Raw genomic sequence first — 223,797 nt, 5'->3', positions numbered from 1 at the left:
GCGTCGACGGTACCGACCGCCTTCCCGTCCCGAAGCACCGTGATTCGATCGGCCGCCGTCATCGCCTCGTCGAGCTTGTGCGTGATAAAGATGAGCGAGCGCCCGCGGTCGGTGAGTTCGGCCATCACGTCGAACAGCGCGTCGACCTCCTGTGGGGTCAACACCGCCGTCGGCTCGTCGAGGACGAGCGTCTCCGCGCCCCGATAGAGGCTCTTGACGATCTCGACGCGCTGTTGGACGCCCACGCCGAGCTGCTCGACGCGCGTATCGAGGTACCGGTCGACGTCGAAGCCGTAGGTGTCACAGATGGCCTTCACGTCCTCGCGCGCACTGGCCTGGTCGACCAAGCCGCCGCTGGTCGGTTCCTGACCGAGCACGATGTTCTGAAGGACGGTCATCGTATCCACCAACTGGAAGTGTTGATGTATCATGCCGACACCGGCGTCGATGGCGTCCCGCGGCGAGGAGAAGCGGCGCTCCTCGCCGTGGACCGAGATAGTTCCCGCGTCCGGCCGGTAGAGCCCGTAGAGGACGCTCATCAGCGTGGTCTTTCCCGCGCCGTTCTCGCCGACGAGCGCGTGGACCGACCCCGATTCGACGGCGAGGTCGACGCCCTCGTTGGCGACGACGTCGCCGAACCGCTTGGTGATGCCGTCGAGTCGCACCGCGAACTGGCCCGCGTTTTCGGTTGTCATAGTGGTAGTAAAGGCGATAAATCGAGACAAGTGACCGCTTCAGTCCTGACAGCCACCGGCGGTACACGGGACCGTGATATCCCCGCCGACGATGGCCTGCTTCGATTCCTCTAAGTTCTGCGTGACGACGTCGGGGAGTTTCGGCCCGACGGCCTGCCCGAGGACCACCTCGACGGCGTCCTCTTCGAGGCCGAGGACGTTCGGCCCCTGCACGCTCTCCCAGTTGTCCTCGACGACGGCCTGTGCCACCTCGGCGGTGCCGCGGTTGATGTACTTCACCGCAGAGCCCATGATGACGTCCTGATAGTCCGGTAGCGTCACGGACTGGTCGGCATCGACGCCGACGGCGAACCGCTGGGCGTCCTGTGCGGCCTGGAAGACGCCCTGTCCGGCCGCCGCGGCGGCGTGGTAGACGATGTCCGCGCCCGCGTCGTACTGCGAGCTGGCGATGTTGTTCGCCGTCTGCGTGTCGGTGTAGTTGCCGATGTAGCCGACGCGGACGTCGACGTCCTCGTTCACCCACTCGGCCCCGGCGACGTACGAGCGCTCGAAGGCGTTGATGAGCGCGCCGTCGACGCCGCCGACGAAGCCGATGGTCGCGTTATCCGGGTTCAGCGTATTGCCTTCGTGGGACAGCTCTCGGGTGGTCATCGTCCCGGCGAGCACGCCGGCCTGGAAGGACATCTCGTGGTTCGCCCACGTGTAGCCGGCGACGTTCGGCTGTTCGACATGGGCGTTGATGAGCATCCACCGCTGGTCGGGGTACTCCTCGGCGTTGGTCTGGAGCGCCTGCGTGTGGTTGTAACTGACCAGCACGATGAGGTCGTAATCCGGATTCTGGCTCTCGGCGAGCCGCGACTGGACGGTGCCGTACTGGGACTGGTCGGTCTCCTCGACCTGCTGGAGTTCGATGTCGTACTCCTCGGCGGCGTTCTGCAAGCCCTCCAACGCGAGGTCGTTGAACGCCCGGTCCCCGAACCCCGCGGGACTGGAGACGATGGCGATGTTGGTGGTCCCACCGCTGCCGCCGTCGCCGGTGGAGGTCCCGTCGCCGGTTCCCGTGCCGTCACCGGCGGTACCGTCGCCGCCGTCACCGTTCCCGTCGCCCCCATCGCCCCCGTCTCCGTCGTCTGTGAGACAGCCGGCCAATCCCGCCGTGCCGAGGAGCGCCGCCCCGGACCGAAGGATCGTTCGCCGGTCGATCTCGTTCGCGGTCAGTCGCCGTCTGTACGCCGGTGTCGCCCGGTCGCCGTCAGTTGTTTCGTCGGTCATGGACCGTTCTGTACTACGGTTTTTAATTATGGTATATATTTCTTTGCCGAATGACACTACGTCGCGATCGGACCGTTCGCGAGGAAACGGAGCCGCGATGCCGTCGCCGAGAACTCGAAGAATACCGCTCGCTACGCGCTCACTCGTCGGTCACGACCGCTTCGCGGAGGCGGGCGACGGCGGTCAACACCGGGTGCGTCCACCCCTCGTCGCCGTAGAGGTACGAACAGAACTCGGTCCCCTCGAACTGCTGTAAGCCGTGCTGGAGGTGTCGCTGTCGCGCCGACATCACCGCGGTCAGTTCCGCGTCGAAGGACTCGCCGTACCACTCGGGGATCGTACAGCCGTCGAGTTCGTCGAGGAGGTCGATCAGGGCACGCTTCTGGTCGGCGAGCGCGTCCAGTTCGCGTTCGACGACTTCACAGAGGGCCGTCCGTCGCTCGACGCAGTCCTCGACGCTCGCGAGTACCAGTCGTTTCACCTGCGGGGAGAACTGGACGCCGCTCTCCGGGTCGAGCGCGCCGCCGATGTCCGGGCTGAGTTCGGCCGTGACGTTCTGGAGGAGCGGCTCGTCGTACACCTCGTCGTAGTGGTCGACGGTCATGACGGTCTCCCGGTACGCGGTCCGGACTTCGGCACAGGCGGTCGAACCGGACGACGACATCGACCACGACGGCGACTGGGTCGTCACGGTCTGGACGGGTTCGACGGCTTCCACTCGCTCGCGGAGCGCCGCAAACGCGTCGCGCTCGGCGGTCAACTCGGTGTGCTCGCGCGCGGCCATCGATTCGGCGGCGATCAGGGGTTCGAGGACGTACTCCCGCAACGAGTCGACGAACAGCAGGGAGTCGTCAGGGTCGGAGACAGCGGCCATACCAGTATGCTAGCCGGTAACAACAATAAGTCTTTTACATATCTCGGGGTCGTCCGGTGTTCGGCCGGGTGCATTTATATACTAGCGCGCGGCGACCGGTCGGTTCGGACCGCCGTCCGACACATTACTCTGTATTCGTGACGGAGGTAGAAAAAGCCGGTGCGGAGCCACATCCCGGCTGGTCGTCTCTGCGGAGGTGATCGACAGCGACGTCGATTCGCGACTTCTCTCCGTTTCTCGGTTACTGTCGTTCGTCTCACCGGTCTCTCGGTGATATTTTCTCTTCGAACCGGTCTCCGATCACATCGACCAGAGGTTCTAAAATATCCGGAGAGCGGTGGAAAAACTCGATACACCAGACTAATCTTTCTAGATGGCGGTATATAGTAGGAACAGGAGAGATACTATTGCGAGTGAAAACAGATTTTTGATGAGTATAATAGTTCTATATACAACTATCTGTGGCCATATAGGGTATTTTCGTATATACTTAGTGAATAATATTTCTGAAAGCCCAGAATTTCGGTCGAAATAGCCACATCTCGGACGATACGATCGTCTCGACGACGGTGGTCGCGAACCGTCCGGACGACGCGCCACGGAACGTTCACGTGAGTAAATACGATATGTGTGCTATCGAAACCTCTGTTCAGCATTGTAGGACACAGTTCCAAACTACCAGACGATCGTGTCTCTTCGTCGGCATCGCCGCCGATTCTTCGAAAGCGCGGTTTTCTATGAGTAGGCTGTCTGTGAAGCGTGTGAACGACGCTCACGAACTCTGGATAATTGGGGTACTTTTGTTATTCCGTCCGTTCAGTAATTTGGAACTCATTTTCCAGTCTACGGAAAACATCGCTCCGAAGGTGAACGATGGCTGCGGTAACGAGCTCAGGCCGATTCACTACGGATTGTCGATCGCATCCGCTGTCGACAAGAACGGGGAATACGGCGTTGACCGGGCGTGCCGAACCCGGTCAGTAGTTCAGATAGACCGTCTTACTGATGGTGTAAAAGTCCAGTCCGGCGTCGCCCTGCTCGCGGTAGGTCTCACTGGAGGACGCCTTCATGCCGCCGAAGGGGACGTGCAGTTCGAGACCGGTCGTCTTCTCGTTGGTCTTGACGACGCCGGCCTCAACCTCGCGGACGAACCGATGCGCCTCCCGCAGGTCGTCGGTGACGACGCTGGCGGAGAGACCCTGCGTCACGCCGTTGGCGACGTCGAGCGCGTCCTCGAAGCTCTCGACGGAGACGACGGAGAGGATCGGGCCGAACACCTCCTCCTGCGCGATCCGCATATCCGGCTCGACATCGGAGAAGACGGTCGGTTCGACGAAGTACCCGTCGGCCAGCTCGTCGTCGCCGAGCCGGTTTCCGCCCGTTTCGAGCGTCGCGCCCTCGTTCCGAGCGATATCGACGTAGTCGAGCGTGCCCGTCAGTTCGGCCTCGCTGACGTGGGGGCCCATATCGGGGTCGTCGATGCCGGGACCGACCGAGAGCGACTCGGCGTACTCGACGATGCGGTCGAGGAACTCCCCGTGGACGTCCTCGTGGACGATGGCTCGCGAACAGGCGGTGCAGGACTGCCCGGTCGTCCCGAACGCGCCGCCGCCGACGATATCGACCGCCTCGCCGACGTCGGCGCTGGGCATGACGACGGTGGGGTTCTTCCCGCCCATCTCCAACTGGACGCGCTTCTGGTCCGGCGCGGCGGCCTGATAGACGATGTCGCCGACGGTTTCGCTGCCGGTGAAGGAGACGGCGTCCACGCGGTCGTCGGTCGTGAGCACGCCGCCGACGGCGTCGCCCGGGCCGGTGACGAGGTTGCAGACGCCGTCGGGGAATCCGGCGTCGTCGAGGCAGCGCACGAGTTCGATGGCCGTGACCGCGCCCGCCGTCGCCGGTTTCAGGACGGCGGCGTTGCCGGTGGCGAGCGCGGGCGCGAGTTTCCAAGCCGGGATGGCGATGGGGTAGTTCCACGGCGTGATCGCCGAGACGATACCGACCGGCTCGCGGTCGACGTAGAGGTGACGTTCCCGGGCGCTGCTGGCTCTCACCTCGCCGCCGACGTCTGCGGCCTTGCTCGCGTAGTAGTGAAAGATGTCGAGCGCGCGCTGCAGTTCGCCCGCGGCCTCCGACCACGTCTTGCCCTCCTCGCGGACGAGCGTCTCAGTGATATCGTCCCGTCGGTCTTCGAGCAGCCCACCCGCCTCACGGAGGACCGCGCCGCGTTCCGGGCCCGGGGTCGCCGCCCACTCTCCGCTCGCGGCCGCCGCCGCGTCCACCGCCGCCGTCGCGTCGGCCGCCGTCGACCGCGGGACTTCGCCGACGACCTCGTCCGGTGCGGCCGGGTTCCGACTCGGCGTCGTCTCGCCCGACGCCGAGTCGCACCACTCTCCGCCGATGAAGTTCTGATACGCCATCACGTATCCGGAGTTTCTCGAAATTCCTATAGAAGTGTTTCGGTCAGCTATTCTCCGGTACCCGAACATACTTTAACTATTAATCGTACTCTCGCTGTATGCAGTACCACCAGCTAGACGGCGACGACACCGGTAGGTTAGTCGTCTCGACAGAGCGCGGTCTGTACGATCTGACCGCGGCGAAGGCACAGCTCCGCTCGTTTCGTGACCTCGCCAGTGCGGCGAGCGTCGCGGGCGTGCTTCCGGACGAGATCGCGGCCCGACACGTCCGCGAGGAGAACGAGATCGCGCGAGAGCGCGTCGAGGCCGACCACACCGTCCCCGTCACCGCGGACGAGGTGTGGGCCGCCGGCGTGACCTACAAGATGAGCGAGGAGGCCCGGGAGCAGGAGAGCGACACGCCCGACATGTACCTGAACGTCTACGACGCCGAACGCCCCGAGGTGTTCTTCAAGGCGACGCCGAGTCGGACGGTCGGACCCGGCGAGCGCGTCGGCATCCGGGCGGACTCCGACTGGGACGTTCCCGAACCGGAACTCGGGATCGTCCTCTACGAGGGCGAGACCGTGGGCTACACCATCGGCAACGACATGAGCAGCCGCTCTATCGAGGGGCAGAACCCGCTCTATCTCCCCCAGGCGAAGGTGTACGACCGCTGCTGTTCGCTCGGCCCGAGCGTCGTGACCGACGTCGAGGACCCCCACTCGCTGACGCTCTCGATGTCGATCCACCGCGACGGCGACTGCGTCTACAGCGACGAGACGAACACGGGCGAGATGGTTCGGACCTGCGAGGAACTGGTGTCGTACTACACCGCCCACAATACGGTCCCCGAACTCGCCGTCTTGCTCACCGGGACGCCGCTGGTCCCCGACGAGGGGTTCACGCTTCGGGAAGACGACCACATCGACATCGAGATCGAGGGAATCGGAACCCTGAGCAACCCCGTGACGACCGTATAATTCGACTATCGTCGTGGCAAGAGTTATTAGCTGTCGAAATATATCGGCGCACATGGTCCATCAGTGTCCACAGTGTCGCACGCGGGTGCTGCGGCGTGCCGTCGACGGTTGGACGTGTCTGCGATGCGGGCACGTCCCGTATCACGGCGCGGACTGACCGCGGGACGGCGGCCGGTGCGCCGGTCGCGAGTGCCGACTATCCCGCTCGACGACCCCGAACGGGAAGGGGTCCCGGAAACGTTTTAATCGTAGACGTTCAGGTCAGCGTGTCGCATGAACTACGCAGATTTGCGTGACCCCAACGCAGAGTACACGATGCGCGACCTCTCGGGGGAGACGATGGGACTCACGGAGTCCCGCGGCGAGAGGCGCGACGTCGAGATCACCGACGTACAGACGGTCATCGTCGACGGCAATTACCCGTGGACGCTCGTCCGCGTCTACACGGACGCGGGCGTCGTCGGCAACGGCGAGGCCTACTGGGGCGGCGCGCTGCCCGAGATAATCGAGCGCCTGAAACCCTTCGTCGTCGGGGAGAACCCGCTCGACATCGACCGTCTCTACGAGCACATGGTCCAAAAGATGTCCGGCGAGGGCTCGATCGCGGGCAAGGACATCGCCGCCATCTCGGGTATCGAACTCGCGCTGCACGACGCCGCCGGGAAGGTCTTGGACGTGCCCGCCTACCAGCTACTGGGCGGGAAGTACCGCGACGAGGTGCGCGTCTACTGTGACTGCCACACCGAGGACGAAGCGGACCCGGAAGCGTGCGCCGACGAGGCCGAACGGGTCGTCGACGAACTGGGCTACGACGCCCTGAAGTTCGACTTGGACGTCCCCTCGGGCCACGAGAAGGACCGCGCGAACCGCCACCTCCGCAAGCCCGAGATTGACCACAAGGTCGAGATCGTCGAACGCGTCACCGAGCGCGTCGGAGACAAGGCCGACGCCGCCTTCGACTGCCACTGGGCGTTCGGCAGCGGCAGCGCGAAGCGGCTCGCCGAGGCCCTCGAACCGTACGACGTCTGGTGGCTCGAAGACCCCGTGCCGCCGGAAAATCACGACGTCCAGCGCGACGTGACGCAGTCGACGGCGACGCCCATCGCGGCCGGCGAGAACGTCTACCGGACGCACGGCCAGCGCCAGCTCATCACCGACGACGCGGTGGACATCATCGCGCCGGACGTGCCGAAGGTCGGCGGGATGCGCGAGTCGGCGAAGATCGCCACGCTCGCGGACATGTTCTACCTGCCGGTGGCGATGCACAACGTCTCCTCGCCCATCGGCACGCTCGGGTCGGCCCACGTCGGCGCGGCGATTCCGAACGCGCTCGCGCTGGAGTACCACTCCTACGAACTCGGCTGGTGGGAGGACCTGGTCGAAGAGGACAATCTCATCGAGGACGGCCGTCTGCAGATACCCGAAGCGCCCGGACTCGGCGTGACGCTCGACCTGGACGCTGTCGAAGCGCATCTCGTGGAGGGACAGGAACTGTTCGACGAGGCATAACCCAGCGCCGCCGCGTCTGTCTCTCGCCGATGGCGGTTGCACCAGTTCGAGCGCTATTGTCGCTCGAACTCCGCTCTCGGCCCTTCTGTAGCCCGCTCACCGCCACGAGCGATAGTTTTATATCCCACCAGCCAAACCCGTATACCTGTATGGTCAAACGTGACAAACCAGACCGGACCATGGATCGGAGAAAGTACCTCGCAGCGCTGAGCGCAGGGGCCGCGGCCGGGATCGCCGGCTGTGGCGGTGACGGCGGTGACGGCGGCGACGGTGGTTCCGACGGCGGCGACGGCGGTTCCGGCGACGGCGGCAGCACCGGCGGCACGAGCGGCGGGCAGTCGGGTGCCACACTCGAAGTCCTCCACGGCTGGGCCGGGGGGGATGGTGAGGCCGCGGTCAACGCGCTCATCGACGCGTTCAAGGAAGAACATCCGGACGTGCCGACGAACTTCCAGGCCGTCGGGGCGAGCGCGAACGTCAACCTGAACGCGACCATCCTGCGGCGGATGGTGAACAACAACCCGATGAGTTCCTTCGCCAACTGGCCGGGGAACAACCTCGAACGGTATCGGGGACACCTGATGAACCTCGAATCGGACGTCTGGGACGCGGCGGGATACAAGGACGTGATGCAGAGTCGCGCGGTCGAACTCTGTACGTTCAACGGGAAGATGCCGGCGGTCCCGCTGGGCTCTCACCGGATGAACAACCTCTTCTACAACATCTCGGTGTTCGAGGAGGCCGGGATCGACGCCGAGAGCCTCGACAGCGTCGACGCGCTGATGAGCGCGCTCGAGACCATCGACTCGGAGACGGACGTCACGCCGATGGGGCAGGCGATGGTCGCCCCGTGGACCGTCCTGCAGCTGTGGGCGCAGGTCCTGATGGGCCAGTCCAGCGTCGACGCCTACATGAACTTCATCGAGGGCAACGGCGACAAGCAGAAGATCGTCAACTCGCTGGAGGTCGTCAAGGAGATCCAGCAGAACTACATCACCAACGACGCGTCCTCGGTGAGTTTCACCGACGTCGGCGGGAAGATGATCAACGGTGAAGTGGCGTGTATGCACCAGGGTAACTGGCTCGCTGGTCAGTTCCGGGTGGACGACTCGTTCAACTACAAGGAACACTGGGACTGGGTCCCGTTCCCCGGCACCGAGGGCGTCTACGGCTACCACATCGACGCCATCGTCGCGCCCGCGAACAACCCGACGCCGGACCAGACCGTCACCTGGGAGACGTTCGTCGGCACGAAGAAGGCCCAGATCGCGTTCAACAACCTGAAGGGCTCCGTCCCGCTCCGGACGGACATCGACCCGAGCGAACTCGGCGACTTCATCGGGATGACCTACGAGGACCTCACCAGCTCCGAGCGATATCCCCCGACCATCGCCCACGGGCTCGCCGTCCCGCCCGAGGTGATGGGCGCGTGCAAGACGGCGATGAGCGACAACATGATGGGGCCCTACGACACCGACGCGGCGGCCGACGCGCTGCTCGACGCGGTCTCACAGTAACGCGCCGAACAACTGCACGATTTATTACGAAGGAGCGAAATCAGTCCATATATGGATACGCACGAAACAGCCGATGCCACGCAGACGTCCTCCGAGGACGTCGAGTGGGAGACGAAGTTACGGTACTTCCTCAATAGCGACTTCGTCCGTTCGTCGCCGTACTGGGGACTGCCGTTCGTCATCATGGGAATCGCCGTCTACGGCGGGATGGGATACAACGTCGCCATCTCCCTCACCGACGCCCGCGGGCTGACGCCGCCGGATTACAGCCTGAGCAACCTAGACCTGGAGATGTACTCCCAGGTATTCGGGAGCGACGCCTTCGTTCAGGCCACCCAGAACAACCTCGTATTGCTGGTCACTTTCACGACCATCTGCCTCTTCCTGGGACTCATCCTCGCCGTGCTCATCGATCAGGGTATCCGGTTCGACGACAAGGTACAGACCATCTACCTCCTGCCGATGAGTCTCTCGTTCGTCGTCACGGCCCAGATGTGGCTCTGGATGTTCAACTACGACAACGGACTGTTGAACCTCATCCTGACGCCGTTGGGAATCGGCCCGGTCGACTGGATCGGGAACCCGGCCATCGCGCTCGGGGCGATAATCTTCGCGCTCATCTGGCAGTTCAGCGGTTATACGATGGTCGTCTATCTGGCCGGCCTGCGCTCGCTCCCCGACGATCAGTTCGAGGCCGCTCGCGTCGACGGCGCGAGCACGTTCAAGACCTACCTGCGCATCATCGTCCCGCAGCTGAAGGAGTCCTCGGTCAGCGCGGCCGTGGTCCTGATGGTGTTCGCCCTGAAGGCGTTCACCTTCCTGTACGCGCTCACCGGCCGATACCGACCGCCGAACGGGACCGACATCCTGGCGACGCTGATGGTCCGCGAAGCGTTCAAGTTCGGCAAGTGGGCGTACGCGGCGACCATCGCCACGTACCTGATGATACTGGCGCTGGGAGTCATCGCACCGTACCTCTACTACCAGTACAGACAGGGGAGCCTCTAACAATGTCACAATCCACTTCGGGATCGAACATCGACGTCGCATCGCTCGTCGAGGACGTCAACCTCGGTCGTATCGCCCAGTACGTGCTGGTCATCATCTTCATCGGCTTCTTCCTCGCGCCGCTGGAGACGGGTATCATGACCGCGTTCAAGACCAACGAAGCCGTCGCGCGGTCGGTCCCGCTCGCGCCCCCGTCCGCCGACGGGTTCACCTGGGGCAACATGCAGTTCGCGCTGAACCAACTCTCGGGCGCGTTCTTCAACTCGCTGTTCATGGCGATCCCGGCGACGATCGGGAGCGTCCTCTTTGGCAGCATGGCCGCCTACGGCCTCACGATGGTCCGCTGGCGCGGCCAGATGGCGATGTTGGTGCTGTTCCTCATCGGTATCTTCCTGCCGTACCAGGCCGTGCTGGTGCCGCTGGCGCGCTTCTGGAACAACATCTTCCCGCTCGCGTCGATGCTCGCGCCGACGTTCGCGGCGCTGCCGTTCCTCGAGGCGTACCACTCGAACCTCGTGCCGCTCATCATCACGCACATCGCGTACGGGATCCCCATCTGTACGATCCTCTTCCGGTCGTACTACCAGAGCCTCCCGAGCTCGCTCGTCGAGGCCGCGAAGATCGACGGCGCGTCCATCTCGAAGATCTACCGCCGCGTCATTCTCCCCATCTCCAAGCCGATGTTCGGCGTCGTCTTCATCTATCAGTTCACGCAGATCTACAACGAGTTCCTCTTCGCGTTCACGCTGGTCACCGGTTCCGACACGCCGGAAGCGCCCGTGACGCTCATCCTGCCGGCGGTCGGCGCTTCGACGTCCGGTATCGACTTCGGGATCCGCATGTCCGCGGCGTTCCTCGCGGCGATTCCGACTCTCATCATCTACGTCGCCTTCGCGGAGCAATTTGCGAAGGGCCTGCGGACGGGAGGTGGATGAGCGTGGGACGAATCTCCATCGAGCACATGACCAAGCGGTTCGGCGAGACGGTCGCGGTCGACGACCTCTCGCTGGAGATCGCCGACAGCGAGTTCCTCGTGCTGGTCGGCCCCTCGGGGTGTGGCAAGTCCACGACGCTTCGCTGTCTCGCCGGACTGGAGACGCCGACGGAGGGCGACATCTACATCGCCGGCGACCACATGAACTACCGCGTCCCGCAGAACCGGGACATCGCGATGGTGTTCCAGGACTACGCGCTGTATCCCCACATGACCGTCCGGCAGAACATCCGCTTCGGGCTCGAAGAGGAGGAGGGATACACGAAGGCGGAGCGCAACGACCGCGTCGAACAGATCGCCGGGACGCTCGGCATCTCCGACCTGCTGGACCGGAAACCCGACGAGCTCTCGGGCGGCCAGCAACAGCGCGTCGCGCTGGGTCGGGCCATCGTCCGGGACCCCGAAGTGTTCCTGATGGACGAGCCCCTGTCGAATCTCGACGCGAAACTGCGCGCGGACATGCGGACCGAACTCCAGCAGCTCCAGAACGAATTCGACGTGACGACGGTGTACGTCACGCACAACCAGACCGAGGCGATGACGATGTCCGACCGCATCGCCGTGATGAACGACGGGGAGCTCCAGCAGGTCGGCCCGCCCCTGGAGCTGTACCACGAGCCCGCCAACCGCTTCGTCGCCGGGTTCATCGGCGAACCGATGATGAACTTCGTCGAGGGACGCAACGAGGACGGCACGTTCGTCGGGACGTACGTCGAGTACCCCTTCGACGGCGACATCCGCCAGTCGGTCCAGGGGACCGACGACGTCGTCCTCGGCGTCAGGCCGGAGGACCTCGAAGTCGAGTCCGCCGAGGGGACCGACCCCGCGGACCTCGGCGGTCACGAGTTCCTGATGAACGTCTCCGTCGTCGAACCCCACGGCGACCAGAACGTCCTGCACCTGAACCACCCGGAAGACACCGACGAGGAAGACCTCTTGCACGCACTCACCAGCGGTACGAACATCTTCGAAGCGGGGGAGACCGTCGTGGTCTCTATCGACCCGAACGACGTCCACGTCTTCGATGCGAGGACCGGCGACGCGTTGCACAATCGTAGCGTCGAACCCGAAGCGGAGGTGACGAACGTCTGATGGCCCGCCTGACACTCGACGACGTGACCAAGGTGTTCGACGACGGCGAGGACGAGATCGTCGCCGTCGAGGACGTCTCGATCGACATCGAGGACGGGGAGTTCCTCGTCCTCGTCGGGCCGTCCGGTTGCGGGAAATCGACGACGCTGCGGATGATCGCCGGACTGGAGACGATCACCGACGGCGAGATCCGCCTCGGGACGGAGACGCTGAACGACGTGAAGACCCAGGACCGGGACATCGCGATGGTGTTCCAGTCCTACGCGCTCTATCCCCACCTCACGGCCCGGGAGAACATGTCCTTCGGGCTGGAGGAGTCGACCGACATGTCCGACAGCGAGATCGACCGCCGCGTCACCGAGGCGGCGTCGATGATGGGCATCGAGGACCTGCTGGACCGGAAACCGGGCCAGCTCTCCGGCGGTCAGCAACAGCGCGTCGCGCTGGGTCGGGCAATCGTCCGGGACCCCGAAGTGTTCCTGATGGACGAGCCACTGTCGAACCTGGACGCGAAACTGCGCGCGGAGATGCGAACCGAACTCCAGCAGCTCCAGCAGCAACTCGGCGTGACGTCCGTCTACGTCACCCACGACCAGACCGAGGCGATGACGATGTCCGACCGCATCGCCGTGATGAACGACGGGAAACTCCAGCAGGTCGGTCGGCCGCTGGAACTGTACCACGAACCGGCCAACCTGTTCGTCGCGGAGTTCATCGGCGAGCCGTCGATGAACTTCATGTCCGGCCGACACGAGCGGTCGTCGTTCGTCTCCGACGATGTCGAGTACCCCTTCGCCGACGACATCGAGCGGGCCGTCGGCGACGCGACGGACATCATCCTCGGCATCCGCCCGGAGGACGTCGAGATCGTCTCCGGCTCCGGCGTCGCCGTCAACGGTACGGGTGACGACGCCGCCCACGAGTTCGAGATGACGGCCACCGTCGTCGAACCGATGGGGAACCAGAACGTCGTCCACCTGGAGTTCCCGGGCGAGACGGAGGGGACCGAGGACCTCGTCGCCATCACCGAGGGGTCACACAAGGTCGAGGAGGGGAGTACCGTGACGGTGCGGCTCCCGCAGGACGCCGTCCACGTCTTCGATACGAGGACCGGCGAGACGCTCCACGACCGGCGGCTCACCTTCGACGAACAGGCGCTTCGGCTGTAATCGCCCTCGGGTCTCGGCTCCTCTCGATCGGCGTAGTTTCTCCCGGTTCCCGGCGCTCAGAAGGCGCTGTCGGCGAATCCGCCGTCGACGGTGAGGACTTCGCCGGTGACGAACGACGACGCGTCGCTAGCGAGGTAGACGGCCGCGCCGACCATCTCCTCGCGGTCCGCGACCCGACCGAGCGGTGTCCTGTCATCGATCTTTTCCCGCTTCTCGGTGCCCTCGGCGTACGTCTCGGCGTTCTGGGGCGTGATGACGAACCCGGGTGCGATGGCGTTGACGCGGATCTCGGGCGCGAGTTCCTTCGCCGACGCGCGCGTGAACGCCTCGACGCCGCCCTTCGCGGCCGAGTACGCCGGGAGGTTCGCCATGGCGAGGCGCGCGGCGAGCGAGGAGATGTTGACGATGGAGCCGCCCCCGTCCATCGCCGGAGCCATCGCCTGCGTGACCCGGCGGACGCCGTCGAGGGCCACGTCCGTGACGAAGTCCCAGTCGTCGTCGCCGATGTCCCGCACCGTCTCCCGGGAGATCGCCCCCTGCGAGGCGACGACGACGTCGACGCCGCCGAAGGCGTCCTCGGCGGTCTCGCGCACTTCGTCGAGCGTCTCGGCGTCTGTCACGTCGCAGGTGACCCGCGCGGTGTCGACGCCGTGCTCCTCGATCTCCGCGGCCGTCTCCTCGACGGCGTCCTCGCTGCGGCTGGTGGCGATGACGTCCGCGCCCTCCGCCGCGAAGCCGAGGGCGATGGCCTGTCCGATGCCGCTGGTCCCGCCGACGACGACGGCCCGCTTGCCCGCGACTGTGACTGGCGTGTGCTCGTAGGAAACCATACGCCACACCTCGGCACGCGCCTATTTGACCCTTGTGGACCTAGCAACGGTTGGTTCAGTTCGAACGGAGAGTGAGAGCTCGACGACGGACGGTTAGAAAGCCCCGCTAGCAGCCACTGATTCGTGTACCGCCGACGGAACCGTGAGGACCCAGAACAGCCAGAAAGCCCCCGCTCGTTCCAGTCGAGGGGCTCGCTGCGGTCCTCGGCCTCCGGCCTGCGGTCCTTACGTCGCCCGTCTTCCCGGAACGAGCGGCCCCTTTCAGTCCCGCCCGTATCGGCTGGCCGACCAGCTACGGGGTGGGACTGAAAGGGGCCGGACGCTCGATTAGCCCGGACGACGTAAGCACGCGAACGAAGTGAGCGCGCACAGCGAGTCCCGGCAATCGAGCGTCCGGGGGCTTTCTGGCTGTTCGAGATACTCCCCTCGTCGAACTCCCCCTCACTGACCACTGCTAGGCCGGGAACCATAGAACTATTACGCCCGAGCGATTTTCCAAACCGTATGCGTGGACTAGCCAAAGTTAACCGTAGTCACGGCGCTATGGAGTTCGTCGACCGCGACCGGCCGGAACCGGCCGCCGACGAGGCGCTCGTCGAGGTCGACTACGCCGGTCTCTGCGGGAGCGACGCGGGTATCTACGAGTTCGAATCGGCCTTCGAGCGGATGAATCTCCCGACGGTCATCGGCCACGAGTACTCCGGGCGCGTCGTCGAGGTCGGCGACGCCGTCACGAAGTTCGACGTGGGCGACCGGGTCGTCGAGCGGCCGATCCGGGGCTGTGGCGACTGCTACCAGTGCGAGATCGGGGAGTCGAACGTCTGTCAGAACGCGGTCATCACGGGCGTCGACCACGACGGGGCCTACGAACAGTTCGTCGCCGTCCCCGAGCGGGCGCTGCATCCGGTCCCCGACAGCGTCGAACAGCAGCACGCCGCGATGGTCGAACCGACGAGCATCGCCGCCCGCGCGGTCATCGAGAACTCGCGGGTCTCGGCGGGCGACCGCGTCCTCGTGGAGGGGCCGGGGCCGATCGGTCTCCTCACGGCGCAGATCGCCGACGCACAGGGCGGCAGAGTGCTCGTCTCCGGCGTCGGCCAGGACGCCGAGTACCGCCTCCCGCTCGCGGAGGAACTCGGCTTCGAGACGGTTAACGTCGCCGAGGACGACATGGCGGCGCGCCGCGAGGCTCTCACCGACGGCGTGGGTTACGACGTGGTGTTCGACACGACCGGTCACCCGTCTGGACTTCCCTCGGCCGTCGACGAGGTCCGCAAGGGCGGCCAGATCGTGCTTATCGGGCAGACGGGCGAGACGACGATGCCGTACTCCCCGCTGGTCCGCTCGGAGATCGACCTCCAGTGTTCCTACGCCTCGATGTACGACGACTTCGACCGCTCGCTCAGGCTCATCGACCGGGGCGACGTCGACGCCGAGACGTTCCTCGACGATCGCTTCTCGCTGCTCGAAGCCGACGAGGCCTTCGAGGCGTTCGTCGCGGGCGAGACGTGCAAACCGGTCTTCGACGTCTCGGAACTCCACGACTGAGACCCCGCTCTCGGTCGGCCTCAGCTACTCCTCCGCTGCCTGATACGTGTCCGAAGGTTTTACTCCCCGTCTCCGGTAGCCAGTAGCGATGAAAGACTGGCTCGACGCCTACGACGAACGCGACTGGCAGACGACCACCGAGGGCACCGTCCGATACGCGCTGCTCGGACTGGGCTGGTGGACGATGGACCTCGCCCTGCCGGCCATCGAGAACTCCAAGCTGGGCGAGGTGACGACGCTCGTCAGCAGTTCGACGGAAAAGGCACAGCGACTGGCCGAAGAGAGCGACGTCGACCGCGGCATCAGCTACGACGAGTTCCACGCTGGCGAGGCGAGCGACGCCTACGACGCGGTGTACATCGGCACGCCGAACGCCTACCACCTCGAATACGTCGAGACCGCGGTCGACCTCGGTAAGGCGGTGCTCTGTGAGAAGCCCATGGAGTCCACCGTCGAACGGGCCGAGCAGATGGTCGACGTCGCCGAGAGCGGGGACGCGCCGCTGATGATCGCCTACCGGATGCACACCGACCCCGCCGTGCGACGGACGAAGGAGCTGATCGCGGACGGCTTCATCGGCGACCCGGTGTCGGTGTACGGCAACAACACCCAACCGCTCCTGGAGATGATTCCGGACCACGACCAGTGGCGACTCGACCCGGACATCTCGGGGTACGGTACCTCGGTGATGGACCTGGGCATCTACTCGCTCAACACCGCGCGGTTCATCTTAGACCGGGACCCCGTGGCCGTCCAGTCACAGATGAGCTCCCATCACGAGGCCTTCGCCGACGTGCCCGACGAGCGCTCGGGGTCGGTCCTCGTCCTCGAAGACGACGTGAAGATGGTCACCACGACGAGTCAGAACGCCCACGAGGACACGCAACTGAAGCTGACGGGGACCGAGGGGCAGATCGACCTGCGCCCGGCGTTCCACGGCGAGTGTACGATGCACCTCGCCCGCGGCGAGCTGTCGGCCACGGTCTCGCACGACGCGTTCGACTCCCAGCGCGAGATGCGCGAGGAGTTCGACTACTTCGCCGACCGGGTGCTCACGGACGGGGAGATCGTCGCCGACGGTCGCCACGGCCTCCAGGACATGCGAATCATCCGCGCCGTCCACGAGGCCGCAGAGAGCGGCGACGTGGTCGAACTGTAGGGTCCGCTGTTCCGTCACTATCTCGCCGCCGCCTCGTCGCCGTTTCGCCGCCGTCTCTTCGTGTCCGGCCGTCCAACCGACTGCCCGAAGGGTATATTCCGCTGAATGTCTCTCTCGACAAAATGAACAACTGTTTTGTGTGCTTGAATCGTGATACGGGATATGCCGAGTACAGCCCAAAACCCCGTCAAGTCCGTCGGCACGACGTTCGAGATACTCAACGCGCTGAAAGAGCTGGGCGGCGCCCGCGTGACCGACCTCGCGCGCCACCTCGACCTCCCGAAGAGCACCGTCCACAACTACCTCAGCACGCTTGAACAGGAGGAGTACATCGTCAAGGACGACAACGTCTATCGGGTCGGACTCCGCTTCTTAGAGCTCGGCGCGTACTCGCGCCACGAGCGGAAGCTGTTCCAGATCGCGAAACCCGAGGTGGACCGCCTCGCCGACGAGACCGGGGAGCTGGCGAACATCCTCGTCGAGGAACACGGCCGCGGGTCGTACCTCTATCGAGCCTACGGCGAGCAGGCGGTCCGGGTGAAAGCCCACGTCGGCACGCGCGTCTCCCTGCACACGACGGCGCTCGGGAAGGCGATCCTCGCGTATCTCCCCGAGGAGCGCGTCGACGAGATCGTCGACCGACACGGGCTGGGCGGGAGCACCGAGCAGTCCATCGAGAGCCGCGCGGAACTCGAAGAGACCCTCGACGCCATCCGCGAACGGGGCGTCGCCTTCGACGACGAGGAGCGGCTCAACGGCCTCCGCTGTGTCGCCGCGCCGGTGCTCGACAACAGCGACCGCATCATCGGCGCGATCAGCGTCGCCGGGCCGACCAACCGCTTCCGCGGCGACCGATTCCGCGAGGAGCTCCCGCAGAAGGTGCTCGAAGTCGCGAACGTCATCGAGCTCAACTTCACGTACTCGTAATCACGTACTCGTAACTCCGCGGCCGGCCTTGTGTTCACTATATCTGAACGACCTTTTCCAGATATCGACGATCTATCCGGGTCTGACGATAACGGATTCACCGTCCCGAGAGGGTCTCACGCGGGATACCGCTCAGACGGGACCGGTGCCAGCGACGGTGATAGAATAACAGACGTACGGGGATTAGCTACGTGTTCATCATTGCTGAACGGGAATTCGTCGACGAGTCGGTTTCCGTCGACCGTTTCGTGACGGCGTCGTCCGCGAAAATCGCGTCGAGACGCGACAATCCATAGTTTTATTCTGTTACCACTCGCTCACATCCGTATGCGATTCGGAGTTCTCAGCACCGCGGACATCGGTGTCGAGTCAGTCATCCCGGGAATCGTCGCGAGCGAACACGAGGTCGGCGCGATCGCCTCGCGGGACGCGAGCCGGGCCGAAAGCGTCGCCGACCGGCACGACATTCCCGAGACCTACGGCAGTTACGAGGCGTTGCTCGACGACGAGACGCTCGACGCCGTCTACATCCCGCTCCCGAACGGTCTCCACGCCGAGTGGATTCGAAAGGCCGCCGATGCGGGATTACACGTCCTCTGTGAGAAGACGCTCACCGCGAGCGCCGGGGAGACGGCGGCGGTGTTCGACTACTGCGCCGAGCGAGACGTCACGCTGATGGAGGGGTTCATGTACCGCTTCCATCCGCTGACAGAGCGCGCTGCCGAACTCGTCGAGTCGGAACTGGGAGAGGTCCGAAACGTCACGTCGACGTTCACCTTCCGGCTGCCCGACGGCGCAGAGGACATCCGGATCGACCCGGACCTCGCCGGCGGGAGCGTCATGGACGTGGGCTGTTACGCCGTCAGCGCGGCGCGGCTGTTCCTCGGCACACCCGAGCGGGCCTACGGCGTGACGAACGACGAGCGCGACTGCGGCGTCGAGACGGAGATGACGGGCGTCCTCGAATACGAGGACGGCGCGACGGCGCGGCTCCAGTCCGGGTTCGAGACGCCGCTGACGCAGTACTACCGCGTCGAGACCACCGACGGGTGGCTCCGCGCGGAACCGACCTTCGACATCGGCGTCGAAAACTCGACGCAACTGACCTACTCCGTGGACGGCGAAGAGACGACGGAGTCCTTCGACGCGACGGACCACTACCGCCTCGAAGTCGAACACTTCGCCGACAGCGTCGAGTCCGGCGAGGAACCCCGAGTCGACCGCGACGAGAGCGTCGACATCATGCGTATCATCGACGCCCTGTACGAGAGCAGTGACGACGGGCAGCCGATCACGCTGAACTGAAGGTTGGCCGGCAGTTTTTGGCGACAAAAGGATAAATACACTATCATACACTGATGTCCGGGCTCTGAGCTGACAATATAGAAATAAGGAGACGAAATATAGTTCCACAGACGAAAGAAAAACAACCAAACTTGCCACTTCTGCGACGAAAAACCGAAATTCACATATACATTCGGTCTTCCGGGTAATCGTGGCTGCCGAGAGAGTCCGATTCCTCCGCCATCGAGGCCATCCTATTGGCTAACTGTTCGTAGTACTGCTTGAACTGTTCGCCCAGCTCGCGGAGTTCGGTCTCGTCGACTTCGAACCCGTACACCGTCGTCAGCGCGTCGAGTAGTTTGAGCGCGGCGTCGATATCCGGTCCCGGCGGATGCGTCGGGGTGACGAACACGCCGATCTCCGAGCCCGCTTCGTCGAGGCTGTGTGTTACCAGTTCCCCCACGACGCCGTCGAGGAAGCCGCCTTTCAGCGGCGGAATCGAACGATTCGCGAGCCGATCGTCGTGAAAGCCCGGCGTCGAGACGTGAAACACCTCGTGTTCTTCGGGACCGTGGGGGAACGGCACGCCGTGCAGGACGACGACTTCCTCGATGACCTGCTCGTCTATCCACTCGATGAGGGCGTCGGTGTAGGGTCGAGCGCTCGTCACCGGGATGAACAGTTCCTCGACGAGGACCGTCAGATCGGTCGAATCGAGCGTGTAGAACCGACTGTGGTGGCGGGGTTTCCCCTCTTCGAACGGAGCGATTCCGGGCAACTCCGTCGGCGAGAGGTGGCCGATCTGCGTCGCGTCGAGGTGCCGAACGAGGTAGTCGACCGCGGTTACCCCGGCCATTCCGAGGTGCGCCTGTCCGACGACGAGCGTCGTGTCGGACCCCGTCCCACCGGGCGTATCGATGTCGAAGGAGCGTTTCGCTGGCATACACCACCTCGTCTCCCGACGGACTCGTAGTTATAGCCGGTAATTCCACCGTAGCCTGTCGGTACTCGTCACTCGGTTTCGGTCGCCGACCGATCCCAGCGAGAAAGACCGCGTTACCGCCGGCGCGGGACGCCCGGGAGACCGCGCTAGATGACGAGGACGTGCCGGTCGGTAGCGTCCAGTACGCCTTCGAGCACGGCCCCTCTGGATTTCTGGTGGGAATGCCCCTGATAGCCCATGACGAGGAGATCGGCGTCGATCTCGTCGGCGTACTCGACGATGGTCACCTCCGGGTCGCCGTGACGGATCTCCCGTTCGACGTCGATTCCCCGTTCGGTCCCCCGGCCGACCAACTCCGAGAGGACGTCGTGGCCCTGTTCTTCGAGGTCGTTCAGGAACAGCTCGACGCTGCTGAGCGCGGGTTCGCCGTAGAGTCGCGTGTCGACGACGAACAGCGTGTGGACGTCGGCGTCGTCAGTCTCGGCGAGTCGGAAGGCGACTTCGACGGCCTCCTCGGCGTGCGTACTGCCGTCCGTCGGGACGAGAATGGTATCGTAGTGACCCATCGACAGACGGTTCGCCGCCGGAGTGCAAATACGCTCGCATTGGATACCTGTCACTTTACCGTTCTCGTTCGGTGACTCACTCCTCGCCGTAGTCCCCGCCGTACTTGGTGAAGACGTACGCGAGGACGAAGACGGCGAAGATGGTGGCGGCCGCCCCCACCCCGACGGTGACCGCGCCTTCCGGCACGCTCGGGAGCCCTTCCTGGACGCCGCCGTCCCCGCCTCCCTGCGGTTCCGTCGTCACCGTCAGCGAGGCGACCATTCCCGCACCTTCGTGGGGAATACAGAAGTAGCCGTACTCGCCCTCGACGTCGAAAGTGTGCTCGTAGGTCTCGCCGCCCGCGACGTCACCCTCGCTGGGGTACGCCTGCCGAGCGGCCTGTTCGCTCTCCAGCCCGCCCGAGGTGAAGTACTCGGCCTCCGCCGGGATCTCGTCCTCGTAGGCCGTCACCGAGTGACCGATCCCCCCGACGTTCTCCCAGACGACGGTCGTCCCGGGCGCGATCGTCAGTTCGCTCGGGTCGAACACGAGGTCGTCGGTCATCTCGACGGTGACCGTCTCGCCGCCCTCCCCGTCGCCTTCCTGTGCGGCGGCTCGGCCCGCCGTCGCCGCGGCGGCCGCGCCGCCCGCCGCGAGCCGAAAGAACTCTCTCCGCGACACCTCGGGCTGTGGACTCTGGTCGCCCATGGCTCGATTTCGGCTCCGACCCACAAAGCAGTTCGCGTTGGACGGGTCACTTCGCGGTGTAGCCGCCGTCGACGACGAGGTTGTGGCCGGTGACGTACGCCGCGTCGTCGCTCGCGAGGAACAGCGCGGCACCGGCGATGTCCTCGGGTTGCCCGTCCCGGTGCAGCGGGATCTGTTCCGCCATCGTCCCGGCGGCCGACGTGTCCTGCGTGGTCATCGCCGTCTCGACGACGCCGGGGTTGATCGCGTTGACCCGGATGTCGTCCGGGCCGAGTTCGAGCGCCAGTTCCCTGCTGAGGTTCGCGACCGCGCCCTTCGAGGCGCAGTAGGACGCGGCGTCGTCGTAGCCGACCAGTCCCGCGATGGAGGAGATGTTGACGATGGCACCGCCCTCGCCCCGCTCGCGCATCTCGCCCGCCGCGAACTTGCTCCCGAAGTAGGCGCTCTTGAGGTTGACGTCCATCACGCGGTCGTACTCCGCCTCCTCGACCGCCTCTATCGGACAGCTGCCGGGAAATATCCCGGCGTTGTTCACCAGCACGTCGAGGCCGCCGAACGCCGACACCGTCTCCTCGACGGCGTCGCGCATCGCCTCGACGTCGGAGACGTCGGTCTCGACGAACTCGGCGTCCGCGACGACCTCGTGCGTCGGCCGTCCGCCCTCCCGCGGCTCCTCGCGTATGTCCGCGACGACGACGTTCGCGCCCTCCTCGGCGAATCGAATCGCTATCGCCCGCCCGATACCCGATGCCGCACCTGTGATCAGCGCCGTTCGGTCCGCGAGTCTGTCGACCATTGTAAATCCCGCTCGAAACTGCTCGGGCTAGCTATATAATACCGTGTGACTACCTATCGAGTCGCGAGCCGGGACGTTCCGAACGACCCGCGGATCGACGGCGACGGTCGCGGCTCGGAACCGACCTGCAGCGTTTTAGTATCCCACCGGCCAACAGGTGGAACATGAACGAACGCGACACGCGGTACACGACCCTCCAACGAGTCGGGCTGGTCCTCGGTCCGGTCGCGTTCGTCCTCGTGCGGTACGTCGTCTCCCCGACCGGCCTCTCGCCGGGGGCCAACGCCGTGCTGGCGAGCACGCTCTGGATAGCCGCGTGGTGGATGACCGAGGCGGTCCCCATCCCGGTGACGAGCCTGCTGCCGGTGCTCCTCTTTCCGACGCTCGGCGTGGCGAGCGTCACCGAGGCGGCGGCGCCCTACGCTAACCCCGTCGTCTTCCTCTTCCTCGGCGGGTTCCTCGTGGCGCTGGCGATCGAGCGCTGGGGGCTGCATCAGCGCATCGCGCTGTCGGTGTTGCTCCGGACCGGCGACGACGCGCGCCGGCTGATACTCGGGTTCATGGCCGTCACCGCCTTCCTCTCGATGTGGGTCTCGAACACGGCGACGGCGATGATGATGGTCCCCATCGGGACGGCCGTCGTCGGCCAGTTGCGGGCCTTCGAGGGGCCGGACGAGGCGGACCCGGTCGCCGTCGCCGACTCGGCAGCGACGCTCGACGCGGGGGCGGCCCCGCGGTCGAACTTCGGGACCGCGCTCCTGTTGGGAATCGCGTACGCCGCGTCCATCGGCGGTATCGCCACGATAATCGGGACGCCGCCGAACGCCATCCTCGCGGGTCTCGCGCCGTCGGCGCTCGGCGTCCGCATCGGGTTCGTCCAGTGGATGGCCTTCGGCGTCCCGATCGCCGTCGTCTTCCTCCTCGTGACGTGGCTGGTGCTGATAGCCCTCCTCCGACCCGAGACGGCGACGGTGCCGGGCAGTGAGGTTATCGTCCGGGAGCGACTGGCGGCGCTCGGGCCGATGCGCACCGGCGAACGCCGCGTCGTCGCGGTCTTCGCCGTCGTCGTCGTCGGGTGGGTCCTGCGCCCGTTCGTCCTCGAACCGCTCGTCCCCGGCGTCTCCGATACGACCGTCGCGCTCGTCGGCGGCCTGCTCGTCTTCCTGGTGCCGGTCGACCTGCGCCGGGGCGAGTTCCTGCTCTCGTGGGACGACGCCGAGCGAATTCCGTGGGGCGTCCTGCTCCTGTTCGGCGGCGGGTTCTCGCTGGCAACCGGATTCCAATCGAGCGGTCTCGACCGATGGATCGCCGGGAACCTCACCGGGCTGCGCGGCGTCGAACTGCTGTGGGTCCTCCTCGCGGTGACGACGCTGGTCGTCTTCCTCACCGAGGTCACGTCGAACAGCGCGACGGCGTCGCTGTTCATCCCGGTGATGGCGAGCCTCGGCGCGTCGCTCGCCGTCTCGCCGCTGGTGCTCGCGGTGGCCGTCTCCGTCGCCGCCTCTTTCGCGTTCATGCTCCCCGTGGCGACGCCGCCGAACGCCATCGTCTTCGGGAGCGGCTACCTCTCGATCCCGCAGATGGCCCGCGTCGGGTTCTGGCTGAACCTGCTCGGCATCCTCCTGCTGACGGCGGCGACGTACCTCTGGCTGCCGGTCGTCTGGGGGCTGTGAACGGCGGCGAGCGGGCCGAAAAGTGATAGGTGTCACGAGAAAGGAGACGTATGGACGAGATGCCCTAGGCCGATCTCAGTGGCAAAGAACTCCGATACTGCGACCGGCCGTGGGAACTCACCGGAACGGTGGACGTCTGGCGAGACGGGAGCCTCCTCGCGGTGGCGGCCGGACAGCGCGACGACGTGTGCTGCCAGACGGCGACGCTGTATTTCGGACTGGACGGCGGGACGGGGTCGCTGAATCCGGGGAACTTGGGTCAGCACTTCGCAGCCTCGAACGGACCGGTAACGGCTACACGCTCGTCGTGAAGCGGACCCGCGGACGTACCGTTACAGCCTCCAGCGACTCACCTACGAGTGAGAGCCGTGGCGTTCGGTCCGCGTCGGCCGACGATCCAGCGTCGGAAGCGACTGACTACCGGTGTGCGAAGCCGTCTCGACGGCATCTCCGCCTCGTTCGGCGGCGTCGACGGGCTACGACCGCGCTCGTCACTGCGTCGCCGTTACCGGCCCAGTAACATAGGTACTTTTGTTATAACATCGTCGGTACCGGCCTCTTATCCGAGCAAAGCGGAGGCTACTTTCGAGCGTGCCCGCGCCGGTCGATGTGGCCGCCGTGTCCCCGCGGAGGTGGCCGACCGGCAGGCGAACCACGCGAATGTCTCGAAGCCGACGTGACTTCGGTCGCGATACGAGCCGCCGAGTACGTCCCGGCCCGCTGTGCCGGCTCCTCGATCCTTCTCCATGCCGTTTAGAAGGGCGCGACGACCGGGTTCGACGTGCTCGGCGAGCGGGGTCGGACCTCGGAGGCCGTCGCGGAGGACGCCGTCGCGCAGTTCCGAACGTGCCACGCGACGGGCGCGCCGGTCGACCCGCACACGGCCGACCAGCCGCAGGTGTATCTCCCACTCGCGGGCGGCCGGGTCCCCATGCCGTCGGAGACGGTGCGCGTCCGAGCGAACGTCGAACTGCTCGACGCCCTCGGCAGCGACGCCGGGGGGTGAGCGGCGGGCGCGAAAGAGTATTTGCCCGGCGGTGTCAACACTACATGCGTGACCTCACACGACCATCCACAGCGAGACTCGCCGGACTGGGAGCGCCCGGACTTCTGCCCGTTCTGCGGCACGGCGCTGGCCGACGGCGGTGCCGGATTCGTCGACCACATGGACGACAGCCCGCCCTGCGCGGAGCGATTCGAGTCGTGGCGCGAACGGATAACCGACGACGTCGGCGGCGAGTGGGGCGGCTGAACGACTCGAACGGGGACCAGCATGGACGCGGCAGCGGTCCGAGACATCGCCGTCACTCACCGGCGTCCCGCGCGGAAGCGCGGCGCGTCTCCGGTGAGGCGAGGGAGGTCGTCTCCGCCGAGTCGGACAGAGCGCGGCGGTGAGTAGCGGTCCGCGCCTCGGTCGGGTGCGTCGCCGACCGGACGCGCCGCGGGCCGGTACTGGCGGTATGCCTGCGTTTCGCCGCCTGACAGCGTCCCGACTGGTACGTTCCGTCGCCGGTTGGAGCGATATCTTCAGTCGCCGATCCCCATCTCGTTGCTGTCCGGCTGTACATGACAGACCAGATAACTACGGTTGGCAGCGACTCGCTCGTCCGCCGTCGCTACTCGAGACGGGCAACGCCGACTTATCGTCGCTGCCGAGCTCGGTGTGAACGAACAAGCGGTCCGTATCCGGCTCCGAGACGCGGCCGGTCCGTGTTCGGGCGATTTCGGTCGCTGCCCGACGATACCGACAAGCGGCGCTTTCCGCGGGGTCGCGATCGCGGGCGAATCGGCGAGCGGGCTTACCTCAGACGCCCTCTCGGCTAGTCCGCGTATATCAATATCCGCTCGCGCCGTCGTCTCTTCCGTCACGGGACGCTACGAGCGCCCGATTCTGGAGGGGCTCGACGTCAGCGTGACACACAGCCATGGTCCGAAACTTCCGCTCCGAAGACGAGGGAAAGCACGTGATGACAGCCGACGGCGACATGGTCGGCACCATCGAACGAGCCAGCGGCGGAACCGCACACGTGAAACCGGACTCGGGACTCTCCGGGAGCATCCGCCGGAAACTGGGCTGGACCGACGAGAGCGAGGAGACGTACAGCCTCGAGAAGGCGAACGTCGACAAGATAGACGACGACGGTATCCACCTGAAATCGAACTTCTGAGTCGCCGGCCGCTCGTCCGGTACCTTTTTTCGCGTCTCAGGTCAGTCCGTCGGCGACGCTATCGAGGTGGTCTATCCCGACGACGGCGAGGACCGACCCGTCTCGCCGGCGGGCGTCGACGTTCGCCGCCATGGTCTGTTCGCGCGTCCCGTCGAGCAACAGATCGGCGTGCGGTCGCTCGAACGCGCCGAGCAGCGCCCGGCTCCGCGCGACACGGGTCCGCTCGTCGTCGGCCTGGGCGGTCGGCGAGTCGGCCGCTGTGACGTCGTGAGCGAGGGCGTCGCGGTGGGCTCCCTCGGCCCCCAGCCGGCAGTCGAGGGCGTGGCGGGCGATGTGACCGATCTCGCCGACCGCCCGTCCGACCGTCCTCGGCGACGCGCGTTCGTCGACCGCGTTGCGGGCGAAGCGATAGCCGAACCGCCAACCGAGCGTGTCGATGCCGACCGCCTCCGCGTCCGGCGACGCGGCGACGGCGGCGGTCATCTCGTCCGTCGCCGCCGCGTCGTCTCCTCCGTCCGCGCTCTCCGCCCCTCGCCCCGCGAAATACGGTACCGCCACCGCCGGGAGTTCGAGCCCGAGGACGTCCGGGTCGAACGCCGTCGCTACCTCTCGGACGCGGTAACTGCTGGCGGGGTGATCGTGGACGACGCCGACGAGCATCGCGGGATGCCTGTCGGACGTCGCCGGCTGCGTTCGGACGAACTCCTCGTTCAGGCGGGGGTCGTCGCGGGCGGCGAGTTCAGTCGACACTTCCGATTGGCTGTTTGACATCGGTTTCGTACGACAGCACGTAGTTTCTACGGACGTTTAAGCGTTGTCTATCGTCCAATATGTGACGTGTACTCAAATACTGGTTTCGGGAAAATCCGACTCAATATGGGTGGAATATACGTACGACGAGAGAAATGCGGCTTGTGTCCCACCGAATAGTCGCCCGCTCCGACTGTTCCGGGCGAACCGGTTCGGCAATCCAAGGAGGGGAGTCTACCGCATTCCGCAGAGACCTACGAATGACCGCTTCAGAGACGGGACCATTCGGCGGGCAGAAACGGCTTGATAACCCGCTGAAAACGAATAGACAGTCATACGAGGAAAAAGTATGGCTATCGAACGAAGGGCACATATAGAAAACCGAAATATGAATTAGAAATTGGACATTTTGGAGATAAAGCATATTCATACAGGATATAGAGAAATATATCGGAGTATACGAATGCATCACGGGGCATTATATGCATGAATTGCTACTAATCTCTACGGTGTTTCTCGGCGTGAGCGGTTCCCGATCGATGGACTCGGTGTGACGGACGAAAGGATGTTTCAGTCTCGGCGTCCATCTGTCCTCACAATGAGCGAGTCCGACGGGGCCAAACAGGTCGACGACCCCGACTACCACAGCCAGAACCACACGGCCGCACAGGCCTGTGGCTGGACGAAGAACGCGATGCGGGGTGAGGGAAAGTGCTACAAATACATCTTCTACGGGATCGAGTCCCACCGCTGCATTCAGATGACGCCCGTCGTGAAGTGCAACGAGCGCTGCGTCTTCTGCTGGCGCGACCACGCGGGCCACGCCTACGAACTGGGCGACGTCGAGTGGGACGACCCGGCGGCCGTCGCCGACGCCTCCGTGGAGCTGCAGAAGGACCTGCTCTCGGGGTTCGGCGGCAACGACGAGGTGCCCGACGACGTCTTCGACCAGGCGATGGAGCCGCGCCACGTCGCCATCTCGCTGGACGGCGAGCCGACGCTGTACCCGTATCTGCCGGAACTCATCGAGGAGTTCCACGCGCGGGACATCACGACCTTCCTCGTCTCGAACGGCACGAACCCCGAGCTGCTCGCCGAGTGCGACCCGACACAGCTGTACGTCTCCGTCGACGCCCCCGACCGCAAGACGTTCGACTCGACGGTGAAGGCCGTCGAGGACGGCGCGTGGGAATCGCTGATCGACACGTTCGACGTCCTCGCGGAGAAGGACGAGACGCGCACGGTGATTCGGACGACGCTCGTGAACGGCCACAACATGCACCACCCCGAGTGGTACGCGGCGATGTGCGACCGGGCGAACGCCGACTTCGTCGAGATGAAGGCGTACATGCACGTCGGCCACTCCCGCGGACGCCTCGATCGCGATTCGATGCCCGACCATAGCGAGGTCCGGGCGTTCACGGAAGCCGTCGGCGAGTACCTCCCCCACGACGTGCTCAAGGAGGTCGAGGAGTCCCGCGTGGCCGTCCTCGCCGAGGACGAGCAGACGTGGGTGCCGAAGTTGAAGAAGGGAAGCGAGTTCTGGGAGCGGGACGCGTTGGTGGAGTACTGAGAGCCGGCTTCGAACCGACAACTGAGCTCCCGTTCCTCGACGTTCCACATCTGGAACTCATATCACGTTCGGTACGCTTATCGGGCGCGACTCCGTAGCGTCGCGCATGGCTGAATCATCGGGACGGGTCGTCGGGCGCGACGAGCTGGCGACGCTGAAACTGCTCGCGCTCGACGGCGCGATGGACGAGCCGACGAAGGTGTCCTGTGCGGACCTCGCGGCGCGCCTCGACGCCTCGAATCAGACGGCCTCGCGCCGTCTCCAACGGCTCGAAGACGCCGACTTCCTGGACCGCGACATCGGCGGCGACGGCCAGGAGGTCCGCATCACCGCCGCGGGCGAGCGCCGCCTCCAGTCGGAGTACGCCGACTACCGGCGCATCTTCGAGTCGGACGCGAGCGTCCACCTGAACGGCATCGTCACCTCGGGAATGGGCGAGGGACGGCACTACATCACGCTTCCCGGATACATGGAGCAGTTCATCGAGCGGCTGGACTACGAACCGTTCGCCGGGACGCTGAACCTCGAACTCACCGAGGAGAGCGTCCGCAAGCGCGCGCGGCTCGGCGCGCTCGAACCCGTGACTATCGAGGGCTGGGAGGACGACGAGCGAACCTACGGCCCGGCGTACTGCTACCCGGTTTCCATCGAGAGCGGCGACGGCGAGTACGAGCCCGCCCACGTCATCGCGCCCGAGCGGACCCACCACGGCGAGGAGCAACTTGAGGTCATCGCCCCCGAGAAGCTCCGGGACGTGCTGGAACTGGAAGACGGCGACGAGGTGATCGTCCATGTCTCGGAGTGAATCGCCCGTGGACACGGACAGCGCCGCCGACGCCGTCGCCGCGTTCGCCCGCGGCGACCCCGTGCTGGTCCACGACGCCGCCGACCGCGAAGGGGAGACGGACGTGATCTACCCGGCAGGTGCGGTCGATTCGGCGGCCGTCGCCCACATGCGCAATGACGCGGGCGGTCTCGTCTGCGTCGCCCTCTCCGACGCCGTCGCCGACGCCCTGGACCTCCCGTTCATGCGGGAGGTCGTCGACCACCCGACCGCCGCGGACCACGAACTGGGCTACGACGAGCGCTCCTCGTTCTCGCTGACGGTGAACCACCGCGACACCTTCACCGGCATCACCGACGAGGACCGCGCGCTGACCATCCGCGAACTCGCCGCGACCGCCGCCGACCCCGACGCCGCGGCCTTCGCCGAGGCGTTCCGTTCGCCGGGTCACGTCCACCTCCTGCGGGCCGCGCCGAACCTCTTGGACGACCGAGAAGGCCACACCGAACTCGGAATCGCGCTGGCCGCCGCCGCCGACCAGCCCCCCGCCGCCGTGGTCTGTGAGATGCTCGACGACGAGACGGGCGAGGCGCTGCCGCCGGCCGCCGCCCGCGCCTACGCCGAGCGCGAAGGCCTGGTCTACGTCGAGGGAGCGGCGCTGCTGGCCGCGCTCGACTGAGCTCCGCGACCGGGAATCGCGCGTCGCTAAGCCGGGCTTGCCGTCATCTCCGTCTGCCTCAGCCCGGCTTACGAATCGCTACGGCGGGAATAACAATGCCCGCTTGTCGTGGGTGGTTGGACGCATGGCATCGATTCCAAGTTCGAACCGGCTTTCGGGACGACGACTACTCACCTTACTCGTGGTGGTCTCCGTCCTGTTGGTACCGCTGACCGGTCTGGTCGCGGCACAGGCCGACGAGACGCCGACAGAGACACCGACCGACGGACCGATGGAGACGCCGCCCGACGACGAGTCGGAACCGACGGCGACGCCGTCCGACGAGGAGACGGAGACGGAGACGCCGGCGGACGACGGAGAGGCGACGCCGTCCGACGACGATGAGGCGGCGAGCACCGACGGGCAGTACGCCGCCGTCCAGGGCGACCAGTGTACCGTGGTGACGCCGATCTCCGGGAACGAGTCCGCCGTCGAGTTCTACGACTACCGACTCCCAGAGGAGTTCGCGGACAACCCCTACATCAACACGACGGGCGACGCGTACGGCTCGGAGGGGACGCGGGACCTCCAGCGGGCCAACACGAGCATCGTCTTCCTGTACTCGGACACGAACGGCACCGAGGACACGGCCGACGACACGCTGAGCCTGGTGTTCGTCCACGGCAACGAGGGCAACGCTAACTCGACCGGCGGGTCGGCGTCCTTGGACATCACCCAGCTCCCGGCCAACGGGACGTGGACGGTCCGCGACGACGAGTACGACGGGCCTACCAGCTACGACGTCTGGACCGTCGACAACGAGACCGCCCGCGTCGACTGGACGTGGGGCGACGCGGCCACGGACGGCGGCGTCTACAGCGGCCTCGGCGAGAACTTCTCGATCAGCGTCAGCCCGGCCTTCAACGACGAGGCCGTGCTGGCCGGTCAGTACTACAACGGCACCGTCGAGAACTGGGAGGTCCTCTCGGCCAACGCCTCCGACGAGGACGCGGAGCCGACCCGGACCGCCCTCGACCTCTCGGAGCCGATGACGCTCTCGACCGGCGGTTGTGAGGGCGTCGCCGCGGACGGGAACGCGACCGACGAGGGCGAGACCGAAACGGGGACGCCGATGGGCGAGACCGAGACGGGGACGCCGATGGACGGGACCGAGACCGCGACCGAAGCGGGAACGCCGTCGGACGTCATCGTCTTAGACGAGGAGACGGCCACGGCCGAGAACGAGACCGCGACCGCGGACAACTGAGGAGCGATCTCGCGGACGCGTACCGACCCCCCGGCGGCCGTGCAGGCCGCCGACGGGCGTCCTTTCTTTCGTCGAGTCACGCGACTGCCAACAGTGAACAGACACCGTCAACACTCTTAACGGAGGAATTCAATTGGGAGTATATGACTCACGACGAGCGAACGGTCGGTATCGAACGTGACTGTCGGACCTCGGAGGGCGAGGCATGAGCGACCGCCCCGAGATGTTCGAGGGCGTCGAGGAGGTCTGGATGGACGGCGAGTTCGTCGACTTCGAGGAGGCGAACGTCCACCTGCTGACCCACGCGCTGCACTACGGCACCGGCGTCTTCGAGGGCGTCCGCTGTTACGAGACCGAGGAAGGCCCGGCGATCTTCCGCTGGGAGGAACACCTCGATCGGTTCTACGACTCCGCGGAGGTGTACGACATGGAGATCCCCTTCGAGAAGGACGAGCTCACCGAGGCCACGGTGGAACTCATCCAGCGGGAGGGCCTGCAGTCTTGCTACATCCGCCCGATCGCCTTCTACGGGTACGGACCGCTCGGGCTGAACCCGGGCAAGTCGCCCGTGCAGGTCGGCCTCGCCGCGTGGCCGTGGGGCGCGTATCTCGGCGAAGAGGCGCTCGAAGAGGGCGTCGACGTGGCCATCTCCTCTTGGCGGAAGTACTCCTCCGACCAGATCCCGACCAACGCGAAGACGACCGGTCCCTACGTCAACAGCGTTCTCGCGTCGCTCGAGGCCAGAGGCAACGGCTACGTCGAGGCCATCGTCCTCAACCAGGAGGGCAACGTCGCCGAGGGGCCGGGCGAGAACGTCTTCCTCGTCCGCGACGGCGAGATCTACACGACCGGGCTGGCCGAGTCCATCCTCGACGGCATCACCCGGCGCACCGCCATCGAACTCGCCGAGGAACTGGGCTACGAGGTCCACGACGAGGCGACAATCTCGCGGGGCGAACTGTACACCGCCGACGAGCTGTTCTTCACCGGCACCGCGGCGGAGGTGACGCCCATCCGCAGCGTCGACGACAACCAGATCGGCGCGGGGACCAAGGGACCGGTCACCGACGAGCTCCAGACGGCCTTCTTCGACCTCGTCGAGTCGGGCGAGCGAGAAGAGTGGTTCCGCTACGTCTGAGCCGGCCCGCAGCTAGTCTTCGCTGGTCATCGGGATCGGGCTATCGCCGTCGTGCGTGTCGCCGAAGCCGGCGCTGAGGATGCGCGTCAGCGCGTCCTCGACGCGTTCGTCGGTCTCCTCGTAGTCCTCGGGAGAGACCTCGATGACGAACCCGGTGGTGATGTTCGGAGCCGTCGGCAGGAACAGGACGTCGCGGCCGTCGTCGGTCGTCTTCCCGGTCTTGAACGCGGTCATCCGCAGGCCGTCCCACACTTCGAGCTTCACGGGTTTCTGGAGTTCGTCGGTGCCCGAAACCGCCGTCTCGACCGCCATCTTCGAGGCGTTGTACACCACCCGAAGCCCCGGAACGTGGTTCATCGCGTCGTCTAAGGCCCGCTCGACGATGTCGCCGAAGGCGGTCCGCATCAGGTAGCCCACGGAGAAGACGAGCAGGACGAACAGGACGAGCGCGACGAAGACCCGGGCGAACTCCACCGCTCGGGCGGTGGCGGCGTCGGCGGGCACGCCGAGCGCGATCAGGAGCCCGGAGTCGATGGCGGGGATGAAAAACGCCGCGGAAGCCAGGATGCCGTAGAGGTAGATGATGACGGTGAGAGTGACGATGATGGGCAACAGAACGATGAGGCCGCTCGCGAAGTCACGCTTCCACGACGAGGACGAGGCCATAGGGAGATAGTGGCCGGCACGGGATATGAGCCCTTTCCTTTCCGGTCCCGAGCGCGGAACTAGCCGCCGGCGAGCGCGCGAAGCGCGAACAGCGCGTTCTCCTTTCGCTCGAGGACGCGCCGCCAGAAGTACGCGGGCCACTCGCTGCCGAAGGGGGCGTACTGCCAGACGTCACAGACGTCGGCGAGCTCGTACTGGGCGTCGGTCCGCACGCCCATCAGCATCTGCACCTCGTAGGGCGTCTCGTACTCGCTGTGGAGGTCCGCCGCCAGCGTCAGCATCTCGGGGTCGTGGCTGCCGACGGCGATCCCGCCGGTGCGCTCGCGGAACAGGAACTCCAGGTCCCGCCGGTAGGCCTCGTTCACCTCGGCTTTGCGCTGGTAGGCCACGTCCGCGGGCGGGTCGTACGCGCCCTTGACCAGCCGGAGCTTTCCCGGCACGTCCGCGAGCCGCTCGAGGTCGTCGGCCGTCCGCCGGAGGTTCGACTGGAGACAGAGGCCGACGCCGCCCTCGTGTGCCTCGGCCTGCGTCTCGAAGGCGTCGATGGCGGCGTCGGTCGTCGTGTGGTCCTCCATGTCCATCCAGACGAAGACGCCGTGTTCCGCGGCGCTCTCGACGACGCGCGCGAGGTTCTCGCGGAAGAACGTCTCGTCGACGAGCAGCCCGAGCTGGGAGGGCTTCACGGAGATACAGGCCCGGAGGTCGCTCGCGCCGATGTCGGCGACGAGCCGCTCGTAGGCGGCGGTGTCGGCCGCCGCGGGAGCGCGCTCGCGGTAGTGTTCGCCCAACCGGTTGCAGATGACGCCGACGTTCCGCTCGTTCGTCCGGCGGGCGTGTTCGAGGGCCGCGGCGGCCGACTCCCCGGCGACGAACCGACGTGCCAGTGGCGGCAACATGCCCGATAGTTGCCACCCGGACGGCAAGAAGGTTGCCGCGTCGCGCTATCGTCGTGACACGCGCTCGGTACGAGTCACAAAGCTCGAAACCAACCACGAGCGATAGCAATTCGACTCCCCCACGCCCGTTGTAGAATTTATAAAACACTACTTCGTACGTGAGGTTACAGATGGAGGTCAAACGAACCGTTCTGGTCAAACTCTCGGTTCCCGAAGACCGACAGAGCGACCTCCATCAGACTATCGGGCAGTTCAACCACGCCTGCAACTACACCGTCCAACACGGTAGAAACGACGACGGCTATCTCATCCTCAACAAGTCCACCATACACGACGAAGTGTACCACGACCTACGAGACGAGACAGACCTGCCCGCGAACCTCTGCGTTCGCGCCTACTCGAAAGCCATCGAAGCGATGAAATCTACAGTTGCAGACTGGAAGAAGGGTAACAGCCGACCACTCCCACGATTCAACGAGCCGTCAGCCGTCTACGACAAACGGACGCTGACCATCAAGGACAGGTCTGCCACCCTTTCCACCATCAACGGCAGGGTTGGCGTTGACTACGTTCTCGGAGACTACCAGAAGTCCTACCTCGATGACGACGACTACGAAAAACGAATGGGAACGCTCCACTACCGCGAGGACGAGGATGCGTTCTACCTCCACATCGTCATCAAAAAAGAGGTCGAAGAACGCGACGGTGACACGGTACTGGGCGTGGACTTGAACCTGAAGAACGTCGCCGTGACGAGTACGGGGTCGTTCTACGATGGTGGCGAACTGCTGTGGGGCCAGAACCACTACTTCCGCGTGCGTCGAAGCCTTCAGCACAAAGGCACTCGCTCCGCCAAGCAGGTACTCCGGCGACTGTCGGGGCGAGAAAACCGCTTCGTGCTGAATCGCCTGCACACTATCTCTCGGCGCATCGTGGAGGAAGCCGACGCCCACGATTGTTCGTACATCGCCGTCGAACGCTTGACCCACATCCGCGAGCGAATGGACAACGGGAACGACCAAATAAAGCGTCAGATGCACAACTGGGCGTTCCGCGAACTTCAAGAAATGCTCGCGTACAAAGCCAGCGGGTACGGTATCCGCGTGGAGGAGATTCCGCCTGCGTTTACGAGTCAGACCTGCTCGAAGTGCGAGCATCAGTCCAGCACGAACCGTGATAGCAAGACTGGCTGGTTCGAGTGCAACGAGTGTGGCTACTCGGTCGACGGCGACTACAACGCGTCGAAGAACATCGGTCTCAAGTTGCTAACTTTACCACCGGGCAAACGTCCCGATGGGTTGGGCGACGGTCATCTCGCCCTCAAGTCTGGGATGGTGAACGGGAACGGCGATTACACCGCCTACGACGGTTCGTCGTCAGACCGGGAGTCCACGGACAAGCCCACGACTTCAGTCGTCGGTAGATGACACGGGTTAAGACGCCGGGCCGAGACGGCGCGGACATGGACGTCTTCGGTGTGGTTGTGACGGCGGTGTGGGTGATGCTGCCCGCGTACGTGCCCAACAACGCGGCGGTGCTCGCCGGCGGGGGCCGGCCGATCGACGGCGGACGGACGATGGGCGACAGCCGACTGCTCGGCGACGGCAAGACGTGGCGCGGGACGCTCGCGGGCACGCTCGCGGGACTGACGCTGGCGATACTGCTCTCGGTGCTCGCGCCCGCGGCGAGCGACTTCGTCGGCCACCCGCTCCCGACGTTTCCGCTGCGCGCGGGCCTCGGACTGGCGTTCGGGGCGATGCTCGGGGACGTCGGAGCGTCGTTTCTCAAGCGCCGGAGCGGTCGCGAGCGCGGGGCCGCTTTCCCGGGGCTCGACCAGTTGGACTTCGTGGTCGGCGCGCTCGCCTGTGCGCTCGTCCTCGCGCCGTCGTGGTTCGGCGCGACGTTCACCGTCCCCGTGTTGGTGGCGATCCTCCTGCTCACGCCGCTGTTACACGTGCTGACGAACGGCATCGCCTACGCGCTCGGGCTGAAGAACGAGCCCTGGTGAGCCTCTAGCGACGGCGCGCGAGCAGGCCGGCCAGTAGCACCGCCAGCGCCGCGAGTGCGGCGGTGAAGCCGGGGCCGCTGGCGTCGGTGGTCTCGACCGGCGATCCGGTGAGTCCGTCGGTCGCAGCCGTCGCCCGTGCGGTGGTGCCGGTCGACTTCCCGCTGTCGCTCTCCGTTCCAACCGCGCTCTCGCTCGCTCTCTCGGTCGTCACACCGCTGTTCGGGGTCGGCTGGACTGCGGTAGCGGTCGCGGAGTCCCCGGTCGAGCCTCTCGTGCCGTCCGGCGCGGCAGTTGTCTCGCCGGACGGCGTCGCGGTCGCCCCGTCTTCCTGTAAGCCGCCGGTCGCCCCGTCGTCGGTCGCACCACCGCCCGCGCCGCCCGTCCCGCCACCGCCGCCCGCGCCGCCGTCGCTCCCGCCGCTCGGTGGCGCGTTTCCACCCGACGTTCCGCCGTCACTCGAAGCAGTCTCGGTCGCCGTCGCCCCGCTCTCGGTCGATCCGTCGCTCCCGCTCGTCGCGCTCTCGTCCGTGAGGGCGTACACCTCGCCGGCGTCGGTCCCGATGATAACTGTGCCGTCGACGAGGGCCGGCGGCGAGACGGTCGACCCGCTGAGTTCCCGTGTCCACAGGCGGGTCCCGTCCGTCGAGATACCGTGGACTGCGCCGGCATCGGTGGCGGTCACGAGCGTCTCGCCGTGCAGGGACATCGAGACGCCGCTATCGCCGGTCGCCGGTACGTCGACGGTCCACGCCGTCGCGCCGCCGTCCGCGTCGTCGAGCGCGACCACGTCGCCGGCGGCGGTCGCGGCGTAGACGACGTCGGCGGTGACGACCGGCGAATAGCGCACCGCGTCGCCGAGCGCGGTCGTCCACCGCCGCGTCCCGTCGGGCGCGTACGCGGCGACGGTGCCGTCGGCCGCGCCGACGTACACCGACCCGTCGGTGACGGCCGGCGAGGTGAGCCGCTCGCCGGCGACCGACTCGGTCCACAGGCTGCTCCCGTCGATTCCGACCGCGTGGAGCGTCCCGTTGCGGTCGCCGGCGTAGACGGTGCCGTCGGCGACGGCCGGCGAAGTCGTCGAGAGGGAGGCCCCGGCGTCGTAGGTCCACGCCGCGTCACCGGTGTCGGCGTCGAGAGCGTACAGCGTCCCGTCGGCGCTGCCGACGTAGAGGACCCCGTCATGGACCGTCGGCGGCCCGAAGGGGGCTCCCGAGAGCGCCGTCGACCACCGCTCGTCGCCGTCGGCGGTGCCGAGGGCCGTCACGCCGTCGGCCGTCGACGCGTAGACGGTGCCGTCGGCGACGGCCAGCGCGTCGTATCGCTGATTTTCCACGTCTCTGGTCCACTGACGGGTCCCGTCGCCGAGCGCGTGCGCGTTGACGAACTTCCCGGTCGCCACGAAGACCTGCTCGTCGGCGATGACGGGACTGGCGGCCACGTCGCCGCCGGGCGCGCGGTTCCAGTCGTCCGTCGGCGACTCCAGCGGCGACAGCGACGCGGCGGCACCGGTGTTGCGCTCGCTGCCGGCGTAGCTCTCCCATCCGTCGACGCCCGGGGCGCCCGTGACCGGGGCCGCCGCGACGGCCGCGATCGTCGCTAGCACGAGGAGTCCGAACGCTCGTCTGTTCATCATCAGTTACGACTCTTCCAGTAACCGACGCGGCGTTGGGTAGTCTATCTTGCGGTCGTTTAGAGCGGGCGTCCGACCCGTGAGAACGCCGTCTCCGCCGATGGTTCGAGAATTCCGTGGTCCGGGACGAGTATCCACCGCGCCGGCACCTTCGGGGTGCCGGTGAGTGCCAGTACCCCCGCGCCGGCGGTTCCCACCGGAAATTCACGCCGGCGCATCGCGTCTCTCCCACCCTGTGCTTCCCTGCCGTGCGTGCCAGTCAGTCACTGTCCATGCCAGTGCACGCACCGGTCGTACGATACTGCGAATATTAAATCTTTAGGAACGAATGCTCACAAGGTTTTCAGCGGATGCCGGCCGCGGGAAGTGATGTGCTTTTCAAAGCGGCACGTCGAGAGAGACGTATGACTACACGCGGGGACACGCTCCGACTCGCCACGCGCGGCTCCGATCTGGCGTTGCGGCAGGCGGCCACGGTCAGGGACGCCCTGGCCAGTAGACGACTCGCCGTCGAACTGACCGAGGTCGAGACCACCGGCGACCAGATACGCGACGAACTCATCCACCGCCTCGGCAAGACCGGCGCGTTCGTCCGCAGCCTAGACGAGAAGGTCATCGCGGGCGAACTCGACGCCGCCGTCCACTCGATGAAGGACATGCCGACCGAGCGGCCCGACGAACTGGTCGTCGCCGGCGTCCCCGAACGCGCCGCGGCGGGCGACGCCCTCGTGACGCCCGACGGCGTCGAACTGGACGAGCTACCGGAGGGCGCGACGGTCGGCACGTCGAGCCTCCGCCGCCGCGCGCAGCTGCTCGCCGAGCGGCCCGACCTCACCGTCGAACCGCTGCGGGGCAACGTCGACACGCGCATCGAGAAACTGCTCGCGCCGACGATCCAGCGCGAGCATCAGGAGCGCCACGAGGCCGAGCAGGAGCGGAAGGAACACGCTGGAGCGGAAGACAGCGACTACGAGTTCCCCTACGAGCAGGACGTCGAGGAGTGGTTCAACGGGTTGGCGGAACTCGAACGCCGGGCGATGGAGCGAGAGCCGGACGTCGAGTACGACGCCATCGTCCTCGCGCAGGCGGGACTCGACCGCGCCGGGCTCTCTCACCACGTCGGGACGACGGAACTGGACCCGTCCCGGTTCGTCCCGGCACCCGGCCAGGGCGCGCTCGCGGTGACGGCCGTCGACGGCGACCTCGCCGAGGACATCAAAGACCGCATCGACCACCGGCGGACCCGCGTCGAGACGACCGTCGAGCGGACGATCCTCGCGGAGCTCGGCGGCGGCTGCGTGGCCCCCATTGGCGTCTACGCTACGCTCGAAGGCGGCGTCGTCCACACGAACGTCCGTGTCCTCTCGCGGGACGGCGACGAGGAAGTGCGGGTCGGCCGCGACCTCCCCGCAGAGCGCCACGTCTCCGCCGCCGTCGACCTCGCCGCGGAACTGGCAGATCGGGGGGCCGACGACCTCATCGCCGAGGCCAAGCGCGACGCGGGCGCGGCCGACGACGACGCGGCGACCGCCCGGGAGGAAGAGGAAGACGCATGACCGACCAGACTGCGGTCGGCAAAGTCTACCTCGTCGGCTCCGGTCCCGGCGACCCCGACCTGCTGACGGTGAAGGCCCGTCGCCTCCTCGACGAGGCGGACGTCGTCCTCCACGACAAACTGCCCGGCCCCGAGATCCTCGACCTGATCCCCGAGGACCGACGCGAGGACGTCGGCAAGCGCGCCGGCGGCGAGTGGACGCCACAGGAGTACACGAACGCCCGGCTGGTCGAACTTGCCCAGGAAGGAAAGGAAGTCGTCCGGCTCAAGGGCGGCGACCCGACGGTGTTCGGCCGCGGCGGCGAGGAGATGGTCACGCTCGCCGAGAACGAGATCCCGTTCGAAGTCGTGCCGGGCATCACCAGCGCCATCGCCGGCCCGGCAGTAGCCGGGATTCCGGTCACGCACCGCGACCACGTCTCCTCCGTCTCCTTCGTCACGGGTCACGAGGACCCCACCAAGGACGAGTCGGCCGTCGACTGGGACGCGCTCGCGGCCACCGGCGGCACCATCGTCGTTCTCATGGGCGTCGGCAAACTGCCCGACTACACCGCGGCGCTCCGCGAGGCGGGGATGGACCCCGAGACGCCGGTCGCGCTGGTCGAACGGGCGACGTGGCCCGACCAACGAGTCGCCACCGGAACCTTAGAGACCATCGTCGACGTGCGCGACGAGGAGGGCATCGAACCGCCCGCGATCACCGTCATCGGGGCCGTCGCGGACCAGCGCGAGCGCGTCGTCGAGTTCCTGGAGGGGGCCTGATGCGCGAGGAACCGCGCCTCCGCGTCGCGGCGTTCCGACCCGACGACGAGCGGCTGACGGCCGCGGTCGAACTGCTCGACTCGCTGGGCGCGGACCCGGTTCCCGACCCGATGCTCGCCGTCGAGCCAACCGACGGCGCGCCCCGGAGCGACGCCGATTACGTCGTCCTGACGAGCAAGACGGGCGTCGAACTCGCCGCCGACGCGGGCTGGTCGCCCGGCGGGGCGACGGTCTGTGCCATCGGCGACGCGACGGCCGCGGCGCTCCGCGAGGCGGGCTACACCGTCGACGTGGTCCCCGAGGAGTTCTCCTCGTCGGGGTTGGTCCGCAGGCTGGAGGCCGAGGTGGCCGGCGCTCGCATCGAGGTGGCCCGCTCGGACCATGGCTCGGTAGTGTTGACCGACGGGTTGGAAGCCGCGGGCGCGTACGTCCACGAGACGGTGCTCTACCGGCTCGTCCGCCCGCCCGAATCCGGTGAATCCGCCGAACTCGCCGCCGCAGGTGAACTGGACGCCGCACTCTTCACCTCCTCGCTCACCGTTCGGCACTTCCTCGCGGCCGCCGAGGAACGAGGCATCCGCGAGGACGCCGTCGCCGGACTGCGGGATGCCACGGTCGGAACTATCGGAAAACCTACGAAGGAAACAGCGGAGAACGCGGGGATCGCGGTCGATGTCGTCCCCGACCGCGCGGACTTCGAGGCGTTAGCCTGCGAGGTCGTCGAGGCGGCGGCACCGACTCATCGAGAGTGAACCGGTTCCGGCGGGGCCGCTCGCGGCCGCGGCGAATCGCGGCGGGCGGCGTTCAGTCCGCAGTTTCGCGCAACTGTTCGTCCGCTTCCATCTCCTTTCGCAGCGTCTCCAGTTCGTACTCGACGGCCTTCTCGTTCGAGAGGCGGTCGAGTTCCCGGTCGATGTCGTCGCTGTCGTCCAAGACGGACTCCAGTTGGCCGCTCTCTTCGAGCTCTTCGAGGGCGGCGGCGCGGGCCTCCATTCGCTCGGTGCGCTCGGTCGCGCGCTCGATGGCCCGGCCCACGTCGGCCATCGTGTCGCCGACGCCGGTGAACGCCTCGGAGACGCGAGCCGACGCTTCGGCGGCCTCGTAGCGGGCCTTCACCGTCTCCTTGCGCGTGCGGAACTGCTCGATCTGACTCGACAGCTCCGCGCGCTTGCCGACCAGCCCGTCCTGCGTCTCCTGGAGCGAGTCGATCTGCTCGGTAAGTTCGCTGATCTGGCTGACGTGAGCCTGTTTCTTCTCCAGGGCGCGCCGAGCCAGGTCGTCGCGGTCCTGTCGCATCGCCTCGCGGGCCTGCCGGTCGTACTTCTCGACGTTCTCGCGGAGCCGCCGGCGGTGGATCTCCAGTCGCTTCTTCTGGGTCGTCACGTCGGCGATGCCGCGGGTCACGTTCTGCAACTCGTCGCGTAGCTCCTCGTAGGAGTAGTCCAACTCCGCCGAGGGGTCGGACGCCCGGTTCAACAGGGCGTTGAGCTTCGCGCGGATAGTGTAGGAGATGCGACCGAGGAGGCTCATCGGGCCACCTCGCCATGCTCGTCGGACGTCGCTCGCGGGCTACGTGACATGCGGCTTTCTACGACTGACGGCGGCATAACAATATCGTCGTGAACCCCGCGGCGACGACCGGGAGTTTATATCCGAATCCGAACGTACCCTGCCACGATGGCCGGTCCCGTTCCCGAACTCGACGAACGCGCCGCCGCGGGCGCGCGACGCCTGCGGTCGGCAGACCGCGTCCTGCACGCCTCCCACATCGACGCCGACGGCCTGACCAGCGCCGCGGTCGCCACGACGGCGCTCGAACGCGCCGGGATTCCCGTCGAGACGGTGTTCAAGAAGCAACTCGACGCCGACGAGATCGCGAGCATCGCCGCCCGCGAGCACGAGACGGTGCTGTTCACCGACTTCGGCTCGGGCCAACTCGACGCCATCTCCGAGCACGTCGCCGCGGGCGACTTCGAGATGGTCGTCGCCGACCACCACCAGCCGGCCGACCCCGGGGACTGTCACCCGGATGCCGTCGAAGATTCGGACGGCTACGCCGACTTCGAGTGTCACGTCAACCCCCTGCTGGTCGGACTCAACGGCGCGTCGGAGCTCTCGGGGGCGGGCGCGGCCTACGCGCTGGCCCGCGCGCTCGAACCCGACGACGGCGACAACCGCGACCTCGCGGCGCTGGCCGTCGTCGGGGCGGTCGGCGACATGCAGGCCACCAGCGGCGAACTGATCGGGGCCAACGCCGGCATCGTCGAGGAGGGCGTCGCCGCCGACGTGCTCTCGGAGGGCACGGACCTCTCGCTGTACGGCAAGCAGACCCGTCCGCTCCCGAAACTGCTGGAATACGCCACCGAGGTGCCGATTCCGGGCATCTCGAACGACCAGGCCGGCGCGACCCGGTTCCTCGAAGACCTCGGACTGGAACTGAAGGCGAAGGGCGAGTGGCGCACCTGGGCCGACCTGGACGCCGACGAGCGCCAGACTGTCGCCAGCGCGCTGGTCCAGCGCGCCGTCAAACGCGGCGTGCCCGCCTCGAAGATCGACTCGCTCGTCGGCACCACCTACACGCTCACCGCCGAGCCGACCGGGACGGAACTGCGCGACGCCAGCGAGTTCTCGACGCTGCTCAACGCCACCGCCCGGTACGAGCGTGCGGACGTGGGGCTGGCGGTGTGTCTCGGCGAACGCGACGCCCCCCTCGACGAGGCTCGTTCCCTGCTCTCGAACCACCGCCGGAACCTCTCGGAGGGGCTGGACCTCGTCAAAGAGCGCGGCGTCACCCAGTCGGAGCACGTCCAGTACTTCGACGCCGGCGACGTGATCCGTGAGACCATCGTCGGCATCGTCGCCGGGATGGCGCTGGGAACGAACGGCGTGGACGCCGAGAAACCCATCATCGCCTTCGCCGACGCCGACGGCGAGCGGAAGGTGTCCTCGCGGGCGACCGGCCCGCTCGTCGGCCGCGGCGTCGACCTCTCAGCGGTGATGCGCGAGGCCTCACAGTCGGTCGGCGGCGACGGCGGCGGCCACGACATCGCCGCCGGCGCGACGATCCCCGCCGGAACGGAAGGGGCGTTCATCGACGCCGCCGACGAGATCGTCGCCGAGCAGTTGGGATAGCTCGCTCGCAACAAGAGCTATACGCCCCTATCTCTCATTGGGGAGACGAATGGATTCCCGACTGTCGTTCGATCTCGCCCTGGTCGTCCTCGCGGCGCTGCTCTCGTACACGGAGACGTTCGGCTTCGCGGACCCGCGGGCGACCATCATGGACATCGTCGATATCTTGATCGGGCTAGACATCCGCGTCTACCTCGTTCTGGGCGGGCTGGTCGGCATGTCGTTCGTCGCCTACCTCGTCGTCTACCTCCCGCAGAAGGCGGCTCGCTCGGCGGGTCCCTGAGAACGCGGCGACCGACTCCGCGTCACCTTTATTCCCCGGCGTCCATCTCCCGCCAATGACGGAGTTCGACCCCGAGAAGTTCGAGGACAAGTACGCGAACTACTTCCCGGAGCTGCAGAAGGCCTACAAGCAGGCCTTCGAGGTGATGAACGACCGCTACGACTCCGAGCTCGTCCACGCCATCGACCAGCAGATCCTCAACGAGTCCGAGCCGTTCTACGACGAGGACGAGGGGTTCTACGTCGAACTGCCCGAGGACCCGCTCGACCGCCTCACCGCGATCGTCGCCGACGACGAGAAGGCCGAGACGATACTCGACGAGTTCGTCGCCGAGATCGAGTCGCAACTCCGACGCATCTTCGACGTCTAGTTGTTTGGGTCGTCGTTACTGGTGTCTCTGTCCGAGTCGCTGGTGCGTTTGTTGTGTTCGAGATTGTGAACAGCCAGAAAGCCCCGACGTTCTGCACTCCCACGGCTCGCTGTGCTCCTCGGTCGCTTCGCTCCCTGCGGTGCTTACATCGCCGGGGTTCGTGCAGAACGTCGCCCCTTTCAGTCCCACCCAGTAGCTAGCCGAACAGCCGACACGGGTGGGACTTTCTGGCTGTTTGCGGTCGTTCCCTTCTCGACAGTGGCACAGCAAACTCCGCACGTTGCTAGGCGACATGGGAAGGTTCGTTACCGTCGAACTGTAAGCCGCCGACATGGACCAACGCAAGCCCCCGCAGACCGAGGAGGGCTGGTACGTGCTACACGACTGTCGACGGATCGACTGGGACGCGTGGCGCGACGCGCCGCAGCGAGTCCGCGACCGGGCGCTCTCTGAGGGCGTCGAGTTCCTCTCTGCCTACGAGAGCGTGCAAGACGCGGAGGAGGGGCAGACGGCCGTCTACACGGTGCTCGGACACAAGGCCGACGTGATGATCCTGCATCTGCGACCGACGATGGGCGATCTGGACGCCGCCGAGCGCCACTTCGAGCAGACGGAGTTCGCGCAGTTCACCGAGCGGGCGTTCTCCTACGTCTCGGTGACGGAGGCGTCGGGCTACACGGAGAAGGCCCGCGAGTACTTCGACGGCGAGGTCGACGACGACTCGGGGTTGGCCCAGTACATCCAGTCGCGCCTGCACCCCGACGTGCCCGACGAGGAGTTCGTCTGCTTCTATCCGATGGACAAGCGACGGGACCCCGAACAGAACTGGTACGACACGGCCTTCGAGGAGCGGGCGGCCCACATCAAGCGCCACGGCGACATCGGCCGGGGCTACGGCGGCGAGGTCAGTCAGATGATATCCGGCTCGATCGGCTTCGACGACTGGGAGTGGGGCATCACGCTCTGGAGCGAGGACATGACCAGCGTGAAGGAACTGCTGACCGAGATGCGCTTCGACCCCTCGACCTCCCGATACGCGGAGTTCGGGCCGTTCTACGTCGGCCGGCGCTTCGACCCGGTGGACCTGCCGGCGGTGCTCGCGGGACAGCGAGTGCCGACCGACGAGCGGCCCGCGGCCGGACAGCCGACGGCCGAACGGGCCGCCCACGCTAGTAGCAAGACACCGGACGCCCACGCCGAGCAAGCGGCCGGACACGCCCGCGCCGGCGATTCTGAGGGCCGCGGGGACGCCCACCCCGGCAGCGCCGGTGAGGGTGACCACCCACACGGCGGCGAGGCGGCGGCCGCCGACCACCCCGCGAGCGATCGCGGCCACAATAGTGACGACGGCACGGGCGACGAGGGCGAAAGCGGTTCCAGTCACAGCGGCGGCCGTCCCGATGTCTCGGGAGACTTCGAGGAAGTCGAGGACGCCGGCGAGCGGGTCGGCCGCCTCGGCGTCCACGAGGGCGAGGAGTACGACGCCGGCGACTACGCGCTGGTCTTCCGCTCCTCGGCCGATGCCGAGGCCCTCGTCGACGACGTCGAGGACCTCGCCGAGAGCTTCGACCACTACGACAGACACGTCCTGACCACCGTCCGCGCCCAGAGCGGCCAGGCTCACGTCGTCAGCATCTGGACGGCCAAAGAAGCCGCCGAGACGGCCGCCGGGTTCCTCGGCGACTTGGACGGTATCGAATCGCGGGTCGGAGGATCGCTCGGCGAGCGCGACGCGGACGGCGAAAGCCAGGGCGAGAACGGAGCTGACGAGGGCCACGCCGAGGCCGCGGCCTCCTCGCAGTCGATCCGCGAGCAGCTCCAGTCCGAGGGGGTCTACGCCGGCCAGCCCCACGGCGAGGACGTCTACGCGCTGGTCGTCTACTCCGAGGCCGAGACGGACGACCTGGCCGACGAAGTAGAGAACCTCCGCGGCGCGTTCGAGCGCTACGACACGCACGTCCGCACCAGCATCTACGCCGACCCGGACGCGGACACCGCAGCCGTCGCGTCGCTGTGGGACACCGAAGATGCCGCCGAGACCGCGAGCGGATATCTCACTGACCTGCCCGGCGTCGTCCGCAAGCAGGGCGAGTCAGACGGCTTCGGGACGATGGGGATGTTCTACACAGTCAAGCCGGAACACCGCGCCGACTTCGTCGAGAAGTTCGCGACCGTCGGCGACCTCTTGGAGGACATGGACGGCCACCGTGAGACGGCGCTGCTGGTCAACCGCGACGACGAGAACGACATGTTCATCGCCAGCCAGTGGGACAGCAAGGACGACGCGATGGACTTCTTCCGCTCCGACGCCTTCTCCGACACCGTGAGTTGGGGCCGAGACGTGCTGGCCGACCGGCCGCGGCACGTCTTCCTGGCGTAACTTGCGGTCTGGCCCTCTCACGCAATTCGGCTCAGTACTGCTGATAGCTCGCGCTGCCGACGCGGATCTCCAGACAGGCCCACTCCATCTCCTCCTCGCCGTCGTCGCCTTCTTCGCTCTCGCCGCCGTCCGTCTCCGAGGATTCGCTCTCGCCGCGATAGATCTCGTCCATCCGCTCTTGCACGTCCGAGATCCGCTCGTCGTCCTCGACTTCCCGGGCGGTGCCGAGCAACTGAACGCTCCAGTCGACGTCGGGGCCGTCCGCTCGCTCGATGGAGACGGCGACTCTCGGGTTCGCGCGGACGTTCTCCAGTTTCTTGCCGCCCGTGAGGACGTACAGCGCGGGGCTCTCGCCCCTCACAGCGCTCTCTGTCGTTTCGCGTTCCGGTTCGCTCGCTTCGAAGACGTACCAGACGGGCGCGACGTGCGGTCGGTCGTCCACGCTGGTCGCGACGTGGGCCGACAGCGGCGCGTCGGCGATGCGGTCGACGACCTCCGAGGAGATGTCCATATCCCACGTACGGCCGGCAGCGAGTTAACGCTCGCGCGAGGACGCGGTCACCGCTCGGCGACGAACCGGAGCCGGCGGTAATCCGCCGTCCACGTCGCCGTCTCGGGGTCGAACAGCCCGTCGCGCAGACGGCCCTCGACGCCGTCGAGGACGGCCTCGCGTTCGCTGTCGTCCACGCCGGCGAAGAAGTCGTCGCCGAATATCTCGATCCAGTTCCGCAGGCCGTCGGCACCTCCGTCCAGTTCCGTCGGCCGGTCGAACAGTCGCGCGGCCGTCACCTCGAAGCCGTGCGATTCGACTCGGGAGGCGTACTCGCCGACGCTCGGGAAATACCACGGGTGCACCACGCGCTCCCCTCGCTCGCGCAGTTCCGCGTCGAGCGCGTCGACGATGCGCCGGACGTTCCCCCGGCCGCCCAACTCCGCGACGAACCGCCCGCACTCGCCGAGCGCGTCGGCGACCGTCGAGAGGACGGCGTCGTGGTCCCCGCCGGGAATCCAGTGGAGCGCGGCGTTCGAGAAGACGGCGTCGAACTCGCCGTTCGGCTCGTATTCGCGGGCGTCCGCCCGTTCGAAGGAGAGGTCGGGATACGTCTGTCGCGCCTCTCGTATCATCTCCGCCGAGGCGTCGATCCCCACCGCGTCGGCTCCGCTGTCGGCGATCGCGGCCGTCAGATGGCCCGTGCCACAGCCCACGTCCAGGATCCGCTCGCCGGGCCGGGGGTCGAGCAGTTCCAGTACGTCCCGGCCGTACTCGGAAACGAAGCCGTGGCCGTCGTCGTAGTCGCCGGGGTCCCACTCGTTGTCGCTCATGCGCACTCGACGCCGCGCCGATGGAAAAACCGTGTCGGTGGTGCGTGCTGTGGCACCGTTTCGCCCCGTTACTCGGGCGTCTCGGCGTCGTCATCTTCGGTCATCGTCTTCTCGATGTCCAACTCGTCGAAGTAGATGTCCACGCCGTCCTGTGCGACTTTCTCGGCCAGCACGGCGCACTTCACCCGCATCGGCGAGATGTCGACGCCGAGCATGTCGACGATGTCGTCGCGGTCCATCGCCCGCAGGTCCGCGACGGCCATCCCCTGTAACTCCTCGGTCAACATCGACGCAGACGCCTGCGAGATGGCACAGCCGTCGCCGCGGAAGGCGACGTGTTCGATGGTCTCCTCGTCCTCGGAGAGCACGACGTCCATCCGGATCTCGTCGCCGCACATCGGATTCTCGCCGACGTGGGTGAACGTGGGGTCCTCGATCTCGCCGGTGTTGCGAGGATTCTTGTAGTGGTCGAGAATCTGCTGCCGGTACATGTCTGAGCCGCCGATACCCATTGTTAGCGCTTCATACGCCGCTGACGCGGAAAAGGCTTGCCGTCCGACCTTTTTTCGTGGGGGGAATCGCGCTCGCCGTCGGCGAGCGCTCAACCCCCCACAAAAAACGTCGATGAAAAAAGCGCGAATCGCGCCGCGATTCGCGTGAACCGGCGGCTTCGCCGCCGGACGTTCTATGGCAGGCCTGCTCTCCACCCGCGACCTTTTTCTGCCTCGGGTCGCCACCGGCGACCACTCGTTGAAAAACGTCGATGAAAAAGGCCGAGCGCTCACACAGTTCGCGCTCGGTGAACCGGCGGCTTCGCCGCCGGATGCTCTCAGGTCAGCCTGCCCTTCCCCGGGTCGCGGCACGGAGGCCGCTCCCGGCCCCCGCACCGCCCTCCGCTCTCCCGCTTAGATGTCGTCGTAGGGACCGCCCTTCGACTCGGCGAGGCGCTCGAACTGGTCGTCGGAGAGCGAGACGCTCGCCGCGCCGAGGTTCTCTTCGAGTTGGTCGACGGTGCGGGCACCGACCAGCGGCGCGGCGACGGCGTCGTGGTGCATCAGCCACGCGAGCGAGACCTGCGCGGGCGTGGCGTCGACCTCGTCAGCGATGGCGCGCACTTCGTCGACCACGTCGAAGTTCTCCTCGGTGAGATAGGCCTCCTTCCAGCCCTCGTCCTCGCTGGCCGCCGAGTCGTCGGTCGCCCGGTCCTCGCGATCGTACTTGCCCGTGAGCACGCCCTGTCCCAGCGGGCTCCACGGACAGACGCCGAGGCCGTAGTCGCGACACATGTCGAGGTAATCCCCCTCGACCTCCCGATTGACGAGGTTGTAGCGGGGTTGGGAGACGGTGAACGGCTCCAGTCCCTCCTTCTTCGCTATCTCGTTGGCCTTGGCGACCCGCCACGCGTTCGGCTCGAACGTCGACGCGCCGAGGTAGTTGACCTTCCCCTCGTCGACGAGTCCGGTGAGCGTCCGCATCAGTTCCCGCGCCGGCGTCTGTTCGTCCCAGCGGTGGATGTAGAGCACATCCAGATACTCCGTCCCGAGCCGGTCGAGCATCAGGTCGATGTTCCGCCGGATGTGCTTGCGACCCAACCCGCGGCCGTTCGGGTCGTCCTCGCGGGTCGGCCAGTAGACCTTCGAGGCCAGGACGTACTCCTCGCGGTCACGCTCGTCGAGCCAGTCGCCGATCCAGTCCTCGCTGTCGCCGCCGCCGTAGACGTCGGCGGTGTCGATGAAGCGCCCGCCGGCGGTCTCGTAGGCGTCGAGCAGCTCGTGGGCGCGCTCCTCGTCGATTTCGACGGTCCCCTCGTCGGTCTCGCGGCCGAAGCGCCACGTGCCGAAGGCCAGTTCGCTGACCGACAGCCCGGTCTCACCGAGTCGAACGTAGTCGAGGTCCACGTCTTCGAGTGCCATGTCTCAAAGGCGTTCGAGCGGCGGCCGCTTCAATGGTCGGGCGGCGGTGGCCTTGGCCGGTGTCTCCCGGCGCTCAGTCCTCGGTCCAGTACATGAGCGCTTCCTTTTCGCTTCCGCAGTTGGGACAGGTGTCGGGCAGCCCCTCGTCGATCTCGCCCATCTCCCCGCAGACCGTGCACCGCCACATGAGTTCGGCCTCCCCGAAATCGTGGCCGGAGCGGGCGTGTTCGACGCTCAGGCTCTCGACGCCTTCGCGGGTCGAGACGAAGAATCCGCCCTCCTCTATCCCGCGGATCGTCCCGAGTTCGGCTCCGTCGGCGTTGTAGACGGTCTCTCCGAACGTGGCCGATTCCGCCTGCTCCTCTGGTTCGTCGGCTTCCTCCTCGTCGGGGGTTTCGCCTCGTCCGCTCATACAGGTGTTAGGATTTCGACAGGCTTCAAGGCTCGCCCCGCGTTTCGGATCGCCTCTCGGGCGGGCGGCTGCCGCGCCGGGCGGCGACTCGTTTCACTCGTCTTGCGGGTCGCTCCGCTATTCGAGGCGTGAGCGCCCCGCTAGGCGAACAACTGCCGCGCCGGGCGAGACTCGCTTCGCTCGTCTCGCTGGCTCTGCGCTCACTTCGTTCGCGCAGAACGTCGTCGACGGCCCTGACCAACTTGTCGACTCTTCGAGGCGCGGAGCGCCCCGCTAGGCGAACAACTGCCGCGCGTCGTCGACGGCCTCGACCAGTTTGTCGACCTCCTCGCGCGTGTTGTAGACGTAGAAGGAGGCGCGCGCGGAGGCGGCGACGCCCAGCTTGTCGTGTAGCGGCTGGGTACAGTGGTCGCCGGCGCGGATCGCGACGGCGGAGTCGTTCAGGATCGAGGAGAGGTCGTGGGCGTGGACGGACTCGACGTTAAAGGAGACGAGGCCGCCGCGCTTCTCGCCCGCGGGCGGGCCGTAGACCTCCACGTCGCCCTCGTCTTCCAGCCGCTCGACGGCGTAGTCGGCGAGTTGCTCCTCGTGGTGCTGGATGCGCTCCATGCCGATGTCGTCGAGGTAATCACAGGCCTCCGCGAGGGCGATGCCCTGACAGATGGGGGGCGTCCCGGCCTCGAACTTCCAGGGGAGGTCGTTCCACTTCGAGTCCTCGTAGGTGACCTTCTTTATCATCGACCCGCCGTAGAGGTACGGCTCCATCTCCTCCAGGAGGTGCTTCTTCCCGTAGAGGACGCCGATCCCGGTCGGGCCGGCCATCTTGTGCCCGGAGAACGCGAAGAAGTCGGCGTCGATGGCCTCGACGTCGACCGGCCGGTTCGGCACCGACTGCGCGCCGTCGACGAAGACGTAGGCGTCGTGGTCGTGGGCGATGTCGGCCAGTTCCGAGACGGGGTTGACGGTCCCGAGCGTGTTCGAGACGTGGACGACGCTGACCATCGCGGTGTCGTCGCCGACGAGCTCGCGCGCGTGGTCCATGTCGAGCGTGCCGTCCTCCTGGACGCGGATGTACCGGCAGGTCGCGCCCGTCTTCTTCGCGATCTGCTGCCAGGTCACCAGCGAGGCGTGGTGTTCCATCTCCGTCAGGACGATCTCGTCCTCGGGACCGAGTTCGTTCAGGCCCCACGCGTAGGCGACGAGGTTCTCGCTCTCGGTGGTGTTCTTCGTGAAGACGATCTCCTCGCGCTCGCCAGAGGCCCCGATGAACTCGGCGACCCTGTCGTGGGCGTCCTCGTAGGCGATGCTGGCCTCCTGGCTCAGCTGGTGGAGCCCGCGGTGGACGTTGGCGTTCGTCTGGCGGTAATAGTCGGCGATGGTGTCGACGACCCGGTCGGGCGTCTGCGTCGTCGCCGCGTTGTCGAGGTAGACGACCTGCTCGCCGTCGAACTCCCGCTGGAGGACGGGGTACTCCTCCCGGATGCGCTCGACGTCGAGCGGCTCGATGTCGGTTTGACTCATTGGGTAGACAGAGGGACTCGACGGGCAACATTCCTTCGGTTCGCCTAAATCCGCCGCATCGGAGCGTTTAGTAACCATCTAACGTCCGGTTAGCGTATACAAAACAATGGTGGTCCCCCGTATGATTCAGGGTATGCTGGGGGACCAGGAGACAGGCGAGAATGGACCGGTTACCCACGTTAAGCGCGACCAACCGCAGCGAGAGGAGCGGTTGGACAGCCGAGACGGCGTTCACCACCGGCCCGACGCGCGACGGCACGAGCTGCCCGGTACTATCCCCGTCGGTGCGTACCGAAGCTATCGTCACAACGGCCGATGGGAGTCCGAAGACGTCCCTCTCTCGCCCGAGGACGGCCGCGACCTCCTCGTCACCGACGAGTGGCTGACCTACGACGTGGACGCCCGCGAGGCGGGTCCACACGAAGTCGCGCTCCGAGTCGCCGCGGCCGACGGATTCGGCGGCGGCGCGGTGGGTTTCGTCGTGGACGACGACCCCCGAGTACGCATCGCGTTCGACGCGACGGGCGGCTGGGAGCAGTGGGGCACCGTGACGACGCAACTCGACCTGCCCCGCGGCGTCCACACGCTCCGCGTCGTGGTCCTCGAGGGCGGCTGGAAACTCGACGGCCTGCAGATCGAGTAGCGGCGCGATAACGGACGAGAGGGCAGCGCGGAGAGAGTTAGAGCCAGAGCAGCTGCGCGTGCCGGGTCCCGTCGACGTCGAGGACGTTCTCCTCGTCGATAAAGCCGTGTTCGACGGCCACTTCGACGCTGTCCTCGCCGACGATGTTCGCGACGCTACACCGAGTCAGGCTGTCGACGACCTCGTCTTCGGAGACGGTCTCTCCGCCGTAAAAGCCCTCCTCGACGGTGATCGAGACCGGCCCGTCCTCGAACGTCTCGCCCATGATGTCCGGGTCACAGACGGAGACGAGCAGGCCCTCGTCGGTGTCGCGCTCGTTGAGTATCATTCCAGCAGCTGCTGTTCGGCGTTCTCGCGCATCTCCTCGACCTCGTCGGCCAGTTCCTCGGCGCGGTCGTGCTCGCCCATCTCCTCGAGCGCGCGGGCCTTCTCCTCGAGGACGTCGGCGTTGCGAAAGCCCAGGCGGATAGCGTTGTCGAACGCCTCGACGGCGTCCTCGGCCAGACCCCGCTCTAAGAGGAAGAAGCCGCGGTTGTACCACGCCTGCTCGAACCGCGGGTCGATCTCGACGGCCCGCTCGGCGTGTTCGAGCGCCTGCTCGGAGCGGCCGGACTCCCAGAGCGCGTACGCCAGATTCGTCTCGGCGGTGGCCGCGTGGTCGGACTCCTCGTCGCCGTCCAGCGCTTCACGATACGCGCCGATGGCGGCGTCCCACTCTTCCAGTTCGGCGTGGGCGGCCCCCTTGTTCGTCCAGGCTTCCTGTTCGAGCCGCTCGTCGTCGGTGTATTGAGCGACCCGCTGGAACGTCTCAGCGGCCTGTTCGTGGCGGTTGATGTGCATGTACTCCAGGCCGACGTCGAGCAGTTGCTCGGCGTCGACGTCGTCGGCCGGCACCTGCCGCCGGTCGAGCATGTCGGTGACGACGCGGGAGTCGACGGGGTCTACCTTGTCCGGGTCGACTTCGAACTCCGGCGGTTCGAGGTCGAAGCCGTCGTAGGGGTCGTCGAACCCCTGCCCCTCGGAGAACTCGTGGTCGTCGGGCTCGCGGTCTGTCATTGGACTCGGTTTGGCGGTGCGGCGGGTTAAGGGCTACGTCAGCGGGACGCCACGATTCAAGTCGGCCCCGGACGAGCTATCGGCCATGCGCGACCCGCTGGCGCTGGACGCCCTCCTCGTCGTCTTCGGTGGCAGCGTGGCGGTTCTGACGGGCGCGGTGATACACGCCGACGGCGGCTCGCTGGCCGTCCCAGTGGCTGCTTCCGGCGTCGCGGTCACGCTTACCGCGGCGCTCCTCGCCCGCCGGTTCGCCTCGCGCATAGACGCTCCCGATTCCTGGTGGTCCGAACCGGCCGAGACGCCGCGGAGACGCGCTCTCTTCGCCCTCTCGGTGATGGCGCTGGTGTTCTTTCGGTTCTTCGTGTTACCCCTGTTACCACTCGACGTGATCTTCGGTGCCGCGGTGACGACGGCCGCCGTCGGACTCGTTCGCGCGCTGACTCGAACGCTATCAGGGTCGGCGGCGACGGCGTAACCTCGCCCGCGACGCCTCCGACTCCGAGACTCGCCGGGGCTTTCTTGCGCTCGACGCCGTAGCCCCGGCCATGAGCAAGCGACTGTTCGTCAGCGTCGACCTAGACGGCCTCGAAGACGCGGTTCGAGCGGTGCAGGAGCGATTCGAGGGCGCGTCGGGACTCCGACTCACCGACCCCGGACAGACTCACGTCACGCTGAAGTTCCTCGGCGACACCGACCCGGATCGAATCGGGGACCTCGTGACCGAACTCGAAGCCGCCGTCGACGACAGCGGCGTCGAACCGTTCGAAGCGCGCTTCGGCGGACTCGGCGTCTTCCCGTCGCTCGACTACATCAGCGTCGTCTGGGTCGGCGTCCGCGAGGGCCGCGGGGACGCGGAACTGACGGCGCTGCACGAGGCCATCGAGGCGCGGACCACCGAGATGGGGTTCGATCCGGAGGACCACGAGTTCACTCCGCACGCGACGATCGCTCGGATGGACCACGCCGGCGGGAAAGAGCGGGTCCAACGCGTCGTCGAAGAGAGCGACCCCGAAGTCGGGCGGTTGTCGGTCGAGGAGATACGCCTCACCGAGAGCGTCCTCGGCGACGACGGGCCCGCCTATCGAACTATCGAATCAGTTACGTTATAGCACCATCTCGGCGGCTCTAGGCCGGCCGAAAAAAGTCAGTCTAGTGATAATTTTTATAGCGTCCAGTCGCGTAGGGCTGCTATGGTCGCCGTCGAGAACGCGGCGTTCGTCTTCGTCGCCGGCTCGCTCACCGCGTTGGCGACCGGGCTGGGCGCGATTCCGTTCTTTCTGGTCGAGGAGTTCTCGGATCGGTGGAACGTCCTCCTCTGGGGACTCGCCTCGGGCATCATGGTCGCGGCGTCGCTGTTCGGCCTCGTGCGCGAGGGGTTGGCCTACGGGTCGCCGATACTCCTGGTTCCGGGGCTGCTCGCGGGCGTCGCTCTCGTGGAAGCCGCCGACCGTGTGCTCGACGGCGTCGAACACGGGCCGAAGCAGTTCGAACGGGCCGACTTCAAGAAGCTCTTGCTCATCCTCGGCATCCTGACCGTCCACAGTTTCCCGGAGGGCGTCGCCGTCGGCGTCTCCTTCGCCGAACTCGGACTGGAGGGCGCGTCGCCGGCGAACTCGGTCCTCGTCGCCGGCACCGCCGTGCCGGTGCTCGCGGTGTTCATGACGATCGCCATCTCCATTCACAACGTCCCCGAGGGCACCGCGATCGCCATTCCGCTGCGGTCGCTCGGGGTCGGCGAGTGGCGGATGGTCTGGTGGGCGGTGTTTTCCTCGCTGCCTCAACCGCTCGGTGCCGTCGTCGCCTACTACTTCGTGACGCTCGCGAAGGAATTCCTCCCCCTGGGCTTCGGCTTCGCGGCCGGCGCGATGGTGTATCTCGTCGCCACCGAGTTCGTCCCCGAGGCGCTCGACTACGGCGAGGGTCTCGCCGGCGGCGGCAAGCGGGAACTGGTCGCCGGCGGTGCGGTCGGCGTCCTGGCGATGGTCCCCCTCGCGTTCGTCTAGAGCGGTGACCGACTCCGGATCACCTTCAGGTCGACGAACGCCGTCAGCGGGTCGTCGTACTCCTCGACGCGGGTCTCCATCCGGTAGTTCGAGTGGTCGACGGCGAAGTGGTACGGCCCCGCCATCTCGACGGGTTCGCGGTTCCCGCCGTCGGCCGTCGACGCTTCGTAGAGGTCCGCCCCCTCCTTCGGGAGCGCCGTCTGGCTGAAGGCGGGGTGTCCCGACGGCGTACTGTCGGGTTCGTGCCCCTTGATATAGGAATCGTACTGAGAGAAGCCATCGCCGTCGGCGAAGAAGTACACGTCGAACGGCGTCTCCGACCGAACGATGTACTCGATAGCGCCACCGGAATCCGAGAGGTCCGGGATGTCTTTCTCTATCCACGCGTTCTGTGGATCGACGGTGACGTCCCGTTGAATACTGACGATGACCTCTCCGCCGCCACCCAGACAGCCGCTGCCGAGGGCTGTCACCCCTGTTCCCAACGTCCGAAGGACCGCCCGGCGCTTCATCGAGTGATTTTCTGCCGATATTCCTACTTAGTTCTACGTGTCCGCTTACAAACCCTGATAACGCCGGACGGCGGTCGGTCCTCGCTGCCGACGGACGCGGGCGGAAAAGGAAGGAATTTAAGTCACGGGGCGGAACACACGGGACACCATGAGTAAGAAGTCGAAGGCCAAGAAGAAGCGGCTGGCCAAGCTCGACAACCAGAACAGTCGCGTCCCGGCTTGGGTCATGCTCAAGACCGACCGCGAAGTGCAGCGCAACCCCAAGCGCCGCCACTGGCGGCGTAACGACACCGACGAATAATGAGTTCCAGTGACTTCGAGGAGCGCGTCGTCACGATCCCGCTCCGCGACGCTCGCGCGGAACCGAACCACCAGGCCGCCGACAAGGCGATGACGCTCATCCGCGAGCATCTCGCGAAGCACTTCTCGGTCGAGGAGGACGCCGTCCGCATCGACACCTCGATCAACGAGGCCACGTGGGCCAAGGGACGGTCGAACCCGCCGAGCAAGCTTCGCGTGCGCGCCGCCCGCTTCGAGGAAGAGGGCGAGGCAGTCGTCGAAGCCGAGACCGCAGAGTAAACTTGCTCCGCGCCGCGTTCTCCGGGTCGTCGTACGTCGGTGTCTTCGCCCGTGCGACCGACGACTGCGTGCTGGTCCGCCCCGACGTAGACGAATCGCTGCGCGAGGACTTAGGCGAAGAGCTGGAGGTGCCCGTGGTTCCGACGACCATCGGTCAGTCGGGGACCGTCGGCGCGCTGGCGACCGGCAACGGGAACGGCCTCCTCGTCTCCGCTCGCGTCCGAGACCGCGAAATCGAGGAGATTCAGGACGTCGTCGACGTGCCGGTGACGAAACTGCCGGGGCGAATCAACGCCGCCGGCAACGTCGTCTGCTGTAACGACACGGGCGCGTACGTCCACCCGGACCTCTCCGAGGAAGCCGTCGAGACGGTCAGCGACGGACTGGGCGTCCCCGTAGAGCGCGGCGTCATCGCCGGCGTCAACACCGTCGGCACCGCCGCCGTCGCCACCAACGAGGGCGTGCTCTGTCACCCGAAGGCGACCGATGGCGAACTAGACGCCCTGGAGGAGCTGTTGGGCGTCCCCGCCGACATCGGCACCGTCAACTACGGCGGCCCGCTCGTCGGGTCGGGACTGGTCGCCAACGACTACGGCTACGTCTGTGGTTCGGACACCTCCGGACCGGAGCTGGGCCGCATCGACGCGGCGCTCGGCTACATCGACTGACCGCCGTTTCTCTCCGAACCCGTTCTCCGGCGACCGGGATCGCTCTCAGGACGGATGTTGGTGAGAGAGCTTCTCCGCGACGACGCCGGGAACCTGCGTGCCACAATCTGAACAGGTCCACGTCGGCGTAGTGCCGGTTCGCTCACGCGTCAAGTCCTGCCGGAATCGAAGCGTCGCCCCGCAGAGGCACTGATGCGTCGTTCCGCTCATGGGTCGCCGTTGGTCCCGACCGGCAGTAAGTTCTCGGACGGTTCGAGCGCCCGGCGGTCGTCTCTCGCTCGATGGTTCACAAGTCGTGACAATAGTTAACACCTTCTGGTCGAAACAGACTCGTATGGCTCAGCGATCCGAGGACGCCGAGCGGGCGAAACTGCTCGTGTGTCGAAAGTGCGGATACAGTACAGACGTGCTTCGGTCGTCCTGTCCGGAGTGCGGGGGCGATATGATCGCCGACCGCGGCGAGGAGTGAGCGGGACACATCGGCTCGACGCTACCCGTTCAGAGGACGGTGACGAGCGCGACCGTATTCAGGGCGACGACGAACGAGGAGACGAGCGCGAACCCGACGAGCGCCGCCGTCGAGCGGCGTTCGTCGAGGGCGGCCCAGACGAGGGCGACGACGACGAGTGCCCCGATTTTCAAGATTGCGAGACCGACGACGCCGTAGCTCTCGATGAGCGCCCGCGCGACGGCGTTCCCCTCCCGGAGACCGAGTTCGAGTCCCACCGTCGTCGTCACAATGTCGAACAGCGACGTGAGGAGGATGACCGTCCACAGCACCGCGTGTGACACCGACAGCTCGCCGCCGATGGGGATCCAACGCGCTAGCTCGCCGTCGGTCAGTGAGTGGTCCGATGTCACCGTTGTCCGCCGTTTCACGGGCCACTTCCCTTACTAATCGCCGACTAACGGACGGATACGACCGCTATACTGTCGGATAACCGAACGGAAGCGTGCAGGAAAAGAGGGGTTCCGTTTCGAGTTGGAGCCCGCTCAGGCGAACGCGACCGGCTGACTGCCGGACTCCTCCTCTTGGTCGAGCTTCTCTCGGGCGGCGCGGAAGTCCGCCTGTTCGACGGTCGTTCGGTCGTCGCGGATGGCGAACATCCCGGCTTCGGTCGCCAGCGAGGCCAGTTCCGCACCGGAGAGCCCGTCGGCCTCGCGAGCGAGCGCTCGCAGGTCCACCTCCGAGTCGAGGTTCATCCGCTCGGTGTGGATCTCGAGGATGCGCTCGCGGCCCTCGACGTCGGGGTTGGGGACTTCGATGAGGCGGTCGAACCGACCGGGCCGGAGGATGGCGCGGTCGAGCATGTCGAAGCGGTTGGTGGCGGCGATGATGCGGATCTCGCCGCGGTCGTCGAAGCCGTCCATCTCCGAGAGCAGTTGCATCATCGTCCGCTGGACCTCGGCGTCGCCGCTGGTCTTCGATTCGGTTCGCTTGGCGGCGATCGCGTCTATCTCGTCGATGAAGATGATGGCCGGCTGGCGCTCGCTGGCCAGTTCGAAGAGGTCACGGACGAGCCGTGCGCCCTCGCCGATGAACTTCCGAACGAGTTCGGAGCCGGCCATCTTGATGAAGGTGGCGTCGGTCTCGTTGGCGACGGCCTTCGCCAGCATCGTCTTGCCCGTGCCGGGCGGGCCGTGCAGCAGGACCCCGCTCGGCGGGTCGATGCCGACTTCGTGGAACTGTTCGGCGTTGATCAGCGGTTCCTCGACGGCCTCGCGGACCTCTCGGATTTGCTCCTCTAGGCCTCCGATGTCCTCGTAGGAAACGTCCGGCGACGCCTCGACTTGCATCGCCTGTGCGCGCGCGTCCGTCTCGGGGTCGAGGATCTCCTTGACGCCGAACGAGTCGTTGATGGCGACGCGGTCGCCGGCCTCCAGGCTCTCGCGCATCGACGGGGAGACCTCCGTCAGGACCTCCTGGTTGTTGCCGTGCTGCTTGACGACGACGCCGTCGTCGGTCAGCTCCTCGACGGTGGCGATGTACAGCGACGAGGTCTTCAGCATCTCGTTCTCGCGCTCGAGCTGGTCCACCTCGTCGGTGAGCGAGGTCTGCCGACCGCGGGCGTCGTCGAGCTGGTCGGTGAGCTGTTCGTTGATGCGGACGATCTCTTCGAAGTGGTCCCGGAGGGCCTCGAGACGCTCCTCGGGCGTCATGTCTGGATCGAGGTCGAGCCGTGGCCTGTCCGGAAGCGAGGGGCTACGCGACATTTGGGTGCCCGGTACTACACGGTTGAGACACAAAGTGCCTTTGGGTCAACCGCGGTACGCGGGGGACGCGAACGCTTCAGGTCCCGCTGTCGAACGACAGACGGTTGAGACGGCGAACGGTCGCCGCGCACGATGGGAGTGATCGGTGAGCTACAGGAGGCTGGCGAACTCGTCCAGGTACTCGCCGTACGTCGAGAGCGCCGAATCGACCGGCTCGGGGCTGGCCATGTCCACGCCGGCGTTCCGGAGCAGTTCCAGCGGATACTCCCGCGACCCGCTGCGCAGGAAGTCGACGTAGCGCTCCGCGGCGTCGTCGTCCCCTTCGAGGATGTTCTCGACCAGCGCGACGGCCGCGGAGATGCCGGTGGCGTACTGGTAGACGTAGAACGCCCGATAGAAGTGCGGGATTCGCATCCACTCGCGGGCGATGCGGTCGTCGAGGGTCGCCGGGTCGTAGTAGTCGCCCTTGAGGTCGGCGTAGAGGTCGTCCAGCCGGTCGGGCGTGAGCGGCTCGCCCGACTCGCTCATCTCGTGGGTGCGGTGTTCGAACTCCGCGAACATGGTCTGTCGATACAGCGTCGAGCGGAACCGCTCTAGGTACTCGTTGAGGACGTGTCGACGCAGTCGCTCGTCCTCGACCGTCTCCAGCAGGTGGTGGGTCAGCAACGTCTCGTTGACCGTGCTGGCGACCTCGGCGACGAAGATCTCGTAGCCCGAGTAGACGTACGGCTGCTCCTCGCTGGTGAACTCGGAGTGCATCGAGTGGCCGAGCTCGTGGGCCAGCGTGTACATCGATTCCACGTCGTCCTGATAGTTCATCAGGATGAACGGCTGGGAGTCGTAGGTGCCCCCGGAGTACGCCCCCGACTGCTTGTGCTCGGTCTCGTAGACGTCGACCCAGCGCGACTCCAGTCCGTCGGCGAGGCGGGACTGGTACTCCTCGCCCAGCGGCGCGACGGCCTCGGTGACGTACTCACAGGCCCGCTCGTACTCGATCTCGGGCGACTCCTCCTGCACGAGTGGAACGTAGAGGTCCCACATCTGCAGTTCGTCCGCGCCGATGGCCTCCCGTTTCAACTCCGCGTGGCGGTGGAGGTGGTCCAGGTTGTCGTGGACGGTGTCGACCAGCGTGTCGTAGACTTCGACGGGGACGTTCGGACCGTTCAGGGCGGCTCCGCGGGCGCTGTCGTAGTTGCGCGCCTGTGCCATCTTCACGTCGGTCTTGACCGAGTTCTTGTAGGCCGTGCCGACGGCGTTCCTGACGCCCTCCCACTCGTCGTAGAAGGCCTCGTAGACGCGCTGGCGGAAGTCCCTGTCCGGGTGTTTCTGGAGCGTGGTGAAGTTGTTGAGCGTGACCGCTCGGGTCTCGCCGTCGGGGTCCTCGACCGTCGGGAACTCCATGTCGGCGTTGGCGAGCATGTTATAGACCTCGCCGGGCGCGCCGGTCACCTCGCCCAGTTCGGCCAGCAGGTTCTCGACCTCGGCCGAGCGGGTGTGCGGTTTCATCCGGAGCACGTCGTCGAAGTAGTGGCCGTAGGCGTCGAGGTCGGGCTCCTCGTCCATCATCGACTCGACGTCGCTCCGGTTCAGTTCCTGTAGCTCGGGTTCGATGAAGGAAGCCGCGCTGCTGGCTTCCGAGGAGAGCGACTGACTGCGGGCGGTCAGCGCCTGATAGGTGTCGTCGGTCGTGTCCTCGTCGCGGCGCATCCGCGCGTAGGCGGTGACGTTGGCGACGACGCGCATCAGTTCCTCGTACGTCTCCAGCACCGACAGGAGCGTCTCGGCGTCGTCGGTTACCTGCCCCTCGTAGGCCGCGAGGTCCTCGATGCGTTCCTCGGCCTCCTCGTACGCGGCTTCCCAGTCGTCGTCCGTCGCGTAGAGGGACTCTAGGTCCCACTTGTACGCCTCGTCGATGTCGCCGCGTGCGGGTACCGAACTCATGTCCCGGTCTAAGCAGGGGGGCCGGGTAAGCCTTTTCAGCTACGGACCGACGCCGGTCTGACTCCGGGGACCGTCCATCCGGCTACGAGAGACCGTCGCGGACGGTCCCGGCGACCCTCGCCGTCGTCCGCCGCTCGGCCCGCAACCCGTCGAAGATCTCTCGGGCGCTCGCGCGGGCGTCGGGATCGGCGTCGAACCCGACGCCGGGGTAGGTCACGTCGGTCAACACGAGCGGATACGCCGGCGCGGGAGCGACGCCCTCGGGTCCCTCGACGGGTTCGGGACCGAGAACTCGCTCGACCTTCGGAAACGACGACTCGCCGCGGGCGACCTCGGCGATCAGCCCGACGACGCGCCGCACGAGCTGGCGACAGAACCCGCCGGCTCGCAGTTCGAGGACGAAGAAGTCGCCGTCGCGGGTCAGCGACCCGTCGAGGGTCCGGACCGTGCCCGTCTCGTCCGGCGTGAGGTTGTGGAAGTCGTGTTCGCCCCGGAGCCCGTCGAGGGCCGCCCGCGCCATCACTTCGGCGGCGTCGGGCGCGTAGAGGTGGTACGTGTAGGTGCGCTCGCTCGCGTCGTGGGTGGCGTGGAAATCTCCGGAAACGTCGCTACTGGCCCACGCGCGGATGCTCGCCGGGAGCTCACTGTTGAACGCCTTCGGTGAGAGCCACGCGGGCGCGTCGAACGCGACGGTCTGGGCGACGGCGGAGACGCCGGCGTCGGTGCGACCGGCCGCCGCGTAGCCCTCGGGCGGCCCCTTGGCCCGGTCGCGAACGCCGAGCCGCGAGAGCGCGTCGAACAGCGCGTCCTCGACCGTCGCCACGTCGGGCTGGCGCTGGAACCCGTTGTAGGGGCGACCGTCGTAGGCGATTCGATAGGCGCGCATACCCGATGCTCGACGGCGGTGCACTTGTACTGTCCGATTGCCGACATTCGAGGTGGCGGCAACTGCATCGAGAGCTGTCAGCTCGCGCAGACCCTCGGCACGCGGACCGTCGGCCGACGGTCCGCGTGCGACCCGCTTCGCCCGACCCAACCGGCCGCACCGGTGCTCGCTCGCCCCGTCGACGACTGTCTCGCCGTCGCGAGCCCCGGGTCGACTCTCAGCTACTGAGAATCGGAGGGATGAGTTTAGAAGTGTCCTGCTCCTAGTTCCGAGTAATGGCTACGTCCGCCGACGAGGTTCGCCGGTTTCCCCGCCCACCCGTCACGTTCACCGACCAGCGCTCCCGAACGGTCGATATCGAGGCGTACGACGGCGATCCGTCGCCGCTGGTGGCGATGTACGCACGGTTCGACGCCGAGTCCCGCGCGCAGGGGGTCCCGCCGCGGGGGGAGAAACAGACACGGGACTGGGTCGAGACGCTGTTAGACGAGGGGCTGAACGTCGTCGTCTGGCACAACCAGTCGGCGGTCGGCCACGCCGTCCTCATTCCCGAAGGCGAGTCCTCGGAACTGGCCATCTTCGTCCGCCCCGACTACCAGTCGGCGGGCATCGGGACGCGCCTCATCGAGGTACTGCTGGGTCACGGGCAGGAGAACGGGCTCGACCACGTCTGGCTGGCCGTCGCACGGACGAACCACGTCGCGATGAAACTGTACGACGGGGTCGGGTTCGAGACGCGATTGCGCGACCGGGCCGAACACGAGATGGAACGGCCGCTCTAGGCGAAGTCCTCGAACGTCGGTCGGTCGTGCTCGCCGGGGAACGAGTCGACGGGGACGCTGACCTGTTCGCCCCCGTCCATCTCCTTGAGCGTCACTTCGTCGTTCTCCAGGTCCTGCTCGCCGACGATAACGACCGTCTCGGCGTTCACGTCGTCCGCGTAGCCCATCTGCGCGCCGAAGGAGCGGTCGGCCACGTCGCTCTCGACGACGTTGCCCCGCTCGCGCAGGTCCCGAGCGATGCGGGCCGCCGTCGGGCGGGTGTCTCCCACCTGCAGGACGTAGTAGTCCGTCGTCAGCTCCTCGGCGGGCCAGACGCCGGCCCGTTCACAGAGCAGTTGGAGCGTCGCGTGGCCGGGCGCGAACCCGACCGCGGGTGTCGGCTGGCCGCCGAACCCCTCGATGAGGTCGTCGTAGCGGCCGCCGCCGAACACCGCGCGGGACACCTCGCCCGTGGAGTCGAAGCACTCGAAGACGACGCCGGTGTAGTAATCGAGGCCGCGGGCGGTCGAGAGCGAGAGCGTGACGTGCTCGCGGACGCCGAAGTCCGCGGTGGCGTCGAGCACTTCCCGCAGGTTCTCCGTGGCGTCGGCGACGGCCTCAGAACGCTCCGCGAGCGCGTCGAGTTCGTCCTCGCCGGACTGCAACAGGCCGTCGAACTCCTCGGCCTGGTCGTGGCTCAGCCCCGCCTCGTACAGTGCGTCGAGGTACTCCTCGCGGTCGAGCTTCGCGCGCTTGTCGACGGTGCGGATGGCCTCGCGGGTGTCCACGTCGGCGTCGAACGATTCGAGGAGTCCGGAGAGGATATCGCGGTGGGAGACGCGGATCTCGAAGTCCTCGCTCGTCAGGCCGAGGTCGGTGAGCATGTCGACGGCGACGGCCAGGATCTCGGCGTCGGCCGCCGGCTCCGCCGACCCGAAGATGTCGACGTTGGTCTGATAGAACTCCCGGAAGCGGCCCTGCTGGACCTGTTCGTAGCGCCAGAACGGCCGCGTCGAGACCCACTTGATCGGCTTCGAGAGCGCCTGCTGCTTGGCGACGACCATCCGCGCGACCGAGGGGGTCAGCTCTGGCGTCAGCGCCACCTCCCGGCCGCCCTTGTCCTCGAAACTGTACAGTTCCTCGACGATCTCCTCGCCGCTCTTGTCGACGTACATCTCGGTCGCTTCGAGCGCGGGGGTGCCTATCTCGCGGAAGCCGTACCGGCGGGCGACGTCCTCGACGGCGTCCATCGCCCACCGGCGCGCCTGCATCTCCTCGGGGTAGAAGTCGCGAAAGCCCTTGACGCGGTCGTACATGTCCACGCATACAGCGAGGGCGCGCTTGAACCTGTCCGTTCTCGGCCAGTATATTCGGGTTCGAGTCGAACCACCGAAACCGGTATCGAAAACAGCCAGAAAGCCCCCCAGTCAGTTCCATCCGGTTGATTGTTTCACGGGGCGAAACTCCCCGGCTGTCCGAATCTCCTACCACCGCTGAAACGACTCACCGGAGTCCGCGAACCCGCGACTGCGTGTGCTCGGGAAACACTTCGTCGACGGCCGACTCGCCGTACTCCTCGGCCAGCAGCGCCCGCAGTTCGACCTCGTAGTCGGCCTTGGGAACCTGCGCGCTCGGCCCGGTCTCGACGTCCAGTTTCTGGGCGGCCATCGCGTCGATCGCGCCGCGGCCGACCCCCGCGAGCGGCGCGAGGTAGTCGACGCCGAAGCGGTCCTCGACGCTCTGGGCCAGCGGGCGGTCGATCGTCGGGACGCGGTCGTCGCGTCGCGTGCCGTCGGCGACGGCGGCAAGCGACTCGGTCCACTCGCCCGCCGCCAGCGTCTCGACGGCGTGTTCGTGGACCCGCTGGATGCCGTTTCGCGGGTAGCCGTCGTCGTGCATTCGGGAAACGGCGGCGCGGGCTACTTCGGGGTCGAGGTCGACCGTCTCGTGGGTGAACCCGACGGCCTCGGCGGCCTCGCGGGCCGGGGCCGGGTCGGCGACGCCGAACGTCCCGGTGACGAGGGTCACGTCGTAGAAGGGGGCTAAGAGGAGCGCCGAAAGCGTTGAGTCCTTGCCAGCGCTGTACAGCAGTCCGCAGCGCATCTACCGGCGCTTGATGTCGAAGCTCTTCGAGTCGGGGGTGAGTTCCGAGAGCAGCTCCTTCATCTGCTCTTCGTCGATCTGGCCCTGTACGCGGCCGCTGCGGGCCAGCGCGACGACCTGCTGTTCGATCTGGTCGCCGATGTCGGGTTTCGACATCTTGACGGTGTTGAGGCGCTTGCGAGCGCCGTCGGTGAGGTGCTGGCGCAGGACGGCCTTCTTCTGGGCCTCGGCCTGCTCCTGTGCGGCCTGCTGCGCCTCGGCGTCGCCGCCCTCTTGCTGTTCTTTGAGCTGTTCCATCTTCTCCTTGCGGAGTTCTTCCAGGTCTTCCTCGCTGGGGTCGCCGCTCATAGCTAGTGGGAACTATCGGTGTCGGCGGGAAAACGATTTCGGAGACCCGACTACGCGCCGGAAGAGGGAGAAACCGGTTACGCGTAGCGTTCGAGTTCCGGACGGTCGATGTCCGTGAGGACTTCGCCCGCGGTGTCGTCTAAGAGCGCGCGCCCGTCGCCGGTGACGCGGCGGCCGTCGTTCTCGCTGGTCTCGACGTAGCCGGCGTCTTCGAGCTGCTGGAGCGCGGTGCGGATGATGTTGCCCGAGCCCTTGGCCTTCTGCTTGGGGCGGACGCGGTAACGCGTCGAGCCCTGCTTGGACTTGCCGTACTCGGCGCGGAGCGCGTTGACCCCGACGGGACCGTCGACGGCGACCTTCCGGAGCAGGCTGGCGGCGCGGCGCTCCCAGAAGTTGTCCTGTTCGGGCGGGAGTTCGCGGTCGACGCCGGTCTTGGTGAAGGTGACCCACTCGGGGGCCTCGATGTCGTCTTCGTCCTCGAACTGCTCGGTGAGGGCCTCGATGAGGTCCTCGGCGGGCGCGTCGTAGAGTGTCGTCATTGGCCCTTGCTTTCCGTCCGCGTCATTTAAGCGCATCGTTCGCGCCTGCGGGCGTGAACCGTTCACTCCCCGGGGCTGGCGGCCGCGTGGTTCGCGCCGAGCGCGCTGGCGACGCCGGCCCCGACGAGCGTCGGGAGCAGGTACGTCGCGCCCCGGTGGACGAGCACCGCCGACGCCGCCGCCGCCGCCGGGACGCCGGCGGTGGAGACCAGCAGCGTCACCAGGACCGTCTCGATCGCGCCCGACCCGCCGGGAAGCGGGGCGACGCTGGCGATGCTTCCCAGCGGCACGACCAGGAGCACCGTCGCTACCGGGACGGCGTAACCGATGGCGTACAGCGACGTCCACAGCGACGCGGCCAGACATCCCCATCCGACGGCCGAGAGGCCGAGCGTCTGGAGGACGGTCCGCCCGTCGGTGGCGATGCGCTCGATGGCCCCGAAGAAGCCCTCGATGCGCGCCTCGATGACGCCGGCCGTCGGCGGCGACCGTCGCGGGACGACTCGACCGACCGTCCGAACGACCGGCGTGAACACGCGGACAACCTCGGCTTCGAGTTCGTAGCGATAGCGCCAGCCGACGTACGCGCCGACGGGCAACCCGACCGCAAGCACGGCGACGGCGACGGCGGCGAACACGAGGTTGCGGCCGAGACGGACCGCGCCGGCCGCGACGAACGTGAAGCCGACGATAGCGTAGCCGATGGAGGGGACGAAGTGGACGGTGTCGACGGTGGCGATGGCGGCCAGTCCCGTCTCGTACTCGCTGTCGGCCGCCGAGGAGATGAGCAGCGCCGAGAGGGGCTCGCCGCCCGCCTGGCCGAACGGCGTGACGTTGTTCGAGAAGACGGCCGCCGTGTAGACCAGCACCGCGGTGGCGGGAGCGACGGGGGTTCCGAGCGCGTCCAGCACCGACCACAGCGCCAAGCCCCACGCGGTCATCCAGACGACGGCGATGCCGACGACGGCGAGCAACACGGCGGGGTCGGCCCGCAGCAGCGCCGCCAGCGTCCGGTCGACGCCGACGACCCACACGAGAACCGCGAGGACGCCGAGTGCGCCGACGAACCCGGCGGCCGTCGCCCAGCGGTTGCCGTCCATACCGGAGCCGTCGCGCGTCGGCGATTTGAACGTACCGACGTGTGCGCGACGGAGCGGCCCGGCGACGCGCGAGACAGCGGCCGTTCCCGCGGGCGTATCCCGTGTCGTTTTGCGCCCGGGGACCGACGCGTGCATATGGACGAACAGGCGGCCCTCGCGCTCATCGGCGACCGCCTCCCGGCGGCGGGCGACGACTGCGCCGTCCTCGACGGGCAGGTCATCACCACGGACATGCTCCACGAGCGGACGGACTTCCCCGACGGGACGACCCGCTACACCGCCGGGTGGCGGGCCGTCGGCGCGTCGCTGTCGGACGTGGCGTCGATGGGGGCCGAGGCGACGGCGGCGGTGGCCGTCTACGCCGCGCCGGAGTTCGACGACGAGGAACTGCTGGCGTTCGTCGATGGCGCGGTAGACGTCTGCGAGTCGGTCGGCGCGGAGTACGTCGGCGGCGACCTGGACGGCCACGAGGAGTTCACCGTGGCGACGACGGCGCTCGGCGACACGAACGATCCGGTCTTGCGCTCGGGTGCGTCGCCGGGCGAAGCGGTCTGCGTGACCGGCACGCTCGGCCGCTCGGCCGCCGCGCTGCGGCTGTTCGAACGCGGCGACGGCGAGGCGGCCAACGACCTGTTTCGGTTCGAACCGCGCGTGCGGGCGGGCGTCGCGCTCCGCCCCTACGCGACGGCGATGCTGGATTCGAGCGACGGTCTGGCTCGGTCGGTCCACCAGCTCTGTGGGGCCAGCGACTGCGGGGCGGCGCTCGAAACGCCGCTACCGATCGACGAACGGGTCGACGCGGTCGCGTCGGGCGACGACGACCGGCGAGAACTGGGCGCGTTCTTCGGCGAGGACTTCGAACTGGTGTGTGCGATTCCCGAGAGAAGTCTCGCGGCCGCACGCGAAGCGGTTCCCTGTCCGCTCCACCGGGTCGGTACCGTCACCGACGACGGCGTGACGCTCGACGGCGAGACGCTCCCCGACCGGGGGTACTCACACTGAGAGCCCGCTAAAATCGGTCGTCCGCGGCGAGCGCCGTCTCGACCTGTTCGACGGCCGCCGCCGCGGCGGTCGCTCGTTCGTCGTGCGTGAGTTCGCTCCCGTCTCGGTCGCCGTCAGCGTCGTCGGCCACGCCGGGGTCGGTGGTCATGCTATGGATGGGCGTACGGGACACGTCCCCGTATAAACACGAGACCGTTCGCCGCCGTTCAGCAGTTTCTCACAACAGTTCGGGACGTTATAGCCACCGTTTTTGACCGCCAGACGAGCGGTAAGACCCTCTGAAACTGCCGAAAGCGCGGCTTCTCTGCGTTCCTTCGGGATGGCTGTGAAACAGTCCCATCCGTACGACGAAAGAGTGACTACGCGGTGACTATCTCGAACGGAATGGGCGTGAAGCAGGCGACTCCGAGGACGAACGTCGCGACGCCGAGCGCGACGCGGCGGCGGTCCAGCGGTTCGTCGACCGTCGGCTCCGCCGGTCCCGCGTAGGCGAGGCCGGTCGCGAAGACGCCCCAGAACGCCCACAGCGTCCAGACGCCGAAGCCGATGGGGGGCGCGTCGCGGGTGAGATAGAGGTATCCCGAGAGCGCGAACAGCGCGCCGGGCACCGCCGCGGCGATGGTCTCCTGACGGCGGCCGACGATCGCGCGGACGATGTGCCCGCCGTCCAGTTGCCCGACCGGGAGCAGGTTGAGGAACGTGAAGAACATCCCCGCCCACCCGGCGAAGACGACGGGGTGGACGGCCTGCCGGGGGCCGTACTCGACGCCGATACCGAGTACGACGACGAGTTCTTGTAACCCCTGGAGCAGGAGCGGGTCGTGGAAGTTGATACCGTACTCGGCACCGCCGTCGAGGACGCTCTGGGGGACGGTGATCGGGTCGAGCGTGAGACCGATCACCGTGACGACGACCGTGGCGACCAGTCCCGCGAGCGGCCCGGCGACGCCGATGTCGAACAGCGCGCGCCGGCTCGGGATGCGACCGCGGATGTTGATGACGGCCCCCATCGTCCCGAGCAGCGAGGGGAACGGGATGAAATAGGGGAGCGTCACGTCCACGCCGTGATACCGAGCGGCGGCGTAGTGGCCCAGTTCGTGGATGCCCAGGACGCCCAACATCGACACGACGAACGGCCACGCCTCGACGATGCGGAGCGGCTCTTCCGCGACGGGGATGTAGTACCACCCGCTCGCGCCGACGTACAGGGTCGAGGCGATCGTCGCGAGCAAGAGCGCGACGTTGAGCCACGGAACGCCGTCGTGACTCGCTTCAGTCGGTTCCGCGACCAGCGCGTACTGCTGGCCGTGCGTATCGAGCGGCGTCCCGCCGTCGGTCGGTTTCGCGGACGCCTGTCGCTCTAACTCGACGTCGTAGCCGTACTCGGCGAATACGGGCGCGAGTTCGTCGGCGACGCTACGGGGAGGAACGAGCGGGTCGCCGAAGTATCGGAGCGTCTCTCCGTCCCGATGGACGGTCGCGACGTGGAAGACGGCCGCTAGCTCGGCGGGCGACGGGGATTCGTCGGCGGGACGACTCATCGTTCATGCGTAGAGCGTGCGGACACTAATATACTCTGCCCGACAGGAGAAGCGGGGAGGGGACCGGAACCGGGAGCGATGGCGGACTTACGCGGGTTCGACGCGCCACGTCGTCGCGCTCGTGTACGACCACTTCTCGACGTGGATCTCCGTGGCGCTGTCCTTGAGCTTGACCATCAGCGCGCCGATCTCCTTCGGCGAGAGACCGACTTCGTCGGCGATGAATTTGCTCTTGAAGTACATCTCGCCGTCGGCGGCCTTCTCTGCGAGGAAGGACTTCAGGCGCTGTTCTTTGGAGGGCTCTTCCTCGTTGGAGGGGGATGCAGTTGCGCTCATCTGTGTCACCTCGACTCCATCTTCTGCCGGAGAGAGTATATAAAGAAAGGAAGCTTCGCGTCACTTCGGGGCCTTTCAGGAAAAATCACCGTGAAATGCATATTTTATAACCGTTTCAGAGGGACTTAGACGTTTTATGGAGCGATTTAAATGCTTAGTCTCGAGGGTCGAGAACGCCATTTTTCAGAGCCGCGAACCCGGTATTATCACGTATTTCCGGCACACTTTACAGCAACTATTGCCGGTTTTACGTCTGACGTGTGTCAGCCACCGTCTGAGGGTGTGGTGTGCTGTGACGGCGGTATTCGACTGGGGTTGACAACCCTTAAGAGCGTTTCGCGGTTACGCCGGGCCAATGAAAGTCGTCGTCTCTATCGGTGGGAGCGTCCTCGCTCCGAATCTCGAACCGGACCGCGTGGCCGAGTACGCCGCCACGCTCCAGACACTCGACGAAGCGGGACACACGCTCGGCGCGGTCGTCGGCGGCGGCCCGACCGCTCGGGACTACATCGAGAGCGCCCGCGAGCTGGGGGCAAACGAGATCGAACTCGACCAGCTGGGGATCGCCGTCACGCGCCTGAACGGCCGCCTGCTCATCGCGGCGCTGGACGACCGGGCGGCACCGACCCCGGCCGAAAGCTACGAATCGGGACGGGAGGCCATCCGCCGCGGTGACATCCCCGTCCTCGGCGGTATCGTCGCCGCCCAGACCACCGACGCCGTGGCCGCCGCCTTCGCCGAGTACGTCGACGCCGACCTGCTGGTGTACGCCACCTCCGTCGCGGGCGTCTACGACGACGACCCCAAGGAAGACCCCGAGGCGACGCGCTTCGACCACCTCACGGCGTCCGAACTCGTCGACATCATCGCCGGGATGGAGATGGCCGCCGGGAGCAACGCCCCGGTCGACTTACTCGCCGCGAAGGTCATCGAGCGCGCGGGCATCCCGACGGTCGTCTTAGACGGCACCGATCCGGAACGAATCCGAGCGGCCGTCGCCGACCGCGAGTTCGACGGCACGGAGATCGTCCCGGAGGCATAATGGCCGAAGACCCCTACGAAGTCGGTAGCGGCGGCGAGCGAGCGTTCTGGGCGGACTCGGTCGCGGACGTCGTCGAGGCGCGCGACCCCGAGGACCCGATCGTCATCAAGGGTGGCGTCTCTCCCTCGGGCGTCCCGCACATCGGCCACTTCAACGAGATAATGCGGGGGTACTTCGTGGCCGAGGCCCTGCGCGACCGGGGCCACGAGGTCAGGCAGGTCTTCACCGCCGACGACAGGGACCGACTGCGGAAGGTCCCCCGACAACTCGCCGACCTGGAGTGGAACGTCGTGGGGCTGGGCGAGGTGAACGCGGGCGCGCTCGGTCGCAATCTGGGCAAGCCCTACACGGACATCCCCGACCCCTTCGGCTGCTGTGACTCCTACGGCGCGCACTTCACCAACCTGCTGAAGAGGAGCGCGGAACTCGTCGGCGTGGACGTGGAGTTCGTCTCGAACACCGAGATGTACGAAGACGGCGAGTTCGAGGCAGTTACCCGGCGCGTCCTCGAACGGGCCGACCGCGCTCGCGAGGTACTTGCCGACTACCAGAACAAGGTCGACGACGACTACGTCCCGTTCGTCCCCCAGTGTGAGAACTGCGAGAAGCTCACCGAAGGCGTCACTGAGGTCGACCTGGAGGCCGGCGAGGTGCACTACGTCTGTACGGACGTCGAGGCCGGCGACCAGACCATCGAGGGCTGCGGACACGAGGGCGTCGCCACCCTGCGCGGCGGCAAGCTCCCGTGGCGCTTCGAGTGGCCCGCCCAGTGGGAGATTCTGGGCGTCGATTTCGAACCGTTCGGGAAGGACCACGCCGAGGGCTCGTGGCCCTCCGGCGAGGACATCGCCGAGAACGTACTCGACATCGATCCGCCCGTGCCGATGGTCTACGAGTGGTTCACGCTGGAGGGCGAACCCCTCTCCTCCTCTTCGGGTAACGTCGTCACCGTCGACGAGGTGCTCGAGATCCTCGAACCGGAGGTGTTCAAGTACTTCTTCACGAAGAACCCGCGCAAACAGCGGGACTTCTCCGTCGAGAACGTCGACCAACTGGTCGACGAGTTCGACCGCTTCGAGGCGCTGTACTTCGACGAAATCGAACCGCGCGACGAGGAGGAGCGGGAGGTCGCCGAGCGGGCCTATCCGATGGTGGTAGACGATCCGCGCGAAGAGCGCGTCCGCATCCCCTACACCTTCGCCGCGGTGCTGGGGATGACCGACGACCCCGACCTGCGCGAGCAGATCGCCCGCAAGGAGGGGCATATCCCCGACGACGCGCCGGAGTGGGCCGTCGCCAACGCGCTCGCCCGCGTCGAGCGCGCTCGCAGCTGGGCGCGCCGGACGAGCAACGAGTTCGACTACGAACTCAAGCGGACCGAACTCCCCGCGACGGAGTTCGACTCGGAGACCGAAGCCGCCCTCGACGAACTGGCGGACTTCGTCGCCGAGGGCCACGACGGCGAGGAGATACAGGGCGAGATCTACGAGACGGCGAAGCGCCACGACATCGAGATCGGCGACTTCTTCTCGGCGGGCTACCGCCTGCTGTTCGACGACACCGAAGGCCCGCAACTCGGCCCGTTCATCTCGAAGTTGGACCGGGAGTTCGTCGTCGAGCGGTTGCGACGAGAGGGGTAGGTCCGCTTCCGGTCGAAAACCGCGCTCGAAGCCCAGCGAAAATTCATGTCGTCAAGGTGAATCCTACTGTATGGTCAACGTAGCATCAGCGCTCGCCATCACCGTATTTCTCGGCGTCGGATACACCGCCGTTCGCTATTTCTTGACCGATAGCCGGGAACTCAATACCGACTGGTTTCGCTGAGTCAGGCGGTTCACCGGTCGCGCGGAGCGCGACCGGCCTTTTTCATCGACGTTTTTGCAAGTGGGGGTTCCCACAGGCCGCGAAGCGGCCGAGGAAACCCCCCGCAGTAAAAAGGTCGAATCCGAACTCTCTTGCTTTGCTGGCTCCACGTACCGATAGATGGTAAGCACGCTGACGTGGGTTCTCGCCGGACTCGTCGCCTACACGCTGTTGGCGATGGCGCTCAAAGCCCGCGGCGTGGTCCCCGATTTCGTCCGTTTCAGTGGACCGATAACCACGATCCACACCCAACGAGGGAAGATACTCCTCGATAAACTGGCCCGCCCCAAGCGGTTCTGGCGGGCGTGGGGGAACCTCGGCGTCGGGATCGCGCTCGTCGTGATGGCCGGGTCGTTCCTGTTGGTCATCTTCGGGGCGTATCAGGCGATCGTCGACCCGCAGCCCTCGGCGCTGAACGAACCCCGGAACGCGCTGGCGATCCCGGGCGTCAACGACTTCCTCCCGCTGTCGGTCGCGCCCGAGATACTCTTGGGCCTGCTTCTCGGTCTGGTCGTCCACGAGGGCGGTCACGGCCTGTTCTGTCGAGTCGAGGACATCGACATCGAGTCGATGGGGCTCGCGCTCATCGCGGTGATTCCGGTCGGCGCGTTCGTCGAACCCGACGAGGACGAACTGCTCCGGTCGGACCGGGGGTCGCAGATCCGGATGTACGCCGCCGGCGTGACGAACAACTTCGCGCTGTCGCTCGTGGCCCTACTTCTCCTCTTCGGACCGATAGCCGGCTCGCTGGCCGTCGTCGACGGGGTGCCCGTTGGAGACTCGCTGCCCGGGTCGGCTGCCGACGAGGCCGGCATCGACTCCGGCGACGTCATCACGGCGATCGACGGGCAGTCGGTGAGCAACTCCCGGGAGCTCCAGGCGGTACTCGCCGAGAACGACCGGCGGAGCGTTGCCGTCTCGCTCGACGACGGCTCGACGACGACGGTAGAGCGCGCCCCCATCGTCGTCGGCGCGGTCCAGAGCGCGCCGCTCGGCGTCGGGACGACGATCACCGCCGTCAACGGCACCGAGGTGTACACGCGGGGCGACCTCGATCGAGCGGCACGCAACCACACGGTCGCCGCGATTCAGACCGAAGACGGGGAGACGGTGACGACGCCGCTCGGAGCCTACGGTCGCGTCAGCGCTGGCAGCCCGCTTGAGGCGGCGGGCGCGCCCGCCAACGCGTCGATAATCGTCACGTCGCTCGACGGCCAGCGCACCCAGAGCGCGAGCGCGCTCGGCGAGGCGCTCTCACAGACCAGCCCTGGCGACGAAGTGACTGTCGTCGGCTACGTCGACGGACAGCGACGGGAGTACACCGTGACGCTGGCCGAACGCGACGGCGTCGACAGCGGCGTCCTCACGAGTTCGTTCCGCGCGGGCATCAGCGGCTTCGAGGTTAACGACTTCGGCATCGACCAGTACCCCGCCGCGACGTTCCTGGAGTTCATCGGCGGCGACCCCGAGAACCCGAACGCCGAGCGGGGCTTCTCGTTCGTCCAGCGCGTCTTCGCCATCCTCCTCCTGCCCTTCATCGGCGTCGCGGGCGGCTTCGGCTACAACTTCGCCGGCTTCACCGGTATCGCCGCGAACTTCTACACGGTGCAGGGGCCGCTCGCTGCGCTCGGGACGACGCCGGTGTTCCTCCTGGCGAACGCCCTGTTCTGGACCGGCTGGATCAACCTCGTCATCGGCCAGTTCAACTGCGTGCCGACGTTCCCGCTGGACGGTGGGCACATCCTCAGGGCGACGACGGAGTCGGTGGTCTCTCGACTGCCGGTCCCCGACCGCCGCCGGGCGACGACGGCGGTGACCGTCGCGGTGACGGTGTCGATGATCGCCGGGTTGGTCCTGATGGTGTTCGGGCCGCGCTTCTTCGCCTGAACGCCGTCGGTCGAACCGACTTTCGTTACCCATTTACTGTCCGCCGCGAGAGTTGGCCGTATGTTTATCGCGCTCCGCGCGGAGGTCGAGGACGCCCTTGACGCCGCGCTCACGGAGTTAGGTCTGCCGACCGACGACCTCGGCATCGAGGAGCCGCCGGAAGACGTCGACGCCGTTCTCGCGTCCAGCGCGGCGTTCCGACTGGCCGGCGAGGTCGGCGCACCGCCGCCGAAGGTCGCCGCCGACGTCGCCGATGCTATCGACGCCGACCCCCTCACGTACGTCAGCGAGGTCACCACGCAGGGACCGTACGTCAACTTCCTCCCGAGCGAGGCGTACTTCGCCGAGACGCTGGAGGCGGCGGCCGACGAAGACTACGGTCGCCTGCCGGACCGCGACACCAGCGTCGTCGTCGAACACACCTCCGCGAACCCGACCGGCCCGGTCCACGTCGGCCGGGCGCGCAACCCAATCATCGGCGACGCCGTCGCTCGCGTGCTCGATTACGCCGGCTACGACGTCGAGCGCCACTACTACGTCAACGACGCCGGCCGCCAGATAGCGGTGTTCACGTGGGCCTACGAGACGTTCGACGAGTCGGACCTGCCCGACCCCGAACGGGACTCCCCCGAGTACGAGATGGTCCGCTACTACCGGAAGGGCAACGCCTTCCTCGAAGACGCCGATCCCGAGAAGGTCGAAGAAGCCGAAGCCGAGATTCAGGCGATTCTCCAGGGCTTAGAGGAAGGCGACGAGTCGACGTTCGAACGCGTGGCCGAAGTGGTCGACACCGTCCTCGGGGGGATGCGCCGCACGCTCGCCCGCCTCCCCGCCGAGTTCGACGAGTTCGTCAAGGAGACGCGGTTCATGCGCGACGACTCGACGGACGAACTGGTCGATCGACTGCAGGAACTGGACTGTGCCGTCTACGAGGACGACGCGTGGCAGCTCGACCTCCCCGACTTCGAGAAGAACCTCGTCTTCCTGCGCTCCGACGGCACCTCGCTGTACACGACCCGCGACCTGGCCCACCACGAGTGGAAGTTCGACAACTACGACCGCGCCGTCACGGTGCTCGGCGAGGACCACAAACTGCAGGCCGACCAGCTCTCGGCCGCGCTCGAACTGCTGGGCAACGACACCGAACAGCTCAGACAGGTGTTCTACTCGTGGGTCAATCTCCCCGAGGGCGGTATGAGCACCCGAGAGGGGACCGGCATCGACTTGGACGACCTGCTGGACGAGGCCATCGACCGCGCCCGCGAGGAGGTCGAGTCCCGTTTGGACGACCGCTCGCGCGGCGAGTTGGACGAGGACGATATCGAGCGCATCGCCCACCAGGTCGGCATCGGCGCGGTGCGTTACGACATCGTCTCGAAGCAGCCGACGAAGGGGATCACCTTCGAGTGGGACCGCGCGCTCGACTTCGAGGCCCAGTCCGCCCCCTACGTCCAGTACGTCCACGCGCGGTGTTGCGGCATACTGAGCGAGGCGCGGAACCGCGCCTCGGACAGTCGAGCGGTGGAGCCGCGAGACGACGAGGTCGAGGACGACGAACTCGCCCCCTCGACGGGCTTCGAGCACCTCGACGAACCCGAAGAGCGCGACCTCCTCCGAGTCGTCGCCCGCTTCCCGGCGGTCATCGAGGAAGCCGCTGAGGACCTGCAACCACACTCCGTCGCCACGTACACGCGCGACCTCGCCGAGACGTTCAACGCGTTCTACCGCGAGTGTCCGGTCTTAGACGCCGACCCCGAGACGCGAGCGGCGCGGCTGGCGCTCGTCGCGGCCACGCGTCACGCCGTCGCGAACTCGCTCGACGCCGTCGGCGTCGAAGCGCCGACCTCGATGTGACAATCAGTTGAACAGGCCGAAGACGCCGCCCGAACCCTCGTCCTCGGCGTCCCCGTCTTCGTCCGCTTCCTCGACGAACCAGCTGTCGTCGACGATGGTCTCGATGTCCCCCGCGACCGTCTCGCCCTGGAAGAAGAGCCGTTCGAGCGCGTCGGTCAGTCGGAGGTACGCCTCCGCCGCGTGACTCTCCGGCCGGTTGAGCACCAGCGGTTCGTCGGTCGTCGCCTGCGGGTCGTCCGGGACGACGGCCAACAGCGGGAACTGGAAGCGATCGGCGATGTCGGCGACGTCGGTGTGGCGAGTAACGCGGTTGATTATCGCGCCGACGACCTCGCCGTCGATGCGGTCGGCGAGTTCCGCCGTCTTGACCGTGTCGCCGATAGCGACGTCGTCGGGCGTCGTCACGAGGACGATGCCGTCGGCGAGTCCCAGCGGCACGGCCACCTCGTGGCTCAGGCCGGCACCGGTGTCGATGAGCACCACGTCGTAGGCGTTCCGAAGCGTCTTGATGACCTTCCGAAGCTTCGCCGGGTCCGCGTCGGCGAAGGCCTCCAGAGACTGCTCGCCGGGGATGACTGTCAGTCCGCCGGGCGCGTCGGTGAGCGCCTCGCTGACGGCGGCGTCGCCCGCGAGAATCTCGTGGAGGCTCTTCTCGGGTTCGACCGTCAGCATCGCGCCGAGGTTCGCCATTCCGAGGTCCGCGTCGACGACGGCGACGTCGTAGCCCATCTCCTGCAGCCCCGCGCCGACGTTGACCGCGGTCGTCGTCTTCCCGACGCCGCCCTTGCCGCCCGCGATCGTACACACGTACCCCGCCATAATCTGATTGTCTGTCCCCTAGACTGGCACTCATATAAAGCCGGGTGTCCCCGTCTCACGGTGGCACGGGACAATGTCCGCTTCGCTATCGCGGTCCTCGATCGCGTCGCTCTCTGAACCACGCTCCCGCTCCACGGCTCGCTATCGCTCGCCGTCGTCGGGTGGCGTTGCCGCCCGACTGCTTGAGGGACTTCCGGTCCCTCTCCGTTTCGCTTCGAGACCCTCCCTTCGGTCGGGCTCTCGCTGCTCGCGTGTCGCTGACGCTTTCGCTCCGCTTCGAGGACCGCGCTCCTTTCAGCCGCGCGCCCCTCGCTGTCAACAGGTTCTTACACCGCCTGAACCAACACGAAGTAATGAGTGAGCAGGAACAGGAGCAGTCGGACAAACAGAAGTACGAGTTCCGAAAGGTAATCGAGGAACTCAAGGGCTATCAGGGGTCGGGAACACAGCTCGTCTCTATCTACGTTCCCGAGGACAAACTCCTGAGCGACGTCGTCGCCCACGTCACGCAGGAACACTCCGAGGCGTCGAACATCAAGTCGAAGGACACCCGGACAGCCGTCCAGGACGCGCTGACGTCCATCAAGGACCGCCTCCGCTACTACGAGACGCATCCGCCCGAAAACGGCATGGTGCTGTTTTCGGGGGCCATCGACACCGGCGGCGGTCGAACCGACATGGTGACGAAGGTCTTAGAGAGCCCGCCGGACCCGATCGAGTCCTTTCGCTATCACTGCGATTCGGACTTCCTCACCGAACCGCTCGAGGAGATGCTGGCCGATAAGGGCCTGTTCGGACTGGTCGTCCTCGACCGACGCGAGGCCAACGTCGGCTGGTTGAAGGGCAAGCGGGTCGAACCGGTCAAGTCGGCGTCCTCGCTCGTGCCGGGCAAGCAGCGAAAAGGTGGTCAGTCCGCCCAGCGGTTCGCCCGCCTGCGTCTCGAAGCCATCGACAACTTCTATCAGGAGGTCGCGGGCATGGCCAACGACCTGTTCGTCCCCGAGCGTCACGAGATGGACGGCGTCCTCGTCGGCGGCCCCTCGCCGACCAAAGACGAGTTCCTCGACGGCGATTACCTCCACCACGAACTGCAGGACATGGTGCTCGGGAAGTTCGACGTGGCCTACACCGACGAGTCGGGACTGTACGATCTCGTCGACGCCGCCGAGGACGTGCTGGCCGAACACGAGATGCTGCAGGACAAGCAGGTCATGGAGGAGTTCTTCAAGCAGCTCCACGACGGCGACCTCGCGACCTACGGGTTCGACCAGACCCGGAAGAACCTCAACATGGGTGCGGTCGAACAGCTGCTCATCTCCGAGGACCTCCGGAAGGACGTGGTCGCCTACACCTGTGAGAACGGCCACGACGAGTACGAACTCATCAATAGCAACGCGACGACGCCCGAGCACGACTGCACGCGGTGCGGCGCGTCGGTCGACGCCGAGGCCGGCGAACGCGAAGACGCGATCGACCACCTGATGGAACTGGGCGAACAGCGCGGCACCGAGACCGTGTTCATCTCGACGGACTTCGAGAAGGGCGAACAGTTGCTGACCGCCTTCGGTGGCATCGCCGGCCTGCTGCGCTACTCGACCGGCGTCTAATCGGATAGCGACGATACGTCCAGAAGGGGGGTACGGGGTAGTGGGGTCGGTGTGGGTCTTGGACGGGGTAATCCACGAACGGACACACGTTCCGACTCCGCGTCTGTGTAACGAAGGCGTTGGTACATACTATCTGTACCTAACTAGTTAGCGTTCCGAGTCGGCACCTACAGTAACTGTTCGAGTTGGTGTCGCCTACGAGCGAGGTCGACGTGGGCGTCCGCGCCGTAGCTCGCCGCGAGTCGGTCCACGACGAGCAACGGGTCGGTCCCGGCGCGTTCGACCCGTTCGAGCAGCGCCGTGATCTCTTGGCGGTGCAACGCCAGCGAGTCCAGTAGCCCGAGTACGAGGACCATCGGCACCGCCGCGTCCGGGTTCGACGGCATCGCGTCGTCGAGGACGGTCAGGTCGGGTATCGCCTCCGGCGGGTCGTCGGCCGGTCCCATCGCCAGACAGGCCCGACAGACGGTCGTACCGATAGCGTTGCCCGGTAGATACTCCCGCAGCTCGGGCGGAACCGGGACGGCGAGCGTCTCGCCGCCGCACTCGGAACAGGACATGGAGAAAACAAGGACGACGGGGAGAAAGGGATATCGGCTGCCGGGCTCAGTCGTCGGCGGTGAGCGGATCGACGGACTCGGCTTCGGACTCCTCGGCGGCGATCTCGTCTTCCTCTTCCTCTTTCTTCGCCTTGATCTTCTTCATGCGGAAGATCTCCTCGCGCTCTTGCTCTTCGAGTTTCTGCTCGATGTACTCCTTGTTGTCGTGGAGGTCCGGCAGCAGTTTGAACTCCAGCGCGTTGACGCGGCGCTTGGTCGTCTCGATCTCCTCGAGCATCTTCTTCATCGCCGTCTCGACCTCGGCCGCGAGGATGATCTGTTCGAGCAGTTCCTCGTAGGCGTCGGCGGCCTCGTCGATGCGCGCGGAGGTCCCCATCACGCCGTAGCCGCGCTCGTCCAGCGACTTACTGACCTTGCTGGACTCGATCTGCGGGACGACGACGCCCATGATGTTCTTCGACTGGGTCGTCAGCTCGGGATGTTCCTTCAGCGCGGCCGCGGCCCCGCGGACGGCGACGTCACCCTCCATCGCGCGGGCCATGTTGATGGCGCGCTGGGCGCGCTCGTAGGAGTCGTCTAAGTCGTTTCGGACGTCTTGTGCCTGATCGAGGATGTCCATGAACTCCATGATGAGGCCGTCACGCTTCTTCTCCAGCGTGTCGTGTCCGCGTTCGGAGAGCTCGATGCGGTCCTCTATCTGCATCAAGTTCTTCCGAGTGGGTTTGACGTCTTTAGCCATTGTGGGGCTCTATCGGGCCTAGGCAGTTAACCGTTTTCAGTCGTCGCGCGACGGTTCGGCCGATATCGCGGTTCGACGCGGAGCGGGTCGATACAGCCGTAACTACGGAATCGTAGCGGGTCGGAAAAAGCGCGAGCCGAAACGAGAACCGGCCGAGTTAGGCTTCGACGGCCTCTTCGTCGGCGCTCTCTGCGGTCTCGTCCTCGCGGTAGTGTTCCTCGATGAGCTCCTCGTCGATGCGGTTGAGCGCGTCCTTCGGGAGCATCGAGAGCAGGTCCCAGCCGAGTTCGAGCGTGTCGTCGATGTCGCGGTTGGTGTCGAAGCCCTGATCGACGAACTCGTCCTCGAAGCGGTCGGCGAAGTCCAGGTACTTGTTGTCCAGTTCCGACAGCGCCTCGCGGCCGACGATGTTCACGAGGTCGCGCAGGTCCTCACCCTCCGCGTACGCGGCGAAGATCTGGTCTTTCACGTCGGCGTGGTCGGCGCGGGTCAGGCCCTCGCCGATACCGTCGTCCATCAGCCGCGAGAGGCTCGGCAGGACGTTGATCGGCGGCTGGACGCCCTGACTGTTGAGGTCGCGGTCGATGTAGATCTGGCCCTCCGTGATGTAACCGGTCAGGTCCGGGATCGGGTGTGTGTCGTCGTCGCCGGGCATCGTGAGGATCGGAATCTGCGTGACAGAGCCCTCGCGGCCCTCGATACGACCGGCCCGCTCGTAGAGTTGCGCGAGGTCGGTGTACATGTAACCGGGGTAACCACGCCGACCGGGGACCTCCTCACGCGCGGCGCCGATCTCGCGCAGCGCCTCGCAGTAGTTGGTCATGTCCGTCAGGATGACCAGCACGTGGTAGTCCTTCTCGAAGGCGAGGTACTCGGCCGTAGTGAGCGCGAGTCGCGGCGTGATCGTCCGCTCGACGGCGGGGTCGTCCGCGAGGTTCATGAAGACGACCGAGCGTTCCAGCGCGCCGGTGCGCTCGAAGTCGTCCATGAACTCGTTGGCCTCTTCGGCCGTGATACCCATCGCGCCGAAGATGACTGCGAACTCCGACCCCTCTTCGTCGTCGCCCTCTTCCTCTTCGGGCACGCTGGCCTGTCGGGCGATCTGCAGCGCGAGGTCGTTGTGGGGCAGCCCCGACGCCGAGAAGATGGGGAGCTTCTGCCCGCGGACGAGCGTGTTCATGCCGTCGATAGCCGAGACGCCAGTCTGGATGAACTCCTCGGGGTACTCCCGGGAGTAGGGGTTGATCGCCGCGCCGACGATGTCCTGTCGGTCGTCGGGGACGATCTCCGGGCCGCCGTCGATCGGCTGGCCGGTCCCGTCCATGACCCGTCCCAGCAAGTCCTCGGTGACGGGCATCTTCATCGTCTCGCCGAGGAAGCGGACGGAGGCGTCGCGGTCGATACCCTCCGTGCCCTCGAACACCTGGATGGCGACGTAGTCGCTCGCGGATTCGAGCACCTGGCCGCGGCGGGTCTGGCCGTCGCCGGTCTCGATCTCGACGATCTCGTCGTACCCGACCGGCTCGTCGGTCTCGACGAACACCAGCGGGCCGCTGATTTCCGTGATTGTCTGATACTCTTTCATCGTTAGTACTTCTCCCGGAGCTGGGACTTGATGTCCTCCTCCAGTTGGTCGACGTACTCGTTGTAGTCTTCCTGCACGCCGATGCGGTTGATGCGCGGCGCGGCGTCGATGTCGGTGATCTCCTCGACGGGGACACCGGCTTCGAGCGCCTCGAAGGCCGCGTCGTTGTACGACTGGATGACGTCCATGATCCGGTAGGTCTTCTCCGGCTCGCAGTAAGTGTCCACGTCGTGGAAGGCGTTCTGCTGGAGCCACGCCTCACGCAGGTATCGCGCGATCTCGAGCGTGAGCTGCTGGTCCTCCGGCAGGGCGTCCTTCCCGACGAGCTGGACGATCTCCTGGAGCTCGGCCTCCTCGTCGAGGACGTCGATGGCCCACTGACGCGTTTCGGGCCAGTCGTTGCGCACGTTCTCGACGAACCACGGGTCGAGCTGGTCCCGGTATAGGGAGTAGGACTCGTTCCAGTTGATAGACGGGAAGTGTCGCCGCTCGGCGAGGTCGGCGTCCAGCGCCCAGAACGTCTTGACGATACGCAGCGTGTTCTGCGTGACCGGTTCCGAGAAGTCCCCGCCCGGCGGCGAGACGGCTCCGATGACCGAGACGGACCCCTCGGTGTCGTTGATGTTCTGGAAGTAGCCGGCGCGCTCGTAGAACTCGCTCAGGCGAGCCGAGAGGTACGCGGGGTACCCCTCCTCGCCGGGCATCTCCTCCAGTCGGGAGGAGATCTCGCGCATGGCCTCGGCCCACCGGGAGGTGGAGTCGGCCATCAGCGCCACGTCGTACCCCATGTCACGGAAGTACTCGGCGATGGTGATTCCCGTGTAGACACAGGACTCACGCGCCGCGACGGGCATGTTCGACGTGTTCGCGATGAGGCAGGTCCGGTCCATCAGGGCGTTGCCCGTGATGGGGTCTTCCAGTTCCGGGAAGTCCTCGATCACTTCGGTCATCTCGTTGCCGCGCTCGCCGCAGCCGACGTAGACGACGATGTCCGCGTCGGCCCACTTCGCGAGCTGGTGCTGGGTGACCGTCTTGCCGGAACCGAACGGCCCCGGAATCGCGGCCGTCCCACCTTTGGCGATGGGGAAGAGGCCGTCCAGCACGCGCTGGCCCGAGATGAGGGGTTCGGTCGGCGTCTCCTTCTCGTCGGCCGGACGCTGCGTGCGGACCGGCCACTCCTGGCGCATCTGGATCTCCTCGCCGTTGTCCAGTTCGACGACCGGTTCGGTGACGGTGAAGTTGCCCGACTCGGCGGAGACGACTTCGCCGCCCTCGTAGTCCGGCGGGACCATCACTTTGTGGTCGATGCTGGGCGTCTCGGGGACGGTCCCGACGATGTCGCCGGATTCGACCTCGTCGCCTTCTTCGACGGTCGGTTCGAACTCCCAGGTCTTCTCTAAGTCGATCCCCGGCGCGTCGACCCCGCGGTCTAAGTACGCCGAGTCCATCTTCTCTTCGAGCACGTCGAGCGGGCGCTGGACGCCGTCGTAGATGGCGTCGAGCATGCCCGGTCCGAGGTCGACAGACAGGGGCGCTCCGGTCCCCTCGACGGGTTGGCCCGGAGAGACCCCGGAGGTCTCCTCGTACACCTGGATGGTGGTGATGTTGCCTTCGATCTCGATGACCTCGCCCATCAGCCCTTCCGAACCGACGTAAACGACGTCGTTCATCCGGGCGTCGAGGTCTCGAGCCGTTACGACCGGTCCCGAGACGCTTTCGATGATGCCGTCCTCGCGGACGTCGGATTCTGTTGCTTGACTCATTGTTTAGTCTTCGTCCATCAGGTCGATACCGATGGCTCGCTTGATCTGGTCACGTAGTCCGCCGCTACCGGTGCCACCGCCGAGTGTCACCAGTACCGGCTCGACGCTCGTCTCGGCGTTCTGTCGAACGCCCCGCGAGAGATGCTCCAGGTCGTCGTCGTGCATCACGACGATGCCGACGTCGTCGTCGCCGAGCATCTCCTCGACGGCGTCGTCCAGTTGCTCGTCTTTCTCGTCCTGGGGGACGTCCGCGAACTTGCGGACCCCCGCCAGTCGGAACCCCGTCGTGAACTCGGGGCTGCCGATGACGCCTATCTCCTGGCTCATAGTATCACCAGCTCCTGTTCGATCTCGTCGGGTTCGAGGCCCGCTTCCCGGCCGCGGGCGATGGCCCGGATGTTGTCGACCTCGCGCTCCTTGGCGAGGATGTAGGACAGCACCGGACAGACCGACAGCGGATACCGGTTCGAGAGGCGGTCGGCGTACTCTAAGAGCGCCGCGTCCAGCGCCCGCTCGAACTCGATGAGGTTGTCGGCCTCCTCCAGCGCGGAAAGCGCCGTATCAAGTTCGTCGCCGTACGTGCTCTCGCGGACGGCCGCGACGATGCCCTCGACGTTCGCCGAGAGCTGTGAGAGGGTCTGCTCGTCGAAGAGCTTCCCGCCCTCGATGTAGTACTCCGTCGGGTCGGCGTCGGCACCGCTGCGAGCGAGGCGGAGGGCGTTCCGGAGGTTCCGGAAGTCCACCTCGGCCTGCAGGAACTCGACGTACAGCCCGGTCGGGCTGTCGATCTCGGGGTTGCTGGGAAGCCCTTCGAGCAGGGTTTCGTAGAAGGCGCGGTCGAGCGCGTTCTCGAGCGGCACGAGGACGTCGCTCTCCTCGTAGACCGGGTAGGCCTCGGCCATCGCCTCGCCGAATATCGTGTCGTCGAGCAGTTCGACGACCTCCTCGATGGAGCCGGCGGCGAGCAACTGGTCGACTCGCCGCTCGCTGAACTCGCCGGCGCGGATGAGGTCGTCTTCGACCTCGGTCGACCCCGTGCCGGCGTACAGCCCGCGGATGATCGTCTTGACGTTCCAGACGTCGAACTTCCGCAGGTAGCGGGCGATGTAGTCGTACAGCGCCCCCTCGGCCCACTCCAGCAGGTCGTCGAAGTGCTTCGCGAGGTTTCGATTCAGCGCGTATTCGACGAGGTCGACGCCGGAGTACCGGGAGCCGAGCGCGTTCATCTCCGTCTCGTACTCGGTCTCCTCCATGAAACGAGCGATCTCGCTCGTCCCCATGCGGACCAGTTTCCGATAGTCGTCGTCGTCGAACAGCGAGGCACGACGCGAGCGAACCCGAGCGATGACGTACTCGTAATTCGAGCTCCGGCCGCGGTTTGCCGCCCCGTTGCTGCTCATTGTGAATCGAAGAGCCGATCGCTGATTGCTTTCAGGTTGTCCTCCCAGACGCTCTCCAGCACGGAGTCGAACGTGTTGTTCACACGGACGCGGGAGGCCTCGCTCTCGACAACCACACCGCCGAGGCAGTCGTGTTCCCCGGCGAACTCTGCGTCGTCGTAGTCGGTGAGGATATCCTCGATGAGGGCCTGGTCGTCGGCGCGGCCGTAGACGCGAAGCGTCGCGCCGTCGTCGAACTCGGAGGCAGCGCCCGAGAGCAGCGACCGCGTCAGCTCCTCGCGCCGCTCGCCGTCGATGTCGGCGACGGCCTGCTCGACGTCCTCGTGTACGTCCTCTAGGACGTCACGGCGCGCTTCCAGCCGGGCCTGCTTGGCCTCGAGCTTCGCCGAGGAGAGGCGCTGTTCGCGCAACTGCTCGATCTCTCGCTGGACTTCGGCTTCGCGCTCCTCGTGGATCTGCTCGGCGTCGGCCTCGGCCTCGGCGACGATCTCCTCGGCGCGCTCGTCGGCCTCTTCCCGAATCTCCTCTGCACGCGCGCGGGCCTCGTCTCGGATGTCCTCTACGACTGTATCAAGGCTCATTGTTGGAAAAGGGGGATGTGGTTTAGACGACGAAGACGACGACCAGCGCGAGGATGACGAGTGTCTCCGGCAGGACCGTCAGGATGAGGCCACGACCGAACATGCCGTCGTCCTCCGCGATGGCGCCGACCGCGGCGGCACCGATACCGCGCTCCGCGTACCCCGAACCGAGTGCGGCCAGCCCGACGGCGAGGGCGGCGGCGGCGGAAGCCGGGATCGCCGGGGCGGCGCCAGTGGTACCTTCCTGCAGTACAGCGTTGACAACGAGTGGGATGCTCTCAATCATGTGTTGAAGTCCTTTTGGGTGCTCGTGTCCGAACAGGCGTATGTGACCCCACGGAGTTCATAAAGCTTCCCAAAACGCTTCGTCAGCGTGCTGTCCGGGCGATTTAGGCGCTCAGGACGGTGGGGATGTGAGCTGGTACCAGCCACCGCTGGGCGCTGTGAGCGACGGAGAATGCCCTCGTGGGTGTGAAACTGGGAAGATCGAGAGCGAGGCCGACGCGCGGGCGTCGGTCAGTCGTCGTTGCTGTAGGTCCGCTCGTAACCGAACGGGTTGTACTTCTTGCCGCCGCCCTCGAAGAACTTCCCGAAGAACTCGACGTACTCGAGACGCACGCCCTGCAGGCCGGCGCTCGTGACCCCGAGGATGAGGACGAGCAGGTGCCCCAGTACGAGGACGAGGAGCCCGCCGACGAGCGCGGCGACGCCCGAGTGCATCAGACCGGGGAACATCACGCTCGTGACCTCGTGACCGTGGTAGGTCCCCTGTTCGAGCATGTGTGCCGGCGAGTGGCCGATCCCGAAGTGCCACTCCGCGCCGTGGTCCGTCTCGACGACGTACACGCCGAAGAACAGCAGGTTGACCACGAAGGCCATCCCTGCCTTGGCCAGCAGCACCGCGGCCAGTCGGGTGTACGAGAGGACGTTCACGAGCACGTTGAGGAACTCGACGACCTCGATGAGGTCGGCGAGCGCGAGCAGGACGAGGCCCGCGAAGAACAGGACCAGCCACGCCGAGAACGGCGCATCGAGCACCGGGATGGTGAACAGGTTGACGGGCGGGAGACCGGCGAAGCCGAACGCGAACGGATGACCGGCGAAGATGCCCTCCTCCGCGGTGTAGAGGAAGTTCGGTGCGGCACCGTTGGCGCCGGAGAAGACCCACGCCCAGAGACCGAACAGCATCAGGAGCCACGAGCCGCTCTCGGTGAGCGCGTCCCAGAGGCCGTGCTCCAGGTTCTCGACGAAGTCGAAGATCCAGCCGACGGCGAGGTGAACCATGCCGACGAGCAGGCTGATCGTCAGCCACGCGATGGCGTAGTTCCCGTAGACGGGCTGGAGGCCCTTGTGCATCGGCGGGTTGCCGCCCCACACTATCTCACCGAGCTGGTGGAGACCGAAGAACTCGCCGTAGAGGACGCCGAACAGCATCGTGAACCCGCCGGCCCACATCGCGACGCCGCCGAGGCTCTTCATCACGTCGCCGTCCATCTTCGAGTAGAGCCCGTACCCCGCGAGGAAGTACAGGATCCCGTAGCCGAGGTCGCCGATCATGAACCCGTAGAACGCCGGGAACGTCAGGAAGAACGCGACCGTCGGGTCGAACTCCCCGTACTTCGGGCGGTTGACGACCTCGACGAGCGCCTCGAACGGGCGAGCGGGAGCCGCGTTGTCCTGAATCACCGGCGGCTCGTCGTCGTCCATCGTGACGAGGCCGCCGTCGGCGGCGACTTCCTGCTGTTGGCCCTCTTCCTCTTCTTCGGCTTCGGGGGCCGTCACGGTCTGGCCCACCGTCGCGTCGCCGCCACCGCCGCCCTCGTGTTCGATCTCCTCGCGAGCGTGGGCGTGACCGTCGTCGTACTCGGCGACTTCGAGCTTCTCGACGTCCACGGCCTCGCTCACGTCGGACTCGATCGCGCTCTCGAACGCCGCGTAGCGCTCGTCGGGGATCCACCCCTCGGCGATGAAGGCGTTCTCCGTCGTGGCGAAGGTCAGCGGCGCTTCGGCCTTCTGGACCTCGATGGTGAGCTTCTCCTCGGCCGCCAGCAGGAACCCGCCGTAGTCCAGTCGCAGGTCGCCGAGCTCGTCCTCGACGGTCGCGAGCTTGGATTCGAGTTGCTGTTGCCGGTGGTGGAGTTCCTCTAAGTACTCCGACGGTTCGCCGTCGCCCTCGGGGATCTGCAGCTGTGAGAAGGTCGCACCGACCAGCGCGTCCTGCAGTTCGCTCTCGTCGGTCCGGGCGAAGACGGCGACGACGCTGTCCTCGTCGAACACTTGGAAGGTATCGACGTCGCTGTCGGCCAAGGCGACCTTCACCTCGTCCGCGTCGCCCTCACCGACGGCGACGGAGAGCGTCTCGTAGCCACGGAGCAGGTCCAGGTCGATGCCCAGCGTGACGAACGGCTCCATCGTGCTGATGCGCTCTTCGACGTCACGGAGGTCGTCGCGGACGTCGCCGCGTCGGTCGTCGAGTTCGTTGACCTTCGTTCGGACCTCCTCCAGGTCCTCTTCGAGCGCGTCGTCGGTGACGAGCCGCTTCGGTCCGGCGTCCTCCTCGTCGATGTCGAGGATGGACTCGAGCGAGCGGACCGTCACGAGCTGATCGGAGGCCTCGTCGGCCCCGTCGACGGGGTTGCCGGGTTCGAACCCCTCCCAGGACCCGTCGTACTCGGTGACGTGGAGCATGCTGAGGTCGTGGACCGACTCGATGACCTCCTCCATGACGCGCTTCGATCCCGTCACCGAGACGCGACACATCTTCTCAGGTCTGAACATGTACCGCCTCCTCGAAGAGGTCTGTGACGTATTCGACCACCTCGTCCTCCCGCCCAGCGGCCTCCGCTTCGAGTTCCTCGCGGGCGTTCTCACCCTCGGCGATGAGTTCCGCTCGCTCCTCTTCGATCTCCTTTCGAGCCGCTTCGAGACGGGCGTCCGCGTCGGATTCGGCCTCTTCGCGAGCCTGTTCGCGTATCTCCTCGGCCCGTTCGCGGGCCTCGGCGAGTCGTTCGTCCCGGTCCTCCTCGGCCTCGGCGACGATCTCGTCGGCCTCCTGCTCGGCCTCCTTTATCCTATCTAGAACTTCTGGCCGTGGCATTTGCTAATCGTGTGACCGTTGCTAGAGCGGCTATTTGGTAGTTGCGAAGTTTCTGCGCGTGCGTGTGAACCACAGCCACCCAGCGAATCGCCGGCGCATCCGTTCCCTGGCCGAAATCCGGGGAATTATGACCGCGAGATTCTAACGGCCGACAATGGGAGTCCTCGAAAACAAGGCCCGCGCGCGGACGTTTTACAAGTATCTCTCGAAGGTGTACGACCAGATCAACCCCTTCATCTGGGACGAGCGGATGCGCGACGAAGCCATCGAGATGCTGGGACTCTCCGCCGACGATCGGGTGCTCGACGTCGGCTGTGGCACCGGTTTCGCCACCGAAGGACTCCTCGAACACGTCGACACCGTCTACGGACTGGACCAGAGCCCCCACCAGTTATCGAAGGCCTACCAGAAGTTCGGCAAGCGCGGCGACGTTCGCTTTCACTTGGGCGACGCGGAGCGACTTCCGTTCAGAGACGACGCCTTCGACGTCGTCTGGTCGTCCGGTTCCATCGAGTACTGGCCGAATCCCGTCGTCGCGCTGCGGGAGTGCCGTCGTATCACGAAACCCGGCGGACAGGTGCTCATCGTCGGTCCGGACTACCCCAACTCCACGATCTTCCAGAAGTTGGCCGACGCCATCATGCTGTTTTACGACGAGAGCGAGGCCACGCGGATGTTCGAAGCCGCCGGCTACGAGGCGTTCGAACACCACATTCAACAGTCCCGTCCCGGGAGCCCGCGGGCGATCACGACGATCGCGCAAGTGCCCGAGTAGAGGGCTCCTCACTCCGGAAACACGGGCACCGAGATCTCCGTTCCGTTCTCTGTAGTCACGTTGATCGTGTACGAGCCGCGAGGCTGTACCGTCCAGAGGTGACCGTTCGACCCGGTTCGACCGACCGGCTGTCCGTTGATCTCGACCGTCCCGTCGACGGGTTCCGAGGAATCCTCTTCGACTACCGACATGACCAGGGGGCCGGTCTCGTAGGACTGGTCGATGGTCACCCGGAGGCCCTCCTCGAAGGCCGTCTCGGTACTCGACGTTCGCACGCTATTCAGGTCGCGGTGCTGGAGTTCGTAGAAGACGTTTGTGGTCCCGCCGTCTAGGAAGAACGTCAGCTGACCGTTGCTGGTCTGGGCGGCCAGCCGGTAGATCCCGGTGTCGCCGTAGGCGTTGACGCTGGGGAGTTGTCGCTGGTACGTCCACGGATACAGCTCCCGTCCGCGCTCGACCGCGGCCACGAGGCGATCGCCGTCGGCTTCCGCGAACGTGTCGGTCAGGTTCGGCGCTCGCTGGCTTCCCAGACGCGTCTCGCGGACGTACTGGCTCCCGTCGATGGTGGCGAGCATGTACGCGTCCGTCGAGGATTCGAGATAGACGACGTCCGCGCCGTCGGCACCGGACATCGACTCGGTCAACTGCTCGCCGACCGGTCCCTGCAGCGTCCGCAGGTTCCCGAGGACGTCGTTTATCCGGGTCGTCATCCCGTCGCTCGTCGAGTAATCCGGCGCTATTTCCGCGGTGCTCTTGACGCGGTTGAGTCGCTGCGTGAGTTCTCTCGACTCCGTATCGACCATCGATCGGACCCGGAGGAACTCGGTCGCGGTTATCTCCCCGTTGGCGTACCGTCGGATCGCCGTCTGCTGTCTGCGGTCGAGCTCGGCTTCCTCGGACTCGATGTTCGACAGCGCCCGACGGATGTGTTGGGTGCGCTCGAACTCCGAATCGAGGCGTCCGAAGCGCGACTCGAACGCCGCGGCCTCGTGGCGCTGATGGAGCGACGTCGACCCGGCGGCGACGGCCGTGCCGACGTCGATGCCGCTCTCGTTGAACGACGACGTCCTGACCTCGCTGTCGGGGATCGTCAGGTGGTTGGTGGTGTTCTCGATGGTGGCGACACGCGGGGCCGGGGGCACGGCCGTCTGTGACTGTGTCGCCGACGCGCTCCAGCCGGCGGCAGGAGCGACCGCCGCACCGACGAACAGGAGTGCGACGAGGAGGGCGGAGAGGGTTCGCATCACCCCCGGATACAGCCCCACCGTACAAAAATCCCTCTATTACTACACCTCGAATAGCTGGCTGAGAAGGCCCGAGACGTTTCAAAGGCGCGTCTGACGTTTTATAGTCGGATGGAAAGGGTTTTGCCGACGGACTGTGGATTCTCGTGTGGAAATGGTCCCGCGGGCCCCCGCTGTCTTCCTCGTCCTCCTCGTCGTGGCGTCGGTAGCGACGCCGGTCGCGGCGTCGGTGGTCGCCCCCACGCGGCCGGCACAGCAGACGACGCCGACCGAGACGCCGACGCCGGTCACCGAGAACACGACGTTTTACGTCCAGATACAGCCCAACGGCGACGCCCGCTGGACCGTCACGGATACGTACGCGTTGGAAGACCAGAACGACACGGACGCCTTCGAATCGCTGGCCCAGGAGTACGTAGACGGTGAGACGGACACCCGGTGGGAAGCGGCGTTCCGCGAGGCCAACGAGCGGGCGACGGCGGCGACGGGCCGGGAGATGAACATCACCGGGATGAGCCGGGACTACGTCGTCAACGAGCGACGAGGGACGCTCATTCTCGAATTTACGTGGACGGACTTCGCCACCGTCGAACGGGGGCGACTCGTCGTCGGCGACGCGTTCGAGACGCCCGAGGGGACGTGGTTCAGGAGCCTCGGCGAGAACCAGCGACTCGTCATCTCGGCCCCGGCGGGGTACGGCGTCCAGAACTCGCCGCCGCGAACGGCCGTCATCGACGGCGAACTCCGATTCGAGGGACCGCGGACGTTCGAACCGGATTATCTCGAGATCGTCTACACCGGCAACCCCGACCGCTCCCCGACCGACACGCCCGAACGGCCGGCCGGCCTCTTCGGGAACGTCCCCTTCTGGTTCGGGGCCGTCCTCATGCTCGTCGTCGGACTCGTCGTCGCGGTCGGGTACATCAACTGGCAGGGTAACCTCGACCTTCCGCCCGCGGGCGCGAGCGGGACAGATACTGGCGGCGGTGACGGCGGTGGCGCGGCCGGGGCCGTCGCGAGCGGGGTGGCGACCGACGGGGCCGACGAGTCGGGCGCCGCCGCTGCGTCCGACGACGGCGACGAGGAGACCGACGTCACGCTCTTGAGCGACGAGGAGCGCGTCGAGCGCCTGCTCGACCGGAACGGCGGGCGGATGAAGCAGGCCCGCATCGTCAAGGAGACCGGCTGGTCGAACGCCAAGGTCTCCCAGTTGCTCTCCGCGATGGACGAGGACGGCCGTATCGACAAGCTCCGGATCGGGCGGGAGAACCTCATCTCCTTCCCCGACGAGGACGTCACCGAGATCGACGAGTAGGGTAAACATCCCCGGGGTGGTTTCTGGTTCGGAAACGTTTATTCGCCGTCCGGCCGCAGTGCGTGGTATGAAAATCCTTGTCACGGTGAAACAGGTGGCCGTCGTCGAAGACGAGTTCGAGATAGACGGGCTGTCCATCGACGACCGCTACGTCACCGACGACCTCAACGAGTGGGACGACTACGCCGTCGAGGCGGCCGTCCAGATACGGGAGGCGGGCGAGGACGTGGAGGTCGTCGCCGTGACGATCGGCGACGCCGACACCGAGGACACCATCCGGCAGGCGCTGGCGAAGGGGGCCGACCGCGCGATACGCGTCTGGGACGACGCGCTGGCCGAGGCGGGACTGCTCGACCCCGAGACGAAGGCGCGGCTGCTCGCGGCCGTCGCCGAGGAGGAGGACCCGGACCTCGTGTTGACCGGCGTGCAGTCGGCCGACGACGGGTTCGGCGCGACCGGCGTGACGCTGGCCGAGAAGATAGGGTTCGAGTGGGCCGCCGTCGTCAACGCGCTGGACTTGGATCGGAAGGCGGGCGTCGCCCACGTCCACCGCGAACTGGAGGGCGGCGTCGACGAACTGACCGACGTCTCGCTCCCGGCGGTCCTGACCATCCAGACGGGGATCAACGAGCCGCGCTACGCCAGCCTTCGCGGGATTCGACAGGCCCAGAGCAAGGAACTGGCCGAGTACGGCCTCTCTGACCTCGGGCTCTCGGCGGCCGATGTCGAGAGTCCGCTGGAACAGACCGCCCTCTACGAACCGGAAAGCGAGAGCGACGCGACGGTGTTCGAGGGAAGCGCCGAGGAGACGGCCGCCGAACTCGCCGGCGTGCTCCGCGAGAGGGGGGTGGGCCAGTGACGGTCCTCACCGTCGCCGAACACCGCCGGGGCGAACTCCGAGACGTGAGCCTCGAAGCGCTGACGGCCGGACGAGAACTCGCAGACGAGGCCGGCGTCGAGCTCCACACCGCGGTCGTCGGCGGCGACGTCGAGGCCTTCGCCGACCGGTTGAACCGCGAGGGCGTCGAGACGATACACACGATCGACGAGAGCGAGGAGTTCAACCACGACGTGTACGTGCAGGCGGTGGCACAGCTGGCGGACGCCGTCTCCCCACAGTTCCTGCTGCTCCCGAACACCGTCAACGGCTTGGACTACGCGCCCGCCGTCGCCAGTCGCCTCGACAGACCGCTGGTGACCGACGTCGTCGACCTCGAATACGACGGCGAACTCACGGCGACGCGGGAACTGTACGGTTCGAAGGTCGAGACGACTATCGACGTCCACAGCGAGACTCCCGCAGTGACCGTCCGCCCCGCCGAGTGGCCGGCAGCGACGGGGACCGGCGACGCCACTGTCGAGTCCTTCGACGTGGACATCGACGAGTCGGCCGTCCGCTCGACGGTCACCGGGTTCGAGGAGGTGAGCGGCGGCGACGTCGACATCAGCGACGCGGACGTGCTCGTCTCGGTGGGTCGCGGCATCGAGGAGGAGGAGAACCTCGACATGATCCGCGACCTCGCCGAGGCGCTCGACGCAACGGTATCCGCTTCTCGGCCCATCATCGACAACGGCTGGCTGGAGAAGAACAGGCAGGTCGGCCAGTCGGGGAAGGTCGTCACGCCCGACGTCTACATCGCCATCGGCATCTCCGGGGCGGTCCAGCACGTCGCCGGGATGAAGGGGAGCGACACCATCGTCGCCATCAACTCCGACCCCAACGCGCCCATCTTCGACATCGCCGACTACGGCATCGTCGACGACCTCTTCGAGGTGGTGCCCGCGCTCATCGAGCAGTTCGAGGGATAGCAACGGCGTGGGCCGAGCGCGCGTTTCATCGCGCGCTACGGGGAAGGGCAGGCTGCCGAGCGTAGCATACCGCTCGCCACCGGCGAGCGGTTTCACTGAACGCGAGGCGAAGCCGAGCGTTCAGCCTTTTTGGTCCAGATTTTTGGGCGGGGGTTGAGGGCGCGAAGCGCCCGAACCCCCCGTCGAAAAAGGTGGGTCGTCAGGTACTTTGTGTCCTGGTCCTCAAAGGCGAACGATGGAGCATCTGGAGCGGCGTCGTGACCGCGTCGAGGAGCGGCTGGAGGCGGTCCTCGACGGCGTCGAACCCGAGCAGTTGGCCGAGGAGGTCCGACACGTCGCGCTCTCGGGGGGTAAACGCGTGCGACCGACGGTCACGGTGCTGGTCTGTGAGGCGCTGGGCGGCGAACCGGACGACGCGCTGGATTTCGGCGTCGGCATCGAGCTGGTCCACAACGCGTCGCTGGTCATCGACGACATCATCGACGAGTCGGAGGTGCGCCGCGGGACGCCGGCGGCGTGGACGGCGTTCGGCCACGGCCCCGCTATCATCGCCTCCGACGGCCTATTGGGGGAGGCGTTCGCGCTGTTCTCGGCGGACGAGCGGGCGATGCAGACGGTCTCCGAGGCGATGGTCGAACTCGGCGAGGGCGAGGCGACCGAACTGGTCGCTCAGCCGACCAACGAGCGGGAGTACATGGAACTCGCTCGCCGGAAGACCGGCGCGCTGTTCCGGGCGGCCGCGGAACTGGGCGCGATCGCGGCCGACGCCGACGCGTACACCGTCGAGGCGATGGGCGAGTACGCGGAGCGGGTGGGCGTGGCGTTTCAGATGCGCGACGACGTGCTGGACGCGACGGCCGACGCCGAGACGCTCGGCAAGCCGACGGGTCACGACGCCGAGATGGAGCGACCGTCGCTGGTCGAGGTAACGGAGATGACCGCCGAGGAGGCCAACGAGCGAGCGCGTGCGGAATCGGACGCCGCGCTGGAGGCCTTGGAGACGACGAACGCGCCGGACTCGCAGTCGATGGAGTACTTACGCGACCTCGCGGAGTTCGTGGTCGTGCGCGAACGGTAGGGCTTTTGGCCGCCGCTGGCGAAGCCGCGGGCAATGACAGTTATCGGGATCGTCGGGCTCCCCGGCAGCGGCAAGAGCGAGGCGGCCAACGTCGCCGCCGACATGGGGGTGCCGGTCGTGACGATGGGCGACGTCATCCGCCAGGAGTGCCGCGACCGGGGGTTGGACCCCGCGAGCGACCACGGGCGGATCGCACAGGCGCTGCGCGAGGAGAACGGCCCGGGTGCCATCGCCGAGCGGTCGCTGCCGCTCATCGAGGACGAACTGGCCGAGAGCGACACCGTCCTCGTCGACGGCATCCGTTCGGACGTGGAGGTCGAGGCGTTCCGCGAGGCCTTCGGCGAGTCGTTCCTGCTGATCGAGGTCGACGCGCCCTTCGAGCTGCGCGCGGAGCGACTGGACCTGCGCGGGCGCGACGACATGAACGACGAGACCGGGGAGTCGCTCACCGACAGAGACGAGCGCGAACTGGGCTTCGGCATGGGAAAGGCCATCGAGATGGCCGATGTGACCATCGAGAACGCGGAGACGCTCGCGGCGTTCCAACGGAAGGTGCGCACGCTGCTCCGCGAGGGCGCGGAGGAGATCGAGCGATGAGCGTCGTCTACAGCGTCGACGTGGAGATCACGGTTCCGGTCAACGACACCGAGGTCACCGCCCGGGTCGCCGACGCCGTCCGGAACCTCTTCCCGGAGGCCGACCCCGCCCACCGCGAGGGCGGACTCGTCGCCGAGGTCCACACGATGGAGGGCTTCTCCCAGAAGCTCCACGAGGCCGAGATCCTCGACACCGCCCGCTCCGTCTTCTTCGACACCCTCTCGGGCGACACCTTCTCGTTCGACCTGAAGAAACAGGCGGCCTTCGAGGGGCGGGTCAACTTCGCCGTCGGCGAGGCCTCCGAACTGGGCGACATCCACGTCGAGGTGACGGTACGCGAACCCGACGCCGAGTCGTATATCGACGCCGTCGCGCCGCCGACCGAGGACGGCAAGCCGGTCGACCCCGAATGACGACGGCGCTGTGTTTCGACCTCGACGGGACGCTGGTCCACCGGACGGAGCCCCACGAGGCGGTCACGCGGGCGACGCTCGACGCCCACGGCTTCGACGCGACCGACGCGCTCGTGCGGATTGCCGAGGAAACGTTTCGAGCGGCCAAGCGCGACCTCGAACCGAACCCCTTCGAGCGGTCGATGCGGGCCGTCGTCGCCGAGGCCGGCGGAGACGGCGATCCCGAGACGATGGTCGAGACGCTCCGAGAGCGAGCGTACGCGACGACCGAGGTGCCCGACGCGGCCCGCGAGAGCCTCTCGGCGCTCGGCGAGGACGAGGCGCTCGGCGTGATAACGAACGGCACGCGGGAGTGGCAGGTCGGCAAGCTCGAACACCACGGCCTGCTCGACGCGTTCGACGCTGTCGTCACCTCCTACGAGGCCGGCGCGCACAAACCCGATTCCGCGCCGTTCGACCTGCTCCGCGAACGGCTCCCCGCCGACGAGTACGTCATGGTCGGCGACGATTACGAGGCGGACGTCGAGGGCGCGCGATCGGCGGGATTCGTCCCGATTCATTACGAGGACGGGGACGACGGCCCGGACCTGTGGGCCACTATCGACGCGCTGCTGTAGTCACAGTCCGCTGACGAAGATAGCGACCCACTCGCCGAACTCTCGCCGTTTGTCCACGCGCACTTCCCTGACCCACTTCACCCACTGGAAGCCGCGCCGTCCCGGTGCCACGAGGCGTAACGGGAAGCCGTGGCCGTGCGAGAGGCGCTCGCCGTCGACGCGAGTCGCCAGCACCGCGTCGCGGGCCTCCTCGATAGGCAGGCTCCAGCGGTAGCCCGTCACCGACCGGAACTGCACCCACGCTCCGGCGTCGTCCGCTCCGGCGGCGTCGAGCAGCGCGCCGACTCGGACGCCCCGCCACTCGTGGTCGGAGTACCACCCGCTCGTGCAGTCGAGAATGGCGTCCTCGCTCGCGCCGGTCGGGAGCTCGGCGAGCGCGTAGGTCCGCTCGCGCTCGACGCGACCGCCGACGGTCAGTTGCCACTCGCCGGCGTCTACGGGGTCGGGGTCGTCCGCGACCCAACTCGTCACGGGAAAGCGGTTGCCCTCGCCGGTCCCCTCCTCGCGCGAGCCCGTATAGCGCCGGTCGGCCCCCGCGGTATCGAGCAGGTCGTTGACCGGTCCCTGCAGTCGCCAGAGCAGCGCTCCGGCGGTGACGAGGCCGGCGTATCGAAGCGCGTCCCGGCGGCCGTGCCGCGTGACCTCCGCCGGCGAGTGATAGCGATAGCGCAGGTGCCACAGCAGTAGCGGCGGGACCAGTAGGCCGAGCGCTATGTGGAGGTGAAACAGCCCCCACGGACCGAGGTCGAGCGACCCGCCGAAGACCCACCAGACGCCGGTGACGAGCGCGCCGGCGGCGTCGAGCGTGAGGGCGACCGAGAGGGCGCGCCGCCCGGTGAGGCGCTCGGGAGCGACGCGACGACGGACCCGCCACAGTTTCACCGGGAGCAGACAGACGAGGGCGACGCCCGCGATGGCGTGGAGGTCGATGACCCACGCCGTACTGGGCGTTCCGGTGAACATCGTCGCTACACCGGTCGCCAGTAGCGTCCCGACGGCCGCGAACAGGCCCCAGTCGACGGCTCGCGGTGAGGGGGTGAGCCGACGGACGTTCACGACCGGTGTTAGCGCTCGACGCGCTTATACTGCCGGTCGGATCGGTTGCGATCGCCGGTAGGACGCTCTTACTGGTAGTGTGTCACTGAGAGCCCCGGAGACACGGCTCGCGCGCCGCTTAACTCCCTCGAAGCCGAACTGTCGGTACGAAATGAAGACGCTACAGAACCGACTGCTCGGCAGTCACGTACTCTCGCTGTTCGCGCTGTTACTCGGCGACCTGCTCGGGTCGGCCCTCCTCACAACCGCTGGGTTCGCGGCGGCCGGACTCACGCTCGGTGCGCTGTTCGTCGCGATGGGCGGGGCGCTCCTCGCCGGCGTCGAACGCCGGCCCGGCACCCCGATCCTCACGCCGCGAACCCGCCGATAAACGGACGCATAGCCGCGGAAACGCTTTTCAGTACGATCGTTCGAGGACGACGGTCCCGCCGGCGTCCCGGACGGTGATGGTATCGCCGCCGTTGTTCCAGACCGCGCCGCTCGCGCCCCAGTAGCGCTCGCGCTGGGTGTCGCTCCCGCTGCCGGTGTAGAGCGTGACCCGCTCGCCGGGCGCGAGCGCGTAGTCGCCGAAGGTGTAGCGATGACCGGCCCCGTCGGTGACGGTCCACCCCGACAGGGAGATGGGGTCGTCGCCGCGGTTCGCGAAGACGACGTACTCGCCGTTCAGGTTCTCGTTGTCGTTGCCCTCGGCGTCGGCGTGGATGCCGGCGACGACGAGCCCGGACTCGCTCGCGGTCGCCGTCGGCGTCGAGCGGTCGACCGAGTCGGGGTCGACGCACTGCCAGAGTCCCAGGCGGGCCTCGCGGGCGGCCGACTCGGCTTCGAGAAACCGGTCCTTGCGGGTGAAGGGACTCTCGTCGTACACCCGGGCGTGACCGGTCGTCACCAGTCGATAGTTGAACAGGCGGTCGTCGACGACCACGTAGGCCAGTAAGCGGTCGTAGTAGCCGCGGCGCTCGGTGGCGGGGTCGAAGGCGATCTCCACCGTTTCGCCGAGCAGGTGCCTCTTGGCGAAGTTCGAGGCGTCGATGCCCGCGCCGCGCAGGCACTCGGACCCGGCCGCGGTCGGCGGTATCCCCTCGAACTCGGCGGGGTCGTTCTCCGCGTTGACTTCGGGCGTGTCGACGCCGACCAGCCGGACGGTGTCTTCGGTCCCGTTGCCGTACCTGACGCGGATGGTGTCGCCGTCGACGACGGCGGTGACCGTTACTCGGGTCCGGTCCTCCGGGAGCGGGCCGGCCGAGGGCGCGCCGACGGCGGTCTCCCCCTCGGTGTCGGCGACCGTCCGCTCGGCGGGTGACTGCGCGGCAGTCGCCCGCTCGGTCGGCGTCTGTTCCGCGGGCACCGTGAAGCCGCCGCAACCGGCTAATACGACTGTCAGCGCGAGAAGGGCAACGAGCGGGAGTCGTCGCATCGTCGGATGGAAGGCCCGTAGCCTCACAAGTCTGCCGGGCCGAGTTTCTTGGTACTGGACGGAGAGGTTCCACACCATGCTCGTCCCACTGCCCGTCAGGGAGGTCATGCAGACGCCCGCCCGGACCATCAGCCCCGAGAGCCCGGTCGTCGAGGCCGCCACGCGCCTGCGAGACGAGGGCATCGGTTCGCTCGTCGTCGAACGCGACGGCGACTGCGTCGGCATCATCACCGAGAGCGACGTCGTCGCCGTCGCCGCGGAGGAGGGCGACACCCGCGCGCTGACCGTCGAGGACGTGATGTCGACGGCGCTCGTCACCGTCGAGGCGGACGCCGACGTGGAGACGGCCGTCGAACGCCTCCGCACCCACGGCATCAAGAAACTCCCCGTCGTCGAGGACGGCGAGCTCGTCGGCATCGTCACGACGACGGACATCTCCAGTTACGTCCCCCACATCGCCCACCCCTCGCCATCGAAGGAGCCGCCGATGGAGCGCCGGCGCTTCACCCGCCCCGATACGCTGTACGAGAACGACGACTGGGAGTTCGAGAGCTACGGCACCGCCGACGGCATCGACGTGGGCGACCACGTCCGCTTCTCGAAGACGCTCTCGGCGGAAGACGTCGAGCATTTCGCCGAGATCAGCGGGGACACGAATCGCCTCCACTTAGACGACGGGTTCGCGGAGGGGACCCGCTTCGGCCGTCGCATCGCCCACGGGACGCTCGTCGCCGGGCTCATCAGCGCCGCGCTGGCCCGCCTGCCGGGGCTGACCATCTACCTCTCACAGGAGCTCAGCTACCGCGGCCCGGTCGACATCGGCGAGCGAGTGACCGCCCACTGCGAGGTCGTCGAGCAGCTGAAGGAGGACCGCTTCCGGCTGGCGACGGCCGTCGACGACTCAGAGGGCGAGTGCGTCGTCGAGGGCGACGCGGTCGTCATCTCCGATCCGATCCCCGAGACGGGGTGACCAAACGTGTCGTGTTAACTGATAACAATTGTTAAACGCTGTCCGGTCCGACCCGTACGTATGGACGCAGTCGAGCGGCCGACGTTCGAGACGAACGAGGCCAGGTCCGTGTACCAGTACGTCGAGCGACACGGGACGGCGGCGCGCCACCGGGCGCGGGCGGCGACGGAGTTGGACACCGACGAGTTCCGAGAGGCGGTCGAGCACCTCCTCTCGAAGGGGTATCTGGCGGACGACGGCGGGACGCTCTCGCTGGCGCTGGACGTGGGCTCCATCGAGACGTACGAGAACGGCTCGGTCACCTACACCATCCGGCCGGCTCGGCCGGACGACTTCGAGGGGTTGGTCGAGGCGATACGGAACGTCTCCGACGAGAGTACGTACGTCGTCGCCGAGAGCGTCGCCGAGCAGTTACTGTACGAGGACGCGGTCACCCGGCACAACACGGTCCAGTCGCGCGTGTTCTTCGTGGCGACGGTCGACGACGAGGTGGTCGGCTGGTGTCACCTCGACCTCCCGCAGCTGGATAAGCTCAGGGAGACCGCTCAGTTGACCGTCGGCGTCGTCTCGGCGTATCGCGGACAGGACATCGGCAGCCAACTCATCGAGCGCGGAATCGAGTGGGCGCGGGCCAATGGCTACCGGAAACTGTACAACAGCGTCCCGGCCACGATGGAGCCCGCGCTGGCGTTTCTCGAAGACCACGGCTGGAACACGGAGGGCATCCGCCGGAACCACTACACCGTCGGCGACGAGCAGGTGGACGAGGTGATGATGGCCTACACGTTCGACTAGACCAGCAGGACGACCAGCGCGAGGGCGATCCAGACGACTTTCAGCGCGGTGTTGACCGCGATGACCTTCGAGCCGAACTCGCGGCCCCAGATGCCGTACTGGAAGGGGATCGACCGCTTGAACGTCGAGACGGCGAAGGAGACGATGCCCCCGACGAGCATCGTCGCCACGGCCGTTCGCGCGGTGAACGTCCCGTTCTCGACCAGCGGCGCGATGACCACCGCGCCGGAGGTGGTGTCCAGCGCGAACGCGGCGACCACCGGTACCGCCGCGCCCGGGAGCCCGAGCAGCCCCGCCAGCCCGTCGGCGGCCGCGGTCACGGCGGTCCCGCCGCCGCCGAACAGCGCGAGCAGTTCTTCGGAATAGGCGACCAGCAGCGAGACGACGAGGTAGATGGCCGCCAGTCGGGGCAGGATCTCTCCGACTTTCTCGACCGTCTCGCCGACGGCGTCCCGAACCGCGGCCGCGCGGCTCTCGGGGCCGTCGTCCAGTACGTCCGATGCGTCGGCGTGGTCGGCACCGCCGCGGCCCGCATCGGTGCGGCCGCCGTCGGGCGCGGCTTCCTGCTGTTCAGCGGCCGTGCCGGCGTCCGAGCGATCCAGCAGGACCGCTCCGGCGGCGATACCGGTCAGCGTGATCGCGAGTGCCACCAGTCCCCGCGTGGCGACGTAGAGGACGCCGACGCGCGCCCCGAGGATCGGGATCAGCACCGGCGCGTAGAACGTGACGATGTGCTGGGCGAACCCGAAGAACGTGTTTATCGTGACCGCGACGAGCGTCGCTCTGTCGGAGAGGACGCCAGACTCTCGGAAGTCCGCGAGCATGCCGTAGCCCGCCGTCGGCGAGGCCGTCGTCGTCAGGATGGCCGTCCCCACCTCGTCGGGGAGGTTCGCCGGCGCGGTCAGATACCGCGAGACGGCCGCGATGCGGTCGACGAGGCCGAACGCCACCGCCAGGTTGGCGAGGAACACCCCCAACGAGATGAACGCGCCGATGCGGAGCACCCGGACGGCCACCTCGGCCAGCAGCGCGAGGACCGGGTGTCCGAGGAGCGCGGCGACGGCTGTCTGCACGGGCGTATTTCGGCACTTCGGGGGCAAATGTCCGTCGATGGGCGGCGAATCGCTATCGACGCCGGCCCCCGGTTATCCGCTCACGAGCACTCGAACCACGCCGAACAGCACCAGCACGCCCAGCACGTCACAGACGTTCGTCACGACGGGGATGACCACGTCGTCGGGGTCGAGTTCGAAGCGGTAGGCGGCGTAGGTCGTTATCGTGGTGACGACGACGGCCAAGACCGCCAGCGTGACGCCGCTGGCGAGGGCGACGGCGACCACTATTCCGGGGGCGAGTCGCGTCACGCCGACGGCGGCCTGGACCGCCCACGCGCCGCCACCGACGAGCGGGAAGACGGTGACGGCGAGGCCGACTGTGGCGAGAGCGTTGCCGGCGAGGCGGTCGTCGGTCGCGTCGAAGGAGAGCAGGCCGAGGTGGAACGCCGTCGAGAGGCGCGAGGCGAGGATGCTCCCGAGGTTGCCGGCCATCCCGATCGTCACGGGGACGAGGACGAGCAGCGTCGGGTATCGGAGCAGCGTGCCCTCGAAGGTATCGAGGACGAGTCCGCTCCCGAGTTCGATGGCGGTCAGGACGACCAGTACGGGAAACATCCGCCGGACGATGCCACGGACGGTCCACTCGTCGGCGGCCACGTCAGCCACCTCCCAGCGCGAGGACGAAGCGGGTCGCCGCCAGCAGGGTGGCGATGCCGACCACGTCGCCGGTCGTCGTCACCACCGGCCCGGCCAGCGTGTCGGGATTTAACCCCCGCCGATAGCCGACGAAGACCACGGAGACGACGGCGATCGTGAGGAGGAGTCCGGAGACCAGGCCGGCCACGAGCGCGATGCCCACGAGGGTCATCAACGGCGCTGCCGGCCGTTCGATGCCGGCCAGCAACGCGACGGTCAGGACCGCCGCGAGACCGCTGACGAGGACGCCGTTCGCCAGCGCCGCGGCGACGGCCGCGTTCACGCGCTCGTCGGCCAGCGAGAAGCGCGGCTCGACGAGTCCCTGATGCAGCGCGGAGCCGAGGCGCGCGCCCAGCGACCCGTAGACGTTCCCGCGGGTGGCGAGCAACGCCGGGACGAGGACGAGCAGGCCCGCCACTCGCTCCAGTTCCGCCTCCATCCCGCCGAGCACGACGCCCGCGAAGAGACCGCCGACCGCGCTGAGAGCCAACACGGGGAGGGACTCCCGGTACGCCTCGGCGGCGACCTCGCGGACGGTCATTACCGAGTGAACAGCGCGCGCTCGGAAAAAGAGCGGTGATTATCGAGCGGGCGACGCGGCGACGAACCGGCGGGAGCGTCGGCCCGGCCTCAGCCGAACGGGCCGCCACCGCCGCCCATGCCGCCCATGCCGCCACCGCCGCCCTGCTGCTGTTGCATCTGCTGCATCATCCGTTCCATGTCGCCGTCGCCCATCCCCTGGAACTGCTTCAGCATCTGATCCATCTGCTTGTGCTGCTGGAGCAGTTCGCGGATGCGTTCCTCGGGCTTGCCCGATCCGCGCGAGATACGTTCGGTCCGGCTCTGGCCGACGACGCGGGGGTTCTCCAGTTCCTCCTCGGTCATCGAGTCCATGATGACCTCGAAGTCGCGCATCCGCTCTTGGGTCACGTCCATCGCGTCGTCGGGCAACTGGTCCATCAGGCCGCCGCCCAGCCCGGGGATCATGTCCATCACCTGGTCGAGCGGCCCCATGTTGTTCATCGCCTCCATCTGCTTTCGCATGTCCTTGAGGGTGAACGACCCTTCCATCATGTCCTCGGGTTCCCAGTCGTCGTCCTCGCCCTGCGTGGTCTCCTCCATCGCGCGCTCGACGCGCTCGGTGAGCTGCTTCAGGTCGCCCATCCCGAGCAGGCGGGAGATGAATCCCGAGGGCTCGAAGCGCTCGATGTCCTTGACCGTCTCGCCGGAGCCGAGGAAGGCGATGGTCGAGTCCGTCTCGTCGACGGCGGCGAGCGCGCCCCCGCCTTTCGCCGTCCCGTCGAGCTTCGTGATGACGACGCCGTCGATGCCGATGGCCTCCTGGAAGTCGGCGGCCTGGCTCTTCGCGCTCTGGCCCATCGCGGCGTCGAGCACGAGGAGGTTCCGGTCGGGCCTTACTTCGTCTTCGATGCGCTCTATCTGCTCGATGAGCTCCTCGTTCAGGCCGTCTCGACCCGCCGTGTCGACGATGCGCACGTCGGCCTCCTGGGTGGCTTCGAGGCCGTCGCGGGCGATCTTCACGGGGTCGTCTTCGTCGGGGTCGCCGTAGAAATCGACCTCCGCCCGGTCGGCCATCTCCTTGGACTGGTCGTACGCGCCGGGGCGGTCGGTGTCAGTCTGGATGATCGCGGGTCTGAGCCCCTTCGTCGAGAACCACCACGCCATCTTCGCGGCCGTCGTGGTCTTCCCCGAGCCGTAGAGGCCGGCGAGCATGATGGTCTGCTCTTCGAGCGGGATGTCGGTGGACTCGCCGACGAGGTCGACCAGTTCCTCGTAGACGATCCGGAGCACCCAATCGCGCGGCGTGGTGCCGGCGGGCGGCTCCTCGTCCAGGGCGCGACGCTCGATATTGTTCGAGAGCTCCTTCACGAGCGCGACGTCGACGTCGGCTTGCAACAGCGAGCGCTGGATCTCCTTGACGACGTCCTCGATGTCCTCCTCGGAGATGCGGGACTTCCCCCGGAGGTCGTCTAGAGTCCCCCGGAGCGAACTCCCCAAGTCGTCGAGTACCATTGTTGCCCCGAGGTACGCGACCGGACGGGTAAAGACTTGTTGTCCCCGCGACGACGGTTCTCCCGCGACAGCGGTCCCGGCCAGCGGCGAACCCGAAGGCTGAAACCGCCCAACCGGTCACCGGTAGGTATGGACGCAGTGGGGCGTTTCGCGTATCTACTCGGGATGCTGGTCGTCGGCGTGGCCCTCCAGCGGGTCGGTGTGCTGAACGACTGGCGGACCGAACGCCTCAACGCCGTCGCCTTCTACCTCGTCCTCCCCGCGCTCATCTTCGTCTCGACGTACGACCGGCCGCTGTCGTCGCTGCTCTCGCCGGAACTGGTCGTCGGCGTGGCCGTCGTCATGGTCGTCACCGTCGGCGCGGCGTGGGCGGCCCACCGTCGCGTCACTTCCCCCGAACGGCGCGGCATCGCCGTCGTCCAGTCCTACCACGCGAACCTGGGGTATCTGGGCTTTCCGCTGGTGGCGGCGGCCTACGGCCCGGACACGCGGGCGACGGCGGCGCTCCTGTTGGGACTCGTCACGCTCGCGCAGGTCCCCGTGACCGTCCTCGTCCTCGTCAGCGACGGCGCGGACGTCTCGCCGCTGGAGCAGGGACGGGCGCTCGTCACCAACCCGGTCCTCGTCTCGCTGGGCCTCGGCATCGCCGTCGCGTGGTTCGGTCTCGGCGTTCCCGGATCGGCGGTGACGGCGCTGTCGGCCGTCGGCGACCTCGCGTTGCCCCTCGCGCTCCTCCTCGTGGGGGCCTCCCTGGACGTGGACCCGGCCGGTATCGACCCCGCGGCGACGGCGGGTGTCGTCGCTCTGAAACTCGGCGTGATGCCGCTGGTCGCGTGGGTGACGTTCTCGGCGCTCGGCGTCGCGCCGGCCGTGTTCACCGCGAGCGTCCTCATGCTCGGGACGCCGACGGCCGTCTCCACGTTCGTCTACGCGACGGAACTGGGCGGCGACGCCGAGTTCGCCTCGCTCAACGTCTTCGTCACCACTGTCGTCTCGCTCGTGACGCTGTTCGCGCTGATGGCGGTCGTCTGAGGGCCGAGACGTCTGAACGGAACGAGGGACGGGAGCTATCGTTTTTTCGGTCGGTTCCGTAGCGTTTCGTATGACCACTATCACCGGTGCTTGGTCCGAAATCCGACTCGAAGACTTCCTCGAGGAGTCACGGGTCCCGATTCGCCTCGCGACGCACCGAGGGGACGGGTCCCTATGGATGGTCGCACTCTGGTATCGGTATCGGAACGGCTCGCTCGAATGCGCGACGTGGTCCAACGCTCACATCGTCAGATATCTCGAGAGCGATCCCGAGGTCGCGTTCGATATCTCGACGAACCAGCCGCCGTATCGCGGCGTCAGAGGGAACGGCACCGCCACGCTGTCTACGGATAGAGCGAAGGCGACACTCGAAGCCCTCATCGAACGCTACCTCGGAGACACCGAGTCCGCCCTCGCCGAGTGGCTGTTGCACGACGCACGCGAGGAGATGCGCATCCGAGTCCAACCCAACGAGATGTACAGCTGGGACTATACCGACCGGATGCGAGACCTCGGGGACTCGACCCCATGACACGCCATCTCCGTCCGGCGAACGCTGTCGATCTCGTCCTTCCGTGCTGACTCGCTTTCCCGACTGCGATGGGAGGACTCGTCCACTCTTCGAATCTGCTAGACAGCGCCAGCGGTACTGGTTTGCCGGGCCGAGCGCAACCACCGCTATGGCCTACCACCACCTCGACCCCGAGGACCTCCCCGAGACCGAGGACTACCCCTGTGACCGACGCGGCATCTCCGACGCCGCAGAGTTGCACGCGCTGCACGCCGCCACCTACGAGATGGCTCCCGGCGAGCAGCTGCCCCGGAGCTACCACTATCACGAGCGACGCGAAGAGCTGTTCTACGTGCGCTCGGGGACGTTACACGTCGAAACGCCGGACGGCGAGTTCGTCGTCCCCGAAGAGGAGGTGTTCGTCGCCGAACCCGAGAGCCCCCATCGGGCGTTCAACCCCGAGGACGCCGAGGAGTCCGTGAAGGTGCTCGGCGTCGGCGCGCCGAAGACGGACATCGCGCTGCCGTACGATCCGGCGGAGTGAGTCGGGCGGCTTTCACCTACGCTTTTGTCCCTCGCACGCCGACTCCCCGGCATGACGAGCAAACAGGCGGTCCAGCAGAAACTCATAACGAGCGGCGTCACGGCCGTGCTTCGGGGCATTCCGGAGGAGAAGATGGTCGACGTGGCGAGAGCCGTCCACGAGGGCGGCGTCACGGCGCTCGAACTCACCGCCGACGCCAAGCGGTGTTCGGACATGATCGCCGCCGTCGACAAGGAACTCGACGACGCGGACGTCATCATCGGCGCGGGCACCGTCATGGACGCCGCCGCGGCGCGCAACGTCATCGAGGCGGGCGCGGAGTTCGTCCTCACGCCCACCCTGAACGAGGACGTCATCGACGTCTGCAACCGCGGGGGGATCGTCTGCGTCCCCGGCGTGATGACGCCCAGCGAGGCCGCCGACGCGATGGAGGCCGGCGCGGACATGCTGAAGATGTTCCCCGCCTCCACGGTGGGCCCGGGCCACATCGGCGCGATTCAGGGGCCGCTCGGCGACATCCCCATCATGCCGACCGGCGGCGTCTCCACGGACAACGTCGCGGAGTACTTCGACGCGGGCGCGGTCGCCGTCGGCGCGGGCTCCGCGCTGGTCGATTACGAGGCCATCGAGAACGACGACATGGACCAGGTCCGCGAGAGCGCGGCCGAGTTCGTCGAAGCCGTCGAGAACGCGCGCGACTGAGACGAACTGCCTCTCGTCGAAACCCTCGGCGTCACGTCGGCCGGCTACTGGAACATCTCGCGGATCTCGTTCTCGGAGATGTCCTTATCGTGCGTCGAACGAGCGTGGATGCGGACGAAGTCGACGAGTTCCGCCTCGTTCTCCGATTCGATCGTGAAGTCGCAGTCGAACCCCGCTTCCCGGCAGGCGATTCGCTCTGTCATTTGTGATCACTTCTCGCTCGGGACGGGGCGAACTTCGTTATGCGTCCTATTCGCACGGAAAGTTCGAACTATCGACGGTAAACTGCGGTAAGCCGACCGTCGACGGCCGACGAGTGCGACCGAGAGTGCGGGTCCGCCACCCGCTCAGTGGTCGGCCTCGTGGGGGTTCGGCTCCGTCCCGTACTGCTCGGCGTGGTCGGTGTAGTCGATGAAGCGCGGTGCATCGGGATCGAAGGGTCGCTCTAAGGACTCGAAGGCTTTCTTCTTATCCCAACTCTGGAGGCCGCCGACGGCCGAGCGGTCCTCGAGGTCGTGGTAGTCGAGGTCCGGTTCGGTCAGTTCCCACGCTTTCAGTCCGCGTTCGGTGCGGACGATGACCGAGGAGTACGCGTCGCTCGATCCGACGGAGCCGACGGTGAGGTCGGCGCAGTAGCCCGTGAAGTCGGCGCACTCGTCACAGCCCTTGAGCGCGGCGTCGTGGAACTCCTCGACGTCCTCCTCTAGAAGCATCTCGCCGTCGCGGCCGTACACCATCAGTTTCCCGTGGAGGACGTCCATCTTCCCGATGTCCTCGCGGTCGATGCCCCGCTCGGTCTCGATGCGCTCGCCGACGAGCGAGTAGTAGTTGAAGTTCTTCGTACACATCAGCGCGATGGTGTAGTCGACGGCCCGCACGCCGTCTTCCTGGGCGGCGTAGTCCCACTCGAAGTCCTGGAGCGCCCGGATACCCTCTATCTCGCAGGGCGTGCCGACGAGCGCGAGCGATGCCTCCGAAAGCGGGACGTCTAGCTTGTGCTCCCAGCGCGAGAGGTCCAAGTTCCCCAGCGCGAGCGTCTGGTTGTAGAAGCTCCCCGCGTTCGCGACGCACTCCTCGGGCGTGGTGGCGAGGAACGACTCGGCCTTCCACGGATCATCGTCGCTCTCGGTGGCGATCAGCGCGCCGTCTATCTCGCCCGCCTCCAGCAGGTGACAGAGGACGCTGGTGACCACGCCGCCGTCCTGTGCGCCTTCGCGCCAGTCCTCGCGGACGCGCGCGGAGAACTCCGTGATGGGGTCGCCGGCCCCGGAGACGTTGTCGTCGCCGCCGGTGATCTTCCACTGGCGCTCGTAGCGCAGGCCGCCGCGGGGGCACATGTCCCAGCACAGCGAACAGCCGGTACACATCTTGACGAGTTCCGGCAGGTCGTCCTCGCCGATGCCGATGGAGTCGCTGGGGCAGGCGGCGACGCAGGTGCCACACTGGATACAGCGGTCGGCGTCGATGACCGCCTCGTCGAGTTCCATGAACCACGTCTTCTCGTCGGGCGTCTCGATGTCGTTCATCTCCTCGCGGACGCCGTAGCCGGGCGTCTCCAACTCGACGCCGTCGGGGGCGCCCACCCGCTCGTCAGGGGGGCCGTCCTCGACGTCCTGACTGACGCCCGATGCGGGCTCGGTGAACGAGACGTCGCCCAGCGAGCCGCGCTCGTCCACGTTGGCGGCCCCGGCCCCGCCGTCGGGACGGACAGTGGAATCGGTGTCCGGTCCGACTCCGTGGCCCGCCGAGTCGCTCTTCCCGTGGCCGCTACAGCCACACGAACTCCCGCAGCCGCAGGCGTCGTCCGACTCGTCTCCGCCCGTCTCCGGTACGCCCGGGAGCGGGTCGCCGCCGTCGGTGACGACCGGTGGATCAGCATCGCCGTCACCGCAGCGGAACTCGCCGTCTACGAGTTCCGGGGCGGCGTCGGCCGGCGCGATACCGCGCTCGCGACGCTCCTCAGTCATCGTCGCTCGCCCCTCTTCCGGCCGAATCGTCGGCTGCGACGCCGCCGGCGACGTCGGCGTCGGCTCGCCGCATGATCGAGCGAAGCCGGTCGTTGCCGACCCGACGACACCACTCGTAGAACCGCTCGCCGCCGTCTCGCTCGGCGGCGTAGACGGCGAACAGTTCTTCGAGTGCCGGAATCACGGCGTCGGCCGGGACGGCGGTCTCCACCCAGTCGAGGAAGGCGTTGTCCGCGCCGAGGCTCCCGCCGAGGCCGAAGTCCATCCCCTCGACGATAGCGTCACCTTCGCCGTTGACGCTACGTTCCGATTCAGCCACTTGGACCGTCTCGCCGCGAAAGCCGATGTCCGCGATCTGCGGCTGGGCACACGAGGCCGAACAGCCCGACATGTGCATCCGAATCACGTCGAGGTCGTCGGGCGTCTCGATTCGCTCGTCCAGTTCCTTCGCCCACCGGCGGACCCGTCGTTTCGTCTCGATGATACCGTAGTTGCAGAACTCCGAGCCGGTACAGCCGACCGCGCCCCGCGAGAACGGGCCGGGATCGGGCTGATAGTCGGCGGCGAACGGCTCGGCGAGCAGCGCGGAGACGCTCTCGTCGGGAACGTGCGTGAGCAGGAAGTTCTGGTCGGTCGCCAGCCGTATCGATGCCTCGTCGGTGCCGTACTCGCGGGCCGCGCGCGCGGCCTGTGCGAACTCCCCGCCGCCCATCCGCCCGGCGACGACGTTGAACCCGACGTAGCTCAGGTCGGCGTCGCGCTGGTCGTGGACGCCGACGTGGTCGCCGCGGTACCCCTCGGTGAGGTCGGTCCCGCGAGTCGGCAACGCGACCGCACAGCGGTCCCGGACGGCCTCCTCGAACGCGTCCGCACCCAGCTGCTCGACGAGATAGCGCATCCGACAGACGCCGCGGTTGTTCCGGTCGCCCAACTCCTTGAACGTCTGGGCGACGGCGCGACAGAACTCGACGGCGTCCTCCGGTCGGACGAACACGTCGAGCGCCGAGGCCATTCGCGGGCCGTCCGAGAGGCCGCCGCCGACGCGGACGTGGAAGCCGTAGTGCTCGCCGCGCGCCGCGTCGCCGTCGAGCGCCTTCTTCGCCGGCGTCAGTCCCACATCGTTTATCTGGGACTGGGCGCAGTCGTGACGACAGCCCGTGATCGTCATCTTGAACTTCCGCGGGAGGTTCGCGTACTCGCGGTTCTCCGTGAAGAAATCGGAGACAGCGTCGACGACCGGCTGGGCGTCGAAACACTCGTGGTCGGCGAGTCCGGCGGCCGGACAGCCCAGCACGTTCCGCGCCGAGTCGCCACAGCCCTGGATCGTCGTCAGTCCGACCTCGTCGTAGCGCGCCCAGATCTCGGGGACGTCCTCGATCTCGATCCAGTGCATCTGGACGTCCTGTCGCGTCGTGATGTCGAGGAACGCGTCGCCCCAGACCGGGTTCTGGGTCTCGCCGCCGTACGCTTCGGGGGCGGTGGCGAACTCGGCGGCGACGTCGCCGACGACCTCTGCCTGTGCGGGCGTCAGTCGCCCGCCGGGCACCTTCGTCCGGAGCATGAAGTAGCCGTCCTGCCGCCCGTGCGCGTACAGGCCCGCCCACTTCAGCCGCTCCCACTCTCCGTCGCCCGCTCTCTCCTCTATCTCCTCGAAGCTCAACTCCCGTGCCGCGTACCGCTTCACGTCTTCGACGACGTCGAGCGGGTGTTTCTCCTGTTTCCATCGTTCGACTGTGTTCACTGAGACCACCTCACATGGTCGTGCGAACACACAGCCCCGCCCTCCTTCAACGCGCCCGTGGCGGCGAAAACGACCCCACCTCTCTCGATGCGGGTATTCTTGCCGATAGTCCTCCGCGTGACCGAACTCGATCCCGCCGCCGTCGCGGGGTCGCCCCGAATTCGCGCGGCGGTGCGTCGGCGATACGGGTGAATGCTGCCGATACGCCGGGGCGAACATCGCCCGCTTCGGTCGCCGCTCACCTACTGAAATGGTGAAAAGTATTATGAAATAGTATTTCACAAGTGTACGTCATGCAGATCGCTGGGGCGATAACGGGGATGGTGGCAGATGAGTAACGGGGGACCGATGGACGTCGTTCGGACGATAACGCCGTCGTTCGTTCGGCGGAGTTTCGCGCTGAAGTTCTTCATCGCGCTACTGTGTATCGGTTTACTCGTCGGGGCCGTGGGCGCTGTGGGAACCCAACAGATAACCGGCGAGTTCGAACAGCAGGTCCGCGACGAACACGCGACGACCGCGAAACAGGAGGCTGACAGCCTCGCCGCGTGGAACGAACAGAATCAGCTGTTCGCCGAGACGATGGCCCGCGCACAGCCGGTTCGGGCCGGCAACGTCTCCGAGATACAGTCGGCGTTCGACGCCGAGTTGCGCGCGCGCGAGCTCGACGGCGACGACCAGCCGAATCTCCACTACGTCGATACGGGGACGGGCGTCGTCACCGCGTCGACGAAGTCGAACTATCGAGGCGAGGACGTCGCCATCCTGAACGAGACGGTCAGAGCGGCCATCGAGGAGGGGGCGACCACGGCGGTCACCGACGCCTACACCGACACGCCGACGCTCGGCTCGCCGCAGCCGCGTATCGCCTACGTCACGCCCGCAGAGAACGACGACGACGCCGTCGTCGTCTACACCGTTCCGCTCGACACCCGCACGGGCGAACTCTCGGGCACCGGTAGCAGCGTCGGGATGGTCGTCGATGGCTCGGACCGCGTGCTGTTCCACCAGAAGAACAACGACCTGCTCCTCACACCCTACGGCGAGGACAACGACGCGCCCGCCGCCGCCCGCGAGAGCGGTCCGGCCAGTCCGGGTTCGATTCGGGCCGGTCCAGCACGGGGCGCGCTCAACGGCTCTGCGAGTATGGCCGGCGAGGAGTACGTCGTCGGCTACGCGCAGGTGTTGAACACCGACTGGGTCGTCCTGATCCACACCAACACAGCGGTGGCCTACGGAACCGTTCGGAGCGTCGCCGACCGCGGACTCATCGCGACGGCGCTCGGCGTCGCGGCCATCGGTGCCATCGGTGCCGTCCTCGGTCGGAACACCGCCAGTTCGCTCAACAGGCTGACCCGAAAGACCGAACGGATGCAGGAGGGCGATCTCGACGTGGAGATCCACTCCGAACGCGTCGACACCGTCGGTCGGCTCTACGCCGGGTTCGGGGCGATGCGCGACTCGCTACGGGAACGCTTAGACGAGGTCGAGCGCGAGCGAAAGCGCGCCGAAGTCGCCCGCGACGAGGTCGTCGAGACCAACGCCTACCTCCAGAGCAAGGCCGCGGAGTACTCCGAGGTGATGGAGCAGGCCGCCGCGGGCGACCTGACCCAGCGCATGGAGACCGACGGCCAGCACGACGCGATGGACGCCGTCGGCGAGGACTTCAACGAGATGATCGAGGAGCTCGAGAAGACGACGGGGCAGCTCAAGAGCTTCGCCGGCAAGGTCGAAGAGTCCGGAACGGTCGTCGGCACCAGCGCCGCGAGCGTCAGGGACGCCGCGGAGCAGGTGGCCGAGTCCATCCAGATGATCTCGGACGACGCACACATGCAGCGCGAGGAGCTTCGGCAGGCCACCGAAGCGGTCGACGCCGCCGTCGCCGCCCTCGACGACGGCGACGTCGCGACCGCTCGCGACCGACTCGGAGCCGTCGCCGGCACGCTCAACGACGTCGCCGACGCGACCGAGAGCACGATGGCCGAGTCCGAGAACGTCGCCGGGGCCGCCGAGGAACAGGCCGCTGAACTCAACGAAGTCAGCGCCCGCGCGGACGAACTCGTCCGCTACGTCGGGCCGCTATACGACGTCCTTGACCGCTTCGAGACGGAGTCCGAACACCAGTTCGTCTTCACCGGCGGCCCCTCGATCGCACAGGACGACGACTGAGAGCGACGGTTCGCCTCTCGACGTCCTGACTTTCCCGTCCGGTAGTCACTCCTCGGGAGAGGCCGTCTCCGTTTCAGTCCCCATGCCGGTCCCGGTCTCTGTCTCACCGGCCATGCCGGTTTCTGTCTCCTCACCCATTCCGGTCTCGGTCTCGCCGCCCATTCCGGTCTCCGTCTCCTCGCTCATTCCGGTCTCCGTCTCCTCGCCCATTCCGCCTTCTGTCTCGGTAGCAGCGCCGCCGTCACCGCCGTCGCCGCCGTCACCGCCGTCACCACAACCGGCCAGCGCTGCCAAACCGCCGGCAACGAGTGTCAGTACACCGCGTCGCGTCTGGGATCGTCGGGTCATTGCGTTCGGTCCCGACTCCATCCATCCACATTAGCAGTCACAGGCTATGCATCGTCAGTGTCGCTTACTCCGCGGCCTGAGAAAACGAGCGAGACGACGCTTCGCGTCCAGAGAATAGCTGGATAAGTCGGGGTTACTCGGACGCCGGCCGGCCGCTATTCGCCCAGTAGCCGGTCGACGATCTCCTCGGGGTCGAACGGTTCGAGGTCGTCGTAGTCCTGTCCCGTCCCCAGAAAGAGGATTGGCTTGCCCGTGACGTGCGCCACGGAGATGGCCGCGCCGCCCTGCGGGTCGGCGTCGGCCTTCGTCAGCACCGCGCCGTCGATCTCGGCGGCGGCGTCGAACTCGCGGGCGCGGTTGACCGCGTCCTGTCCGGCGACGGCCTCGTCGACGAACAGCGTCATGTCGGGGTCGATGTTGCGGTCGATCTTCGCCAGTTGGTCCATCAGGCCGTCGTTGGTGTGGAGGCGACCGGCGGTGTCGCCAAGCACCACGTCGACGTCGTTGGCCTTCGCGTACTCGACGGCGTCGTAGACGACCGCCGTCGGGTCCGACCCCTGTTCGTGGGTGATGACCTTCTTGCCGAGGTTCTGTGCGTGTTTCTGGAGCTGTTCGTTCGCGCCGGCGCGGTAGGTGTCGCCGTTGGCCAGCACCGTCGAGAGGCCCCGTTCCTCGAAGTACTGCGCGAGCTTGGCGATGGTCGTCGTCTTCCCGACGCCGTTGACGCCGGTGAAGACGATGACGACGGGTTTCTCCGCCGTTCGAACGCGCTCGTCGAAGTCGAACTGGCCGACGCTGATGACGTCGTACAGCGCCTCGCGCAGCGCGTCGCGCACGAGGCTCCCCGTCCCGGAGAGCCGGCGTCGGGTCTGTCCGGTGAGGTTCGCCTTGACGCCGTCTAGGATCTCGCCCGCGACGCTCATCTCCACGTCGCTCGACAGCAGGGCGAACTCGAGGTCGTCGAGGTGGCCCTGGAGGTCGTCCTCCTCGATGACCGTCTTCCCGGTCGCCATGATCTTCGCCCGCTGGGTCAGGCTCCGGCCGTCGTCCTCGCCTTCGTCGCCTTCGTCGTCTTCTCCGTCCGCCTCACCGTCGCCCTCCTCGGCCTCTTCGGCCGCCGCTTCGGGCGACGTTGCCGGCGTTCCGGTCGGGGCGTCGGGTCCGGTGACTTCCGTCTCGTCTTCGTTGGCAGTTTCGGATTCGGCGTCGGTCCCGGTGTCGGCGTCGGCCGCCGACGGCTCCTCGTCGTCGACGGGTCCCGGCGGCTCCTCGGCGGCGGTGTCGGCGTCGGCCGTCGTCTCCGGCGAGGCCGTCGCCGTCGCTCGCGGTTCGACCGTCTCCTCGCCGGGTCCCCCCTCGGGCGTGCGTTCGTCGGGTTCCGTCTCGGCGGCCGTCGAGTCGTCTTCGGCTGCCGCCGCTTCGTCCGCTGCCGCGTCGTCGGCCGACGCTTCGTCGGTCGAGTCTTCCTCGACAGCCTCCTCCTCGACGGCCTCTTCGTCGACGTCCTCCTCGACGTCGCTGGTGAACCCGCTGAGTTTGTCCTTCAGTCCGTCGAACATGTGGCCTTACTCGTCGTCGCCCTGCTCTTCCTGTTGCTGTTGCATCATCTGCTGCATCTGCTGCTGTTGCATCTGCTGGGCCTGCTGTTCGAGTTCCTCCTTCTCGGTCTCGACCTCGGCGATCTCGCTCTGGAGGTCCTCGATGCGGTCGTCCAGCGTCTCCTTCTTGGTCTCGAGGGAGCTGACAGCGCCCTCCTGGTCGCGCTCGGCGGCGTACCCGCCGCCGAGCGAGACGACGATCTCGTCGATGTCGTCGACGGTTGCGCGGACGTAGGCGTCGCCGCCGACCGGGACCTGCACGGTCGAGCCGGACTCGAGGGTCTCGATGGCCTCGATGGCCTCGTCGGCCTCGGTCTTCTCCTGCCGGAGCCCCTCGATCTCCTGTTCGATGGCCTCGATCTCCTGGTCCATCTGCTCGATCTCCTGGGAGATCTGCTGCATCTGACCGCCGCCGCCGCCACCGCCGCCCATCATGCTGCCACCTCGTCGATGGTGATCTCGGTGCGCTTGAGGTTGTGCTGGGAGCCGAAGTCGCTGTAGATGCGCTCTTCGGCGACGCTCTCGTTGGGTGCCTCCACTTCCGTCTCGAACTCCTGTGGGCCGTCTCGGGCCGGGAAACTACCACGAACAGTGAACGTGCTCATGTCCTCCGGTGCGGGCACGACAGGGAAGTATCTTCCCCTTCCACCTCTGCAGCGGCCCCGTTTCCGCGCGCGTTCGACGGCGTGTGCCGACTCACCGCTCGCCCGTGCCGCGCGAGACGACGTAGGCCTCCCCGCGGAACGTGAACCGCCGACGCTGCTCGTCGTAGCCGACGACGTCGTCGACGACGTGGGCGTCGGTCCGCAGCAGGACGCGGTCGGTCTCGGGGGTGAGAAACGGGAGCGTGTTCCGGAGGCCGCGGCCCGCCCCGACACCCGTCCCGGCCATCACCTGTTCGGCGATGAGCCGCTCGGCGGCGGTTCCGGTGCGTTCGAGCGTGAGCGTCCCGTCCGGCGGGTGTTGTCCGTCGTCGAACTGGTCGGTGGTGACGGTGACCGTCGCCCCGTCGCGTCGGACGATGGCGTCCGGCGTCGGCTCCACGGAGACGGGGTCGCCGATCAGCTCGACGAGCGCACCGCTCTGTGGCACCGGGTGGCCGTACCCCGCGACGGCGGCGTACTCCCCGCCGCCGAGGTGGCCCTGCGAGAGCCCGCTGTTGGTGCAGTCCTCGCCGCAGGCGATGGGCTCTCCCTGCGACGCCCAGAGCGACCACTGTTTGGTGCCGCCGGGCGGGAGGCCGCGACAGTCGTCGGTGTGCGTTCGCGGGGCGACGTAGAACCACTCGCCGTCGACGAGTTTGTAGAGGCTCCAGTGCCCGCACTGCAGCGTCTCTCGGCTGTGGTTGACCATCTCGAAGTCGACGCGGCCGTCCAGTTCGAGGCGCTCGGTCGAGGGCCGGACGAACGCCGCCGTCCCGGGGCCGGCCTCGTGGTACCACTGGACCTGTCCGCCGCTCGGAAACGTCGGCACCGAGCGCCCGGCGAACCGGGAGTTGACCGACGGGCCGGGGCTGTTCGAGTCCCAGACGTTGAGCGAGGTATCGCCGCCGAACCGATAGGTTCCGGTCGGTCGGCCCCGCATCCCGGGCGACCCGACGAGGTGGTACTCCAGTCTGGCCCACTCGCCGGGACCCAGGCGGGCGGTCCGGGCCATCCACGGCCCCATCTCGTCGGCGCGCCAGTAGCCGCTGTCGGCGCGGACGACCGCGGGCACGCGCCGAGCGAGGTCGTTGTTCCGGGTCGGCGCGAGATGGAGGGCGTCGTCGTCGCCGTGGTCGGCCGGCGGGCGGCCGTGGATCCGCCCGACCATCGGGATCTTGCCGAGCGTGAACGTCTCCTCGGCGTCGGTGCCGTTCTGGAACCAGCCGCGGAGCCTGGCGGGGTGAGAGGGCGTCGCGGTGCGGTCGAACCAGAGCGAGACCTGTCCCCCCTCGGGCGCGTGTATCCACGAGTCCAGCGCGTACGTCCGCGGCCCCGTCTCCAGATTGATGACCCTCGTCAGCGTCTCCGGTCGCGGCGGGTCGCCACCCGCGTTCGTCGCCGTGGCCGGCGAGTCGGTGTTCGACGGGTCGGGCGTCGGCCGGTCCGCCGGCGTGACGCTCGACGGCTCCTCGGTCTCTCCCACCTCGAACGAACAGCCCGCTACCCCTGCGACGCCGGCCGCGAGCGACGTGAGGAGGGCGCGTCTTCGCATTGTCGGTACGTCGGGCGCGCGAAATATACACTTTCTGGACGGGGCGGGTTGCTCGGTTGTCCGAGCGCCCGGTTTTCATTGCTAGCTGACCGAAACCAATTTTGACACGCGCGGGAAAAACTGTGTATGCAGATTCGCGCCAGCCGCGAGCCGTTCCAGACGCCGGAGCGACTGGACGCGCGCTTTGGGGCAGTAGCTGGCCTCTACGCCGCCGCGTTGCTGTCGCCGGCGCTCCTGCTGGTCGCAGTGCAGTGGCTACAGCTAGAGAGCGGGCCGCTCGCGCTCGGTCTGCTCGGCGCGGTTGGGTCGGTCCTCACCGCTCTCGTCGCGTGGCAGGTCATGCGGTTGGGCGGCCTCGTGGCGTGGTTCAATTCGACGTGGTCGGCGGTGCTCGTTCCCGCCATCGGAGTAATCCCGGTATTCGCGTACCACTTTCAGGCTTTCCTGTACGTCGCCTTTTCGCTCACGGAACTCCAACCAGAGAGCGCGGCCAGTCTCGTCGGCGTCACCGGCTTCTTCTTAGGGATTGCGGCCTCGGTTCTCGGCGTTGTACTCGTCCAGATGGCTCGCTCTCGACTGATGGACGCGACGGTCGACGACGGCGACGTCGATACCGAGTGGACGGCCGGGTGGCCGCCACGGGACAGACTTAAACTTGCGGCCGCTACGCTCGCCGTCGTTATTCCGCTCTTCGGACTGGCCGTCTGGCAACTGGACGGGTGGGGACTGATGGCATTCTCGCCGGTCTGTCTGGTCGTGGTATTCGCCACCTCCAGTATCGTCTCTAAAGCCACGTATCGCGTCACTCCGGCGGGACTGGAACAGCGGCGAGAGGGGAGACTGTTCGTCTCTCGTCACCTCGTCCCGTGGTCGCAGTTCGACGGTTTCAGCGCGAGTGACGACGCAGTCGTCCTCCACCGGCCGCTCCCGCATTTCGACGTTCGCTGTAAGCGCTGGGACCTCATGACCGACGACGAGGCGGTTCTCGCGGCACTGGACGCACATCTCGACCGCCGAGATTCGTAGCGTTCCGAACGAGCGGCGGCCTATCCACCCACCGAGCGACGCGCTGCCTGAGAACAATTAAGCCCTCCCGTCCGGTAGCGGTGGGCGTGAACGAGCGCGGGCACACGCGACGGGGGTTTCTCGCCGGGGCCGGGAGCGCGGTTCTCGGGTCGCTCGCCGGTTGCCAGTCGGCGTTCGACCCGCTCGCCTCGACGGTACTCGACGAGTTCGCGGCGACGCAGTTCCGGGGCGGACTCCTGAATCAGGGATACACCGACCAGTCGATCCCCGGGAGCGTCGAGAAGGCGTGGGAGCTGCCGACCAACCGCGGCGATCACACCGCCGCGAAGGGGAGTCCGGCGATGGCCCCGACCGGCGACCTCGTCGTCGCCGACGACACCGGCCGGATACGGGCCGTCTCGACCGACGGCGAGGTGGAGTGGGCGACGACCATCACGCGGGCCACGCGGGGGAGTCACGGGACGGCGGCCATCGCCAACGACACGGCCTACGTCGGCACCTACGACGGCGCGCTGTCGGCCGTCGACGTCGAGACCGGGCGACGCCGCTGGCGGACGCAACTCGGCGACGCCATCGGCGCGAGTCCGACCTACTACAACGGCGTTCTCTACGTCGCCGTCGAGCACTCGGCTCCGAGCGGCAGCGTCGCGGCGGTCGACGCCGCCACCGGCGACGTCCACTGGCGGGACTCCTGGCCGACGAACCACCCGCACTCGACGGTGGCGCTGGACCGCGAGCGCGACCGCCTGCTGTTCGGGTCCAACGACGGACACGTCTACGCGTGGTCGTTCCCCGACCTCGAACGGGTGTGGACGTACGACACCCTCGGCGACGTGAAAGCGCCCATCGCCGTCGCCGACGGCCTCGCCGTCGTCCCGTCGTGGGCCGGCACGGTCACAGCGGTGAACGTCGAGAACGGTTTCCGCAAATGGGAGTTCGAGGCTGACGCCGACGTGATGTGCGCGCCCGCCGTCGCCGACGGCACCGTCTACGTCGGCAGCCACGACGACCGGATCTACGCCATCGACCTCGACAGCGGCGAAGAGGTGTGGCGCTACGACACCGGCGGCTGGATAATCGGGAGCGTCGTCGCCACGCCCGAACACGTCCTCGTCGGGTCGTACGACACCCGCCTCTACGCGCTGGAGCGGGAGACCGGCGACGTGACGTGGTCGGTGCCGAACCGCGGTCACGTCACCAGCGCGCCGCTCGTGACCGAGGACGCGATCTACTACACGGAGCGAGCGGTGAACGGCGAGGCCGACCGACCGGGGTATCTATACAAGTTGAGCGAGGATGCGTAGCATCCTCGAAACCGAGACGGCGAAGCCGTCGAGGCGTGTTCTCAGTCGGACTCGGCGGTGGCGTCGTGGCTCGCGTTCGCCTGTACTTCTGCCCCGTCGGCGTGGAACGACCCGAGGACGTTGTAGAGGCCGCGCTCGTAGATGTCCGGTTCCTTGCTGATGCCGATGTGCGAGCCGATCTTCGCGTCGGCCCAGTACGCGCGGTGCGGCCCCTCGAAGAGCCGCTTCAGCAGCCGCGGATCGACCTCCATCTTCACCCAGCCGTCATCGTAGTCGTCGGTATCGAGGTCGGTCGTGTAGTCGAACCCGCTCCCGTCTATCGACAGTTCGAGACAGACGCCGTCGACCAGCGGGATCAGAACGGTGGTGTCAGTCTCGTAGCCGATTCGGGCGCGTTTCCCCTCCATGTTCTCGTAGGCCAGCGGGACGTACGCCCGGAACTCGTCGACGGTCGGCATCGGGTCCGATTCGTACTCGAACGAGCGCGGGGCCAGTTCCTCCTCGACGTAGCGTCGCTTCGCTTCCGGGTCGACCGGCTCGAACGAGGCCGACCGCTCGCCGGTCGTCACGTCGATGTGCTCGCCGGAGTTGAGGAAGACGCACTCGTGGCCCTCGCCGGTGTTGGCCTCGAAGAACGCCTTGGCCTCGCTTCGCGGCGGGTTCGCGGTGTACTCGTTGAGGTGTGCGAGGTCGCCCGCGAGGACGTACTCGCCGGCGAAGGGCATGTAGTAGGTCGGCTCGAACAGGTCGATGAAGTTCAGGGCCAGCTCGTGTTTCTCCTGGATGACGCGGTCGCGCTCGGCGAGTTTCTCCTCGTGGTCGTAGTTAGTGACGGCTTGCGGGTAGAACTGCGCGGCGCTGTACTGGTGACAGAGCATGTCGACGTCGCCGTAGTCCCGCTTTATCTTCCGGCAACTCGACTCCGCCATCGGATAGGGGCAGTCGTTCGTGTTGACGAGCGTCTGCTCGCCGTCGTCGATGACGGCCATCGAGTCGACCTGCGTCGACCCGGTCTGGTCGGCCTCGCTGTCGTACCACGTACAGCCGAAGAAGTTGCCGCAGAGTTCCGGGTCACAGCCGTCGGCCGCGAGGACGTTGATGTGGGTGTCGCCGTCGAGGTGAGTGCGCTCGTCGTGGGGGAGCTCGACGGCCTCGAACCCGAGGTCCTCGACGGCGTCTCTGAGATAATCCCAGCGGTAGTCGTGGATGAGAACGGGGATGTCGCGGTCCATCCGTTCGAGCGTGGGCGGGTGGAAGTGGTCGGGGTGGACGTGTGAAACATAGATATAATCCACGTCGTCGAAGTCCTCCGGTTCGAAGTCGGGAGCGGGATAGTGCGCCCACGACCCGTAGTATGCGCCGTCGAGTAACCATGGATCGCACAGGATCTGTACGTCCTCGGTCTCGACCAGCACGGCCGCTGATTCGAGGTACGTGACTTTCATCAACCGGTCGTTCGGAACGACCGAGTATTGTTATCACTGGCTTGTCAGGAATAACGTCGCGTTATCGCTCGGTGGGGGAACGCATACGGTCGGTACGCCGCCTATACGGCGGCTTCGAGTCGGCGACCGACCGGGCGGCGTCGTCGGGTCACGAGTCCGGGAGAAGCGAAACCCCTTACAGCGTCGGTCGTCGATACTTCGCTATGAGTACGATCCGGGTCGTCTGGGGGGCGGCGACCGGCCCGACCGCGCTGTCGTCGTACGACGCGGCGCTCGCCGAGGCCGGCGTCCACAACTACAACCTCGTGACCCTCTCGTCGGTCATTCCGGCGGGACCGGCCATCGAGGTGGTCGAGACCGCGCCGGACCTCGGCCCGCCCGGCGAGGCCATCGAGGTCGTCCAGTCGGCGGCCACCGCCGCGCCCGGCGAACGCGCGGCCGCCGGCATCGGCTGGGCGCGCACCGCCGACGGCCCCGGCATCTTCTACGAGGTCGACGGCACCGACCCCGAGGCCGTCCGCGCGGAGATCCGCGAGGGGCTCGCCGCCGGCCGCGACCTCCGCGAGTGGGACTTCGTCGAGGAGACGGTCCGCGTCGAGTCGGTCGCCCCCGACGACGACTACGCCAGCGCGGTGGTGCTCGCCACCTACGGCGAGAGCCACCCGGTCGTATAGCTTCTCGGGTCCGAACGGCGCTCTCTCGCCGGTCGCGAACGATGCCTGAGCCACGGGGTTTTTAGTACCCTGACTCCTACGTCGAGCAGAACGTCCATGTACGGAAACACGTCCTTCGGCGGCGACACGGAGAAAGTGACGCTCACGCCAGAGCAACGGCAGACGCTCCGCGAAGACTTAGCGAGCGTCGCCGCCCGGACGCGCGACCTGCTTCCGAGCGAGTTCGTGGTCGGGTCCGAGATAAGCGACGGCGAGGGCGGCCCGCGGGCGACCATCGCGGTCCAGCCGCCGGTCGGCTCCGTCGTCAGCGCGGGCTACGCGCCGGAGGACCCCGAGAGCGCGACGATAACGTCCGACGAACGCGACGACCTCGCCCAGGGCATCGCCGCCTCCGCGGCGCTGCAGGTCAAACAGGTGATGGGCGACGACCCGACGCCGACGGCGCAGTAAGCTACGTTCCGTTTTCCGCCGGCGGGTTGTAGAACAGCGCGTAGCCGATCGGCCCGCTGGCCGAGAGGCTCCCGACGGCCATCGCGGTGACGACGCTCAGCGACGTGAGTACGGCACCGAACGCGGCCAGCACCATCGACAGGGCGATACTCGCCAAGACGAGGTCCGCCGTCGCCGGGAGAGGGGCGGCTCCGAGCATCCTGTCTCGACGGAGACGCGCCAGCTAATTAAATATTATTACTGGTCGTCCGCCGGGGGCTGTACCGTCCACTCCTCGTCGGCGATGAGGGCCTCGCGCGCGGCGCTGTAATCGCGCGTGGCCATCCCGTAGAACGACTGCCGTCCGACCGGGGTCCGGTATCGGAGGACGACGGTGTGGTCGGTCACGTCGAAGACGGTCAGCGACTGGCGGCCGGACTCGTCAGTCCACGTCTCGCGATGCGTCCCCTCTCGGTCCACGCAGCGGCGGCCGTACTCCCAGCTGTGTGACTCTGCGCGCGAAAGCGGGATCGGGAACGTCGAGGCCGGCGAGTCCGCGGTCGATGTGTCTGACGTTGCCATGCGGGACGCCTACACGAAGCGACGGAAAAACCGTGTTGGTTTCGGCAGTCGGGACAGTCCGAGTCGAGCCCCGGCGTCGCTCGCTCACTTCCCCCAGAAGGGGTCGCGGTTGCGATGGTTCTCCAAGTACATCGACAGCGCCTCCCGCTCGTCGACGGAGATGTCCTCGGCGAGTTCCTGTTCGAGGATCTTGGCGTGTTTCTCGGGGATCTCGACCCAGAGGTCGTCGCCCTCCTCGATCTGGCGGCCGACCGTCGGGCCGTCGATGGAGGCGGCGAGTCGCTCGCCGGTGCGGGCGGCGTCGACCTCCTCGCCCTCGTCCTGGAGGGATTTCAGCCGGCCGACGCGGGTCGGCTCGTTGCCCTCCCACTTGACGACGTTGACGTTGCGGCGGAGTTCGCCCGACAGCACCTCGACGCCGACGACGGCGGGGTCGGACTGCCGGAACGTGTGGTCGTCGAGGACGCGGAACTTCGCCGGGCGCGTGATGTTCTCGAGGATCTGTTCCTGCTGGGCCTCCTCGATCTCGGTGACGTGGTCGTCGTAGCGCTCGATGAGCTGGTAGATGACGTCGTCCTCGAAGAGCTTCACGTCCTCCTGTTCGGCGAGGTCGCGGGCGTCGTCTAACACCTCGACGGAGAACGCGAGGATGGCCTGGTGCGTCGGCTCGCCGGCCGTCTCGGCGACGCGGACGTCACGCGGGGCGACGGCACCGACCTCGGCGCGCATGATGGGGATCTCCTCCTCTTCGAGCGTACTGGAGATCGCCTCCAGGGAGCCGAGCGTGTCGGCCTTGACAACGACGCCCTCGTCTTCGGTCGTGACCGCTATCTCGGCGAGTTCCTCCTGCACTTCGGCGACGACCTCGTCCCGGTCGCGGTCCCGGACCACGCGGATGGGCGCGCCGGCCATCGCGTCGTCCAAGTCCGGCGCGGCGATCTTCACGCCGTCGGCGGCGGCGACCTCCTCGACCTGTTCGAACTCCTGTTCGGTCCGGATCTCTTCGAGGGGGCGGGGGCGCAACAGCGCGCGGACGTCGGTGACGATCGGTCCGTGGAGACCGCCGACGACGATGGTGTCGTCGGCCCGGATGGTACCGTCGTAGACGATGGCGTCGAGCGTCGTCCCGAACCCGCGGGTGTCCTTCACTTCGAGGACGGTTCCGACGCCGGGACCGCTCGCGTCGATCTCCATCTCCTCCTTCATGTACCGTTGGGAGAGCCCCATCATCACCGTCAGCAGGTCGGGGACGCCCTCGCCCGTCTCCGCCGAGACGGGGACGACGCCGATGTTGGCCTGGAAGTCCTGGACCCGCCAGTACATGTCCGCCGAGAAGCCGTTATCGGAGAGCTCGCCGATTATCTCGTAGAGCTTCTCGTTCAGGTCCGAGGTGACCCGGTCCGACTGGGCCTCCATCGTCGCCTGCACCGGCTGGTCCTCGTTGGGGTTCCAGCCCGGCACCGTGTCTATCTTGTTCGCGGCGACGATGAACGGCGTCTGGGTCCGTTTCAGAATGTCGATGGCTTCCAGCGTCTGGGGCTGGAAGCCGTCGTTGACGTCGACGACGAGGATGGCGATGTCCGCGAGCGCGCCCCCCCGCGAACGGAGCGTCGAGAACGAGTGGTGACCGGGCGTGTCGATGAACAGCAGGCCCGGCAGGTCGAAGTCCGTCGGGTCGACGAGTTCGCCCGCGATCTCCGAGATGACCGAGAGCGGCACCGCCGTGGCCCCGATGTGTTGCGTGATCGCTCCGGATTCGCCCGCCGTCACGGCCGACCCGCGGATGCGGTCGAGCAGGCTCGTCTTCCCGTGGTCGACGTGGCCGAGCACCGCGACGATGGGCGTCCGGAGGCTGTGGTCCGTCTCTGTGGTGGCGTCGGTATCAGACATAGATGGCCCCAGAAGTTACCCGAATCCTATCGTCCGCAGTAGTTAAGTTCGTCGTCATGGCGCTCGCGCGGTCGCTGCGAACGGCTCGCACCGGCGACGCCGATTCGGTTTCGTGCGCGTCCCGCGACGGGGACGAAAACGACGCTCCGACGGCGTCAGACGCCCGTGGCGTTTATGTGACCGCGCTCAGAAAGGGGGGTATGGCCGAGATACTCGCCGAGAACCTCTCGGGGAAGGACGTCATGGGCACCGACGGCACGGAGATCGGGAGCCTGTACAACATCACCATGGACATCTCCTCGGGGACGCTGTACAACCTCGTCATCGATCCCGCCGAGTCGCTTCGCAACACGGACTTCGAGTACACCGACCAGGGTCGCCTCCTGATCCCCGTCGAACGCGTGAAGGCGGTGAAAGACCACATGATCGTCAACCGGTAGATGTACGTCCTCGATTCCTCGGCGTTTATCAACGAGTACCACACCGACGAGCAGATAGCGTCGATTCCGCTCGTCCAGGACGAACTCGAGGGCGAGGCGGCGTTCCGCTTCGACGCCCTCGAAGGGTCGGGAATGCACCTCCACATCCCCGAGGAGAACACCGTCGAGCGCATCGAACGCGCCGCCAGAGAGACGGGCGACCTCGCGGAGCTCTCCGAGACCGACGTCCGTCTCGTCGCCGCCGCCTTCGAACTCGACGCCCGCCTCGTCACCGACGACTACGCCATGCAGAACGTCGCGGAGAAACTGGACGTTCGCGTCGAGGTCATCGCCCGCGAGGGCATCTCCGAACAGCGCGACTGGCTCTTTCAGTGCGCCGGCTGCGGCCGCGAGTTCGACGAGAACCACGACCGCTGTCCGATCTGCGGGAGTTCGCTCTCGCGGAAGAACCCCGCGTAGGCGGCTCCCGACACAGACGGGCAGCGGCGGCGTTACACGATTCGCTCTTCGACGTCTTCGAGACCGAGGTCGATGAGTTGTTTCAGAACCTCCTCCTCGGTGATGCCGTAGCGGCGGGCCAGCACCGCCACTGCCCGGGCCTGGCCGTCGTCACACGCGACCGTGTACCGGGTCGTCATGTGAACCGTCTTTCCAGTCTGCGTACATAAATGCCCGTCAGACGACCGTCGTACGGGGGGTCACACCGGGAGCGAGGCCCCGGTCGTCGCCATGTAGTAGTTGAGCGCGAACAGCCCGGCGTTCCAGAGACCGTGAGCCAGCGCCGGGACGGTGATGCTCTCCGTGTACTCGTAGACGGCCCCGAGGACGAGCCCGAGCGCGCCGGCGACGAGGATGTACGTCCACGCGCTCCCGGAACTGATCGCGAAGAAGTGACCGATTCCGAACAGGAGACTCGCGAGCAGCAGGCCGGGGACGAGACCGAACGACCGCCGGAACAGCCCCTGAACGATGCCCCGGAAGACGAGTTCCTCCGCCGGGCCGACGAAGAACAGCGCGACGGGAATCATGTAGAGGAACAGTTCGGGGTTGCTCCGCCCCTCGGTGATGACGCTGTTCTGGCCGGTCTCGACGGACGTGCCGAACACCGCCTCCACTGCGGCCGAGAGGAGGTCAACGACGACGCCCATCAGTAGCGCGCTGAGGAAGATGCCGAGGACGCCAAGCAGCGCCCAACCGAAGTCAGACGGCGTCGGTCTGCGAACGTGAACGAGCGAGTCCTCCTCTCTGAGTTTGACGAAGCCGTAGCCGGCCGCGATGAAGCCGACGAACGACAGCGCGTTCACGACCGCGTAGGCGATCGGCGACCGCGTCAGCGCCCCCTGTGACCCGATGCCGAACAGCGAGAGCCCGAGCTGTGCGAACACCCCCGCGAAGAGGAAGGCGGCCGCGACGACCGCCAGCGCACGGACGGTGCTCGTCACGATAGTCCGGCCGTCGGCCACGGAGACGTACGGAGGGGTGAATGCCATAGCGGGAGTTAGCGGCCAGTAGTCGGCGAATCCACAAGACCCCACCGATCGGGCGACACGCGGACTGAGCGCGACGACGCGACCGACGCAGCAAACCCCTCGTGCCAGACGAGCGACCGTTCTCGTACGGACTCCGGGTCGCTCGGATCCCGTCTCAGTCCCCGTCGGAGATCAGGTAACTCGGCCGTTCGTCGACGGTCCGGGTCTCCTCGGTGTCCTCGCCCGAGAGGAGGCCGCGGGCGGCCCGCTTGCCCCACTCGACGGCCGGCTGGGTGAACGTCTCGACGCCAGCGAGCTCGCCGACGAGGACGCAGGCGGCCTCCGTCGCGTACAGCAGTTCGCCCAGCGAGCGGGCGTCGAGGCTGTCGATCTCGATCTCGACGGCGGGTCGGTCGGCCGCCGAGAGGCTGGCGACCGTCGCGTCGTACTCGGCGTCGAGCAGCTCGCCGAGGTCGGTCCCGGCGAGATACGAGAGCGACTCGTGACCGGCGTCGGGGACCGGCACGTCGGCCCGCTCGCGGGGGCGGACGACCGTGACGACCTTGTCTCGGGGACCGGCGCGATACAGTTGGAGTTGGGAGTGCTGATCGGTCGCGCCGAGCGCGCGGGCCGGGGTCTGGCCGCGGCCCTCCTTCCCGAGGCTCTCGGCCCACAGCTGGGCGAACCACTCGGCGAAGACCTCCAGGCGCTCGGCGTAGGGCATGAAGGCGTTGACCGCCGCGCCGCGCTCTTCGAGGGCGTAGGCGACCGCGCCGTAGGCGTAGGCCGGCGTCTCGAACAGCGACGGGCCGAGACCGTCGGCGGCGTCGGCCCCGCCCGCGAGCAGCTCCTCGATATCCACGCCGAGGATGGCCGGCGGAACCAGTCCCACGGAAGACAGCGCCGAGAACCGGCCGGGGACGCCGTCGGGGACCGGCAGCGTCGGCAGGTCCTCCTCGTCGGCGAGTTCCCGGAGCGGCCCCGACTCGCCCGTCGTCACGACGGTTCGCTCGGTCCAGTCCACGTCCCGGTACTCGTAGACGTCCCGGACGACGAGGAAGTTCGCCAGCGTCTCCGCCGTCGTCCCGGACTTCGAGACGACGTTGACCGCCGTCTCCGAGAGCGGGAGGTCAGAGAGCGTCCGCTCGACGTGCTCGGGGTCGACGTTGTCCAGCACGACGTGTCGCTCGGGGTCCTCCGCCAGCGCCGCGGTGATCGTCTTCGCGCCCAGCGCCGAGCCGCCGATACCGACCGTGAGGACGTACTCGGCGTCCGAGACCGGGGAAACGGCCTCCCGGATCGCGTCGGCGTCGGTCCGTTCCGGGAGGTTCAGCGCGGCGTAGCCGAACTCGTCGTCGCCCCGGCCCGCCGCGATGCGCTCGTGCGCCTCGGCCACTCGCTCGTCGAGTTCTTCCAGTTCCGCCTCGTCGATGCCAGGCTCGGCCACGGTGCCGAGCGCGGCACCGATGTCCACGTGCATACGTGGCCCGTCGATTCGGCGTTACAAATAGCTCGCGGCTGCCGGGGAACGGGGCGTTTAACCACCTCGTCGCCATAGCGACGGTGATGACAGACGCGTCGGCCGTCCCCGCCGATGAGACGGCGAAGTCCTACAGCGGTCTCCCGGGAGCGTTCCGCTACGCGCTGGGCGCGAGCGACTCGTGGCTGTTCAAGGGGTACGTGGTCGTGGCGCTGCTGTTGACCCTCGCCATCGCGCTCGTCTTCGCGCTCGGCCTGCTCGTGCTGCTCGCCGGCTCCGAGGGGCTCCGCGGCGGGACGTTCACCTTCTCGCGCTCCTTCTTCCTGTTCGTGGGACTGCTCGTCGTCGCGCCCCTGCTGGCCCCGATCCTATTGGTCGCGCGGCGACACCGCCGCACCGGGTCGACGGCGACCTACGACCGCGCCCTCGCGCTGTCGGGGTTCGTCTTCGTCGCGTCGCTGTACGTCGGGCTCGTTATCTCTGTCCCACCCCAGCTACAGGAACCGACCGGGAGCGCCGTCGTCGCGGCGCTGTACGCCGCTCCCCAACTCGCGGGACTCGCACCGCCCCTCGCGGCCGCCGCGCTCCTGTACGCCGTCCACCGATTCCTCCGATAACCACGGGTCGAAACCCGGAAAAACGCCGCTGTCGTAGGGTCGCCCATGACAACGAAGGAGGGGACGTTCCTGGTCACGCACGCCGACGAGGACTCCGCGACGCTCCGGGACGTGGCCGACTCGCAGGTCCTGACGCTCTCTGAGAACCCCGGGCTGGACGCCGGCTCGGTCGTCGAGGCGACGGTCGAACCGGAGCCGCCGATGGAGGTGACCTACGCCGTGGTCGAGATCGCCGACGAGCGGACGATTCCCGTCGAGACGGTCGACCTCGCACCGACGACGCGAGCGAAAGAGCTCGCGGCCGAGCAGTCCGTCGGCGAGGTGACGACCCGCGAACGGGCCGGCGAGGGCGAGATCCACGTCCTGACCGTCCCCGAGGAGCGAACCGACGCCGCCGCCGAGGAGGTCGTCGACGACGAGGCGACCCGCTCGCGGGCCGCCCGCCTCGGCGTCGACCGGGTCGAAGTTCGCACGGCCGCCGGTGTGGTAAGCGTTCGCTATCTACCGGACTGAGGCGGCTCTCGCCGCCGTCGGGGCATCCGGGATTGGGAAGGCTTATTCGGAGGCGTGCCAACCCCTCGCCCATGGTCGCGTTCGAGGTCCCCGAAGTCGATTATACCCGGTACTCGAACCGCCAGTTGGTGGCGATACCGCTGGCGGTGCTGGCGCTGGCCCTCGCGGTCATCGCCGGGTGGTGGGTGCTGACCGGCGCGCCGGTCACGATGGGGATCGACTTCACGGGTGGCTCCGAAATCACGGTTCAGACGTCGCTCTCACAGGAGGAGATCCGCGCCTCGTTCGACGAACCGGTCGTCTCCGTCCAGGGCGTCGCCGGGGAGAACGAGCAGTACATCGTCACGTTCGAGTCCTCCGAGATGGGGGCGATTCGGCAGACTGCGATAGACAACGGGCAGATGGAGCTGCGCGGAAGCGGTTCGGTCTCGCCGGTCTTCGGCGGACAGAACCAGCAGATGGCCGTCATCGGGATGGCCATCGCCTTCGTCGGGATGAGCCTCCTCGCCTTCGCCTTCTTCCGGACGTTCGTCCCGAGCATCGCCATCGTCATCTCGGCGTTCTCCGACATCGTCATCCCCGTCGCGGTGATGAACCTCGTCGGCATCAAGCTCTCGCTGGGCACCGTCGCCGCCCTGCTGATGCTGATCGGATACAGCGTCGACTCGGACATCCTCCTCAATAACCACGTCCTCCGGCGCTCCGGCGGGTTCTACGAGTCGACGTACCGGGCGATGCGGACCGGGGTGACGATGACGCTCACCTCGATCGCCGCGATGGCGGTGATGGCCGTCGCCGCGACGCTGTTCGGCATCGAGCTGATGGCCTCTATCGGGCTCGTCCTCGTCCTCGGACTCTCCGCGGACCTGATGAACACGTACATGCTCAACGTGACGCTGCTTCGCTGGTACAAGTACGAGGGGGTCAACCGATGAGCGCGATACGCGAGAACTGGCGCATCGGCGCGCTGATCGTCCTCCTGTTGGTGAGCGCCGTGGCGCTGTTCGTCCCGGGCGTCCCGCCGGGCAGTAACCCCGCGGCCGACAACTCGTCGGCGGCGGCCTCCGAGGGGATGACGAACCTCCAGTACGGCATCGAACTGAACGGCGGGACGCGCATCCGCGCGCCCGTCGTCGGGATCACGGCCGAGGGGGTCGACATCCCGACCAACACTACCCAGCGGGCCCAACTGGAGCAGTCGCTGGCCGACAGCCTCGGCGTCGACAGGATCGACATCCAGGCCGTGCCCCGGGCCGAGGGCGGCACCGTCGAGGTGTTCTCGAAGAACGTCTCGACCTCGGAGTTGCGGACGGCGCTCGAAAACCAAGGTTACCAACCCGAGACGGTTCGAGAGGGCGTGACCGAACAGACGCGCGAGGAGATGGTCGAGGCGATCGACCAGAAGATCTCCACGTCAGCGCTCTCGGGCGGGACGGTGACCCAGGCCCGCACCAGCGAGCGCAACTACATCGCCATCACGGCCCCCGACAAGGACTACGAGGAACTGCGGAGCATCCTCGAAGACCGGGGTATCGTCCGGATGTACGCCTACTACCCGGCCGAGAACGGCACCTACGTCCGCAAGGCCGTGCTGGACCAGGGCGCCGACGCGATCCGCGGGACCGGGACGATAAACCAGCAGCAGACCGCCTCCGGCGGCGAGTCGTACACGTTCTCGGTCACGATGGAAGAAGGGGCCGCAGAGGCGTTCGCGCGGGAGATGGCCGCCGCCGGGTTCGGCAACGGCGGGTTCTGTAACCCCCAGCAGGCACAGGCCAGGGGGCAACCCGTCGAGTGTCTGCAGGTCACCTACGAGGACGAGGTCGTCTTCAACGGCAGCGTCCAGCCCGGACTGGGCAGTTCCTTCGCCGACGGCTCCTTCGCCGAGAACCCGACGCTGACCATCGAGGTGCCGTCCCGGGAGAAGGCCCAGCAGGTGAAGCTCAGCCTCGACGCGGGACAGCTCCCCGCGCCGCTGAACTTCGACCCGCAGGTGACCCAGACGCGCTCGCTCGAACCGGCGCTGGCCGACCAGTTCAAGACGAACTCACTGATCACCGGCCTGCTCGCCGTCGTCGCCGTCAGTCTGGTGGTCTACGGGCGTTACGGCCGGGCGGAGGTCGCGCTGCCGATGATCGTGACGGCGCTCTCGGAGGTGTTCATCCTGCTGGGCTTCGTCGCGTTCGTCCAGTACCCGCTGAACTTATCGCACTTGGCGGGGTTCATCGCCGTCATCGGGACGGGGGTGGACGACCTCATCATCATCGCCGACGAGATACTCCAGCAGGGGAAAGTCGAGACCGGCCGCGTGTTCCAGAACCGCTTCCGGAAGGCGTTCTGGGTCATCGGCGCGGCCGCGGCGACGACCATCGTCGCCATGAGTCCGCTGATGGTGCTCTCGCTGGGCGACCTCTCCGGGTTCGCTATCATCACCATCGTCGGCGTCCTCATCGGCGTGCTGGTGACGCGGCCGGCCTACGGTGACATCCTCCGAGCCCTCGTGATAGACGAGGACTGAACGGGCGATATCGCGCCGTTTCCCGTCTCTCCCGTCGGCAGACGGATTCGTTTCGTCTCGATCGTGCCCTGGCGTTTGGTACCGTGTGACAAATTAATTTAGATTGACTTATATTCTCGCGCGACGTATATACAGTTCCCGCTGGAACGCGGGGATACACTGAACGACTCGTCTCAGAACCGTCCGCACAGGGCGTGAAGGGACGCGTTGGGGGCAAGAACCGAGCAGTCCGTCACAGGATTCCGAGGTGAACGCTCTGAAGGAGAACCGCCGCGGCCCATCGCCGGTCCGGCCGGCCGGATCGGTAGCAAGGCCAACTACCGGACGTCACGTAAGCGACGTTCGGGAACCCGGTACGTCGGCAAGGCTGGTGAGAGCCCAGTTAAAGTCCACGCGGACAAGGCCGGTGGAAGCCCGGCTAAACGCCGACAGTGTGCCGGCACGGTCGCAGGGGCCGTCGAAAACATCTCCCGTTCAGGTCCAAACCGCGTTCGCGGGGTCTTTCCAGCTGTCAGAACTCGCCAAGCGTCGCCTGTTCGGCGGCCGCGAGCACGTCCTCACAGGTAGACCACGACGATCGCGCGCAGTCGGGCAGGTCGCCGTGGCGAGTTACGTAGTTCGCCAGAAACTCCCTCGTCATCGGGTCGCTCGGGTAGCCCGATCCGACGTCGCCGTACGTCTCGCCGAGCGCCGCGACGTGGGCGTCGCGGGCCACCTTCGCCACGATAGAACCCGCCCCCACCAGCGGGTCCGTCTCGTCGGCCCCGTGTTCGGCGGTGACGGTCACGTCGGCGGCCACGCGGTCGGCCACGCGACGGCCGAACCGCTCGGCGTCGGTGTCGCCCGCGTCGACGGTACCCGCGAGGCCGTCGCTCGCCACGCCCGAGAGCGCTTCCGCGTGGGCCGCGACCGTCAGCGTGTTCATGTCCGTCTCCGGGTCGTCGATGCGGGCGACCGGGACCTCCGCGACGGCGACGGCGTCGGCGGCGTCCCGAATCTCCGTCGCCAACTGCTCGCGCCGCTCGGGAGCGATGCCCTTCGAGTCCCCGACATCCGCCGGGAGGCTCCCCGGCTCGGCCCGGACGGCCGCGGCGAACATCGACCCGAGAACGGGTCCCTTGCCGGCTTCGTCGACGCCGAATCGCATGGCTGGTCGATTCCGTGCCGGCAGGAAAGCCGTTGCGGTCGTCGATTCGGCATCGCGGCCGCCGGTTCGGCGAGTAACCGCTGGCGAGCGCACCCGTCGAACGCGCGTATCGGCGAGATTACCGCCGGTAGCCGAGCGTTACAGGAAAGGTTGATATAGTGGAACCGTAACCACCGACACGATGGGCGACTTGGACCGAATCTACCGCGCGCTGGCCGCCAGAGAGCGGCGACTCGCGCTCTCCTGTCTGCACGATCACCAGACGCTCACGCTCGCCGACCTCACCGAACTAGTTCTGGAACGGGCGGACGGAGCGGACATAACGGCCGTCTCGGAGGACAGAATCCGGGACACCTACTTCGCGCTCTATCACACGCACGTCCCGATCTTAGAGGAGAGCGACCTCGTCCGATACGACCAGGCCGACGATCTCGTGGCGGCGACGGAACGGGTTCGGCCCGCGCTGTCGAGCGTGTGCGATAACGTCGAGGCGATACTGGCCGCGGAGATCGACGGCTGAACCGCTATTCTCGGAAGAACTCCGGCTTGGCGAACGGTTCGCTCTCGCCTTCGACGTCGACGACGTCCAGCGCGGTGACGACGGCGTCGACGCCCAGCAGTCCGGCCAGGCTCGGTTCGGTTCGGCCGTCGTCGCTGGAGACCAGTTCCTTCACGTAGAGACCGCCCGCGCCGTGGATGCGGACGTCGGCGTGACGCTCGTCGACGAGGTCGCCGCTCGCGGCGTAGACGTCCCGCGTCCGCGTGAGGTCGGCGCGCCGGTGGGCGACCCGCTGTGGCGTCTCCTGTTCGACGGTCGTCCCTTCGAGTTCGTCCAGCGCCGTCTGCAACGCCTCTTCCGTGACCGGTTCCGAGAACTCGACGTCCATCCGGTAGGTCTTCGAGGCGTCCAGTTCCTTCACCCGCTCGACCATCTCGTGGGTCGCAAGGCGCAGCCCCTCGACTTCGACCTTCCCGTCGGCGAACTCGTTTATCTCGCGTTCGAGCGCGTCGGTGTCGACGTCGCGGGTCCGGGGCGAGTCCACCTCGACGACGAACGGCCGGCCCGATTCGAGCATCAGCGCGTCGACGTCCTCGCGGCCCGCGCCGTGGAACGTCGCCGCGGAGCCATCCATCGCCTCCTCGACGACGGGCGCGGAGAGCTGTTCGACGCTCTCGTCGTAGCGATAGCCGGTCCCGTCACAGCCGTCACAGGGTTGGCCCTGATAGAGCCCCGTGCCGTTGCAGTCGTTACAGGGCCACTTCGTCTGCGGGATGTCCCGCTGGAGCTTTCGGTAGCGGCCGTAGACGAACGCGGAGTTGACCTGCACGTCCACCTCGTCGGTCGAGAGGTCGAGCGTGAACTGCACGTCCGGCCGGCCGAACTCGACTTCGGTGTCGGTCAGGCGGCCGATCCGCTTGCCCACCTCGCGGTTGAGCTCCGTCTTCAGCGCCTCGCCAGCCTCCGGGTCCAGCCCCACGTCCTCCCGCAGGAGCGCGTCGTTCTCCTCGAACAGCGGCGGCACTTTCGTCCCCACCTGATAGGTCTCGAAGTCGTAGCCCCGGGCGGCGGTGGCGGCCTGTTCGGCCCACCAGTCGACGCGGTCGGTCTCGCCCTCGCAGACCCAGCAGTCCTCGCTCGCCTCGAAGGGCTCGTCGGCTTCGAGCGCGAGCGTCACGCGCAGCGCGCGGCCCCGCTCGGCGTTGGTCAGCCCGAAGCTCCGCTCGGCGAACAGCCGGCCGAGACAGGCGTCACAGAGCGGGCCGGTGTCGAGTGCGGCCCCCGCGACCTCTAGTACGCTCATTGTTCCGAGCGAAGCGACCGGCCCGTAACTGCGTTTCGACCTCTCTTCGGGAACAGCGGGTACAACGAGACGGACGGGCCGCGACACTCCTCAGTCGTCGCCCCAGACGGCGGAGTCGAGCACGTCGTACTCCGCTTCGAGCAGCTCCCAGAGGTCGTCGACGTCTTCGAGGGAACTGCACTCGGCGAGTTGCGCTTTGAGCGTCTCGGCTTGCTCGGGGCTGAGCACGCCCTGGACGACCCCCTTCTGGATGACGTCCGCGAGCAGGGTCAGCTGATATTCCAGCCCCGTGACCATGCGGCGAGCTATCGTACAAATCCTGAAATACCTTACGGTGATTACGGCGGATAGAGCGACCTAGGGCGCGTCTCGCCCGCCGTCGGCGGAGAACGGCTCGGCGCCGGACTGCCGGAACAGGTCGCCCGGCACGTCGGTCACCGACACCGACACGTCGCGCCGGGGGAACGGGATCTCGATGTCCGCGGTCCGGAACCGCTCGTAGATCGCTCGATTGAGGTTGTGAATCGTACGGGCGTTCTGGGCGGGGTTGCCGACCCAGCACAGCAGTTCGAAGTTCAGCGCGGACGCGCCGAACTCGCGGAATCGGACCCGCGGTTTGGGGCGTTCGAGGACGAGCCCTTCCTCCTCGGCGACGGCCAGTAGGATCTCCTCGACGGCGTCGACGTCGGTGCCGTAGGCGACGCCGACGGGGACGCGGATGCGCCGCTTCTGTTTGGGCGTCGATTCGTTGACGATGGCGGCGTTGCTGAGCTTCGAGTTCGGGACCGTGACGAGGATGTCGTCGCGGGTGCGGATGACCGTCGACCGTACGGAGATATCTTCGACGCGGCCGCGTTCGCCGGTCTCGAGGACGACGAAGTCGCCGACCTTGTACGTGCCGTCGAGGTACAGCGACAGCGACCCGAAGAAGTTCGCGAGCGTGTCTCGGGCCGCGAGCCCGACGATGATGCCGATCAGGCCCGCCGAGGCCAACAGCGGCCGGACGTCCACCTCCCAGAGGACGAGCAGGAGGAAGACGCCGAGACCGGCGACGAGCGCGCTCCAGACGTTCTGGAGAATTGGGACCACCTGTCGGTCGACGTAGCGGTTGTCGGTCGCGGCCGCGGAGGCTTTCCGCCCGATCCGCATCAGCGTCACCATCCAGACGAAGATGACCACCGAGAGCGTGCCCGCTTCCAGGGGAACGGCCACGTCCGGCGAGACGTCGTACACCTGCGTCCCCGCGTACGCGCCGGCGATCGCGACGGTGACGTACAGCGCCGAGTGGACGCCCCGGAGGACGATGTCGTCCACCTGCCCGTCGATGCGGTCGGTGAGCCGCCTGAGAACGCGGTCGCCGACGACCTGTACGACCGCAGCGAGTCCCAATCCGCCGAACACGAGCAGGGCGAACCCCTGCCAGACCGGAAGCGCGGCGAGCCACGCGGAGACACCACCCAGTTGCATACCACCTGTTGGCTGGCGGAGGATATATACTGTCCTCCCGCCACGCGCCGAGGCGACCGAACCGCCTTTATTCCCGGCCGTCTCCTCCGTGACTGTGCATCCGCTACTCGTCGCCGTTCTACTCGGTATCTTGCAGGGGGTTCTGGAGTGGGTTCCCGTCTCCAGCGAGGGAGGCGTCGCGCTCGCTTCGACGGCGCTCGCGGGGCTAGATCCCGACGCAGCGACGCGATTGGCGCTGTTCTTACACGCCGGGACCGCCGTCGCCGCGGTCGCGTACTACCGCGGCGAGGTCCGAGAGCTGTTCGCCGCGCTCCCGGCGCTCTCCCGACGCCCCTTCGCCGACGAGACGGCCGACCTCTCCTTTCTCGTCGTGGCGACGCTGGCGACGGGGCTGACCGGCCTGCCGGCGTATCTCGTGCTCGACACCGTCGTCTCGGAGCTCGGCGGCGGCCTCTTTCTCGCGTTCGTCGGCGGGCTGCTGGTCGTGACGGGGCTGCTCCAGCGGTTCGCCGCGGTGCTGTCACTCGGCGATCGGGAGAACCCGAATCTCGTGGACGCCGTCGTCGTCGGGGCGCTGCAGGGACTGGCGATTCTCCCCGGCGTCTCGCGGTCGGGAACGACGGTCAGCGCGCTGTTGCTGCGCGGCCACGAGGGCGAGTCCTCCCTGCGGCTCTCCTTCCTGCTCTCGATCCCGGCCGCGCTGGCGGCGAACGCCCTCGTGCTCGCCGATACCGGTCTGCCGTCCGTCACTCCGACCGCGGCGGTCGCCGCGCTCGCGGTCAGCGCCGTCGTCGGCTATCTCACGGTGGACGCGCTGGTCCGTCTCGTCCGCCGGGTCGCCTTCTGGCTGGTCTGTCTGTTCTTCGGCGGTCTCGGCGTCGCCGGCGGGCTGCTGGTCGCGCTGTGAGGTCGGTGCTGGAAGTTATATACGACCGGGCGACAACTGTCGGGTGATCGCGGCCATGAGTGGTGACGAACGGAAGGTGTTCGACGCGACCGGGGACTTCCAGTACGTCGTCCGCGGCGGCGAGCGGGTCACGGACCCGCAGTGGCGCTCTTGCCGAATCATCGTCACCAACAAACGCCTCGTGCTGGCGACCAACGGCGGAAAACAGCCGATCCCGCACTCGAAACTCTCGCTGGCCGACCCCGGGAGCGAGGTCCCGGACGAGACGCCGGCCACCGCCACCGCGTTCGAAGTCGGGAACAACGTCCTGCTGATAGACGCCTCGGGCGTCGAGGACTTCGCGTTCGAGTACTGCCGGGCCGCCTTACAGGGCGCGGTCATCCTCGCTCGGCACCCGGCCGTCGTCGGCGGCGTCATCCGGGACGACGCCGAGTGGGGGAAAGCGCGCTTCCGACTGGCCGACGGGGAGGTCCGCCTGCAGTTCCCCGACGGCGACTCGACTGTCTTCGACATCGAGGACGTGGGGACCATCGAGACGAGCGAGAGTGCGGTGCTGGGCGAACCGCGCGCCGTCGTCGAGGTCGAACACACCGACGAACGGGACCGCAGCGTCGAGACGCACTTCTCGGGGATGGGCCACCACACCGACGCCCTGCAGTCGCTGTTCTCGGCGGTGGTCGACCGCCGCGAGGACGACTACGAACTCACGGAGATGGAGAGCCAGGTGCTGATGGCGCTGTACTCGGGCGTCTCGCCGTTCGAGATGGCGGATTTCGTCGGCGCGACGCCCGACGAGGTCGAGGAGATCTATCAGCGGCTCCTGGACGTGGGTGCGGTCGATAAGGTCCGGACCCGGACGGAGGTCAGCCTGAACGCACAGGGGCGGAATATGGCGAGCGAAGCGATGAGCGGGGAATAGCGAGGGGAGCGACTGAAAGGAGCGGCCCTCGAAAAGCGAGCGGGGAACGGAGTGACCCGCGAGCAGCAGCGTGATTCCGAACGGCGCGGCGCGCTCCGACGGTGCGTGCCCGAAAACGTCGTCCGCCGCTTGCTGATCACTCCGTAACGACGGTGACCGGACCGCCGAAGTCGAGGATGACTCGCTGTGTCGCGTCGCCGAAGAGCGCTTTCCCGGTGGGCGAGCGCTGCCGACCCGGCAGGAAGACGTGGTCACAGTCGTGCGCCTCGGCCGCCTGGAGGACCTCGTCGGCCTCGTCGCCGACGGCACCGGCGGCCTCGTACTCCACGTCGAGATCGGCGAGAACCTCGCCGCCGATGTCCTCGGCGAACTCCGTCGCCCCCCTTTCGGCCTCGCCGGGGGTGTACTTCGTCGTCGCGTCCGGGATGGACTCCATCGCACCGCGGCGGGCGCTGTACGCTTCCTCGGTAGTGACGTGGAGCAGGACCGCTTCGGCGTCTACGCCCTCGGCGAGCGTCCCCGCTTCGTAGACGAGGTCCTTCGCGGTCTCGGTCGGTTCGACGACGACGAGTGCTCGTTTCATACCGGGGTCGAGTGAGGCGACGCTGATAAAGACAGGGGAAGCGACACATACTCTTCTAATTATAATGGAATAGAATGTCTGATTCAAACCTAATATTATATTCGACATGAACAAACGTCCGTTATACACCCGATCAATTGAAAACATTTTCATGCGGTAACAATGATTGACTTCCTGCACATGGCAGTCGAGTTCGCTCACAGCCCGTTGCTCACGTTCGCTATCGGGCTCGTCTTGGTCGTATTGCTACTGGTCGTCTGGGATCTCCCGGCGTTCGTCGGCTTGACGATCGCCGCGTTCACCGTCGGTCTCGTCAACGCGGTGTTCGTCCAGGATTTCTCTTTCGGGGAGGCCGCCACGAGAACGGCGACGGCGTTCGGGAACGGGATGGCCGGGATCGGCATCCCGATCCTGATGGCCGCCGTCATCGGCAAATCGATGCTGGAGAGCGGCTCCGCACAGCGGATCGTCCGCAGCTTCCAGTCGGTGGTCGGCGAGGAGAACTCCGACATCGCGCTGTGGGGCAGCAGTACCGTGCTGGCGATTCCCGTGTTCTTCGACAGCGTGTTCTACCTCCTCGCGCCGCTGGCGCGCTCGATGCGCGCCCGTCGGGGGAAGAACTACGCGCTGTACCTCGTCGTCGTCGGGGCCGGTGCCGCGACGGCCCACGTCTTCGTCCCGCCGACGCCGGGCCCGCTGGCCGTCGCCAGCGAGATCGGCGTCAACCTCGGGATGACGATCGCCGTCGGCATCGCGGTCGCGATCCCGGCGGCCGTGATGGGCGGTCTGGTCTACGGTCGCTTCATCAACGGCGTGGTCGACATCCCGCTCCGGGACTCGATGGGGACGACGACCGAGGAACTCGAAGAGCGGGCAAAGCAGAGCTCCGCATCGATTCCGGGCGTCCTCGAATCGTCCCTGCCGATCATCCTCGCCGTCGTGCTCGTCGCCTCCTTCACCTTCGTCGATAGCTTCGAATCGGTGTATCCCACGCTATCGAGCGTCAAGCCCGCCGTCGCGTTCATCGGCGACAAGAACGTGGCGCTGACCATCGCGGCCATCGCCGCGGCGCTCACCTACCTCCGCTGGAACGACATCTCGCGCTCCATCTGGGAGGACGAACTCACCGAGGCGCTGAAGAGCGGCGGGAACATCGCCGCCATCACCGCGATGGGCGGCGCGTTCGGTGCGCTGTTAGCGGCGTCCGGTATCGGCTCGTACATCGCCGGCGCGTTCGAGGGGATCGGCATCCCGCTCATCGTGACCGCGTGGCTCATCGCCGCCGTCATCCGCATCGCACAGGGGTCGGCGACGGCCGCGATGCTCACCACTGCCGGTATCATGGCCCCGCTGACCGGCCAACTCGCCGTCCACTCGGCGTATCTGGTGATGGCCATCGGCGCGGGCGGGAACATCTTCTCGTGGTACAACGACTCCGGCTTCTGGCTGTTCAAGGAGATCGGCGGCCTCACGCAGGCGGAGACGCTGAAGACGTGGACCGTCCTCACGACCATCATCTCGGTGACCGGGCTCATCGCGGTGCTGGTCTACTCGTCGTTCTTCCCGCTGGCGTAGGCCACAGCCGATTTTCGAACGAGCCAAGTCTTCGATACGCCGTTCAGCGCACTCGATACCCGGGCGAGCGGAATAGCCTCGACAGGTTCCGGTGCCGCGAAAGAACTTACTGCACCTGCATACAACTGTATGCACATGTCGAAGAGCATCCGTCTCTCCGAGGACGCCTACGAGCGGCTCGCGGCTCACAAACGCGAGGACGAGACGTTCTCGGAGGTCGTACTCCGATTGGCGGGCGAACGTTCGCTGCTGGAACTCGCCGGTATTCTAAGCGACGACGAAGCCGACGCGCTTCGGGACGCCGTCTCCGAGCGGCGAACGCGCCGCGGCGAAGAACTCGAAGACACCGCCGATCAGATGCGAGGCGCATAGCGTGCTACTCGATACGTCGTTTCTCATCGACCTGATGAACGGCGACGAGGGCGCGGTCGAAACGGCCCGAGAGCTAGAGAACGAACTAGTCCAGCAGCGGCTTTCGGCGATGACGCTCTTCGAGCTATACTACGGTATCGCTCGCGTTACCGACTCCGAGGCGGAACGCGAGACAGTCGAAAACGTCCTCGCGTCGAAACCCGTCCATCCCGCCGACACGGCCGTGATGAGAAAGGCGGGCCGGCTCTCGGGCGAGTTACAGAACGACGGGACGCCCGTCGGAGACGGCGACGTGATTATCGGCGCGACCGCCGATATCGTCGAAGAGCCGGTCCTCACGCGAAACGCCGAGGATTTCGACCGGCTCGGTGTCGAAACGGAGACGTACTGACGCGGTTTCGAACTGTTCTCTCCGGTCGCCCGCTACGGCTTCTCGGCCCGCAGCGCCTCCAGCGACCAGAAGAAGCCGTAGTAGGCGACGACCCCGCTGGCCATCGCCAAGTAGTACGCCCACTCCGGAGCCGGCGGTAACACCGCGAAGACGACCGAGACCAGCGTCACCCACGCCATCGCGAACACCAGGTCGACGAACATCCCCGAGCGGTTCTCGCGGACGTGCTCGCCGACCCGTTCCAACAGGCTCACGCGCGGCCTCCGTCGGTTGGGGTCATGGTCCGGGGTCGACTACTCCTCCCGTCCTTCGACGCCCTGTTCGTCGACGACGAGGATAGGGAGGTGACTCGACCGCAGGACGCGTTCGGTGACGCTGCCCAGCAGGGCGCGTCGGACGCCCGAGCGGCCGTGACTTCCCATCACGATGAGGTCGACGTCGTTGCCGTCGGCGTAGTTGCTGATGATGTCGTGAGGGGTGCCGACGCGGATCTCCTCGACCGTCTCGACGCCGCGGTCGGCCGCGGCGTCGGCGACGATACCGGTCGCCTCGTTGGCGTCTTCTTCGACGTCTTCCATCTCGTCGAAGTGACCCTGCTTGAGGCGGTCGATCTGTTCGCTGCCGAGGCTGTAGTTGACCCAGTCGGGGTCGACGACGTACAGCGCGTGAACGGTCGCGTCGTACTTCTCGGCGATGTCGACGGCGTGGCTGACTGCTACTTCCGCGACGGTGCTGCCGTCCGTGGGGACGAGTATCGTATCGTACATGGTCAGTCGTCCGAGGGTTGTGGTTCACCGCCGTCGGTCGTCGCGACCTCTTCGGCGGACTGCATCTTCGACATCGGTTCGGGGCTGTGACACTGCCGGACCAGTCGCTTGGTCGCCATGTCGGGTTCGTCGGTCGCCAGCGAGACGCCGATGGTGACCGCGAAGACGATGGGCACGGCGATCAGCGCCGAGCCGATGGCCGGGAGCCACTGGGCGAGGACGGGCACGAACGGCCCCTCCGCGCCGATGTAGTTCGGCAGCACCTCGTTTATCATCGGGATGAACCAGATGACCAGTCCCGTTATCATGCCGGCGAGCGCGCCCTCGCGGTTCGTGTTCTCCCACCAGAGACCGAGGAAGAACATGGGGAACAGCACGGCACCGGCGAGCGAGAACGCGTACGAGACCAGCGCAGCGATGGGGGCCGCGGGGTCGAGCGCGGCGAGCGTCGTGATGACGCCCAGCGCGACGATGCTCCCGCGGCCGACCAGCATCTGCTGGCGCTGGCTGGCGTCCTCGTTGATGATGTTCGCGTAGATGTCGTGCGAGATGGCCGACGAGCCGGTGATGAACAGGCCCGCAGTCGTCGCGATGGCGGCGGCGATGCCGCCCGCCGCGACGAAGCCGACGAACCACTGGGGCAGGTTCGAGAGCTGGGCGGCCAGCACGACGATGACGTCGCCGGCGGCGCTGGTCATGCCGGGGTCGCCGTAGACGTCACCGATGTTCGCGCTGTAGAGGTCGGTACCGAAGGCGGCGAACGCCGGCGCCGAGAGGTACAGCAGGCAGATGAAGAACAGCCCCCAGACGGTCGACCAGCGGGCCGTCCGTTCGTTCTCGACCGTGTAGAACCGCACGAGGACGTGCGGGAGGCCGCAGGTCCCGACGACGAGCGAGAACGCCGTCGCCAGCCAGAGGTAGTAGCTCGCGGAGACGAACGGCTCGCTGAACTCGCTGCTGAGCGTGCTGAACAGCGCTCCGTACTCGATCTGCGGGAGCACCGTCGAGTACCCCCCCGTGAAGCCGACGGTGTAGAGGCCGGCGAGGAACGCGACGATGAGGATGACGTACTGGACGGCCATGTTCTTGGTCGCGCCCAACATCCCCGAGACGGTGAGATAGCCGACGGTGATGGCCATCATGAAGATGACCATCGACTGGTACCCGGAGAAGCCGGGGATGCCGATGTCACCGAAGATGTAGAGGCCGACGAGGCCCATTCCGCGGGCCTGCCCGATGGCGTAGACGAACCCGATGAGGAACGTCGTCACGGCCCCGATGGCGCGCGCGCTGTCGGAGTTGAAACGGTCGCCGACGAAGTCGGGCGCGGTGTACTTCCCGAACCGGCGCATCTGCGCCGCGAGGAAGATGAGCAGGATGAAGTAGCCCGTCGACCAGCCGACGACGAACGCCAGCCCGTAGAAGCCTGAGAGGGCGATGAGCGCCGCCATCCCGAGGTACGACGCGGCCGACATCCAGTTGGCCCCGATGGCCATCCCGTTCTCGACGTTCCCGATCGAGCGACCGGCGACCCACATCCCCTCGGTGTCGGCGACGCGGAACGCGAAGCCGATGCCGAGGAACAGCAGGAGCATCGAGAGGACGAGTATCGCCGGGAGCAGTTTGAACGAGACGTTCAGCCCCTCGGGGAGCAGGCCGCTCTGGAGCAGGTAGGTCATCATTCGCGGACGCCTCCGTCAGTGGCGGCTTGCTCCTCGCCGGCCGCGTCCTCCGCGGCGGTCTCGGCGGCGTCGCCGTGACTGATACCGTACTTCTCGTCCAGCTGGTCGCGCTTGCGGGCGTACCAGAACGAGAGGATGAGCGCGCCGGCGGGCGCGCCGATGGCGACGAGGAAGTAGTGTAGCGGGAAGCCGATGACCGGGATCGGCGTCGTCATGACGCCCGGGACGACGGCCGTCAGCGTCACCGGGACGAAGACGATGATGGCCCAGGCGATGAACCCCGTCCAGACCACTCGCAAGTGGTCGCGCATGAACGGCGTGCTCGGGTTCAGCAGGTTCACCTCCTCGTCGAGGTAGTTCGTGTTCTGATGTGCCTGTGCTGCCTGTGCGGCGGTCCCGCCGTCGGTCGAGACTGACGGGCCGTCGCCGGAATCGTGCGTGTTCTTATCTGTCATAGTTCCGTTCGTGGTGTATCAGTGTCTGTGCGTTCGAAAAACGGTGCGCGGCTCAGTCGCCGCCGACCTTCGACTGGATGTCGGAGACGACGTCCGGGTTGCGCAGCGTGCTGGTGTCGCCCAGCTCCTCGCCGTTGGCGATGTCTTCGAGGAGGCGACGCATGATCTTGCCCGAGCGGGTCTTGGGCAGTTCCGGCGTGAAGATGACGGCCTCCGGCCGGGCGATCGGCCCGATGGCGTCTTCGACGCTCTCGATGATGCGTTCTCGCAGCTCCTCGTCTTCCTCGTACCCGTCCTCCGTGATGACGTAGGCGTAGACCGCCTCGCCCTTGATGTCGTGTTCGCCGCCGACGACGGCGGCCTCCGCGACCCCCTCGACGCCGACGATGGCGCTCTCGATCTCCATCGTCCCGAGGCGGTGCCCCGAGACGTTGAGCACGTCGTCGACCCGACCGAGGACGGTGATGTAGCCGTCCTGGTCGATCTTCGCGCCGTCTTCGGGGAAGTACACCCAGTCGGCCGGGTCGTCGCTGTCGGTGTTCGAGTACTCTCGCCAGTACTCGTCGATGAAGCGCTCGTCGTTCTTGTACAGCGTCCGCAGCATGCCGGGCCACGGTTTGTTGACGACGAGGTAGCCCGCCTCGCCCGCCTTCACGGGACTACCGCTGACGTCGACGATGTCGGCGCTGACGCCCGGCAAGGGCGGGCCGGCGGAGCCGGGTTTCATGTCGCCGACGCCGGGCAGCGTCGTCAGCATCATGCCGCCGGTCTCGGTCTGCCACCAGGTGTCGACGACGGGGCAGTCCTCCTTGCCGATGTGCTTGTAGTACCACTTCCAGGCCCGCGGGTTGATGGGTTCGCCGACGGTCCCGAGCAGGCGCAGGCTGGAGAGGTCGTGGCTGTCGGGGTACTCCTCGCCCCACTTCATGAACGAGCGGATGGCCGTCGGCGCGGTGTACAGCTGCGTGATATCGTGGTCCTCGATGATCTCCCAGAGCCGGTCCTTGTCGGGGTAGTCGGGCGTCCCCTCGTACATCGTCGTCGTCGTGCCGAGCGCGAGCGGCCCGTAGATGATGTAGGAGTGGCCCGTGATCCAGCCGATGTCGGCCGAGCAGAAGTAGGTGTCATCGGGTTTGATGTCGAGGACGGCCTGCGAGGTCCAGGCGACGTAGGAGAGGTAGCCGGCGGTGGTGTGTTTCACCCCCTTCGGCTCGCCGGTCGTCCCCGAGGTGTACATCAGGAACAGCATGTCCTCGGCGTCCCGTGAGACCGGGTCTACCTCCGCGCCCTCGTGTTCGCTCTGGAGTTCCTCGAAGGCGACCTGGTTGTCGGCGTAGTCGTGGTCGAAGCCGTCGCCGTCGAGCAGGCGCTCGGCCACCGCGACTGTCTCCACGTCGTGTTCGACCCCCTCCAGTCCCTCGTTCGCCTTCTCGAGGTGGTCGAGCGGGTCGCCGCGTCGGTAGTAGCCGTCGCAGGTGACGAGGTACTCCGAGTCGGCGGAGTTCATCCGCGTCGCCAGCGCGTCCGCCGAGAACCCGGCGAACACCACCGAGTGGGGCGCGCCGATGCGGGCGCAGGCCAGCATGGCGATGGGGAGCTGGGGGATCATCGGCATGTACATCGTGACCACGTCGTCCTCCTCGACGCCCTGTTCGCGGAGCGCGGCCGCGAACTCGTTGACCTCGCGGTGGAGGTCCTCGTAGGTGTAGGTGACGTCCTCTTCGTCTACGGGTTCCCCGACCCACTCGATGGCCGCCTCGTCCCCCCGCTCGTCGAGGTGGCGGTCGATACAGTTCGCCGAAGCGTTCAGCGTCCCCCCGTTGAACCACTCGTAAAACGGCGGGTTCGAGTCGTTCAGTACCTGGTCGTAGGACTCCTCCCAGTCCAGCAGTTCAGCCGCGTCCTCCCAACACTCCGGCCAGTTCTCCTCGAACTCTTCGTAGATGCCCTCGTCGGTGACGTTCGCCTGCTCGACGAACGACTCCGGGGGCTCGAAGACCTCCTGCTCTTCCAAGCGCGCCTCGAGTTGGACATCATCATCTGACATGGTCTATCACCCACAATCAACGGGTCACTGATAAACGGGGGGTCTAACTATGGCAATTGTTACCTGTCGGTCACCCGTTCAGCGGCGCGGGCGGCTCTTCGGTCGGCGCGTCGGCGAAGAACGCCGTCAGGAGCTTCTGCTGGGCCTTCCTGAGGTGGTTGTGGAACGTCGGCGAGGAGACGTCGAGCGAGTCGGCGAGCTCCTCTGCGGTGGTCCCGCGGGGCCACTCGAAGTAGCCGCTGTGGTAGGCGGCCTGTAACACCGTCGCCTGCCGCTCCGAGAGGCGGTCGGAGAGGCGCTCCCGGAAGCCGGTCTCCGTCTCGACGGACCGCTCCGTCTCGCGTTTGGCTATCAGCGACGTCCCCGGATAGGCGTCGACGACGGCGTCGACCGCCTCGCGGAGGTCGGTGTCGCCGGGCAGTTCGGCCTCGATGGTCGCCGACCCGTTCTCGGCCGTGAGATCGCGGAGACGGCCGCCCTTTTCGACGAGCGAGAGCGCGGGCGCGGCCGTCACGACCACCTCGACGAGCGCGCCGTCGCCGTAATCCTCGATGAGGCGGGCGTCGGCGATGTCCTCGTCGTCGGCGGCCCGAGAGAGGACCGGTCCGGCGGGCGCGCCCTCGACGACCAGATAGTACAGCAGGGAGCGCCCGCCCACCGGGACGACGCCCGAGAGTTCGAGCGCGCAGTCGAGTTCGTCCGAGAGTCCGACGGTGAACGCGTCGCGGTCGGTGCATTCGAAGGTGAGTTCCGTGACCGTATCGGCCAGCAGGAGGCGCTTGCGCTCGACGGCCGCCAGCGCCGAGCCGACCTGCGCGCCCAGCGCCGCCAGCAGGTCCTGCTCGGCGTCGACGACGCGGGCCGTCGTCCCGATGGCGAGGACGCCGGCCGCGGCGTCGTCCCGGACGATGGGGACGAGCGCCATCGGCCCGCGGGCGTCCTCGGCCATCCGCACCTCGTGACCGTCCATCGCGGCCGCCGCCTGCTCTTCGTGGTCGCGCGCCCGGTCCCCGACGCTGTCCTCGTCGATACCGGCCGACGCGCGCGGCGTCAGGCCGTCGCCGGTGCGTTCGGCGACCCACGCGAATCGAAAGCCCTCGGTGTCGGCCAGTCGCTCGCAGACGGTCCGTTCGATCTCCTCGCCGGTCGCCGCGCCGGCCAGCGTCTCGCCGACGTCTGCGGCGACGGCGATGGTTCGGCGGAGGCGGGTCGGCGTCGGGACGTCCTCGGTGTCCTCGATGGCGCGGACGACTCGCTCGCGGTCCGGCTCCGGCAACAGCGGTTCGAGTCGCGCGAGGCGGTCCCAGCCGCCGAGTTCGCAGACGACGTGGGGCGGAACGCCCTTCGAGAGCAGCGTCGCGGCGAAGCGCCAGCGCAGATCGCGGGAGGAGGTCTCGGCCAGCCGAGGCGTGGTCTCGGCGGCCCGGTCCGCGACTTCCCCGACGATCATCTGGAGGCGGCGGGCCGACACCGACAGCAGCGGTTCGTCCCCGTCACGGCCGTTCGCGCTGGCGAACTTCCGCAGGTCGTGTTCGACGGCGTCGGGGAGGTACGCCTCGCGGTCGGGTTCGCCCTTGCCGTCGCGCACGGTCAGGAAGAAGTGGTCGTCGGCGCTCGTCACGTCCGCGAGACGGACGCGCGTCATCTCGGCCGGGCGCAGGCCGACCTCCGCGCCGAGGCGCAGGACGAGGTCCTCGCGGTACGTCTCGGCGACTCGCCGGAGCTGTTCGTAGCCGCGCGCGCCGAGAACGTCCGCCGAATCCGTCATACTGTTTCGGATATTCGAGACTCTCCGAAATAAGCCTACGGGACTCTAACCGCTGTCGACCGGATGATTCCTTCGTGAACGGTGAACTTCGACAGCCGTACCGAATTCTCGTTTCGGAAACTTCCGAATTAGCGAAACGCCGCTAGCGGTCGGGCGTCGCGGACTGCAACTCGCCGAGGATCTCGGGGTTTCGGAGCGCGCTCGTATCGCCCAACTCGTCGCCGTTGGCGACCGCGGTGAGGAGCCGCCGCATTACCTTCCCGGAGCGCGTCTTCGGGAGGTCGGGCGTGAAGATGATCGCCTCGGGCGTGGCGACGCTGCCGATCGCCGCTTCGACGGCCGCCTCGATGCGCGCTTCGAGGTCGGCCTCGGCGCAGTTGCCCTCCGGCGAGACGTAGGCGTAGACGGCCGTCCCCGTGGTCGCGTGGTTCGCCCCGACGACGGCGGTCTCGGCGACGCCCTCGACGCCCGCGATGGCGCTCTCGAGTTCCATCGTGCTGAAGCGCCGCCCGGCGACGTTGATGGCGTCGTCGATGCGACCCAGGAACGTGACGTAGCCGTCGCCGTCGACGGTCGCGCCGTCCTCGGGGTAGTAACGCCACTCGTCGCCGTGGACCGACGCCGCGCCCCAGTCCTCGCCGGTTCGCAGCGCGCGGGGCATCCCCGGCCACGGCCGAGTGACGACGAGTTCACCGGCCTCGCCGCGGTCGACCGGTTCGCCCGCGGGGTCGACCACGTCCGTCTCGATCCCCGGTAGCGGCTTCCCCGCCGCGCCGGGTTTCATCGCGTCGACGCCCGGGAGCGTGGCGACCAGAATCGCGCCCGTCTCGGTCTGCCACCACGTGTCGACGACGGGCGCCTCGCCGCCGCCGATGTGCTCGCGGTACCACTGCCAGGCCCGCTCGTCGATGGGTTCGCCGACGGTCCCGAGCAGGCGCAGGCTGGAGAGGTCGTGCTGTGCGGGGTACTCCTCGCCCCACTTCATGAACGCGCGGATGGCCGTCGGTGCGGTGTAGAAGACGTCGACGGCGTAGCGCTCGACGATGTCCCAGAGGCGGTCTTTCTCCGGGTGGTCGGGCGTCCCGTTGTAGAGGACGGTGGTCGTCCCGAGCGCGAGCGGGCCGTAGACGATGTAGGAGTGGCCCGTGATCCAGCCGATGTCGGCCGAACACCAGTAGGTGTCCGTCGGCTTGACGTCCAGCACCGATTCGCTGGTCCAGGCGACGTGCGCGAGGTAGCCGCCGGTGGTGTGGTCGACGGCCTTGGGTTCGCCCGTCGTCCCCGAGGTGTAGATGCGAAAGAGGGTGTCGCTCGCGTCCCGCGGGACCGGGTCGACCGTCTCGCCGTCGTGTGCGTCCCGCAGCGTCGCGTAGTCGTAGTAGTCCTTCCCGAGGTGGACGTCCCGGCCCAGCCGATCCAACACGACCACGGAGACGTCCTGTTCGACGGCGATGCGGGCGTTGTCGGCCTTGTTCTTCTGGGCGACGGCGCTGCCCCGTCGGTAGTAGCCGTCGCAGGTGACGAGCAGTTCCGAGCCGGTGCGTTCCATCCGCTCGGCGAGCGCGCCCGAGGAGAACCCCGCGAAGACGACGTTGTGAACGACGCCCAGCCGCACGCAGGCGAGCATCACGACGGGGAGTTCGGGGACCATCGGGAGGTAGATGGTCACCACGTCGTCCTCCTCGACGCCGCGTTCGCGAAGCGCCGCCGCGACGGCGTTGACCTCGCGGGAGAGCTCCCGGTAGGTGTAGGTCCGGGACTCGCCGTGGCCCTCCCAGATGAGCGCCAACTGGTTCTTGCGCTCGGGGAGGTGTCGGTCGATGCAGTTGTACGAGGCGTTCAGCGTCCCACCGGCGAACCACTCGAAGGGCGGCCCGTCCTCGCCGTCGAGAACGCTGTCGTACGCCTCCTCCCAGTCCAGTAGCTCGGCCGCTCGCCGCCAGCAGTCCGGCCACTCCCGCTCGAAGGTCTCGTACACCGACGGATCGGCCTGGTTGGCCTGCTCGGCGAACCACGCGGGCGGGTCGATGGCCGGGCGGTCTTTCAGGGCGGTCTTGCGGCCCGACCCGTGGGGCCTTGTCATTGCGTGGCACTTCGGGGGCGTCGTCAAAAGGATTGGTGCTACATGAGAGAAGAATTGGAACGGGACACGGACAGGTAGCGTGTCCTCTCGCGTTCTCAACATCGACACTGGCGGCGGAAGCTATATTCGCCGCCCTCGAAAACGATGGGTAAGACCGAGAACGGGCATGAGCGACACAGAGAAGAAGATCGCCGACACGCGGGGCCAGTACCTCCAGGCCGTCTCGCAGGGCCAGCGGCTCACCGACGCCGAGTGGCGGAACTGTCGCATCGTCCTCACGACCGAGCGCATCGCGCTCGTCGGCGATAGCAAGCGCCAGATCGCCCTCTCGGAGATCGACCGCCTCACCGACCGCTTCGACGTGAACCAGCAGAGCGCCGGCGTCTCCGAGTACGTCGGCTTTCACGTCGACGACGACGTCCTCCTCGTCACCGCGTCGAACCACGCGGCCTTCGAGACGGACCTCTACCGGGCGGCCTTGGACGGCGCGGTCGTCCTCGCGCAACACCCCGCGCTGAAGGGCGGCGTCGTCCAGGACACCGAGTGGACGAAGGGCCGACTGAAGGTGAGCGACGAGACGGTGCGGCTCGCGCTGGCCGACGGACAGGCCGTCGACATCGACCGCGCCGACATCGGCGACCTCTCCGTCGAGGAGAAACAGGTCTCGGGCGCGGAACGCACCGTCATCCAGGTCGAACACTCGGAGGACGACATCAGCGTCGAGACCCACCTCGCCGGCGAGGAGTTCCAGGCCACCGTCCTCCGGACGATGCTCGAAGACAGCGCTGAAGCGAACCGCGCCGACTTAGACCTCTCGGCGACGGAGAAGCGGGTCATTATGGCGTTGCACTCGGGCGTCTCGCCGTTCGACATCCCGAACTTCGTCGGCATCGACGTTGAGAAGACCGAGGCCATCTTCGACCGCCTCGTCGAACTCGACGTCATCAGCGTCCTCCGCGAGCGGACCGAGGTGGCGCTGACCACGAAGGGACGCCGTGTTGCTGGGGATAGGATGGGAGAGCAGTAGGGAGATTCGGAACGAGCGAAGCGAGTGAGAATCTCCACAAAGCGCAGCGGGGAACGGAGTAACCCGCGAGCAGTAGCGCGGGCTCGAACGGAGTGAGAGGCCGCGAAGTGCGAACGGGAAGCGGTAGCGAGGTCGCGCTAGCGGCCTCGGTCAGTCGAGCGGGCACCGCCCGCGAGACAGCGACCCGTGAGCAGTAGCGAGGGGGTGAGTGAAACGAACCGCAGAGCGATAGGGAGACTCCGAGCAACGCGAGGCGTCTCCGATAGCGAACGAGGAGCGAAGCGACTCGTGAGCAATAGCACGGTTCTGGACGGGGGAATTAGGGAGACATTTCCGACCCGACGAGGCCCGTAAACGACGAAAAAACCGTGACCATCGGTCTCGATCGCGCTATCGAGCGCGGCTAATTCGTCGCTACGGTCGTAGAAGGTCATTATCTGGATAATGATTATCGAGATAATGACCTAGCCGTTTCGATGAACAACCAGAGTACGCAGTCCCATGCGCCGGTTCCCGCGAACCCCGTTAGCCCCGCCATATTCAAATCCCTACTAGCATTGATACGCGTATGGACATCGACACGGCCGTGGTCCTCGCCGCTGGTGAGGGGACCCGGCTCCGCCCGCTGACGCGAAACCGGCCGAAGCCGATGTTGCCGGCAGCGAACCGACCCATCCTGGAGCACGTCTTCGACGCCCTGATCGACGCCGGCGTCGAGGAACTGATCGCCGTCGTCGGCTACAAGCGCGACAGAGTGCAGGACCACTTTGGGCCGACGTATCGCGGCGTTCCGGTCACGTACGCCGTCCAGCACAAGCAACTCGGCAGCGGTCACGCGCTGTTGCAGGCCCGCGACAGCGTCGACGGGCCGGCGCTGGTCCTGAACGGCGACCGGCTCATCGACGCCGGGACGGTCGAAGCCGTCGCGGAGACGTTCTCGCAGTCAGGTAACGCCACGATGTCGGTGGTCGAGCGACAGGACACCAGCCGCTACGGGGCCGTCCAGGTCCGGGACGGCTACATCACGGATCTCGTCGAGAAACCCCGCGACGGGGACTACCGGCTCATCAACGGCGGCGTCTACGCCTTCTCGCCGGACATCTTCGACGCGATCCAGGACACGCCCCGGCAGGCGGGCGAACTCGCGCTGACGGACACGCTGGCGACGCTCGTCGACGAGGAGCGCGTCCGCGGCGTCGAGGTCGACGGGATGTGGGTCGACGCCACCTACCCGTGGGACCTGCTGACCGTCGCCCGCGAGGTACTGGCGCGGGGCCGCGTCGTTGAGAGCGCGCGACGCGAACAGGTCTGGATCGCCGACTCCGCGCGGGTTCACAACGAGGCCGTCCTGCAGGGGCCCGTCGTCGTCGGCCCGGACTGCGAGGTCGGGCCGGACGCGGTCATCGGTCCCGACGCCGCACTCGGCCGGACCGTCACCGTCGGCGCGAACAGCGTCGTCCAGAACACCGTCCTCGACGCCGACACGCGGGTCGACCCCGGATCGACGCTGCTCGACACCGTCACCGGGCAGGACGTGCATCTCGGCGCGACGACCGTGGTTCCGGGCGGCCCGGCCGACGTCCAGGTCGGCACGCGGGTCTTCGAGGACCAGCGGCTCGGCGCGGTCATCGCCGACCGGGCCCGCGCCCGCGGCGACGTGAGCTTCACGCCGGGGTCGCTGGTCGGCCCGAACGCCACGCTCGACGCCGGCGTGACGGTGCGCGGGAACGTCCGCGAGGGCGCGGAGGTGACCCGCTGATGTGCGGCATCATCGGCTGCGTGGGCCGCGGCGACGAGACGCTCGATACGCTGGTCCACGGGCTCTCGAAACTGGAGTACCGCGGCTACGACTCGGCCGGGGTGGCAATGGCCGACGACTCCATCGACATCTGCAAGGCCTCGGGCGAGATCTCGGATCTGAAGACGGCGCTCGAATCCGCGCGGCTCTCGGGGTCGGTCGGCATCGGTCACACCCGCTGGAGCACGCACGGCCCGCCGACCGACGGGAACGCCCACCCCCATCAGGACTGTCACGGCGACGTGGCCGTCGTCCACAACGGCATCATCGAGAACTACCAGACGCTCCGCGACGAACTCGTCGCGGCCGGCCACACCTTCACCTCCGATACGGACACGGAGGTCATCCCGCATCTGATCGAGGACGAACTCGACGCGGGACGGGACCCCGAAAACGCGGTTCGCGCGGCACTCGCCCGGTTAGAGGGCAGTTACGCCGCCGCCGTCGTCGTCGCCGGCACCGAGGCGGTCTTCGCCGCGCGCAACGACTCGCCGCTCGTGTTGGGCCTGACCGAGGACGCGACGTTCCTCGCGAGCGACGTCCCCGCGTTCCGCGACTTCACCGATCAGGTGGTCTATCTGGCCGACGGCGAGTTCGCTCGCCTGGAGAGCGCGGGCTGGACCGTCACCGACCTCGACGGAAACCTCGTCGAGAAAGAGGTGGACACGGTGCAGTGGGACCCCGAGGAGACCGGCAAGAGCGGCTACGACCACTTCATGCTCAAGGAGATCCACGAGCAACCCCGAGCGCTCCGGCAGTGTCTCCGCGGCCGCGTCGACGAGATGGCCGGCACCGTCGACATCGAGGACCTCGCGGACCTCTCGCCGAGCGGCGTGCAGTTCGTCGCCTGCGGGACCTCCTACCACGCCGCGCTCTACGGCGCGCAGCTGTTCCGCGACGCCGGCATCCCGGCCCAGGCGTTCCTCGCCAGCGAGTACGCCACCGCCGTCCCGCCCATCGGCGAGGCGCTGGTTGTCGGGGTCACCCAGAGCGGCGAGACCGCCGACACGCTGTCTGCGCTGCGGGCCGCCCGCAAGCGCGGCGCGCGGACGATGGCCGTCACGAACGTCGTCGGGTCGACGGCCGCTCGTGAATGCGACCACGCCTTCTACATCCGCGCCGGCCCCGAGATCGGTGTCGCCGCCACCAAGACGTTCTCCTCGCAGCTGACGGCGCTGAACCTGCTGGCGCTGGGGATGACCAATACGCAGGAAGCGCGCGAGGTCATCACCGCGCTCCGCGAGCTGCCTGGCAACGTCCAGCGCATCCTCGACGAATCCAACGCCGAGGAAGTCGCCGAGACCTACGAGCACTCGGACGCCTACTTCTTCATCGGCCGCGGCTATCAGTTCCCCGTCGCCTTGGAAGGCGCACTGAAGATGAAGGAGATCACGTACAAACACGCCGAGGGCTTCGCCTCCGGCGAATTGAAACACGGCCCGCTGGCGCTGGTGACCCAGAACACACCCGTGTTCGCGGTCGTGACCGGTGATGGGGAGCAAGCTCGGAAGACTCTCGGCAACGTCAAAGAGGTGGAAGCGCGGGACGCTCCCGTGGTGGCGATCACCGACGGCCAGTCAGAGGTCGAACGCTACGCGGACCACGTGCTGGAGCTACCCGAGACGCATCCGCGCGCTGCTGCGGTACTGGCGAACACGCACCTGCAGCTGGTGTCGTATCACGTCGCGTCGCTGCTGGGGCGGAACATCGACAAGCCGCGGAATCTGGCTAAAAGTGTGACTGTGGAGTAGATCGGGGTTTACCGGTCTCTCTCGTCCGAGGGCGTGTCTTCCGTTCGGTCTTCTTCCGGGAGCTCCGGTGGCGTCAGGAGAGAGACGGCCACTTCGTAGCCCCTGGTTTCGGAGAGCGGGTCGAGGACGGTTCCTTTAACATCGTCCTTCTAAGCTTGAGTCTAAATTCTTAATCCACTATACTACTTTAATATTCAGATATTCGTGATAATTAAGATTGAGGATAGTCTCACATAAATGGATTTTAACCATGCGGAAAAAATACTTGAGAATAACCATAGATCATGACGATGAATAGTAGAGTGTTCTTCTACCTCATTAAATAACTCATTTCAATCTGATAAATACCTACTGACGCGTAGGCCATCCTAATCTGTGTTACTAGACTATTTGTCAGATACTGAGATCTCTCTTTAAAGAAAGGCAGTCGGGAACGTCATATTGCCTAGGCTACTTATATCCGAGAGATTCTAACTTTTGTTCTAAACTATCTTCATTGTATACAGACCGGCGCTTTTCTGGGGTTTCTGGGATGGAAAATTTCCGCGAATCAAAAGGACAAACTAGCCAAGGCACCTTAACGAGCACCTTCGCCGTAGCGTGATCTGGATGAGCGAACCGTTGTGTTTTCCAAGGGAGTCGTGGGTGTGACTGTTCGCCCAGTAAGTTTCCGTGATCAGAGGTGACTACTGTTTTCCCCTTTAATTTGCTACATAAAAAGTCAACATATGGGAGAGTTTCTTGTAAGGACTCGTAGTAGGCTTCCCGAATTATATCCAACTCAATTTCTCCTTTTTCAAGCTTTGCCCAGATATGGTCTCTTTCGTCAGGACCACTTCCCGTTTGTTCATTATCATTAAGAGCTTCATTTCGAGCCCCGGTATTTCCACTTAAGTCTCTAAGTTCGGCCAAAGCGGTTTGCCCCAGAAATGGATGATGTGGCTGCAGGAAGTGAGCAACTATCCGTTTCTTTGGATATTTTCGTTCCATTTCTAAGGTCTGCTGTACCATTGTATTCGGCATTACTGTACCCTGATCAGAGTCCCATGCATTTTGCCAGACATCGTGCTGGTAGTGGAAAGTATCCTCCGTAACTAGGGAAACTCGAGGATTCGCATTGACATAGACAATATCAAAATATTCTCGGTCGGAGAAGTTATTCTGGGAGAATTCCCACGTTGCCGACCCTTTTGACCGGCGCCATTCTAATTTCCCTTCGATTGTATTCATTTGTTTAAACATATCATATCTACATGCATCTAATATTATGAGGTTATCCCAATCTTCCAGCATAAAATTGCAGCCTAGTAATTTATTTTGTATTTTTCCAGAATACTTTTCAATTTCTCTGAGTATCTTCGAAGGATTATTTAGTCCACTAATTATTTGCCTCACCGAGTACATGCTATCTACCTTTCTCAAATTTACGGGTGCTTCTTAAAAAACACCGCGATTAATTCCTCAATAGAGCGCTTCTTTTCCCAGCCCAAATATATAATCAGGCATTCTCTGCCACTAGAATTTTATACTAGAATTTTTGAAATCAGAATCAACACCTCCACAGCTATTATAATACATTTCTATATTATCCAATCTTGACATATGAGGTAGTTCCAAACAATCAAGTGGCTTTGCGAACGTACTGATGAGCAGATGTACTCCGCCGACCAGATATTTAGAGGCCTTTTTAACCCGTCTCTCGCTACTCGAGAATTCAAGAAACAAATCAATATTAGACTACCTCACGATTTCGGAGTCCAGGGAAGCTACTATACCGGAAATATCGGAGATCGTGCTCTTGGTGAACTATTCAAAAAACAACTTCAGCAAGAAGGGTACCGGACAAAATTGTTCGGTATGCGCGTCAGGGATAGTAATGCACCGAACAGAGTTCTTGGGGGAGGTGGCGTTCTACATGATTGGTATTCTATGGATCAATTGGAACGTCGTCTCGGATATGTTAGCGGGGGTGAAAACGGATACATTGTTGGAGTTGGTGTTCCTGGATTTCGGTCCCCAGATGCTAAAAAACTCATTGCCAATACTCTCCCCGATCTTGAACTGATTACTGTCCGTGATAAGCGGTCAAAACAGAATATCAAGAGTATTTGTGATGTTGATGTTACTGTAACTGCTTGTCCAGCGTTTCTCTATGAAGATCCAAGCGTCGAAACAAAAGAGAAAACAGGTATAAACTTTCGTCCCTGGTTTGACGAAGGTGAAAAAAGTGAGAAGGTCCTGAAAGAGTATTTTGAGTATAATGACCTAACTAAAGCCAGCAAATCATATATTGAGAATGCTAGAAATATTTGCCAAAAGGTAGACGATCCAATATTCATTCCATTTCATTATAAAGATGAAGAATTTGCAAAAAAATATTTAGACATTCCAACCTTAGACTATAAATTCTCTGTCCAAAAAACTCTTCAACGCGTTAGTCGTGTAAATCGAATGGTGACGATGCGCTATCATTCTCTAATCTTTGCTGCTATTTGTAACAAACCGATACTCGCTCTTGGATATGCGCCGAAAGTCACCGAGCTCACGAAGCAAATGAAAATTCCAGTTTACAAGCCCCATAAACCAATCTCTATTCAATTCAGTCAAGTATCAAACCTGGACTCAATTCGTTCTTCAGCACAAGAAAATTTCAATCGCTTATTTGAGATGACAAATTGATAATATATTCAATCAAATGGCACCTTCTAGTAAGGAACGAACAGGTCGAAGAGTGAGTGTTTTATGCTACTCATAGACCTGATCAAAAAGAGTTTAGACACCGCTACGCTTGAATATTGGCAGCGGAAGCGAACGGCGACGCCCGTTAGGGCATTCGCCGTTTGGCCCCATGCTGCTGGTATTTCGCTCCGAGAAACAGAAGCAATTCTTCGGCTGCTCGGCGTCGATCGCTCGTTCCAAGCGATCTGGGAGTAGGTACATCGGATTTCTGACAGCCTGCCAGACCCGCCGACGGCGAAGCCGTCGCGAGTCGCGGTCGACGAAACGGCTGTCAAAATAAATGGTGAACAGTCATGGTTGTACGCTGCAATAGATCTCGACACAAAGCTGATCTTGGATGTCGCTCTGTTCGACCGACATGGTACCAATCCGGCGGCAGCCTTCCTCCATGGCATCACCGAGAAACACGATTATTCCGAAGCAGTGTTTCTTACAGATGCTTTCGGCTATCGGAGTGCCTTCTTTCGATTAGGGATCAACGGTCGGATCGACTACATTGACCGAAACCTGATCGAACAGTGGTTTCAGACGTTCAAAATGCGAGTTGACCGTTTTCATCATTCGTGGGTGGGCAGTCAGCTGAGCGTCCGCCAGTAGCTTGCAGTTTTTGTGTATTACTACAATTGTCAGCGACTGCATCAGGCGTTGAATGATCGAACGCCAGCTCAGGAGGTTATCTATATAGTGACAAAAATCCTATAATATCGAAAGTCTTTCTGCTTGTGATTTGATTTCTGCGATTGGTATAACCCCTGATGCTATATTGAAAATTAAGAAAAGAAAAAACCCCAGAGGAGGAAAGACAAGAAGAGAAAATAATGCGGATAGATTGATAATAGAAACGAGACTTAGAAAAACCACTCCAAATACTGCCTGAATAAATATTATCTTTGCAATTAAATAGGGAGGGACCATAGCAATAGGAGATTGTCTCCAGATAATTATGTTTCCTGCGAATATAAATATATACGAGATTGCTGTCCCTGTTGCCGCTCCTAAAATCCCGAATTTCGGAATGAGAACCAAATTTACGATGATATTCAGAATGAGTCCACCAATCGTAATCATTTGAGATTCTCTAATCCAACCAGTAGCCTGTAATGCGGGTATAATAACACGAGTTGTGCCTAAAAAGAATGTGCCAATAATGAGTATTTTTAGAACTGGGGTAGCTTCAGAATACCCCTGGCCAAAATACACTGACAGAAACGGATTGGCTAGTGCGAACAGTCCAATCCCGAATAATGATAGTGATAATATTCCATATTTCACTCCAGTACGAATGTCTTTGTTAATTGCTTCAACCTCATTATCAGCCCACAAACCGGCTATATGCTGAAGGAAGGCTAGCTGGATGACTGCTGGGACAAACCAGATCATTTCAGCAGGCACGATAGCACTATTGTACAATGCAGTAGCAGAAGATCCTTTAAAATGTTCAACCAGCAGAATATCCGTTTTATATAGCAATACGGCACCTAACCCGCCAATTACCTGATATCCCCCAAACGTAGCAATATCCTTCCCACGTTCAAGGAGTTCCTTTGTGATTGGGGGTAATTCGATTCCCCTCTGAATTAATACCATAACACCTGCGGTCCCAGTTAGAATGAATGAAAGTGTATATCCGAAAAATACACCAAGAAGACCATATCCAACAAATGCAAAGACCAGCCCAGTAGCCGCAAAGATTAGACGGCGTGAAACATGAAGAACTTCCGCAATGTGTTCATCTTTTAAACCATAAAGAACCCCTCTTGCTGCATTGTGGAGGTTTTCGAATAATATGGCAGGTGAAAGTATCCAAAGCAAAGGCTGGTATCTATCAGGGACTATATCGAATTGTAGAGATATAAAAACCACTACTGTTGAAACTATACCATAGGTTAAACTTAGAAATATTGAACAGAATATTGGAAGTATCTCGTCACTTTCTTCTCCACTATATTCGGCAACAGCTTTTCTGCTAGCATCGAATATTCCTCCCTTAGTAAGAAGCATTAGGACGCTAATCCCAGCTAAAATACTTGCATATTTCCCATATTGTTCCTGTGAGATAATTCGGACTAAAAGGGGAGTAAATACCAAACCAATAATTATTTGAGATAATCTACCAGAGAGGATTGAGACAAGAGATTTAATTAAAGAACTCATACTTATATTATATCTAGTGCACGATTGACTATAGATGGCCGTTTTATCTTAACTTGGTGGTTCAAGATAGACTGTGGTCAGCGTTTCTGTTTATATTTGACTTTCCTGAAATTGTGGCTAAGACTATCCAGAAAGGTATGAAAACCGTCACTTTCGTTAACGGTGCGTGGCCCAACATCCCATAGGCTAATATTCCAATAACACCTGCGATGAGTGCAATTAGGATGGTAGAATCAAAGGACGACTCCGCGGTTGGGATCGTCCTCATCCCTTGTAGCAATATCATTCCAATTGAACCATAATAAAAGAGAAATCCGATTACTCCTGTCTCGACAATCACGGCAAGATAGATGTTGTGTAACGCAACCTGACGGTTTGGGTCAACCAATTTGGTAAAGTAATATACAAAATTCGCACCGCCAATTCCTGTGATTGGATTGTCGATAAATAGCCTTAACCCGAGATCGTACTGTTCGATTCTAATCATCAAATTTGAAAGATCAAAAAACGGGACTGAGAAAGATTCCACGGACCCGCCATGGCTAGACGGAGTAGGTGAACTCCCACTTAACGCTCCATCAGTGCTAGTCGATGGATTTCCACCCGTTGTTCCTTCAGTATTTGATGGTTGTGTTGTAGCTCCTGACTGCGAAGAGGGAAGGAAGATAATAGTAACAGAAACCAATGCAACGGTTACTACTTTCATACTGCTTGCAATGCCGTTACGGATCCAACGTATCCACTCGTTTCGGAATGCGTAGAAGATACTCATTCCGGTCAGGGTAAGGACAATTAGGAACGCACCACGTGCGGTATCTGATCCAGTAACTCTCACAATAAATGCGCCCACGACTGGAACTAAAAGCCAGATTCTCGATTTAGGACCTTCATCAGTCAAGTAAAACGCGAAGGGGATTCCGAGGAGTAACACCGTTAGTGCTGAAAGGTGAAATCCCATCCCGGCAAATCCAGTCACAAACGTACCGAGTTGGTAGGTCCCGAATAGTCCAAATTGAAACTTTGCAAGGGTTTGGGTGATTTGCGGCTCACCGAGCTGGGTAATTCGCGCTGCACCTCGAAAAAAGAACTGGAAGACGCCGTATGAAAGGTGTCCAACTAGTGTTATCCCCAAGATGGCAACTACTGATCTGGATTGAATGAGGTCGTTGAGTATACTGTATTTTACTACTTGATACGCTGCGAGGCCAAACAATAAAAAGAGGGAAAAATATATAACAACATCTGGGCGGGGGGGTGAGGAAATTAAGGATCCTAGCGCAGTCCAAGCAATAAACCCGGCAAATAGCTTTGATTCAAGATCCCACGTCTCTTTGAAGCCGCTAATATCAGTAAGAAATAAAATTAAGAACGCCCCAACTATGGGGAGGTAGACCAGCCAGAGGTTAGGGCCTATGTCTCCCGGTATTGAATCAAGGACTGGTTGAGCAACGAGAGGGACATTTGCTGCAAAAGTTGATGTGACTATAATTGCTACAACAAAACTGGTAAACACATTCCGATATTTGATAGCGGCAATTCCATAGACTATCCCGACGACTGGAACAGAAAGCACAGCGGATATCCCAAGAATATGATTGAGTATTGGTGTAAATATGAATAATCCGCCGATAAGTATGGCACACAAAATAGCCACAGATCGTCGTGGTGTAGATGAATCGAAATCAGAGCAGTTTTCGATTACGAATCCAAATATCCCAGACACGATATCGATTCTGACCCACCAAGAATTAAGCTTTTCCGTTTCTATAATGGTGACCGCAAGACATAATCTGAATCATTTCTTGATGTAGAAGCGTTCCGGTATCGTTTTGAGGGCAGCTCGTCTCTTCATCAACTATGAATATTTGTATCGCTATACCCTCTCTCTCGACCCATGGAGGTGCTGAGCGAGTGGTTTGTGAAGAGGCAAGGTATTTTTCTGAACTAGGAAATGAAGTCCTCCTACTTGCTAGTGATTACGATCCTTCGGTGGCTAGAGACTACGGTGTTCCTGAAGGCGTGGATGTCATCCTCTCGTCTGGGTCTATCTCAGGAGATGTGGCAAAAGTACGATCAATCGTTGAAAAATACGATATTGACATTTTTTACCCCCATTCGTTTACGAAGCGTCTCTTCCTAGCCAATTCACTACTTTCTGACCAAGTACCGTATATTCCACATATACATGGCTCAGTTTTCTGGTTTATTGACGAACCAAACCGTCTCCCTTATATAGGTGATACTGGTTTTAGGGAGCTGGTCTCGATGGTTCCAGGTCACGGGGAATTCTATCAAGAATCTACCCCCTCAATAGCTACACGGGTGAGAGCCTCCGTCAGTCAGTACATTGAGCGTCACGGGTTGCAAGAAGCAGACTACGTCACTACCGGATCGTGGCAAGTCCAGCAGGAACTACAGACCCTCTATGATATCGAAGCGACTGTAGTCCGTCCAGGTGTTTCTGAGTCTTGGATAAACAAGTACGAGTCCGTTGAAACCCGTGCTCTGTCGGAGCATGAACACACTATTTTGAGTGTGAGCCGACTTGACTCCCGAAAGCGTGTTGATCTTCTTATTGAAGCTATTGTAAAGTTACGTGCAAATAATTACGATATCGGGCTCGTTATTGTTGGAGAGGGCGACGAGCGGGCCGATCTCCAACATCTAGCGTCAAGCCTGAACGTGGCATCTGCTATTACCTTTGAGGGATACGTCCCAGAGACGAAACTATCCTCGTACTACAAATCTGCCGATGTCTTTGCGTGTCCTGGATGGATGTCGTACGGAATTACACCCTTAGAAGCATACGCTATGCGTACACCAGTAGCAGTTTCTTCTGATGCGTTCGTCCATGAAGTTCTTGACCAAAGTCCGGGCGTAAAGGTTATACCACCGTCGGTTGACGCATGGGTATCAAAGCTTCCAGAACTGCTTGATGCAAATCCCAATGATTTGGACCCGTCTATTGTACCGACATGGGATGAGTTCTGTAACAGCATTCACGAGCTGTCTGAGAACATTTGGGCATCCCAATAGTGATTAATATGAACGAGAATTCTTCAAAGAAATTTTTCGCACATAGTGATACTTCATGAAGATCTGCTTCGTCACCCCTAGTTATCCCCCAAATGTCCACGGGGGTGGAGAAATTAGTGTTCAACTCCTTGCCGAAGAGGTAGCATCTCGTGATGATATTGATGATGTACTTGTCATCAGTTTCGATGGTGAATGCGAGGAACGAGTAAACGGTGTGCGAGTCAAACGGCTCGGCACACACTCAACATTTCCATTAGAACTGCCGAACATATTCGTCGCAATAAAACTCTTGAGGCACCGCGAATTGCTCGCTGAATTCGATATACTTCATGGGTATAACGTATACTATCATCCTGCTCTCGGTGTGGTCAGTCGGTTACTCTCTATTCCAAGTGTCGCGACGCTCAATTCGTACGCACTCCTCCCAAAGTCTGCCTACGGTGTGCGTGCAACTGGTCCGAGGAAAGTATACGACAGGCTGTTTATGCCCACAACTGGCCGGATCCTTAGGATACTTGCTCAAAATATAAACCAGTTCATTTGTCTAAGCGCCGAGAGTGAGAGTGTTTATGTTGAAAACGGATTTGATGGTAATAATATTGCGACGATTCCAAATATGGTGGACCCTTCGTTTGAGATCTCGACAGAATCCGAAGACAATGAAACCATCCGAATCTTATATGTTGGATCTTTAATCAAGCGAAAAGGAGTCCAGTATCTTGTTCAATCAGCAGCGTATTTGCCGAAAAATTTTGAGATTCGTATCGTAGGAGATGGCCCACAAAAGATACAACTCATACAGAAAATAAATGAGCTTAGTGTTACGGATCAGGTTAGTATTATTGGTCGGATCCCATATTCTGATATCGAAAGTGAGTACGCCAAGGCCGACATATTCGTTCACCCTGGAATTTGGCCGGAGCCGTTCGGCCGCACTTTACTTGAGGCGATGCAGGCCTCACTTCCCGTCGTAGCGACCAATATAGGTGGACCATCTGATATTGTTCCTTCAGAAGAGTTCCTCTGTCCACCGAAAGACGCAAAACAGTTAGCAAAGGCGATTAGATTCGCGGCGAGTAAAATTGATATGATTGGATCTCAGAACAGAACAATGGTAATGGAGCAGTACTCACCAGAACGCATTACTGAGCAGATTATGGAACTGTATGCAGAAACCATTGGAGAGTAACATTACGTATTAACTACAGTCTATCTTAGTTACAGCCTGATAGTTCTGACGAGACTAAACTTTGTATCTTCTTCTTGAAACGGTCTGTGCTAAAATCGAGGCAATGACCTCTAAGTTCTTTTTGAATATCCCGCTGAAGGTGCTGATTTCCCGTCACAGATAAAATCTTTTCAACCGCTTGACTGGGATTCTCGTACATGAGTTGGGAACGCTTCCCGACAATTTCTACTTGCCCACCACCGTCGGGAACAAACGGGATGCATCCTCCAGCTACGAGTTCTGCGACAGAAATCCCGAAGTGCTCGTACTGACGCCCGTGAAGACCATATTTGTGTTTCTCGACTAACTCAACCATCTCTTCTCTGTCAAGATATCCTTCAAGATGTACGTACGGCCGGCTCTCCGCGAGTTTCCGTACTTCGGCGGCATACGATTCGGAACCAATCCCGCCTACGAGATGGAGGTGATATGAAGCTCCCCGTTTGTGAAGGCGATCAAGAATCTCAATAATTGTTTTCTGCTTTTTCGATGGATGGATTCGACCGATAGCGATGAATCCGTCTTCTTTTTCCATCCAATCATTAGGATCGAAGTCAGAGGTTCTGACTGGAGGATATACTACTTCTACGTCGGTATTGTATGATTCACGAACCAGATTCGCAGTCCAGTTCGAGTTTGCGACAAAGGTTGACCCTTTATTCATCATGTCTTCTGCACCAGCAACTCGACGGCAAATCGAACGATATAATCGGTACTTTTTCGAGGGAGCCCAGGGCTCGAACCGGGCGTGTTGGAATGAAGAGTAGATCGGAAAATGGATATACTGTATGACTGGCGTATTAGTGACGAACTCGTTACTTGTCGAGAAAAAAAGGTCATACTCCGCAAATGAGCGATAACTAGTTACGGCCTGAATGAGTGCAGACGCTAGTGCATCTAACTGGAGAGAGGAACCAAGGAACTCATTTACAACGGTGATTGATGGACGAAGCGTCCTGTTGAGAATAGGAAGGGGATTCTGATACTGTATCTCTTCGGGTCGGATATCTGTACCATGTCGCTTGTTTAATTCTTTCACATTAGGTTCGTCTAAAGAGAATACTGTGAGTGAGTGGCGGTCTGTAAGAGCCTCAATAGTATGCGCGGCTACAGATTCTCCCCCTCCGTGACGCATAATTCCAGGATGAAAGAGTGCAATTTCTGCCATAGACTCAAAAAGTAATTGTATTCTTCTAATTCTATCGATGTCTTCTATTCCAAAATGTTTGAGATGATATAATGGGATATATCCAAACATCATCGAACAAATGTCTGATAAATTACTTCACGTGTATTTGATGATAAAAGTCTTGGGGGAATACGAAGACAAAGATGCTGCAAAGTATCTCGTCTAGAAGCTATACCGAGTTCCCGTAATCTCCGTGCCATTTGAATCTCTGCCTTTGCATAATCAACACCACCTCGGCGATCCCCGAGGTTGTTGATTTTCGCTCGGACAAGTATCTGGTCAATATTGCGGAACTGTAGTCCGGCCGCAAGACACCGTGCCCATAAGTCCCAGTCCTCCATCATCGGGAAATCACGATACCCCCCTACATTAAGAACGACTTCACGATCAAACATAGTAGTGGGATGATTTAACGGACATCGCCACGGCATCCACTCAGAGATCTCGCCATGAGATATAGGAACTTCGCGTGTTCGTTCTGGTGTTTCGGAATCTTCGCGGAATTCAGCGAGATGTGATCCTACGATATCTGACTCGGTTTCTGTAAGGACAGGTAGCTGGGCGGCGAATCGTTCGGGGTGAGAAATATCGTCAGCATCCATTCGTGCCACAAAGGGTTCTGAGCATCTCTTGAGGCCCTCTTGAAGCACGCCTCCTAAGCCTTGGGCGTCAGGAAAGTGTTCATGCTCAGTAGCTGAGTGCGTATTGACTAAGCCGCTAATCGTCGTTTCGATATCTTCCGTGAGCGGCTGATTAGTCACCAAAATGATTTCTGCCGGTGGTATCGTTTGTTCGGTGATGCTTCGATGTGCTCTTTGCAAACCATCGGGGTCGCTCGTAGCGGCAGTAGGGAGCAATACAGAAATATTACTCACGGAACTTGTCCTCCATTTGCTGATCCCCAACCTCCATCATTCGGTCAAACTCAACGCCTATGAATAAATGACCCGATGCTTGATTGTTGATCTGACTGTTAATCTCTTTCTCAGGTTCTTCTATCTTAAATTTTCAGTAAAAAATGTCTGAAGTCTAAAATAATCTCAACTACTTTTATATAACTTAGTTATAGGTATTATAAACATTAGAAGAGATAGGGCCATCATCGAAATCTAAGAAACAGACACTCAATATATTCTTTTCGAAGTATTTCTAATTTGTTTCTCCACTACTGCAGAGTTAGATACACATCGACGCCCACTTTCCAGACCTGACGGACAACCAACTGCGTATCAAACCAAAACGATTGTTCCCGGATATACTTGAGATCAAGTTGGTGCTTTTGTGTCGGGTTCGTGCTCTTGACGTTGTTGACCTGCGCTAGCCCCGTCAGGCCGGGTTTGACGAACCACCGCTGTCGCCAGGACTGTGTCTCGGCTTCCAACAACGCTTCTTCGTCAGTCCACACCGCTCGCGGTCCGACGACGCTCATGTCGCCTTTCAGAATCGACCAGAGCTGTGGAATTTCATCGAGGTGTGTCTGTCGCAGCACCTGCCCTATGCCGGTAATCCGGTCGTTGTCCCCGTCATCAATGGGTGTCGCGGACTCACCTTCAGGTGTCATCGACCGGAACTTGTACACGTCAAACGTCTCTCCGAAGACAGCAGTCCGCTCTTGTTGATACAGAACCGACCCCCCATCATCTAACTTGATAGCTAACGCGATCCCCACGATTACAGGTGACAACACGACCAACCCACCCACAGCGAACACGATGTCGAACGCGCGTTTCAATAGATAGTCCTGTACGTCCCAGGGTTCGATCTCGACGTCGACGAGCGGCCCGACCTGCCCTTCTGCGACCAACACTGAATCAGTATGGTCGCGGTGGACCTTCGCGTTGACGCCGTGCTCGTAGCAGGCATCCAACGCTCCGAAGAACTCCGCACGGTCAGCGTGACCGAACGCCAAAACGACCGTTCCTACATCGTACTCAACGAGCACGTCTTCGATACGTGAGAGTCCGCCGAGGCGTTCCATCCCGATCGACTCGCCGCCGTCGGTAGCCAGTCCAGAGACACCGATCGGTGCGGCGACCGCACTCGTTGGGCAGAGATATCCAAGCAACAGCCCGTCGACTTCGCGGGCCACCGCGTCGATAGTCCCTAGATTGTCGCCGACGACGAGCGTGCGTTCGCCCTTCGAAGACGGCCGCTGACGAATCCAGACGAACCAGGCCGGGAGCACAATCAACAATAGCGGCGTCATCAGCAGCACCGTCAGCCGCGGGAGCTGGTAGCTGTAATCGAAGTAGCCGATCGTCGCGAGGGCGAACACCGCGACGAACACTCGCTTCTGCACGAGCGAGATAGTGTCGAGGATCCGGCGCGGACGAGGCTTGTACAGTGGTAGGAACGCACCGGCGAACACGCCGGCGGCTATCAACAGTTCGAAGGCGAACTCCGGACCCACCGGCGGATCCGGCGACAGTCGGTCAAGTAAGGGAACCATCGTCGCGACCGATTGGACGGTCGCGTTATTCACGAGCGTGACAGCGAGTGCTGTGAGGACGACGACGCCCGTCACGCTGGCCACCCGGTACCGCCATCCGCTATCCATCATCAGGTTGATTCGAGAGGAGTAAAATAAGTCCTGCGTCCTTCAGGAACGGAAACCAGTTCGAAAGTAAGCAGGTCATACTGAGTCTAATTCACACCGTCCCATTGCTGACAGAGACGTTTCCACCTTCAGTCACCGCTTCTTCCGAAACGACAACCTCCCTCGTCTTGTTCCCGGTGGTCACCGTGTACGTCCCCGGATTGGCGACGGTCACCGAGAACGCGCCGTCCGAACCCGCCGTGGTTTGCCGCTGGTATTCGACTGTCTGATTCGAGACGGAGAGCGTGGTCGAAGCCGTCACCGTCGCGTTCGGCGCGGCCGTCCCTTCGATGGTTCCGCCGGGAACGAGGGCGAACGCCTTGTAGCGACCGTCCGCGGTCGCAAACACGGGTCGATAGTGTGCGACGCCCGGTGCCTGCTCAGTTCGCGAGCCGTACGATTCGTACAGCCGCGTGTGGATCGCTCGCGAGGCGTTGACCGGCGTGTCGCTCTGTACGACCACGTATCCGGCGCGGCCACTGAGACGGTCGTACCACTCCTCGGGATTCGTCGACGTGGCAAAGTCGGCGTAGTTGTTCTGTGCGTACGCGTAACTGCGCGACTCGCCGCTGACGAAGTAGTTGTAGACGCGATTCTGCCCCCACCGGCTGAAGACGTAGTTCTTGGGATACTCCAGTTCGTGTGCGGCGGCGTTCGCGTCGAGCGCGGTCGCGGTCTCGTAGGTCCCGTCGTCGATGACGATCTGGCTCGTCTTGATAGGGACCTGCAGCGCTCCGAAACTGCCCACGAGCAGAAAGAGGGCGAAAAGCAGCCCGATAGTCTTCCGGTCCGGAATCGTCACGCTTCGCACCGATTCGCTGGTCCTCGCGGTCGGACGCGCGAGGTCGATGTGGGCGGCGAGAGCGACGAACGCGTAGCCCGCGAAGATCGATATAAACGTCCCGAGTTCCCCGACGAAGCGGACCTGAATCGTCGCAAGCACGAGGAAGTACCAGGCGTACGTTCCCAGCACGGCCCAGCCCGGATTATCGGTTGCCGCCAATCGCACGCACCATACCATCACCGGAAGCGCGAGGATGAGCGTAAAGCCCAGAAGGAAGAGGAAGCCGAAGGACTCGGTGCTGAAGAGCCCGTACACTTCGGCGATAGCGTCGGAGCGAAACAGGGTATCGAGTCGACCGACGAACTCCGCCCACTGCTCCGAGAAGACGCTGCGAACGAGCAATAGCCCGCCGATACCGACGACAGCGTCGACGGCTACCAGCTGCGTCGCAGTCCCGCCAATCCGGTCGACGAGGACCGCCAGCAGGACGACACCAGCGACGCCAATGAACAGCAGTATCGGTGCACTGGCGACGAGCGTCGTATGCCAGCCGGCGACCGCGTGAACGCCCCACGTGAGCAGCGCACCGAGCCCGACTCCCAGAAGCACCGGGACGTACCGGAGACTCGGCGTCCGTCCCACGTACAGATCGAGTACCGTCGCCGCCGCCACAGCCAGACCGACGGGAACGATCAGCAGTGGCCCCGCTTCCCACGAAAGGACTTGCCCGGCGATACCCAGACCGAGTCCCCCCGCCGCGATCCACGTCGTCGGCTGGGAGATCCACGCTCGCTCTTCGTCGCGGCCGACAGTCAGCACTACGAGGAGGGCGAGCGCGGTCAGCCCTAACCACGGGTAGTCGAATGCGTGGTGATCGGCGAAGCCGAGGCTCGTCCGGAAGGCGTGACCCGGCAGGAACGCCAGAAAGAGAACCGACGCGAGCCCGACGCGTCGGTCGTTCGTCACTCTGACCGCGAGCAGATAGACCAGCACGCCCGAAACGAGCGCGGAGAGCACCGGGTACCAGGCGAGGACGTGTCCGATGATGCGGTCACCGCCGCCGAGCAGTTCCGCGACCCACCACAGCGTCGCGACCATCAGCGGTTCGCCTTTGGTCACCGCGTCGGGAAGGACCGCGAGCGAGGCGAAGTCGAGCCGTCCGCCGGCTTCGGCGGCGATCTGTTCGACCCAGTACCGGTAGTAGTACGGGTCGTTCCCCGAGAGGACGATGTCGCCGCCGCGATAGATCGCTCCGATGACGTACGCCCTCGCTGCGAGGAGAACTGCCAATGCGCCCGCGAGCATCGCGATGGCCCGCGGCTCGATAGCGATATTCTCGAAGGCGTTCGAGAAGTCAGGCGTCTCAAGGGAGCTCGATTCGTCAGCGGCCGGCTCGTCGCCGAGTGACGCTCGCACGGTGTTCGGGTTCGCGACGCGGTAGTTTCCGTCGTCGGCTTTCTCGACGATGCCACTCGAAACGAGTTCACCGAACATCCCGGAGTCGACGGGAACGTCGTCGAAGGTCCACGTCTCTCGCTCGGCGTCGACGGCGAGGATGTCCTCGGTCGCAGCGGCCAACTCGGGGCGGTCCTCTAACACCGTCACGGCTCCCCCGTCGTCGCTCATATCTCCGACCTTACCTGTAACCCGAATAAATCCATCGGCACGGCGGACGGCGTGGGGTTATCGAGACGCGTTTCTACCGGCTGCCGTTAGACGCGAAGCGACGCCGCCGCTCACTGCTCTCCGGCGTTGGCCACCCGCGAGAGCCACCGTTCGCCGGTCGTCCGCAGAACGCCGAGTCCGGGACGGCCGTCCACCCACCAGCCGACGATAGACAGGATGACCAGTCCCAGTTCGAGCGCCATGTACGAGTCAAGCGAGGCCTGTGCGAAGTGCGCCCAGAAGGTCTGTGCGATCTCGGGTTCGGGCATCGGCAACACCGGCCACAGCAGATAGGTGAGATTGGCGTACGCCCCCTCGATGGCCGAGTAGAGACCATCCGAGAGGACATGTGTGAGATAGCCGACAAGGAACGCGACACCGACGGCGCTCCGGTGGTACCGGTGAGCGACGTAGCCGACGACGACGGCGACGACAGCGAGCGTCAACAGCGAATGGGCCAGCGAGCGCCCGCCCGGAAGAATCCCGAGTGTCCAGCCGAGCGGCTTATCGACGAGGTCGGGAAACTGCGTCCCGATCGCCAGGGCGATGACGGGTAGTCCGTTCGGTGTCTCGCCCTGTGCGCGGATACCGAACGTGTAACAGAGATAGCCCAGCGCGGCGTGTCCCCAGGGCCACATTGGGAGTCAGTAGAACGGACGGCGTGTTGACGTTACCGCTTTTCAGTCGATAGGATACGGATGATCCCACGTTTAGAAGTAGTGGGTCAAGAGTACTGTACTTCTGGATGTTGTGTCGCTGTCATGCAACTTTGTCGGCTAATGGCCTTGTTAGCGACCTCCTTGTGAACGATACCTTCGGTAGCGACCGCAGAGTCACAGTACATTTCGTGAGCTTTTCGGCTGTTCTATGAACTGCAAAACTGATCAATAGTTTGATTTTGACATAGGGTGATCGGTACTGACTCTATACCAACCCTCTCGTGCCAAAGTACCGATACCAAATATTGTTTCGAGTTCGACAATCTAGTGGGTCCAACTCAGCTAAAAAGAGAGTAGATTTCGTGTGCTCTCTTACGTTGCATTTGGCAAATCGATCATCCGGAATGCTGATTCGAACTGAGTTTCCGGACAGAAAGTAGTTCACGGAGACCGTCTGTATCGAAGTCAGCGTCGGAGATGACCAGTTCTTTCCCTTCGGATCGCGCTGTCGCCGCGATCATGAGGTCGCGTGGTGACAGCGGGTCGCCGGATTCGAGAAGACGGGCTTGCATTCGGGCCGCTTCGAACGCCACTTCCTCCGAGAAATCGAGCGCAGCGACCCGTCCGAAGTTCTCACGCGCCCCGACGAGATCGGTTTCACCGCTCGAAAACACCGCACCGGCAAGCACTTCGTATATACAGATACTGGAGGTCACCAAAACTGGTTGCTCATCGACGAACCCGACGACTTCCTCGACGCCATCGAGGTAGTCGATGATAACCGACGAATCCAGAAACGTCATCGCTCGAAGCTCTTTCGTGAGCGCTCGATCGCTTCACGGGCCTTCTCGGCTTTGTCAGTTCCCTTCCACACGCCAGCATTCATCCCCGACCCCTCGTTCGCCAGCCGGTCGAGAAACTCGTCCCAGCTCTCGTCGTCACGCTTTAGCCTCGCTAACTTCTTCTTCGTCTCGTCGGAGACCCGAATTGACGTACTCATATACATACATCGTGTATGCGAGCGGAAGTAGTTTGAGGTGCTCATCATCGTAGGATGGATCCAGCAAGTTCTGACGAGTCACTACGACCGTCGCACCAGCGGTTCGTACCACGCCTGATTCTCCTGGTACCAGTCGATGAACTTCGAGACGCCCTCGCGGATGGTATGGTCGGCCTCGTAGTCCAGCAACTCGCTGGCCTTCGAGGTGTCGGCGTGGGTGTGTTCAGCGTCGGCGTCGTGGCGCTCCTCGTAGACGAGTTCGAGGTCGGGCGCGAGTTGGTCGCGGATCTCCTCGGCCAGCGTCTTGATGGCGATGTTGTCCGTCGAGCCGATGTTGACGGCCTCGCCGTCGACGGCGTCTTCTTCCAGGAGCGTGACGTTCGCCTCGACGACGTCCTCGATGAAGGTAAAATCGCGTGTCTGCGTGCCGTCGCCGTAGAGCACGGGCGGTTCGCCGTTCAGACACCGCGAGACGAAGTTCGAGATAGCCATGTTCGGGCGCATGCGCGGACCGTAGACGGTGAAGTAGCGCAGGGCGACGGCGGAGAAGTCGTAGACTTCGCCGTAGGCGCAGGCGTAGCGCTCGGCGGCGAGCTTCGACGCGCCGTAGGGCGAGACGGGGGTCGTCGGATGTTCCTCGTCGTAGGGGAGGTACTGCGGGACGCCGTACACCGACGAGGAAGAGGCCATCACGAAGCGCTCGATGCCCTCGTCGCGGCAGGCGTCGAGGAGGTTGAGCGTGCCGTCGGCGTTGACCTCGTGGTACTTCCGGGGATCATCGACGCTCGGGCGGACGCCGGCCTGTGCAGCCTGGTGGTAGACGTAGTCGGCGTCGGCGACGAGGTCGGTGACCAACTCGGCGTTGCGGATATCGCCTTCGACCAGTTTGTAGCTTCCGCCGTCTTCCTCGGCGGCCTCGCGCCCGATTTCGGCGTTGTGGTGTTTGATATCGAGGTCGTAGAACGGGTCGAAGTTGTCCAACACGACGACGCTGTGTCCGTCGCGGGCGAAGCGCTCGGCGAGGTGGCCGCCGATGAAGCCCGCGCCGCCGGTGACGAGAATCTGCATTGTCCCAAGGGGGTCTTCGGACGGGTAAAAATCCGTCGGGTCGGCTCACCTTCGCTTGGAAACCCGCTGCCCGATCGCAACCTCCATCTATAGTTCACTCTCATTATCGATAGGAATCGCGAGAAATACGATAGAACTAGTACAGATAATGCACAAACCTCTCTAGAATAAGTCATATAGGTATAAATTTGGGTTAGAAGTGATATTATGGCGGAGGAATAGTGCGATTAGGCCCTATATTGGGTATAATTGGAGGAATTTAAAGCTTTTTCTCCCGATTCGAAGAGTACATCACTACTGATCACACAAAAGTATTTTTTTTGCACCATGAAACGAATTCGAAGATGAGTTGATCGTCGTTCTGGATGGAACGTCGTATCTCTAGGAGTCGGCCGTGACGAACCTGGCGACCTGTGACGACCTCGCCTTCGTGACGTTACCGTCGTATTCGCCGAAACTCAACCCTGTTGATGAATGCTGGCGACAACTCCAAGACGTTCTTAGCGACTGACTCTTTGGCTCGATCGATGAACTAACCTCGACACTCAACATCACTCTCGACTAGCTATCTTTTCCAAAAGTGACTGATTACTTCTATCATCGACCATAGAGTGGCGTTACACGTCTTTTCTGTTCCCACATTGTACACAGCTCTTGATGGTATTTTATTTATTTCCGCACTTTGAATTTAAGTTTTCATCATCTCTATACCTTTTACCGGTCCTCACTAGACCTGGATACTTACCAAACGAACAACTGGTTTGGTAAGACTCCTGATTAAACAGCGTCCAAACTATTATAGTGTCAGATAGCCAATTACTATTGATGAGCCTGCTAACGAAGTCTATAGACAAATTTCGACGAGACGGATTGTCTGGACTAACAATAGGAGGTGTTTATTTTGGAAGACAAAAGATGAGAAACCAAATTGGAAAAATTACATATCGATATTATCATTGTGGACAAACCGACGCAGACGATGATAGAATTCTTTGGATTGATCCAAGAACTATTAAATATGCTTTTGCCGACCGTCTCAGTTCCCAAGAGTATGGAAGACATTTTGAAATCGCTCACCGTTCCGCGTGTCATCAATATGCTGAGTTTGGAGATATTCTTACCGGTGATTGGGATCGGCAGCGAGTCCCAATTACCGAGTATACGGAATGGAAGCTGATCATGAGTATGATTGACGAGAAAATCCCGTTTGAGCAAACGAAGTATTACAACGCATGTCTTGATCGATTTCAACGGGGGGCAGAAATCTGGGGATGTCAGTCAGAGGCGGAACTAAAAGAGCGAATCAAATATCTCGACCACCTTAAACAGTCTATTAATTCTGATGGATATAAACGGAATAACGAACCAGACGGGGCAATTGGTACCGAAAGTCTCGGTCCTTCGACTCACGACGAGATAACCGTCGATATTGGTCGTGATGGCACATTTCTACACTTCACGAATGGCCGACACCGGCTCGCCATCGCATATCTATGTAATATTCCTAAAATTCCCGTTTTGGTTCGTGTTCGTCACGAGCAGTGGCAGGCGATTCGCGATGAATTTCGACAAAGACGTTCCCTCAGTGATCTGTCTGAGCAAGCTCGGAAATTCGTTGGCCACCCCGACTTAGAAGATTTGATCTCATGAGCTATCCCCGAATCGTGATATTCCTCTGGAAGCCTGGAATGGCTAATCTTTAGCTGAATATCCCTGTGTCGTTCGCCTCGACGAGTGCCTGATAAATATCTTCCAACTCAGCGACACTCGATGACCAGGAGTATTTATTTTCACAGAGCGAAGTCATTCGCTCCGACTCCACCGAGATCTGACCGGCAATCATCTTGCGTATCGCACTGGCAAGTTTCTCAGGGTCGTTTTTCGGAACGAGCGTGCCAATCGGCTCCGCGCGGATGTCATCGGCGATGCCGACAACTGGTGTAGCAATCACAGGAGTCCCACAGGCAAGTGCTTCGAGCAAGACCAGTCCAAACCCTTCTTGCGCGGACGACAGCGATGGAAGGACAAAGGTGTCCGCTAGCGAATAGTACGTCGGTAAGTCAGACTCTGGCACCCGTCCCAGGAACGTGACATGATCTGTAATCTCGAGCTGGCGTGCCATCGCTTCGTATTCGGGTTTTAGTCCGCCGTCACCGCCGACAAAGAGATGTGGTACGTTATCTTCTCGGCGGGCGATCTCTCCGATAGCCTTTAGAAGAACGTCCAGACCCTTGTATGTGTGATTTTCGTCAAGCAAGGCGAGAAAGAAGATCATCGAACTGCCACTTGGAAAGTCGCCCTCCGGCAGTGAGCTGGCAGCCGTTGGTTGAAAGAAGTCGATGTCGACGCCGTTGTACACTGTCTCCACTTTCGACTCGAAGGGCGCTAAGTGTGCAGAGTCACCGAGATAATCCGGTTGGGTAATGAGGATTTTGTCCACAAGCCGGAGTGTCGCTTGCAGCGCCGTTCGATTGTACGTCTTCGCTAGAATGTCCTGAATACCCGTTCCGACGAGATCGTTATGATACGTTAGAACCACTGGTGTATTCGTGACTGCCCCGAGTACTGCGCTGACATCCGCAGTCCACGGGGTCGGGAGATGCGTATGCAACACGTCTGCTTCAGATACTACTCCGGCCAGCACTTTTGGCAGGGTGAGTGGGAGTTCCGTATCAGAGATACGTCCTGAAGTCGGGACACGCCGCACGTCGACGCCTTCGATTGTTTCAGCAAGTGGTTCAGACGGAGTGATCTTCGAACAGAGGACCGTAACTCGGTGACCATTCGAGACGAGTTCCCGCGAGATTGCTCTGATCGTCGATCCCACACCGTCGAGATGCGGATAGTAACGTGTGTGTATCTGAACGATGTGCATCTACGTGAATGAGGCCGTCAACGCAGCTACACCGCTTAGGCTAAAAAAGCTTGACCTGTAACAACTATCGCACACCACGCAGATAGTTTGTGAGGAAGGGCCGCCCGAAGTTTGCTGACGATGGCTAATTGCCGCTAGTGTTCGGTGTCGCTGGAAACGCAGGATAAGTGTGACTGTCGGTAACCAGCGTCGAGGGGGCGATTTCCGGAATATCGCTCGGTGTGCCACTCAGAGGTACCCCAAGTCTTCCAAACGAGATTCCATGTCACCGTCGACTTCATCCCGCAACTGCCGATCACTGATATCGAGCTCTGCTAGTCGCTTCACTGCAGCGTCTTTCAGAGCCTCCAACTCTTCGCTCTCAACCGAATGCGGCGAAATCCGGCTCGGTGTCTCAGAGTCGATACGGTAAGTTCGGTGCTCGCCAGATATCTCGTCCGCCTCATATAGCCAGTTGCGCGACCTCACGCCAACGATTGGTTCGCCTTGATATTCCATCTCTGCTTGGATGTACTGTCTTGCTGGGTCCTGACCGGGAACTCGTCCCCGATACGCAGGACACGGGTCGACACCGAGTGCTGCGTGAATCAGTGGTGGCAAGTCAAGGAGACTCACTAACTGATCTGTCGCATCGGAAAGCCAGTTGGGACCATTCGCTACGAGGAGGGGGACTTTGAGAAGTTCGTCGTACATCCTATCCGGTTTCCCATACTGGTCGTGTTCCCCGAATAGTTCCCCATGGTCGGAGGTGATGATGAGCAGCGTCTCGTCAAACCGATTTGTCTCTCGGAGGTGATTAACGATAGTACCAATCTGGTCGTCAACATACTCAATGGCGCTTCGATATAGATCTCGCATCGTTTCAACCTCCGCCTGGGACAACGTCTCCGGTGACGTTGAAAATTGGTTGTACCATTCTGCGACTTCAGAATGGGTCACGTCCTCAATACCATATTTGTGTCTGTACTCTTCCGGAGGAAAACACGGATGGTGGACATCCATGAAATGGCTCCAGCAGAAGAAGGGAGTATCTGTCTCGCGCAACCATGCGATCGTGTCCTCACTGATTACCTCCGCGGAGACGTACGGTCGCGGCTTGCCACGGAAATACTCGTAGGTGCTTTTCAGCGCTGAAGCAAGGTCAATACTCCCACCGAAAAAGGAAAGCTTCGACCCATCACTTTCGATACCCCGTGGAAAGAGCCGCGTTGCGAGTCCCATCAATGGATTCTGGTAGTCCTCGAATCGGCCGAACCCCACGTCGTAATTGAAATGTGCTGAAAGAAACGGATTGGTCTGAAACCCGCCCGTACTGAGTCCCGCGTTATGAAGGTTTGAACTCATGCGAGGTCGCTCTCTGTTCAGAGGGCCAAGTCCGCCAAAGGAGAGGGGCAAGGTCCCGGTCAGAATCCCGGGGAAGGACGGCCCAGTACCTGACCCGGTTGCGAACGCCGAACTGAATCGGACCCCAGTCGAAGCGACAGCTGCTATTGTGGAGCTGCCATCTTCCCTATCCGGAACGTAATCCGCCCGGAGTGAGTCAATAGTAAGGAGCAACACGTTTTCGACCATATTGCGGATGTTTGCCGCGGCCCTCTCTTAACACTTATTGATGCAACTACATGAAACGCACACCCTCAAGCAGTTCGGAGGCCTCCTTCGTGCAAGAACCACCACGTTGTGAACCCATACTAACAACGAGGTCCGCAGACAGGCAAATCGTTAAACCTGAGCCGACTATCTTTAGGCTAGATGAGAGCTGTTCGCGTGACGACAGTTGTCTGGTTTCGCTCAGAGTCTCGAATACAGGGTCGCAAAATTCTAAGTAAAAAGTCGTGCTGCCTGACAGTTCCAACCGATCATCAACCCAGCTCCAGACCGGAGAATGCACAGGTGAATCGGCTAGTTATGAAACAATCCGCTAGAAATTAATCAAAGACGATGGAGATAATTCAAGTTCCACATCTGTACCGACCGTCGATCGGAGGGATAGAGAATTATGCGTACCGACTCAATAACTCATTGTCCGACGCTGGACACACTACCGAGACGATAACGACTGACCTCAGTCTCGACGGAGGGGGGCCACTAGAGAAAGACCCGAACACGAAGTATTGTGCTACTACAACCACTGTTTACCGCAATCCGGTTTCAATCGAACTGTATCGTCGCGTCCGACAGAGTACCGCAGATGTGTATCACCTTCACAGCCCTTGGTTTTTACCCACAGTTGAAGCGGCACACGCTATTTCTAGGGAGACACCGATGATCCTGACGATTCACGGAGTTGTTCCACCGCGCCATAGCGTACGTGCACGACTCCTCGATAAGGCATATAAACCCATTGCCCAATACGTACTCGACTGTATGGATGCCGTAATCGTACTGGGTAACTCGGAAAAGCAGAGTTTACTCAATAGGTTCAACGTGCCGCCCGGTCGGGTTTCAGTCATCCCGAACGGAATTCGCCCGAAGCAGTACAGGGTAAGCGAGACGGATGTAGAAGCATTCAACCGAAAGTACGGACTTGACCCGGCGACGCCTACTATCCTCTCTGTATGCCGATTGGTCCCGGTAAAGAAACCGGACGTCCTCGTTGATGCGATAACTACCCACCTTCCAGACGTAGATTTAGATCTCGTTCTCATCGGGTCCGGTGATGGAGAGTTCTTCGAGACGCTCACCGACCGAGCGGACGACCGTGTTACATTCTTGTCTACCGTTGATTTTGATGAACTGCAGTGTGCGTACCACTCTTCTGATGTTTTCGCATTTACAGGGACGTCTGAAGGGCTCTCGACTGTCGTGCTAGAGGCGATGAACGCTAGTCTCCCTATTGTTTCCACGTCAGCGGGGGCACTTTCCGACGTCATAACCCACGGCAACAATGGTTGGTTGCTTACCACCCCACCAGATGCGACCGAAGTAGCGGACGCTATCCAATTTTATATCAGTAACCCGGACCGGCGACAGGCTGTCGGGAGACGAAATCGTGCTCTCGTCGAATCGAGCTTCGACTGGGAGGAGATCGCAGCCCGTATCGAAGATCTCTATCAAGAAGTGGTGTGAACGCAATTAGCCTAGCGGCTTCAGGTCGACACTCTGACCCGCGGACTGCGAGCGGCAGATATCTACTTAAGGGACTGCGATTCGTTGTGTTCGTTCGAAATTGTCTCCGATTGTATCCGGTTTCGTATTCGCGATGCGATCTGGTTCGTTGCCTGTTCGAGTTCGGCTACCCCGCCGCCGGTGGCGACGCGGTTATCACCGCCGCCACCGCCGCCGCCTATCTCCGTGATTTGGTCGGCGATATCCTCCGCATTAAATCGCGGCACCATCGCGTCTCCGACCCCGACTGCGAACACGTCCTCTCCACTCACGGAGACAATCGTGATACCATATTCGTCATCGACAGCCCGTTTAGCGAATGCCTTAGCCTCGGCTAGTTTTCCATCCGGCAGTTCTACGGTGTAGAGATGGGGGCTCGTCTCGTCGACCGAGGGGGCTGAGCGGGCGTTCCACCACGAATCTGCCCATTGGGTGCGAATATCAGTGAGTTCACCTTGAAGCGACCGAACTTTTTGTTCTAATTGGTAGACCTCTTCGGGGAGGGTTTCCGGCGCTGTTTCCAGCATTTCAGCGGCGGCTTCCGCTGCGCGCTTTCGCTGTATATTGGTTCCATCTCCCTGTGGTACTCTGGTGTCGTTTTGTTCGTTTGGAGCTGCTTCGAGACGTTCTCGACTGTGCGTGAGACTTTGCCGTGTGATGCGTTCACGGCGCCACCAGTACACGTTCGTCCCGAGGATGATGACAACGAACACTGCGAGTGTGAGTTCATTCATGAAGGAAGCGTTTCAATTGTGGCCCAATGTGTCTCTGGGTGACGATGGGCGATAGTCGCTTGGTTAACGGTGCCAGTCTGCCGTACCCCTCGATGTCTGCTCGAGGAGTCCGATGGGGCGGGTCGACAAAGCTAGTGAGTCGATAGTTGTGCCCGCCGAACTGGGACTTGAACTGGTGGACGCTCGATTCGGTCTGAGAGCGGCCGAAATCAATAACCTGTACATCGCTCTCGCAGGCCGCCTTGATTGCGGTGGCATAGAGTAGGTGGTTCGGGTTATCATCCCAGAACCGTGGGATAGACGCGTTACTCCAGACGATTTTTTCGCCGTTCCATTCTAAACAGAGGATGCCTGCAACCGGCGTCTCTTCTCTCTGAGCTAAAAGAATACGCATCTTCGCACCGAAATTCTGCTTCAGTGCCCGAAAGAAAGCCTTCGGGAACTGTGGACTTCCGAGTCGTTCCATGGTCGAGACATATAGAGGGTAATACGAGTCAACGCTGCCTGTTGAGATGGTCAGGTCGTCCCGCTGAGCACTGCGCACAGATTTGCGTGCCCGTTTCTTGAACGTATGGTTCCAGACATCGTCATAGGACCGTGTCGTCGGCAGCCTAATTGAGATCCCGGTATCGAGTCCCCCGTAGCCCGAACAGTTATATCGACTGACACCGCTCCACTCGGTTTCTTTGATTATCCGTGCGTGTAACAGGCCGGCGTTCTCATCTATCTTGGCGAACACTGGTTCTTGCGCTACATCAGGAGCGAGTAGCGGAAAGCCATACTCACAGAACGGGTTGACGATACTGCGACCCAAGAATTCCGGAGTAAGGAACCCGGGTATCGCAGCGATAGGTTCGCCCCGATCAGAGCGATAAACGAGTGTCTGACGTTCGTCGTATCCAAAAGTAGATGCAACGGCGTCCAGCCAGCGACTTGAGTGAAAGGGCGTCGCAATCGGATGGTCCTGGACGAAGGATTGCCACTCACCGTTGAATTCGCTCTCGGATATCCGGGAAACGGTGGCTGTGATCTCAGGCATAGGCAGGTAGAAGCTCCCGTAACGGACCGAATTCAAACGATTCCAGTATCCGTGCGACAGTGTCTCGTAACGACGAAACACCGTGAAAGCTGACGAACTGCTTGTGTAGTGAGATGTCAGTTCGGACGACACGGGGGTTGAACTCCCACGGATGGAAATACAGCGTAGCTGGTATCCCCCGGCGGTTGAGTGTTTTGATTCCCTTCCTGAGGAGTTTTGAGGGGAGCAACCGCGCGTAGAAGCCACCCGCGATGGGCACACGAAACGTCGGGTGAAACACGGCAAGCGGAAACTCAACCAACTCGTGAGCACCCCGACCGGCTGTTTTCGAGAACGAGTCTTCACCAGGGACGTACGGCTCTACCGGTGCATTGGTGACACCGTACATTGGCGTGCGCACGGGAAAGACACTTGAGTCGTATCTGAAACCCTGACTTGTGAGAACGTTGAGTGCCCATGATGTCTTTCGGGTGATCGAAAAGTTCGGAGCGCGAAATCCGAGAGGCCGTTGCCCGACAGCAGACGTTATCGCATCCGAACTTCGAGTTAACTCCTCCGCGAACTCTGCTTTGTTTAGTTCGAAAATTGGGGTATGCGTATGTCCGTGTGACCCAATTTCGTGGCCATCTCCGACGATTCGTTCCATGAGATTCGGGTACTTTTCGGCGATCGTCCCGACGACAAAGAACGTCGCGCGCGTGTTGTACTCGCTGAGCAACGATAACACAATATCAACAGACTCCTCGAGTCGTGCCGTTGGGTTGGTCACCTCATCTCGCAGTAACGTCGCCATGTACCAGTGTTCTAGATCGAATGAAATGATGTTCTGCTGTGTTCGATGCATCTGAGTCCCTACCAGAACTGTCAACCCCCCGCCTCTTAAATCTGCCAGCGTCTTATTTATGGAACTCTCACAGCGAAGACATAGCTCTCTCGTTTTTGCCGGTTAGAAGCAGCTTACAGAGGAAAAAGATAGAGAGGGAATGTAAAACGGTTCTATTGTTTGCTATTGAACACTCCCGAACATACTAAGTTCTAAATACTGACTCAGTGATAAACGGTCCGTTATATTCGTTGGTGGTAGCGACTATCAAACGAGAGAAAATCCGGAGATATGAATAACATATGTACTCCCGTTATAATACGCCAGCGGATGCTGTGAAGGTTTATTTCTGTAATTTAGAGGAATAGTTAATGTGATGTGGTCCGATTCCCGATAAGCAAACCAATCGTTCGAGTAGAACTAGCTTGGGAGGTGAGAACTGATAGGATTCTTAATGTGATTAGAAGAGAGTATTACTGCGAACTATGGCTATCGGATCTCTAACGGCGGACGCCCCAATAGTTATATATTCAACAAATGTATTGTTGCCGGAGTCTGTCAATAATGCAGATTGAACGAACGATTCCACACTACAGCAGGCAACTATATATTCCATGTCAAAAGTAGGCGAGATTAATATCGATGGCAATCTGACGGTATCAACTAATAACCCTGCAGTTGGGATAGTAGCTACAGAAGGTGCCGCTGAATCGATCGCTGCCGAAATCATCAATGCACGACGGAACGGTCATCAAGCGATCATCGTTGGTACGGACGGTGGTAATCAGGAGTGGCGAGTTTTCGCGCGTGCGCTCGGAGCCCGTATCGTAGACTGCAATGCACTGTTCGACCAGCAGTCCATGAAAGAGTGTTTACTTGAGACTGCACGTGAAGCCGGCTTTCCGGGCCTCGTCTTTCACGACGACCCAACCTCCCGGATAGATCTCGAAGCGAGTATGAACGTACTGCAGGAGTCGGACTCATTTCTCGTCGACTCGCGAAGCAAACCCCCGTTAGAACGTGGGGAACGGGTACTAGTGGGAATTCCAGCGTACAATGAGGAAGCAACTATTGGGAATGTGGTTAAAGAGGGCCTCGAATACGCAGACGAAGTGCTTGTTGTTGACGACGGCAGTGAGGATAGAACCGCTGTTAAAGCGAAACAGGCGGGTGCAATCGTTGTCGAACACGAAACAAACCGCGGCTACGGCGCGACGCTGCATTCATTGTTCGAACAGGCCGAACGGGCGTGCGTTTCTCATCTCGTGGTGTTGGATGCAGATGGACAGCACGATCCATCAGACATCCCAAAACTGGTCGAATTTCAGGCGAAAAGTCAGTCCGAGATAGTTATTGGGAGTCGGTTCGTTGGGGATGGTGAGACGAACGCACCGTATTACCGAAAGTTGGGACTCCTCGTTATTAATTTCCTGACCAATCTTAGCTTTGGTGCCATACGACCCAAGTCCTGGGTTAAGGACACGCAATGTGGATTCCGGGTCTACTCACCCAGAGCCTTCGAGAACCTCGCGAACGATCCAGGGATAGGGAGTCAGATGAGTGCAAGTACGGATATCCTTCATCATGCTCACGAGCGCAACTACGATATCGTAGAGGTTGGGACGAACGTGAACTATGATAATGAGAATACAAGTAGTCACCACCCGATATCTCACGGAATCACGTTAGTGAGCAATATCTTACGAACGATAGAGAGGGAACGTCCAATTACGGCACTCGGACTACCCGGGTTTCTCTGTTGGTTCGGTGGCCTCGCGTTCACCTACTGGACGATTACGAACTACACCTCGACCAACACGTTCCCGATCGGCCTCGGTATCGTCTCTGGGTTTCTAGGACTGTCTGGAATACTGTTTTGTTTCGCGGCTGTGATACTGCACTCACTGCAACAGCAAAGCGGTATTAGATAGCTTCAATCCATCAGAGATGCTGCATTCGTAAGTACAGTTTCCAAGCACTGATTTTGTAGCGAACGTCTATCCAGTCGCTTGCGTGGCGTACAGCTCTGCGTATGTCCCGCCTTGGCTCAACAACTCGTCGTGTTCTCCGAACTCAGAGATCTCGCCGTCTTCAACCGTATATATACGGTCCGCGTTCTTGACGGTGGAGAGTCGGTGGGCGATAGTGACAATGATGTAGTCACGATGCATCTCCTCAATCGACTGCTGTACCTCTTTCTCTAACTTTGTATCTAAGTCGCTCGTCGCCTCGTCCAAGACGAGGATGTCGGCATCTGCGAGTAATGCTCGAGCGAGGGCCACACGTTGCTTTTGGCCGCCGGAGAGACGAACGCCATCGTCCCCGAGTACCGTGTCATAGCCATTCGGAAGGTCATCAAAGAATTCATCTACCTTTGCAATCTCACAGACCTGTTCCATCGCTTGTCGAGAGGCATTGCGGTTCGCCAGCGTAAGATTATATCTTAGCGTATCGTTGAAAATATAGGGGTTCTGTCGTACTACTGCGAGATGCTTACGCCACGCCTGATTACTCAGTTCTTGAATCGGCTCGCCATTCGCTAGAACGTGGCCGCTGTCGGGCTCGTACATCCGCGCGAGGAGTGCGGCAATCGTCGATTTGCCAGCACCTGATTGGCCGACGAACGCCACGAATTCACCTTGTTGGGCGGTGAAATCGATGCCACGAAGAACGTCCGTGTCTTGGTCGTAGGAGAACCAGACGTCGTCGAACTCGAGTTTTGAAACCGTCTCCGGCGGGGTCCGTGTAGCATTGCTCTCCTCCTTGTGATGGGCGAGTGTACTCACAAATTCCTGCGTTCGAACGAGGTGCGGGAGGTCATTTTCGACCTGATAGAAGAGCTGATTTACCGTACTGGCCTTGGGTCCGAGCTGAAACATAGCGAAAAGAAACACGCCTAGCGAACTCAACGTTAGATTGGCGAACCGCAATGCAAGGAAGATTAACACGAATACAGCGACGGCGATGACAAGGTTATAGAAGTTATTGAGGGCTGCTTCGTTACGTCGTAACGTAATCTGTGACTCAGTATATTTGTTGACGGCATCGGCGAAGTCGCTACGCAATTCGTCAGCGAGTCCGAAGATACGAATCTCTCGAATGCCCTGCGTTCCCGCCTGTGCGGCCTCCTGTCGTTGCTGATTGGCGTCTGCAACAGCTTCACCGAGCTTGTATCCTGGTTCGATGACGCTCCGAAGTAGATAGGTAAGTCCACCGAGAACGACGACGGTGAATATCGTGAGTTCGGGTGAGATTGCAAACGCCACAGCGATATATACGAGTGAGAGGAGCGACATTTGCAGTAGACGAACGCCGCGGGCGATGACCCGACCCGCATAGTTCGTTTGCGTAATAATCGCGTTCAGAATGTCGTCTGAGCCCTCCGAGTCGAAGTATGCCACGCGTGCATTGAGTGCGTGGTCAAATGCCTCCGTTTGAAGATAGCGAATATAGTACGTCCGGAGGGCTTCTTTAAACCACGCACCCAAGAAACTAGAGACGTATCGGACGATCATGACGACGGCAACCCCCACGATGACGGTTCCCAGAGTGAACGGGACGTTGAGAGCCCGATACCCCGAAACGAAGAGCCCCATCACACCGTCCGCTTCAGCGGGTGAGCCACCACTCGCCTGTACGATCTCGATAACGGGGAGGATGAATCCTAACCCGACTGCTTCGAGTCCTGCGGCAATGACGCCGAATCCGACGATCAGCACGGTCAGTTTCGGATTGTATGCAGCGACTTTACGGAGTGCCTCGACTTTCTCGCGTCTGGAAACAGACTCTGACTCAGGCGCTGACATAGTTAGAGGAATCTACTATCGGTTGTTCTTCTTAGACAATAAGTTCACTCATCCTATATCATGCTCCACTCGGGAACGGTCTCGGTTTCGGTCAAGTGATGACTCGTAAGAGGGGGCTATTGAGCAGCGGGAGCGGAAAACACGACTATTGAGAGATTACAGAGTGTGCGTCGCTATAGATTGTTCCATGTGTCGTCGCCGATATATATCGACGAGCGAGTAGCCCAGTGTGATCAGTAAGAACGACGCCGGAAGGACGAGTTCCGAGAGGCTACTAGGCGCATGCGCACCAAAGGACGGCGATTTATCGGGGTTCGCCCGGAGCAGCGGCCAGAAGAGGTTCGGGAAGAAGTAGTAGTCGGTACCGAGAAAGGCAATCTGATAGAAATCACCGACAATGTGGGAGAGATATCCCATCCCGAATAGAAGCGCGAGGCGACCTCGCCCGCGTTGATGCGCCAAGACGGCGCCGAGCGTCAAAATGGGGATGCTCACGACGAGCGAGTGGGCAAGCATTCGCCCACTCGGAAGCACTCCAAACGTCCAGGCTAGCGGTTTGTCAATCAGATCGGGGAGTTGTGTCGAGACTAAGAGAACTAACACGGCCTCGCCGTTCGGTAAACGTCGGCGGCAAATAATGGTGTACGCTACCACCGGTAACAACGCGAACGCGAGATGGCCGACGGGTAACATATAGTATAGCAAGCGGGCGGCGAGGTAAAGATATACGGGTCAATGAGTGTCTACCTGATTACCGCTCTGTAGCCTTCGAAGTGTTTACCGCTCCGTAACATTCATCTGGAGATGCACTTCGCGATACGCAGTAGACCGATTTAGTGGTTGCCTCGGTGCGCCCTTATATAAGAGATACTGTAACTGCAACTGTCCTTCCGTCGTTGGGCTGATAGTATGCGGGCGGTGCCACCGCTCTCTGGGAGCGAGTGTCGTTTGAAATCGGCGTACCTTTGTAGCGTTTTGGACAACTGTATGGTTACGGACAGTGCGCACCTCTTGCATCTGGACGACGACCGTATATTCAGTTCGGGCTCGTTCTCTATTTCGGATCCCGACGACGAGTTCGCGGCTTTCCCCTTGTTCAATCTGACGAGGATAGTCCTCAGCGACTAGATGCCCGCTTTCGTTTTCCGTAAGCAGGTAGAGTTCCGAAAACGGCTCACTCTGCATTGGAAAGAGAAAGACGTACCCGACACTACCGATAGCGAAGACGAGGCTGGCTATCAGTAGCACGTTCAGCACCGTATGTAGCGGCGAATCGCTGCGTAAAATCCCTGCCCAGCGGCCCCATCTGCATAGCATATGTCAATAGTGTTTTACTATGCTAATAAAATCGAGGGTTCGATATTGGTTGACGGTGAACTCCTAGGGTGAAGTCGGTTGTAGCTGTCCAGACGAAGACAGCAATACGTCTCCCGCACTACTCCCGACTCTTCGCTCTTTCCCCGTGAAGTGGTGTCGAAGCAGGAAGCGGCGGCGCGCACCGGCTATCGGTTCGAGTGACCGTTCGGGCAAAGGGGGTAATTATGGACTGTCGTTCAGTTGCCAGAGTTCGCTAGACGGGTCCTTAGTGGTACTTGGCACTGGCGTACTCAGGGCCCCGATCGATATGCGATACCCCTTCGTGGGCGTTAACTGTTCTAGCGGGGCTAAAAGGACGTATTCCCAGTCCCGATCGGTCCCTGTCATTAGGTTTGGATGCTAGCCTCTGTAGCTCTCGGTGACGTATTTCTCCTCAGAGCGAAACTTGTGGAGGTCGGGGTGGTCAAGATACTCCTCAAAGTCGGCCACCTCCTTGTTCGCATCGTTCAGTCGGTGCGAGAGAGATTCCCGAATTTCCTGCCACTTCGCGTGGCGAACCATCACTCTGACTGGGACCTCGTCTAGTTCGAGGGCTCTCACCAACGCGAGTCGATGTGTTCCGCTGTGGGAGAACAGTATCTCGCCATGACGGCCGATACAGACGCAAATTTCCTCCATGAAGTCCGTTTCCGGTAACTCAAAGGACGTCTTGTACCCGTCTTGCAGGTCGGTGTACAGTTTGTCGTAGATCTCCAGTTGCGAGAGCGCCTCCTCGTGGGTGTGTGACTCTATAATTTCGGCGTACAAGGCTGTCTCTTTCCACTCGACGTCATGTTTGAAGTGGTTACTTAATGCCCGAACTTTCAGCAGCTCGTCTACCGGCGTCGTGTCTTGATCCCAGGGGCCGTCCAGAATCGTCCCACACTTGTGATGTTGCCAGTAATAACAGCCGTGCTCGACCGCAAGTGCTTGGGAGACGCTATCAGGATCGACATTTATTAATTGCAGTGGGTCGGGGGGCTCACAATACCCATATACGCTCCTGTTCTTTTGCAGGAGGTATTTTCTGAACAATAGTGGATGTCGCTTCCCGACCCAGCGTTCGACCTTCGCCGGGACGGCGCTCGGGTCAGCAACGCCGTTGTACACCGCCGAGAGAACGTGTTTAAGCGGCCCAATTCCGACCGATCCACCAAGTTGCTCGGCGAATCGAGTAGACCCAGTCATGATTAGTTTGTAGTCTGGTTGATGGCCGATGTCGTGATATGTCTATTTTTGAGATGGTATCTCACTCAGTATATTGATACATAGCATCTATGTATAGATACTCACACAATAGGTGCGCTAAGCCGCCGTTACATCCTCGAACGATCAACGATACCGGTCGCTATAAGCGTCACTCGGGTGGAACAGCCGAAGAGCGAACGTGCCTTCCGGACGGTAGTCAACCGCGATCTCGATACTGAAGTCTTCGGAAAAGGATTTGCTTCGGGACGGACGGCTGAACGAACAGTTAAACGGTGGACTGCGCTCGAACAGCGGCGTTCCCTCGCAGTATCGTCGGGCATATAATATAGCAGGGACACGAACACATGACGCATGCCGTCATCCGCTTCGATGGAGCGCGGGATACTGTATATCGCAAAAGGGGATGAATTCGTTCAGGAGGCCATTATCTCGGCTCAGCGGACCAAGTCGGTCATGCCAGACTGTCCGATAACCCTCGTTGCTGACCACGACCCGACGGAAGATTGCTTCGACCGCGTCCTCCTCGACGAATCTCCCTTTCTAAAGCGAGACAAAGCAGCGGCGATGCAACGGACGCCGTACGAACGAACCCTCTATCTCGATACGGACATCTATCTCGAACAACCCGTCTGGGAATTGTTCGATATTCTCGACGATTTCGACGTGGCAATCCGAATGGCTAGGGAGATGGCACATATTCCGACTGGGGGTTCGACCACAGTCGATGGGGTGCCGCCGGGCGTGCCCGAGTTCAACGGCGGGGTAATCGCCTATAGGGACACAGAAACGGTGATGGAGATGCTCGCGGACTGGGCTTCTCGATGCCTTCCTGAACACGAGTGGGACCAGCGGACGCTTAGACCTGCGTTGTATCATAGCGACGTGCGACTCTGCCCCATCCAAAACCGGTACAACTGCATGTATCGGTTCGACAACAAGGTCGTCGGCGAGATCAAGGTGTTCCATGGGCCATTGATCGACCGGGAGCGAAACAGTATCGATACAAACACCGCCAGAGAGAAACTCAACACGACCGAGGGGTTCCGAATCCACCGGAACTACCTGAACACCCTCTTCGTAGACCCGCCGTTACCACTCACAACAAAGGCCAGAATCTCTGTTCGTCGGTTTTATGAACTATTCAGAGAGCAGGGACTCAGAGAAACCATTCGTCGCACATTGCAGTATTTTTCGACTTCATAGATTTTAGTGTCTGAAACGAACCCGAATCCGACAATCCGAGCGCCGCTCCGCGTCTTTCAGTGCAGAAATTCTTCGAGAATATGGAGCTCTTCTTCTTCGGTGATATTTTCGTCGCGAAAACATGCGTGAAGAACCTTGTGCACGAGTTCCGGCTCTTCGAACGCGGTGTCCGACGTGCTTTTCGATGCGAGTGTATCGAGCTGGCGGTTGATGCTATCCAAACGGTTCAACACACGCTCGCTGTCCGTCTCCGCCGGTTCTGACGTTGCCGCCGTCGCGGCCTCTGTCGCTTTGTCAGCCGGTAAGGTCGTCCCGGTTTCCACGTGGTCGTCCTCATTTTGGTCCGAATCGTCGCGAGGAGATGCGTTCGCTCCCTGTGGACCGTCTGCGAGAATTTGTTGTCGCTCGGAAGAGGCGGTGTTCCGAAATTCCGAATCAGCCGATTCGTTTTCGAAGAGGGCAGCAGTGAATGTCTGCCGGGTATCCCAATCGAACCCCTTGACACTGTTCACACGACAGTTGACCGTCGGTCCAGAGACTCCGAGTCGGGAAGCAATTTCTCGCTGGCTCTCTTCAGGATGCTTGTGAATAGCACGAAACGTCTCGCGTTCCTTGTCCGAAAGGGCGTCAAATCTAGGCACTTCGTGCTCGGTGGCCGAATTCGCCGAGCTATCATCTCCGGACGGCTCGTCAGCCGAGTCGTGATCGTCTTTGTCTTCGCCGGAGTCTTCTGCGGCCGGGTCACCATACTCTTTGAGAACCCGAACGACAAGTTCGGACGTTGCACTTGGAATTTCGGACGCGATCTCCTCACAGGCCATATCCGGTTTCTCAGCGGCCAAATCAAGTATTTGTTTATGACGAATTGATTTTGGGTTTGGAGCAGTATTTTTAGTGGTCATTTCATCCCTCCGATTCCCTACGAGTGAATCGAATCATCTTATCGTGACTACTGAGACACATAATTATATCGGGGGTTATTCTTTATAAGCTCGGAATAGAGGCAGTACTGTTGGTTTTCCAGCCAGCGTATTCGTGGATATTTGAGAAACTGGGACCGCTACACTTGGTGCGCCAAGTGGATAAACAGTCTTGACTGAGACGAGAACTGTTCGTCGAGCTATTTTCCGTGACTAGCATTCCTAGACTTCACCAGTCTGATAACGTGTAGATGACGTGTAATTTAGAAGGTGCCGAGAGGGGTTCGGCAATGAGGCGAGCGTCTTGAAATGAAATCATTTCCTCGAACCATAGCGACGAGTACAATCCTGCAAATTCTACATACCTGCCACTCGCCGAAACCAAATAGGGATGGTCAGAGTAGAGCACGGAAATTCGAAAAGCGCGTGACGTTACGCTACCGTCTCAATATTCAGCAAAGCGGAGGAGTTCCGTTCGGAGATCTGAGTAGCGTCCGTCTGCAACGAGCTCAAATACTCGCTCATCTGCCTCGTAGAAAATTCGACGGAGCAAGTCCTCGAAGTGACGACGTTGCTGTTCATGCGAAGATACCAACTCGAACAGCGAGTTACATCTCTCGGTGTAGTACGTAGAGAAGTTCCCATCTTTATCGAAGACACAATGTGGGATAATATGTGCGAGTTCGTCACAAGGCGCGGGAACATAGATACCGTCCTGTTTTCGACGCCGTTTGAACATGTCCTCGGTGATAGAGGGATCAACCGGTATACGCAACTCGTTCATCGGCGACTTGTAGGCGAGATTGTTACGCAAGTCGACGATTTCCCCATCCCGATGTAATTGTTCATCACGGTGACGTGGATTGTCGTAGCCAGGCGGTACTCCGGTTATCGCCATTTGCACCATCTTTCTGGGATCTTCTAATAGAACGTTGACTACCTCTGCAGGCTTCTCAAGTCCAGTTCGATAGAAACTGAGACGGTCGGAAAGGGGGGCTGTCGCATCGCTGAATCCCAAGTCTCGACAAATAGCTATCCCATTATCGAACTCGTCCGCAGAGAGGAGGATATCAACGTCGTTGCCTTCGTGAACGGTGTTTTCCGGTAAGAAGTCGTACTTACGGGTGACGACGTAGCGGAGACCGCTTTCGTTGAACCGGTCAAACAAATCGGCATAACTCATCAGATCTCCTCCTTGATCTCAACCAGATTGTCCTTTCCCTTGGAAACCACGTCAACGAAGTGTGTGAGTTCGTCGCGGGTCAGATCCAGTCGAACGGTATCAACGTGTAAGTGGACTCGGTCGTTCCGATTCAGTTCGATTCTGCACTGCGTCCCATCTGATAGTTCGAACGTAGCTAGTTCCGCTTCAACAATTCCCATCACGCATCACCTCCACCGCGTCTTCACATTCATTTGCGAACTGGACGAAGTCTGCGACAGAAAACTCTAGCCGAACATTCCGGTAGTGAATGTGTACGGCTTCACCGATGTTATCGTCGACTTTGAAGTTGGTTGAATCGAGGGCTGGTTCGCTGTCGATATCCCCTTCGGCAAGTGGGTAACTGTAGACGTTCATAACAACGATATCACAGGTTACTGTGCGTACGAAGTCAGTGTTAACACTACTTGCCACTCGTTTTCAGCGAAGATACAGTATGTTAGATAGTTCCGTCTCTATTGTGGATATCTCGTAGACGGCGACCGCAAGCGGCAACTCAGAGTTATCGACAGATTGCTATCTTGCACATGACAGAAAACTATATCTGTCCACCTGAAAAGCGTGAACCGGCGCCGGTCTAGCACCTCCCGCTGGATGTATTCCCTAATCAAACCCAATCAACTTTAGAACTTCATGCGACCCATTCATTGCGACGTGTGATCACAGACAGCGCCTCACGGGCAACCCACACCCTCCGGTTATCACGTAATGCCCGCGACTCTCGTATCCCGCATGGCGAGTGATTTTCTGGGAGGAGTAGCGTATGGAGATTCGAGAAGAACACTAAAGGCATTAGCCACTAGGGATTTTAACAACTATCTGCCATCTGGTGTCGTGCTACATTACGAGCGTAGAATACTGGCAGTTGGCCCACTGTTTGCTACATTCCATGGCCGAAACAAAAGATGCGCCGCACACCGAGTATAAGCGAACAATCCGGTAAATCGAAGACCGACATGAGGTGCGAGTAACGGCTTCGTGACAGAGTCACTGGCTAACAGTCCAGATAATCTTAAACTCCCAACCTTTGGGATCGGTTTGCTCGATCAATACCGGGTAGGAGCCCACGCGTTTAGGTACGAGAGGATGTCACTCCGCTTCAGTCTGTTCGACGAACGGCACATATCCACGGACCCCATTCGAGAACAGCGTCCTTGAGAACACCGCGAGATAGAATAGATACTGTTGCGGGGATAACACAGGAGGAACAAGCGCACGCCGAAAGAGGGCCAGGCTTCGCTTGGGCTCGCCGTGATGGCACAGCGACAGGGCCAGTTCGAGACGGTTGAACGAGAGTATTCGACGCTGGTCAAGCAGGCTAAACGACGAGAGGAGCTCCTCGTGTTTATTCAGCAACGCTCGCTTACCCTCGATGAGGGCGTCTGGCTCTGGAAATGGCGTCCGTCCATCCCGATGGACCTCGATAAGTGGTGCCTCGAGGACGCCGATGGACGCTCGATCGAGAATTCGGACGCAGAACTCTCTATCCTCATGCTGAAACGGAAAGGACTCATCGAAGCCGTCTATCTCCGTTACCGGTTTGCGTCTGATGAGCAGTGTCGACATCGGCTGTGTCTTTAAGTCACCCATTAGGGCACGATAGCGACTCATATATCCGGTATCTGGAATCGTCGTTCCTTCCTCGTCGACCACCCGTTTGAGTGTGACGCACCCGTCGACCTGACGAGCGTTCACGAAGCGAAGTTGTCGTTCGAGCTTTTCCGGTAACCAGACGTCATCGTCGTCCAAGAACGCCAGATACTCACCGGTCGCATTCCCGATACCGACGTTCTTCGCGTGCTGCAGACCATCGTCGTCCTCGAGTCGAATAATGGTTAGCCGCTCGTCCGCAACATCCGCGAGGGCTTGGCTGGCCGGCGTCATCGATGCCGAATCGACGACGATGCATTCTATAGCACGATGGGTCTGACTCAGGACGCTGTCGACTGCGCGACCCAATAGTTCCGGCCTATTGTAGGTGGGCAGGATAACGCTGACTGTCGGCGTATCTCGATGGCGCGTTCGAGTCATGTAATCAACGGGAGAGTCGGTACCGATCAATCCCGTACCTGCCTAGTCACCGGTGGCTCTCTTAAATTCCCCGTCACAACCGTGTTTTCCGTCTACTAGGATTATCATTTTACGTCAGTGAAACGAACACCGCTCACGACGGCCCACGGCAGTATCCTAGAGAGACATCACCGCTACTGTAGATGACGGAATACTGGCTGAGTACGTCCTCCCGCGACCGCCCCAGCGAACGGGCGGCCGCCTCTCGCCACTCGATATATAGCCCGTCACCACAGTCTCCATCGAACTCTTCGAAGGACCGTATCTTGTGGCCGTTCCTGACCCCCCACACGACTCCTTCCCAACTGACAACGGGCTTTGTTCCGGTAGTCTGGAGCCAATCGCTCGCGCTGAGGTGTTGGACAGTGTTGTGGCTTTCACCGATTGCGCTCGTTGAGGGATCTGTCTCTAGCACGTACGACGGAATTGCAGCGGTTTGCGTAACGACCAGCAGTATCACGATGAGAGAGCCGATTTGAATATCTGACGCGCCCCACTCAGTTACGTGGAAACGGTACTCCCCCAGCGCATGGATGGCAACGCCGAGCAGGAACGGAAGCAGAAAAACGAGGAATCGACTAGGGTCCAGCCAGACCAAACGGCCGATGACGAGAAAAAGGACGTACGCTACCGAGAGGATACCATTGTATACCACCCAAGCCGTTTCCCAGACGGCGTTGTCATACGATGTGAGTATCGTAGCCGCGTTGATAGCCGCGAGCAGCCCCAGTACCAGAATTGCCCCGTAGGAAGACAGAAGCGTTCGGACCGTGTTCCCTTCACCACCGACACCTGACCCGATGTTTCCGGTAGCCCCCCCGGTCGACCCATCAAGTAATAATCTATTGATGAACGCATTGACGAGGTCGATACTCATCCCTGTCTGAATATATGAGAAGAAGTATAGGTTGACCACACCGATTGCGATTGTTGCAATTGCTAGGTTTCTAATCGGTGCTCGTCTTCGAGTAGGATTCGGCAAGAACCGTGGCAGATACGGTACTCGGTAGGGCAGACTTGACGTAGAGAGCAACGAGACGCCTAACCAGAGGCCAAAGAACCCTGTCGCAACGGATGCGGCAAAATGGTGCGTCCCGGCCAGAGCGACACCGAGTGCTCCCAACACGGCGACACTTACGTTCCGTGACTCAATTCGAGGTACCAACGTGAGTAGCAACACGAAAAGGAAGAGCCCAAACATTTCATTGATAAATTGACTCTCGATAAGGAGGAACGTGCGAACGCTTGCAAACCCAAACGCGACGACGAGAGCACGACGTGCGTTCGTAAATTTAGACAGGGCAACGTAGAACAGATATGGCGTGAAAACAGAGAGCAACGGGATATATTTCGCCACTGTGAGCGGGTCGATACGGTCGTAAATGTGGAGCAGGTCGACTAACACGATATCCAAGAGTCGGTAGATGATATTCGAGAACTGGAAAAAGAAAGGACGTTCCTCAGACAGCGAGACGAACGTCTCTATCGTGATGTCGTAATTCAGATAAAAGACCCAGTCGTTGAGCAGATTGAACGAGTCGTAGCCATACAACTCAGGTTCAAACGGATCAATTATTATTAGGACCCCGAGAGCTGTTGAGGTCAGAAGTAGCCCCTTCACGATTGGCAGTGGCGTTCTGAGATAAATTAGAACGATTGGAATCGCATAGATGCCGACAAGGAAGACAAATGTACTAAATGGTGGGGCAGTTGGGCCTAACTTGAACGCCAAAATACAGGTGGTACCGAAGACGATCCAGTAAAAACACAAGATGACTTTCTGGTCGATCGTAAGCCGCTCCGGGACTGTTATACGGGACCAGAGGTTAAGATCACGGGTACGGCTCCGGAATTCAAACATTACACTAACCCCTCATATAACTCAATAAGATCTTCGACATGTTTTGTGAGTGTGAGCTCCTGCGCCCGTGCACACACATTGCTATGAATTGATTCATCGATATCTTGCTCGGCTCTCTTGAGTGATACCCTCAGCTTTTCCGGATCTTCCGGCTCGAAGAGATAACCCGTGGTCCCCTCCTCGATGAGCTCTGGGATACCACCGATTTCAGCACCGAGAACAGGTGTTCCGTGCATGAAGCTCTCATAGATGACCATCGGTGAATTGTCGTACCATCTTGATGGGACAATAGTCAAATGTGCGTCTTTGAACCGCTCATGAAGTTCGGCTTCCGAGACGAAACCATGGAACGTAATCCGCGTATCATCGACAGACGATTCTAGCGTCTCCCGTTCCGGCCCCTTCCCGAGAATGTCGAGACGAGCAGTGGGAGCAGTGGGCGCAGTGAAATTTGAGAAAGCGTCGATGAGCACGTCCACACCTTTTTGATACGTGAGCTGTCCCGCAAAGAGACAACGGAACTCATTATCCGTCGGTTCCCAGTTCGTATACTCATTTGTGTGTTCGATTCCAAGCCGTAAGCGTCCCGACTCGATATTTTCGAGAAGCCCGTATTGGCGATGCATATCTAGCATGAATTGAGAGGGTGCGGTAGCGTAATCGAGATACGGTTCTACGGTCAGTCGGTTAAACCGCTGATACACTCTGCTAGCCAGTCCGGGCTCAATGATTTTGCCATTAGTAAACATACTCGCATGTGGACTGACAAGAGAATAGTCGTGTATTGTATGGAGCACATCTGAATATAGCGAACTTGCCGGAAAGACGGCATTTGAAAGCCCTCCAAAATTGTGTATGTGACTAATATCTGGTCTGACACTTGATAAACATTTTTTGACCATCCAGTATACGTGTGGATTCCACAAATCTGCAAAATGCTGTATCGGTTTCTGCCACCGCGGTGCGTCTTGATGTTCCAAGGGAGTATAAACAGTAAACGGCTCAAATCGGTAGACGTTGACTCCATTTATATTTTCACGATTGAACTGATTGTGGTCTCCGTCCAGGTCTGTGCCCGTTGTGATGACCGAGACCTGGTGATCGCGTTCAACCAGTCGCTCGGCCACGCACTGAACGTGTCGTTCAGCACCACCAATGACCTCGGGAGGATACAGATTCGAGAGGAGAGCAATATTCATACTATCCAACTATTCAAATCCGGTCGGTATAAATCCACACCCTCCTAAGTAATTTAGCTAATATGATTGCCAGTCCAGCTGGCTGTTAGGGCTCTCTGTTTGAACATGGCTGAGGCAGCAGAACAAGTATCGTCCCGATCTACTTGAAATCAGCTAAGGGAATCTCTGTAGTCTATAAGTCGAGGGTTTGGTAAGTCACGTCTTCTAATATGCCATTCAGGCTTAGATTGCGTATGACGATTCGGGCAGGTATTGTGGGCGCTGGAGATATCGCCCTCGACCGTCATCTCCCCACGTATAGAGATACGAGCGGCGTAACGGTGAGTGGAGTATATGATCGAAACCCAGACACACTCGGCATGGCTGTAGAAACGCACGGTGTCACACCCGTGCATTCGCTTACGGACTTACATTCGATATCCGACCTAATCGTAATCTGTACGCCGCCGTGGGCACATCACGATATCGCTGTAGATGCTCTCTCTGCCGGATGTGACGTACTCACAGAGAAGCCGCTTGCAGTTACGGTAGACCAAGCCGATAACATGATTGCTACCGCGAACGATACGGGACAGTCCCTCTCAGTTGTTAACAATTTCTTATACCTCGATTCAGTACAGCGCGCGAAACGGCTGATTCGGGCTGGAGCCTACGGTTCTGTGATGAAGATGCACGCGCTCCAGTTTCGGCAGTTCGACCACGATTCACACAGTCCGGACTGGTTCGAAAAACTCCCCGGTGGGATGTTTTGGGACGAAAGTCCACATATGATGTATTTGCTGCGGGAATTTCTTGGCGATCTTTCGGTCGAGTCTGTTCGCACCGAACCGCGGGATGGGCCAAAACAAGAGCACAATATCTATGCGAGATTCACCGGGCAAGCCGACACAGCGGGGAAACTCGTCATGGATTTCGACTCGCCAATCACAGAGTGGTGGCTGTTGCTTTTCTGCGAGGAGGGGCTCCTCTGTGTCGACCTATTCCGAGATGTCCTCGTTCAGTTGACGAAAGAAGCAGATCACTCAGCATCCCGCGTCCTTTCGGTCCTCCTTAATACCGTCTGGCAACTGACCGCAGGAACAGTAGTATCAGGGACAAACCGTGTCCGAGAACGAGTTCTTCACGGGTACCGTGTCCCCGATGCTGGACTTTCTCGGCAAGTTGCCTCCGTCATCGACGCTCTCGAAGCGAATCAGCAACCGCCAGCGTCCCCCATCGATGGACGTTCTGACCTCGAAATTATGGCGAATATTGTCTCTGCCGGCGACTTGTGAACGCTGATGCTCAAGAGTCTCTAGAACTTGAGCCGTAAGGTCAGTTTGCAACCACTGTTCGCCGCTGCTACCGTCGACTTTGGCCTCCTTTTCCTCTCCCGAGGGTGAGCTTCCGTATTATAGTGTGAAGCAGGCGCAGAATCCACGAGTGAAGTTGTAGGTGCACATCACGGTGTTAGTCACTTTCGAGCGAACAGGAGTAGGAGCGATAGTCATTAAGCGTGAGGCGGTCCGTCTGCTTCCCGTTGAATTCGATTATTGCGTCGATATTGTCTCTCCCCGGCGCGATTTTCCCAGACAAGACCAGTTCGGCAGCGACATCTGCGATCGCCTTTGGAATGTAGAAACGCGTCTGTGACATCGGCCCACCGAACCAGCGCCATGTCGTCGAATTCCGCCATTCGGGATAATAGACGCCTTCCACAAAGGCTGGTTCATATCGAACCTTACCAACGTCGAAGGGGGCAAGCGATAATTCGTCCTCGTCGATAAGCTGTAATCGGAAACATCGAAACGCCAGTTCTCGGTCATTCTTGCCATCGGGCACGATCTCTGATTCTGAGACGGTACTGGAGAATTTGATGGTAATTGGCACGAATTGCTTCGGATCGAAGGACGGTTGGGTGACTGCAAGTGTCTCGGGAACTACCTTCAAATAGTCATCCAGGTAGCCGTCCGTCGGTTCAATTTGGGTCGCCTCTGGCCATTCGTTAAATGATGTGACCATCACGGCATCAAGCGATGAGTCGGAGTATTCCCCAGCGATAGACGAGAGTTCCTCGAACCGGCCGACAGAGCGTTCGATCACGGGATTCTCAACCTCCGGGCGGACACTCCGGTCATCGAACCCAGGCATCGATAAGGGAATCAGCGGCACATCGGTCTCAGACGCGATGAGACTCCATCTGCGATAGTATTCCTCGACGTATTCGCTAAACCACCGGTCCATCTTTTTCGGCGCTAGATTTCCCGGCGGATTCGAGGTATACATCGTGTACGGAGAGATCGCGTCGTACGGAATATCGCCCGACTCGACGGGAGTTTGCCACCCAACGATATCACCAATAAAGAAAATCTCGATTCCCACTGCGTCCTCAACTGCTTCAAGCGCTGCTGCGACGTCGCCTGAGAGAGTGCCTGCACCATATAGAAAGAGGACGGGGCGGCCATCGAGAAGTAGATACTGCTCGTGGTCGAAGTACGTCTCCGAGAGGTATCTGACGTCGTTTATCAGCTTTTGCCTATTCTCGTCCGAATCTAAGTTACCACCGTCAAGTAGGCTCTTCGTCTCGTACAAGATCGAGAACGAAATCGAATCGATGAACCGCGAACTGATAATATGGTCTCGCAGTATCGTATCGGAGTAACTGTCTTTTCCCCACCAACTCGCTGAGAGCCAGTTGATTCCATACAGAGCTAGCCACTGAATGTGTTGTGAGATAACCGCTGATTCATCGGAACTGTACGTCCCCAATAGTGGCGTGGAATCAGACACATCCCAACCGATGGTGTCCTCCCCATACCATGGATAATAGTGTGTCCCGACTAAGCGGTCTGTCTCCTCTGGTGGCGGCGAATCAATGACGTGACGCGTCTGAACTGTCGTCTTTTGGGTCGACCCGTCAGAGCTCACTGCCACGATAATCAGTTGATACGTGTCCCCCCCAGAGACTGGAATCGAAATTCGAAATCGCGGAAAATCAGATTTAGTTACAACTCTCTGACTGCTTTCATCTAGCAGGATTCTGATCTCGCTGAGTTCAGCGGGTTTTGTGACTCGGCCCGAGACCACTGCTTCCTTCGACTCAATTGTTCTTCCCGGCCAGACACCAGCCGAAAATTCAACGCCATCTAGCGACGTCTCGGGTGCCGACTGCTGCCGACGCTGTGCTGAAAACAGCGCTGCAATAAGTGCTAGCGAATGTCGACGAGATATCATCATGACGTTCTTATAGGAGACAATTCTACATATACTCCCGTGGAATTTCTTGGTAAATAACAGATGACGATGCAGCTATGTCTGGCTCATTTAGATACACGGATGTGAGCAACCGATAATAGACTTGAATAGTACTATATTGGATTACGGATAATTACTCGGTGTCATCACGGCTTTAAATCTCTCACCACTAGACGGTAGTATTCCGGTCTGTGAACCCTTCTTTAGCGTTTATCCAGCTTCCAGATGGGCTCGGTATGAAGAGTAGCCATTCGTCACATATGAAGTGGGGAATGAAGTCTACCGGTGAGCGATTGCCGATCAGTCACGGTAGCCCTTCTCAATCTGATGTTTGTTTCACCTGCTGTGTCTGCGTGATCGGTTCGGTGCCACAGCTCACACAGACATAGCGCCCTTCGGTGGTTTCAGTCACCGGCGCATTGCAGCTAATACACTTCAGTTTCGCTCCTCTCGCAGTTCGTGGATATCTGCCCATTACACGACTGGTGTCAGAGAGATGCAATATATTTTGTGTTTAGAGGGTACAAAGCGAAACCCTGAACTTAATAGTGGGATGAATCCAGCGATTGCTAATCAAACTACGCTGCGATAGCAAGGTTACTCTCTAACATTTAATCTCTAGCGTGAGTACATCGGGATCGTCTACCTAGTTCGGACTCCTCAACTGACTGTTCGTTCTCGGCAATTGATGAGCCCGGTGGCCGTAACAGTCCTCCTCAGAGACCAGAAGCGATCAGCATAGACCGTTTATGTCATTATTTTCAGCGTCTCATGACCATCCACCACTAACTGAGGCTCTATTCAGCTCTTCATATTTATCTACCTCCTATTTGGAAATATATAGGCCATACTCTTCTCGAACTGGACTAGATGGGAGGATTTTGGAAATAATATCCTTTCTTGTGCCGATATTAAGATATTAATAACTATACGCCCAATATCGAGCTGGATTACTCATTTAAGAAATCATAGCTCGTCAGAGCGCGTCAAGAAATTCGGCCAGGACTCGATTGAAACGACCGGGTTCCTCAACGGTAGTATAGTGGCCGCTCTATTCGAAGAATTCGAACCGTGCGTCTGGAATGAGCTCCGCCGCGTATTTCACGTTCTCAACACCCCGCCATTTCTCTCCGGCTCTCACACAAACGAGAATAGGAAACCTTGATTTGGGGAAAGCACATCGCGATAATCTCGCATCATTCCGAGGAGCGTTAAACTCGGTATGGGTGGTGGTGTCCAGATTTCTTCGTCAAGCATCACGTTCCGAAGTTCTCTCGACGGCACGTCTTTCACCAGTGCTTCTATCGACTCTCCAGTCAGCTCTCGTGGATTCGATTGTATCGCCTCAAGTACCTCTCGCATCCCTGCTATCGTCTACGTCCGAATACGTAGTGCAATTGTCTGAAGCTTCTCACTGAACCCAATCAACTGCGGTTCGAAAGTTAATTAACCGTAAAATCAGCTATTCGCTCTCGGAAGCGATAGCGTCGGCGGCCAGTTCGGGGTCGACCTCGCCCTGCAGGCGTTTCTCGGCCTCGTCGCGGTCCTCCGGATAGCCGATGTCGTTGCGCCAGCCGTCCATGCGGATGGCGTCGATTGTTCGACCCGAGTGAAGCAGGAGGTCGACGGCGTCGCTGATCTCGTACTCGCCGCGGTCGGAGGGCTGGACGAGGTGACAGGCGTGGAAGATCGCCGGCGTGAACGTATAGAAGCCGGTCATCACCAGATTAGATGGCGGGTCGTCGGGTTTCTCGACGACCTCCGTGATTTCGCCGTACTTGTTGGTGTCACAGACGCCGTAGCGACTCGCCTCGTCCCACGGCACTTCCTCGACGAGGAACGCGGCGTCGGCCCGGTCCTCCTGCTGACGGTTGACGACGTCGCTGAGATTCGCGCTGAAGATGTTGTCCCCGAGCATCAGCATGAAGTCGTCGTCGATGTGGCCCTCGACGGTCAGGAGGGCGTGGGCCAGCCCCTTTTGCTCGCGCTGGTGGGCGTAGGTGATTGGGACGCCGTCGAAGGTATCCTCGTAGTGGTTGATGATCGCCTGCTTCTTGTAGCCGACGACGACGAGCAGTTCGTCGGCCCCCAGTTCGATCAACTGCTCGAAACAATGCGTCAGGATAGGTTTCCCGGCGACTTCGACCATTCCCTTCGGTTTGTCCTCGGTGAGTGGGCGGAGGCGGGTACCCTCACCGGCGGCGAGCACGACAGCTTTCATGCTCCTATTCTCGACAGTCAGATAGTAAAAAACGCTTGCTTCCTGTCGAAATCGTGACAGCGATGGCCGAACCACACTGCTATTGTGCCCTACCGTCGTCGCTGCTTCCAGAGTTGCCCCGATGATATGAACGCGGTATCGTGTGCGTACTCAGACAACGGATATCGCCGACGCCTCGACTTTCCTCTCGAACGATACCGTAGTCCGCTGGTGTCTCGCGTCGAGCCGCGATCTCGAATGAACCCGAAACCGCCGGAGCCAAACTGGTCATGACACTAAACGGCGGTCTCTGTTCGCTCGTTCAGCACCTCCCTGAAACCGAGCTTTCAGCGCGTCTCCCAGTCACTCCCCCCTAATCGATCGGGGCACGAGCCGTTTCTAGTGGGATTCCGCTCTCGCTTCACTACTCTTTGCGGGTTCTACAGCGAGTATGACCGATAAATAGCAGACGTACCCCCGACCGGACGGCTTTCGACCGGATAGAGCCATCGAGACAGTATCCGGTAAGGGGTATTTCGACTACAACTCAGATCGAGGTGGTTTAAATATATCGCCGAGTTGCTGACCCCGCAGTTCGCCGGGGCACTTAGGTCACGAACGCGGTTCCGTTCCGGTGTGTCCCTGCAAATAGGTTCCTCGCTCACTGGTGGATTCGATCGAGTCGCGAATCGAAACGGGGTGGTTCTCACCCTCGCGTATGTAGTTCTCGGAATCATCTGGCAGGTGGCGTTCTACAGCGCGTTCCTCACGTTGCTGCAGCGTTCGGGTGACTTGCCCGCGGATGCGACGCAGGCGCTTCCCGCCCTCGACCTCCCGCTTGCAGCCTCTGCGAGCGTGTCGGTCATCTCGCTATTACTCCTCCAGGTGATGTCGATCGTGGCTATCCGGACGTTCGTGGGCGGCCATTCGAGTTCTATCCCGAGTGAATACTACACCCGGAACATAGTCTTAGCGCTCGTGAACACGATTCTCGGTGGTTTCGTATACAGCCTTCTCGTGTTCGTGGGCACTCTTCTGTTCGTCATCCCGGGAATCATCGCGTACGTCGCCTTCCTGTTCATGATGTACTACGTCGCCGTCAAGGACGACAATTTCGTCGCTGCCCTCCGCAACAGCTGGACCCTCACTCGCGGGAACTGGATTCCGCTGGTCGTCATCCTTTTCGTCATCTTCGTCGTGCTCGCTATCGTCCCCGGTATCCTGTCGGTCCTCGCCTCGGCGGTCGTGAGTGCGGTCGCCGGCCCGGCGATCGGCACGCTGACGGCCGGTGTCGTCACGCTCCCGTTCTCGCTGATCGTCCTCGGGATCCTCAGCGAAGCGTTCGTGCAACTTCGAGAAAGCGAAGAGACAGCGAACGTGTAGGACAGCGAACGAGTATCTGCGTCGGTAGTGTCACGCGCGATAGATCTCGTAAAAGGCGGCGACTCCGCTGATCGCGATGACGAACCAGTAGCTCGCGACCCGGTAGAGCAGCGCCACCGCCGCCGCCGTCGACGGTTTCATCGGGACCAGCGCGACCATCAGGGCCGCGAGGACGACCACGATGCCGCCGACGCCGCCCGGCGTCGGAGCGATGCCCGCGAGCGAACTCACCGGGACGAGAAAGAGCACGAGGAGCGGGTCGATGTGGACGCCGACCGCCTGTCCGGCGAGGTACAGCGGCAGCGCGAAGAAGAGCCAGCCGACGAACGAGTACAGGAGCGTGGAGACGAGCACGCCCCGGTGGCTGGCGATCCGATCGATCCGCGCGTAGAACTCGTCGAGCCGCTGTCGGATCGAGTCGACGTCGACCCTGTCGACCCACGATGCGACCGGAGAGAGTACCGTCGTGAGGACGGACTCGAAGGCGTCCCGGTACTGGTAGGTCCCGTAGACGCTGAGAGGGACGGCGACGGCGACGACCGAGAGCCCGCCGACGAGCGGTTTGGCGGCCGACGGCACGCTCCCGAAGAGGGCCAGCGCGGCCAACCCGACGCCGGAGAAGACGAAGAACGGCACGAGATTGAGCAGGTCTGCCGTGACGATGCCCGCCAGGCTCTCCTCGTAGGAGATCCGCTCGTCCTGCGAGAGCATATACGCGATGAAGGGGTTGCCGCCGACCTTGCCGAACGGCGTCACGTAGTCGGCGAACGTGGCGGCGAAGTACGTGACGATCAGCGCTCGGTAGGGGATGGCGACGTCGAGGACATCGAGCACCTCGTCCCAGGCTTTGGCCCAGACGACGAGGCAGGCCGTCGACGAGAGGCAGCCGAGCGCCACCCACCAGTAGTCCGCCGTGGCGAGCGTCGAGAGGATCCGGTCCCAGCCGACGACCCATCCGGCGAGGTAGACGAGCATGACCGCGGCGAGGAACCCGACGCCGATCTTCGCCAGCGTTCGCCTGTCAAACCCGGATGAGTCTGGCATCGCGCTCCGTAGGGCTGGGAAGGTGAAAAGCCGCCGGGTGGCATCTCAAGCACCAGCCGTACAAAAACACTCAATAGTTGTTCGAAATCCGCGATACCTGTTCGGGAGCACGCTCGGCTATCTCTCTCGCGTTCACATCCCGACTGTGGAACTCCGCTGCCGCGGACCACGAGTGGTGTATCTGACTCTCCACGACGATGGGGTCGACTGCCCTCAGAACCCGAATACCGGGACGAATCGAAACGTGAGATAGGCACCGGCCGTCGCGATGGCCGGGACGACATTCTGCATCAGGACGACCCGGGCGGTCGTCACAGGGTTGAACAGCGCCCCCGGACTGGGAATGTCTTCGGCGTCCTCCGTCCCGATGGGGGGCAGCTCCTCGCCTTCCTCGTCAGCCGCCAGCGCGTTGACCGTGACCGGTGGCCCCCCGTCACCGGCGACGACCTCAGGGGCGGTCATCGGTCGGGTCGCCCGGCCCCAGCCCAGCCCGACAATGGACATCGTCGCGATGATGACGAAGCTCGCGGGGATACCGAGCGCCGAGAGGAAGACGACCAGCGTCGAGGAGACCGACGCGACGACAATGGCCGCAGTCAAGGGAAGCTCAGTGATGTCGCTGCCCATCGTTTCCAGCGTCCGTCGAGCGATGGTGAACGCGCCGATGGTAACGGCGATCCCACCAAAGAGGATGGCCGGGTTCATTTCCAGTTCGCCGCTGCCGACCAGCGGTGCGACGGCGTTCGCGATGTTCGAGGTGCCCGAGGCGAAGGCCATCAGACAGCCAATCGCGACGACGGTAATCGTCCCGACCAGCTCCCGGCGGTTTGTCGTCCGGTGGGCCCGCAGGATGGGAACGAGGCCGGACCGGTCGATGTCGAGCAGCGGCCCCGTACTGCGCTCCATCGCGACCAGCTCGTTCAGTCGCGCGTAGAAGTATCGGCCGATAATCAGCGAGACCCAGAAGCCGATGATGGGCGAGACGACCCACCAGATGACGATCTGCCCCATCACGGCGAAATCCAGTACGCCACCGGCCAGTCCGAGGCCGGCGATGGCCCCCACGGCAGTCATCGAGGTCGAGGCCGGCACGCCGAAGACGTTCCCGACCAACAGTGCAACCCCGATGAAAAACAGCACCGCGATGGACGATTCGAGCGTGAAGATCCCGGTGTCGACGACCAGCTCACTGCCGAGTTTCGTCACGACGTTCCGGCCGAGCGTCCAGGCACCGATGAAGAAGAACACGCCCATCAGCGCCGCGGCGACGGGTTTCGAGATAGCGTCGGCACCGACGGCCGGCCCGAATGCCGGTCCGGTGGTCGACCCACCGATGTTGTAGGCGACGAACATCGCGACGAGGACGCCAGCGATGAGGAGGAGGCTGCTCATCGAGCCTCGTCCTCTGCGTCCTCGGTACCCTCGTCCGCTTCGTCGGCTGCGTCTTCGGCCGCTATCTGTTCTTCGAGAGTCTTCTCGACTGTTTCTCCGACTTTCTCTTCGACCGTCTTCTCGACCGTCTCCTCTACCGTCTCTTCGACTGTCTCTCCGACCGTCTCCTCTACCGTCTCATCGACCGTCTTTTCGACGGTCTCGCCGACTTTTTCCTCGACTGTCTTCTCGACCGTCTCTTCTACCGTCTCGCCGACCGTTTCGTCAACCGTCTTCTCGACGGTTTCTCCAACTTTCTCTTCGACGGTATCGTCGACTGTCTTTTCGACGGTTTCACCGACCGTCTTCTCCACCGTCTCGCCGACCGTCTCCTCGACGGTCTCGCTAACGGTTTCGTCGACAGTCTTCTCCACGGTCTCACTAACGGTTTCGTCGACAGTCTTCTCGACAGTCTCGCCAACCTTCTCTTCGACTGTCTCGCCGACCGTCTCGTCGACTGTCTCCTCGACGGTCTCCTTGACCGCTGTCGTCATCCAGTTCGGGTCGAATCGAGCCATCTTCCAGACGACGTGGAGGACGTAGGAGAGTAACACCCCGAACCCGAATGCCAGTCCGATGGCGTTTCCGGCAACGACGATCAGACCGACCGAGACTGCGATCAGCAGTCCGTAGGTCAGGTCGACGATGGAGTCGACGCGGCTCGGGTTCACGACCCACCAGAGCCGACAGTTATCTCCCTGGGGAAAACGAGTCGAGACTCAATAGCTGTGAAAAAACACATAGTAATTCTACACCCTGCACACGCAAGTAGCTTGGCAAATACACTTTCACTAGTGGGGTGCGGTACTTCGATGAGCGAAAACAGATTATTCGAGATCGGCGCGACCAGTTTTGTAACACTCCCAGCACGGAAACGCTGGACGACAGTCGTCACACTCCTCGGCCGTCTCGTCTACTGCCGCGCTTTCTGGATCCGAGTATCTCGTCTCATCGCCCGATATCTCACTGCCTGCTCCCGGTTGGGGCTGTCCCCCGTCGCTTGCGATAGGTGGCTCGGAGCAGCGTCGCGAGTGACGCTGCGCGGTACGACCGGGGAATAGGTGATCGGGATGCACTCATCTCAGCTCCTGCTCCGCTCGGCATCGTGGTATTCGATACTCCTCTGCGTACTCGGTGATAGGGCGCTGCATTTGACAAAGACGGCCATATATCGAACTCTCCTGTCGAGAAATTATACGCATTCAGGCGATTACTGCACCGCCGAGCCCGGCGGCTGCCGGTCGACGGGACTCCAGCGAAAGGCGAGATAACCCGCCACGGCCGCCGAGATGAGGGCGACGGGGAATCCGGCGAACACTATCGCCGCCGCGAGCCCGACGGCCTGCGTCCAGATGACGGCCATCGCGAGACCGCCGCCGACGGCGAAGCCGACGGTCGCCCCGACGAGGGTTCGGAGCCGACGCCGTGTCCGTGCTGACGCGCGTCCGGCCGCTCGGCGTTCTGTTCGGGCAGTCAGCCAGAGGTATGTGAGCGGAAGCGCGACTATTCCGGCGACGAGACCGGCCGGTAGTCCCAGCATTGCGGAAGGCCAAACGTACGGCGCGAGGATTTCCGTCACGCTGACGCCGACGACAGCGAAGGCGAGTATCCCCGCAAGCAGACTCACGATCAATTTGGGGAATGTATTCATGCACGTTCTTCGTCGCCCGAAGAGATAACACCCCATGTCGATTCTCGTTTTTCGGGAACCACAGCGTCGAGGGCGTGTCGCTACTCTCCGTTAGCCGATATATCGACAGCGTTGCGGTCGATACCGTTGTCGGTATCCGCTATCGGAATTACAGCAAGCTGCCGAACACGCGCGATCCGAATCGATTGCGCACGATTCAACGAGCGATTGGCTCCTCATTCTTCGCGAAAAAAGCCATTACCGGGTCGAAGCGTCTTGAAGAACCGACTGGTCAGCCGGCCGGGAGCAGTCACGAGTTGGTAGCTGGTCGAAAGAGCGAACAGCGCGAGACTGAGCGTCGCGACACGAGTGGCTCACTAGCAGCAGTTTTCTCGTCTTCCGAGAGGAGCCTTCGGAGACACTGCCTCTGTGGTCTCTCTGGCAGGAACTGACCAACGGAATTGGTGCTGATGTACACTAGTGATCAGAGAGCGATACGGAGACAGATCTCGCGGTCTAACCGCGCGTTTCGTCGTCGGCCTCACTCCTCGCGGACCAGCGAGATCTTGCCGCGGTGCTCGCCGGACTCCGCGTACTGATGGGCGTCGGCGACGCCCGATGCCGTGAGCGGGAACCGCTCGTCGTTGAGGACGGGTTCGAGACCGCCCTCGGCGATCACGTCGTTGACGTGTCGGAGGCGCTCACCGACGCGCTCGCGGCGCTGTTGCTGGAGGACGGGGAGGATCGCGAGGACCACGCCGAGCGACAGCGCGTTCTGGTGCATCGCGCCGAGGTTCTGGGTGGAACTCGACTCGGTGGTGACGACGCGCTGGTAGGGCGCGACCGCCTCGAAGGCAGTCTGGAGGTGGTCGTCGCCCACGGGGTCGAACACCACGTCGAATCCCTCTCCGTCGGTGTACTCGTCGACGTACTCCTCGACGTCGGTGGCGGTGTAGTCGATGGTCGCTGTCGCGCCCAAGTCGGCTGCGAGGTCGCGCTTGCCCGCTGTCGACCCCGTCGCGTACACCTCCGCGCCGAGCCAATCCGCGAGCTGAACGCCCACGTGGCCGACGCCGCCGGCCCCGCCGTAGACCAGCGTCGAGTCGTCCTCGCCCGCGTCGGCCTTATCGACGAGCATCTCCCACGCCGTGAGCGCGACGACCGGCAGCGTGGCGGCCTCGGCGAGCGAGAGCGAATCGGGCGCAGGCGCGAGTAAGTCGGCATGTGCGGACACGTACTCCGCGTAGGCTCCCTGTGCGCCGGTGACGCCTCCGATCATCCCGTACACCTCGTCGCCGGCGTCGAAGGCGCTCACGTCGTCGCCGACGGTCTCGACGACGCCCGCGACGTCACAGCCGAGGATCGCGGGGAAGTCGGGCGCGAACGGCGGCAAGTCGCCCCGACGAATCTTGTACTCGACGGGGTTGACGCTCGACGCCTCGACCCGGACCAGCACTTCCTCGGGGCCGGGCTCGGGACGCGAGACGTCGCTGTCTCGAAATACGTCGGGGTCGCCGAACTCTTCGATGGTGACCGCGTGCATAGAAGTATCGGACACGCCGAGACGTACCGACTTGCGCCGAAAAAGGCCGTTGCCCGCGGGTACGTTCGCCGAAACTTCGGCGAGTGGCGTGACGTCGCGGTTCGGAGGATCTAGCGAGTCACCGAACGAGCGCTTCGAGGGCATAGCTGGCGTATAAATAAGTAACTGACAAACGTTCTAGACTCGTACGCATCACTCAAATGGCCTCATTCAGCGACCAAGCGCTATCGTCCGTCCAGCCCGGGGATAGTATCCTCTGTCTCTCTCCCGTCTTCGATGCGGCCGGCTCCGAAGCCTGTGCGCAGTTACACGCTATCGAACCACCCGAGCAAGTGGCTACGCTCCTGATCACGTATACACAGTCACCGCGTAGGCAATTGGCGCTCTACGAGACGCACCTCGATCGCCTCCCGTCAGCGATCGAGATTCTCCACGTCGGTGCCGATAGACGGCCGAACACTGCCCCGTTCAACAATACGGCCGCCCATGAGAGTCCCACCGACGTCGCAATCAGACGGGTTCTCTCCTCGAGTGACCTCACCAGCCTCGGGACGCTCATCACGAACCAACTCGACGACTGGCAGACGACGCTCCAGGACCGGCAGATCGTCGTGTGTTTCCAGTCGGTGACGGTCTTTCTCCAGTACAATAGCCTGCGGGAAACCGAGCGGTTCCTGACGGAAGTGATCAAGCGGTGTGCCGATACCGATGCCGTAGCGCACTTTCACATGGACCCGAAGGCCCACGACGAACAGACGATCGACGCGCTTCGCCGGCTCTTCGACGTGGTCCTGGAGTGCGGTGAGACGTAGCGAGAAACTGTGATAGCGTTCCGTAACCCGGTACCGACGAGAGACGGCGAACGCGCTTAGCCCCCCGATAAGTTTCCACCCGCGGAATTTAGCGCCCACAATGAGACGACGGACGTTCCTCGCGAACTCGGCGGCCCTCGGCGGGTCGACGCTTCTCGGGACCGCCGGGGCGACGGCCACGACGGCGACGACACAGGCGAGTGGGGGGACGCGCACGACGGAGACGCTCCTCGCGGGGACGAAGTACGCAACAGACGTGATCACTATCGATGCACCGAACGATGGCCCCACGGCCGTCGTCGTCGGCGGGATGCACGGCGACGAGCCGAGCGGGTATCGGGCGGCGAGCGACGTCGCCTCGTGGGAGTTCGACGCCGGGAAACTGGTCGTTCTCCCGGAGGCGAACCGACCGGCCATCGAGCAGGAGACGCGACACAACGACGACGGTGACCTGAATCGGAAGTTCCCCACGGGTCAAGCGGCCGAAACGAAACTCGCGCGGGCTATCTGGCGACTGGTCGAGAATGCCGACCCCGACGTCGTCCTCGATCTACACTCCTCGAAGGGCGTGTATCGAACCCACGAGTCGGCCGTCGGGCAGGCGGTCTTCCCGACGGTCGTCGACCCGGCACCGACGTACGCGCAGGTGGCCATCGAGACCGCGAACGACACCGTCGTCCCGTGGTACATGCCGTACCACCGCTACGAGCGGGGGAACTTCCTCGACGGGTCATCGCCGCTTCTCGTCCACAAGGTCGCGGGCGACCTCGACCGTCCGGGGTACATCGTCGAGTCGACGAAGTTCGTCCTCGACCCGCCGACTGCGGCGCGGTGGACGTCGCTCGTCGCCGAGACGCTGTTGGCGAAACACGGTATCCCGCGGCGTGACGGGCGGGTCGAGATCACGGCGGGTGGCGGGAACAGATGAGCGACGCAACTGCGGACAGGGTCGACTTCCGGCGTCTCCGGACGGTCTTCGCCGGCCGCGTCGTCGTGGCCGTCTTCGCCTTTCTCACTATCCCGCTCGTCGTCGGCAGTCTAGACGGCCGACTACTGACGCCGTTGGCGTATCCGGGCTACCTCGTGATGATGATCGGCAGTTCCGTCGGGAGCTACCTGTTCCCGAACTACGCCCTCTGGCTGTTCTGGGCACCGTTCTTGCTGGGATGCTACGCCGTCGCCGTCGTCGCCGGTATCGGATACCGCACCGTTCGCTGACGGCCGCCCGCTGGACGGCTCGGACCGCTGGCACGCCGTCCTCGACGGTGGCGGTGTACTCCCAGCTCTCGGGGCGGCGTCGCCTCCAGTATCGGAAGGAGAGCAGATGGTAGGCGATTTCACGCGAAGTAGCTATTACCTGGTGAGTCGAAAGAGTATCATGAGCGTTTCCTGTACCGCTCGGCGGCCGTTCGGCGGACTCACGGAGCACACAGCCATCGCGCGGCTTCGGAGGCTGCTGGGCGCGATTCGCTACGACTACGCCCGGTGCGAATCACCCGGCACGCCTGACGACGAACTCGTCTCGGCTGTCGCGTCTCCGTACAGGTCGGTCGAGGACGCGTTCGAAGGCCTTCGCGACCTCGAAGCGCTCCTCGTCGCCCGCGGCGACCGGCGGTCGGTCTTTCTCACCGTCTACAGCCGCATGACCCGACGGATCCGAGCGGGGATCGACCGAGGCGACTTCGAGAACCCGACGTGGATGCGCGCCTATACGGTCGCGTTCGCGAACTACTATCGACGCGCCTTCCTGGCGTTCGAAACCGGCGATCTCGACGCCGTCCCCGGTCCCTGGCGTATCGCCTTCGGAACGGCGTACCGCGGTGACGCCCTCGTGATACAGGACGCCTTTCTCGGCATCAACGCGCACATCAACTACGACCTCGCGCTGACGCTCCGAGACGTCGGGATCGACCCGAACCGACCGACGAAGTACGCCGACCACTGCGCGGTCGACGGGATTCTCGCCCGTCTCGTCGACGCCCAGCAGTCGGCCCTGGCAGCGATGTACGCGCCGGGAATCGAAGACATCGACACCGGGTTCGGACGACTGGACGAGCGGCTCTCGCTGTTCGGTCTCACGGCGGGGCGTGCACACGCGTGGCGAGTCGCCGTCGTGCTGTCGACCACCGAGTGGTCGCCGCTGTGGCCGGTCGCACACTGGATACTGCGGACGACCGCTACCGGTTGGGCGGCGTTTCTTCGCGGCCCGGGAACCGACTCCGAACTCGTAGCGCGACTCGGACGATTCGAACGAGAGGGGATGGACGTCACCGGCTCGATCGAGACGCTACGGACGCGTCTCGATAGCGTCGATTGATATCGGCCGCGACCGACCGGCAGAGGGATTGTCCTCGTCTCTGACCGCCGTCTCAGGACTGCTGTAGCTTGAGGAGGTCGGAGGGAGTCGCGACTTCGAGCTTGCCCTGCCGCTGCCAGTCCTCGATGATGTCAAGCAGGTGGTTGAAGTGCTCCTCGTCGACGTCCTGATCTTTGCCGATGTCGGCGAAGTTGACGACAGTGAGCTGGTTGTACTTCGCCGCGAGGTTGATCATCCGGGCCGCGCCGTTCAGGTCCGCGCCGCTGACCGTCGAGACGGCCTCCTTCCCGACCGGCGGGACGATGTTCGGACACGCGCCGTAGGCGAAGCCGTACTCGTGGAACTCGTCGACGAGGTCCAGCGTCGTCCTGTCGAAGCTCCCGTACGGGAGGGCCACGAACTGCATCCCCTCGCGGAACCCTTTCAGGCGGAGGTACTCCTTCGTCTGCTTGATGAGTCGGCGCTGCTCGTCCTCGGACATCTCCGGCAGGGGCGTCCCGACGTGTGGCGAGGAGATGACGTCCCAGTCAGCATCTTGCATCTCCCGGAGCTGCCCGGTTGTGAGCGCGCCGTCGCTGTTGATCTGGTCGGGGACGGCGGCGACCATCGCGGACATGTCCCGCTTCTTGAGTTCTTGGAACGCCACGTCGTACTGAGAGGCATGACTGTCGCTGAAGGAGAGGACGACGCGGCCCTTGTCGGTCGGTTTGGGATGCTTTCGGAGGTCGTCGACGACGAAGTTGATGGGTTCGCCGTCAGAGAGGACGACGATGCGGAGCTCCTGAACGCTCTCCATCATCGGATCGCCGCGGAGGCCGGTGTAGCCGAGGTCGACGCGCATCCAGCCGTCCATCGCGTCGGGGATGTAGCGTCGACAGACGAGGTGGTCGCTCCGGGCGGGGGCGATGACCTCCATCGCGAGCTTGCCCGGGCTGGGTTTCTCCATCTTGACGGCGATCGAGAGGTTGTTCTTCGTGAGGTCGAGGCCGTCGGGATAGGCCTTGTACATCCCCGCGCCGCCGCCGGAGGGGTTCTGGATGCGGACGGACTGACTGCCCCGGAAGACGTCTTCGGTCTCCGCGGAGACGTCGCCCTGAATCGTCCCCCAGTATTCGAGGTCCTCGAAGTCGTCGAGGACCGTCCCGCGGTCCGTGTAATTGAACTCTTGAGTGGGGGTGCCCGTCTCCTCGGGCGTCCCCGTTCCGTTCTCCGGCGTCGAAGTGGGCGTCGCCGTCCCGTCGCCCGTGGGCGTGTCGTCGGTCTGTGGGTCGGCATCACCAAGTGCGCCACAACCTGCGAGCATGGCAGCACTCGATGCGGCCGCAGTGAGGAACATCCGGCGATTGGTGTTTCGCTTCATCTGATCCGTCTTTCGTTATGTCACTTCTTTATATTGTGGTGGCTAAATAGCGCTTAGATAGCAGGTAAACCGACTCGAAACAGTCCAAACCGGGCGTCTATTATTCGCCAATTATGTGTGTCTAAACCGTATATTACGCCGAGAATACGGTCTCTCTCTCGAGTATTTCTCTCCCCGTTCACCGGTGCTGTGGTTCCGCACCGGGATCACGAGACAGTTGGGTCGCGACCCGACGTTGACCCCCCTCAGAACTGAATTGTATCGACGCCGCGAACGAAGCGAGGGTACAAAGTGCTGATGAAAGATAACATCTATAATATATAACGCCGTCTGGGTCTACTGTGCGCCTCTCCTTTCACCACGCCAATCCCGACGACGGGAACGAGTCGTTCCTCGTTCGGTTCGGGACGGAATCCGGTGCGAACCCGTGTGTTCTCGTCGACGCGGGCCACGGCGTGGACCTCGACGCGCTACTGAGGCCCGAGGACCGGCTCGTCGCTATCTGTCTGACTCACGCACACCTCGATCACTATTCGAGTCTCAGTGACGCCCATCGGGACGACGTCCCGATCCTCGCCTCGCCGGCGACGGCGGCGGTTTTGGACGACGTCTTCGACGTCGCGGCGGTCGAAGCGTACGCGGAGATCTCGTCGGCGGTTACCGACGCGATCACTCCCGTGGACGACTGGACCTCGCTCACCGACGAACTCGCGGTGCATCCCGTTCCGGCGGGACACGTCCCCGGCGCTGTGGGGTTTCTACTCCGAGCTAGCGACGCTGACCGGACCCAGCAGCTACTGGTCACCGGCGACTTCACGGTGCGATCGGCCGGCGGGTTTCCCGGTTTCGCCGCCGACGGCTTCTTCGACGTCGACGTGCTCTTTCTGACGGGTGCTACCGACGACGGCTTCGAGGGCTCGCTGACCGACGCCCTCGGCAAGGCCCTCGACCGAGCACACGGCGGGTCCAGAACGCTCGTCGCGGCGAGCGGGATCGTCGGCCCGCAGATCGCGTATCTCCTGTCCGGCATCGTCGACGAGTACGACCTGCGGGTGCCGATCCGACTGGTCGGGCAGGCCGCGAAACTGTACGACGCCTTGGACTACGACTGTGCCGGCGTCGAGGCGATTCCCCACTTCGACCACACGGACGAGTGTCTCGACGCCGGAACGATCGCGATCGCCGGACCCGAGATCCCCACGGAGCGAAGCAGCGGTCGGTTGTTCGGCGTTCTGCGCGAAGACCCGAACGCCTGCGTGGTCCAACTCGTCGGGTCGGGTCACGACCCCCTCTCGCAGGCGCAGTGTACGATCCACAGCTACGAGTTCGCGAACCATCCGACGGGGGAGACGCTCAGAACCGTCCACGACGCGGTCGATCCCACACAGACGGTCGTGACACACCGTCACGGCGGTGCGAAGAACGCGTTCAACGACCTCTCGAGTGTCGTGTGGGGGGCTGGAGATACGGACGAGTACACGCTGTTCGACGGCGAGCGCTGGCGATTGCCGCCGTGGATGCCCGGAACGACCGTGAGGCGATCCCGCGGACGGAGCGTCCAGCAGCTCGCGGGAGACGAACTCCTCGATTCGTTTGCGCTCCCCTCGCTCGAGAGACGCGATACCGTCGAACTCGAAGCCGAGGGGATCGACCGCGAGCGCTTAGAGACCCTGCTACATCTGCGCGTCGACGCGACGAATCGAAACGTGCCGACGACGACCGACGAATCGACAACCGATGACACACCACGAGAGACCACAGTCACATCGATGAATAGCGACGAGACCGACCCGTCTGACTCGACGGAGACTGCACGTGCCACGGACGGCAATGGGCTCGTGAAAACGACCGGCGTCGACCTGAAAGCGGAACTGGACCCCCGAATCCAGGCCGCGATGGAGAACGGGGAGCTGACCGAAGCCGAGGTCGAGACGGCACTCGCGTCCCGAGAGCGGGCGATCGCGAAACAGATCGGCGAGGACGTCGACGCAGAAGCGGCGTCCGAGAGTGAGAGCGCTGATACGGCGACGGCAGCCGAGACGAGCGACGCGGATATCGACGAATCGAGCGACGCCGGGGCAGCTCCGAGACGAACAGCCGACGGAGACGCGACCAGCGAGGGCGCGACCGACGGCTCGACCGACGTGTCCGACGACGCTGGCGACGGGAGTCGCGACGCCGGAGACGACGAGGCAAACGGGGGGCCGACCGACAGCGAGACCACAGAAACCGCCCCCACCTCCGCGAGCGGTACCGACCGAGAACCGGACGACGCTTTCGCTCTGGATCTGGACCCGCTGGCCATCGCGTTGGCCGCCCGTGCGGCCGAAGGCGAGTCCGTCGAGCGCTGGATCGAGACGGCCGTGGAAAACTACGTCCTCGCGCTGCTGGCCGGGGAGGCAGCCGGTGACCCGGACGCCCGGCTGACCGTCGATATCGAGACCAGCCCCGTCCTCGACAGCGTCCTCACCGCGACCGTCGACGACGACGACCGCTTCGATTCGGTCCGCGGTCTGGTGACCACCGCACTCGCCGACCAGTTATCGGACACCACTGGGATAGAGACCGCGGAGTCTATCCGCCTTCCCGAACCCACCGAGCGCTATCTCGATGCGATCGTCGCCAACGACGAGTACGGCTTCGAGACGGTGGCCGATGTCGCCGAGACCGCCATCCTCAGTGCGCTGCAAGCGGACTGAGAAGCGAGTGACTGAGCCTCGGGGAACCGCTGTACCGCGAACGCGAACTCGACCGCGCCTGTTCGTAGCCCCCGAAACGTTCTCTCTTCGATTCCGGGACCTCGGCCTCGGTCTCTCGTCGGACGCGACGCGTACTCTCTTTCCGACTACGAATCGAACCCGAAGAGTCGGCGAAGCTCGGCCTCGATGTTGTCGGTAAAAGCGGTGAGCACGGTATCGAACGTCTCCCGGTCGCCGGGCAGCGATTCGGCCCGCTCCGACGCATCGTCGGGCAGTACGACCCGGAACTCGCCGTCCCCCTCGTAGACGGGTTCGCTCTCGCTGAGGACCTGCCGGTCGATCCCGCGAAGCACTTCGGAGTCGTACCGGCCGTGGAGGTTCTGATAGGCGTTCGAGTACGCGGTCTCCAGCTCCTCGAAGTAGTGGACGTACTTGTCCTCGAACTTCTCGGGGTCGAACTCGGTCATCACCGGAGAGAGACCGCGCGGACGAAAAGATGCTGTGGCTGCCCCTCCTCGGCGAGTGAACCTCGGTAGCAGCCGAGTAGGGTGAGGTCGTCGACCACGCCTCTCGGTACTCCCCGCTCGGTCGTCACTCCTGGAGTGGCGTCCATCGCGTCACGCGGTCGTCGATTCGAAGTGAACCGTCTCGGCGACGAACGTACAGCAACACGAAGACGCCACCGAGGACGGCGAAGAGGGCGAAGACGAGCCCCTCCTCGCCCGTCCAGCGTTCGGGACCGGCCAGTTCGACGACCAGCAGCTCGGGCGTTTGTTGTGAGTGTCCCAGGCCGAACACGACGCTCTGTGTGAAATTGTAGAAGACGTGGAACCCGATAGATAGCGCGAGGTCCCCCGTCACGACGTAGGCACCGCTGAGAACGAGACCGGCGACGAGGTAGTACCCGTACTGGCTGGGAGCAGATATCTTCCCGCCGTGGAGGAACGCGAAAACCGCGGTGCTGAGACACACCGCCAGACCGACGGCGGCCCACCGGGGGAGATATCCCTCGGCTCCCTCGGCCACGTTCTTGAGCATCGCGCCGCGTATCGTCACCTCTTCCCACGCTGCGGCGGTCGCAACGTAACAGAACACGAGCGTTACCGCGGGCGCGAAAGAGAGGTCACCCGACCCCTGAGTGAACCCGGCGATCGTCGCCCACCCGGCCCCGACGGCGACTGCGAGGGCACCGGCGTTAATACCGGTCGCTATCAGTCCGCCGGCAGCGAAGGAGTGCCACCACGCGCGATCTAACGAGAGCCCGAACTCGCCGAGCGGTCGCCGGTCCAGGAGCCGAGAACTGAGCAGTACTGCCCCGACCAAGACGACGAGCAGTGTCAGCACCTCGACGGTCTCTCGAACCGGATGCGCGAAGCGCGCTCGGACGACCGGTTGGCTGGCCGCAAGCGCACCGAACGTCACCACTATCGGGAGGACCGCACGGAGTGGTGCGCGAAGCCGTCGCTCATCGCGGTTCCAGACCGGCCAAATAAGGCGATTCCACGCTTTTCGAAGCGCGGACCGAGCCGATGGTTGCTCGTGTGACATACTCGAGCCAACGAGCGAGGGACTAGTAGCTCCCCAGGCGCAACTGCTGTCCCTGAAGTCGTGAAGGGGGTTTTAATCGGTATCCGCTCACTGGGAGTAGGTATGGTCGAGGATGACGAGGCCGTGTTGTCGCTACTCGACGACGAGTACGCCCGGGCTATCCTCGCCGAACTCACGACCGGACCAATGTCAGTCGACGAACTCTGTACGGCCTGCGAGATGTCCGACTCGACTGCCTACCGCCGTCTGGACCGACTGGAAGCCGCAGAGCTGGTGACGACGAAACGGGAGCTCGATCCCGACGGGCATCACTACAAATGCTACGCCGCCACCGTCGAGGACGTCACTGTTTCCTTCACCGACGGGACGTGCGAAGTATCCGTCGCCCGTTTGTCGACGGATCCCGCGGATCGGTTCACCGACCTATTCGAGGGGTTGTCCTGAGATGTCGCCGACACTACTACAGATACGTGCCACCGGGAGCGAGCCGGCGATTGCACTCGCTGTGCTTGCAGTTACCGCTCTCTCCATCGCGCTCTCGCTGACTATCGCACTCGTTCTCGCTCGCGGCTACCGTCGAGGGCCCGGCCGTCGAGGGATGCTCTGGCTCGCGGTCGGGCTACTTCTGCTGACGACGATTCCGGAACTACTTCGCGTCGGACTGCCGACCGCGACCGGTATCGACACGTTCGGCCGTTCGGTCCTCGTCAGCGGCTGCGAACTGCTCGGGTTGGGAACGATCCTCTGGGCCATCTACGGAGGGACTACCCAGTGATGAACGCGGACCCGCTGCCGATGGCGCTATTCAGCGTCGCCGTCATCTCGCGCGGACTGACCGCTCTCCTCGGTCTGTTCGTCGCCTCGCTCGCGTACCGCGGTTACAGACGTAACGGTTCGGCGAAAATGCGCGCGCTCGCGGTCGGTATCGGGCTGTTGACGGCCGGGGTCTTCACAGCGGTCGCTATCGCCGACGTCGCCGGTGCTGGGGACGGGATCGTCCTGCTCGCTCGCGGTGTCGTTACTGTGGCGGGTCTCAGCGTCGTCCTGTACGCGCTCGTCGCCGAGTGAGGCGAATCGCGAACTCTGTCGAACGTTCTCGTCGTCTCACGAGAACAGAGCTCGTAGAGAGCGGTTCCGGTCGAAACATGTAAGCAACGGACGCGCGGAATCGGTCGGCCGACTCGACTCGCGTCCCTTCGGCACAGATTCTTCTCCTCGCCGTTCCTGTCTCGAATATGGAATACGTTACCAGCGATCAAACGCGACTCCCCGCGCTCGGACTGGGAACGTACCGCCTCAGAGGAGAGACCTGTACGAAAACAGTGAGCCGTGCGCTGGAAATGGGGTATCGTCACATCGACACCGCGGAGTACTACGACAATCAAGCGGCCATCGGGAAGGCGCTCGCCGACACCGACGTCGACCGGGACGACATCTTCCTCACCACGAAAGTCTGGCGGACCAACCTCGCACACGACGACGTGCTGCAGTCGGCGCGGCAGAGCCTGGAGCGACTCGGACTCGATGCGGTCGATCTCCTGTTGATACACTGGCCGAGCCGAAGCGTCCCGTTAGCGGAGACCATCGACGCCATGAACGAACTCCAGGCCGCCGGTGCGGTGGCGCATATCGGTGTGAGCAACTTCTCGGTGGACCAGCTCGAACGGGCGCGCGAACGCTCCGAGACGCCGATTCTCACGAACCAGATCGAGTACAACCCATACACCGACCAGGCCGACGTCCTCGAATACTGTATCGAGAACGACGTCGTCCTGACCGCCTACAGTCCGTTGGCGAAAGGGAAGGTCTCGGACGACGAGATGCTCGCGGAAATCGCGGAGCGTCACGGGAAGACGCCGGCCCAGGTCGCCCTTCGATGGCTGCTCCAGCAGGAACAGGTCGCGGCGATTCCGAAGGCGTCGAGTCCGGCCCATCTGCGGGCCAATCTAGACGTCTTCGACTTCGAGCTCACGGATGAGGAGATGACGGAGATATTCGACCGACAGGAGGGCTTGCCGACGAGACTGCGACGAGCGCTGGGACTGTAGCTCAGCGCTCGACCACGACTCTCTTCGTCTGTTTCGCGTCGATGCCGAACAGCAATCCGGCGAGGAACAACAGCTCGTTGCCGGTGTAGTACTGCTCGATAACGTAATTGACGAGGCCGATGTCCGGCGCTGCTACTCCGAGTATCACCAACAGGAGCGCGATTATCGCGGCGAGGCCGGCGACCCATCTCACGACGACGCCGGAGACGAACCCCACTACGAGGACGACCGCGGCTGTCAGGAGACTCATCGGACGCCTCGTCGAATGTACGTCGCCTCTCGGTCGCGCGCGAGCATCTGATACGTCATTGTGTCCTGCGTACGTCCGGACACCCCGTATGTCTCTCGATACGGCCGCCCGAACGTTAGTTCGCTTCAGTCGCTGCGCGTCACGTCTACGTCGGTGACTTCGAAGCGCGCGCCGCCAGTCTCGCTCTCCGTGACCGTGCACTCCCAGTCGTATATGTCAGCCAGCTCGTGAACGAACGCCAGTCCCAGGCCGGTCCCACCGTGCTCGCTCGCCGTGGTGTAGCCGACCTCAAAGACGCTCTCGCGCTCGGCGGGTGGGATACCCGTGCCGTCGTCGGCCACGTAGAAGCCCGCCGGCAGCGCGCCGACCGTGACGGTCACGTCCGAGCCGCCGTGCTCGACCGCGTTCTCGAACAGGTTTCGGAAGAAATGGCGGATGTAGGTCTCGTCGGCCTGTATCGCTCCGTCGACTTCGATCACCAGCGTCGCGTCCCCGGTGTCGATGACGTCCCACGCCGCTCGCGCCGTGTCCGCCAGCCGTATCGTCGTCGGGTCGGAGACGGCCTCGTGGCCCCGCGCCAGCACCAACAGGATATCGATCATGGCTTCGAGGTGGTCGAACGCCTCGCCGATGTACTCGACCGCCTCGGCGTTTTCGTCCGTCGATAGCTGCTGGCTGTATATCTGGCCGATGGTGACCGGATTGCGGAGTTCGTGAGCGAGCATGCTGGCGAAGCGGTCGAGGCGGTTAGCGTTCTCCATGAGCGTTCGCGTATTGGCTCGGCGAACGAGGAGGTTCGAGAGCCGCCGAAACAGGATGGCCTTGTCGACCGGCGCGGTCATTATCTCGTCGACGAGCTGCGGGGCGTCCGCCGTGTCGGGGTCGGGTAGCTTGATGTTGATGTCGGTGTCCTCGCGCCGAATCAGGACGACGGGACAGAACAGCGGCTGGTGCTCGCGTTTGTGCGCCAGCAGCGGCTCACGATACTCCGGGAGCGTGCGGTCGTCGACGATGTGACAGTCGACCGCTCGGACCGTCTGGTCGACTTCGACCGCGTACCGCTCCCGGAGGACTGCCGCTAAGGCCCGTCGGTTCCCCTCGTCCGCGGTGAGGACCTGCACCTGATTCATCTCGCGGACTACTCCTCTGGCTGGTAGGTGCCCCGCTCGTCGACCGGGCGGTCGCGCCGCACCCACTCCGGAGTGCCGGTCAAGATGCCGCGAGCGTTGGTTATCGGATCGCCGACTTCGATGCCGTCCGCGGAGACCGTGAACTCCCGGAGCGTGTCTTCGAAGCCGCCGATACGCTTTTTCACGACGCCGGCGACTCGCTTGAGCCGACCGTCCAGCTCGACGTATTTCAGGAAGATGATGTTGTCCGCGATGTAGCTGATGTTCGAACTGGTCGGGCTCTGGAGACCCGTCACCTGTCCGATCTCGTCGATCAGTACGACGGCTACGTTCTTGTTTTTCAGGTACCTGGTCAGAGCGTGCAGTTTCCGAGCGAGCCGTTCGTCGCTGCCGTACAGCGCCGATTGGTACCCGCTGATACCGTCGATGACGACGAGTTCGACGTCTTCCTCTTCGACTTGAGCGCGGGCTCGCTGGCCGAACTCCTCGGCGGACTGCGTGAGTGGATCGATCGGTTCGAGCGTGAGCGTCCCCCGGTCACAGAGATCGGTCACCGGGATCCCGAACGTCTCGGAGCGATGGACGAACATGTTCGTCGATTCCTCGAACAGGTACGCGACGGCGTTGTCGCCACTTGATGCGACCGTCTCGAGGAACTCGGTCGCGGTGGTCGACTTGCCAACGCCCGACGGCCCGCTGATGATCGTGACCGTCCCGCGTTCGATGCCGCCGCCGAACAGCGCGTCGAAGCCGTCGATCCCGGACGGGATCTGGGTCGGGTCGAACGCCTCGTCGTACTCTTCGGGGACGAGCGACGGGAAGACCTCGATACCGTCGGCTCGGATGGCCATGCCGTGAGTGCCCGACCGGTCACCGACGCCGCGGTGTTTGACCACGTCGATGCGGCGTCCGATGTCGCCGCGTTCGAGGGTGACGATCCCGTCGCTCAGCGACTGCAGTTGGTCGGCGAGGTCGCTGCTCGTCTTCGTCGCGAGTACCGTCGTTCCGCGGTCCTTGAGAAACCGCATGAACGCGATCATGCGCTTGCGGAACTGGTACTCGGTCGTCTCGACGTACTGGAGCTGGCTGATCGGGTCGATGAGAACGCGGTTCGGGTCGACCTCCTCGACCGCTTCTCTGATGTCGGCGATGTAACTCTGGTACTCGACGTCCTGGGGGTTCACCAGGTCGTACGTCCGCTCCTGGCTGAAGAACTCGGACTCCGGCCCGAGGTCGAGGAAGTCGACGCCGTCGAGGTCGATGCCCAGTTCCTCGGCGTTGAGACGGAGGTCGTCGCGCGATTCTTCGCCGTGGATGAACAGGACGTTCTCGTCGTTCTCCAGTCCCGTACTGAGGAATTTCGACCCGAGGAGCGTCTTCCCGGTGCCCGGACCGCCGAGAACGAGATAGATGCGTTCGGCGACGAACCCGCCTCGGAGTAACGAATCGAGACCCGAGATACCGCTAGAGTACCGCTCACGCGCTGCTATACCCATTAGCCGGTAGACTCGTTACTGGTATATGCCAGTTTGGGTTGCAAGCTCGCTTCGGGCTGGTTACAGAGGGGCGAAGACAGTCGTCAGTGAGCCGACTGACGCCGGTTTGGCCTCTGTCTCCGTTCGCTTCACATGTGGGATATCACCGATTTACGGTATCGTGAAAGGCCGAGGCGTACTCGTCCTGTCACCGCCTATTCTCGATGATCACTCTGGCCGAACACGTCGGCCGCCAGACCGCACACGGTATCGTCCACGACAACGCTATGGACGCGATCGAGACGGGGCGGAACTTCCGAGACTGTCTCCTGGCGGACGAGCGCGTCACGGAACACCTCTCCGAGGCTCACGGATCCCACAGCGTATACCGGTCTCTCGGCATCACTCGTCGATTCGGTCCTCGACTCTTTCGGTTCTCGACCGTCGAACTCGTGAGTCGCTTAGGCGCGTGACTTCGAGACACTCGGCTTACTGCATCTACAACCCACCACGCACCGAGTGTAGTGAGTGTCTCGGGCTCTATACAGGGTGGAAAGTTACAGTTCTGCGAGTCACCAGCGCCGCTGTCGTCCACGCCACGAACACACCTCACACCGAGTGAAGATACGGTCGCAAACTCGCCTACTCTTTTTCCGATTCGTTCAATGCTTGGATGACAATTTCTGGCCTCCGCAGTAAGCGATGTTCGAGATAGCTCCCCTCGCTTTGTCCACCTCCTGTGTGATTCGACTCTGTGATACCCAAAAACGACTGCTCCTTGAGGAGTCGGTAGACCCGATCCTCCGAAAGCGCGTCTGCGCCCTCTTGTTCAGCGAGTTTCGTATAGATCGTATAGATACGGTGCGTTCGAAACGCTTCTTGCTCGGGATTGTCCGCAGTGAGTAAGGCAAGGGCGTGGAGAATATGCTTGACGTGAGGGGTCGTCCCGCCCACTAGCTTCTCGAATCGGTTGACCTCTGCTCGCTGGACCGCATCATCGACGTGAGCGATCGTGACCGACTCTGTCCCTTGTTTTTCAGCCAGACGACCTGCTTCGTAGAGCGTATCTATCGCCTTCCGTGCATCACCGTGTTCTTTCGCAGACAGGGCAGCGACTTTGGGGATTACATCGGGTTCGAGCACGCCCTCTTCGAAGGCATCCGTCCGATTCTGGAGAATCTCTCGCAGCTGTTCGGCATCGTACGGATCGAATACGAGTTCGTTGTCCTGTAGACTGGAATCGATACGCTCGTTCAGTCGTTCGCGAAATTCGATTTTATTGCTGATACAAATCGCGCCGATGTGCGTACTCGATTTACCACTTTCTCGTGCCCGCGAGAGGCTTCGAAGAAGTTCGTCGTCGTCTAACTTGTCTATCTCGTCGAGAATGACCACGAATGAATCAATGCCGTACTCAGAAAGAAGATCCCATGTGATATCTCGGTAATCTGCTGCCGCGATTCCGACTCGCGGAACATCAACGCCGACGCTCAGATTGGCAGCGAGTTCACGAGCCATCTCCCGGCTTGCCTTTGCTTCCGTCTGATAGTCAGAACAATCCACGTAGGCATATTGAAACGCAACGTCGTTCCCCTCTGCTTCGTGGTGCGCTTCTCGTGACACACACCGGGTAACGAGTGACTTTCCGGTCCCCGTTTTCCCGTAAACGATTGTGGTCTCAGGTGGACCACCGACTGTTGCTGGGCCGAGCGCTTGTCCGATCGCGTTCACTTCATCGTCTCGACCGACGACACGCGCCAGCTCTGGTACATGGCCGACTCGGACGAGCTCTCTATTCGCGAAAATATCGCCCGTCGCGAAAATGTTGTCTGTTTCTTCAGACCCTGTCATCTGATATTCTATATCAGTTCTCTTCGAGGGATAAATCTAACGACCTTACAACGAGTGAAGCTCCCGAAAGATGTTCTGAGCCGCGAATATAACGTTCCAAGTAGCACTTATAAATGCTGGGTTGGAAGAATACACACCGCATACCGAGTGAATGGAGAAGTGATAGTACCACTAATCGTTCTGTCCAACTTCACTCGGTGCCCGGTGTGTCTCCCACTCGTACGGCCGCTATTCCAGAACGGTCTTCAGTTATCTTTTTGGCCGTATCTGGCGAGCTATTGTCATATATCAGTACACTCTACACCAAGTGAAGTTACAAGCGTGAGCCAACATAGTCGTATAGCGATTTATCAGGTTCTGCCGTTACTGATACGCTGAAGGTTGCTAGAGTGCGACGAAGCACTGCTCTTCACTCGGTGTCCGGTGTGTCTATACGAACTTTCATACCCGCTTGCTATATGCCTACTAAATCACTAACCACCAGGTTGTTCAGCGATGTTCGTGCCCGGACAGGGTCGAGATCTCGCCGATGAACAAGTAGTGTGCAA

Annotated in this window: 223 protein-coding genes and 2 pseudogenes (1 of these 225 running past the window's edge); 102 read left to right on the top strand and 123 right to left on the bottom strand. The window is 63.2% G+C overall.

Annotated features, from left to right (window positions below; all coding sequences use genetic code 11):
* From GO488_RS12825 to xacF, 4 genes are all read right to left on the bottom strand, one after another.
* Nucleotides 1-695 carry the 5' end (the start) of an ABC transporter ATP-binding protein gene (locus GO488_RS12825; RefSeq protein WP_162318222.1) on the bottom strand. Its footprint begins 880 nt before the window's first position, so the window shows 695 of its 1,575 coding nt (coding positions 1-695); it begins with the start codon at nucleotides 693-695; its stop codon lies beyond the left edge, outside the window.
* A 39-nt stretch (nucleotides 696-734) separates the two neighbouring features.
* Nucleotides 735-1,967, bottom strand: coding sequence for a BMP family lipoprotein (locus GO488_RS12820; RefSeq protein WP_162318221.1), 1,233 nt, complete (start codon nucleotides 1,965-1,967; stop codon nucleotides 735-737).
* A gap of 139 nt (nucleotides 1,968-2,106) precedes the next feature.
* On the bottom strand, nucleotides 2,107-2,841 hold the full coding sequence (locus GO488_RS12815) for a DUF7260 family protein (protein ID WP_162318220.1): 735 nt from the start codon (nucleotides 2,839-2,841) through the stop codon (nucleotides 2,107-2,109).
* Nucleotides 2,842-3,818: 977 nt separating this feature from the next.
* Nucleotides 3,819-5,264 carry a 2,5-dioxovalerate dehydrogenase gene (xacF, locus tag GO488_RS12810; protein WP_162318219.1) on the bottom strand — a complete coding sequence of 482 codons (1,446 nt, stop codon included), beginning with the start codon at nucleotides 5,262-5,264 and terminating at the stop codon, nucleotides 3,819-3,821.
* Nucleotides 5,265-5,362: 98 nt separating this feature from the next.
* On the opposite strand from xacF, the gene GO488_RS12805 reads away from it, so the two are divergent.
* From GO488_RS12805 to GO488_RS12770, 8 genes are all read left to right on the top strand, one after another.
* On the top strand, nucleotides 5,363-6,226 hold the full coding sequence (locus tag GO488_RS12805) for a fumarylacetoacetate hydrolase family protein (protein WP_162318218.1): 864 nt from the start codon (nucleotides 5,363-5,365) through the stop codon (nucleotides 6,224-6,226).
* 13 nt (nucleotides 6,227-6,239) lie between these two features.
* On the top strand, nucleotides 6,240-6,383 hold the full coding sequence (locus GO488_RS20230; RefSeq protein ID WP_367398181.1) for a hypothetical protein: 144 nt from the start codon (nucleotides 6,240-6,242) through the stop codon (nucleotides 6,381-6,383).
* A 116-nt stretch (nucleotides 6,384-6,499) separates the two neighbouring features.
* Nucleotides 6,500-7,735, top strand: coding sequence for a mandelate racemase/muconate lactonizing enzyme family protein (locus GO488_RS12795; RefSeq protein ID WP_162318216.1), 1,236 nt, complete (start codon nucleotides 6,500-6,502; stop codon nucleotides 7,733-7,735).
* A 179-nt stretch (nucleotides 7,736-7,914) separates the two neighbouring features.
* A complete protein-coding gene (locus GO488_RS12790) occupies nucleotides 7,915-9,252 on the top strand; it encodes an ABC transporter substrate-binding protein (RefSeq protein WP_162318215.1) in 1,338 nt (445 codons plus the stop codon).
* A gap of 51 nt (nucleotides 9,253-9,303) precedes the next feature.
* Entirely contained in the window at nucleotides 9,304-10,260 is a 957-nt protein-coding gene (locus tag GO488_RS12785) for a carbohydrate ABC transporter permease (RefSeq protein WP_162318214.1), read from the top strand.
* A 2-nt stretch (nucleotides 10,261-10,262) separates the two neighbouring features.
* Complete coding sequence (locus GO488_RS12780) at nucleotides 10,263-11,195, top strand: carbohydrate ABC transporter permease (protein ID WP_162318213.1); 933 nt, start codon at nucleotides 10,263-10,265, stop codon at nucleotides 11,193-11,195.
* Between the two features lie 2 nt (nucleotides 11,196-11,197).
* Complete coding sequence (locus GO488_RS12775) at nucleotides 11,198-12,346, top strand: ABC transporter ATP-binding protein (RefSeq protein WP_162318645.1); 1,149 nt, start codon at nucleotides 11,198-11,200, stop codon at nucleotides 12,344-12,346.
* Nucleotides 12,346-13,515 (top strand): ABC transporter ATP-binding protein, encoded by a 1,170-nt coding sequence (locus tag GO488_RS12770; RefSeq protein WP_162318212.1) that lies wholly within the window; start codon nucleotides 12,346-12,348, stop codon nucleotides 13,513-13,515. Before GO488_RS12775 ends, GO488_RS12770 begins: the two co-directional genes overlap by 1 nt.
* 56 nt (nucleotides 13,516-13,571) lie before the next feature.
* Here the strand turns inward: GO488_RS12770 and GO488_RS12765 are convergent, their stop codons facing one another.
* Nucleotides 13,572-14,345: an SDR family NAD(P)-dependent oxidoreductase gene (locus tag GO488_RS12765; RefSeq protein WP_162318211.1), complete on the bottom strand. Its 774-nt coding sequence runs from the start codon at nucleotides 14,343-14,345 to the stop codon at nucleotides 13,572-13,574.
* Nucleotides 14,346-14,849: 504 nt separating this feature from the next.
* Here GO488_RS12765 and GO488_RS12760 point away from each other — a divergent pair.
* The 4 genes from GO488_RS12760 to GO488_RS12745 all read left to right on the top strand — a co-directional run bounded on the left by GO488_RS12760 (nucleotide 14,850) and on the right by GO488_RS12745 (nucleotide 19,284).
* Nucleotides 14,850-15,893: a zinc-dependent alcohol dehydrogenase gene (locus tag GO488_RS12760; protein ID WP_162318210.1), complete on the top strand. Its 1,044-nt coding sequence runs from the start codon at nucleotides 14,850-14,852 to the stop codon at nucleotides 15,891-15,893.
* Between the two features lie 88 nt (nucleotides 15,894-15,981).
* Complete coding sequence (gene gfo6 / locus GO488_RS12755; protein WP_162318209.1) at nucleotides 15,982-17,052, top strand: D-xylose 1-dehydrogenase Gfo6; 1,071 nt, start codon at nucleotides 15,982-15,984, stop codon at nucleotides 17,050-17,052.
* Between the two features lie 162 nt (nucleotides 17,053-17,214).
* Complete coding sequence (locus GO488_RS12750; protein WP_162318208.1) at nucleotides 17,215-17,979, top strand: IclR family transcriptional regulator; 765 nt, start codon at nucleotides 17,215-17,217, stop codon at nucleotides 17,977-17,979.
* Between the two features lie 327 nt (nucleotides 17,980-18,306).
* Nucleotides 18,307-19,284 (top strand): Gfo/Idh/MocA family protein, encoded by a 978-nt coding sequence (locus GO488_RS12745; protein WP_162318207.1) that lies wholly within the window; start codon nucleotides 18,307-18,309, stop codon nucleotides 19,282-19,284.
* A gap of 160 nt (nucleotides 19,285-19,444) precedes the next feature.
* Here GO488_RS12745 and GO488_RS12740 read toward each other — a convergent pair whose 3' ends face one another.
* The 4 genes from GO488_RS12740 to GO488_RS12725 form a co-directional block, all read right to left on the bottom strand.
* Nucleotides 19,445-20,206, bottom strand: coding sequence for a proteasome assembly chaperone family protein (locus tag GO488_RS12740; protein WP_162318206.1), 762 nt, complete (start codon nucleotides 20,204-20,206; stop codon nucleotides 19,445-19,447).
* Between the two features lie 146 nt (nucleotides 20,207-20,352).
* Nucleotides 20,353-20,772 (bottom strand): universal stress protein, encoded by a 420-nt coding sequence (locus GO488_RS12735; RefSeq protein ID WP_162318205.1) that lies wholly within the window; start codon nucleotides 20,770-20,772, stop codon nucleotides 20,353-20,355.
* 76 nt (nucleotides 20,773-20,848) lie between these two features.
* Nucleotides 20,849-21,460 (bottom strand): plastocyanin/azurin family copper-binding protein, encoded by a 612-nt coding sequence (locus GO488_RS12730; protein ID WP_162318204.1) that lies wholly within the window; start codon nucleotides 21,458-21,460, stop codon nucleotides 20,849-20,851.
* Between the two features lie 46 nt (nucleotides 21,461-21,506).
* Nucleotides 21,507-22,256 (bottom strand): SDR family oxidoreductase, encoded by a 750-nt coding sequence (locus GO488_RS12725; RefSeq protein WP_162318203.1) that lies wholly within the window; start codon nucleotides 22,254-22,256, stop codon nucleotides 21,507-21,509.
* 164 nt (nucleotides 22,257-22,420) lie between these two features.
* Here GO488_RS12725 and GO488_RS12720 point away from each other — a divergent pair, with 164 nt between their 5' ends.
* From GO488_RS12720 to GO488_RS12700, 5 genes are all read left to right on the top strand, one after another.
* Nucleotides 22,421-23,929, top strand: coding sequence for an SLC13 family permease (locus tag GO488_RS12720; protein ID WP_162318202.1), 1,509 nt, complete (start codon nucleotides 22,421-22,423; stop codon nucleotides 23,927-23,929).
* Between the two features lie 128 nt (nucleotides 23,930-24,057).
* On the top strand, nucleotides 24,058-24,240 hold the full coding sequence (locus GO488_RS12715; RefSeq protein ID WP_162318201.1) for a hypothetical protein: 183 nt from the start codon (nucleotides 24,058-24,060) through the stop codon (nucleotides 24,238-24,240).
* A 470-nt stretch (nucleotides 24,241-24,710) separates the two neighbouring features.
* A complete protein-coding gene (locus tag GO488_RS12710) occupies nucleotides 24,711-24,935 on the top strand; it encodes a hypothetical protein (RefSeq protein ID WP_162318200.1) in 225 nt (74 codons plus the stop codon).
* A gap of 48 nt (nucleotides 24,936-24,983) precedes the next feature.
* A complete protein-coding gene (locus GO488_RS12705; RefSeq protein ID WP_162318199.1) occupies nucleotides 24,984-25,181 on the top strand; it encodes a DUF7501 family protein in 198 nt (65 codons plus the stop codon).
* 673 nt (nucleotides 25,182-25,854) lie between these two features.
* The gene (locus tag GO488_RS12700) at nucleotides 25,855-26,097 is read left to right on the top strand and encodes a hypothetical protein (RefSeq protein ID WP_162318198.1); all 243 of its coding nucleotides are present in this window, start codon (nucleotides 25,855-25,857) and stop codon (nucleotides 26,095-26,097) included.
* 36 nt (nucleotides 26,098-26,133) lie between these two features.
* Here GO488_RS12700 and GO488_RS12695 read toward each other — a convergent pair whose 3' ends face one another.
* The gene (locus GO488_RS12695) at nucleotides 26,134-26,868 is read right to left on the bottom strand and encodes a hypothetical protein (protein WP_162318197.1); all 735 of its coding nucleotides are present in this window, start codon (nucleotides 26,866-26,868) and stop codon (nucleotides 26,134-26,136) included.
* Between the two features lie 577 nt (nucleotides 26,869-27,445).
* Here GO488_RS12695 and twy1 point away from each other — a divergent pair.
* From twy1 to GO488_RS12670, 5 genes are all read left to right on the top strand, one after another.
* Nucleotides 27,446-28,420, top strand: a complete 975-nt coding sequence (gene twy1, locus GO488_RS12690) for a 4-demethylwyosine synthase TYW1 (protein ID WP_162318196.1) — start codon at nucleotides 27,446-27,448, stop codon at nucleotides 28,418-28,420.
* A 106-nt stretch (nucleotides 28,421-28,526) separates the two neighbouring features.
* Entirely contained in the window at nucleotides 28,527-29,225 is a 699-nt protein-coding gene (locus GO488_RS12685; protein ID WP_162318195.1) for a DUF120 domain-containing protein, read from the top strand.
* On the top strand, nucleotides 29,212-29,883 hold the full coding sequence (gene ribB / locus GO488_RS12680; RefSeq protein ID WP_162318194.1) for a 3,4-dihydroxy-2-butanone-4-phosphate synthase: 672 nt from the start codon (nucleotides 29,212-29,214) through the stop codon (nucleotides 29,881-29,883). The genes GO488_RS12685 and ribB overlap by 14 nt, the downstream gene beginning before the upstream one ends.
* 124 nt (nucleotides 29,884-30,007) lie before the next feature.
* Nucleotides 30,008-31,129, top strand: coding sequence for a hypothetical protein (locus GO488_RS12675; protein WP_162318193.1), 1,122 nt, complete (start codon nucleotides 30,008-30,010; stop codon nucleotides 31,127-31,129).
* A 205-nt stretch (nucleotides 31,130-31,334) separates the two neighbouring features.
* A complete protein-coding gene (locus GO488_RS12670; RefSeq protein WP_174242498.1) occupies nucleotides 31,335-32,267 on the top strand; it encodes a branched-chain amino acid transaminase in 933 nt (310 codons plus the stop codon).
* Between the two features lie 12 nt (nucleotides 32,268-32,279).
* Here GO488_RS12670 and GO488_RS12665 read toward each other — a convergent pair whose 3' ends face one another.
* Nucleotides 32,280-32,933: a DUF502 domain-containing protein gene (locus tag GO488_RS12665; RefSeq protein ID WP_162318192.1), complete on the bottom strand. Its 654-nt coding sequence runs from the start codon at nucleotides 32,931-32,933 to the stop codon at nucleotides 32,280-32,282.
* 59 nt (nucleotides 32,934-32,992) lie between these two features.
* Nucleotides 32,993-33,829, bottom strand: a complete 837-nt coding sequence (locus GO488_RS12660; RefSeq protein ID WP_162318191.1) for a proline dehydrogenase family protein — start codon at nucleotides 33,827-33,829, stop codon at nucleotides 32,993-32,995.
* Between the two features lie 170 nt (nucleotides 33,830-33,999).
* Between GO488_RS12660 and GO488_RS19950 the strand changes: the two genes are divergently transcribed.
* Entirely contained in the window at nucleotides 34,000-35,256 is a 1,257-nt protein-coding gene (locus GO488_RS19950) for an RNA-guided endonuclease InsQ/TnpB family protein (protein WP_162318190.1), read from the top strand.
* Nucleotides 35,257-35,291: 35 nt separating this feature from the next.
* Nucleotides 35,292-35,837 (top strand): CDP-2,3-bis-(O-geranylgeranyl)-sn-glycerol synthase, encoded by a 546-nt coding sequence (locus GO488_RS12650; protein ID WP_162318643.1) that lies wholly within the window; start codon nucleotides 35,292-35,294, stop codon nucleotides 35,835-35,837.
* 4 nt (nucleotides 35,838-35,841) lie between these two features.
* Here the strand turns inward: GO488_RS12650 and GO488_RS12645 are convergent, their stop codons facing one another.
* A complete protein-coding gene (locus tag GO488_RS12645) occupies nucleotides 35,842-37,470 on the bottom strand; it encodes an outer membrane protein assembly factor BamB family protein (protein WP_162318189.1) in 1,629 nt (542 codons plus the stop codon).
* Nucleotides 37,471-37,526: 56 nt separating this feature from the next.
* The gene (locus GO488_RS12640; protein WP_162318188.1) at nucleotides 37,527-37,685 is read right to left on the bottom strand and encodes a hypothetical protein; all 159 of its coding nucleotides are present in this window, start codon (nucleotides 37,683-37,685) and stop codon (nucleotides 37,527-37,529) included.
* A gap of 186 nt (nucleotides 37,686-37,871) precedes the next feature.
* Here GO488_RS12640 and hemC point away from each other — a divergent pair, with 186 nt between their 5' ends.
* Genes hemC through GO488_RS12625 form a run of 3 tightly spaced genes read left to right on the top strand, consistent with a single transcriptional unit; the run spans nucleotide 37,872 to nucleotide 40,536 of the window.
* Nucleotides 37,872-39,023: a hydroxymethylbilane synthase gene (gene hemC, locus GO488_RS12635; protein WP_162318187.1), complete on the top strand. Its 1,152-nt coding sequence runs from the start codon at nucleotides 37,872-37,874 to the stop codon at nucleotides 39,021-39,023.
* On the top strand, nucleotides 39,020-39,784 hold the full coding sequence (gene cobA, locus GO488_RS12630; RefSeq protein WP_162318186.1) for a uroporphyrinogen-III C-methyltransferase: 765 nt from the start codon (nucleotides 39,020-39,022) through the stop codon (nucleotides 39,782-39,784). Before hemC ends, cobA begins: the two co-directional genes overlap by 4 nt.
* A complete protein-coding gene (locus tag GO488_RS12625) occupies nucleotides 39,784-40,536 on the top strand; it encodes a uroporphyrinogen-III synthase (protein ID WP_162318185.1) in 753 nt (250 codons plus the stop codon). Before cobA ends, GO488_RS12625 begins: the two co-directional genes overlap by 1 nt.
* A gap of 52 nt (nucleotides 40,537-40,588) precedes the next feature.
* Here the strand turns inward: GO488_RS12625 and GO488_RS12620 are convergent, their stop codons facing one another.
* A complete protein-coding gene (locus GO488_RS12620; RefSeq protein WP_162318184.1) occupies nucleotides 40,589-41,314 on the bottom strand; it encodes a PspA/IM30 family protein in 726 nt (241 codons plus the stop codon).
* A 147-nt stretch (nucleotides 41,315-41,461) separates the two neighbouring features.
* Between GO488_RS12620 and recJ the strand changes: the two genes are divergently transcribed.
* The 4 genes from recJ (at nucleotide 41,462) to GO488_RS12600 (ending at nucleotide 45,949) form a co-directional block, all read left to right on the top strand.
* Complete coding sequence (gene recJ, locus GO488_RS12615; RefSeq protein WP_162318183.1) at nucleotides 41,462-42,916, top strand: RecJ family nuclease; 1,455 nt, start codon at nucleotides 41,462-41,464, stop codon at nucleotides 42,914-42,916.
* 49 nt (nucleotides 42,917-42,965) lie between these two features.
* Entirely contained in the window at nucleotides 42,966-43,199 is a 234-nt protein-coding gene (locus GO488_RS12610) for a hypothetical protein (protein WP_162318182.1), read from the top strand.
* A gap of 55 nt (nucleotides 43,200-43,254) precedes the next feature.
* On the top strand, nucleotides 43,255-43,569 hold the full coding sequence (locus tag GO488_RS12605; protein ID WP_162318181.1) for a DUF5783 family protein: 315 nt from the start codon (nucleotides 43,255-43,257) through the stop codon (nucleotides 43,567-43,569).
* Between the two features lie 331 nt (nucleotides 43,570-43,900).
* Nucleotides 43,901-45,949: a heme-binding protein gene (locus tag GO488_RS12600; protein ID WP_162318180.1), complete on the top strand. Its 2,049-nt coding sequence runs from the start codon at nucleotides 43,901-43,903 to the stop codon at nucleotides 45,947-45,949.
* A gap of 31 nt (nucleotides 45,950-45,980) precedes the next feature.
* Here the strand turns inward: GO488_RS12600 and GO488_RS12595 are convergent, their stop codons facing one another.
* From GO488_RS12595 to GO488_RS12570, 6 genes are all read right to left on the bottom strand, one after another.
* Complete coding sequence (locus GO488_RS12595; RefSeq protein ID WP_162318179.1) at nucleotides 45,981-46,460, bottom strand: pyridoxamine 5'-phosphate oxidase family protein; 480 nt, start codon at nucleotides 46,458-46,460, stop codon at nucleotides 45,981-45,983.
* A 47-nt stretch (nucleotides 46,461-46,507) separates the two neighbouring features.
* The gene (locus GO488_RS12590; RefSeq protein WP_162318178.1) at nucleotides 46,508-47,272 is read right to left on the bottom strand and encodes a class I SAM-dependent methyltransferase; all 765 of its coding nucleotides are present in this window, start codon (nucleotides 47,270-47,272) and stop codon (nucleotides 46,508-46,510) included.
* 68 nt (nucleotides 47,273-47,340) lie between these two features.
* The gene (gene sufU, locus GO488_RS12585; RefSeq protein ID WP_162318177.1) at nucleotides 47,341-47,784 is read right to left on the bottom strand and encodes a Fe-S cluster assembly sulfur transfer protein SufU; all 444 of its coding nucleotides are present in this window, start codon (nucleotides 47,782-47,784) and stop codon (nucleotides 47,341-47,343) included.
* A 393-nt stretch (nucleotides 47,785-48,177) separates the two neighbouring features.
* Entirely contained in the window at nucleotides 48,178-49,185 is a 1,008-nt protein-coding gene (locus GO488_RS12580; protein ID WP_162318176.1) for an aldo/keto reductase, read from the bottom strand.
* Between the two features lie 73 nt (nucleotides 49,186-49,258).
* Entirely contained in the window at nucleotides 49,259-49,597 is a 339-nt protein-coding gene (locus GO488_RS12575; protein WP_162318175.1) for a TFIIB-type zinc ribbon-containing protein, read from the bottom strand.
* A 273-nt stretch (nucleotides 49,598-49,870) separates the two neighbouring features.
* Nucleotides 49,871-51,118: an aminotransferase class V-fold PLP-dependent enzyme gene (locus tag GO488_RS12570; protein ID WP_162318174.1), complete on the bottom strand. Its 1,248-nt coding sequence runs from the start codon at nucleotides 51,116-51,118 to the stop codon at nucleotides 49,871-49,873.
* A 121-nt stretch (nucleotides 51,119-51,239) separates the two neighbouring features.
* On the opposite strand from GO488_RS12570, the gene GO488_RS12565 reads away from it, so the two are divergent.
* Nucleotides 51,240-51,761 carry a carbohydrate-binding protein gene (locus tag GO488_RS12565; protein WP_162318173.1) on the top strand — a complete coding sequence of 174 codons (522 nt, stop codon included), beginning with the start codon at nucleotides 51,240-51,242 and terminating at the stop codon, nucleotides 51,759-51,761.
* 37 nt (nucleotides 51,762-51,798) lie between these two features.
* On the opposite strand, the gene GO488_RS12560 is transcribed toward GO488_RS12565, so the two are convergent.
* Entirely contained in the window at nucleotides 51,799-52,089 is a 291-nt protein-coding gene (locus GO488_RS12560; RefSeq protein WP_162318172.1) for a DUF424 domain-containing protein, read from the bottom strand.
* Nucleotides 52,086-52,817, bottom strand: a complete 732-nt coding sequence (locus GO488_RS12555; protein ID WP_162318171.1) for a tetratricopeptide repeat protein — start codon at nucleotides 52,815-52,817, stop codon at nucleotides 52,086-52,088. Before GO488_RS12555 ends, GO488_RS12560 begins: the two co-directional genes overlap by 4 nt.
* Nucleotides 52,818-52,902: 85 nt before the next feature.
* Between GO488_RS12555 and GO488_RS12550 the strand changes: the two genes are divergently transcribed.
* The 3 genes from GO488_RS12550 to GO488_RS12540 all read left to right on the top strand — a co-directional run bounded on the left by GO488_RS12550 (nucleotide 52,903) and on the right by GO488_RS12540 (nucleotide 54,820).
* Nucleotides 52,903-53,292 (top strand): hypothetical protein, encoded by a 390-nt coding sequence (locus GO488_RS12550; RefSeq protein ID WP_162318170.1) that lies wholly within the window; start codon nucleotides 52,903-52,905, stop codon nucleotides 53,290-53,292.
* A 70-nt stretch (nucleotides 53,293-53,362) separates the two neighbouring features.
* A complete protein-coding gene (thpR, locus tag GO488_RS12545; protein WP_162318169.1) occupies nucleotides 53,363-53,926 on the top strand; it encodes an RNA 2',3'-cyclic phosphodiesterase in 564 nt (187 codons plus the stop codon).
* Between the two features lie 81 nt (nucleotides 53,927-54,007).
* Nucleotides 54,008-54,820 (top strand): ZIP family metal transporter, encoded by an 813-nt coding sequence (locus tag GO488_RS12540; RefSeq protein WP_162318168.1) that lies wholly within the window; start codon nucleotides 54,008-54,010, stop codon nucleotides 54,818-54,820.
* Here GO488_RS12540 and GO488_RS12535 read toward each other — a convergent pair.
* Nucleotides 54,817-55,332 carry a hypothetical protein gene (locus GO488_RS12535; protein ID WP_241692939.1) on the bottom strand — a complete coding sequence of 172 codons (516 nt, stop codon included), beginning with the start codon at nucleotides 55,330-55,332 and terminating at the stop codon, nucleotides 54,817-54,819. The two genes, GO488_RS12540 and GO488_RS12535, sit on opposite strands and share 4 nt — an antisense overlap.
* Before the next feature lie 148 nt (nucleotides 55,333-55,480).
* Here GO488_RS12535 and GO488_RS12530 point away from each other — a divergent pair, with 148 nt between their 5' ends.
* The 3 genes from GO488_RS12530 to GO488_RS12520 are packed head-to-tail and all read left to right on the top strand — an operon-like array spanning nucleotide 55,481 to nucleotide 56,579.
* A complete protein-coding gene (locus GO488_RS12530; RefSeq protein WP_135303897.1) occupies nucleotides 55,481-55,633 on the top strand; it encodes a 50S ribosomal protein L39e in 153 nt (50 codons plus the stop codon).
* Entirely contained in the window at nucleotides 55,633-55,911 is a 279-nt protein-coding gene (locus GO488_RS12525) for a 50S ribosomal protein L31e (RefSeq protein ID WP_162318167.1), read from the top strand. Before GO488_RS12530 ends, GO488_RS12525 begins: the two co-directional genes overlap by 1 nt.
* 2 nt (nucleotides 55,912-55,913) lie before the next feature.
* The gene (locus GO488_RS12520; RefSeq protein WP_162318166.1) at nucleotides 55,914-56,579 is read left to right on the top strand and encodes a translation initiation factor IF-6; all 666 of its coding nucleotides are present in this window, start codon (nucleotides 55,914-55,916) and stop codon (nucleotides 56,577-56,579) included.
* A 45-nt stretch (nucleotides 56,580-56,624) separates the two neighbouring features.
* On the opposite strand, the gene GO488_RS19695 is transcribed toward GO488_RS12520, so the two are convergent.
* Nucleotides 56,625-56,789 carry a hypothetical protein gene (locus GO488_RS19695; RefSeq protein WP_164509645.1) on the bottom strand — a complete coding sequence of 55 codons (165 nt, stop codon included), beginning with the start codon at nucleotides 56,787-56,789 and terminating at the stop codon, nucleotides 56,625-56,627.
* Between the two features lie 124 nt (nucleotides 56,790-56,913).
* On the opposite strand from GO488_RS19695, the gene GO488_RS20085 reads away from it, so the two are divergent.
* Nucleotides 56,914-57,048: a hypothetical protein gene (locus GO488_RS20085; protein ID WP_277814711.1), complete on the top strand. Its 135-nt coding sequence runs from the start codon at nucleotides 56,914-56,916 to the stop codon at nucleotides 57,046-57,048.
* 29 nt (nucleotides 57,049-57,077) lie between these two features.
* Here the strand turns inward: GO488_RS20085 and GO488_RS12515 are convergent, their stop codons facing one another.
* From GO488_RS12515 to truA, 4 genes are all read right to left on the bottom strand, one after another.
* Complete coding sequence (locus GO488_RS12515; protein WP_162318165.1) at nucleotides 57,078-57,440, bottom strand: DUF5658 family protein; 363 nt, start codon at nucleotides 57,438-57,440, stop codon at nucleotides 57,078-57,080.
* A 132-nt stretch (nucleotides 57,441-57,572) separates the two neighbouring features.
* On the bottom strand, nucleotides 57,573-58,793 hold the full coding sequence (pan2, locus tag GO488_RS12510; RefSeq protein ID WP_162318164.1) for a proteasome-activating nucleotidase Pan2: 1,221 nt from the start codon (nucleotides 58,791-58,793) through the stop codon (nucleotides 57,573-57,575).
* 150 nt (nucleotides 58,794-58,943) lie between these two features.
* Nucleotides 58,944-60,734, bottom strand: coding sequence for an oligoendopeptidase F (gene pepF, locus GO488_RS12505; RefSeq protein ID WP_162318163.1), 1,791 nt, complete (start codon nucleotides 60,732-60,734; stop codon nucleotides 58,944-58,946).
* 82 nt (nucleotides 60,735-60,816) lie between these two features.
* Nucleotides 60,817-61,620 carry a tRNA pseudouridine(38-40) synthase TruA gene (gene truA, locus GO488_RS12500; protein ID WP_162318162.1) on the bottom strand — a complete coding sequence of 268 codons (804 nt, stop codon included), beginning with the start codon at nucleotides 61,618-61,620 and terminating at the stop codon, nucleotides 60,817-60,819.
* Between the two features lie 275 nt (nucleotides 61,621-61,895).
* Between truA and GO488_RS12495 the strand changes: the two genes are divergently transcribed.
* The gene (locus GO488_RS12495; RefSeq protein ID WP_162318161.1) at nucleotides 61,896-62,402 is read left to right on the top strand and encodes a GNAT family N-acetyltransferase; all 507 of its coding nucleotides are present in this window, start codon (nucleotides 61,896-61,898) and stop codon (nucleotides 62,400-62,402) included.
* Here GO488_RS12495 and hisS read toward each other — a convergent pair.
* The 5 genes from hisS to GO488_RS12470 all read right to left on the bottom strand — a co-directional run bounded on the left by hisS (nucleotide 62,399) and on the right by GO488_RS12470 (nucleotide 66,471).
* Nucleotides 62,399-63,697 carry a histidine--tRNA ligase gene (gene hisS / locus GO488_RS12490; protein WP_162318160.1) on the bottom strand — a complete coding sequence of 433 codons (1,299 nt, stop codon included), beginning with the start codon at nucleotides 63,695-63,697 and terminating at the stop codon, nucleotides 62,399-62,401. The genes GO488_RS12495 and hisS overlap by 4 nt on opposite strands.
* A 187-nt stretch (nucleotides 63,698-63,884) precedes the next feature.
* Complete coding sequence (locus GO488_RS12485; RefSeq protein WP_162318159.1) at nucleotides 63,885-64,484, bottom strand: DUF7411 family protein; 600 nt, start codon at nucleotides 64,482-64,484, stop codon at nucleotides 63,885-63,887.
* Nucleotides 64,485-64,832 (bottom strand): DNA-binding protein, encoded by a 348-nt coding sequence (locus GO488_RS12480; RefSeq protein ID WP_162318158.1) that lies wholly within the window; start codon nucleotides 64,830-64,832, stop codon nucleotides 64,485-64,487. It lies immediately after the preceding gene.
* A gap of 77 nt (nucleotides 64,833-64,909) precedes the next feature.
* Complete coding sequence (locus tag GO488_RS12475; RefSeq protein WP_162318157.1) at nucleotides 64,910-65,371, bottom strand: 30S ribosomal protein S19e; 462 nt, start codon at nucleotides 65,369-65,371, stop codon at nucleotides 64,910-64,912.
* A gap of 62 nt (nucleotides 65,372-65,433) precedes the next feature.
* Complete coding sequence (locus GO488_RS12470; protein ID WP_162318156.1) at nucleotides 65,434-66,471, bottom strand: lysylphosphatidylglycerol synthase transmembrane domain-containing protein; 1,038 nt, start codon at nucleotides 66,469-66,471, stop codon at nucleotides 65,434-65,436.
* Between the two features lie 135 nt (nucleotides 66,472-66,606).
* Between GO488_RS12470 and thiL the strand changes: the two genes are divergently transcribed.
* Nucleotides 66,607-67,473, top strand: coding sequence for a thiamine-phosphate kinase (gene thiL / locus GO488_RS12465; protein ID WP_162318155.1), 867 nt, complete (start codon nucleotides 66,607-66,609; stop codon nucleotides 67,471-67,473).
* Between the two features lie 7 nt (nucleotides 67,474-67,480).
* On the opposite strand, the gene GO488_RS12460 is transcribed toward thiL, so the two are convergent.
* From GO488_RS12460 to GO488_RS12450, 3 genes are all read right to left on the bottom strand, one after another.
* On the bottom strand, nucleotides 67,481-67,621 hold the full coding sequence (locus GO488_RS12460; RefSeq protein ID WP_162318154.1) for a hypothetical protein: 141 nt from the start codon (nucleotides 67,619-67,621) through the stop codon (nucleotides 67,481-67,483).
* A gap of 211 nt (nucleotides 67,622-67,832) precedes the next feature.
* The gene (locus GO488_RS12455) at nucleotides 67,833-69,014 is read right to left on the bottom strand and encodes a site-2 protease family protein (protein WP_162318153.1); all 1,182 of its coding nucleotides are present in this window, start codon (nucleotides 69,012-69,014) and stop codon (nucleotides 67,833-67,835) included.
* An 87-nt stretch (nucleotides 69,015-69,101) separates the two neighbouring features.
* Nucleotides 69,102-69,350, bottom strand: a complete 249-nt coding sequence (locus GO488_RS12450) for a DUF7123 family protein (protein ID WP_162318152.1) — start codon at nucleotides 69,348-69,350, stop codon at nucleotides 69,102-69,104.
* 355 nt (nucleotides 69,351-69,705) lie between these two features.
* On the opposite strand from GO488_RS12450, the gene pyrH reads away from it, so the two are divergent.
* The 4 genes from pyrH (at nucleotide 69,706) to argS (ending at nucleotide 75,996) form a co-directional block, all read left to right on the top strand.
* On the top strand, nucleotides 69,706-70,392 hold the full coding sequence (pyrH, locus tag GO488_RS12445) for a UMP kinase (protein WP_162318151.1): 687 nt from the start codon (nucleotides 69,706-69,708) through the stop codon (nucleotides 70,390-70,392).
* Complete coding sequence (gene lysS, locus GO488_RS12440; RefSeq protein ID WP_162318150.1) at nucleotides 70,392-72,032, top strand: lysine--tRNA ligase; 1,641 nt, start codon at nucleotides 70,392-70,394, stop codon at nucleotides 72,030-72,032. The genes pyrH and lysS overlap by 1 nt, the downstream gene beginning before the upstream one ends.
* 343 nt (nucleotides 72,033-72,375) lie before the next feature.
* Complete coding sequence (locus tag GO488_RS12435; protein WP_162318149.1) at nucleotides 72,376-74,142, top strand: site-2 protease family protein; 1,767 nt, start codon at nucleotides 72,376-72,378, stop codon at nucleotides 74,140-74,142.
* Nucleotides 74,143-74,202: 60 nt separating this feature from the next.
* Nucleotides 74,203-75,996, top strand: a complete 1,794-nt coding sequence (gene argS, locus GO488_RS12430; protein ID WP_162318148.1) for an arginine--tRNA ligase — start codon at nucleotides 74,203-74,205, stop codon at nucleotides 75,994-75,996.
* A 3-nt stretch (nucleotides 75,997-75,999) separates the two neighbouring features.
* Here argS and GO488_RS12425 read toward each other — a convergent pair whose 3' ends face one another.
* Nucleotides 76,000-76,815, bottom strand: coding sequence for a MinD/ParA family ATP-binding protein (locus GO488_RS12425; RefSeq protein WP_162318147.1), 816 nt, complete (start codon nucleotides 76,813-76,815; stop codon nucleotides 76,000-76,002).
* Between the two features lie 353 nt (nucleotides 76,816-77,168).
* Here GO488_RS12425 and prf1 point away from each other — a divergent pair, with 353 nt between their 5' ends.
* A complete protein-coding gene (gene prf1, locus GO488_RS12420) occupies nucleotides 77,169-78,422 on the top strand; it encodes a peptide chain release factor aRF-1 (protein ID WP_162318146.1) in 1,254 nt (417 codons plus the stop codon).
* A gap of 167 nt (nucleotides 78,423-78,589) precedes the next feature.
* Here prf1 and GO488_RS12415 read toward each other — a convergent pair whose 3' ends face one another.
* The 10 genes from GO488_RS12415 to ahaH form a co-directional block, all read right to left on the bottom strand.
* A complete protein-coding gene (locus GO488_RS12415) occupies nucleotides 78,590-78,982 on the bottom strand; it encodes a DUF6276 family protein (RefSeq protein WP_162318145.1) in 393 nt (130 codons plus the stop codon).
* Between the two features lie 46 nt (nucleotides 78,983-79,028).
* Nucleotides 79,029-79,721, bottom strand: a complete 693-nt coding sequence (locus GO488_RS12410) for a V-type ATP synthase subunit D (RefSeq protein WP_162318144.1) — start codon at nucleotides 79,719-79,721, stop codon at nucleotides 79,029-79,031.
* 157 nt (nucleotides 79,722-79,878) lie between these two features.
* Nucleotides 79,879-81,306 (bottom strand): ATP synthase subunit B, encoded by a 1,428-nt coding sequence (locus GO488_RS12405; protein WP_162318143.1) that lies wholly within the window; start codon nucleotides 81,304-81,306, stop codon nucleotides 79,879-79,881.
* A gap of 2 nt (nucleotides 81,307-81,308) precedes the next feature.
* On the bottom strand, nucleotides 81,309-83,069 hold the full coding sequence (locus GO488_RS12400) for an ATP synthase subunit A (protein WP_162318142.1): 1,761 nt from the start codon (nucleotides 83,067-83,069) through the stop codon (nucleotides 81,309-81,311).
* 3 nt (nucleotides 83,070-83,072) lie between these two features.
* On the bottom strand, nucleotides 83,073-83,396 hold the full coding sequence (locus tag GO488_RS12395) for a V-type ATP synthase subunit F (protein ID WP_162318141.1): 324 nt from the start codon (nucleotides 83,394-83,396) through the stop codon (nucleotides 83,073-83,075).
* Nucleotides 83,393-84,469: a V-type ATP synthase subunit C gene (locus GO488_RS12390; protein WP_162318140.1), complete on the bottom strand. Its 1,077-nt coding sequence runs from the start codon at nucleotides 84,467-84,469 to the stop codon at nucleotides 83,393-83,395. The genes GO488_RS12395 and GO488_RS12390 overlap by 4 nt, the downstream gene beginning before the upstream one ends.
* Nucleotides 84,466-85,050 (bottom strand): V-type ATP synthase subunit E, encoded by a 585-nt coding sequence (locus tag GO488_RS12385; protein ID WP_162318139.1) that lies wholly within the window; start codon nucleotides 85,048-85,050, stop codon nucleotides 84,466-84,468. Before GO488_RS12385 ends, GO488_RS12390 begins: the two co-directional genes overlap by 4 nt.
* A gap of 22 nt (nucleotides 85,051-85,072) precedes the next feature.
* Nucleotides 85,073-85,336, bottom strand: a complete 264-nt coding sequence (locus GO488_RS12380; RefSeq protein ID WP_162318138.1) for a F0F1 ATP synthase subunit C — start codon at nucleotides 85,334-85,336, stop codon at nucleotides 85,073-85,075.
* Between the two features lie 230 nt (nucleotides 85,337-85,566).
* On the bottom strand, nucleotides 85,567-87,828 hold the full coding sequence (locus tag GO488_RS12375; RefSeq protein WP_162318137.1) for a V-type ATP synthase subunit I: 2,262 nt from the start codon (nucleotides 87,826-87,828) through the stop codon (nucleotides 85,567-85,569).
* Nucleotides 87,815-88,147 carry an ATP synthase archaeal subunit H gene (gene ahaH, locus GO488_RS12370; protein ID WP_162318136.1) on the bottom strand — a complete coding sequence of 111 codons (333 nt, stop codon included), beginning with the start codon at nucleotides 88,145-88,147 and terminating at the stop codon, nucleotides 87,815-87,817. Before ahaH ends, GO488_RS12375 begins: the two co-directional genes overlap by 14 nt.
* 154 nt (nucleotides 88,148-88,301) lie before the next feature.
* On the opposite strand from ahaH, the gene GO488_RS12365 reads away from it, so the two are divergent.
* Nucleotides 88,302-88,922: a methyltransferase domain-containing protein gene (locus tag GO488_RS12365; protein ID WP_162318135.1), complete on the top strand. Its 621-nt coding sequence runs from the start codon at nucleotides 88,302-88,304 to the stop codon at nucleotides 88,920-88,922.
* Between the two features lie 8 nt (nucleotides 88,923-88,930).
* Here the strand turns inward: GO488_RS12365 and GO488_RS12360 are convergent, their stop codons facing one another.
* Entirely contained in the window at nucleotides 88,931-90,166 is a 1,236-nt protein-coding gene (locus tag GO488_RS12360) for a DUF7096 domain-containing protein (RefSeq protein ID WP_162318134.1), read from the bottom strand.
* Nucleotides 90,167-90,320: 154 nt separating this feature from the next.
* Between GO488_RS12360 and GO488_RS12355 the strand changes: the two genes are divergently transcribed.
* The 7 genes from GO488_RS12355 (at nucleotide 90,321) to GO488_RS12325 (ending at nucleotide 95,995) form a co-directional block, all read left to right on the top strand.
* Nucleotides 90,321-91,481: a helix-turn-helix transcriptional regulator gene (locus GO488_RS12355; RefSeq protein ID WP_162318133.1), complete on the top strand. Its 1,161-nt coding sequence runs from the start codon at nucleotides 90,321-90,323 to the stop codon at nucleotides 91,479-91,481.
* A gap of 67 nt (nucleotides 91,482-91,548) precedes the next feature.
* A complete protein-coding gene (locus tag GO488_RS12350) occupies nucleotides 91,549-92,340 on the top strand; it encodes an electron transfer flavoprotein subunit beta/FixA family protein (RefSeq protein WP_162318132.1) in 792 nt (263 codons plus the stop codon).
* Nucleotides 92,337-93,290 carry an electron transfer flavoprotein subunit alpha/FixB family protein gene (locus GO488_RS12345; protein ID WP_162318131.1) on the top strand — a complete coding sequence of 318 codons (954 nt, stop codon included), beginning with the start codon at nucleotides 92,337-92,339 and terminating at the stop codon, nucleotides 93,288-93,290. The genes GO488_RS12350 and GO488_RS12345 overlap by 4 nt, the downstream gene beginning before the upstream one ends.
* A 235-nt stretch (nucleotides 93,291-93,525) precedes the next feature.
* Entirely contained in the window at nucleotides 93,526-94,368 is an 843-nt protein-coding gene (locus tag GO488_RS12340) for a polyprenyl synthetase family protein (protein WP_162318130.1), read from the top strand.
* Nucleotides 94,369-94,401: 33 nt separating this feature from the next.
* On the top strand, nucleotides 94,402-94,965 hold the full coding sequence (locus tag GO488_RS12335) for an AAA family ATPase (protein WP_162318129.1): 564 nt from the start codon (nucleotides 94,402-94,404) through the stop codon (nucleotides 94,963-94,965).
* The gene (locus GO488_RS12330; protein ID WP_162318128.1) at nucleotides 94,962-95,378 is read left to right on the top strand and encodes an RNA-binding domain-containing protein; all 417 of its coding nucleotides are present in this window, start codon (nucleotides 94,962-94,964) and stop codon (nucleotides 95,376-95,378) included. The genes GO488_RS12335 and GO488_RS12330 overlap by 4 nt, the downstream gene beginning before the upstream one ends.
* Nucleotides 95,375-95,995, top strand: a complete 621-nt coding sequence (locus GO488_RS12325; protein WP_162318127.1) for an HAD family hydrolase — start codon at nucleotides 95,375-95,377, stop codon at nucleotides 95,993-95,995. The genes GO488_RS12330 and GO488_RS12325 overlap by 4 nt, the downstream gene beginning before the upstream one ends.
* Here the strand turns inward: GO488_RS12325 and GO488_RS12320 are convergent, their stop codons facing one another.
* A complete protein-coding gene (locus GO488_RS12320) occupies nucleotides 95,996-97,051 on the bottom strand; it encodes a molybdopterin-dependent oxidoreductase (RefSeq protein ID WP_162318126.1) in 1,056 nt (351 codons plus the stop codon). It abuts the gene before it with no gap.
* A gap of 151 nt (nucleotides 97,052-97,202) precedes the next feature.
* On the opposite strand from GO488_RS12320, the gene GO488_RS12315 reads away from it, so the two are divergent.
* A complete protein-coding gene (locus GO488_RS12315) occupies nucleotides 97,203-97,421 on the top strand; it encodes a hypothetical protein (RefSeq protein WP_162318125.1) in 219 nt (72 codons plus the stop codon).
* A gap of 27 nt (nucleotides 97,422-97,448) precedes the next feature.
* Here the strand turns inward: GO488_RS12315 and GO488_RS12310 are convergent, their stop codons facing one another.
* On the bottom strand, nucleotides 97,449-98,465 hold the full coding sequence (locus tag GO488_RS12310) for a lamin tail domain-containing protein (RefSeq protein ID WP_162318124.1): 1,017 nt from the start codon (nucleotides 98,463-98,465) through the stop codon (nucleotides 97,449-97,451).
* Nucleotides 98,466-98,541: 76 nt separating this feature from the next.
* On the opposite strand from GO488_RS12310, the gene GO488_RS12305 reads away from it, so the two are divergent.
* Nucleotides 98,542-99,435: a CBS domain-containing protein gene (locus GO488_RS12305; protein WP_162318123.1), complete on the top strand. Its 894-nt coding sequence runs from the start codon at nucleotides 98,542-98,544 to the stop codon at nucleotides 99,433-99,435.
* 60 nt (nucleotides 99,436-99,495) lie between these two features.
* Entirely contained in the window at nucleotides 99,496-100,230 is a 735-nt protein-coding gene (locus GO488_RS12300; RefSeq protein ID WP_162318122.1) for a GNAT family N-acetyltransferase, read from the top strand.
* Here the strand turns inward: GO488_RS12300 and GO488_RS12295 are convergent.
* The 4 genes from GO488_RS12295 to GO488_RS12280 form a co-directional block, all read right to left on the bottom strand.
* On the bottom strand, nucleotides 100,227-101,303 hold the full coding sequence (locus tag GO488_RS12295; RefSeq protein ID WP_162318121.1) for a nucleoside recognition protein: 1,077 nt from the start codon (nucleotides 101,301-101,303) through the stop codon (nucleotides 100,227-100,229). The two genes, GO488_RS12300 and GO488_RS12295, sit on opposite strands and share 4 nt — an antisense overlap.
* Before the next feature lie 72 nt (nucleotides 101,304-101,375).
* A complete protein-coding gene (locus GO488_RS12290; protein WP_254283090.1) occupies nucleotides 101,376-101,900 on the bottom strand; it encodes a magnesium transporter in 525 nt (174 codons plus the stop codon).
* A gap of 43 nt (nucleotides 101,901-101,943) precedes the next feature.
* Complete coding sequence (locus GO488_RS12285; protein ID WP_162318119.1) at nucleotides 101,944-102,522, bottom strand: magnesium transporter; 579 nt, start codon at nucleotides 102,520-102,522, stop codon at nucleotides 101,944-101,946.
* A gap of 89 nt (nucleotides 102,523-102,611) precedes the next feature.
* Nucleotides 102,612-104,015 (bottom strand): signal recognition particle protein Srp54, encoded by a 1,404-nt coding sequence (locus GO488_RS12280; protein WP_162318118.1) that lies wholly within the window; start codon nucleotides 104,013-104,015, stop codon nucleotides 102,612-102,614.
* A gap of 129 nt (nucleotides 104,016-104,144) precedes the next feature.
* Here GO488_RS12280 and GO488_RS12275 point away from each other — a divergent pair, with 129 nt between their 5' ends.
* The 4 genes from GO488_RS12275 to GO488_RS12260 all read left to right on the top strand — a co-directional run bounded on the left by GO488_RS12275 (nucleotide 104,145) and on the right by GO488_RS12260 (nucleotide 106,804).
* Nucleotides 104,145-105,047 (top strand): AEC family transporter, encoded by a 903-nt coding sequence (locus GO488_RS12275; RefSeq protein ID WP_162318117.1) that lies wholly within the window; start codon nucleotides 104,145-104,147, stop codon nucleotides 105,045-105,047.
* A gap of 70 nt (nucleotides 105,048-105,117) precedes the next feature.
* Nucleotides 105,118-105,579 (top strand): pyridoxamine 5'-phosphate oxidase family protein, encoded by a 462-nt coding sequence (locus GO488_RS12270; RefSeq protein WP_162318116.1) that lies wholly within the window; start codon nucleotides 105,118-105,120, stop codon nucleotides 105,577-105,579.
* Nucleotides 105,580-105,727: 148 nt separating this feature from the next.
* The gene (locus tag GO488_RS12265) at nucleotides 105,728-106,102 is read left to right on the top strand and encodes a cupin domain-containing protein (RefSeq protein WP_162318115.1); all 375 of its coding nucleotides are present in this window, start codon (nucleotides 105,728-105,730) and stop codon (nucleotides 106,100-106,102) included.
* 51 nt (nucleotides 106,103-106,153) lie between these two features.
* Nucleotides 106,154-106,804 carry a bifunctional 4-hydroxy-2-oxoglutarate aldolase/2-dehydro-3-deoxy-phosphogluconate aldolase gene (locus tag GO488_RS12260; protein WP_162318114.1) on the top strand — a complete coding sequence of 217 codons (651 nt, stop codon included), beginning with the start codon at nucleotides 106,154-106,156 and terminating at the stop codon, nucleotides 106,802-106,804.
* 44 nt (nucleotides 106,805-106,848) lie between these two features.
* Here GO488_RS12260 and GO488_RS12255 read toward each other — a convergent pair whose 3' ends face one another.
* The 3 genes from GO488_RS12255 to GO488_RS12245 all read right to left on the bottom strand — a co-directional run bounded on the left by GO488_RS12255 (nucleotide 106,849) and on the right by GO488_RS12245 (nucleotide 110,512).
* Nucleotides 106,849-107,007: a DUF1059 domain-containing protein gene (locus GO488_RS12255; protein ID WP_162318113.1), complete on the bottom strand. Its 159-nt coding sequence runs from the start codon at nucleotides 107,005-107,007 to the stop codon at nucleotides 106,849-106,851.
* A 144-nt stretch (nucleotides 107,008-107,151) separates the two neighbouring features.
* On the bottom strand, nucleotides 107,152-108,771 hold the full coding sequence (locus tag GO488_RS12250; protein WP_162318112.1) for a Coenzyme F420 hydrogenase/dehydrogenase, beta subunit C-terminal domain: 1,620 nt from the start codon (nucleotides 108,769-108,771) through the stop codon (nucleotides 107,152-107,154).
* A complete protein-coding gene (locus tag GO488_RS12245) occupies nucleotides 108,764-110,512 on the bottom strand; it encodes a nitrite/sulfite reductase (protein ID WP_162318111.1) in 1,749 nt (582 codons plus the stop codon). Before GO488_RS12245 ends, GO488_RS12250 begins: the two co-directional genes overlap by 8 nt.
* Before the next feature lie 330 nt (nucleotides 110,513-110,842).
* Between GO488_RS12245 and GO488_RS12240 the strand changes: the two genes are divergently transcribed.
* Nucleotides 110,843-112,681 carry a PDC sensor domain-containing protein gene (locus tag GO488_RS12240; RefSeq protein ID WP_162318110.1) on the top strand — a complete coding sequence of 613 codons (1,839 nt, stop codon included), beginning with the start codon at nucleotides 110,843-110,845 and terminating at the stop codon, nucleotides 112,679-112,681.
* Nucleotides 112,682-112,726: 45 nt separating this feature from the next.
* Here the strand turns inward: GO488_RS12240 and GO488_RS12235 are convergent, their stop codons facing one another.
* The 5 genes from GO488_RS12235 to GO488_RS12215 form a co-directional block, all read right to left on the bottom strand.
* The gene (locus tag GO488_RS12235) at nucleotides 112,727-113,029 is read right to left on the bottom strand and encodes a hypothetical protein (protein WP_162318109.1); all 303 of its coding nucleotides are present in this window, start codon (nucleotides 113,027-113,029) and stop codon (nucleotides 112,727-112,729) included.
* A gap of 155 nt (nucleotides 113,030-113,184) precedes the next feature.
* Entirely contained in the window at nucleotides 113,185-114,588 is a 1,404-nt protein-coding gene (gene ftsY, locus GO488_RS12230) for a signal recognition particle-docking protein FtsY (protein WP_162318108.1), read from the bottom strand.
* Between the two features lie 6 nt (nucleotides 114,589-114,594).
* Nucleotides 114,595-115,062 (bottom strand): prefoldin subunit alpha, encoded by a 468-nt coding sequence (pfdA, locus tag GO488_RS12225; RefSeq protein WP_162318107.1) that lies wholly within the window; start codon nucleotides 115,060-115,062, stop codon nucleotides 114,595-114,597.
* Entirely contained in the window at nucleotides 115,059-115,232 is a 174-nt protein-coding gene (gene rpl18a / locus GO488_RS12220) for a 50S ribosomal protein L18Ae (protein ID WP_162318106.1), read from the bottom strand. Before rpl18a ends, pfdA begins: the two co-directional genes overlap by 4 nt.
* A 91-nt stretch (nucleotides 115,233-115,323) precedes the next feature.
* A complete protein-coding gene (locus GO488_RS12215) occupies nucleotides 115,324-116,823 on the bottom strand; it encodes a hypothetical protein (protein WP_162318105.1) in 1,500 nt (499 codons plus the stop codon).
* Nucleotides 116,824-116,949: 126 nt separating this feature from the next.
* Between GO488_RS12215 and GO488_RS12210 the strand changes: the two genes are divergently transcribed.
* Together GO488_RS12210 and GO488_RS12205 are read left to right on the top strand one after the other, a co-directional pair.
* On the top strand, nucleotides 116,950-117,849 hold the full coding sequence (locus GO488_RS12210; RefSeq protein ID WP_162318104.1) for a PH domain-containing protein: 900 nt from the start codon (nucleotides 116,950-116,952) through the stop codon (nucleotides 117,847-117,849).
* Between the two features lie 86 nt (nucleotides 117,850-117,935).
* Nucleotides 117,936-119,153, top strand: coding sequence for an outer membrane protein assembly factor BamB family protein (locus GO488_RS12205; RefSeq protein WP_162318103.1), 1,218 nt, complete (start codon nucleotides 117,936-117,938; stop codon nucleotides 119,151-119,153).
* A 41-nt stretch (nucleotides 119,154-119,194) separates the two neighbouring features.
* Here the strand turns inward: GO488_RS12205 and GO488_RS12200 are convergent, their stop codons facing one another.
* The gene (locus GO488_RS12200; RefSeq protein ID WP_162318102.1) at nucleotides 119,195-120,598 is read right to left on the bottom strand and encodes an MBL fold metallo-hydrolase; all 1,404 of its coding nucleotides are present in this window, start codon (nucleotides 120,596-120,598) and stop codon (nucleotides 119,195-119,197) included.
* 203 nt (nucleotides 120,599-120,801) lie between these two features.
* On the opposite strand from GO488_RS12200, the gene GO488_RS12195 reads away from it, so the two are divergent.
* The gene (locus GO488_RS12195; RefSeq protein ID WP_162318101.1) at nucleotides 120,802-121,272 is read left to right on the top strand and encodes a pyruvoyl-dependent arginine decarboxylase; all 471 of its coding nucleotides are present in this window, start codon (nucleotides 120,802-120,804) and stop codon (nucleotides 121,270-121,272) included.
* 96 nt (nucleotides 121,273-121,368) lie between these two features.
* The gene (locus tag GO488_RS12190) at nucleotides 121,369-121,722 is read left to right on the top strand and encodes a DUF5811 family protein (protein WP_162318100.1); all 354 of its coding nucleotides are present in this window, start codon (nucleotides 121,369-121,371) and stop codon (nucleotides 121,720-121,722) included.
* A gap of 1 nt (nucleotide 121,723) precedes the next feature.
* Here the strand turns inward: GO488_RS12190 and GO488_RS12185 are convergent, their stop codons facing one another.
* From GO488_RS12185 to infB, 3 genes are all read right to left on the bottom strand, one after another.
* Complete coding sequence (locus tag GO488_RS12185; protein WP_162318099.1) at nucleotides 121,724-121,921, bottom strand: DUF8015 family protein; 198 nt, start codon at nucleotides 121,919-121,921, stop codon at nucleotides 121,724-121,726.
* Between the two features lie 38 nt (nucleotides 121,922-121,959).
* Nucleotides 121,960-122,283, bottom strand: coding sequence for a hypothetical protein (locus GO488_RS12180; protein WP_162318098.1), 324 nt, complete (start codon nucleotides 122,281-122,283; stop codon nucleotides 121,960-121,962).
* An 84-nt stretch (nucleotides 122,284-122,367) separates the two neighbouring features.
* Nucleotides 122,368-124,173, bottom strand: coding sequence for a translation initiation factor IF-2 (gene infB, locus GO488_RS12175; RefSeq protein ID WP_162318097.1), 1,806 nt, complete (start codon nucleotides 124,171-124,173; stop codon nucleotides 122,368-122,370).
* A gap of 200 nt (nucleotides 124,174-124,373) precedes the next feature.
* Between infB and GO488_RS12170 the strand changes: the two genes are divergently transcribed.
* Nucleotides 124,374-124,613, top strand: a complete 240-nt coding sequence (locus GO488_RS12170; protein ID WP_162318096.1) for a PRC-barrel domain-containing protein — start codon at nucleotides 124,374-124,376, stop codon at nucleotides 124,611-124,613.
* Nucleotides 124,614-125,072 (top strand): NOB1 family endonuclease, encoded by a 459-nt coding sequence (locus GO488_RS12165; protein ID WP_162318095.1) that lies wholly within the window; start codon nucleotides 124,614-124,616, stop codon nucleotides 125,070-125,072. It begins immediately after the preceding gene.
* Nucleotides 125,073-125,104: 32 nt separating this feature from the next.
* Here GO488_RS12165 and GO488_RS12160 read toward each other — a convergent pair whose 3' ends face one another.
* The 3 genes from GO488_RS12160 to GO488_RS12150 all read right to left on the bottom strand — a co-directional run bounded on the left by GO488_RS12160 (nucleotide 125,105) and on the right by GO488_RS12150 (nucleotide 127,562).
* Nucleotides 125,105-125,251 (bottom strand): CopG family transcriptional regulator, encoded by a 147-nt coding sequence (locus GO488_RS12160; protein WP_162318094.1) that lies wholly within the window; start codon nucleotides 125,249-125,251, stop codon nucleotides 125,105-125,107.
* A 60-nt stretch (nucleotides 125,252-125,311) separates the two neighbouring features.
* Entirely contained in the window at nucleotides 125,312-126,103 is a 792-nt protein-coding gene (locus GO488_RS12155) for a CPBP family intramembrane glutamic endopeptidase (RefSeq protein WP_162318093.1), read from the bottom strand.
* Nucleotides 126,104-126,257: 154 nt separating this feature from the next.
* Nucleotides 126,258-127,562, bottom strand: a complete 1,305-nt coding sequence (locus GO488_RS12150; RefSeq protein ID WP_162318092.1) for a glucose-6-phosphate isomerase — start codon at nucleotides 127,560-127,562, stop codon at nucleotides 126,258-126,260.
* Between the two features lie 86 nt (nucleotides 127,563-127,648).
* Between GO488_RS12150 and GO488_RS12145 the strand changes: the two genes are divergently transcribed.
* From GO488_RS12145 to GO488_RS12130, 4 genes are all read left to right on the top strand, one after another.
* On the top strand, nucleotides 127,649-128,179 hold the full coding sequence (locus GO488_RS12145; RefSeq protein WP_162318091.1) for a DUF8056 family protein: 531 nt from the start codon (nucleotides 127,649-127,651) through the stop codon (nucleotides 128,177-128,179).
* Nucleotides 128,180-128,224: 45 nt separating this feature from the next.
* Nucleotides 128,225-128,692: a DUF5812 family protein gene (locus GO488_RS12140; RefSeq protein ID WP_162318090.1), complete on the top strand. Its 468-nt coding sequence runs from the start codon at nucleotides 128,225-128,227 to the stop codon at nucleotides 128,690-128,692.
* A gap of 71 nt (nucleotides 128,693-128,763) precedes the next feature.
* Nucleotides 128,764-129,627, top strand: coding sequence for a protein translocase subunit SecF (gene secF / locus GO488_RS12135; protein WP_162318089.1), 864 nt, complete (start codon nucleotides 128,764-128,766; stop codon nucleotides 129,625-129,627).
* Nucleotides 129,624-131,210, top strand: coding sequence for a preprotein translocase subunit SecD (locus GO488_RS12130; RefSeq protein WP_162318088.1), 1,587 nt, complete (start codon nucleotides 129,624-129,626; stop codon nucleotides 131,208-131,210). Before secF ends, GO488_RS12130 begins: the two co-directional genes overlap by 4 nt.
* Before the next feature lie 511 nt (nucleotides 131,211-131,721).
* On the opposite strand, the gene rnhB is transcribed toward GO488_RS12130, so the two are convergent.
* The gene (rnhB, locus tag GO488_RS12125; RefSeq protein WP_162318087.1) at nucleotides 131,722-132,357 is read right to left on the bottom strand and encodes a ribonuclease HII; all 636 of its coding nucleotides are present in this window, start codon (nucleotides 132,355-132,357) and stop codon (nucleotides 131,722-131,724) included.
* 181 nt (nucleotides 132,358-132,538) lie between these two features.
* Between rnhB and GO488_RS12120 the strand changes: the two genes are divergently transcribed.
* A complete protein-coding gene (locus GO488_RS12120) occupies nucleotides 132,539-132,877 on the top strand; it encodes a DUF7344 domain-containing protein (RefSeq protein ID WP_162318086.1) in 339 nt (112 codons plus the stop codon).
* Nucleotides 132,878-132,881: 4 nt separating this feature from the next.
* Here the strand turns inward: GO488_RS12120 and GO488_RS12115 are convergent, their stop codons facing one another.
* The 3 genes from GO488_RS12115 to GO488_RS12105 all read right to left on the bottom strand — a co-directional run bounded on the left by GO488_RS12115 (nucleotide 132,882) and on the right by GO488_RS12105 (nucleotide 135,626).
* On the bottom strand, nucleotides 132,882-134,159 hold the full coding sequence (locus GO488_RS12115) for a tRNA pseudouridine(54/55) synthase Pus10 (RefSeq protein ID WP_162318085.1): 1,278 nt from the start codon (nucleotides 134,157-134,159) through the stop codon (nucleotides 132,882-132,884).
* 90 nt (nucleotides 134,160-134,249) lie between these two features.
* Nucleotides 134,250-134,456 carry a hypothetical protein gene (locus GO488_RS12110; RefSeq protein WP_162318084.1) on the bottom strand — a complete coding sequence of 69 codons (207 nt, stop codon included), beginning with the start codon at nucleotides 134,454-134,456 and terminating at the stop codon, nucleotides 134,250-134,252.
* Nucleotides 134,457-134,516: 60 nt separating this feature from the next.
* Nucleotides 134,517-135,626 carry a mechanosensitive ion channel family protein gene (locus GO488_RS12105; protein ID WP_162318083.1) on the bottom strand — a complete coding sequence of 370 codons (1,110 nt, stop codon included), beginning with the start codon at nucleotides 135,624-135,626 and terminating at the stop codon, nucleotides 134,517-134,519.
* A gap of 94 nt (nucleotides 135,627-135,720) precedes the next feature.
* On the opposite strand from GO488_RS12105, the gene GO488_RS12100 reads away from it, so the two are divergent.
* Nucleotides 135,721-136,533, top strand: coding sequence for an undecaprenyl-diphosphate phosphatase (locus GO488_RS12100; protein WP_162318082.1), 813 nt, complete (start codon nucleotides 135,721-135,723; stop codon nucleotides 136,531-136,533).
* A gap of 55 nt (nucleotides 136,534-136,588) precedes the next feature.
* Complete coding sequence (locus tag GO488_RS12095; RefSeq protein WP_162318081.1) at nucleotides 136,589-137,452, top strand: CheF family chemotaxis protein; 864 nt, start codon at nucleotides 136,589-136,591, stop codon at nucleotides 137,450-137,452.
* A gap of 136 nt (nucleotides 137,453-137,588) precedes the next feature.
* Here the strand turns inward: GO488_RS12095 and GO488_RS12090 are convergent, their stop codons facing one another.
* Nucleotides 137,589-138,035 (bottom strand): universal stress protein, encoded by a 447-nt coding sequence (locus GO488_RS12090; protein ID WP_162318080.1) that lies wholly within the window; start codon nucleotides 138,033-138,035, stop codon nucleotides 137,589-137,591.
* Between the two features lie 180 nt (nucleotides 138,036-138,215).
* Here GO488_RS12090 and GO488_RS12085 point away from each other — a divergent pair, with 180 nt between their 5' ends.
* From GO488_RS12085 to GO488_RS12075, 3 genes are all read left to right on the top strand, one after another.
* On the top strand, nucleotides 138,216-139,610 hold the full coding sequence (locus GO488_RS12085; protein ID WP_162318079.1) for a GntP family permease: 1,395 nt from the start codon (nucleotides 138,216-138,218) through the stop codon (nucleotides 139,608-139,610).
* Between the two features lie 135 nt (nucleotides 139,611-139,745).
* Nucleotides 139,746-139,982: an antitoxin VapB family protein gene (locus GO488_RS12080; protein ID WP_162318078.1), complete on the top strand. Its 237-nt coding sequence runs from the start codon at nucleotides 139,746-139,748 to the stop codon at nucleotides 139,980-139,982.
* A 1-nt stretch (nucleotide 139,983) separates the two neighbouring features.
* Nucleotides 139,984-140,373, top strand: a complete 390-nt coding sequence (locus GO488_RS12075; protein ID WP_162318077.1) for a type II toxin-antitoxin system VapC family toxin — start codon at nucleotides 139,984-139,986, stop codon at nucleotides 140,371-140,373.
* 32 nt (nucleotides 140,374-140,405) lie between these two features.
* On the opposite strand, the gene GO488_RS12070 is transcribed toward GO488_RS12075, so the two are convergent.
* The 7 genes from GO488_RS12070 to acs (GO488_RS12040) form a co-directional block, all read right to left on the bottom strand.
* Complete coding sequence (locus tag GO488_RS12070; protein ID WP_162318076.1) at nucleotides 140,406-140,627, bottom strand: DUF8119 family protein; 222 nt, start codon at nucleotides 140,625-140,627, stop codon at nucleotides 140,406-140,408.
* Nucleotides 140,628-140,666: 39 nt separating this feature from the next.
* Nucleotides 140,667-141,140: a universal stress protein gene (locus GO488_RS12065; RefSeq protein ID WP_162318075.1), complete on the bottom strand. Its 474-nt coding sequence runs from the start codon at nucleotides 141,138-141,140 to the stop codon at nucleotides 140,667-140,669.
* A 2-nt stretch (nucleotides 141,141-141,142) separates the two neighbouring features.
* Nucleotides 141,143-142,822, bottom strand: a complete 1,680-nt coding sequence (locus tag GO488_RS12060; protein WP_162318074.1) for a sodium:solute symporter family transporter — start codon at nucleotides 142,820-142,822, stop codon at nucleotides 141,143-141,145.
* A complete protein-coding gene (locus tag GO488_RS12055) occupies nucleotides 142,819-143,277 on the bottom strand; it encodes a DUF4212 domain-containing protein (protein WP_162318073.1) in 459 nt (152 codons plus the stop codon). Before GO488_RS12055 ends, GO488_RS12060 begins: the two co-directional genes overlap by 4 nt.
* Before the next feature lie 52 nt (nucleotides 143,278-143,329).
* Entirely contained in the window at nucleotides 143,330-145,324 is a 1,995-nt protein-coding gene (acs, locus tag GO488_RS12050; protein ID WP_162318072.1) for an acetate--CoA ligase, read from the bottom strand.
* A 70-nt stretch (nucleotides 145,325-145,394) separates the two neighbouring features.
* A complete protein-coding gene (locus GO488_RS12045; protein WP_162318071.1) occupies nucleotides 145,395-147,092 on the bottom strand; it encodes a bacterio-opsin activator domain-containing protein in 1,698 nt (565 codons plus the stop codon).
* 142 nt (nucleotides 147,093-147,234) lie between these two features.
* Nucleotides 147,235-149,175 carry an acetate--CoA ligase gene (acs, locus tag GO488_RS12040; RefSeq protein WP_162318070.1) on the bottom strand — a complete coding sequence of 647 codons (1,941 nt, stop codon included), beginning with the start codon at nucleotides 149,173-149,175 and terminating at the stop codon, nucleotides 147,235-147,237.
* Between the two features lie 166 nt (nucleotides 149,176-149,341).
* On the opposite strand from acs (GO488_RS12040), the gene GO488_RS12035 reads away from it, so the two are divergent.
* From GO488_RS12035 to glmS, 3 genes are all read left to right on the top strand, one after another.
* Nucleotides 149,342-150,202, top strand: coding sequence for a CheF family chemotaxis protein (locus tag GO488_RS12035; protein ID WP_162318069.1), 861 nt, complete (start codon nucleotides 149,342-149,344; stop codon nucleotides 150,200-150,202).
* Between the two features lie 568 nt (nucleotides 150,203-150,770).
* Nucleotides 150,771-151,961 carry a bifunctional sugar-1-phosphate nucleotidylyltransferase/acetyltransferase gene (gene glmU, locus GO488_RS12030; protein WP_162318068.1) on the top strand — a complete coding sequence of 397 codons (1,191 nt, stop codon included), beginning with the start codon at nucleotides 150,771-150,773 and terminating at the stop codon, nucleotides 151,959-151,961.
* Complete coding sequence (gene glmS / locus GO488_RS12025; RefSeq protein ID WP_162318067.1) at nucleotides 151,961-153,751, top strand: glutamine--fructose-6-phosphate transaminase (isomerizing); 1,791 nt, start codon at nucleotides 151,961-151,963, stop codon at nucleotides 153,749-153,751. The genes glmU and glmS overlap by 1 nt, the downstream gene beginning before the upstream one ends.
* A 450-nt stretch (nucleotides 153,752-154,201) precedes the next feature.
* Here the strand turns inward: glmS and GO488_RS12020 are convergent, their stop codons facing one another.
* The gene (locus GO488_RS12020) at nucleotides 154,202-155,155 is read right to left on the bottom strand and encodes a hypothetical protein (RefSeq protein WP_162318066.1); all 954 of its coding nucleotides are present in this window, start codon (nucleotides 155,153-155,155) and stop codon (nucleotides 154,202-154,204) included.
* Between the two features lie 249 nt (nucleotides 155,156-155,404).
* Between GO488_RS12020 and GO488_RS12015 the strand changes: the two genes are divergently transcribed.
* Together GO488_RS12015 and GO488_RS12010 are read left to right on the top strand one after the other, a co-directional pair.
* Complete coding sequence (locus tag GO488_RS12015; RefSeq protein ID WP_162318065.1) at nucleotides 155,405-156,430, top strand: polysaccharide pyruvyl transferase family protein; 1,026 nt, start codon at nucleotides 155,405-155,407, stop codon at nucleotides 156,428-156,430.
* A 63-nt stretch (nucleotides 156,431-156,493) separates the two neighbouring features.
* A pseudogene (locus GO488_RS12010) lies at nucleotides 156,494-157,192 on the top strand (IS6 family transposase).
* Here GO488_RS12010 and GO488_RS12005 read toward each other — a convergent pair.
* Nucleotides 157,187-158,644 (bottom strand): flippase, encoded by a 1,458-nt coding sequence (locus tag GO488_RS12005; protein ID WP_162318064.1) that lies wholly within the window; start codon nucleotides 158,642-158,644, stop codon nucleotides 157,187-157,189. The pseudogene GO488_RS12010 and the gene GO488_RS12005 overlap by 6 nt on opposite strands.
* Before the next feature lie 61 nt (nucleotides 158,645-158,705).
* Complete coding sequence (locus GO488_RS12000; protein ID WP_162318063.1) at nucleotides 158,706-160,367, bottom strand: O-antigen ligase family protein; 1,662 nt, start codon at nucleotides 160,365-160,367, stop codon at nucleotides 158,706-158,708.
* A gap of 134 nt (nucleotides 160,368-160,501) precedes the next feature.
* Here GO488_RS12000 and GO488_RS11995 point away from each other — a divergent pair, with 134 nt between their 5' ends.
* Together GO488_RS11995 and GO488_RS11990 are read left to right on the top strand one after the other, a co-directional pair.
* Entirely contained in the window at nucleotides 160,502-161,680 is a 1,179-nt protein-coding gene (locus tag GO488_RS11995; RefSeq protein ID WP_254282996.1) for a glycosyltransferase family 4 protein, read from the top strand.
* Nucleotides 161,681-161,735: 55 nt separating this feature from the next.
* Complete coding sequence (locus GO488_RS11990; protein ID WP_162318061.1) at nucleotides 161,736-162,869, top strand: glycosyltransferase family 4 protein; 1,134 nt, start codon at nucleotides 161,736-161,738, stop codon at nucleotides 162,867-162,869.
* A gap of 25 nt (nucleotides 162,870-162,894) precedes the next feature.
* Here GO488_RS11990 and GO488_RS11985 read toward each other — a convergent pair whose 3' ends face one another.
* The 8 genes from GO488_RS11985 to GO488_RS11950 all read right to left on the bottom strand — a co-directional run bounded on the left by GO488_RS11985 (nucleotide 162,895) and on the right by GO488_RS11950 (nucleotide 171,869).
* The gene (locus tag GO488_RS11985) at nucleotides 162,895-164,076 is read right to left on the bottom strand and encodes a glycosyltransferase (RefSeq protein WP_162318060.1); all 1,182 of its coding nucleotides are present in this window, start codon (nucleotides 164,074-164,076) and stop codon (nucleotides 162,895-162,897) included.
* An 89-nt stretch (nucleotides 164,077-164,165) separates the two neighbouring features.
* Nucleotides 164,166-164,972 (bottom strand): glycosyltransferase, encoded by an 807-nt coding sequence (locus GO488_RS11980; RefSeq protein ID WP_162318059.1) that lies wholly within the window; start codon nucleotides 164,970-164,972, stop codon nucleotides 164,166-164,168.
* A 290-nt stretch (nucleotides 164,973-165,262) separates the two neighbouring features.
* A complete protein-coding gene (locus tag GO488_RS11975; protein WP_162318641.1) occupies nucleotides 165,263-166,654 on the bottom strand; it encodes a sugar transferase in 1,392 nt (463 codons plus the stop codon).
* 91 nt (nucleotides 166,655-166,745) lie between these two features.
* On the bottom strand, nucleotides 166,746-169,103 hold the full coding sequence (locus tag GO488_RS11970; RefSeq protein ID WP_162318058.1) for an STT3 domain-containing protein: 2,358 nt from the start codon (nucleotides 169,101-169,103) through the stop codon (nucleotides 166,746-166,748).
* Between the two features lie 110 nt (nucleotides 169,104-169,213).
* A complete protein-coding gene (locus GO488_RS11965) occupies nucleotides 169,214-169,780 on the bottom strand; it encodes a metal-dependent hydrolase (protein ID WP_162318057.1) in 567 nt (188 codons plus the stop codon).
* A 416-nt stretch (nucleotides 169,781-170,196) separates the two neighbouring features.
* A complete protein-coding gene (locus GO488_RS11960; protein ID WP_162318056.1) occupies nucleotides 170,197-170,604 on the bottom strand; it encodes a type II toxin-antitoxin system VapC family toxin in 408 nt (135 codons plus the stop codon).
* Nucleotides 170,601-170,807, bottom strand: a complete 207-nt coding sequence (locus GO488_RS11955) for a DUF7557 family protein (protein WP_422111220.1) — start codon at nucleotides 170,805-170,807, stop codon at nucleotides 170,601-170,603. Before GO488_RS11955 ends, GO488_RS11960 begins: the two co-directional genes overlap by 4 nt.
* A 75-nt stretch (nucleotides 170,808-170,882) precedes the next feature.
* Entirely contained in the window at nucleotides 170,883-171,869 is a 987-nt protein-coding gene (locus GO488_RS11950; protein ID WP_162318055.1) for an SDR family oxidoreductase, read from the bottom strand.
* A 266-nt stretch (nucleotides 171,870-172,135) separates the two neighbouring features.
* Between GO488_RS11950 and GO488_RS19945 the strand changes: the two are divergent.
* Both GO488_RS19945 and GO488_RS11940 read left to right on the top strand, forming a co-directional pair.
* Nucleotides 172,136-172,434, top strand: a pseudogene (locus tag GO488_RS19945) (transposase); the annotation flags it as partial.
* A 260-nt stretch (nucleotides 172,435-172,694) separates the two neighbouring features.
* Nucleotides 172,695-173,519, top strand: a complete 825-nt coding sequence (locus GO488_RS11940; RefSeq protein WP_162318053.1) for a hypothetical protein — start codon at nucleotides 172,695-172,697, stop codon at nucleotides 173,517-173,519.
* A gap of 49 nt (nucleotides 173,520-173,568) precedes the next feature.
* Here GO488_RS11940 and GO488_RS11935 read toward each other — a convergent pair whose 3' ends face one another.
* Together GO488_RS11935 and GO488_RS11930 are read right to left on the bottom strand one after the other, a co-directional pair.
* Nucleotides 173,569-174,744, bottom strand: coding sequence for a glycosyltransferase family 4 protein (locus tag GO488_RS11935; protein ID WP_162318052.1), 1,176 nt, complete (start codon nucleotides 174,742-174,744; stop codon nucleotides 173,569-173,571).
* A gap of 228 nt (nucleotides 174,745-174,972) precedes the next feature.
* Nucleotides 174,973-176,316, bottom strand: a complete 1,344-nt coding sequence (locus tag GO488_RS11930; RefSeq protein ID WP_162318051.1) for a sulfatase — start codon at nucleotides 176,314-176,316, stop codon at nucleotides 174,973-174,975.
* A gap of 369 nt (nucleotides 176,317-176,685) precedes the next feature.
* On the opposite strand from GO488_RS11930, the gene GO488_RS11925 reads away from it, so the two are divergent.
* Nucleotides 176,686-177,813, top strand: coding sequence for a glycosyltransferase family 4 protein (locus GO488_RS11925; protein ID WP_162318050.1), 1,128 nt, complete (start codon nucleotides 176,686-176,688; stop codon nucleotides 177,811-177,813).
* Between the two features lie 62 nt (nucleotides 177,814-177,875).
* On the opposite strand, the gene GO488_RS11920 is transcribed toward GO488_RS11925, so the two are convergent.
* Genes GO488_RS11920 through GO488_RS11910 form a run of 3 tightly spaced genes read right to left on the bottom strand, consistent with a single transcriptional unit; the run spans nucleotide 177,876 to nucleotide 180,418 of the window.
* On the bottom strand, nucleotides 177,876-178,586 hold the full coding sequence (locus GO488_RS11920) for an alanyl-tRNA synthetase (protein ID WP_162318049.1): 711 nt from the start codon (nucleotides 178,584-178,586) through the stop codon (nucleotides 177,876-177,878).
* Nucleotides 178,579-179,625: a lipid II:glycine glycyltransferase FemX gene (locus tag GO488_RS11915; protein WP_162318048.1), complete on the bottom strand. Its 1,047-nt coding sequence runs from the start codon at nucleotides 179,623-179,625 to the stop codon at nucleotides 178,579-178,581. Before GO488_RS11915 ends, GO488_RS11920 begins: the two co-directional genes overlap by 8 nt.
* Nucleotides 179,618-180,418: a polysaccharide deacetylase family protein gene (locus GO488_RS11910; protein ID WP_241692938.1), complete on the bottom strand. Its 801-nt coding sequence runs from the start codon at nucleotides 180,416-180,418 to the stop codon at nucleotides 179,618-179,620. The genes GO488_RS11915 and GO488_RS11910 overlap by 8 nt, the downstream gene beginning before the upstream one ends.
* 644 nt (nucleotides 180,419-181,062) lie before the next feature.
* Here GO488_RS11910 and GO488_RS11905 point away from each other — a divergent pair.
* Nucleotides 181,063-182,379 carry a glycosyltransferase family 2 protein gene (locus GO488_RS11905; protein ID WP_162318046.1) on the top strand — a complete coding sequence of 439 codons (1,317 nt, stop codon included), beginning with the start codon at nucleotides 181,063-181,065 and terminating at the stop codon, nucleotides 182,377-182,379.
* 66 nt (nucleotides 182,380-182,445) lie between these two features.
* Here GO488_RS11905 and GO488_RS11900 read toward each other — a convergent pair whose 3' ends face one another.
* From GO488_RS11900 to GO488_RS11885, 4 genes are all read right to left on the bottom strand, one after another.
* Nucleotides 182,446-184,254, bottom strand: coding sequence for an ABC transporter ATP-binding protein (locus GO488_RS11900; RefSeq protein WP_162318045.1), 1,809 nt, complete (start codon nucleotides 184,252-184,254; stop codon nucleotides 182,446-182,448).
* A gap of 156 nt (nucleotides 184,255-184,410) precedes the next feature.
* Nucleotides 184,411-184,947, bottom strand: coding sequence for a metal-dependent hydrolase (locus GO488_RS11895; protein ID WP_162318044.1), 537 nt, complete (start codon nucleotides 184,945-184,947; stop codon nucleotides 184,411-184,413).
* An 84-nt stretch (nucleotides 184,948-185,031) separates the two neighbouring features.
* The gene (locus GO488_RS20225; RefSeq protein ID WP_367398177.1) at nucleotides 185,032-185,571 is read right to left on the bottom strand and encodes a DUF1616 domain-containing protein; all 540 of its coding nucleotides are present in this window, start codon (nucleotides 185,569-185,571) and stop codon (nucleotides 185,032-185,034) included.
* A 399-nt stretch (nucleotides 185,572-185,970) separates the two neighbouring features.
* Entirely contained in the window at nucleotides 185,971-186,798 is an 828-nt protein-coding gene (locus GO488_RS11885; protein WP_162318042.1) for a hypothetical protein, read from the bottom strand.
* A gap of 390 nt (nucleotides 186,799-187,188) precedes the next feature.
* Between GO488_RS11885 and GO488_RS11880 the strand changes: the two genes are divergently transcribed.
* Nucleotides 187,189-188,022: a hypothetical protein gene (locus GO488_RS11880; protein WP_162318041.1), complete on the top strand. Its 834-nt coding sequence runs from the start codon at nucleotides 187,189-187,191 to the stop codon at nucleotides 188,020-188,022.
* 56 nt (nucleotides 188,023-188,078) lie between these two features.
* On the opposite strand, the gene GO488_RS11875 is transcribed toward GO488_RS11880, so the two are convergent.
* The 7 genes from GO488_RS11875 to GO488_RS11845 form a co-directional block, all read right to left on the bottom strand.
* Nucleotides 188,079-188,924, bottom strand: a complete 846-nt coding sequence (locus GO488_RS11875; RefSeq protein WP_162318040.1) for a winged helix-turn-helix domain-containing protein — start codon at nucleotides 188,922-188,924, stop codon at nucleotides 188,079-188,081.
* Between the two features lie 463 nt (nucleotides 188,925-189,387).
* Nucleotides 189,388-190,125 (bottom strand): hypothetical protein, encoded by a 738-nt coding sequence (locus GO488_RS11870; protein ID WP_162318039.1) that lies wholly within the window; start codon nucleotides 190,123-190,125, stop codon nucleotides 189,388-189,390.
* A complete protein-coding gene (locus tag GO488_RS11865; protein WP_162318038.1) occupies nucleotides 190,125-190,325 on the bottom strand; it encodes a hypothetical protein in 201 nt (66 codons plus the stop codon). Before GO488_RS11865 ends, GO488_RS11870 begins: the two co-directional genes overlap by 1 nt.
* A complete protein-coding gene (locus GO488_RS11860; protein WP_162318037.1) occupies nucleotides 190,312-190,578 on the bottom strand; it encodes a hypothetical protein in 267 nt (88 codons plus the stop codon). Before GO488_RS11860 ends, GO488_RS11865 begins: the two co-directional genes overlap by 14 nt.
* A gap of 675 nt (nucleotides 190,579-191,253) precedes the next feature.
* Nucleotides 191,254-192,195 (bottom strand): glycosyltransferase family 2 protein, encoded by a 942-nt coding sequence (locus tag GO488_RS11855; RefSeq protein ID WP_162318036.1) that lies wholly within the window; start codon nucleotides 192,193-192,195, stop codon nucleotides 191,254-191,256.
* A gap of 133 nt (nucleotides 192,196-192,328) precedes the next feature.
* On the bottom strand, nucleotides 192,329-194,095 hold the full coding sequence (locus GO488_RS11850; protein WP_162318035.1) for a hypothetical protein: 1,767 nt from the start codon (nucleotides 194,093-194,095) through the stop codon (nucleotides 192,329-192,331).
* Nucleotides 194,095-195,294, bottom strand: a complete 1,200-nt coding sequence (locus tag GO488_RS11845; protein ID WP_162318034.1) for a glycosyltransferase family 4 protein — start codon at nucleotides 195,292-195,294, stop codon at nucleotides 194,095-194,097. The genes GO488_RS11850 and GO488_RS11845 overlap by 1 nt, the downstream gene beginning before the upstream one ends.
* A 233-nt stretch (nucleotides 195,295-195,527) precedes the next feature.
* On the opposite strand from GO488_RS11845, the gene GO488_RS11840 reads away from it, so the two are divergent.
* A complete protein-coding gene (locus GO488_RS11840) occupies nucleotides 195,528-196,568 on the top strand; it encodes a Gfo/Idh/MocA family protein (protein WP_162318033.1) in 1,041 nt (346 codons plus the stop codon).
* A gap of 175 nt (nucleotides 196,569-196,743) precedes the next feature.
* Here the strand turns inward: GO488_RS11840 and GO488_RS11835 are convergent, their stop codons facing one another.
* Nucleotides 196,744-198,063, bottom strand: coding sequence for a glycoside hydrolase family 99-like domain-containing protein (locus GO488_RS11835; protein ID WP_162318032.1), 1,320 nt, complete (start codon nucleotides 198,061-198,063; stop codon nucleotides 196,744-196,746).
* Nucleotides 198,064-199,990: 1,927 nt separating this feature from the next.
* Entirely contained in the window at nucleotides 199,991-200,749 is a 759-nt protein-coding gene (gene aglF, locus GO488_RS11830) for a UTP--glucose-1-phosphate uridylyltransferase AglF (protein ID WP_162318031.1), read from the bottom strand.
* 615 nt (nucleotides 200,750-201,364) lie between these two features.
* Here aglF and GO488_RS11825 point away from each other — a divergent pair.
* Nucleotides 201,365-202,111 (top strand): DUF7847 domain-containing protein, encoded by a 747-nt coding sequence (locus GO488_RS11825; RefSeq protein WP_164509644.1) that lies wholly within the window; start codon nucleotides 201,365-201,367, stop codon nucleotides 202,109-202,111.
* 30 nt (nucleotides 202,112-202,141) lie between these two features.
* Here the strand turns inward: GO488_RS11825 and GO488_RS11820 are convergent, their stop codons facing one another.
* The 5 genes from GO488_RS11820 to GO488_RS11800 form a co-directional block, all read right to left on the bottom strand.
* A complete protein-coding gene (locus GO488_RS11820; RefSeq protein ID WP_162318030.1) occupies nucleotides 202,142-203,155 on the bottom strand; it encodes a lysylphosphatidylglycerol synthase transmembrane domain-containing protein in 1,014 nt (337 codons plus the stop codon).
* Nucleotides 203,156-203,368: 213 nt separating this feature from the next.
* The gene (locus tag GO488_RS11815) at nucleotides 203,369-204,547 is read right to left on the bottom strand and encodes an inorganic phosphate transporter (protein WP_162318029.1); all 1,179 of its coding nucleotides are present in this window, start codon (nucleotides 204,545-204,547) and stop codon (nucleotides 203,369-203,371) included.
* Complete coding sequence (locus GO488_RS11810) at nucleotides 204,544-205,257, bottom strand: hypothetical protein (protein ID WP_162318028.1); 714 nt, start codon at nucleotides 205,255-205,257, stop codon at nucleotides 204,544-204,546. The genes GO488_RS11815 and GO488_RS11810 overlap by 4 nt, the downstream gene beginning before the upstream one ends.
* A 539-nt stretch (nucleotides 205,258-205,796) precedes the next feature.
* Nucleotides 205,797-206,237, bottom strand: coding sequence for a DUF8147 domain-containing protein (locus GO488_RS11805; protein ID WP_162318027.1), 441 nt, complete (start codon nucleotides 206,235-206,237; stop codon nucleotides 205,797-205,799).
* Between the two features lie 520 nt (nucleotides 206,238-206,757).
* Nucleotides 206,758-207,759 (bottom strand): zinc-binding dehydrogenase, encoded by a 1,002-nt coding sequence (locus tag GO488_RS11800; RefSeq protein ID WP_162318638.1) that lies wholly within the window; start codon nucleotides 207,757-207,759, stop codon nucleotides 206,758-206,760.
* A gap of 200 nt (nucleotides 207,760-207,959) precedes the next feature.
* Between GO488_RS11800 and GO488_RS11795 the strand changes: the two genes are divergently transcribed.
* From GO488_RS11795 to GO488_RS11780, 4 genes are all read left to right on the top strand, one after another.
* Nucleotides 207,960-208,571, top strand: a complete 612-nt coding sequence (locus GO488_RS11795; RefSeq protein ID WP_422111219.1) for a DUF7504 family protein — start codon at nucleotides 207,960-207,962, stop codon at nucleotides 208,569-208,571.
* Nucleotides 208,572-208,671: 100 nt separating this feature from the next.
* Complete coding sequence (locus tag GO488_RS11790) at nucleotides 208,672-209,499, top strand: succinylglutamate desuccinylase/aspartoacylase family protein (RefSeq protein ID WP_162318025.1); 828 nt, start codon at nucleotides 208,672-208,674, stop codon at nucleotides 209,497-209,499.
* Nucleotides 209,496-209,789, top strand: a complete 294-nt coding sequence (locus GO488_RS11785; protein ID WP_162318024.1) for a hypothetical protein — start codon at nucleotides 209,496-209,498, stop codon at nucleotides 209,787-209,789. Before GO488_RS11790 ends, GO488_RS11785 begins: the two co-directional genes overlap by 4 nt.
* A 160-nt stretch (nucleotides 209,790-209,949) precedes the next feature.
* Nucleotides 209,950-210,888 (top strand): DUF5995 family protein, encoded by a 939-nt coding sequence (locus GO488_RS11780; RefSeq protein WP_162318023.1) that lies wholly within the window; start codon nucleotides 209,950-209,952, stop codon nucleotides 210,886-210,888.
* 52 nt (nucleotides 210,889-210,940) lie between these two features.
* On the opposite strand, the gene GO488_RS11775 is transcribed toward GO488_RS11780, so the two are convergent.
* Complete coding sequence (locus GO488_RS11775) at nucleotides 210,941-212,248, bottom strand: polysaccharide deacetylase family protein (protein WP_162318022.1); 1,308 nt, start codon at nucleotides 212,246-212,248, stop codon at nucleotides 210,941-210,943.
* A gap of 341 nt (nucleotides 212,249-212,589) precedes the next feature.
* Between GO488_RS11775 and GO488_RS11770 the strand changes: the two genes are divergently transcribed.
* Nucleotides 212,590-214,947 carry an MBL fold metallo-hydrolase gene (locus tag GO488_RS11770; protein WP_162318021.1) on the top strand — a complete coding sequence of 786 codons (2,358 nt, stop codon included), beginning with the start codon at nucleotides 212,590-212,592 and terminating at the stop codon, nucleotides 214,945-214,947.
* 146 nt (nucleotides 214,948-215,093) lie between these two features.
* On the opposite strand, the gene GO488_RS11765 is transcribed toward GO488_RS11770, so the two are convergent.
* Together GO488_RS11765 and GO488_RS11760 are read right to left on the bottom strand one after the other, a co-directional pair.
* Nucleotides 215,094-215,414, bottom strand: coding sequence for a DUF5783 family protein (locus GO488_RS11765; RefSeq protein ID WP_162318020.1), 321 nt, complete (start codon nucleotides 215,412-215,414; stop codon nucleotides 215,094-215,096).
* A gap of 124 nt (nucleotides 215,415-215,538) precedes the next feature.
* Nucleotides 215,539-216,372, bottom strand: a complete 834-nt coding sequence (locus tag GO488_RS11760; RefSeq protein ID WP_241692936.1) for a CPBP family intramembrane glutamic endopeptidase — start codon at nucleotides 216,370-216,372, stop codon at nucleotides 215,539-215,541.
* 225 nt (nucleotides 216,373-216,597) lie between these two features.
* On the opposite strand from GO488_RS11760, the gene GO488_RS11755 reads away from it, so the two are divergent.
* From GO488_RS11755 to GO488_RS11740, 4 genes are all read left to right on the top strand, one after another.
* Nucleotides 216,598-216,939: an ArsR/SmtB family transcription factor gene (locus GO488_RS11755; RefSeq protein WP_162318018.1), complete on the top strand. Its 342-nt coding sequence runs from the start codon at nucleotides 216,598-216,600 to the stop codon at nucleotides 216,937-216,939.
* A 1-nt stretch (nucleotide 216,940) separates the two neighbouring features.
* Nucleotides 216,941-217,270 carry a hypothetical protein gene (locus GO488_RS11750; RefSeq protein WP_162318017.1) on the top strand — a complete coding sequence of 110 codons (330 nt, stop codon included), beginning with the start codon at nucleotides 216,941-216,943 and terminating at the stop codon, nucleotides 217,268-217,270.
* The gene (locus GO488_RS11745; protein WP_162318016.1) at nucleotides 217,270-217,563 is read left to right on the top strand and encodes a DUF7521 family protein; all 294 of its coding nucleotides are present in this window, start codon (nucleotides 217,270-217,272) and stop codon (nucleotides 217,561-217,563) included. The genes GO488_RS11750 and GO488_RS11745 overlap by 1 nt, the downstream gene beginning before the upstream one ends.
* A gap of 167 nt (nucleotides 217,564-217,730) precedes the next feature.
* Nucleotides 217,731-218,543, top strand: a complete 813-nt coding sequence (locus GO488_RS11740) for an aldo/keto reductase (RefSeq protein WP_162318015.1) — start codon at nucleotides 217,731-217,733, stop codon at nucleotides 218,541-218,543.
* Nucleotide 218,544: 1 nt separating this feature from the next.
* Here the strand turns inward: GO488_RS11740 and GO488_RS11735 are convergent, their stop codons facing one another.
* The 3 genes from GO488_RS11735 to GO488_RS11725 form a co-directional block, all read right to left on the bottom strand.
* Complete coding sequence (locus tag GO488_RS11735) at nucleotides 218,545-218,793, bottom strand: hypothetical protein (protein ID WP_162318014.1); 249 nt, start codon at nucleotides 218,791-218,793, stop codon at nucleotides 218,545-218,547.
* Between the two features lie 125 nt (nucleotides 218,794-218,918).
* Nucleotides 218,919-219,923 (bottom strand): sensor histidine kinase, encoded by a 1,005-nt coding sequence (locus GO488_RS11730; RefSeq protein WP_162318013.1) that lies wholly within the window; start codon nucleotides 219,921-219,923, stop codon nucleotides 218,919-218,921.
* An 8-nt stretch (nucleotides 219,924-219,931) separates the two neighbouring features.
* Nucleotides 219,932-221,419: an ATPase domain-containing protein gene (locus GO488_RS11725; protein ID WP_162318012.1), complete on the bottom strand. Its 1,488-nt coding sequence runs from the start codon at nucleotides 221,417-221,419 to the stop codon at nucleotides 219,932-219,934.
* A 203-nt stretch (nucleotides 221,420-221,622) separates the two neighbouring features.
* Here GO488_RS11725 and GO488_RS20220 point away from each other — a divergent pair, with 203 nt between their 5' ends.
* A complete protein-coding gene (locus GO488_RS20220) occupies nucleotides 221,623-221,871 on the top strand; it encodes a lyase family protein (RefSeq protein WP_162318011.1) in 249 nt (82 codons plus the stop codon).
* Nucleotides 221,872-222,040: 169 nt separating this feature from the next.
* Here the strand turns inward: GO488_RS20220 and GO488_RS11715 are convergent, their stop codons facing one another.
* On the bottom strand, nucleotides 222,041-223,249 hold the full coding sequence (locus GO488_RS11715) for a Cdc6/Cdc18 family protein (RefSeq protein WP_162318010.1): 1,209 nt from the start codon (nucleotides 223,247-223,249) through the stop codon (nucleotides 222,041-222,043).
* Nucleotides 223,250-223,797: the final 548 nt, after the last annotated feature.

Origin of the sequence: Haloarcula limicola, assembly GCF_010119205.1 — an archaeon.
GTDB classification, from domain to species: domain Archaea; phylum Halobacteriota; class Halobacteria; order Halobacteriales; family Haloarculaceae; genus Haloarcula; species Haloarcula limicola.
Note: the sequence above shows the minus strand (reverse complement) of the source record. Positions and strands in the feature narration are given on the sequence as shown.

Excerpts from the sequence above, each read along its gene's own strand:
- GO488_RS12820 (WP_162318221.1), bottom strand. The coding sequence starts at position 1,967 with ATGACCGACGAAACAACTGACGGCGACCGGGCGACACCGGCGTACAGA.
- GO488_RS12815 (WP_162318220.1), bottom strand. The coding sequence starts at position 2,841 with ATGGCCGCTGTCTCCGACCCTGACGACTCCCTGCTGTTCGTCGACTCG.
- xacF (WP_162318219.1), bottom strand. The coding sequence starts at position 5,264 with ATGGCGTATCAGAACTTCATCGGCGGAGAGTGGTGCGACTCGGCGTCG.
- GO488_RS12805 (WP_162318218.1), top strand. The coding sequence starts at position 5,363 with ATGCAGTACCACCAGCTAGACGGCGACGACACCGGTAGGTTAGTCGTC.
- GO488_RS12795 (WP_162318216.1), top strand. The coding sequence starts at position 6,500 with ATGAACTACGCAGATTTGCGTGACCCCAACGCAGAGTACACGATGCGC.
- GO488_RS12790 (WP_162318215.1), top strand. The coding sequence starts at position 7,915 with ATGGATCGGAGAAAGTACCTCGCAGCGCTGAGCGCAGGGGCCGCGGCC.
- GO488_RS12785 (WP_162318214.1), top strand. The coding sequence starts at position 9,304 with ATGGATACGCACGAAACAGCCGATGCCACGCAGACGTCCTCCGAGGAC.
- GO488_RS12780 (WP_162318213.1), top strand. The coding sequence starts at position 10,263 with ATGTCACAATCCACTTCGGGATCGAACATCGACGTCGCATCGCTCGTC.
- GO488_RS12770 (WP_162318212.1), top strand. The coding sequence starts at position 12,346 with ATGGCCCGCCTGACACTCGACGACGTGACCAAGGTGTTCGACGACGGC.
- GO488_RS12765 (WP_162318211.1), bottom strand. The coding sequence starts at position 14,345 with ATGGTTTCCTACGAGCACACGCCAGTCACAGTCGCGGGCAAGCGGGCC.
- GO488_RS12760 (WP_162318210.1), top strand. The coding sequence starts at position 14,850 with ATGCGTGGACTAGCCAAAGTTAACCGTAGTCACGGCGCTATGGAGTTC.
- gfo6 (WP_162318209.1), top strand. The coding sequence starts at position 15,982 with ATGAAAGACTGGCTCGACGCCTACGACGAACGCGACTGGCAGACGACC.
- GO488_RS12750 (WP_162318208.1), top strand. The coding sequence starts at position 17,215 with ATGCCGAGTACAGCCCAAAACCCCGTCAAGTCCGTCGGCACGACGTTC.
- GO488_RS12745 (WP_162318207.1), top strand. The coding sequence starts at position 18,307 with ATGCGATTCGGAGTTCTCAGCACCGCGGACATCGGTGTCGAGTCAGTC.
- GO488_RS12740 (WP_162318206.1), bottom strand. The coding sequence starts at position 20,206 with ATGCCAGCGAAACGCTCCTTCGACATCGATACGCCCGGTGGGACGGGG.
- GO488_RS12735 (WP_162318205.1), bottom strand. The coding sequence starts at position 20,772 with ATGGGTCACTACGATACCATTCTCGTCCCGACGGACGGCAGTACGCAC.
- GO488_RS12730 (WP_162318204.1), bottom strand. The coding sequence starts at position 21,460 with ATGGGCGACCAGAGTCCACAGCCCGAGGTGTCGCGGAGAGAGTTCTTT.
- GO488_RS12725 (WP_162318203.1), bottom strand. The coding sequence starts at position 22,256 with ATGGTCGACAGACTCGCGGACCGAACGGCGCTGATCACAGGTGCGGCA.
- GO488_RS12720 (WP_162318202.1), top strand. The coding sequence starts at position 22,421 with ATGAACGAACGCGACACGCGGTACACGACCCTCCAACGAGTCGGGCTG.
- GO488_RS12700 (WP_162318198.1), top strand. The coding sequence starts at position 25,855 with ATGGTCCGAAACTTCCGCTCCGAAGACGAGGGAAAGCACGTGATGACA.
- GO488_RS12695 (WP_162318197.1), bottom strand. The coding sequence starts at position 26,868 with ATGTCAAACAGCCAATCGGAAGTGTCGACTGAACTCGCCGCCCGCGAC.
- twy1 (WP_162318196.1), top strand. The coding sequence starts at position 27,446 with ATGAGCGAGTCCGACGGGGCCAAACAGGTCGACGACCCCGACTACCAC.
- GO488_RS12685 (WP_162318195.1), top strand. The coding sequence starts at position 28,527 with ATGGCTGAATCATCGGGACGGGTCGTCGGGCGCGACGAGCTGGCGACG.
- ribB (WP_162318194.1), top strand. The coding sequence starts at position 29,212 with ATGTCTCGGAGTGAATCGCCCGTGGACACGGACAGCGCCGCCGACGCC.
- GO488_RS12675 (WP_162318193.1), top strand. The coding sequence starts at position 30,008 with ATGGCATCGATTCCAAGTTCGAACCGGCTTTCGGGACGACGACTACTC.
- GO488_RS12670 (WP_174242498.1), top strand. The coding sequence starts at position 31,335 with ATGAGCGACCGCCCCGAGATGTTCGAGGGCGTCGAGGAGGTCTGGATG.
- GO488_RS12665 (WP_162318192.1), bottom strand. The coding sequence starts at position 32,933 with ATGGCCTCGTCCTCGTCGTGGAAGCGTGACTTCGCGAGCGGCCTCATC.
- GO488_RS12660 (WP_162318191.1), bottom strand. The coding sequence starts at position 33,829 with ATGTTGCCGCCACTGGCACGTCGGTTCGTCGCCGGGGAGTCGGCCGCC.
- GO488_RS19950 (WP_162318190.1), top strand. The coding sequence starts at position 34,000 with ATGGAGGTCAAACGAACCGTTCTGGTCAAACTCTCGGTTCCCGAAGAC.
- GO488_RS12650 (WP_162318643.1), top strand. The coding sequence starts at position 35,292 with ATGGACGTCTTCGGTGTGGTTGTGACGGCGGTGTGGGTGATGCTGCCC.
- GO488_RS12645 (WP_162318189.1), bottom strand. The coding sequence starts at position 37,470 with ATGATGAACAGACGAGCGTTCGGACTCCTCGTGCTAGCGACGATCGCG.
- GO488_RS12640 (WP_162318188.1), bottom strand. The coding sequence starts at position 37,685 with ATGCGCCGGCGTGAATTTCCGGTGGGAACCGCCGGCGCGGGGGTACTG.
- hemC (WP_162318187.1), top strand. The coding sequence starts at position 37,872 with ATGACTACACGCGGGGACACGCTCCGACTCGCCACGCGCGGCTCCGAT.
- cobA (WP_162318186.1), top strand. The coding sequence starts at position 39,020 with ATGACCGACCAGACTGCGGTCGGCAAAGTCTACCTCGTCGGCTCCGGT.
- GO488_RS12625 (WP_162318185.1), top strand. The coding sequence starts at position 39,784 with ATGCGCGAGGAACCGCGCCTCCGCGTCGCGGCGTTCCGACCCGACGAC.
- GO488_RS12620 (WP_162318184.1), bottom strand. The coding sequence starts at position 41,314 with ATGAGCCTCCTCGGTCGCATCTCCTACACTATCCGCGCGAAGCTCAAC.
- recJ (WP_162318183.1), top strand. The coding sequence starts at position 41,462 with ATGGCCGGTCCCGTTCCCGAACTCGACGAACGCGCCGCCGCGGGCGCG.
- GO488_RS12610 (WP_162318182.1), top strand. The coding sequence starts at position 42,966 with ATGGATTCCCGACTGTCGTTCGATCTCGCCCTGGTCGTCCTCGCGGCG.
- GO488_RS12605 (WP_162318181.1), top strand. The coding sequence starts at position 43,255 with ATGACGGAGTTCGACCCCGAGAAGTTCGAGGACAAGTACGCGAACTAC.
- GO488_RS12600 (WP_162318180.1), top strand. The coding sequence starts at position 43,901 with ATGGACCAACGCAAGCCCCCGCAGACCGAGGAGGGCTGGTACGTGCTA.
- GO488_RS12595 (WP_162318179.1), bottom strand. The coding sequence starts at position 46,460 with ATGGACATCTCCTCGGAGGTCGTCGACCGCATCGCCGACGCGCCGCTG.
- GO488_RS12590 (WP_162318178.1), bottom strand. The coding sequence starts at position 47,272 with ATGAGCGACAACGAGTGGGACCCCGGCGACTACGACGACGGCCACGGC.
- sufU (WP_162318177.1), bottom strand. The coding sequence starts at position 47,784 with ATGGGTATCGGCGGCTCAGACATGTACCGGCAGCAGATTCTCGACCAC.
- GO488_RS12580 (WP_162318176.1), bottom strand. The coding sequence starts at position 49,185 with ATGGCACTCGAAGACGTGGACCTCGACTACGTTCGACTCGGTGAGACC.
- GO488_RS12575 (WP_162318175.1), bottom strand. The coding sequence starts at position 49,597 with ATGAGCGGACGAGGCGAAACCCCCGACGAGGAGGAAGCCGACGAACCA.
- GO488_RS12570 (WP_162318174.1), bottom strand. The coding sequence starts at position 51,118 with ATGAGTCAAACCGACATCGAGCCGCTCGACGTCGAGCGCATCCGGGAG.
- GO488_RS12565 (WP_162318173.1), top strand. The coding sequence starts at position 51,240 with ATGATTCAGGGTATGCTGGGGGACCAGGAGACAGGCGAGAATGGACCG.
- GO488_RS12560 (WP_162318172.1), bottom strand. The coding sequence starts at position 52,089 with ATGATACTCAACGAGCGCGACACCGACGAGGGCCTGCTCGTCTCCGTC.
- GO488_RS12555 (WP_162318171.1), bottom strand. The coding sequence starts at position 52,817 with ATGACAGACCGCGAGCCCGACGACCACGAGTTCTCCGAGGGGCAGGGG.
- GO488_RS12550 (WP_162318170.1), top strand. The coding sequence starts at position 52,903 with ATGCGCGACCCGCTGGCGCTGGACGCCCTCCTCGTCGTCTTCGGTGGC.
- thpR (WP_162318169.1), top strand. The coding sequence starts at position 53,363 with ATGAGCAAGCGACTGTTCGTCAGCGTCGACCTAGACGGCCTCGAAGAC.
- GO488_RS12540 (WP_162318168.1), top strand. The coding sequence starts at position 54,008 with ATGGTCGCCGTCGAGAACGCGGCGTTCGTCTTCGTCGCCGGCTCGCTC.
- GO488_RS12535 (WP_241692939.1), bottom strand. The coding sequence starts at position 55,332 with ATGAAGCGCCGGGCGGTCCTTCGGACGTTGGGAACAGGGGTGACAGCC.
- GO488_RS12530 (WP_135303897.1), top strand. The coding sequence starts at position 55,481 with ATGAGTAAGAAGTCGAAGGCCAAGAAGAAGCGGCTGGCCAAGCTCGAC.
- GO488_RS12525 (WP_162318167.1), top strand. The coding sequence starts at position 55,633 with ATGAGTTCCAGTGACTTCGAGGAGCGCGTCGTCACGATCCCGCTCCGC.
- GO488_RS19695 (WP_164509645.1), bottom strand. The coding sequence starts at position 56,789 with ATGAGCGGAACGACGCATCAGTGCCTCTGCGGGGCGACGCTTCGATTC.
- GO488_RS20085 (WP_277814711.1), top strand. The coding sequence starts at position 56,914 with ATGGCTCAGCGATCCGAGGACGCCGAGCGGGCGAAACTGCTCGTGTGT.
- pan2 (WP_162318164.1), bottom strand. The coding sequence starts at position 58,793 with ATGTCGCGTAGCCCCTCGCTTCCGGACAGGCCACGGCTCGACCTCGAT.
- pepF (WP_162318163.1), bottom strand. The coding sequence starts at position 60,734 with ATGAGTTCGGTACCCGCACGCGGCGACATCGACGAGGCGTACAAGTGG.
- truA (WP_162318162.1), bottom strand. The coding sequence starts at position 61,620 with ATGCGCGCCTATCGAATCGCCTACGACGGTCGCCCCTACAACGGGTTC.
- GO488_RS12495 (WP_162318161.1), top strand. The coding sequence starts at position 61,896 with ATGGCTACGTCCGCCGACGAGGTTCGCCGGTTTCCCCGCCCACCCGTC.
- hisS (WP_162318160.1), bottom strand. The coding sequence starts at position 63,697 with ATGTACGACCGCGTCAAGGGCTTTCGCGACTTCTACCCCGAGGAGATG.
- GO488_RS12485 (WP_162318159.1), bottom strand. The coding sequence starts at position 64,484 with ATGCGCTGCGGACTGCTGTACAGCGCTGGCAAGGACTCAACGCTTTCG.
- GO488_RS12480 (WP_162318158.1), bottom strand. The coding sequence starts at position 64,832 with ATGAGCGGCGACCCCAGCGAGGAAGACCTGGAAGAACTCCGCAAGGAG.
- GO488_RS12475 (WP_162318157.1), bottom strand. The coding sequence starts at position 65,371 with ATGACGACACTCTACGACGCGCCCGCCGAGGACCTCATCGAGGCCCTC.
- GO488_RS12470 (WP_162318156.1), bottom strand. The coding sequence starts at position 66,471 with ATGGACGGCAACCGCTGGGCGACGGCCGCCGGGTTCGTCGGCGCACTC.
- thiL (WP_162318155.1), top strand. The coding sequence starts at position 66,607 with ATGGACGAACAGGCGGCCCTCGCGCTCATCGGCGACCGCCTCCCGGCG.
- GO488_RS12460 (WP_162318154.1), bottom strand. The coding sequence starts at position 67,621 with ATGACCACCGACCCCGGCGTGGCCGACGACGCTGACGGCGACCGAGAC.
- GO488_RS12455 (WP_162318153.1), bottom strand. The coding sequence starts at position 69,014 with ATGAGTCGTCCCGCCGACGAATCCCCGTCGCCCGCCGAGCTAGCGGCC.
- GO488_RS12450 (WP_162318152.1), bottom strand. The coding sequence starts at position 69,350 with ATGAGCGCAACTGCATCCCCCTCCAACGAGGAAGAGCCCTCCAAAGAA.
- pyrH (WP_162318151.1), top strand. The coding sequence starts at position 69,706 with ATGAAAGTCGTCGTCTCTATCGGTGGGAGCGTCCTCGCTCCGAATCTC.
- lysS (WP_162318150.1), top strand. The coding sequence starts at position 70,392 with ATGGCCGAAGACCCCTACGAAGTCGGTAGCGGCGGCGAGCGAGCGTTC.
- GO488_RS12435 (WP_162318149.1), top strand. The coding sequence starts at position 72,376 with ATGGTAAGCACGCTGACGTGGGTTCTCGCCGGACTCGTCGCCTACACG.
- argS (WP_162318148.1), top strand. The coding sequence starts at position 74,203 with ATGTTTATCGCGCTCCGCGCGGAGGTCGAGGACGCCCTTGACGCCGCG.
- GO488_RS12425 (WP_162318147.1), bottom strand. The coding sequence starts at position 76,815 with ATGGCGGGGTACGTGTGTACGATCGCGGGCGGCAAGGGCGGCGTCGGG.
- prf1 (WP_162318146.1), top strand. The coding sequence starts at position 77,169 with ATGAGTGAGCAGGAACAGGAGCAGTCGGACAAACAGAAGTACGAGTTC.
- GO488_RS12415 (WP_162318145.1), bottom strand. The coding sequence starts at position 78,982 with ATGTCCTGTTCCGAGTGCGGCGGCGAGACGCTCGCCGTCCCGGTTCCG.
- GO488_RS12410 (WP_162318144.1), bottom strand. The coding sequence starts at position 79,721 with ATGGCTAAAGACGTCAAACCCACTCGGAAGAACTTGATGCAGATAGAG.
- GO488_RS12405 (WP_162318143.1), bottom strand. The coding sequence starts at position 81,306 with ATGAAAGAGTATCAGACAATCACGGAAATCAGCGGCCCGCTGGTGTTC.
- GO488_RS12400 (WP_162318142.1), bottom strand. The coding sequence starts at position 83,069 with ATGAGTCAAGCAACAGAATCCGACGTCCGCGAGGACGGCATCATCGAA.
- GO488_RS12395 (WP_162318141.1), bottom strand. The coding sequence starts at position 83,396 with ATGAGCCAGGAGATAGGCGTCATCGGCAGCCCCGAGTTCACGACGGGG.
- GO488_RS12390 (WP_162318140.1), bottom strand. The coding sequence starts at position 84,469 with ATGAGCAGCAACGGGGCGGCAAACCGCGGCCGGAGCTCGAATTACGAG.
- GO488_RS12385 (WP_162318139.1), bottom strand. The coding sequence starts at position 85,050 with ATGAGCCTTGATACAGTCGTAGAGGACATCCGAGACGAGGCCCGCGCG.
- GO488_RS12380 (WP_162318138.1), bottom strand. The coding sequence starts at position 85,336 with ATGATTGAGAGCATCCCACTCGTTGTCAACGCTGTACTGCAGGAAGGT.
- GO488_RS12375 (WP_162318137.1), bottom strand. The coding sequence starts at position 87,828 with ATGTTCAGACCTGAGAAGATGTGTCGCGTCTCGGTGACGGGATCGAAG.
- ahaH (WP_162318136.1), bottom strand. The coding sequence starts at position 88,147 with ATGCCACGGCCAGAAGTTCTAGATAGGATAAAGGAGGCCGAGCAGGAG.
- GO488_RS12365 (WP_162318135.1), top strand. The coding sequence starts at position 88,302 with ATGGGAGTCCTCGAAAACAAGGCCCGCGCGCGGACGTTTTACAAGTAT.
- GO488_RS12360 (WP_162318134.1), bottom strand. The coding sequence starts at position 90,166 with ATGCGAACCCTCTCCGCCCTCCTCGTCGCACTCCTGTTCGTCGGTGCG.
- GO488_RS12355 (WP_162318133.1), top strand. The coding sequence starts at position 90,321 with ATGGTCCCGCGGGCCCCCGCTGTCTTCCTCGTCCTCCTCGTCGTGGCG.
- GO488_RS12350 (WP_162318132.1), top strand. The coding sequence starts at position 91,549 with ATGAAAATCCTTGTCACGGTGAAACAGGTGGCCGTCGTCGAAGACGAG.
- GO488_RS12340 (WP_162318130.1), top strand. The coding sequence starts at position 93,526 with ATGGAGCATCTGGAGCGGCGTCGTGACCGCGTCGAGGAGCGGCTGGAG.
- GO488_RS12335 (WP_162318129.1), top strand. The coding sequence starts at position 94,402 with ATGACAGTTATCGGGATCGTCGGGCTCCCCGGCAGCGGCAAGAGCGAG.
- GO488_RS12330 (WP_162318128.1), top strand. The coding sequence starts at position 94,962 with ATGAGCGTCGTCTACAGCGTCGACGTGGAGATCACGGTTCCGGTCAAC.
- GO488_RS12325 (WP_162318127.1), top strand. The coding sequence starts at position 95,375 with ATGACGACGGCGCTGTGTTTCGACCTCGACGGGACGCTGGTCCACCGG.
- GO488_RS12315 (WP_162318125.1), top strand. The coding sequence starts at position 97,203 with ATGAAGACGCTACAGAACCGACTGCTCGGCAGTCACGTACTCTCGCTG.
- GO488_RS12310 (WP_162318124.1), bottom strand. The coding sequence starts at position 98,465 with ATGCGACGACTCCCGCTCGTTGCCCTTCTCGCGCTGACAGTCGTATTA.
- GO488_RS12305 (WP_162318123.1), top strand. The coding sequence starts at position 98,542 with ATGCTCGTCCCACTGCCCGTCAGGGAGGTCATGCAGACGCCCGCCCGG.
- GO488_RS12300 (WP_162318122.1), top strand. The coding sequence starts at position 99,496 with ATGGACGCAGTCGAGCGGCCGACGTTCGAGACGAACGAGGCCAGGTCC.
- GO488_RS12290 (WP_254283090.1), bottom strand. The coding sequence starts at position 101,900 with ATGTTTCCCGTACTGGTCGTCCTGACCGCCATCGAACTCGGGAGCGGA.
- GO488_RS12285 (WP_162318119.1), bottom strand. The coding sequence starts at position 102,522 with ATGACCGTCCGCGAGGTCGCCGCCGAGGCGTACCGGGAGTCCCTCCCC.
- GO488_RS12280 (WP_162318118.1), bottom strand. The coding sequence starts at position 104,015 with ATGGTACTCGACGACTTGGGGAGTTCGCTCCGGGGGACTCTAGACGAC.
- GO488_RS12275 (WP_162318117.1), top strand. The coding sequence starts at position 104,145 with ATGGACGCAGTGGGGCGTTTCGCGTATCTACTCGGGATGCTGGTCGTC.
- GO488_RS12270 (WP_162318116.1), top strand. The coding sequence starts at position 105,118 with ATGACCACTATCACCGGTGCTTGGTCCGAAATCCGACTCGAAGACTTC.
- GO488_RS12265 (WP_162318115.1), top strand. The coding sequence starts at position 105,728 with ATGGCCTACCACCACCTCGACCCCGAGGACCTCCCCGAGACCGAGGAC.
- GO488_RS12260 (WP_162318114.1), top strand. The coding sequence starts at position 106,154 with ATGACGAGCAAACAGGCGGTCCAGCAGAAACTCATAACGAGCGGCGTC.
- GO488_RS12255 (WP_162318113.1), bottom strand. The coding sequence starts at position 107,007 with ATGACAGAGCGAATCGCCTGCCGGGAAGCGGGGTTCGACTGCGACTTC.
- GO488_RS12250 (WP_162318112.1), bottom strand. The coding sequence starts at position 108,771 with ATGACTGAGGAGCGTCGCGAGCGCGGTATCGCGCCGGCCGACGCCGCC.
- GO488_RS12240 (WP_162318110.1), top strand. The coding sequence starts at position 110,843 with ATGAGTAACGGGGGACCGATGGACGTCGTTCGGACGATAACGCCGTCG.
- GO488_RS12235 (WP_162318109.1), bottom strand. The coding sequence starts at position 113,029 with ATGACCCGACGATCCCAGACGCGACGCGGTGTACTGACACTCGTTGCC.
- ftsY (WP_162318108.1), bottom strand. The coding sequence starts at position 114,588 with ATGTTCGACGGACTGAAGGACAAACTCAGCGGGTTCACCAGCGACGTC.
- pfdA (WP_162318107.1), bottom strand. The coding sequence starts at position 115,062 with ATGATGGGCGGCGGTGGCGGCGGCGGCGGTCAGATGCAGCAGATCTCC.
- rpl18a (WP_162318106.1), bottom strand. The coding sequence starts at position 115,232 with ATGAGCACGTTCACTGTTCGTGGTAGTTTCCCGGCCCGAGACGGCCCA.
- GO488_RS12215 (WP_162318105.1), bottom strand. The coding sequence starts at position 116,823 with ATGCGAAGACGCGCCCTCCTCACGTCGCTCGCGGCCGGCGTCGCAGGG.
- GO488_RS12210 (WP_162318104.1), top strand. The coding sequence starts at position 116,950 with ATGCAGATTCGCGCCAGCCGCGAGCCGTTCCAGACGCCGGAGCGACTG.
- GO488_RS12200 (WP_162318102.1), bottom strand. The coding sequence starts at position 120,598 with ATGAAAGTCACGTACCTCGAATCAGCGGCCGTGCTGGTCGAGACCGAG.
- GO488_RS12195 (WP_162318101.1), top strand. The coding sequence starts at position 120,802 with ATGAGTACGATCCGGGTCGTCTGGGGGGCGGCGACCGGCCCGACCGCG.
- GO488_RS12190 (WP_162318100.1), top strand. The coding sequence starts at position 121,369 with ATGTACGGAAACACGTCCTTCGGCGGCGACACGGAGAAAGTGACGCTC.
- GO488_RS12185 (WP_162318099.1), bottom strand. The coding sequence starts at position 121,921 with ATGCTCGGAGCCGCCCCTCTCCCGGCGACGGCGGACCTCGTCTTGGCG.
- GO488_RS12180 (WP_162318098.1), bottom strand. The coding sequence starts at position 122,283 with ATGGCAACGTCAGACACATCGACCGCGGACTCGCCGGCCTCGACGTTC.
- infB (WP_162318097.1), bottom strand. The coding sequence starts at position 124,173 with ATGTCTGATACCGACGCCACCACAGAGACGGACCACAGCCTCCGGACG.
- GO488_RS12170 (WP_162318096.1), top strand. The coding sequence starts at position 124,374 with ATGGCCGAGATACTCGCCGAGAACCTCTCGGGGAAGGACGTCATGGGC.
- GO488_RS12165 (WP_162318095.1), top strand. The coding sequence starts at position 124,614 with ATGTACGTCCTCGATTCCTCGGCGTTTATCAACGAGTACCACACCGAC.
- GO488_RS12160 (WP_162318094.1), bottom strand. The coding sequence starts at position 125,251 with ATGACGACCCGGTACACGGTCGCGTGTGACGACGGCCAGGCCCGGGCA.
- GO488_RS12155 (WP_162318093.1), bottom strand. The coding sequence starts at position 126,103 with ATGGCATTCACCCCTCCGTACGTCTCCGTGGCCGACGGCCGGACTATC.
- GO488_RS12150 (WP_162318092.1), bottom strand. The coding sequence starts at position 127,562 with ATGCACGTGGACATCGGTGCCGCGCTCGGCACCGTGGCCGAGCCTGGC.
- GO488_RS12145 (WP_162318091.1), top strand. The coding sequence starts at position 127,649 with ATGACAGACGCGTCGGCCGTCCCCGCCGATGAGACGGCGAAGTCCTAC.
- GO488_RS12140 (WP_162318090.1), top strand. The coding sequence starts at position 128,225 with ATGACAACGAAGGAGGGGACGTTCCTGGTCACGCACGCCGACGAGGAC.
- secF (WP_162318089.1), top strand. The coding sequence starts at position 128,764 with ATGGTCGCGTTCGAGGTCCCCGAAGTCGATTATACCCGGTACTCGAAC.
- GO488_RS12130 (WP_162318088.1), top strand. The coding sequence starts at position 129,624 with ATGAGCGCGATACGCGAGAACTGGCGCATCGGCGCGCTGATCGTCCTC.
- rnhB (WP_162318087.1), bottom strand. The coding sequence starts at position 132,357 with ATGCGATTCGGCGTCGACGAAGCCGGCAAGGGACCCGTTCTCGGGTCG.
- GO488_RS12120 (WP_162318086.1), top strand. The coding sequence starts at position 132,539 with ATGGGCGACTTGGACCGAATCTACCGCGCGCTGGCCGCCAGAGAGCGG.
- GO488_RS12115 (WP_162318085.1), bottom strand. The coding sequence starts at position 134,159 with ATGAGCGTACTAGAGGTCGCGGGGGCCGCACTCGACACCGGCCCGCTC.
- GO488_RS12110 (WP_162318084.1), bottom strand. The coding sequence starts at position 134,456 with ATGGTCACGGGGCTGGAATATCAGCTGACCCTGCTCGCGGACGTCATC.
- GO488_RS12105 (WP_162318083.1), bottom strand. The coding sequence starts at position 135,626 with ATGCAACTGGGTGGTGTCTCCGCGTGGCTCGCCGCGCTTCCGGTCTGG.
- GO488_RS12095 (WP_162318081.1), top strand. The coding sequence starts at position 136,589 with ATGAGTGGTGACGAACGGAAGGTGTTCGACGCGACCGGGGACTTCCAG.
- GO488_RS12090 (WP_162318080.1), bottom strand. The coding sequence starts at position 138,035 with ATGAAACGAGCACTCGTCGTCGTCGAACCGACCGAGACCGCGAAGGAC.
- GO488_RS12085 (WP_162318079.1), top strand. The coding sequence starts at position 138,216 with ATGGCAGTCGAGTTCGCTCACAGCCCGTTGCTCACGTTCGCTATCGGG.
- GO488_RS12080 (WP_162318078.1), top strand. The coding sequence starts at position 139,746 with ATGTCGAAGAGCATCCGTCTCTCCGAGGACGCCTACGAGCGGCTCGCG.
- GO488_RS12065 (WP_162318075.1), bottom strand. The coding sequence starts at position 141,140 with ATGTACGATACGATACTCGTCCCCACGGACGGCAGCACCGTCGCGGAA.
- GO488_RS12060 (WP_162318074.1), bottom strand. The coding sequence starts at position 142,822 with ATGATGACCTACCTGCTCCAGAGCGGCCTGCTCCCCGAGGGGCTGAAC.
- GO488_RS12055 (WP_162318073.1), bottom strand. The coding sequence starts at position 143,277 with ATGACAGATAAGAACACGCACGATTCCGGCGACGGCCCGTCAGTCTCG.
- acs (WP_162318072.1), bottom strand. The coding sequence starts at position 145,324 with ATGTCAGATGATGATGTCCAACTCGAGGCGCGCTTGGAAGAGCAGGAG.
- GO488_RS12045 (WP_162318071.1), bottom strand. The coding sequence starts at position 147,092 with ATGACGGATTCGGCGGACGTTCTCGGCGCGCGCGGCTACGAACAGCTC.
- acs (WP_162318070.1), bottom strand. The coding sequence starts at position 149,175 with ATGACAAGGCCCCACGGGTCGGGCCGCAAGACCGCCCTGAAAGACCGC.
- GO488_RS12035 (WP_162318069.1), top strand. The coding sequence starts at position 149,342 with ATGAGCGACACAGAGAAGAAGATCGCCGACACGCGGGGCCAGTACCTC.
- glmU (WP_162318068.1), top strand. The coding sequence starts at position 150,771 with ATGGACATCGACACGGCCGTGGTCCTCGCCGCTGGTGAGGGGACCCGG.
- glmS (WP_162318067.1), top strand. The coding sequence starts at position 151,961 with ATGTGCGGCATCATCGGCTGCGTGGGCCGCGGCGACGAGACGCTCGAT.
- GO488_RS12020 (WP_162318066.1), bottom strand. The coding sequence starts at position 155,155 with ATGTACTCGGTGAGGCAAATAATTAGTGGACTAAATAATCCTTCGAAG.
- GO488_RS12015 (WP_162318065.1), top strand. The coding sequence starts at position 155,405 with ATGTACTCCGCCGACCAGATATTTAGAGGCCTTTTTAACCCGTCTCTC.
- GO488_RS12005 (WP_162318064.1), bottom strand. The coding sequence starts at position 158,644 with ATGAGTTCTTTAATTAAATCTCTTGTCTCAATCCTCTCTGGTAGATTA.
- GO488_RS11995 (WP_254282996.1), top strand. The coding sequence starts at position 160,502 with ATGAATATTTGTATCGCTATACCCTCTCTCTCGACCCATGGAGGTGCT.
- GO488_RS11990 (WP_162318061.1), top strand. The coding sequence starts at position 161,736 with ATGAAGATCTGCTTCGTCACCCCTAGTTATCCCCCAAATGTCCACGGG.
- GO488_RS11985 (WP_162318060.1), bottom strand. The coding sequence starts at position 164,076 with ATGGCAGAAATTGCACTCTTTCATCCTGGAATTATGCGTCACGGAGGG.
- GO488_RS11975 (WP_162318641.1), bottom strand. The coding sequence starts at position 166,654 with ATGGATAGCGGATGGCGGTACCGGGTGGCCAGCGTGACGGGCGTCGTC.
- GO488_RS11970 (WP_162318058.1), bottom strand. The coding sequence starts at position 169,103 with ATGAGCGACGACGGGGGAGCCGTGACGGTGTTAGAGGACCGCCCCGAG.
- GO488_RS11965 (WP_162318057.1), bottom strand. The coding sequence starts at position 169,780 with ATGTGGCCCTGGGGACACGCCGCGCTGGGCTATCTCTGTTACACGTTC.
- GO488_RS11960 (WP_162318056.1), bottom strand. The coding sequence starts at position 170,604 with ATGACGTTTCTGGATTCGTCGGTTATCATCGACTACCTCGATGGCGTC.
- GO488_RS11955 (WP_422111220.1), bottom strand. The coding sequence starts at position 170,807 with ATGTATATGAGTACGTCAATTCGGGTCTCCGACGAGACGAAGAAGAAG.
- GO488_RS11950 (WP_162318055.1), bottom strand. The coding sequence starts at position 171,869 with ATGCAGATTCTCGTCACCGGCGGCGCGGGCTTCATCGGCGGCCACCTC.
- GO488_RS11940 (WP_162318053.1), top strand. The coding sequence starts at position 172,695 with ATGAGCCTGCTAACGAAGTCTATAGACAAATTTCGACGAGACGGATTG.
- GO488_RS11935 (WP_162318052.1), bottom strand. The coding sequence starts at position 174,744 with ATGCACATCGTTCAGATACACACACGTTACTATCCGCATCTCGACGGT.
- GO488_RS11930 (WP_162318051.1), bottom strand. The coding sequence starts at position 176,316 with ATGGTCGAAAACGTGTTGCTCCTTACTATTGACTCACTCCGGGCGGAT.
- GO488_RS11925 (WP_162318050.1), top strand. The coding sequence starts at position 176,686 with ATGGAGATAATTCAAGTTCCACATCTGTACCGACCGTCGATCGGAGGG.
- GO488_RS11920 (WP_162318049.1), bottom strand. The coding sequence starts at position 178,586 with ATGAATGAACTCACACTCGCAGTGTTCGTTGTCATCATCCTCGGGACG.
- GO488_RS11915 (WP_162318048.1), bottom strand. The coding sequence starts at position 179,625 with ATGCCTGAGATCACAGCCACCGTTTCCCGGATATCCGAGAGCGAATTC.
- GO488_RS11910 (WP_241692938.1), bottom strand. The coding sequence starts at position 180,418 with ATGGCGACGTTACTGCGAGATGAGGTGACCAACCCAACGGCACGACTC.
- GO488_RS11905 (WP_162318046.1), top strand. The coding sequence starts at position 181,063 with ATGTCAAAAGTAGGCGAGATTAATATCGATGGCAATCTGACGGTATCA.
- GO488_RS11900 (WP_162318045.1), bottom strand. The coding sequence starts at position 184,254 with ATGTCAGCGCCTGAGTCAGAGTCTGTTTCCAGACGCGAGAAAGTCGAG.
- GO488_RS11895 (WP_162318044.1), bottom strand. The coding sequence starts at position 184,947 with ATGTTACCCGTCGGCCATCTCGCGTTCGCGTTGTTACCGGTGGTAGCG.
- GO488_RS20225 (WP_367398177.1), bottom strand. The coding sequence starts at position 185,571 with ATGCTATGCAGATGGGGCCGCTGGGCAGGGATTTTACGCAGCGATTCG.
- GO488_RS11885 (WP_162318042.1), bottom strand. The coding sequence starts at position 186,798 with ATGACTGGGTCTACTCGATTCGCCGAGCAACTTGGTGGATCGGTCGGA.
- GO488_RS11880 (WP_162318041.1), top strand. The coding sequence starts at position 187,189 with ATGGAGCGCGGGATACTGTATATCGCAAAAGGGGATGAATTCGTTCAG.
- GO488_RS11875 (WP_162318040.1), bottom strand. The coding sequence starts at position 188,924 with ATGACCACTAAAAATACTGCTCCAAACCCAAAATCAATTCGTCATAAA.
- GO488_RS11870 (WP_162318039.1), bottom strand. The coding sequence starts at position 190,125 with ATGAGTTATGCCGATTTGTTTGACCGGTTCAACGAAAGCGGTCTCCGC.
- GO488_RS11865 (WP_162318038.1), bottom strand. The coding sequence starts at position 190,325 with ATGGGAATTGTTGAAGCGGAACTAGCTACGTTCGAACTATCAGATGGG.
- GO488_RS11855 (WP_162318036.1), bottom strand. The coding sequence starts at position 192,195 with ATGACTCGAACGCGCCATCGAGATACGCCGACAGTCAGCGTTATCCTG.
- GO488_RS11850 (WP_162318035.1), bottom strand. The coding sequence starts at position 194,095 with ATGTTTGAATTCCGGAGCCGTACCCGTGATCTTAACCTCTGGTCCCGT.
- GO488_RS11845 (WP_162318034.1), bottom strand. The coding sequence starts at position 195,294 with ATGAATATTGCTCTCCTCTCGAATCTGTATCCTCCCGAGGTCATTGGT.
- GO488_RS11840 (WP_162318033.1), top strand. The coding sequence starts at position 195,528 with ATGACGATTCGGGCAGGTATTGTGGGCGCTGGAGATATCGCCCTCGAC.
- aglF (WP_162318031.1), bottom strand. The coding sequence starts at position 200,749 with ATGAAAGCTGTCGTGCTCGCCGCCGGTGAGGGTACCCGCCTCCGCCCA.
- GO488_RS11820 (WP_162318030.1), bottom strand. The coding sequence starts at position 203,155 with ATGCCAGACTCATCCGGGTTTGACAGGCGAACGCTGGCGAAGATCGGC.
- GO488_RS11815 (WP_162318029.1), bottom strand. The coding sequence starts at position 204,547 with ATGAGCAGCCTCCTCCTCATCGCTGGCGTCCTCGTCGCGATGTTCGTC.
- GO488_RS11805 (WP_162318027.1), bottom strand. The coding sequence starts at position 206,237 with ATGAATACATTCCCCAAATTGATCGTGAGTCTGCTTGCGGGGATACTC.
- GO488_RS11800 (WP_162318638.1), bottom strand. The coding sequence starts at position 207,759 with ATGCACGCGGTCACCATCGAAGAGTTCGGCGACCCCGACGTATTTCGA.
- GO488_RS11795 (WP_422111219.1), top strand. The coding sequence starts at position 207,960 with ATGGCCTCATTCAGCGACCAAGCGCTATCGTCCGTCCAGCCCGGGGAT.
- GO488_RS11790 (WP_162318025.1), top strand. The coding sequence starts at position 208,672 with ATGAGACGACGGACGTTCCTCGCGAACTCGGCGGCCCTCGGCGGGTCG.
- GO488_RS11785 (WP_162318024.1), top strand. The coding sequence starts at position 209,496 with ATGAGCGACGCAACTGCGGACAGGGTCGACTTCCGGCGTCTCCGGACG.
- GO488_RS11780 (WP_162318023.1), top strand. The coding sequence starts at position 209,950 with ATGAGCGTTTCCTGTACCGCTCGGCGGCCGTTCGGCGGACTCACGGAG.
- GO488_RS11775 (WP_162318022.1), bottom strand. The coding sequence starts at position 212,248 with ATGAAGCGAAACACCAATCGCCGGATGTTCCTCACTGCGGCCGCATCG.
- GO488_RS11765 (WP_162318020.1), bottom strand. The coding sequence starts at position 215,414 with ATGACCGAGTTCGACCCCGAGAAGTTCGAGGACAAGTACGTCCACTAC.
- GO488_RS11755 (WP_162318018.1), top strand. The coding sequence starts at position 216,598 with ATGGTCGAGGATGACGAGGCCGTGTTGTCGCTACTCGACGACGAGTAC.
- GO488_RS11750 (WP_162318017.1), top strand. The coding sequence starts at position 216,941 with ATGTCGCCGACACTACTACAGATACGTGCCACCGGGAGCGAGCCGGCG.
- GO488_RS11745 (WP_162318016.1), top strand. The coding sequence starts at position 217,270 with ATGAACGCGGACCCGCTGCCGATGGCGCTATTCAGCGTCGCCGTCATC.
- GO488_RS11740 (WP_162318015.1), top strand. The coding sequence starts at position 217,731 with ATGGAATACGTTACCAGCGATCAAACGCGACTCCCCGCGCTCGGACTG.
- GO488_RS11735 (WP_162318014.1), bottom strand. The coding sequence starts at position 218,793 with ATGAGTCTCCTGACAGCCGCGGTCGTCCTCGTAGTGGGGTTCGTCTCC.
- GO488_RS11730 (WP_162318013.1), bottom strand. The coding sequence starts at position 219,923 with ATGAATCAGGTGCAGGTCCTCACCGCGGACGAGGGGAACCGACGGGCC.
- GO488_RS11725 (WP_162318012.1), bottom strand. The coding sequence starts at position 221,419 with ATGGGTATAGCAGCGCGTGAGCGGTACTCTAGCGGTATCTCGGGTCTC.
- GO488_RS20220 (WP_162318011.1), top strand. The coding sequence starts at position 221,623 with ATGATCACTCTGGCCGAACACGTCGGCCGCCAGACCGCACACGGTATC.
- GO488_RS11715 (WP_162318010.1), bottom strand. The coding sequence starts at position 223,249 with ATGACAGGGTCTGAAGAAACAGACAACATTTTCGCGACGGGCGATATT.